The sequence below is a fragment of the Hyphomonas neptunium ATCC 15444 genome (assembly GCF_000013025.1).
GTDB lineage: Bacteria > Pseudomonadota > Alphaproteobacteria > Caulobacterales > Hyphomonadaceae > Hyphomonas > Hyphomonas neptunia.
Map to the genome: position 1 here is coordinate 1,460,734 of NC_008358.1, position 227,285 is coordinate 1,688,018.

Genomic DNA, 227,285 nt, shown 5'->3' on the forward strand with positions numbered 1-227,285 from the left:
GAAAATCCGTTCCGGGACATTTACTTCAGCGGCAAGACAGAGATGAAGCGCGCCTCGTTCAGCAATGACTGGGTGAGACACCGCATTCTCGTACCGGGCCTGTTCGAGGGTCTGCGGCTGGAGCTTCGGGTCATCATCTACCTCCTCATCGAAACCGGCGCGCGCCTCAGCGAGCTTGTGAACCTGCGTCCGGAAGATATCCGGCTGAGTGCCAGGGTCCCACACATCGCGATCCGGCCCGAGAAGAACCGGGAGCTCAAGACAGACGATTCCCGGCGCGATATTCCGCTGGTCGGCGTCGCGGGGATCGCGATGCGTGCCTGCCCGGAGGGGTTTCCATATTACTATGACCGCAGCACGCTGGTGTCGGCCAATCTTATAAAGGCGTTCCGGCAGAGGAAGCTCCTGCCAACATCGGACCACGTCATATATTCCTTCCGGCATTCCTTCGAAGACAGGATGCTCGAGGGCGGGCTCGACTATGGCCTGCGCTGCGCACTGATGGGGCACAAGAATAACCGGCCGGAATACGGGATGGGCGGGTCGCTGGAATATCGGCAGGCGGAGCTTTTGAAGATCGCGCATCCGTTTGAGGCGGGGGTGTTTGGCGGCGGCTAGGGGGGCCGAGCCGTGGTCTGAAGGGCGATGGCCGATTGCCTGCAGATCCAGGGGTGATGTCTCCAAAATCCCGGAAGGAGACGTTCTCTTAAGCCGATACTTTCTTCGTCAGGTTTGCCCGCTCGCGGCGCGGAAACATGATCAAAGCCCGTAGCTGCTGATGAGTTTGCCGGCAAAGGCGCTGGCGCGTTCATCCTTGACGGTTTTGGCGACCTCATCGTCGCGCATCGTCTTCTGCGCGCTGAGGACAATCGCCGCGGTTTCATCGTCTGAGTTCGGAAAGATGACGAGGTTTCCACGGCTGGACCGGTAAATGGCGGTCACCGTGCCTGCGCCCTCGCCGACACGGTTGAAGCCGTCCATGTCAGCGGCCAGTCGGGTCTGGGACTGGCGCTCCGCGGCGAGGTTGGCCGCGCTGTCCCAGGTCTGGATGCCGGCGCTGAAAAGCTGCCCGCCATCGCTGTCTTTCCAGAGGCACCGGGTTTGCGTGGGTGTTGTTTCCAGCACGCCCGTACCGGTAATGCCCAGGTCGGCAAGGTCTTCCGCGGGCAGCCAGTTGCAGGGGTTTTCATTCACAATCGCAGCCCATTTGTTCCAGTCGAAGCCTGTCGTTGCCGCCGTCACCGGCGCGGCGGGCTCCCCGGGTTCGGCGGCAGCGGGGGCGGCCTCCGGCGTGAGGGGCGCCTCCACGGGCGCGGCCGGTTCACTGCCGCCGCAGGCTGTGGCGGCCGCCAGAAGGGCGAGGAGGGGAAGGATTTTCAGCGCTTTCATGGGATCACTCCGTCAGATAACCCTTCTTGCCGGGCAGGATGAGAATATCGACGCGGCGGTTTTCCGCGCGGCCTTCTTCGGTCGCATTGTCCGCCACCGGACGGCTTGCGCCATAGCCCCTGATCGTCACGTCCTCCGGCACAGGCGAAATCTTGCCCGAGAGATTGTCCCAGACGGAGCGTGCGCGGTTTTCAGACAGTGTCTGGTTGGACGCCGCCGAGCCGGTGGAGTCCGTATGACCCTCGACCGTTACGCGGATGTCAGCGCCATAAGTCTGCAGCTGCGCGGCAAGCTCTGCCAGGGCGCTTTCCGCCTCAGGCTTGATCTCATACTTGCCGACATCGAACAGCAGGGCGCTGTCGAGCGACAGGCGGATTTCTGCGCCCACGGCCGCGATGGCATCAATATCGGCGCCTGAATGATTGCCCCCGCAGGCAACGCTGGCATTGGTCAGCCGGACAAAGGGAAACTTGTCGCCCTTGCTCACGAAGGGCCCGATATCGACCTCCGACCGGGCGCCTTCGATCTCGCCCACCTCAATCCAGCTTTCCCCGTCAGAGGAAATGGCGAGCAGGGTTTTCTCCACCACGGGCCCGATCTCGAAAATGTAGAGATCCACCCCGTCGACATCGACCAGGATATTGTCCGTGAACTGCGTAATCAGTTCGCCATTGCAGCCGAGCGAGATGAAGTCGGCGCTGTAGGTGTTGCGATAGTTCGGCTCGCCAAGGGCGTTCTCCGGAAAGTCGAAGGGTGGCTTGGAGGGCTTCTCGCCGGGCGTGAAGCTCACCACCCTGTCGGCAAAGGAAAGCGCGCCGAGCGGCAGGCAGATCTCGCGCTTGCCACTGCCATAGATGAGGCCCGGGCAGTCGTCGCCCGCGCGGCCCTTGCCGGGCGCGTCGCGGTCGATCTTCGGCGGCGGCGCGTCCCGGGTCTTGGGCAGGAGCAGGCCTATGTCCTCGGCCGTGATGCCGTCCTCGCCGCTTCCCCTGATCAACGCTTTGAGCTCGGCATTGGTCGCTGTGAAGCGGCCGTCCGTCTGTTCCTGCAGCAGGGCGGTCAGCTCTTCCTTCGTCATTGTGAACGAGCCACCCATGCTTTCGACAAGATGGTGCAGGGTCGGGCCGGTCAGCTCCAGGACCGGGCCATTGCGCGCAAGGTCGAGGGCCTTCTGGGCGCCGGGCGTGGCCGCCACCAGCCCGTCCTGCGCTGCGCGCAGGGTGTCCACTCCAGAGCCTGTTTCTTGGTCCGCAGCGGCTTCCCCGGCGAGGTCCAACCGGTCGGCCAGCGGGCTGAGATCGAGGGTGGGATAAGCTTCCTGCAGCTGGGCGAAGGTGCCCGCAGCGGCGCCCACCTGTCCATCATCGGTGAAGGAGTAGAGCGCCACGCGCCCGTCGCCGCGCGGCTCGACCCAATAGACCGAGCCATCCAGATCGGTCACCGGGATTGCCGTTTCCGGCAGGCCTTCGGGGCGGACGAAACCCGGATCGGCGGCAGGCGTCACTTGCGCCTCGTTTTCCGCATCGGCAGCCGGCGCCGCCTCAGGCGCTTCGGGAGTGGCGGGCGCCGTTTCGCTGCCGCCACAGGCAGCCAGCAGGATAAGGCTGGCGGCGGCCAGCAGCGTCTGCACATGAGACATCAGTTCGTCCTCTGATAACTGGCCCTGATCGTCCTGTAGAACATCTCGCCCTCGGTGGAGCGCCACATGGGATTGTTGTTGTGTTCGGCCTCGCAGCGGCCGAGTTCGTCGAGAACTTCGGTCATCTGCGCATTGAACTCTGACCGTTTGGCATCGTAGGCGTCCTTGGTGCCCTGGAAGCTTTTCTGGATGTCGGCCTTCTGCTGCGCCCACGACATTTCAACGAACTGATGGGGCTTTGGCACGGTGTCGCCCATGGTGATGGCGGTGCTGACGAAATCGGCCGTGCTCATATAGATGATCCGCAGGCGCTCATAATTCAGCAGGAGATCATCAAGCTCCCGGAAGGGTTCCCGGTAACAGGCCTCGCAGGCGTCGTAATCGTCCCAGGCCGAGCTCATCTCCTCGTCATCCTCCCCGTCCACGGCGGGCGGCCGGCAGGTGAGCGGCATCGGGGGCAGGTTGGATGGGTCCGGCTCCATCTCGCGGTCGGACTCCAGCAGCATGCGCAGGCGTTCGATCTCCGCGCGGTTGGCAGAGGCCTGGCGGTTCAGGTCCTCAATGCGCCGGTCCGCTTCGGCGAGGCGATCACCATAGTCTTCATCCACCGGCGCCGGGCCAGCGTCTTCAGAGCCCATATCCTCAGAACCTGCGTCTTCGGACGACGCATCGTCCTTCGGCGCGTTGCTCGGGTCGAAATCCTCCGGCTTGAGGTCAATCGGCCGCCCCGAGCTGCTCGTCGGCTCGCCCGCAAAGGGGTTGGGCGGGGAGTCCTCCGGCTTGTCCTCAGGTTTGCCAGCGCTGGCATCCTTGTCCTTATCGCGTGGCACGTCGGGGAGGGGCTTGTCGACGTCAAACGGGTTGGGCGCCTGGTCAGGCTTTCCGGCGCTGGCGTCTTTGTCCTTGTCGCGGGGCACCTCGGGCAGGGGCTTGTCGACAGCAAACGGATTGGGGGCGTCGCCGCCTGGCGGGGCCTCCTCGCCCTGCGCATAGGCGGGGGCCGGATCATGGATCGACGCCATCATCAGGCCGCCGATCAGCACTGCGGCGACCGCCCCACCCTTGCCCCGGCGCAGCATCATCACGCCCAGGAACACCACGATCACCGCCAGTAAGCCCGCGATGACGTAGAGGACGGGAGATGCGCCTCGGCCCTGACCGCCTGCCTTATCGCGCGCCTGGCTTGTGGCACTGATGCCAGCGTCTGCCATCTCAGGCGTAATGTAGACGCGTGCCATGCTTGGCGCAGCGGGCGCGCCCTGCCAGAACACCAGGGTGGCGCGGGCTGGCGCGCCGCCCGGTGAGGTGAGCTGAACCCCCACATCCCCATGCGCGCGGCCCTCGAACACGAAGCTGCCCGCTCGGCCGGTCGATCCGGAGTGGACAACCTTGCCCCAGTTCTGGCGGTGCAGCGTCACTTCCAGCGGGCGCTCCAGGCTGGCGGCAATCACCTGCACCGAGAAAGGCGCCGACACATTGGTACCGCGCGCATAGTATCGGACGGGTGTATCGCCTACCGTCGCCTCCACTGACGCAAACTGCCCGTCTTTGTCCGGGCGATTGCCGTAATCGAGCTTGACAGCTTCCACTTCGTCACCTGGCGGCGTGGCCGGCTCTGCGAACGCTGCAACAGCCACAAAGATGCCAGCCATGAGGCCCGTCAACAAACGCTTATGTGGCATCAGCAATCCCCTGGATGTCTGCCGTTAAGCCAAGTTTGCCCGACAAAGTGTCGCAGGCCAGCTTCGGGATCAACTAAAAATCGCTACCTGCGTATCTGGTCTGTAAATTTTCCGGTCAGCGTCCCGCTGCCTTCCGGCTGGCGGTTGAGGGCCGGTCCCGTCGATCCGCCCCAGGTTTTCTGATGTCTCCGGCTGCGCCCATCCGAGCCGGTCAGGTCGAAGTTTCCCGGCGGCGGAAACTCGCCAAAAGGCGACGCTCAGCATCGGGGATAAGCCAGCAACTCAGGGCTGATTTTAGCCCACCTGAGAACCGCAGATCTGGGTGGACGTCTCCGCTCACTTCGTGGCTTGAAGCCCTATGCCTTGAGTTTTCTCACGAAGAATCTGGCCAGCGCTTGCCACCCCTGTTCCGCAGCGGCCAGGAGGAGGGTGCGCAACATGAGCTTAGTCCTGGCAGGCGCGGGGGATTCGCAAACAGCGGGGATGCCGCTTTGTGTGGAATCTGTCCTGCAGAGCTTGAAACAGGCGTTTGCCTTTCGGCGCCGCAAGCGTGTTAATGGGAGGGCGCAGCAAGGACACTCCGCCTATGACCGAGAAGTTTGAACGCCACCGTCAGGCCTGGACGACCGATGAGATCCAGAAGCTGCACCTGCTGGCAACCAAGGGCATGAGCCTGAAAGCCATCAGCAAGGCGATGACCCGCAGCGAGGAATCTGTGCAGGCGCGCGCGAAGGTGGACAAGCTGAAGATTTCGAAGATGCGGTGAGAGGGCGGCGGGCGTCGCCGAATGCAGGTCTCCTTCTGCGCCCATTGCTGCTGATCGATCTTGAGAGCGGGACCGGCCGGTCATCGCCGGAATCAGCCAATCGAGGGCTCTGCGGCGAAAGGCCCGTTCGTGCTCCATTTTGATTTTTGCTGCAGCAGCAAAAAAGCGACTGACTTCCTCCGCCAACAGAACAACAAACTGCGCAAGAAACGGGTGGGTTGAGCACCTCGATATCGTCAGACACCTCCTGATCCTCAATCAATGGAGATGGGAATGCTTCTCAACGGAAAGACAATCATCATAACCGGCGCAAGCAGCGGTATCGGAGCCGCAGCCGCTAGGATTTTTGCGGCCGAAGGCGCGAACGTGGTTCTTGGAGCCCGCCGCGCCGAACTACTTGAGCAAATCACAAAGGATATTTCTGCCCACAGGGGCGAGGCGGTTTTCCTGGCAGGGGACGTCGAAGACAGCGCCTATGCCGCAGACCTGGTGAAGCTTGCAGAGTCGCGCTTCGGGGGGCTCGACGGCGCTTTCAACAATGCAGGTGTGACGGGTGATATGGGACCAATCCCCGACATGGCAGAAAGCAACTGGCACAAAGTGATAGCGGTAAATCTCAACAGCGGCTTCTACGCGGCAAAGCATCAAATTCCGGCTATGCGCAAACGTGGTGGCGGTTCCATCGTCTTCACCTCCTCATTCGTCGGACACACGATTGGTTTGCCCGGCATGGGGGCCTACGCCGCTGCAAAGGCTGGTCTCATCGGCATTACCCAGGTGCTTGCGGCGGAGCATGGTCCTGAAAACATTCGCGTCAATGCACTCCTGCCAGGAGGCACGATGACGCCAATGGCCGGGGATGATGCCGATTTTCATGAGGTCGTGCGCGGGTTTCACGCGCTGAAGCGCATGGCGGAGCCGTCTGAAATCGCTAACGCCGCGCTCTTCTTGCTTTCTGATCACGCATCCTTCGTAACCGGAAGCGCCATGATCGCGGATGGCGGAAACTCGATAAGCAAACTGTAAGAAATTGCCGGTCTCCGTCATTCCCCATTGCGACCGGTCGCCTGGCTTTTACCGACCGGCGGAAACGGGCTAATCTCTGACGTTGCGGGCTGGCCTCCTGGCGACCCGCCCGGGTCCCTGCGCGCCCGCCGCTAGGTCGCGTCCGGCATCAGGCCCGCTGCCATCAGGCGCTCGACGATGATGGGTAACAGGTTTTCCGGAATCTCCCCGGGCGCCGGCTGGCTCGTAAAGTCCCGCGACTCTGAAAGCACGCGGTCGCCCTGGCGGATGATGAAACCCTCATAGCCCTTTGCCGCCACCTGGTTGCAGATCTCGGTGTAGGTGTTCAGCCCGCCCGCATACGGCATGAACATGCGCGGCTTGCCCGGCACGTTGGCGCCCATGTACCAGCTGTTGGCCTGGGGCAGCATGGTCGGCGTCACCGCTTCGGTCGAATGCCGGCACCACGCCGCCTCGGCTTCCGGCGAGGCCTCGATGCTGGTCTGCTGGCGCTGTTTCAGCGCCACGAGGCAATCGGCGATCCAGTCGACATGCTGCTCGATGGAATTGATCATGTTGGTCAGCACGGACGGGCTGCCCGGCCCGGTGATGGTGAACATGTTGGGGAAGCCCGCAACCATCAGCCCCAGATAGGTGCGCGGTCCTTCCGCCCAGTGATCCTTGATGCGCCGGCCGCCCACCCCCCGCAGGTCGATACGGTCGATAGCGCCCGTCATCGCGTCGAAGCCGGTCGCCAGCACAACCGCGTCGAACGCATATGCCTTCTTCGAGGTTTCAATGCCTTGCGCATTGAAGCCCACCAATGGCTCGGCGCGCAGGTTCACCAGCTCGACATTTGGCCGGTTGAACGTCGCGTAATAGCCGGTGTCGACGCAGGGCCGCTTGGTGCCGAACGGGTGATCCTTCGGTGTCAGCAGGTCGGCCACCGCCGGGTCAGCGACTTGCCCGCGGATCTTCTCGGCAATGAAGTCCTGCACGATGCGGTTGGCGTCGGGATCGACCGCCGTGTCAGCGAAGGCGCCCAGGATACGAAACCCGCCCCAGGCCCAGCGCCGCTCCAGCTCGGCGCGGACCTCCTCTGGCGCGGTAAGGGTGGCCATCGCTTCTGAGGCCTCGTTCTGGAAGCCGCCGACCGTATCTCTTGAGGCCGCGCGGTAGGCGCGCGGGTCTTTCGCCCAGGCCTCCAACTCGGCTTCCGGTATCGGGCCGTTGTGCGCCGGCATCGAATAGTTCGGCGTGCGCTGGAACACGGTCAGATGTTCGGCCTGCTCCGCAATAATCGGGATGGACTGGATCGCGGATGATCCCGTGCCGATGATCCCCACGCGCCTGCCCGAAAAATCCACGCCCTCGTGCGGCCAGCGAGAGGTACGGTAGATATCGCCCTGGAATGTGTCGAGGCCGGGGAAGGTCACGTCCGTCGGGACCGAAAGGCACCCGGTCGCGAGGATGAGGTGGCGGCAGCGCAGCGCCTCGCCCGGATCCGTCGCGACCTTCCAGACTTGCGCGGCCTCGTCCCAATGGGCCGCGGTCACCCGGGTATTGAAGCGGATGTCGCGCTTCAGGTCGAAGCGGTCGGCGACATGTTCAGCATAGTTCAGCAATTCGGGCTGGGGCGCATACCGCTCCGACCAGCGCCATTCTTTCTCGAGGTCCTCGTCAAACCCGAAACTGTATTCCAGGCTCTGGATGTCGACGCGCGCGCCGGGATAGCGGTTCCAGTACCAGGTTCCGCCGACGCCGCTGCCGGCCTCCACCCCTTTCGCGTTGAAGCCGAGCCCCCGCAGCTTGTGCAGCATATACATGCCCGCAAAGCCGGCCCCGACGATCAGGGCATCGATCAGTTGCCCGTCCCCGGACGGGCGTTCAGACGAAACAGCCATAGCGGTGTCCTTGTTGCTGATTGGACGTCAATTCAATACAGCGCAAATCCGCGCCCCGATAAAGCCTGCCGCGAGGGCCGCCGGCCTGGAATGATCCATTCCTCCAACCCGTGCCTTCACCGTTTGCCAGACAGCTTGACGGGACGTGCTCGATAAAAACGCCTCTTTACTTTGGTGGGACGCCTTTCCCGAAAACGTTTATGGCGCGGTTGAACGGGGCCTGCCGGTTAGTGTCATAACCAGAAGGCACAATCTCGGACCCGTCCCGGAGCACCTGGGCTTCCGGTGAATGCAGGGCGTCGCGCAACCGGCCTTGAGCCGGCGCACCCAGGGCGCTCCAGTGCCGTCGCAACGCTTCAAGGCACCAGACGCGGTAGCGTGACACGGGGACGTTCTCATAGGTGCAGTCCTGAATGGTCTGATCGTACCGCCTGCGGCCCTCGCCAAACGCACGAGCATTCTCGCGAAGCTGGACAAGATGAGTTTCGCAGATTTCGTTGAGGAAGGCTTCAAGCGGCGCATCGATGCGATCGATGAGCTGCGGATCATCCTGTCCCGGCTTGGCGTTCCACATGCGTGCTACCCATTCATACACGGCCGGCGCGCGTTCGCGCATGATCTCCGCCGGCGTCGGGTCCTGGCCAAAATGGCGGAACATGGGGGCCATCATTCCGAAATCTGCAATCGTCGGGGAGTTGCCGAGCAGGAAGGGACGTCGGACAAGGATCTCCTGCATAAGGTCCAGCGCCGTCAGATAGGTCCGGTCCGCGTGATCGCGGGTCTTCTCATTTACACCATCACCGCGTACGAAACCGCCCCGCTGGCGGCGCTTGAGACTGTTCAGAGCGAGAAAGCGCGGAAAGGGCAGCACGCCGCGGATCAGCTCCTCATAGAGAAATTCCGCCGCATGCTGACGGTCGCGGCGATAGGACCAGCGATAGTGCATCGCCGTCCGCCAGAGCCATTCATCGCCATAGTCCTCGATGAGAAGCGCGATGAAATTAAGGGCCGGATCGGCGGGATAGATGGTCGGCTCGTCCTGCTGGCTCTCCAGCCAGGCGATCATCGGTGTGGTGTCGGTCATCCAGCGCCCGTCAGCGACCCGGACCACGGGCATCTGAACGATCCCCACGCCCTCAATCAACTTCCTGCTGTGGGCGACCGTCGGCAAGGATGCGTACGGGATCGAGCGGTAGCGCAGATAGGTCTCGAACTTGCCGGTATAGTAGGAGATCTTGCTCCCATAGACCTGCATGATACCGGGCGCGTCATCTGCCTGGCCCATACCAACGCCCCTCTGCAAAGCTGCCGAACCCGACGTTCAGCCTCATCAACGAGATCAGCTGAACAAAGGCGAGGGATCAAGCGGAGACTGATGGCTGCCCGCGCTTTTGAAGTTTCATTGCCTGGTTTGAGCCGTTTCAAGCCCCTCTGGCAGTTTGATGTAACTGGCAGAAACGGGCCAGTCCCGGTCGACGAGACCCTTCGTTCCCTATGCCTGCTTTTGCACACCTGACAGACGACACGTATCAAGCTTGTGTTCCTATCGCTCTGACGGGTCTGCCACTGACACCGATTGAGGGTTGTTGATTTGAGCGACTTCGAAACCGGCGCAGATGCGCGTTCAGGCGGGCAGCCTTGAGGCGGCGTTCCGTCAGCTCGCGTTCGAGGCGTTCCAGGATGGGCCAGTAGGCATCGCCATAGAGTTCGATGACGCGGGCGACGGTCGCCATGGCGTTTTCTATGTCTGCGTCTGTGTAGACTTTTGAAGGGTCGATACGCATGGCGACGTCTCAGCGGCGCTCTCAGTTTGCTTTCGGGCGGTTCCAGACGAGGACGCCGGTGCCCTCCTTTTCATTGCCAAAGAAGGCGGCCCGAAGGGGCCGGGCGAAGACCGGATCATCCAGGTGAACGGAAATCCAGGGCGCCCTGTCAGCAGGTGTCTGGTTCCAGGCTGCGCCGATTTCCCGGGTCCCGGCATAAAGGCGGTAGTCCGGGGCCCCGTCGCCCTTCTCCCGGATCGGGACGAGCTTCGCCCTTGTGTTGACGGTCAGAGTGCGGATGGTGCCGGACCAGACATCGTCTTTCAGGGTGAAGGTTCCGATCTGTGCCATGGGTCAGTCTCCTTTGCTGGCAGGGGTGTGAAGGGCCCGCCGGGCCCGCCTGAACCCGGCGTCAGACGCCAGGAAGCTTTCGATCATGGCGGCGGCGAGGGTCTCGGCGCGTTCCTCCTGGCCATAGGCCTGATGGTAGATCGCCGCATAATCAGTGAGCGCGGCGTGGGTTTACCGTCTCGGCCCGGATCATACCTGACGACTGCCCGGACGCCCCCGACCAGAGACAGGATGGGTTCTGGCCGTCCCTCTACAAGGATGCGCCGGGGTTTATAGGTCCCGGTAACAATTTCCGGGAGCGCTTCGCCAGAGCGCAGGCCGACGCCGAAGCCCTCATGGCAGGCTGGCGCAAGGATGAATGGTTCTATTGCGGGGTCGTCCTGTCCGTCTCTATCGACGGCGTCGAGCTTGCGCCCCATGCCGCCAGCCTCTGGGGCCTTGAAGCCAATTATCCGGGCTCGGAGAATGAGGCCCTGACGCAGTCTGCAAACGATTTGCTGCCTGAAGCCCTCGCCGAGGCAGGCCTTGTGCTGACCCGCCTCGCCGCGCTGGCGCCGGGCGGGGAAGGCGGGCGGACATGAGCGATGGATTTGAACGCCTTCTGGGCCCGAGGCCCGCCCTGACCCTCGATATCGAGGCCGGGTTCGTCACCGCGATGTGGATCGGGGGCCGGTGCCCGGACCTGATCATCCGCGACTACGATCTTGGCCGGACCGACCGGAACGCGCCGCGCGATTTTTTCGGCGCGCCCTTTGTTGAGGTGCGTTGGCGCCTGCCGCCCTGGCAGCTCGGCCTCGCCCTTGCCCCCCAATCCCTGTTCCCCTTCTGAGGAGGTATCCCGATGGTGCAGTCGGACCATACCCGGCGCGGTTATACCCGGTTTTTCATCCCGGATATAACGAGGGGCACTGACAGTCATTGTGCCACTTTTACTTTGATTTTTTCAAACGGGTGCGGATACCCGATTTCTCATATATACCACAAAGAATAGTTTGTGGTATAAGACGCTTATGAAACCAATATCTCTCACGCTGCAGACGCTCTATCAGGATCTGGTTCAGGCCCATCTCGATCGGCCGCTTACGGGTTTAACAGGCGCGCCGCACCTTCGCAAATCCGGTGGAAAATCCTGGTGGTATGCCACGATCCGGCAGCCGGGCGGCGCTCACCAGCAAAGATTTATCGGACCTGACACGAAGGAAACAAGGACGCGTATCGCACGCTGGAAAGCCAGCGCCAAAGATGATCGCGCGTTCCGGGAGAACGCCGCCGCAAAAGCGCGGGCACTCAGAGCTGCCCGCTTGCCCGCTCTGGACATGCAGAATGGCAAAACCTTGCGGGCGCTGGCCCAGGCAGGCACATTCCGGCTGGGGGGCGTACTCGTGGGAACACATGCTTTCCGGCTCTATGATCTTGAACTGGGCGCTTATCTTTCAAAGGATGCGGTCGCCATTACGTCTGATCTCGATATCGCATCGTTTCAAAAACTTTCGCTCGCAGTCGGGGATCATACTGAACCCGAACTTCCCGAAGTTATGCACGCGCTGGGTCTTGCCCCGGTCGAAAACCTGCATCGCGGGCGGCCTGTCCGATGGCGATTGCCGGGAAGCGATTTCGTCGTCGATTTTCTTTCGCCGTCCTTTGAGCAGAATGAAGGACCGCAAAAACTTGAAGCCTTAGGTGTCTGGGCTCAGGGTCTGCACTTCCTGAATTATCTGATCCGGGACCCAATTCCCGCCGTCGCTCTTTATCGGGAGGGCGTCCTTGTTCAGATTCCCGCCCCGGAACGGTTTGCCATCCACAAACTGATTGTATCGACCCGCCGAAAAGGACCGGGCCGGGCTAAGGCCGCCAAAGATCTTGCTCAGGCGCGCCTACTTATCGAAGCGCTCAGTGAAGGCCGCCCCCATGATCTGGCACTGGCTTACCGCGAGGCCGTCAGGGAAGGTCCCGCATGGAAAGCTGCGCTTGATACCGCCCTGTATGGCCATGCGGATCTTGTACGCCACCTGACACGGCGAGGCTGACCGAACTGGCGCGAAGACGCATACAGGCAGCAACGCAATCAGGTGCGGCTTCAACCCGTCCCGCAATCTGGAAGGCGTTTCGGCATAGTCACACGTCGCCCCTTGCCTTGTCCTCTTCTCTGATGGCGCCCCGAGTGGATGTGCAGGCTCCGGACATTCGTGCCCGGGCAGTTCGCAGAAACGCCTTGTTTCCGTCTCTTGCCGCAGGACCTGGACGCCCTCCACCGGCCCCGAAACCGCGCGGGCCGGTAAATTTCCCCGGCGCGGGCGCGCCTTCCTCGCGAGACAAATTTCCCGGCCCGCGCGGTGCTCCGCTCTGCTGCGCCCCTGACGGGTTCAGGCCCGGCGAAGGGCGTCCTTCCGGTCCGGCGTCGACGGGAACAAGGGGTTCCCGGACGGCACCAGGGAAACGAAAAGGAGACCCCCATGGCAAACGCACTCGGATACGTCACGGAAACCAAAGGCGGCTTTGAAGGCACGCTGGCAATGATGAACCTCTCAGCGCCCATCCGCATCGAGAAGAATGCGGAGACCCGAGGACGAATTGCGGGACAAACGGTTCCTGCTGGTGCGCGACTTTTCTGGCGCGGTCTGGCACGTGCCCGCGCTCGGGCTTGAGCCAGGTGAACTGCCCCCGACCGGCGCCGTGGTGGACGTGTCGGCCAGGGCCGCGGCACCCAGACAGGCAGACAGGACAATCGCGGAGATCGCCGGGCGAAGCGGGGGCGTCTACTCAGATGATCTCCACGCAGCCCGGGATCCCGGTGCCTCGGCCGCTTTCCGGCTGGCTCATAAGCGGCGCCTCGAAGCCCTCCGGATGAGAGGCGTTGTGACGCGCCGCCCCGATGGCACCTGGGATGTCCCGGCCGACTATCTGGAGCGGGCCGCTACCCTGGAGGCCGTGCGGGGCGGGGGTGTCAGTATCAAAGTGCGCAGCTGGATGGCGCTTGAGGCGCAGGTTATGGCGCGCGCCGAGACCTGGCTGGACGGACCAGATGCGGCAGGCGTCAGCAACGCTGCGGCCGAGCTTATGGAGCTCCGCGCTGCGCGGACCGCTTTCCTCCGGGAGAAGGGTTTTCTTCAGCCGGGGCAGACGCGGCTTTCGGAGGCGGACCGCCAGCGTCTGCGCGCCGGCGAGCTTGCCCGGGTGGCCGCCATCGAGGCGGCCGGCTCGGATCGCCAGAGCGTGAGCGCGGCGACCGGGGCGTCTTTTGAGGGCCGCTTCGAGCGCGTTGTGGACCTCGCCCAGGGCCGCATGGCGCTGATCGGTACAGAGAAGATGTTCGCGCTGGTGCCCTGGCGCCGGGAGATGGAGCGCTATCGCGGAGAGGCCCTCGTCATTGAGGCGAAGGGGTCGGGCATTGGATGGACACTCAGCGCCGGGCGCACCCGGGATTTGGGCCGTTAGCGGGCATTCCCGGTTATGCCGCGATATGCCGCCATTTGCCGCCATTTGCCGCCATTCACGATGGCCAGCCGGGCATCCTGAGGGGAAACTGGCCTGAAGCAGAAACCGGAATCTTGTCCCATGTCTCCTTCAAAAATTCTGATTGGCCAGTTCTTCATTGTCCTGACGATCATCCTTGCCGCAACCTGGTCTGCGACCCAGTGGGCTGCCCATTCGCTCGGCTATCAGTCCGCGCTCGGCCCGCCCTGGTTCGTCGTCAATGACATACCGGTCTATATTCCCTGGCGGCTTTATCAGTGGTGGTACGCCTACGAGGCTTATGCGCCCGGCGTGTTCGCCCGGGCCGGCGCGATCGCGGCCAGTGGCGGGCTCCTGGGTATCCTGGCTGCGGTCATCGGGTCACTCTGGCGCGCGCGCTGGGAGCGGCATGTGACGACCTACGGCTCAGCACGCTGGGCGAACCGGCGGGACATCAGGAAGGCAGGGCTCCTTCGCAATGACGGCGTCCTCCTCGGGCTATGGCAGGGGCGCTACCTGCGCCATGGCGGCCCGGAACATGTGCTCGCCGTTGCGCCCACCCGGTCGGGCAAGGGGGTCGGCCTTGTCATCCCGACGCTTCTGTCCTGGACCGGGAGCTGCGTGGTTCATGATATCAAGGGTGAGAACTGGCAGCTGACATCTGGCTGGCGGTCAACGCTCGGTCCTTGCATCCGCTTTGATCCGACCGACCGGGAGAGCCTGCGCTACAATCCGCTTCTCGAAATCCGCAAAGGGGAGTTTGAGGTTCGCGACGTCCAGAACATTGCCGACATCCTCGTGGATCCTGAAGGCAGCGCCGAGCGGCGCGATCACTGGGACAAGACAGGCTACGCCCTCCTCGTCGCGGTCATCCTGCATGTGCTCTATGCCGAGGAGGACAAGTCCCTGGCCGGCTGCGCCCGCTTCCTCGCCCATCCCGAGCGCACCCTGTTCCAGACTCTCGACCGGATGCGCACGGCCCATCATCTTGTCGGACCAGACGGGCGGGGCCGGGTCCACCCCAAGGTCGCCGAAGGCGCCCGCGCGATGCTCAACAAGTCTGAGAACGAACGCTCCGGCGTCCTCTCGACAACACTGACCTTGCTGGAAGTCTATACCGATCCGGTGATCGCCCGGCTGACGTCTGCCAGCGACTGGGGCGTGATGGATCTGGTGGCGGCTGCTCGGCCCGTTTCACTCTATCTGGTTGTTCCGCCCTCGGACATCTCCCGGACGCGGCCTCTGATGCGTCTGATACTCAACCAGATCGGGCGCCGGCTGACCGAAGAACTGCCCGGCTCCTCCCGGAGAGAGCTGCTCCTGATGCTGGATGAGTTTCCGGCGCTCGGTCGGCTTGATTTTTTTGAGACGGCGCTCGCCTTCCTGGCCGGCTACCGTATCCGGGCATTCCTGATCACTCAGTCCCTGAACCAGATCGAGAAAGCTTACGGGCCGAACAATTCAATCCTCGACAATTGTCATGTCCGGGTTCGGGCGGCGAGCGCCAGAGGGTAGCGATCGCGCGGGCCCTGATGCGGCGCCCGCGGCTGGTGCTGGCTGATGAACCCACGTCGGCCCTCGATCCGGAGACCGAATCCCGCATTCTTGGGGAATTGAAGATCGCCTTCGGGGAGGCCACGCTGATCCTTGCGTCACACAGGCTGAGGAGTGTCCGGCACATGGATATGATCGTCGTGATGTCGAAGGGGCGCGTGGTCGAGACCGGAACCCATGACGCGCTGATGGCGGCCGGCAGCGCTTATGCGCAGATGTGGCAGATACAGGAAGGCGGTCAGGAAGCATGAGGACCCGAAACATGAGACAGACCATCAGAGGCGCCCTTCTGGCGGGCCTGATCGGCCTGGCGGCGTGCAGCCCCGCGATGGCCTATAACGCGGCTGAAGACCGGCTGGAGGGCACGGCGTCGGTCATTGATGGCGACACAATCGAAATCCATGGAGAGCGTATCCGGCTGAGCGGGATCGATACGCCCGAACGGGGCAAACGCTGCGGGACGGTCAATGTCTATCAGAAAGCCGCTCTGGCGTTGTCGGACATGATTGGTACCCGGACGGTCAGTTGCACGATCCTCGATATCGACCGCTATGACCGCAAAGTCGGCCGCTGCGCGGCGGGCGGCAAGAGCCTGGAAAGCCAGCTTGTCCGCGCCGGCTGGGGCCGCGACTGGCCGCGCTACAGCAACGGAGATTTTGCGGAAGATGAGCGCTTTGCCCGATCAGCGAAGGCCGGGATCTGGGGGCTCAGCTGTCCGGACGATCTCTGGGGGACACGCAATTATGACTGACCCGGATTAGCCGAAGAGATCGGACTGAAGCGGCGCCGGCCGCGTCTTTGCGGATGTGCGCGCCTGCGGGGCGATTTCCCAGCGGCCTTCCGCCTCGTACGTCGTCAGGGTGGCTTTGATCTCAGCCGGCGTGGCCTCTGTCTCGCCAAGCCACAGGGGCCAGGCCTCCCGGGGCAGGATCGCGGGCATGCGGTCGGTCAAGGGCGCAATCAGCTGGTTGGCGGGCGTGGTGACCTGGACGAAGGTCCAGAGCTCTGCGTCGCCCCGGCCCACAGCGGCGCAGATCACCGCGATCGCAATCGGCTCGCCATCCTTCGGCGTGATGACCCATGGCAACATCTGTCGCGTTCATGATGGAGCACGGGATTGCAGCAGGAATATCCGTAATGGTCCCGCGACTGAACGGGGATTACGGCTCGCTGATCTGTATATATGACCGGGACAATGCGCATCTCGCCAGTGAGGTGGCCGCGCGGCGGGCCCCGGATCTGCTATTTCTGGCCAGCAGCGTTGTTTGCGCCCTCGAGCATCTGGCAGAGGGCGCGCGTCCCGCGGAACTTTCACCCCAGCAGGTAACGTGTCTGCGCTGGGTTAAAGCGGGTAAAACAGATCAGGAGATTGCGGAAATCATTCTCTGTTCCGTCAATACGGTTCGGTATCATATCAAGACGGCCCTGAAAGATCTCGGCGCTTCCAACCGGACGCACGCGGTGGTTTTGGCGATCGAGCATCGCCTGATCTGATGTCTCGGGAATCGTAAACGGGCGCGAAGGTGTACGATCCGTAAAATCCGACCGCGTGGCAGAATGGCGGGAAGATCATTATACAGACCTTATATGTCCCTACCGGATTGTGTTATTTTAGGTGAGAAGAGATTGCTCATGAAGTGTGCGACGATTTTATCGGCTCTCATGTGTTAAGAAATACGATTTCAGGGCCGACGGGATGCTCTCGAGTGAGAGACATTCCATGCGCGGTGGACCTGAGATTTTCTAACCTTGGGCGCGTCGGATCAGTCAGGTTGCAGTGGCGGTCTATTATGACCCGGAGCGCAGAGCCAAGGTCGGGAGGCTGAGGCTGTCAGGTTCCGGACCTGGCACATAGAAAGGGTATCGGGTTATCTCTGGCGATCTTTTACATTGGCGCCCAACAAAGACTTCAGAAATAGCCAGATTATGGCCGGGCGCAGGAAGCGCCCGAAGAGGCGGACCATTTCAGGACCGCCGATTTCGACTGTGCAGGGCATCGCGTTGGCGACCCCTTTGAGAATGAGGCGGTCATTCTCCACAAACGTTTCTCTCACTTCAACGCCCAGCTTGAGGGCGGGAGTCTTGACCAGCATGAGGACTATTCCGCCGCAGTTTTGACGGGCACCGTGGCAAGCGCAGCGCGTGCCGCGCCCCGGCCCGTAATCATGGCTTCGGTCAGATAGGAGCCGTTCTGGTAGAGATCAGAGAAGATGGAACCCAGCTCGCCCGCCTCGAACAGGCGCGGAATGGCCGAGCCCTTGTGATCGTAAACCCGGCCATCCATATCGCGCCGTGCGCCGCCCCCGGTACAGACAATGGCCGGGGTGAGCTGAACGGCATAAAAGGGACCTTGGGCGATGGGCATGAGCGTTTCAGGGTTGCGCCCTTGTTCAGCATCCTCGCCCGCCTCGCAGGCAGCGTTATAGGCAGAAACCTCCGCCGAGAGTATTTCCGGGCTCAGACCAATTAGCCCGGCAAGCGCTTCGATGCTGTCCGCTTTCCTGATAAGCCCCGAAGCAACCTCGTCGCTGTTATCCTCACTCCACGGATATTTTTTGACCACGGCGCTCCAGGTCATCACGTCCAGCACGAGCTTTCCCGCCCGCCGTGTCGTTTCGTCGAAGATCATGTGTACGGGGTGAGCGGTGTGCAGCGGCACATCGACCCAGCGGCCATGCTTCCTGTGCTTGTAGTGGGTAAGCTGAAGTTCATTGGTTTCGCCATAAAAGCGCCGCCCCGTCCTGTCCACATCGATCCAGGAGAAGGCGGGCAGAAGGAAGTTGCGCAGGAACGACGTTTCATCATCTGGCCGCTTGATGCCCGGCCAGATACCGCCCGACTGGCCCTGATTGCGCAGGTGCCACATCTCGGCGCCCGCTTTCTGCAGAATGCGCACGCCGTCGCCTGTGTTGTAGGGTGTGCCCAGGGGGCAGACATCGGACAGGCCATAATAGTTTTTCTGCATCTCAGGGTCCGCTTCATATCCGCCTACGGAGAGGATCACCGCCTTGCGCGCGCGGATCGCCTGGCGGACGCCGTCCTTCTCCACCCAGACACCAAACACTTCCAGCGTGTCAGGGTCCTGTATGAGATCAACCAGCGGCGCGTCAAACCAGACGGGCACCCCGCGCTTTTCAACATTGGCTTGCAGGGCCAGCCAGACACCAGAGGGAATGGGAAGAATGGTTGAGGTGTAGGCGACGGCCTCGCGCGCGCCCATTTCCGGAAACTCCAGAACGGCGTCACGTTCTGTAAATCCGGTCCCCCGCAGAAATTCAGCATCAGCGTCTCTGGCAATCTTCTGAATCCAGGGTTCAAGATTGACCATACGGTCTGCCCAGTCCTCCAGAATATCCTCAGGGATCGGATTGGCTGTGCTCATGGCCCGCTGATAGTCTTTCAGGGCAGTTTTATTCTTCGAGATAAGGAGCGACTGGCCGGAGACGCGGCAATTGCCCCCTGCGTATTCCTGCGGCGCCTTTTCAATTATCAGGAGGCGTGCAGAAGGGTCCGTGTCGTAGGCTTCAATCGCCGCAGAAGCGCCGGCACATCCGTATCCACAGATGACAACATCTACTTCTTCGCTCCAGGAGCTGACACTTTTAAGGCTGGCCATGATCCGTCTCCTCTGACGAGATCATTCGGCCATGGATTACTCACACGATCTAACAATCAGTTGTCCATATGCACAATCTGTGTTTGTTAATGTCATGGAGCTCAGGCAACTCGAACATGTTCTTGCGGTTGTCGAGACCGGCAGTCTGACCAGCGCGGCAGCGCGAGTGGGGCTGACGCAGCAGGCCTTGTCGAAATCCCTGTCCCGACTGGAATCCGATATTGGCGGAAAACTCTTCGAGCGTGAAACGCGGGGTATGGCCCTCACCCGCCTCGGCGAAACCGTCGTCGAGCACGCGCGCGATGTGGTGGCCAGTGCGGGCCGCCTGAAATCTGCAGCCGCTGCAGAGCTGGGTCTCGAGCGCGGAAAGCTGGTGGTCGGACTGAGCCCGATCGCGGCGACGACCTTCATAGGTCAGAGCGTCGCGCGCTTTGCGGAGGCCCACCCCAATCTCAGGATCGATGTCGAAGCCGGCCTCGACACAGACTTCGTCGCCGCGCTGCATCGCGGTCAGATTGATCTGGCGCTCTCGACCCGGACTATCGGCCAGGAAGACAGTGTGCTGGTGGAGCAGTTCACAAACGAACCCTGGGGTATCGCAGGCCGCATCGACCATCCCTGGCTTGGCGGCGCCAGATCTCTGGCCGATCTTAAGGGCGCCGCCTGGGTGATTGGCCGCAACACGGATCTTCTTGATGAAGCCATCGAAGAGGCTTTTGCCGCCTGCGGCCTTGCCCGCCCTCAACCCGGCATCGTGACAACGTCCGTCCTGTTCACACTGACAGCCCTGATGACCACCGACCGGCTGGCAATCCTGCCCCGTTCGCTGTGCCAACACCATACATCGCTGATGTGGCTGGATCTGAGCAACGGCGCATGGTCAACGCCGCTTTTCCTTATGCGCCGCAAACGGGCCCATATCGGTCTGGCTGCGCGCAAATTGCTGGATATGCTGAGGACAGAGGCGGGCGAGGCAGGATAGTGCCTAAGTCTTCCTACCAGGATTTGCCGCCAACCCATTCGCCTGCGGACATGCCGAGCCTGTCTATCTCAACAGTGTCCCAGATGCCCGCCTGATAATAGGGATCGGCTTCGATAAAGGCGCGGGCATCGGCAATACTGCTTGCGGTGATGACCAGCAGGGCGCCGGTGAAAGCTTCGCCGGCATCGTCGCGCAGTGGCGCGGCGAGCTTGATGCGGTCCATCACAGTTTCAATATGGGAGAGGTGACGGCTCAGTTGCGCCATGCGTACAGGCCTGGAGCCGGGCCTGTCCCGGCAGAAGATCGTGTAGAGATCGGTCATGGGGTTTTCGTCCTTATTTGAGGCTGCAGACGGGCTCATACGGGTTTTGCAATGCTGAGCCACACGATGACGCCGATAAACACCCAGAGCAGAACGAGCACGGCTGTTGCCTGAACATACGTCGCGCGGATAAGGGCGTTGCGTTCCGGCGTGACGCCGGAAGCAGCCATCTGGGCCCAGGTTCTGAAATGCGCGATCAGGGCGAACCGGATACCGACGCCGCAAGCCATCACCCCGGTAAACGCCGCCAGTTTCCAGCGCAGCCAGCCGGGCATCGGCCACGCGCCGCCGATCAGGCTCAGAGAGGTGGCGAGCAAAACGGCCATGAGAATATAGCGGGAGACCCGGTCGATTTTCCCGAGCAGCGGCCCGGCCTCATGTTTGCGAAGCCGGTGAACGGCTTCGACAAAGCCGAGCCAGAGTATGCCAAACGCGGCAGCGGCAAACGCCACCGGCGCGCCGCCGGGAATAAACCCATAGTTCGCGGCCAGCACGATCCCGAGTGACGTCTGCAGCACAAGCGCATACCGCACATGCTGGTCCACATGCATGACGTGATCCATCAGTCGCGTACGTTCCGTGAACGGCATATTATCGGCGAAGCAGACATATCGGTAGGTCGAATTGATCACGAGCTCGGAGCCGAGCCAGTATCCGAGGACTGCGATATGGGCGACGAGAATCCAGAGAGTCATGCGGCGGCGTGCTTCAGATGGCACAGTTGGACAAGTTCATAGCGGGTCTGCATGTACCCGCCCACCTCCGCTTTGAGCAGGATATAATGTCCGTCGGCTGTGCACCACAGATCGTAAGGGGGATGGGCCTGCAGCAGGCCGGGCACATCGGTGTAGGAGAATTTATGGGCGTCGAAACGCCCCGCCGCAGTCTCGATGGTTTCGGGTCCGTGATACTGAATCGCAAGATCCACAGCGAAGAGGAGCGGGCCGGTCGCGCCACGATGGTCGGGTGAGGAGAGCAGAAGCTTTTCCACGATCTGTGTGCCGGGGCCCTGGGTCAGATCATATTGTGACAGGAGCATCCCGTCATTGATGATGGCGTGATTGCCAAAACCGGGAAGGGGGCGCTGCAGGGGCATCTTCTGGGACACCCGGCCTTCCATAAGGGTCTGCGCCTCACATTCTGCCTGCGCGCTGTCAAATGTGAACCAGGCTGAGCCTCGGAAAGCGCCGCCGACCGCGATGCGGACGAAACAGTCTGCGGGCCGGCCCTGCGGATCTATCCGCAGCGATACATCCCGCACAACCGGCGGGGGATCATCAATTTCGCAATGGGCGGAGACGACTTTGCAGCCGTCACGGTGCACATCAATGCGAAAACTCTCCCGGCCGCGCTCCGCGCCGAAACGGTCCGGGGCGCCACTGGTGTAGGCCAGCTTGCCTGTGAAACTCTCGATGATACCGGTCATGAGAAGAGGGTAAGCGGCCGGGTGATGCGGGAACCAACAAATAGCTGTCATGAGCCACAAACTTTGGAAATATCCCGCAATGCCATAGACAGCGGGGGTCTCCTCTCTGACCATATATTGAAGAGTTTGACCGGTTGCGGGCCTTTACCGGAAACGGTTATCCATATTGGAAGCATGCAGGTTTTCTACGCACGTGCTGCCCGTTTCCCGGCCGGTGTCACCGAAGCCCGGGGCCGACGAAATACTCCGGCGCTTCGAAGTCATAAGTATCTCCCTCGGGTCGCCCGGAAATGAGCCGGGACAGGGGCATCCCGGTCAATGGGATCGGGGAAGCCCTATGGGATACTGGTATGAAGGGCGGTCCTTTGGCTGAACCGGGCCAGCGCAGACCCGCGAGGGCCGTCAGCGCGCTATACTGAGCGAGATCGGGCAGTGATCGGAGGGCCGGGCGGGGGTGTCATAGGTCGTTTCCCGGAAGCTGCCCGCGACCATTCGGGTGAGGGCGGTGTCGCTCAGCAGGAGGAAATCGATAAATTCCCTGTAACGCGGGTCGCAGGACGGGCCGGTTCCGGCGCCGGCGATATGGAGCCCTGCCGGCGTGCCATCATTGAGGCCGGTCCAGACCGGATCATCTTCCGCTTCCAGGCGGCGGTTGAAATCGCCGCCGACGATGACCGCGCGCCCGGCAGCGCTGCGCTGATCGATCCACGCCTCCAGGACGTCTGCCTGATCAAACAGCGCGGGGCAGCGCACCGACGTGTCCCCGGAAAAACAGCCGGATGTGAGATGCACGCTCATAATGTCGGTCGGGACCGGGCCGGGCAGCGTGATCGCCACGCCATAGCGGGTGCGGCCCTCACCGGTCAGATCGAGCGCGGCGAGGTCGGGGAGCCGGTCATGGGTGATGCCGTCGCGCACGGCGATGGCGGTATTCTGGGCACGCAGGCGGGTACCGTCATCGCGGCCGCGGCAGAGCGGATACGTTTCGCCGCCGGCCCTTTGTTCGACATGAAAGGTCCATCCGTCGCCGAAGACGCGCGCCAGGGCGCCATCCCCATCGACTTCCTGGAGCAGCCAGATGTCCGCGTCCACGCGGGTGATATAGTCGGCAATAAGATCCAGCGCCGCCTCGTCCCGGGGGAAGCAGCCCGCGCCGGAAACCGCCGTGAGGTGTTCGGTGTTCCAGGCGGCGATCCGCAAGGGACCCGCCTCCTGATCCGCAGGCGGAGGAGCCGGTGTCTGGCAGGCCGAGACCAGCAAGGCGGTGGCAAGGACCAGGATGCGGTAAAACATGACGAGGCTCCGGACAGACGGGGAAGGGATACCGGATCTCTTTACCCGGCGCCGGTCGGCGCGGCGACAGAATTTCGGTAAGGAATTGTTGACTCTTTTTTCAAAAGAACATACACGGAACGCAGAGCAGGGCGAACAGCGAAGGTGGTCATCATGAGTGGGTTTTCTGATATTTCCGATGAGTTCCGCAGCTGGGTGCGTTCGGGAATTGATCGCCGCGCGAAATGGCTTCTCGTATTCTCCGACACGGTCGATTTTGTCCATTTCTGCGACTTCTGCGAAGATGATGTGGCGCTCGACCTGGAGGTCGCCGCCGACGAAGCCCATGGCGACGAGGTGCGGCTGGTCGGCGTGTATGACCTGCGCGGGACCGAGGAAGAGATCCTGGACCGCGTGCGCCGGAAACGCGCTGCCGCCTGAACAGGCGCTCCGGGGCATGGGCGAACCGCCTCACACAATCCGTAGCCGGAGCGGTCTCCTGTGATGCCGCCTCTGGTGCAGGCGCTGGCGCGCGCTCCTTTGGGGGGAACTCAGAACAATCGATGCGTGTCAGATAGGCTTCCGGGACGGACCCGGAAACTTATAAGGAGACCAATCGATGCGAGCTCAACTGTGGGACTATAATTTCACCAAAATCGACCTGGAGGATCTCGATGTCACCGTACAACTCGCCCATCCCAGATCCCTGGCGACCGTAACGCTTGAGTTCCGGGTGGATCAGACGGCAATGGCGGCCAGTGCCGGAGACCTGAAAGGGCGCGTCGAGCAGATTGCGCGGGAGATCCTGCTCAATCTTGCAACGTCGCTGGAACCAGCCGGCGCGCTTACCCCCTGAGGCTGAACCAGATCAGACACAGGATCGCTGCGCCCGCTGCCAGCCAGAACCAGAGCGGCGGCGGGCGCGGCGTATAGTCTCCGGATTTATCTCTGTCCCAGCCGCTCATAGAGGCCCCCACATAAACTTTGCTGGAAGAAAGCTGCCGGGAGATGGCGCTCCTGGCAAGGTGACGTGCCGTTCTTTTCACCCGCCCGTTCGGGTATCACGGGCAGTATTCTTTTGGGCCAGAGTGGCTATGGCGCGTCGGGCCAGAAGCGCTTATCGTGGACAGGACCCGGTCGCCCCTGTCCGGGGCCGTTGCCTGATAAAGACCGATGCTGCCGTCTGATGAACCTGATTCCCGCCCCGGACGCCCCCTGCCGCTGAACGCCCTGCGGGCCTTCGAAGCGGCCGCGCGGCACCTGTCGATCAAGGCGGCCGCGGGCGAGCTGGGCGTGACCCCATCCGCCGTGTCCCACCAGCTCAGAGGGCTTGAAGAGGCGCTCGGCGTTGACCTGATGCGACGGTCCGGGCCCGCCCTTGTCCTGACGCCCGCCGGCGCTGCGCTTGCGCCGTCCCTGACCGAGGGATTTGATAAAATCAGCGACGCGGTGGCTCAGCTGGATCAGACCCGCCGGACCGGTCCTCTGCGCCTCTCTTTGCTGCCGACTTTCGCCGCCCACTGGCTCTCTCCGAGGCTGGCGGCCTGGCCCTTCGGGCGGGAGGGGTTTGACCTGCTCATATCGGGGAGCCAGGCCCTGGCAGATCTGACCGCCGGGGAAGCGGATGTGGCTGTGCGCCACGGCGCAGGGCGATGGCGCGGCCTGGTGTCAGACCTCCTCTTCCGGGAAACCCTGACCCTTGTCGGGACGCCGGGCCCGGAAGGCGAGATGGCGCGGGACCGTGTTGCGCGCTCGAATCTATTTCTGTCCGCACACAGACACGATGAGTTTGCGCGGTGGAATGCCACGCTGCCAGGTGGGCCCGTAGCGCCCCGAACGGTCACGCGTGTGGATTCAACCGGACTGGCGCTGCAGGCAGCCGCTGGCGACGCCGGGCTCGCGCTGGCAGGCTTGGAAATGGCCGACGTCGATCTTGCGGCTGGCCGGCTGGTGACGCTCTTTGATCATTGTGCCGACGCGGGCAAAGCCTACTGGCTTGTCTACCCGGACGCGCTGGCGCGGGACCGGCGGGTCCGCAACCTGCGACGCTGGCTGTTCGAAAATCTCTCTCCGAGGGGACCGGCGCCGGTGTCGCCGGCGTCCTGAGGCGGGCGTCAGAGCCCCTGAACCAGAAGGACGGGGCCGGACGCCGAGGTCAGACGGTCCTGGGCGATCGCTTTATAATCTTCCGAGTTCGCCCAGCGCCGGAAGCTGTCCCTGTCCGGGAAGGCGATCAGGATGACCTTGTCAAACGGCCAGACGCCTTCGATCTGTTCGGGTGTTTCATCGGCCGCGAGCAGGCACCCGCCATATGCGGCCAGGACCGGGAGGAACCGGTCGACATAGCGCTGGTAGACGGCGCGGTCCTCAATCTTCAGCTGGGCGAGCGCGTAGACGGTCATGCGGGCAATTCCGGAGCCGGGGTTACTTCGGCGCCATAGAAGGCTTCCCCGCCAATCTGCCGGCCATCAGAAAACACCATCAGTTCAGCCGCCCGGACGCGCCGGCCGCTGGTCGCGGACACATAGTGCACCAGGAGGCTCTGCGTGCCGGCATCAGCATGCGCCGACAGGAGCGTGAAATGCAGCCCGGCGGCGCGGGCGAGCGCCGCGCGCCAATAGGCGCGAAGGCGGGACTTGCCGCGGATTTCACCCGCGCCCGTGATCAGCGCGGCCACCGGGCTCACAAAAATGCCGTCCTCATGCCAGGGCGCCAGGACAGATTCCAGATCGCCGGTATTCCAGGCGGTGATCCAGTCGGTCGCATGCGCGATCAGGGCTTCGCGGGTCAGGGAATTCGTCATTGCAAGGGCGGGCCTTTCGTCGGTGACTCAGCGGTGCTCTTTCTTCCGGGGGAGGCCGCGCCCGCCAAGTGAAGAATTCTCAGGTCCGGCTGAGCCCTGTAAGCGGAGCAAAGCTCAGGCGCGGGAGACATTTTCTCAATTCCCTTTGGCGCCCGCCAGGCGCTATCAGACGCCTCTCTCTCAGCGTTCCGGAGACCGGCCCTTATGCATCCTCAGCCAGACCCTCTGCCCACTGATATTGAGGCCCGAGTGCGCGAGAGCTTTGCGCGCCAGGGGCTGATGGCCCATCTCGGCGCCGTCATGACAGAGCTCGACCCTGGCCGGGCCGTGATCCGGCTGCCGTTTCGCGATGCGCTGACCCAGCAGCATGGATATTTTCATGCGGGCGGGACCTCTGCGATTGCGGACTCGGCAGGGGGCTATGCCGCCTTCACCCGCTTTCCCGAAGGCAGTTCTGTCCTGACCGTGGAATACAAGATCAACCTTCTGGCGCCGGCCGAAGGCGCCGCGCTGGAAGCGGTCGGCCAGGTGATCCGGCACGGACGTACCCTGACGATTTGCGGGCTGGAGGTGTTTGCCTGCACCGAAGATGCCCGCAAGCTCATCGCTGTGGGACAGCAGACCCTGATCTGCCTGCACGGAAAGCCCGATACGGGCTGACGGATCCCACAAACCGGCTGCCTGCCAGAAACAGTTCATGAGAAGGTGAGGGCACCGATGCGGCCTGTGATTCAACGACAGGATATTGATCTGATCCCGCAGCGGCATGGCGCGCGCTATCAGGCCCGGATCGCGGCCATCGCGGCGCCCCTGGGCGCGACCCATCTGGGCGCGCGATGGGTCGAGCTTGCGCCCGGCAAGGCGGCCTGGCCCTGCCATGCCCACTACGCCAATGACGAGATTTTTGTAATCCTTGGCGGGCGCGGCGTCCTGAGATTTGGCGGGGCAGACTACGCCGTGGAACAGGGGGATGTGGCGGTCTGCCCGGCGGGCGGCGCGGAGACCGCCCACCAGCTTGTCGCGGGCGATGCCGGGCTTGTCTACATCGCTATCAGCTCCATGCGCGAGCCCGATGTCCTGACCTACCCGGATAGCGGAAAGATCGGCGTCTTTGCCGCGCGGCGCCGGGCGGGGATAAAACCCTGCGCCGGGTTGAAGCTGTCTGGCGCGCCGCCGATGTGAGAAACTACTGGGAGGGAGAATGAGCCACGAGGACACGACCCCAAACCCCGCGCCGGAACGGGAGGCCACATGACCGTCCGGGCACCGATCGAATTCTGGTTCGATTTCTCGTCGGGCTATGCCTATCTGGCCGCCTGCGAGATCGACGCCCTGAGCGCGCGCGTTGGCCGGGATGTGCTCTGGCGCCCCTCCATGCTGGGCGCTGCGTTCAAGGTCACCGGAATGCGCGGGCTCTCCGCCATTCCGATGAAAGCGGAGTATGCGCGCCATGACTGGTCCAGGGCGGCCCGCCGGATTGGGGTCGATATGATCCTGCCGGACGGTCGCGCTGGCCGCGACGCGGGCGTTTTACTGGGTGGAGCGCTGTTACCTCGCCCGTTCGGCCGACTTTGCCCGGTCTGTGTTCAGCACTTACTATTCCGGCCGTCTCGATACCAGTGATCTTGACCAGGTGGTCCGGCTCGGCGCGCGGATCGGACTGGATCCGGCCGGCCTGCTTGCCGGAGCCCGGTCTGAGGAGATCCGTCAGGCCGCCATTGCCGCCTCTGAAACCGCGCTGGCCTGCGGCGTGTTCGGATCGCCGTTTTTCCGCGTGGATGGGGAAGGGTTCTGGGGCTGGGACCGGATGGCGATGATGGAGGAGTGGATACAGACAGGCGGCTGGTGAGGTCGGGTACCGGGCCAAACCGGCTCGAAGATGGCGAGCGCCTGCCGCCATCCGTCTATCCGGTGGTCGGGCCGGAACGGTTCAGCGGCGCGTCGTGACCGCTAGCCCCAGATTGAACAGGGTCACAATTTCATCCGCGATTTTCTGCGGCGAGGGCTGATCAATGTCTTCGATCCACTTCGGGATCCAGAGATAGGCGCCGGCGCGCGCCAGCGTCACCGCCTTGTAGTCATGCTGACGGCGGCTGCCGTCCCGGATACCTTCTTCGGCGAGCCCCTGGGTCCTGGCAAAGACTTCCCGCATACGTTTTGCCGCCCGCTTCTGCGAAACTTGCGAAAGGGTCTCCAGCCCCATCCAGCCGGCGACCGGTTGTAAGGAGCCGACCATCGCCTGGGCGTTGAGGTGGGACACGATGCCGGCTTTCTCCAGGCCCGTGCGGCCGTGGGCGAGCGCATAATCAACAAAGGCATCATAGATTTCATAGCTGCGCTCCAGGCAGCTGCGCACGAGATCGTCCCGGTCACTGAAATAATGATAAACGGTCCCGCGGGTCGCGCCGAGCGCGCTCGCCACATCTTCCAGGGATACGTTGGCGACCCCGTGCCGGTTGATGAGTTGGGACCCCTTCATCAGGATCTGTTCCATCTTCAGGTCAGCGATCTTCTGATCCCCGAACCCCGCAAGGGTCACGCGCGAGAAATCATCGGCACTTTTTGTCAGGCTGAAATCCTGGGTCCGGCTGGCAGCCGATCCGAACTCTATGAAATCGGCGATGGCATCCGGGTTGCGTGCCGCCTGCCGGACCGGCAGCCAGCGATGCGACAGGCGCGAGAAGGCCAGGATGGACGGCACTATACGCGCGATCAGCTGCTCATCGCACGGACGGATATTGCCGGCCGTGATGCCTGCGCCGATCATGGCGGCGAGCCGGTCATAATTGCGGCGTCGCGCCCGTTCGATTATGGTCCGCGGGCCGTCGCTCAGGACGCCCGTATCCGTAATGAGGGCGGTCTGGTCGGCCTCCGGGGAGAGGCTGAGGCGGATGAAGTCGAGGACCTGGGGCAGGCCGGCATCTGCCTCACAGGCAAGGTCGAGGCGTTCGGTCTCTGCTTCACAGCTGCGCTGATAACACCGGAAGATCAGGTCCTCGCGATCGGCGACATAGTGATAGAATGTGGCGCGCCCGACACCCATGCGGCGGGCAAGATCGCCGAACCCCACAGACCCGACGCCCTGTTCATTGAACATCGAGGCGGCCTCCCGGAGGATGGCCTCCTGCTTGGACGCTTTCCTCGAGGCGGGGGTCGCTTCGCGGTCGGGGACGGCTCGCAGTCTCGCCTTCATGAGGAATTCCGATCGGGACGGGTGGGGGCAGGGCAGCTTTCAGGCCGGCCCAGTCTTTCACTCCCGCCCGCGTCAATCAAGACGCGGGCGGTCGCGGGTCCGGGCATCAGAAAATAAAAACCTACAAAGATGTCGAAAATGTTGACAGGCCGTGATTCGACACGCAGAAACTCAAACATACATAGATGTCGAAAATGGCATGACCGGTGAAAACACCGGCAGATCCCCGGGAGGAACTCAATGTCGCGCTTTGCGAACCGCATATTCTGTAGTGTGGCTGTCCTGGCCCTCTTAAGCCCCGCTGGCCTGGCGCAGGCCCGGCCGGCTGAGCCCGAAGAGGCGCAGGCAACCATGAACACGGTCGTCGTCACCGCGCGGAAACGCGACGAACTCATCGGAGACGTGCCGACCGCGATTTCCGCCTTCGGATCCGAAGAGATCGCGCGGCTGAATCTCGTCAGCATCGATGACCTGGCAAGCTTTACGCCCGGCCTGCAGACCGCAGAAAGCTCGGTCTCCTCGGGCGGCTCGATTGCCCTGCGCGGGGTCGGGTCAGGGTCCTCTAACTATCTCGGCGATCAGGCGGTCTCGATCAATGTTGACGGGATGCAGATCGGGACGCTGAACATCCGCAAGGCGGCCCAGATTGACCTGGAGCAGATCGAAATCCTTCGCGGACCTCAGGCGCTGTTCTTCGGCAAGAACAGCCCGGGCGGGGTGATCTCGATGAAAACGGCCGATCCCACGCCTGACCGGCTTCTCGCGCTTGAGACCGGCTACGAAGCCGTGTCTCAGGACGCCTACTATCAGGCGCTCTATTCTGCGCCGGTCTCCGACACCGTCGGTGTTCGCCTCGTTGCGCGCTACTCTGATCTCAATGGCTATTTCAAGGTAAAGTCGGTCCCCGCGAACGGCGATCCGCTGGTAACGCCGGCGCCCGTCAGCCGCTGGCCATCGGGGGAGGAATTCTTCGCCCGCGCCACAGTGGTGGTTGACGCGACCGAGGCCCTGCGCCTCAAGGGCAAGCTGACCTTCAACGAGTCGAAGATCGAAGGTGGCTCGATCATGGCCCAGCAGCGGATTGCATGCCCGCTCGGCGCGCCGCAGCTGCAGCCGGATTTTCCGTGTAAGGCGGACCGTGACATCTATGTAGGCAACGGCCGGCCCGAAGATGTGGCGCTGGCAGCAGGCGCCCCGAGCCGCAACGGGATCGGTTTTCGCAACAACCAGCAGATCCTCGGGACCCTTCAGGCGGACTATAAAGTGTCGCCCGATCTGACGCTGACGTCGGTGACGGGCTATTACCTCTTCGATGAAGTGAATGCCCATGATGCTTCAATCGGCCCGCGCGCTGTTTTGCTGGTGCCTTACCTGCCTTTCGAGATGCGCCAGTTCAGCCAGGAAGTTCGCCTCGCATCTGACTGGGACGCGCCTGTGAACTTCACGACGGGCGTTTTCTATGAGACCCGCGACACCTACGGTGCCCAGGACGCGGTTATAACGGCCTTCCCGCCAGCGCCATTTGCCATCGGTCAGGAACAGACCTTCCAGGACCAGGAAGCCTTCTCCGCCTTTGCCCAGCTGATCTGGGATGTGACAGACCGGCTCGAAGTCTCCGGTGGCCTGCGTTACTCCGAAGAGGATAAGAGCCTGCGCTTTTTCCGCCGCGGCGTGGACGTTACCGGAAATCTCGTCCGCGACAGTCTGAGCTTTGACAATGTGTCCCCCGAGCTCACCGTTTCCTATGATGTGACAGACGACATCATGGTGTTCGGATCGTACAAGGAAGGGTTCAAATCCGGCGGATTTGATGGCGGGTTCACCAACGGCGCCATTGCTGCCGGTAACTTTGCCAATACGTTCGATGAGGAAACCGTGACAGGCTTTGAGGGCGGGGTGAAGGCCACGCTGTTCGATCAGCTGGTCGTCAATCTCACCGCGTATGAGTATGATTATGATGACCTCCAGGTCGGTGCCTTCGATCCGGATTCTATCTCTTTCAAAGTGCTCAATGCGGCTGCGGCGAAAGTGCGGGGCATCGAGGCGGACTTTAACTGGCAGACCCCGGCTGAAGGACTGTTCCTTCGGGGCTCCCTGGCTCTGAACGACGCAAAATTCGAGGACTTCCTGTCGGGCTGCTATCTTGGCCAGACCGTGGTGTTAGGCTGCAACATCAATCTCAATCCGGTTACCGGCGCCTTCCTGCAGCAGGACCTCTCTGGCCGGCAGATGAACAACGCCCCGGACACGGCGGCCACCGGGGGTATTCTTTACAGCGGGCAGCTCGGCAACGGGCTTGGGTTCGACCTGGCCTTCGATGCCACCTACTCAAGCGACTATTATGCCAATCTGCGCCAGTCTCCGCTCGACCTGCAGAAAGCTTATACCAAGCTGAATGCTTCCCTCCGCCTCTTCGGAGACGATGACCGCTGGGAAGTTTCGCTGCTGGGCCGCAACCTGACGGATGAGTATACGTTCAATGCCTCAGCGCCCATCACTCTGACGGGCGGGGGCAGTGGTATTGCGACAGCCATCTCCGGCGATCAGAGCGCGGTCGTCTCCCGGGGCCGGGAAGTGTTCCTGAAATTCACCTGGCGGCCCGTTCGCTAGGCTGCCTGAAGCGCCGGCGCAGCGCCTCCCGTCTGCGCCGGCGCCCCTTTTCCTGATGATGCGATCTAACGGAGACAAGCCGAAGATGACCCATTTCCTCAATCCTCTGCGCCGGGCAATGGCTGCAGGCGGGACAGCCCTCCTGGCGTCCTGCGCGTCTCTCGAAACCGCCGGTCTGGGGGGAGCGGAAACACGCCGCCTTACGCCGGCCCGTATCGAAGCGCTGGACGCGGCTGTCACGCAGCAGGTTGGCACAGGCGAGATCCCGGGCGCGCTGGTGGTCATCGCGGAAGGCGGAGAGGTGACCTATTCCCGCTCAATGGGGTTTGCCAGCCTGGAAGATCAGCGGCCCGTCACAGAAGACACGCTTTTCCGTTTTTATTCGATGACCAAGCCAATCACCTGCGCCACGGTCATGACCCTGTATGACGACGGCCTGATCGATCTCGATACGCCGATCAGCAAGTATCTTCCGGAATTTTCAGAAATGTCCGTGCGGACCGAGGCGGGCATTGTGCCGGCAACGCGCCCGATCACCATCCGTCATCTGATGACCCATACATCCGGCCTGACTTACGCCATACTGCCAGGGCCGGTTCAGGCCGATTATGCTGCCGCAGACGTTTTTGCCATTGAAAACCGGACTTCAGAAACGCTCGAAGCGCACGTCAGGCGCCTTGCCAGGCTGCCCCTTGTCGCAGAACCCGGAACCGTCTGGAACTATGGGGAATCCATGGGTGTCCTCGGCCGCCTGGTGGAAGTTGTGTCGGGAAAATCCTTCGGGGCGTATATGCGGGAGCGGATCCTCGCCCCGCTTTCCATGGATGATACGGGCTTCTATGTCCCGCCCGAGAAGCGCGAACGCCTCGCCGAGCTTTACCATCTGAGCCAGGATCGCACCCTCAGCAATGCGCAGGACCAGGCGGTGTATGGTGGCAGCTACCTGGAGAAACCCCTTCTCGAATATGGCGGCGCCGGGCTCGTCGGGACAGCTTCCGATTACATGAACTTTGCGCAGATGCTGCTCGCGGCAGGCCGCTTTGGGGATGCGCAGGTTCTCAGCAGCGAGGCTGTCACGATGATGACCTCCAACCAGCTGGATGCCTCATTCGGGGACGCGCCGCTCGCGGCTTCGGGCCGGGGAGAAGGTACGGGATTTGGCCTGTGCGGTTATGTTAATACGGCCCGGCCGCCGGGCGCGGCGCCGGGCGCGATCGGCGAGTATGGCTGGAGTGGGTGGGCCAGTACAGCGTTCTGGATTGATCCGCAGAATGATCTTGCCGGTCTCGTCTTTACCCAGGTGATCCCGGATGACATCGGATCGGTTGCCCTCAGCAGCAGTGTGCGAGAGGCGGTTTATAATCCTGTCAAAGGCGAATGACAGAGCCCGCCTCAGCTCATTTGCTGACACCCTGCAGCGCTTGCGAATGCTGACTGACAGGTCCGAAATACCGGGGCAATCGAGACGGACGGTGTTGCGCTGCCAGGGAATGTCGGCGTAACAGAAGGTTCGGCCCGGAACGGCGCCCAGCCGGGCCAGGCCCTCCGACGGGCTGTTCCGGCAAGGCGGTGTGCATCAGGGAACGGCGTGAAACGGCGGCCGGATTGTTCATGAATGTTGACTGGCTTGAAGATTATCTGGCGTTGATCGAAGCGGGCGGATTTGCGCGCGCAGCCGAGCGAAGGGCGATGACCCAGCCGACCTTCAGTCGGCGCATACGTGCGCTGGAGGATTGGGTCGGCGTTACCCTGATCGACCGGGGCACACATACGATGCGCCTGACTCCGGCAGGGGAGCGTTTCAAGACGGTTGCCGAGCTGGCGACGCGGCAGCTGCAGCTGGGCCGCGAAGAGGCGCGCGCGGTCGCAAAGGCGTCGTCGGAGACCCTGCGCTTTGCCGCAACGCATGCGCTTTCGCTTACTTTCTTTCCAAACTGGCTGCGCCAGCTGGAGAAAGACGAGCCGGCAACGGTGACCGTTGAGCTGACGGCCGATCATATGGTGGCGTGTGAGCGACTGATGATTGAGGGACGGGCCCAGTTTCTGCTCTGTCACCACCATGAGGCGGCGCCGACGCGTCTTGGCAGGGATTTCCGATCGGTACTTCTGGGCGGGGATGTCCTGTTGCCGGTGATATCTCCGCAGCTGGCGGCTGAAACCCCGCCGGAAAAGGCACCCCAGCTGGCATTGTCACCGGAGTCCGGCATGGGCCGAATTCTTGCCGCCGCCTGGGCGATGACCGGGCGCGAGCCTCCGTCCATGCCTGCGTTTACGTCCCATCTCGCGAGCGTCCTGACAGCGATGGCGCGGAACGGGCGCGGGGTCGCGTGGACGGCGCTGAGCCTGGTGAGCGAGGACATCTCGACCGGAAAGCTGATGCGGGCGGGCACCCCGGAGCAGGATGTGCCGATCGAGATCCGGTTATGGCGGCCCGCTACCCGTCAGTCTCCTGCCGCCGAGGCGCTCTGGTCGAAGATTCTGAAAAGCCAGAAGTCCGCATTGTCTGCCGGGCAGACAACAAATGATCCGTAGACGGTGATCCTTATGTTAGCAGGTCCGGAACGTCCTCTGCCGGAGCGAGCGTTCTGAGCAGGGCCATATCCAACACGGTCCAGGCGCCTTGCGATTTCGATATCAGGTTGCGGCGTTTGAGGAGGGATATTTCCTTCTGGACAGTCTGGCGAGTGAGGCCAAGGAAACTGGACAGTTCCCCAATCGTGATAGGGATATCAATGGCGCGGCGGCCGCCGATCTGGGGTGTTTCGCTCATCTCTGCCAGATTGCGCAGGACCAGGGCAACCCTTTGGGCGACCGTCGTTTCATTCTGCTTTTCCCGATAGGCAATCATGGAGCTGAGGGCGGTCGCGAATTTTCGGCAGAGCGCTTCGGGAATGGACGGGTAGGTACGGTAGAGCTCGTCAAAGTCGTTCTGTTTCAGGAAACCGATGCGCGCAGGGCTGGCGGCAATCGTTGTGTGATGGTGCGGGCGTCGGGCAATCAGGGTCGATTCCCCAAAGCTGTTGCCGCGAATGTAGATCAGCAGCAGGGATTGCTCCCCATCCGGGCGATCCGCCAGCAGTTTGATGTAGCCGGACTGGACCTGGTACATGCCCTCTGCGGGCTGACCGCTTTCCTTAATGGTCTCGCCGGGCTCAAGGTCACGGTAAACGAACCGATTGCGTATAGCGTCCCGCGCCGGGGCGGGGAGCTCATTTATCCAGTTAAGCTGACCTGCAATATGCATGGCGTCCTCCTGAACACGGTCTGCCCCGGGGGCGCTGTGAGGGCAAACCCCTTCGGCATATCCGGACAGAACGCCTTTTATCCGAAAATGTAAAATCCTTGCCACGTGAAAGACCGTTCCCTGGCCTATGCAAAGCGCGATGGCGGGCAACACGCCGTATGAAATGTACCGGGAGGAGTACCCTATGAAACCACTTTCGATCCGTCTTGCGGCGGGCGCTTGTTCACTTGGCGTGATGGCATTCTGCGTGGCCACAGCCCATGCGCAGGAGACGATGGGGCAGGCGAGCGGGGAGACCGCTGCGGCCGCGGAAGCATCCCAGGAGAGCGCGCGGACGCTCGGCACCGTGACAGTAACCGCGCAACGCCGCAGCGAGAGCCTGCAGGACGTCCCCGTCGTGGTAACCGTTTTTGGCGCTGATGAAATTGCGGCAGCGCGCATTCAGCAGATCGACGATATTGTGACGCGCACGCCGGGGCTCAGTTTTGACGCGTTTCCCGCCTCCCAGCCGCGCCTTTATATTCGTGGTATCGGCTCAGGCGACCGCGGCGCGTCGGGTGATCCGAGCTCGGCCGTATTTCTTGATGAAGTCTATCTGGGCCGGCCTTCGGCTGTGGCCTTTGATGCGTTCGATGTCGAGCGCATCGAAGTGCTCAAGGGGCCACAAGGCACCCTGTACGGACGAAATGTCGTCGGCGGCGCCATCAATGTGATCTCGAAACGGCCGGTGCTTGACAGTTTCGGGGCGGGCGCAAGTGCGACGGCCGGCAATTACGGTCGGCTGGACGGTGCAGCCTTCCTGAACGCACCGGTGGCTGGCAACACTGGTGCAGTGCGGGTCAGCGGCTCTTATCGCTCGAATGACGGCTATGTGGAAAACCCGTTCCTCGGCCGGGATGTCGACGACCAGGAAACGCTCAGCGGCCGCCTGCAATACTATGCCGAGCCGACCGACAGCCTGCGGATGCATATCACCCTCGACGGAACACGCGACCGTGCCCTGGGTACGGCCAACCATGTCCTCGAGCTTGACGAAACTGATCCGCTTTCAAACTTCTATGCCCAGAATTTCGATCCCGATGTGACCTATGGCTCCGATCCGGGCTTCATGGAGCGCGATACATGGGGCGCGCGCGGCGAAGTAGCTTATGACTTCAGTTTTGCAACGGTGACGGCGCTGCTTTCCTACCGCGATCTGGACTATGGCTTCGGCTATGATTTTGACGGCGGCAATCCGGACCCCACGTCGCCGGGCTTCAATGCCATCAATATCAGCGGAGGAAATGAAGAAACGGCAGAGCTTTCCAGCCAGGAACTGCGCTTTTCATCGCTTCCTGACAGTCCGGTCACCTGGGTTGTGGGGCTCTATCGCTACAATCAGGATGTGCTGCGCACGGACAGTCTGATCCTGAATGCTGACGTGATTGCTCCCATCGAGCTGTTCGATGCGTTTGTCGCTGATGCCGAACTCGACAGCCACGCCGTGTTCGGGGACGTGTCGTTGCCTGTGACGGATAAGCTGACGGTGTTCGGCGGCCTGCGCTATTCCAGGGACGAGAAGACGCAGCGGGTTTTCAACACCGACAGCAACGTGCCTTTGCGGGCGGACGACCTGTTTGATGCAACCGCTTCGGCCGATTTTGATGACCTGACCTATCGCGCGGGCCTGGAATATCAGCTGACACCCGACCACATGGCCTATGCCAGCGTGTCGCGCGGCTTCAAGAGCGGCGGGTTCAACGGTGAGCCTTCAGATGCTGCGGCAGCCGTCACCCCCTTCGACCCGGAAGTGGCTGTGCAGTATGAGGCCGGCCATAAGAGCCTGTTTCTCGATGGCACCCTCATCTGGAACAATTCGGTGTTCTATGTCGACTACACCGATCTGCAGACAACACAGACCAATAATGGCGTCCGCATCATCACCAATGCCGGCGAAGCGCATATCCAGGGCTACGAGACCCAGCTGCAGGTGAGCCCTGCGACGAACTTCAACCTGGCCGTGGCGTATGCGTATACCGACGCGGTGTTCGACGAGTTTGTCGAAGACGGCGTGGATTATTCGGGCAATCAGATTTCCAGGTCACCAAAACACAAGGTGACCGTGTCGCCTTCCTACACGCTGGCTCTGGCGAATGGTCCGGATCTGACTTTTGCAGTGGATTATCAGTACACAAGCAAGATTTTCGATGACAACAACAACCAGCCTCCTGAACTTCGGGACGCGACGAGCTTCGTGGATGCACGGGTCGTTCTGGATGGTCTCGGCAACGGGATGAGCGTGTCTCTCTGGGGCAAAAACCTTACCGACGAGCGGACACGCACGTTCCAGGGCGGCTTCCTGGGGGCTAACTTTGGTGCGTTCAATCCTCCCCGCACTTACGGCGTCACCCTGTCCTGGGACTACTGACATCCTGCGGGAGGCGCCTGACGCGCCTCCCGTTTTTTTTTGAGCTAATTCAGGTTTGATATGAGTGAACAGCTGACACTGCCCATTAAAGTGCTTGTGCCCTGCGGGTCATTGGGCGCAGGGGTGCGGGAAGAAGAAGTCGAGTACGGACTATCGCGGGGCGCGCACGCGATAGCCACGGATGCAGGGTCCACCGACAGCGGCGCGGCCTATCTGGCCACCGGGAAATCCAAGAACAGCCGCGGCGCCGTGAAGCGCGATCTGATGATCCTGATGAAAGCCCATGCGCGCACCGGCATCCCCGTTATCATCGGGACATCCGGCCAGGCCGGCGGGGACATGAACGTCGACTGGACACGGGACATCCTGCTTGAAATCGTCGCGGAGCTGGGCATCTCGCCCAGGATCGCGCTACTCTACAGCGAGCAGACCCGCGAGAGCATCAAGACGTTCAATACAGCTGGCCGCATCCGGCCACTTCCCCCTCTGGGACCGCTGGAGGACACGACGGTGGACGAATGCGACCATATCGTCGCGCTGATGGGCGTGGAGCCCTATATTGACGCGCTGGAGCAGGGCGCGGATGTTATCCTGGGGGGGCGCTCGACCGACCCGGCGGTGCTGGCGAGCTTCCCGATCTGGAAGGGGGCCGGGTGGGGTGCCTCCTGGCATGCGGGAAAAGTGGGTGAGTGCGGCGCGCAGTGTACGGAGAAGCGCGATTCTGCCGGTGTGCTGTTGAGCATCGGTAAGGACGGATTTGATGTCGAGCCGCTGGCGCGGGACAATTACTGTGCGCGCGAAGGGGTTTCGGCCCACATGCTGTATGAGAATACAGATCCTTATATCCTGACCGAGCCGGGCGGGCAGCTTGATGTGACTCAAGTGACGTATGAGGCGCTTGAGGACAATCGCAGCGTTCGCGTGACTGGCGCTGTCTGGAAGCCACGTCCCTATACGATGAAGCTGGAAGGCGCAGGCGGGGGCAGGTTCCAGACGATCATGCTGGTGGGTATTCAGGACCCGGATGTATTGCGGGATGTATCCGGATTTCATGACCGGTTTCTGGAAGCGCTGTATATGCGGGCCCGCCAGACGCTTCCGCCGGAGGAGCAGGACGATTTTCATATTTCCATCCGGATGTATGGCTGGAACGCTGTGGATGGCAGGCCGGTGGCGGAAGGCACGCCGCCGCCGCGGGAGATCGGCGTGGTGTTCATCGCCACGGCGCGCACGCAGGAACTGGCCAATGCCATCACCCATGCCTGCAACCCCTATTTCTTCCATTACCCGGCCGTGATGGACAAGGAGCTGCCCAGCTATGGCTTTGCCTTCTCGCCTGCGGATGTACCGCGCGGGCAGGTTTACGAGTTCAAGCTGAACCATGTGGTCGAGGTCGGCGATCCTCTCGAACTGGTGCGGACCAGATGGGTGGACCTGTGAGCGTGTACGGAAGAACGTCCTGGAAGGGAAAAGCATAATGGCAAGGCTCAGAGAAGTTTCCCGGCATGTTCGCTCGAAGCAGGCCGGCCCATTCTGGGTTACAATGGATATCTGGTTTGATGGTCCCGGCAGTTTTGAGCGTTACAAGGCGAGCCCGGCGCTCTCCCCGGACGTATTCGGCCAGCTTTTCGGCACGGATCCGGCGCTTGTGAAGCATATCCCGGTGCCCGAACTCAACCTCGTGAAGATATCCTATCCCCGTGCAACACCGCAGGGCGGAATATTGGAGCGGGATATGCATTCTGGGCAACAATATGTGCGTCTTCTGGATATTGAGCTCGACTAGATCTGTCTGCATACCTGCCCAGTCTCAACCGTCAGATGTCAGACAGAAGGTTTTCTCAAATGAACGCGACCGCCCGATCCGCTGAAATGTCCTGTTCGGATGCTGAGTGGAAAGTACGCTGTGATCTGGCTGCCGCCTACCGGCTGATCGCCCTGTTCGGATGGGATGACCTGGTCTTCACACACATTTCTGCGCGTGTTCCGGGGCCGGATCACCATTTCCTGATCAATCCCTACGGCTGGTTGTTCGAGGAGATCACGGCCTCCTCTCTCGTCAAGGTAGATCTGGATGGCCAGAAGGTCGGGCCGTCTGACGCGATGGTGAATCCGGCCGGGTTCACCATCCACTCTGCGGTGCATGAGGCGCGCGAGGATGCCCACTGCGTGCTGCATTTGCATACTGTCGACGGTGTAGCGGTGTCCTGCCTGGAAGAGGGGCTGCTGCCGCTCAACCAGACGGCCATGCTGCTGAATGGCCAGCTTGCCTACCATGACTATGAAGGCGTCGCGCTCAATCACGATGAGCGCCCGCGCCTTGTTGCGGATCTGGGCAGCAGCAATGTCATGATCCTTCGGAACCATGGCACAATGTCTGTTGGTCATTCCGTCGCGGCGGCTTTCTCCTTCATGTATTTTCTGGAGCGGGCCTGCTCGATCCAGATCGCAGCGCAGGGTGGCGGGAAGCTCCGTATGCCGCAGGACGACGTGCAGGCCGTTGTCGAGGCGCAATCCAAAAGCATGTCGCAGGCTGCTGACATGCTCGTCTGGCCGGCCCTGTTGCGCCGGCTCAACCGGGTCAGTCCTGGCTTTGATTCCTGAGCCACTCCTTCCGCTCGGCTGGATAACGATATCCTCAGAATACACATTTTAGGATCGGAAGAAAAATGTCTGCCCCTGCAAAGAAAAGGTTCCGGCTACCGCTGCACCAGTTGCTGGCCTATTGCAGCCTGACGATCCCGATCACGGCCGTCGGCATGCCGGTGACGACCTATCTGCCGCCGCTCTATGCGGGGCAGGGCGGGCTGGGGCTGGCCACGATCGGCTTCATCTTCATGATCGCCCGGATCTGGGATGTGATCACCGATCCGATCGTGGGCGTTCTGGTCGACAGGTTTCAGTGGCGCCATGGCCGCAGAAAGTTCTGGATTGCGCTGAGCGTGCCGCTGCTGTGCGTCACGGCGTTCTTCCTGTTCATGCCGGCGAGGGGAGAGCCCGCGAGCGCCGGGGCGCTGCTGTTCCAGCTCCTGGTGCTCTATACGGGCTGGACATTCCTGCAGACCACCCACCAGGCCTGGGGCGCTGATCTGACGCCGGATTATGACGAGCGCTCTAAACTTTTCGGCTATCGCGAAATGATGAGTGCCGGTGGTACCCTGCTGATCCTTTCCCTGCCGGCGCTGCTGGGTGCATGGTTCTCGTTTGATGCGTATGGCGAAGTGGCCTCCATGGGCTGGTTCCTTGCACTGGTCCTTCCACTGACAATCCTGATTGCTTTCTCGCTCGTCCCGGACAAGTCAATCACGCCGGTCATCGCAGACCGCCCGAAGATGACGCTTTCGCAGATCCTGTCGGGCATGAAAGAGCGGGCAATCTGGCGGATACTCGCCGTGGAAATCTGCGTGGGCATCGGCGTGGGCATCACGGCATCCACCTTCCTGTTCATTGCCCGCGGCGTGATGGGCATGGAACGCGGCGCGAGCAGCATACTGCTGATCTTCTTTATATTCTCCATTGTCGGCATTCCGCTCTGGCTGTGGGTCAGCAGGCGGCTGGAAAAGCACATCGCCCTGCAGATCGTCTGCCTCTATTCGCTGGTATGCAATCTTGCGCTTATTCCGGTGCTCATCTGGGGCAGCCTCTGGCAGTTCATTGCGCTTGTTGCACTGCTTGGCCTGAGTTTCGGCGCGCCGCAGGCCCTGCTACGCGCAATGATTGCTGACCAGGTGGACCGCGAGGAAGTGCGCACGAACATCAACAAGGCAGGCTTCTATTTTGCCTTCATGGGCACGTCCTACAAGATCGGCCAGGCAGCCGCGATCGGGGTCAGCTTCCTGTTGCTGGCGCTGATCGGGTTCAATCCCGAAGTGCCGGAAAACCCTGATCACCGGATGGGCCTGATCATGGTGTTCACGCTGGTGCCGGTGGTGATCTTTGGGCTGTGCATTCTCATCTGCCGCAACTATCCGTTGACACGGGACGTGCAGGCCAAAGACCGGGAAACATTGCGGGCGCGCGCTGCGCTCAAGGACGGTGAAGCAGAGGCGCCCGTCACCGCTGGTTGATCCGGGCCCTTCGACCGCTTCAGGAAGCGCAGAGGTGCGCCGCAGCCCTGCCTGCCTGTTCGGGCGCCGCTATTCCCGAAGCGGATGCAGCAGGGCGGTTGTACGCGGATAGGGTTCTCGCTCAGATGCCGCCGCGTATATCCGCCTTGCGGGTCGACTGCCGAGGGACGGGTGGTCCGCAAGCTGATAGAGGCGTGTGCGCAGGCCGGGCCGTCTGTCTCGGCATGTGTAGCGAGGGGCCAGATAAGGGCCTTAAGCCCTCCTGGCGGAGCCTAAGGCAGCTGTCTGGGGTTTCCCTGATCAGCTTCCAGGCGCTGAGCGTCCATCGGCGACTATGCAGGCAGCGGGCGGATTTCCGCCATCAATGACTTCTGCCGCACACAGAGCAGCGATCCTGTTCGTACGGGCGAGGGCTTCATGCGTGGAGGCGCCGGCATGAGGGGCGGCGATGACATCATGCCGTGCGATCAGCGCGTCGGTGACAGGCTGTTTTGACGGATCGCTTTCGCTTTCATAGACGTCGAGTCCGGCGCCGAGGATCTGCCCGCTTTCCAGCGCGGCCAGCAGCGCGGTATCATCCACAAGGCCACCGCGGGCGGAATTAATGAGTACGGCAGAGGGTTTCATTCTGCCGAAGGCAGCCGCGTTGAACATATGGCGTGTTTCCGGCGTCAGAGGGGCGTGGACCGAGATATAGTCCGCCTCTTTCAGCAGCGTTTCAAAAGCCACATGGCGCAGGCCGAATGTTTCGATGTCTTCGCTGGCGAGGCGTGGGGCGCACACCAGGATTTCAGCCTCAAACCCGCTGAGGCGTCTGGCGAGGCTGCGCCCGATACGGCCGAAGCCGACGATGCCGACCTTGCGGCGGTAGAGTTCTGTCCCGACAAGGATGTTCCATTTGCCGGCCTTCATCGCGCTCTGGGCTTCCTGGAAGCGGCGGCCGATGGAGATCATCATGCCGATTACCTGATCGGCCACCGAGGCATCATTCCCGCCCGCGGCAATCGCCACAACCCGGCCAAGGTCTCTGGCCGCCTCGACGTCTACCTTTTCATAACCCACTCCCCGCCGGGAGATGACAGCCAGATCGGGAAGGGCCTCAAATACTGCGCGGGTAATGCGCGCATGCCCGACAACCCAGCCGCCTGCGCCCTCCAGAAGCAGGCGGATGTCCTCCACATTCAGATCGCCCTCGCCTTTGCCTTCAGGCAGGTTCGGGAGGATGACCTCAATATTCCTGTCCTGCAGAAAGGCGATGGCCGCATCATCGAAGAATTTCTGAGTGACGACCACCCTCCGGGGAGGCTTTTTCATCGGGAGTGTCCTTGCGTGTTGTCAGGCCAGCCAGGCGCGCGCGCCCAGATAGCGGGATTGGAAGGTTTCGATCTCAGTGCGCCACTGTAGCGTCATCCCGACCGCGTCGAGCCCCTTCAGAAGCATGTATTTACGCCGCTCGCCGATCCCGAACCCCGCCACGCCCCGCACCGTCTCGAGGGTCTGCGCGGCAAGGTCAATCGTGATTTTATCGCCGCGTTCGCCACATTCGGTCAGCTGGCGAACGGTCTCTTCCTCCGCCTCGATGGCAAGCAGGCCGTTGCGAGCGCAATTGTCGAAGAATATCCCGGCAAAGGACCGCGCGATAATCGCCCGGATGCCAAACTGGCGCAGGCCCCAGACCGCATGCTCGCGCGAGGAGCCACAGCCGAAATTCGCGCCGGTGACAAGAAATGCCGACGTGTTCCAGGGCGCCTGGTTCAGCACGAAATCCTGCCGGAGGGCGCCTTGCTCATCAAACCGCAGATCATGGAACAGGCCCTTCTCCAGGCCGCTCCGGTCAATGCCCTTCAGAAACGTCTTGGGCATGATCACATCGGTGTCGATATTGGCTGACGGAAGCGCCGCGATCACCCCGGATACGCGCTCGAAAGGTTCAGACGGCATCAGACACCTCCAGGGTGCGCACATCACACAGATGCCCGGAAACCGCCGCCGCCGCCACCATCGCCGGGCTCATCAGATGCGTACGGCTGCCCGCGCCCTGGCGGCCTTCAAAGTTCCGGTTGGTGCTGGAGGCACAGCGTTCGCCCGGCGGAATGATATCGTCATTCATGGCAAGGCACATCGAGCATCCCGGCTCGCGCCATTCAAAGCCGGCCTCGCGGAAAATCCGGTCGAGCCCTTCGGCCTCAGCCAGGCGCCGGACCTCGCGGGATCCGGGCACGACAATGGCGCTCACCCCTGCAGCGGCCCTGCGCCCTTTCACGATGCGGGCGGCGCCGCGCAGATCTTCCAGCCGGGCATTGGTACAGGAGCCGATGAAGGCATGATCAATCCGGATGTCCGTCAGGCGCGTTCCGGGCGACAATCCCATATAGCCCAGCGCGCGCTCAGCATCCCGGCGCCGGGCAGGGCTGGTTTCAAGGGCGGGGTCAGGAACGGCCTCTGAAATCGGCGCGGCCTGATCCGGGCTCGTGCCCCAGGTCACCATCGGTTCAATGTCACCGGCAGAGATTTCAATGCGGGCGTCAAACACAGCGCCGTCATCGGTGCGCAGCATCCGCCAGGCTTCCAGGGCCGCTATCAGCGCATGTCCCTTGGGGGCGCGCGGTTTGCCTTCCAGATAGGCAAAGGTCTTGTCGTCCGGGGCAATCAGCGCGCCGCGCGCGCCACATTCAACTGCCATATTGCAGATCGTCATTCGCCCTTCGATCGACAGGGTGCGGATCGCCGGGCCCGTAAACTCCACCGCATGACCCTGCGCGCCATCTGCGCCGATCCTGCGGATAACCGCCATGATGAGATCCTTCGCCGTCACGCCCGGAGGCAGGTGACCGGCCACCGCAATCTCCATATTGCGCAGCCGCCGGTAAACCAGCGTCTGCGTCGCCAGGAAGTGTTCGATGTCGGATGTGCCAATGCCAAATCCGAGCGCTCCGAAAGCGCCATAGGTGGTCGTATGGCTGTCGCCCGCTGCGATCACGAGACCGGGCAGAGCCAGGCCCAGCTCGGGCATCACCACATGTTCAATGCCCTGCTGGCGATGATAGAGATCGAACAGTTCGATGCCGAATTCTTTGCAGTTGCTGACGAAATAAGACATCTGCAGATCATCGGCCTGCACGCGCGGTAAGGCGATCCGTTCGGGCCGCGTGGAGTTCACATGGTCGATGACGCCCAGCGCAGATTGCGGCCGGAACACGGCGCGCCCGGCGTCCCGCAGTCCGGTAAATGCCTGCGGGCTGGTATATTCGTTGAGCACGGTGCGATCGACATAAAGCAGCACTTCGCCGCCACCTGCATCGAGCGCCCGCACCGTGTGGCTGTCGACCAGTTTGTCGTACAATGTCCTGTATGCTGCCATGACGCCCCGAATAATCCGTGTGGTCTTCCGGAGGGTTTAGCAGGGGGCCATCGCCCGGTGTTGTGCAAATATTGTATCAATCCATTCGAGAATGAAAGGCGTAGGCTTCAGGGCGCTTTTGTTTAACGCGCCGCCGCAGATGCAGCCGCCCGAGGCGGCGCAGATCCTTCTTTCCTCTGAGTTTTCCAGCGATGAGAATGAGTAGCGATGGTGCAGTCGCTCCGGCGGCGACTGTGTGCGCATTCTGGGATGGTCCGAAGCGGGGAAGCTTTCCGGCCTGCTGCATTGGGGGCGCCCGTTTGGGTGAAAGCGCGCGGCCCGCCGGTCAGGCCGCTTCTGTGGACCGGCCGGCGAGGCTGACATCGGCTTTGAGTCGGTCGATCGCAGCGGGACGGCCGAAGTAATAGCCCTGAAGGAGATCGCATCTGGCGATCTGAAGCTTCCGGGCAAGGCGTTCGGTTTCCACGCCTTCGGCGACAACCTTTATGTCGAGCCCTCTGGCCATCATCACGATCCCGGAGATCAGATACCCGGCCTTGGGATCCGTTTCGAGCCTCCCGATGAGGGAGCGGTTAATCTTCACACAGCCAAATCCGTAGGACTGGAGATAGGCGAGGCTGGTGAACCCCGTCCCGAAATCATCGAGCGCGAACGTTACCCCCCGCCGCTTGAGCATGGCGATGGCTGCATGGGCCCGTTCGGGATGATCGATGAGATGACGCTCGGTGATCTCAAGCTGCAGGCGGCGGGCAGAAAACCGCGTCTGCCGGAGGATCGCCACAACCTGTTTTGCAAAGTCGGGATGACTGAACTGGGTGGGAGAGACATTGACGCTCAGTTTCAGGTCCGGCAGCGCGTGCAGGTCCCGGCAGGCTTTCTCCAGAACATACATCCCAAGGGCCTGAATGAGCCCGCTGCCTTCGGCCACTTCGATGAAGGCGTCAGGCGCCAGCGGTCCGGCGGCCCGGCCCGGCCATCTAAGCAGGGCTTCTACCCCTGAGATGCGGAAGTCAGCCGCATCGACGAGGGGCTGGTAGACGACATCGAACTCTTCCTGCTCAAGGCCGTGCGCCAGCTCTTTTTCGATCTGCAGGCGCCAGTCCCGGCCGGCGTCCAGGCCAGGGTCGAACACCCGGATACCGCCCTTGCCGTGAGACTTGACATCGTACATGGCCGCGTCGGCCTGCCGGAGCAGTTCAAGCGGCGTTGCGTTCCCGGCTGCATCGACCGCAATACCTATGCTCGCGCCAATACGTACCTGCCGTCCATCGACCGTAAGGGGCAGGGTCAGGCAGTTGAGAGCCTGGACACCGAGCCGTTCGGCTCTGGCGGCGGCGTCCGGGCCGGCCAGCAGCGCGGCGAATTCATCCCCGCCCATCCGCACCAGCAGGGTCTCGTCAGATATCAGGGATTTGAGAGCCGCGCCCACCTGGGTGACCAGCTTGTCACCGAATGCATGCCCGTGCAGGTCATTGACGACCTTGAACCCGTCAAGATCAATGAAGACCACGGCGAGCCTGTCGGGTCCGCAAGGGCCGCTGGCGCTCAGCGCTTCCAGGCGCGCAAGCATGGCGCGCCGGTTGGGCAGGCCGCTCAGGGGATCGGTAAACGCAATCCGGCGGTTCTCGTCGCTGAGCTGCTGGGTATCCAGCTGGCGCTGGCGCAGAATGCGCCTGGAGCTGATCAGTTTCGAAAACGTCCCGTTATGCCGGTAGAGGATATTGATCATGCCTGCGGCCACGACGGCCATCATGATCGCCTCCGGCATCATCCGGCCCTGATCGGCGAACAGGAAAAAAACAAAGAAAGGCGGCGTGGCAACAGTCGCGACCGAGAGGGCGGCCGAACGCAGCGGCATCAGGCAGAACACGGTACTGACCTGGGTCAGGGCGAGAAAAAAAGTCAGATGCGCGCGGGCTTCAAGGTCGCCATACGGATAAAGCAGGAGACCCCAGATCATGAAGCCGGCGGTCATGAGGACGGCCAGCCGGCCGGTCGTGCGGATGTGCCGGGTTATCTCCGTATCGGAAAAGTTCGATTGCTGGCGGCGACTCCACCACAGTCCCCTGACAGCGGCCACGGTACAGAGAACAAACGGGAAGACGCAGCTGAGAAGGACAGGCGCCAGCGGGCCGTAGACGGCAGCAACGGCGACGGCATTGCAGGAGAGAATAAAGTAGAGAAGAGGAACCTGATGAACGAATTCGCGGAACTGCGCGCGCGCAAGATCCATATCCAGTTGGCCGAGCCTGTATTGCGCCAGGAAGAGAATGAGCAGTTTACGGACATATGGCATAGGGTGCCAGTCGGGTTGAGAAAGCGATTCATACTCCTGCATGGGAATGACCAAGATCCCCTCAAGAACATCTGTGAAATTTCACGGATCGGTCAGATGCACTGCCACGTTCCAGGCCTGTCCCTGAGGTGACCCCGCAGAAGATTTGCTGAGATACGGACTGGATTGAAGGGCTGTTCCATTTCCTCCAGCCTGCGACCGGAACAGTCCGGGCTCAGGGCATGCCGCCGACAAATCCACTCGTGTCATCGGTGCGGACCAGGGAGAGGCGCACGCCGGTATGGCGGCAGCCCGGCCGGGGGCAGGTGAGATTGCGCGCGACCTCATCGAGATAGACGTCCCGGTGGCAGACCTTCAGCAGGAGCTGCGTCGTGCTCTGCAGCCAGGTGTGGGTACAGCGCAGCCAGCGGCATTCCAGCCGCTGGCTTTCATCCAGGTCCCGGAGGCTTGTTTCAGTCAGCCAGCTCACCAGAAATCCTCCGCTGTCGGAATACGGGTGAAGGCGATCTTGCCCCCGGCAAACCCGCCGGGGGGCGGGCGCCAGTCGCCGAGGGTCACCACGCGCTTGCCAAACTTTGCGTTGAGCCCGTCCATCGTGCCTGTCAGGGTCTCCCAGCGCTGGCGGTCGTCCTTGTCGTCGAGCAGCAGGTCGAGCTGGCGCTCGGCCGCGGGGGTAAGATCTCCCAGGGTCACGCCGACCCGCTGGACGCGGGTCTTTGGGGGAAGGGTATTGTGCGCGCCTTGCCATAGACGGGAGAGGGCGTTGCGGCAGGCATGGTCATCCTGAACGCTCGGCAGGGTCAGCTCTGCGCTCCAGCCGCGGCCATAGAGGCCGAGCGAGAGGTGCAGGGATCTTGTGGGGAACTCGCGTCGAACTCAGGAACTTGCCGCTCTCTGGCCTGCGCTTGTGTCTTTACGACACCGTTCTCGGAAATGTCTCTGATCAGCCAGTCCATTTCTTTTATCTCGCGTCGCTGCGCAGCGATAATCCTGTCGGCGAGTTCGCGCACGCGCACATCTTCAATTCCGGCGCGCTCACTTGTGAGGATGGCAATTGAGTGATGCGGAATCATCGCTCTCATATAAGAGCGGTCCTGGACAGTGGTCTGGCTACGTACGAGCCAGAGCGCGAGCAGGAGAATGATCGCGGCACCGGCGAAGACTGCGAAATTGATCTTTTTGTCCGTGTACATTTTCAGCATGAAAGCCAGCATGACAACCGCCATGGCAGCACCCATGATAACGGTCATGTAAAACCGTGTTTCGCTCCAGCGTACATGCTGCCACGCATAAGTGTTGAGATACATCAGTCCGAACATCACAACCATCGAAGTGGCAATCATGGCGGCAAATCGCCAGTAGTTGCTTTTCATGTCCATGAGTGTCTCCCTGGCTGGCGTCTGCGGGCTAACAGTCTCAACGTGGAACAAGGCCGCAAGTTCCGGAAGCCGTGGCTTCAGTATGATTTGAGCCCATCTGCGCCTGAACGAGAACGAAGATGAAAGAAGCAGAAGACAGGGTCTGCAGAATTTAAGACGAGGCGCGCTGCCGGCGGCGATCGGATTATTGCGATGTCCAAATCCGAAGAAGGCGCAGTTCATATGAAAAACACTGGTGCAAAGCCGCCTCCCGGTGTCCTGAAGTTGGTTGTCTGTCCTCGGTAAAGGCGCGCAGCCGCGAGCAGGAGGACCCCGTCATAGGTATAGAGCCGCACATCGGTCTTGAGTGTGTGTGCCGCGCCGTCGAGCATGATCTCCCGTTCGCCGGGCGCAACAAGGTCCTGTGCAATATAATCTGCCTTCAGAATCGCCTCCCACACTGACCGTGTGAGCTTATCACCCCGGTAGACGGCCTTCCCGCCATGTCCCGATACGGGCTTGAAGAACAGGCGCTTGCGTCTCGCCCAGAGATCGTCGGCGTTCTCTGGCGTGACAGAGACTGAACGTGGAATTGCAGACAATGCGCTCAAATTGGCCGGCGAAATCTCCCAGCTCCGGAGCAATTCCGGATCGGAGAGCACAGCAAGATTTCGTTTGTCCGCAAACAGGGCGTGATTGTGAGGGTTAGGCGTGACGACTACGGCGCCTGTCAGGTAGGCTTCACGCAAAGCCGCGTGCCGCGGTTCCGACAGGCTGAAATCCACAAGCCTGTTGTAGACGAGGTCAATTTCCCGTTCGCGTGCGATGAGTTTTCCCCCGACATGAGTCAATTCGGATGGGTCCGCGACCATTGCATCAATACTGGACGCCTCCAGCAGCTGCTCGGCCAGCAGGAACTCGGGATAAAGATACTGCGTCTCAGGGGCGTCATCCAGAATAGCAACCATCCTGGGACGGATAGAAGTACGCTGGCTTTGCCATTCGGCTTCGAACATCCCGATGACCGACGGATCAAATGTGCCAGTATTCAAGCTGCGGATGACTGGCTCGACCGCGTCACAACAGGCAAGCTGCGCGCGTGCGCCAAAAGCGTTCAGAAAAGCGCCGCCGGCATTGGTGTTGATCTCGATGAGGCGAGGCGGACCGCTGCCAAGGTGAAAGTCATAGCCCATCAGGACTCCGCGCGGACCAAAATCGTGCCGCGATATCTCGGGCGCCCAATCCATAACCGTTTTGATATAGGCGCTGGTGCGGGCGGTCGCCTCAATGGCTCCCACGATTCCCATCATTGCCGCGCGATCTGCTTCTGGCAGGAACACCGGAACGCCCGAAAAGAGATGCGGGCGGCTGGCAATGTGGACATCGTAGAACGCGCTGTCGCCGGCTGCTGAGCGCATGGCTAACGCAAGCGCTTCGCGGTCCAGTGTGATGCAGAAGCAGCTTTGATTGAATTTGCCTGCGCGTTCGGCTGTCGGGAATAAAGCGCCTTCGTCCGTACTCGCAGCGGCGCGCAAGCCCGCAGCCGATTTAGAGCCAGATGTGTTGTCACTCATATTCCACTCAATTTAGGCACGCTGAGATTTCAGTAACGTTCAAGGTCGCCGGCTCTTACCCGCGAGCCCAGGTCCTCATGGCTCCACGCTATCACGACAGCCGTAACGAACATAACCGTGAAATCTCTCGGTCCTCCTGTTTCCAACCAGCCTGAATAATTCCCCTTCTAAAAGAGGCGCTCAATCCCAATCCAAGTGATGAGGACCAGGCGCAATCAGACCCTGATATTCCGCCCAACCCGGCATTGCTGTCTCGTTCATTCCCGCTCCAGCGCGCTTAGCCGCAGGGAGTTGGCGATCACGGAGACAGAAGACAGGGCCATAGCGGCAGCCGCAAGCATCGGAGAGAGCAGGGCGCCTGTCAGCGGGTAAAGCACGCCAGCAGCTATTGGAATGCCCGCAGCATTATAGGCAAATGCAAAGAAGAGATTCTGGCGGATGTTCCGCATGGTCGCGTGCGAAATTTTCCGGGCACGAACAATACCGACCAGATCCCCCTTGATAAGGGTGACGCCCGAGCTTTCAATGGCGACATCCGTTCCGGTGCCCATCGCAATACCCACATCGGCTGCTGCCAGAGCGGGGGCGTCATTGACGCCGTCCCCCGCCATGGCAACAACCCGGCCTTCGGCGATCAGGCGTTTCACGATCTCGGCCTTCCGGGCGGGTAAAACTTCCGCTTCGACGGCATCGATGCCGAGCGCGCGCGCGATCGCCTCAGCGGTTGTGCGGTTGTCGCCAGTCGCCATGACGATATGGAGGCCGGCATCCCGAAGGGCTTTCAGCGCGTCTGGCGTCGATGCCTTCACCGGGTCGGCAATCGCCAGCACCGCCTGTGCGGCGCCATTGACGGCCAGATAGATAGCGGTTGCGCCGTCCGCGCGGCGACGTTCTGCGAGGGCGTGCAGCGCGGTTGTGTCGATAGAGAGTTCGTCCATGAACCGCTCGGCGCCGAGCGCCACCTTTTGTCCCTCAACGATACCCACGACGCCTTTTCCGGTTGGCGAGTCGAAGTTTGAGGGTTCGACAAGAGCAAGACCTTTTGCGCGGGCTGCAGCGACGATCGCAGCGGCCAGAGGATGCTCACTGACGCTCTCGAGACTCGCGGCAAGGCGCAGGGCGGCGGTTTCGTCTGCGCCCGGCGCCATATCGATGCCAACAAGGGCGGGTCTGCCTTCGGTCAGGGTTCCGGTCTTGTCGATGAGCAGTGTATCTACTTTTTCCATGCGTTCGAGCGCCTCGGCATTCCGGATAAGCACGCCGGCGCGTGCGCCCGCACCGACGCCGGTCATGATCGACATCGGCGTGGCCAAGCCGAGCGCGCAGGGGCAGGCAATAATCAACACCGAGACGGCCGCTATGAGGCCGAATGAAAAGGCAGGTTCTGGCCCGAACATGAGCCAGCCAAAGAAGGCGGCGACAGCGGTGACGATGACGGCGGGCACAAACAAGCCTGACACCTGGTCTGCGAGGCGCTGGATGGGCGCGCGGCTTCGTTGCGCGTCGGCCACGAGATGGACGATCTGGGAGAGCATGGTCTCGCTGCCGACACGCTTCGCTTCGACAATCAGTCTGCCGGTCTGATTGACCGTTGCGCCGATCACCCTGTCATCGACCGATTTGGTAACCGGCATCGATTCACCCGTAACCATCGACTCGTCGATGGAAGAGCGCCCCTCGGTGACGACCCCGTCTACCGGAATTTTTTCTCCCGGCCGCACCCGCAGACGATCTCCGGCGACGACCGACTCGAGCGGCACGTCCTCTTCGCTTCCGTCTGCATTGATGCGACGAGCGGTTTTCGGGGCAAGGTCAAGCAGTGCCCGGATGGCACCTCCGGTTGCTTCGCGCGCCTGGAGCTCGAGAACCTGGCCAAGCAGTACCAGCGTGATGATGACAGCAGAGGCTTCAAAATACACCGGCACGGTGCCATGGGCCGAGCGCAGTTCGGCGGGGAACGGGCCAGGCGCGATGGTTGCCACCATACTGTAGATCCATGCCGCGCCCGTGCCGAGCGCAATCAGCGAAAACATGTTGAGGCTGCGATTTCTGACGGATGCGGCTCCCCTCGCAAAGAATGGCCAGCCCGCCCAAAGCACGACGGGCGTTGCCAGTGCCATCTGGACCCAGGGATTGATCATGGGCGGAATAAACCGGTCCATTCCGAATAAGTGACCGCCCATTTCCATGACGAGCAAAGGCAATGACAGCAACAGGGCGAACACAAAGCGTCGCTTCATGTCGCGCAGCTCGGGATTGGGACCATCACCTGCGCCCGGCGTCATCGGCTCCAGGGCCATGCCGCAGATCGGGCAGGCCCCGGGGCCGTCCCGCACGATCTCCAGGTGCATGGGGCAGGTCCACTGACTTCCAGGTGCCGCTGTCCTGGGAGGTGTCACGCTGGTGTGACCAGGGCAGGCAGCTCCCTGACCTGAGTGGTCATGCATACCCGCTTTCGGGGCAGCGCCAGACGTGGTGTACGCAGAAGGGTTTGCCTCAAACTTTGACTTGCAACCCACACTGCAGAACAGAACTTCGGTGCCCAGATGCATCAGGCGGTGCGGGGTGTCTGCCTTCGGCGTCATGCCGCAGACCGGATCACGTTTCGCTGACTGATCTGCTGTTGTCCTGGTTTCGGTAGAAGACATGCCGGGCTCCTGCGTGCACTGACTCAGCCAATTAGGTATACCCCTATACCGTATATGTTAATTACGCTGTGGGGTTATGTTGTATCTTGAGCGTATCGGCAGCGCCCGATTGTCTGAACACTTGATGATAAGGCGCCGCCCGCACTTTAGTTTCATGCGCAATAATCATCTGTCGCATCTCGCCTGCGACCCGTGGGTGTGGATGATTTCATAGTGGCCGCCGGCCTCTTGGGATGCTGAGTGAGCATGGTTCAGAACCAGAGCCTGATGCCGGTGACGAAGGAGAGCGTTTCGGTGTGTTCCCCCCGGGCGCGGATGTAGTCTGCGGTCTTGCCAGTTGAGGCTTTCCAGTTGACCCCGACATAGGGGGCGAACTGACGATCAATCTCATAGCGCAGGCGCAGGCCAATCTCGGCCGTCGAAAGCCCTGCGCCCGTTTCGAACTCGGGTACGTCCTCAGCCGCGAAGTTCAATTCTGAACGCGGCTGGAGTATCAGGCGCTGTGTCAGCGAGACCTCATACTCAGCTTCAAAGCGGGCAGAGAGATCGCCTTCTTCACTCAGGAATACCGCGCCGTCGACCTCGAACCAGTAAGGGGCAAGCCCCTGAATGCCTGCGACTGCGTAAGTGCGGGACGGACCCGGTTCGAAATCATGCCGAACACCTGCCTGCACATCGAAATAGCGTGCTATTGGCCGGGACCAGAGCGCCTGGACTTCGGCTTCCTCAAATGCGCCGGCATCGAGATCGTATTCAAGCTCAGACTTGATCAATAGACGATTCTCGTCTGTTCCCCACCGTCCCTGGCCTTCAAGCAGCAGAGCAGGCGCGTCATCACTCGCCTGGTACTCAAAACGGTCAGCTAGAACGAACAGCGTTGCTGCGCCGCCATGCTCCCTTTTCAAAGCGTCCTGGGACGCCTTGAAGTCGTCCTTGTCCCAATAGGCTTCGGCTTGTGAGCCCGGGACGGGCGTCTCTTGCGCAACAGCAGACGAGAATACGAGCGGAGAGAGCATGAAGAATGATGCAATGAAATGCGCGCGTTTCATCAGTGGTGCCCTTCATGTTGCCTGTCCGGCGTTGGAGTTTCCGTGGTCGGAATGTCCTCCTCTGACGGAGGAACGGCAGGCTCGTGCCCTTTGTGGGGAGTGTGTGTGGTTGCCCCCGCGACGCGTGGCAGGACCGAGACGACCTGCATCATGCCGGCATGCATGTGGAAGAGGAGGTGGCAATGAAAGGCCCAGTCGCCGACATGGTCCGCCGTCACATCAAAGGACAGGCGTTCGGCAGGCTTGACGGTCACCGTATGTTTGCGCGGCTTGTGATCGGTATCGGCGACAACAAGGTCGAAGAACATGCCATGCAGGTGGATGGGATGTGTCATCATCGTGTCGTTGACGAGCGTGACGCGCAGGCGTTCGCTTTCATGGAAGATGATCGGACCGGTCACTTCACTGAGCTTCACCCCGTCGAATGACCACATGTAGCGTTCCATGTTGCCGGTGAGGTGGATCTCGATTTCGCGGCCCGGCGCCCGTGTGTCGGGGTTCGGTGTGAGGCTGCGCAGTTGTGAATAGCGAAGCGCCCTGTGCGGGACAGATTCGAGGCCAAGCCCCGGCTCGTCGATGCGGCTCACCTGAACCATCGCAACGTTGTCGACCCCCACACCCATCCGGTGGTCATGGCTTTGCGGGACTGTGTCCGTCATGGCCATCGCGCCATGGTCCATGCTGCCATGATCCATTCCGGCCATTGAGCCGTGGTCCATGGAGGACATGTCCATGCCCATGTCGCGGTGTGTCAAAACAGGAGGTTCGCGCAGCAGGGGGGCCGTTGCGACAAGTCCGGCTTCAGGAGCGAGGGTTGCGACAACCTGACCGGACCGGTCGATCGATTCGGCGACGAGCGCAAACGGCCGGGCACGGGTCGGACTGACGATCACGTCATATGTTTCCGCAACCCCGATCTGGAATTCGTCCGTTTCCACCGGCTGCACAGGGAGGCCGTCGGCGGCAACTACCGTCATTGGCAGTCCCGGAATCCGGAAATTGAAGATGGTCATCGCCGAAGCATTGATGATCCGCAGGCGGACACGTTCGCCGGAGTTGAAGATCGCAGTCCAGTTGTCATCCGTCGCATGACCATTGATGAGATATGTGTAGACCGAGGCCGTGACGTCCGAGATGTCGGTTGGCGACATGCGCATGGCGCCCCAGGAGGCACGGTCTGTGAAGGTTGGCCCAATTCCGTTTTCGCGCGCGTCTCGCAGGAAATCGCCGGCAGTGCGTTGCTGGAAGTTATAGACCGCCGCATCCTTTTTCAGCCGGGCGAAGACCTTGTGCGGATGCTCGAATGTCCAGTCTGACAGGACCAGCACGTATTCACGGTCCGCTTCGACGGGGTCGGCGCCTGCAGGATCGATGATCAGCGGGCCGTAATGGCCCAGCTGTTCCTGAAGCCCGGAATGGGAATGGTACCAGTAGGTGCCGCTCTGCGGGACCGCGAACTCATAGGTGAAGGTCGACTTCGGCTTGATGCCGGGGAAGGAGACCCCGGGCACCCCGTCCATATGGAAGGGCACGAGTAGTCCGTGCCAGTGAATCGATGTGTCTTCATCGAGCGTGTTATGGACGTTGAGGGTCACTTTTTCGCCTTCTCGGAACCGGATGAGCGGGCCGGGCAGGGTTCCGTTGATCGTGATCGCATGGCCGGAGCGGCCACCGATTTCTACGTTGCTATGGCCGATGGTCAGGTCAAATGCATTGCCGGAGACCTCGAAGATCCCCTTGTTCCCGGCATTGGCGCTGCGCGCCCAGGCCGGGAGAAGGGCGCCCGAGGCGGCGAAGAAACCGCCGGCGGCGGCAGTGCGGAGCAGATTGCGTCGTGTGAGCATGGGTTCGAACCTCGTAAAAGGAGCGCCTGCCGGGCGCGCCAAGTGGCGTCTTGCGCGGCAGGCAGCTGGATCAGTGGTGACTATGATCCTGCGCTGGCGCAGACCTTTCGTCTGCTGGCGGAGCATCGGAGGACGTCTTCATCATAGCACACATCTCCTTGCAGCTCGTGGCCTTGGCATCTGCCTGTTTCATGTCACCGTGTTTCATGCCGTCCATATTGCCATCGTCCATGCCCTTCATGGCCGCGTGATCCATTCCTGGCATCGCGCTATGATCCATTCCGTGCATGTCGCAGGGCGTCCCGCTGCTTTCGGCCAATTTCATGGCCGTTTCATGCATCTTACCCATGCAGGCATCGTGCAGCCCGTCCGATACATCGAGCGCGCAGATCGCTTCGATCCGGTAGGACCTGGACTTTGTGTCCTCGGCCAGCAGGAAGTGAATCCGGTCACCGGCCGCGAAGGCTGCAAGGTCAACGCCTTTAGCTGTGGTGAAGTCCATCGTCATTGCGTCCCAGCCGAGCGCCGCAATAGGGGCGTGATCGATTGTGGCTTTTGATTTTTTGACGTCGAGGGCCGTGACCAAGCCTTCGCCCATCGGAAGGCCACACTGGTCTGATGAGTGCTGCATCGTGGCGGGGGAACTGCCGCCTTCAAGCGCAAAGGCGGGTAAGGCTGCAAACACAATGGTGGCGGCAAGGATTGAATGAGAGCGTTTCATGGGGAAGAGTTCCTGTGAATGATCGGTCCGGAGAAGTGGGCGCGAAAGCGCGCACACGTCTGAATGATGAAGAAACGGATTGCGCAGCCCGGAGGCGACGCAGCGATCATCACGGGATCAATTCTGCAGGCGTATTTTCAGGTCTACGAGCGAGGGGCTCGGCCACGGCGGACTTCGGATCGGCACAATCCTCAGGGTTGCGTTATTGAATACCCCGATGGACTTACTAACGAGCTTTGGCGGAGGAACCGCCTTGTCAGACGGAAACGCGCTGACAGCCTTGGTTGAGATATCGGTCGGCAGGGCAACCGCTTCGCACCCGGCACAGTCATGGCCAGTATCTCCGGATCCCTCGTCGCAGTGGCCAGCATCAGACGTGTGATGCGAGACGGGGTATACGTCTTGGCTTGCGGAAGCGGCCACCGCCAAGTCTGCTCCGGTCGCCGTGTGTGCAACGGTCGCGCACGCACACGCCGCATAACCGCCGCCCAGCACAAGCAGGGTGAGGACAATAATCGCGCGGCGAAACGTATTCATCATGGAGCGTTGACCAGCTGAATCTTAGAGCTTAAGTATACCCCCAGGAGGTATAAGTCAAATGCATCAGGCGCCGCCGAAATCCGTTATTACCCGGCTCCGAAGAATTGAAGGCCAGGTACGGGGTGTGTCCGGCATGGTTGAGGAAGGCCGGTATTGCATTGATATCCTGACACAGATCCAGGCGATCAAGGCTGCATTGGGCAAGGTTGAAGATGAGCTCCTTAAGGGCCACGCGGCGCATTGTGTGGAAGAAGCCATCCGCGACGGCGATGTAAAAGCCCAGCGGCAGAAGTTTTCCGAACTGGTCGATCTGTTCGCGAAGTATCGGGGATGAGTGTTCTCAAGCTTCAGGCTCATCCACAGTCTCCGGATCGCCAGGTTCTTTCAGATAACGCGTTTGATCTCGCTATAGGCGCCCTTCACCCTCAGGGTCATCGTCACCGGAACATCACTCCGGTTCCGCCAGAACCAGCCGTGTGATCCGTCAAATGCGGCCGAGACCTGCCAGGAAGCGGGAGGCGAAGATATCGAGTCTGAAATCATGCTGGCGACCGTGCGGGCCTCGGGCCGGTAACGCCTTTGGCGCGACCACTTACGGCGCTTTCAAAACAGTTTGAATGATTGCCCTTGGGGTATCCGTCAGGCGGGTTGCAGCCTTTACAAGCCTTGCCCGCCATGAGGCGCCGCGACCGGCGGCTTCGAGGAGGGCGTCGGTCAGTTCTTCAAGTCGCCGCTTGGCCATGAGGGCTTCAATTATCAAACCGGCCTGCAGAACATCCTTGTCGGATTTTACGGCGCTTTCTCCGGACTCATGCCGCAATGACGAAACAATCAGTTTGTGTGCGGCGTAGCGTTCCGGAGAAGGGACGTTCACAATCGCGCCGTACTTTGTCAGCACGGCGGCTTCAACCGTGTCTCTGAGGAGATAGTCAAGAAAACGAAGGGGAATGGCGTCAGATTGCAGGCTCGGAAGTCTGACAGGCGCGTCGCGCTCGGCGCCGCGGTTCGTCGTCAGGACGTCGACACGGTAACCGCCGGGCCGGGCATAAGTCGTTGCGATATTGGGTCCGGCCAGGGTTGGAACGGGTGCGAAAGCCGGGTCCACCGATCTGAGGATATCAATCAGGGATCTGTCCAGCGTATCATTGATGGCAAGAGAAACGCCATAGTCCTGAGCGAGATCCAGATCCCCCGTCCGGATCGCAGCGCCCGGTAGCCGTATACCAAGGTGTCCGGCATAGGTCTGGAAAGCGATGGTTCCCACAAGGACGCCCCTCAAACGAAATACGCCAGCCTCTGCGAAGGCTTCAATGACGGCGCCTGTCAGGGGGTCGGGTTCGGGGAGACCGCCACCAGCCAGGGACCGGCGAATGATTTTCCGGGCGTTGGCATTGGCTTTGGCGGTCTGTCCCACCTCAATTGTTGCCCGGCGCTCGGGGGTGTCGAGACCCAGATAGCGCTCCGGGGGACGTCCCTGGGGTGTCGTTGGCTCCTGAACGTACCAGTATTCTTTTCCGGAGATGCTACGCTTTCGGAATGTTGAGCCCTCGGCGAATGCCGACGTGGACGCCAGGCGGAGCTGGTCAAGGAGCTCTACGTAGCTGGTCTGGATGATAAGGGGGAGTTCCTGAAAAGCCATTTGCCGGCAAATGGCAAGTGGCGCGGCGGGCTGTACCTTTACTCTCAGCAGTCAGAGCACAATATCAGCTACGGTGCGCCGCTGACCCTTCATACCTGCAGAACGTGCATGAACCGGGCGGCGCCCGCGAGAGCCTGCATAAATCAAAGAGCGCTCACGTCCCCTTTCAATGCGCCGCCCAGGCGACCGAGAACGCAGTGTGCGAGGGGCATCCTTGAGGCGTTTTTTGCTGAATATTACTCTCGGGGCCACGCCCCGTCGCTTGACCCTGGATGCGGTCTGCCCTTTCTGTCGGGTGGTGATCACCTTTACGAAAACCTGTCGGAATAGTGACGGTCCGTGCCAGAAACTGACTGGCGACGCGCAAGTTCCGGACCGGTTAGCGGAGGCGACGTCAGATCGTTTCACAGACGCACGGAACCAGAGCACCTGACAGAAAAGCAGCCAGCGTTATGTTCAAGCCATTCATCATCAACCGGCCCGTATTCTTTGGCTCAGTCTTCATCACGCTGGTGTTCCTGTCTGTCGGGGTCTTCTTTCCCACACGCGCTGAGACCATTTTCGGCACGATCGAGCGCTTCCTGCTGGAGAATTTTGGCTGGTTCTATCTCCTGGCTGTGGGGATCGTCCTGGTCGCCGTCCTTCTGATGTGTCTGGGACGCTACGGCCGCCTCCGGCTCGGCCCGGATGACGCCACGCCGGACTTTGCCTTCCTGTCCTGGCTGGCCATGCTGTTTGCCGCCGGTATGGGGATCGGCCTGATGTTCTATGCCGTGGGGGAGCCGATGAGCCACTTCATGGCGCCGCCGACCGCAGAGCCGCGCACCATCGAAGCGACACGGGAAGCGATGGCGGTGACCTTCTTTCACTGGGGCATACATGCCTGGGCGGTATACGCTGTGGTCGGCCTCTCGCTGGCGTATTTCGGGTATCGCTACAATCTGCCCCTGACCATAAGGTCGGGCCTCTATCCGCTCCTGAAAGAGAAGATCAACGGTCCGATCGGACACGCCGTGGATATCTTCGCCGTTGTCGGAACGCTCTTTGGCATCGCCACATCGATGGGCTTCGGGGTTACGCAGATCAATGCGGGGCTCAACCATCTGATCGGTCTGCCGATCAGTCCGCAGATCCAGATTACCCTCATTGCAGGGATCACGCTTCTGGCAACTATTTCGGTTGTCACAGGTCTCGACAAGGGGGTGCGCATCCTTTCGGAAACCAATCTGGTTATTGCAGTCCTTCTGATGCTTTTTGTGCTGGTCGTAGGGCCAACGGCCGATCTGCTGCGCAGCTTCGTTCAGAATCTAGGGCTCTACCTGGACTCCCTGCTGCTGCGGACGTTCAACATCTACGCCTATGAACCGACCCCCTGGATCGATGCGTGGACCCTGTTCTACTGGACCTGGTGGATTTCCTGGTCGCCCTTTGTCGGCATGTTCATTGCCCGGATTTCCCGGGGGCGCACCGTTCGCGAATTCATCCTCGCTGTCCTCTTCATTCCCGCGGGTTTTACGTTCTTCTGGATGACGGTGTTCGGGAATACCGCCATATCGATTGATACAGGCGTCGCGGCTGGCGAGCTTGGCCAGGCCATTGCGGCCGACATCTCGGTCGGGCTGTTTCAGTTCTTCGAATATCTGCCATTCCCGGCCCTGACCTCGACGCTCGCCGTCCTGCTTGTCACGATATTCTTCATTACCTCCTCCGACTCCGGATCATTGGTCATTGATTCGATCGCCGCAGGCGGCGAAACCGTGACCACGACCGGGCAACGCGTCTTCTGGTGTGCGCTTCAGGGCATTGTCGCCGGATCCCTGCTTCTTGCCGGCGGGCTGGACGCCCTGCAATCGGCGACGATTGCGAGCGCCCTGCCTTTCACCTTCGTGCTGCTCGCGCTTGTCTGGTCTCTGGTTGTGGGTATGCGGGCTGACCTTCATCAGCAGGCCCATGCCGCTGCGCGCCATGTGCCCGGCGCGCAGCCAGCTGCCGGACTGACCTGGCAGCGGCGTCTTGCGCTCATTCTGCATGCGCCGACGCAAGCCGAGGTCGAGAAGTTCATCGCCCGTGAAGTCAGGCCCGCCCTTGAGCAGGTGGCGCAGGAGCTGAGCGACACAGGCCGGCCAACGCAGGTGGCGCAAGAGGAACATGGCGGCGTCGCGCTCCGCTCACCCGCCGACGGAAGCCGCGATTTTGTGTATGGGGTGAGCGTTACCCCGCAGCGGCTAGCCTCCCTTTCTCCCTTGCAGACGAGACCGGAATTCCGCTTTGAGGCCCGCACCTATTTCTCCAGTGGCGGGCGGGGCTATGACGTGATGGGCATGCACCGGGAGCAACTGATTGCAGATATCCTGGTTCAGTTCGAACGGTACCTCGCCGTGGTGCAATCCCCAGAAGCGCAATTGCTGCATGGTGCGCCGGGGCATGATTTTGAATAGTGCGGTCAAAAAAACCGACACGGCCGCCAATCGGGCAAGTACCTCCGCTGATTGGCATCTTTCTGTAAAACACCCGGTTCCGGAGACTTACCCGATAAATTCGGGTCGATGCGTTCCACATTGCGCAACACAGCTTTCTTCGGGGCGCACCTACTGACCCGCGGGGCTCCCCGCTACTTTGCGATATACAGCAGCGTCTCCGGCAAAACGTCCATATCGCCGTGCGTTGGTCGACGCTGCCGCGCCTCATCTGTTGAGGGCGATAGCAGGCGCGGGGGTGAACGTCTGGCTCAAACTTCATGGAGAATCTGAATCATGTTTGAAAGATCAATAGCCCGCGTCACCCGGATCCCGGCCCTCGGGCCTGGCTTTGCCGGCGATAACCATAAGGCTGCGCTGGTGGTGGAGCCCGATAACCTTCCCGCGACGGACCCCTTCTTCCTCATGGCGGATGACAACATCACCCTGGCAGGGGCGCTGGGAGATGCACACCCCCATGCCGGGCTGGAGACCGTGACCTTCATGCTCAACGGCACACTGGAGGATATCAACGGCCGTCTGGACGAGGGCGATGTCGAGTGGATGACCGCCGGCAGCGGTATTGTTCATGGGGAAGACACGAAGGCTTCAACCGGGATGCGCCTGTTCCAGCTCTGGCTGGTCCTTCCGGAGGCGCAGCGCAACATGCCGCCGCGTGTGCAGGTCCTTCGCCGCGCTGAGATGCCGGTACACGCTGAGCCTGGCGTTATTGCAAAGGTTTACAGCGGGCGGCTGGAGAGCGTAGCGGCGCCGACACTGAACGAAGTTCCGGTCACGCTGGCTGACATCCGGTTGACGCCGGGCGCCGTCTTCACGCCGCAGCTGCCAGCTGCCTACAATGCGTTCCTTGTTGTTATTGACGGAGATATTGAAGCGGGCCGCTCTGCCGAGAAGCTGGCAGCCAACATGACCGCGTGGTCGGCCCCCTCCGCTGATGACGCAAGCCTGCTGGCGTTGCGGGCAGGACAGAACGGAGCCCGCGTGCTGCTCTATGCCGGTCAGCCGCAGAACATGCAGGTGGTTGCCGGAGGCCCGTTTATCGCCGGGTCGCGGGAGGAACTTGCGGGCTATTATGCTGCCTATCGACAGGGGAAGTTCCCACATGCCGGCACATTGCGCCCTGTCACTCACGCATAAGACGCCTGTCGGCCACCTTCGAAACAAGTTGCCGGCCGAGGAGGATAAGTGTCGACCGGCGTTCTGCCGGTCGACACTTCATAAGATGCACAGGGCGCGACGGGAGGCGCGGGCTCGAGTTCAGGCGAGGAACGGCGGTGCATTCTCGCCGCGCAGCCGGTAGTTGGGGCGCGGCCGCTCGAGGCGGATCGACTCCATGACAGTATAGGCGTGATACTTGGTCATGCTCGTCACGCCGGCCAGACGCTCTGACCAGAGCTTGCCATTGCTCGTCTTCTTCTCGAGCACATGCTTGGTGGCGTAATTGACCATCGAGTTGATCCAGTTCTCGGACCCGACCCAGAAGCGGTCCAGACCGGGCTTCAGCAGGATATCAATCAGCCGGTCGGATCGCGAGTAGATATCAATTGCCGCCTGAGCGCCTTCGAGAATGTCGGCGAAATACTCGATCGATTCCCTGACCAGCTCGGGCGTGCCATATTTCATATGGTGACCGGCGACCAGATAGTCGAAATCGTACTCCATGATCTGGTGCTGCGCCTCGTACCAGGCGGTGATGTTCTGGGAGGCGTCACAGTGCATGAAGGTGGCGCTGCCAGGGCTGATGATGTCGATGCAGGTCAGCACTTTCTGCGCCGGCGCGTAGATGAAGATGTTTCCGGGGCAGTGGTTCTCGCCCTTGTAAGACAGCTCCAGGGTCACGCCGCCGACTGTCAGCGTATACTCTTTTGTGAAGGTGATCGTCGGCAGCGGCCGGCCCGGATCCGGGAAACGTTCGAGCAGCTCTTTGGTAATCTCGTGGGCGACAATCTCAACGTTCGGTCCGTATACGGAGGAGGCGCCGATATGGTCGGTGTGCCAGTGGCTGTAGATCACATGTGTCACCGGCTTGTCGGTAACGTCCTCAATTGCCGCGAGCATGTTCTCGCCGAGCGTCGGGGGCGCATCGATCGCGATCACGCCGTCTTCCGTCACAATGAATGCGGCATCATAGCTCCCGCTTGTCACCCAGTAGAAGCCGCCGCGAAGCTCCTCGACATGGTAGCCGAGCTTCTGGAAGCGCTCGCTCCAGAAATAGGGCGGGTAGTATTCAGCCGGATCGAGCGGATGCTCTCCCGCTTCCGGAAAGCCGTAACGGTCAATGCCATAGAAACCGGGTGTATCTGAAGCTGTGATAGGCTTCTGATGCTTGTCACACATTGTTTGCGTCCTTCTTGGTTCTGGTCATGGAGTTCAGCCGCTTACTCAGCCGAAGGTTTGAAGCGGAGGACTGCCTTGATGACGCGGCCGGCAGCGACATCTTCGAATGCCTGGTTGATGTCGGCGAAATCGTAAAAAGTGATGAGCCGGTCGAAGGGGAAACGGCCGCTGCGATAGAGGCCAATCAGCTCGGGAATCATCAGTGCCGGTACAGCGTCACCCTGGATGATGCCCTGGAGTGTCTGCCCGAGGGTCAGGCGGGAGGCGTCCACAACGGCCCCAGAATGGTCGTTGAAGGCGACGAACCCGAAATGGCCCATTGGCGCGAGCGCCGCAATTCCGGCATCAAGGTTTGATGCCCGCCCGCTGGTGTCGAGCACAAACTCGATGCCGCGCGGCTCGATCTGCCGGATCGCAGCGGCGATGTTTTTATTGCTGGCTGCATTGATGACATGCGTCGCGCCCAGTTCCCCCGCCAGCTCCAGCCTCCCGGCGTTCACGTCGATGGCGATGACGGTCATCGCGTCTGCAATCCTGGCGGCCATGATCGCGGCAAGGCCGACCGCGCCGACGCCGAAGATCGCAACCGTGGCGCCGACCGGGACTTTCAACGCCTTGAGGATCGCCCCCGCGCCGGTCTGCATGCCGCAACCAAGAGGTCCGAGGATCTCCAGGGGAATGTCGGAGGGAACCTTGATGGTGTTGCGCTGGTGGGCGAGCGCATAGGTGGCAAACGAGGACTGACCGAAGAAGTGAGCATGGAGCCTGTCCGGACCCTCGCGCCGGATCCCTGTGGAGCCATCCAGTCTCGCGCCTGCGAAGTTGGCCTCCCAGACTTTGTCACAATAGGCCGCATGAGAGGACAGGCATGGCTTGCACTGTCCGCAGGCGTGAAAGGACAGGACGACGTGATCTCCGGCTTTCACGTGGGTGACAGCCGATCCGACCCGTTCCACCACGCCTGCACCCTCATGACCGAGGATTGCCGGTAACGGTGCCGGAATTGATTGTTGGCGCACATGCGCGTCGGTTGCGCAGATACCTGTTGCCACCATACGGACGATCACTTCATCCGGCCGGGGCGCATCAAGGGTGATATCTTGTATAACGAAGGGATCATCGGTCCGTTCGATTACGGCAGCCTGCGCTTTTTTTGTCATGCAGGCTTCTCACAAAAGCGCTTATAATCAGGGACTTTTGATTTTTTCATCGGCGGTCTCCGTCGAGTTTTGACGCGAGCGTGCAGCGGATGTTTCTGCAAACCTTTCACCGGAAATACCCATTCGGTAGTTTTGCAGTAGCCGCTAAAGATGAGACTGGGAGTTGCTGATGCCGGAACCCGCGCCTGTTGACCTGCTGGATGTGACCTCGTTCGTTCGGGTTGTGGAAACCGGCAGTATTGCCAATGCAGCGGCACGCCTCGGCATCGCCAAGTCAATCGTAAGCCGCCGGGTCAGCCGCCTCGAGGCGGTGCTCGGCGCTCAGTTGCTGACCCGGACTCCCAAGGGCACGACGCCAACAGATATCGGCCGGGAATATTACGCCCGCGCCGAGGCGGGCCTGATGGAACTTGAGTCGGCTCAGGAGGTCGTCAGCAAGCTGACGGGCGAGGTTTCAGGGCTTCTTCGCGTCCAGGTCCAGACGGCCTTTGGCGAATTCGTGTTCGCGCCTTTGCTTGCAGAGTTTGCCCGGCTCCATCCGCAGGTTCAGTTCGATATCCGGTTCGAGGACCGTCAGGTAAACATGACCGATGAGGCCTATGATGTCGCGATCTGGCCTGGCCCCGCCTCGGACCCGATGCTTGTCACCCGGAAAATTGCCGGGATCCGGTGGGCTGTTGTCGCCAGCCCGGCCTACCTCGATGCGCGAGGGCGTCCGGCGACGCCGGCTGACCTGTCAGCCCACGACGCCCTGCTGCACGGTCTGGATTCCGGTATCTGGCACCTGCAAGGTTCAGATGGCTGGGAGCATGTGCGCATGAACTCCCGATTCCGTGCTGACAACGGCCATATGTTGCTGACCGCGGCGCGCGCGGATCTGGGCCTGGCCCTGGTCCCGATGTTTATGGTCGAGGAGCTGTTGGGGCAGGGGGAACTGGAGGCGGTCCTGCCTGCATTCCCGCACGCCTGGCCCGATCTGCACATCTTCATGCCGCCCCAGCGCGCTGGCATCGCGAGAGTGCGTGCCCTCGTGAAGTTCCTGTATCAAAAGCTGGATGGGGAGGTGTGAGCGGGGGGCTGCCACGTGACCGCGAAGCGCAGACCGATGCATTCGTCGGCTACTCCATCATCAGCGCTATCACGAGGACCTGAGAAACCTAACCCTCAATGGGTTCAGGCGTGTCACTCGCGCCAAACCTGGCGAGCTATCTTGTTGATGTTTACGAAAAGGAATCGGATCGGGAACCGCGGCTGTTTTCAAAGAATATATGCGATGCTGGGAAGTCTGACCTGACTATTTGACCACGCTCCACTGAGGGTCCCGAGGGGAGGCAACCAGGCTGGTATTGCCTCGGGGTCAATTAACTCTCGCTGTTTGTGGCAATTCCGTCCGCCCACGTCTATCGACGCCTATAACGCGCATCAGACATATCGTTTGCGTCCTGAATGGCGTTCGGCCGATCGTCTGAAAAATGCTGAACATTTTGCTGCACAAACTGCTACACAGAGAATTTGGTATGTATAATAAAAACAAAAGGTTATATCGGAAACTTGGCGGTGAAGAATCCCTCCCTCTCCGCCACACCCCCCCTCATTAGTGCATTTGCTAGTGCATTCCCGTCCGTCGCTCGGCCTGAAACGATCTGTAACCGGACGATCCGGAAAAGGCGCGATCGTGTCAATAACCTTATGATTCTGTTGAACTAATCTGGGCCAGATGAAACGCTGTGAAACAACGGCTTACGGTTCTTCCTCTCCCTCGTCCATCAACGTGGCGCGACTCACTAAGCCTATCTGCATCACCATCTGCAACAGTTTCATGTGTGGCGGGAAAAGAAATCAAGAGGCTGCAACCATTACCAGCGACCTGCACCCCGAACGCAGCGTCAGGACGCAGGTCACGGTCTACCGGCCCCTTTGTTCGGCTCCACGGTCCTTTCAGGGACCTGGACAGTTCAGATCACAACCGCTGTTCTGGACTTGCGTGCGTAAGCCACGGATACTCTCTGATACACACAAGGGTTTTTATCGGTTGAGTGGAGTGGGACATGTCCAGAGCGATCAGAAAAGCGGTTCCGGATCAGGCCCAGCGGGACCAAAGCTGCCGGCACAAGCTGTCCGCCGAAGCCTATGACCTGCTGCGCGCCATCGCATCGCGACAACTGCGGGGGCAGAGGCCAGGCGCGACCCTGAACACCACGCTTGTTGTCCATGAAGCCTGGATGAAGCTGTCCTACGACGAAAACCGGCAGTTCGTTGACGAGGATCATTTCCTCGCCACGGCTTCAAGGGCGATGCGCCAGATCCTTGTTGATCATGTCCGCCGCAAGCTGGCGGAGAAGAGAGGCGCTGGCGCTGTTCATGTGCCGATCGAGGGGCAGCAGGTCGCTGAACCCGATGCAGAAGTCCAACTCATGGATGTAGAGGCTGCGCTGGTTCGACTGGCGCAGCACGCCCCCGAACTTGAGCAGATTGTCGAGTGCCGCTTTTTTGCGGGTTACACCGTCAACGAGACGGCCCGAATTCTTGGGCGGCCGGTTCGTTCAGTCGAACGCGACTGGTCCCGAGCGAAGACTTACCTTGCTGCCTATCTGAAGTCGGAGGCGAACAACTGAGTGGCGGAATTCGAGGCCCCGTGCCGTTAAGCACTGTGCTGCACGGAGAGCAGCAGAATTCAGTGCAGCGCAGGGATTGGCGCAGTTCGAGGGTGGAGCGCGATGAAACACATCGAGGCGATTTGGGATCGACTTGATGCCGCGTTCGCCGCCGCACTCGATCTGCCGCCCGAAAGTCGCCAGCCATGGCTTGAGGAGACGCTGTCCGATGATCCCGAGACTCTGCAGGCCATAAAGGCCTTGCTAGAGGTTGAGACCGAGAGCGCCGAGCAGTTCGACCGTCTCGAGGATATCAGGGACCGTCTCCTCGCTGAACTCTCTGGAACGTCAAAGGAGGCAAGCGAGGGCCTTCAGGTTGGCGCGGTGTGCGGCGCCTGGAAAGTTGCCGGACGTTTGGGTGACGGCGGCTCGTCCGTCGTCTATGAGGTCGAAAGAGCGGACGGACGGTATGAGCAGAGATGTGCTCTCAAGGTCATCCGGTCCGATCATGCGGGACGTAGCACTGACGGATTCCTGAGAGAGCGGCGAATTCTTTCCGCGCTCGACCATCCGGGGATCGTCCGCATCCTCGATGCGGGGGAAACGGAAACCGGCGCGCCATGGCTTGTTATGGATCTCGTGAGGGGCCGCAACATCGCCGACCATTGCCGCCATGCCGGGCTCTCGCTGAACGAGCGGCTGCGGTTGGTTATGGAGGTTGCCGAGGCGCTGCAGTCCGCCCATTCGCGGCTGATCATTCACCGAGACATCAAGCCTGACAACATCGTGGTGTCGAAGGATGGAAGGCCGCGCCTGCTGGACTTTGGTGTCGCAAGCCTGATGAACGGAGAGGACAACCGTTCAGCCCCCGCGGCGATGACACCGAACTACGCCTCGCCGGAGCAGCGCTTCTTTCAGGAGGTGACAACGGCCAGCGATATCTACCAGCTTGGACGGGTGCTGCACGAGGTATGCGAACCGTGTCATCCGCTTCGCCCACAGGTTCAGGCGGTCATAGACGAGGCGACCCATCAGGAACCCGGCGCAAGATACCAGACCGCCGCTGGCTTTGCCGAGGACCTGCGCCGCGTCATTGCCGGTGATCCTCCACTTGCAAGACCCGAGACGCCTATGGAAATGGTCAGGCGCCTGATCTGGCGCCACAAAGCGCTGACCGGCCTCGCAGCTGTGCTTGTGCTCTCGGTCGGGGCTTGGGTGGTCACCCTCAATGTTCACGCCAGGCAACTTGACGAGCAGCGTTCGCTGGCACTGGCCGCAGCAGATCGGGCCGAACGAGGCCGCACGGTGCTTCTTGACCTGTTCCGGCGGATGGATCCTATCCAGACGGATGGGTCGGCGTCGCTGCCGGGCGGCATTCAGGACATCGTCGGGCCGGTTCTGGCCAATGTGCGCGAGCAGCTTTCAGATGATTCTCCGCTTCAGGCTGAACTCCTTGCTTGGGCCGCATCGCTGAGCGAGCGTGCGGCTGATGAGGATCAGGCGAGGATTTATCTGACGGAGGCGATCGACCTTCTGGATCAGGCGGGAAGTGCCGACACCAGCATCCATGCCGACCTCATTGCCTATCGCGGTACGCTTTCCATTGGCGTCGGCGACTACGCCAGCGGGGAAGCTGACATTTTCAAGGCGCTTGCCGTTGCCAGACGGGCCCCGGTCGATGACAGGTTTGCCCTCTCGGTAATTGTCAGGGCCGCTCTCTCCCGGAATGGTCAGTGGGCCGAGCAGGCGTTGCTGTTTGAAGAGGCGCTGTCCAGGCTTGGGGCGGGGGCGGCAAACTCGGAGATCGAGGTTCGTTCAGGACTTGGACGGGCTTACCTGGAGCTCGGTCGCATGGACGAAGGCAAACGACAGGTCGACATGGCGCTTGTCCGGGCAGAGGCGGTTTACGGGAGCGATCATCCGCGCCTCGCCCTGCCGCTGTCGGTCAAGGGGCAATACCTGAGACGCCAGGGCGACATGGAAGCGGCGATCGAGGCCGGTCGCCGCGCCTATGAGCTGTCGCGTGCCGCGTTCGGCGCGGGGTACAAGTCGACCCTTTCCCACCAGAACAATCTGGCGCTGGCGCTGGCGGATGCGGGGCAGCTTGATGAGGCCGCGACCCTCCTTCTGGGGTTGGCGGAAACCTATGCCAGGCTCGATAGCGACAGTTCGCTTCGCGCCGGAGAGGCCTTTCAAAACCTTGCGACCATTCAGATGCGCGCCGGGCGCTATGAAGATGCGCTCAATTCGCTGGAGCGGGCGGCGACATCGCTGAACGAGTCTCTTCCCGGCGATGCCCCGCGCCGGTATTTTCCGGCGCTTACAAGCTCTGAAGCGCTGCTCGAACTCGGGCGGTTCGATCAGGCGAAAGTGCAGGCCGAGGCCGCATTTAACGGGCTCTCTGCAACCCTTCCAGCGGGGCATTTCGCGATCGAGATTGCACGTTGCCGGGTTGGTATCGCCCTGATCGGGCAGGGCCTGCGCGATCAGGGCGAACCTCTCGTCTTGAGGGCCCTGGACGGGCTGTCGAATTCGGCAGCTGTACCACAGCGCCACTATACGTCCTGCGCCGAAGCCGAGCTGGAAGGCAGACTTCGCACAACTCCCTGAAACTGGGTGGCGGGAAACCACCCGCATTTGCGTTGAAGCCTCAGAAGGGAAAGTTGGAACCAACAGTTCCGGGCGTTTTCCCGAACGGTGCCGCCGCCAAGTCGGCGCAACGCAACTGGAGGCAATGCGCGTGATCAGATTAATCGCACTCATTCTTGGTGTCGCTGCGGTGACGTTATTCGCCGAGGCTCAGTCGGCAGGTCGGAAGTCGGGATCATCCGAGGCCGTTGAAGAGCGGGAACGGGGTCTGGGAGCGACATCGTCGCAAGGCGAGGCGAAGCCGAAACGCGGCGCGTCGGCCACAAGTGAACTCCGCCGCGGAGAAAAGCCCTCTGAAGCCAGAACGCTTCCAGGTGACATGTATGAACCTCGGAGCCTCGATCCGGAAACGCTGCCTGGCGACATGTACGACACTGCGAAGCCGGATCAGACGAAGCTTCCAGGCGACATGTACCAGAAACCCGAACCACAAGGGTGATCCTGCGTCGCCGCTTGGCAGATATCGAGAGTCCTGAAGAAAGGGGTTGGAAAGCATGACCAGAAATTTTGTCGTCGCCGCCGGCATTGGCGTGTTCATTCTGTCGGCCTGTCAGGCCACGGGCGTGAAAGCCGGCAGTGTCGATGTCGTGCCTCAGCTGGGGTCGGAAGTGGTTTTCTCGCCTCGTGTACTTGAGCGGGACGGTTACTGTCTGGCCGGCTTTGCGGTGACCTATCCGGAGGATGTCGCGCCGCACAAACGCCAGATCCGCGTCACGACCCGATGGTCGGGGGATGTCGTCGACTATCCGCTGCCGATTCCGCCGCTCGGAGGGCCTGACCGTTACACGGAGAATGGCGATGGAACCGTCACCTTCAATGGCATGGTCACCGACAGCATCATGGCGTGCGATCCTGAACTGGCGGCGCGCACGCTGGCGATCGGTCCCTGTGTTGAAGGCGCGTGCGTGGCGGCCCGCTTCGTTGCGAACGCGCAGACCGCCGGGCTCGGGATCGACGAGGCTGAATACTGATGCCGACCGCACGTTTCACAGATTATCGGGCGACAGCTGTGCCCCCATTCGAGCGGAGGAATTCCATCATGGCCGACACTCCAGAACGGCGTCGCCGGGTGCGATGCCTGGGAACCATTTCCCTCGCGGTCAGCATGCAAGCGCTGGTGGCCTGTGGTCAGGCGGAACCGGAAAGCGGCAAGTTCAGAGGGACACTGGACAGCGCAAGCTGCACAATCCTCGAGACCTTGCTGGAGGATATCGAGCGCGGTCTGGATGATGTCGCACAGGGCACGGGCAGCCGTCGGCCGACCTCGGGCGTCGCTGTCTATGCCAAGGAAGCGCGCGACATCGCTGCGGACGGAGCCCTGCCAACCGTCGTGGAAGATGCCTTGTTCGCGATCAGGGCAGAAGCATCATCCAAGTACTTCTTTGCAGAGGGGGCAGCTGTGTTTCTGGAGCAGGGTCTGATCATCGAGGAGGCCATGCCGAAAGTGTGCCGGGGAAGTGCCACACCGGGGCTCGGACGGTTTTCCGGAACCTTTGGCGAATGATGGGGTGGCGTATCATGATGAGCTTGCGAAAAGTGCGGGGCGGTCTTCGTAACTCGGGACTGATCTTCCTGGCCGGAAGCGCATTGTCTCTCGCTGCGGCCTGTTCTGACAGGTCAGCGCCTGAGACATCTGAAGGGAGCGCTGCGCAACCGCAGGCGGCGGAGTGCGGCGGGCTGCTGAGCCGGTCCGACATCGAGGAGGCGTTTGGCGGTGCGCTGTCGGTTCAGAGCACCACGGTGGCCGCGATGGGAAGCGAAGTCGCCGGATGCCTCATCATGATCGAGGAAGGCATCAACAACCGTCTGAACCTGACGGTCGGTGATGCGGAGGATTATCAGACCCGCAAGGACTCCCAGTCGCGTCAGACCGGTGGAACCCGGGAAACCTTCGATGCCGGCGCAGAGGCGCAGATCTACAACGGGATATACGCGATCGCGCTGCTGGAAGATGGCCGGTCCATCACGATCGGGCTGTCGCAGAAAGCGGTGGAAGAAGAAATCCTGCTCACACCAGACCAGAGCGGGGCTGGAATCAAGCTCCTGACAGAACGTGTCGTGAGCCGCCTCGAAGCCCGCTGACATGCAGATAAAGCCTCAGGCTGGGTGGCCTTGCGGGGGGGCATTCGTGCCCCCCGTTTTTTTCGCCATTAGAGACGGTCCAGCGCCTTCTGGGCGATCGTCTGGACGCCGATAGAGACCTGCTCGGGGGACATCGGAAGATCATCTCCGAACACGAAGAGCTGCAGCGCGACATTGATCGCGCGTCCTTCGGCGTCGATAGCGATCACCTGTGCATTGTTGATGACATACCCTTCCACGCCGACACCGACGTCTTCCATCTTTGCCGATCCTTGCCGAACGTACTCCTTGTAGGTCTCGCGCCGGTTCTCGAAGGCTTTACGGCTTTCGGCCTGGAGGATGAACTCGCCCTCGTAGCCTTGCACGGTGACGGTGCAGCTGCTGCCGCGACCGCGATAACCAGAGAGGTCGCCGAAGGTCAGATGTCCGCCGAAGGCGTCGGTGAGCTCCTCCCTAGTGAAGAGATCGCAGTCTCCCCATTCCCGTTTGGCCTCCGGTTCGGGCACCTTCGGGGTGCCTTGAGCCGTTGCCGGTTGCGCGCCGGGCGCGTCGCTTTCCCGCGCATCTCCGCCACCGCAGCCAGCGACCAGAAGCGAGAGGCCAAGGGTCGCCAGGCTCAATTTAAGGGCGTTCATGATGCTGATCCTGTCCAATGAATGATGTTCGTTCTGAGAGCTACCAGGGCAGGACCTTGCGAACCGCCTTGCGGGCCTCGTCGCCAGCTTTTCTGCGGACCTGACGGTCGGCCTCGCGCACGGCTTCACCTGCGGCGTCGCGCGCCACATCGCCGGCATAGTCACCGACGGGGTTGCCTTCTGTGTCTTCAGCGCCCGGGAGCTGCCCGGTCATGCCGGGATACCCCATGCCCATGGTCATGACCTGATAGTCGGACGGGACCTCGAACAGCGACTCATGCTGGTCCTGAAGTACGAGATCGGCGAGGTCGTAGTTGAAGTTTCTGTCAGCTTCGCCCGGAGCACTACCGGTCAGGCGCATGCGAACGGTGATGTTCTGCGGTGTTGTCCAGACATCGCCTTCGGTCTTGCTGCCATCCGCCGCTGTGCCGCTGATGATGTAGCGGTTGGCGCTGACGCCGTTGACGGTATCGGGGCCCATCAGGCGTTTTTCGAAGCGCAGATCGCTCTCGTTGCTGTACTGGTCGAGCGGCGAGGTCACCTGGTCACTGCCCGGCGCGAGTTCGATCGCCATGCGCTCGCGTGGCATCAGGGACCAGATGAGGTTCCGGTCCGTCCGCCAGATCTGGATGATCTGCATGCCGTCAACGGTCATCTCGGTCCGGGTTTTTCCCGGGCTGGAATAGACCAGCTGCGTGATGGTCGTGCCCTCCGTCGTGAAGGTCCGTTCCGCCTGATAAGGACTGGTCGGTTGGCCGACGATCGCGATTTCCTGCGCCCTGGCTGCGTTTCCGGCGGCGAGCAGGATGCCCAAGGCCACCAGGCTTTTGAGTGCGTGTAACATCGGTGTGATCCTCCTGAGTTGCGGGGCACGTCAGCTCCAACAACGAAACACTGCCAGATTCCCCGCCAGATTTGTCCACTGGCGGATCGAGGCCGCCTTTTGCGTTGAAGACGCAAGGGGAAAGGATGGCTCATGAGCGACTGGAATGTTTCGCGGCGCAGGCTGCTGAAAACCACGGGAATTGTCGGAGGCGGCATTGCCATTCTGGGTGCCGGTCTTCTGGGGCTGCGTGGATGTCAGGGCGAACTTGAAGAGGGCTCCGTCGACAGCCTTGCAGGTCCCGGAAATGCGGCTGGTCCCTATCCGGTCTGGCGGGAAATGCAGGCGCGCTTGCGGGCCAGTCCAGATCATGCGTCGGGCCGGGCCGCGGCTCTGTTGGAGGCAGGAGATGTCGCGGCGCTCCAGCGCTTCGTTCGAGACGAGATCCGTCTCGTGTCAGCCCGCGGGGATCGGTTTCAGTTGGGATCTGCTGTGCGCTGGGGGCGTCGAGCAGCTCTGCGAGCCGGGGCCGGAACGGCGCGCGAGAAAGCCGAAATTCTGGCCGAGCTGATCCGCAAGACGGGGCGGGAGGCGGAGGTTGTCGAGACCGGCACGCTGGCCCGTGACGAAGCGGCGGGCGTGTTCTTCCGGGATATCGATGCAGAATTCGATCCGCCGATCGAGCCGGGCACGATGGAGAACTGGAGACGGCGACTTGGCGAACGCCCGCCCGAGACGGTGACGGCGGACCTGCGTGAACAAGAAGACAGGGTTGTGGCGACACGCGACGGACTTGCCGGGCTGATTGAACAGCAGGGCGTGCCGCGCGACTGGAGCCGCTACGACGACCGGGCCTACGGACGCGTCCCTGTTGTCCGGTTTCAGGAAGCGGATGGCCAGGTTCTGTACGCCGATCCCGTGAGGCCAGGCGCAGGCATTGCAGCCACTGTGGGGCGGATACATGAAGCGTCGCCCCAGGAGGGCATCTTGCCGGTCGACGTCTCGCTTGCCTTCACAACGATGGATGAACCCGACAGTCTGGTGCAGATCGCCAGAGGCCAGTGGACCGCAGAGGATGTGTGTGGCCGCCAGGTGAAAGTCGGGTTCAAACCGGCGCAGGGCATGGCGGAGCTGCTGGCATCGCGAGTCGGCGACTTGCGAATCTTCACGCCGTTCCTGTCGATCCAGTCGCTCGACGGCGAGGACATCGCCATCGAGAAGGCAGTGGTCATGGGTAAGACGTTCACCTTGTCCGGCGACGTCCTGTCGGTCGATGACGGTGGGGCGGTCACGCTGAATGGCGAGGGCGCAGGTCCGGTCGCGGCGTCAGGCCGGGCTGGCGGCGTTACGAGCATGGACATCAAGGTCGATGCCACGCGCTATCCGGATATGAGACTTCTGGTTTGGCCGCGAGATGCGGACGGGCGGGTGGTTGACGGGTTGAACTCCGGCGACTTTGCGGTTTCCGATCAGGGGCAGAGCATGCCGCATCTGCTGCGTGTTCAGAACCGCGCGCCGCGCATCCTGTTCCTGTCGGACTCCTCGCTTTCGATGCCGGGCGAGTTTCGTGGCGACAAGGGAGAGGCGATGCTCGCCCTCATGGATCGCGTGCGCGAAGCGGCGCGACAGGTGCATCCGGAAGCCTCGGTTACCGTACGTGCGACGAACTCAAACCTCTGGGAGAACGTCCTCAAGACGGTCGGCACGCAGGTGCACCTGATCGTCTATGCGACAGACGGACACGTCAAGGGAAGGATCCCGACGGACGAGGAACGCGCGCCGCTCGCGATGGGGCCGAAAATCATTGCGATGAATGTGCGCGGAAACCTGGACCGGCTGCGCAGTCGGCCGGAAAGCAACGTCTTCGATGAGATGGCGGCGCTGACGAACGGTCAGGCGCTGGACGTCGTTGATGGGGATGCGTCGGCCATCGAGGCGGCGATTGTCGAGTTCCTGGAGCTGGAGGGGCGCGATCTGCCCTACCAGCTTGGCTATCATGTTCCTGGCGGCGAGACGGGTATCCGGTCGGCGCATGTTTCCCTCGGCGCGGTCGAGGGCACCGCTCAGTATGAGGCCGCTGCTTCGCTTCTGCCGCCAAGCGTCCTGGCGTCGATCCGCTTGAAAGTACGCATTGGCGATCGCGAGGTCGAACGCGTGATTGGCGGACACGCAGGCCATGGGCCGGTGTTGCAGGCCGATATTGATCATCTTTGCGGCGCGGTTCTGGGAACGCACCTCCTGGCGCTCGAGGGGCCTCCACCGTCTTTCTCCACGATCATGGACGACGTGCTGACGGCGCGCCTGTCGCTCGAGAAGCTTGATCGGGCGGCGGCCGAAGAAGGCGGCACGCTCACCGTTGGCGCAGCGCTGGAGGAAGGGCATCACGTGCTTCCGGGAGAACTGGCGACGCTGATGATGCGGACGGGGCCGCTTGCGGGGGAGGATTTCTGCTTTGCAGAGCAGGGCATGCGCTGCGTGTACTATGCGTCCCATCCCATCCTGAATGACGACCGGATCATCACGCGCATCGACATCATGCCGACGTCGCGGACATTCTTGATCAGTGCTGACAGCAGCGAACTGGTTCCAAAGGTATTGGAGGCAGGGTTGAGACTGGCGGCGGCTGAGGCGGCGTTGTTCCCCGTAGGAAACACGTTCGACTTGCTGCAAGGCAAGGCGCTGGGAGCATTCAGTGCGGATCTGCATGCGCAGAACGGCCTCTCTGCGGAGCAGATCGATGCATGGGATGCGTCCGAGGCGGCACTTGAAACGATATTCCCGCGACCAGGTCACTTGCGTTTCTGTGCGCAGGATCAGTCAACTGCAGCAAGCTGGGTCGTCGATCTTGAGACGGCCGAAGTCTATGCGCTGCTACCGGACCTGAGTGGGGGCGGGGAGAGAGCACCGCGCATCGAGCAGCAGCTGGCGGAACTCGACCGAGTGGTTTCGATGCTCAACCTGCTCTCGCAGGGCGTCGGAGCCGCTGGCGTCCTGAACCCGGTCGGCGCGCATTCGCTGGCGATGGTTGCAGCCTACGGACAGAACCTCGCAAGAATCTATGCGGCGGCTTCGATGGGCATCATCCTGATGGACACCAGGGGTATCGAGCCTGCCGTCAAACTGGCCATCGCCAGCATGGCCTGCGAGAATGTGAAGAGCATTGCGCTCGGCGTTTTTGGCGCCGCAGGAAAGTCGGCAAACCGGGCGGTCGAGATCTTCTCGATGGCGGAAAGCGTGGCCGGCGCTGCGGGGGCGAGTTCGCCGTTCTCATGCCCGATATAGACTAAGGGGGCTGGGGGCCTGCTTCAGCGCGAGAGGTCTCTTTCGACGGTGATGTCAGCGGAATCGGGTCTTGAGGCGGTCGGGCAGGGCGGTTAGCCCTGAAAAATGAGCAAGAATCCCTTCCGCTACTTCAAGACCTCGGCCGAAATCATCCAGCTTGGCGTGCTGATGTATGTCCGATTCCCGCTCTCGCTCCGAAACGTCGAAGACCTCCTGCACGAGCGAGGCATAGATGTTTGCCACGAAAGCGTCGGTCTTTGGGTAGATCGCTTTTGAACATACTTCGCAGATAAGATCCGTAAGCGGAGGTCCCAGGCAATGCGGCGAGTCAGGCAATGGCGCTGGCACCTGGACGAAGTCTTCGTGAAAATTCGCGGTGAAACGCACTACCTCTGGCGCGCAGTGGAACACGAAGGGGAGGTTCTGGAAGCGTACGTCAAGAAGAAGCGAGACAAGGCTGCGGCGCTCAAATTTCTCAGATAAGCAATGAAACGCCACGGAAATCCCGAAGTCGTGGTGACTGACAAATGCCCCTCCTATCACGCCGCGATGAAGGTGATCGGGAGCGAGGGGCGCCAGGAGACGGGCCGGCACTCAAACAACCGCGCCGAAGATTCACACCAACCGTTCCGAAGGCGTGAGCGAGTGATGTCGCGCTTTCGGCGTATGCGAAGTTTGCAAAAATTCGCTTCAATGCATTCGTCTGTACACAACCATTTCAACCATCAGAGAAGTATCGAGAGGAGGGCGGGATTCAAATCGCTACGAGACGCCGCCCTTCGCGAATGGCGCGAACTTCTTGTTGTCCAGGACCTGCTGACCCGCGAAAAGCGGAGACGGGTTCGCATTAGACTGACAGCACCCGGGAAGGAGACGCTTTGCCAGTCCGGCAGCCACCCTCTGAGGGAAGATGACCTTCGGCAAATGCCGCGCAATTCACTCGGGAGTGGCGGAAATATAATCTGACCGGGGCGGTGCCTTAACGAAAAGCCGCTGCGCCATGGTGAGCGTCGCAGCGAGATATTGCGCTTGCGACCAGCCCCTTTCGATACGCAGGTTCTCCCAGTTTCTGACGGATAAAAGTGTCCAGAGGAGATCGCTGGCCTCCTTCACCGAGTAGTCCGGGGTCAGATGACCGTCTGCTCGCAGTGCCAGGATGGCTGCTTCACATCCTTCCCACATATCCTTCATCCGGCTTTCCCATGCCTGCCGGGCATCGGGGTCTTTCATGACAAGCAATGCTCGCGAAATGCCATAAATCTCGGGTATGTAGGTGCACCAGGCGGTAATATAGGCATCAAGACGTTCCTGGCCGGAGCCAGCTGTCCGGCTGGGCCGGAGGCGTTCATCAGCATTCTTAATATCGTCCACAAAATGGGTCGTCGCGATAAGCAGTTCGGTCCGGTTCCGAAAGTAGAGATAGAGCGTTTGACGGGTAACGCCGGCGGCATCTGCAACATCGCTTACCCGCACTTCCTGGCCATCGGAGTTTTCGAGCAGCGTGAGACAAGCACTCAGGATTCGATCACGGGTTTCGGGAACAGCGTTTGACATAATTCATGCTTCCATTTGACATCGTGTAAAATAGATGCATTTTACACGATGTCAAATCAGAGTTTATCAAAGGAAGCCAGATGCCTGCCCTCCTGGTGCCGCCTGCTACCTCGGCTGCCATTGCCTGCGCTCTGAGAGCAGGTGCGTTTCCAAGCTTTTCAGATTTCGTCACGCGGTCGCTCCAAAAGCCTGGCAGGCGAGGCGCTGTCGAAGCGATGCTACATGTAAACCGCGAGGTGTTCCGTACCCTGTTTATTGCTCTTCTGGTTGGAGGGGCAGCTATATCGCCCTTGATTGTGCTTATCGCGCTTCCCCATTCAGATAATGCTGCGCGCGTCTATGTTTTGGCTGGTAGCGCCATTTATCTTGTCGCCGTGTTTGCAGTTACGCTGTTGGGCAATGTGCCCGCAAACATCCCGCTCGACCGATTGAACAGGCATTCGCCAGAAGTAGTCGTCTATTGGCCAGCGTTCTATTCCGGTTGGACAAATTACAATCACATTCGAACGGTGCGCGCTGCCGCGGCTGTCATCTGCTACCTGCTCGCCAGTCTCACTCTGGCCGCTTCGTGATTGAGCCTGTTAAAAAAGGGAAACGCGCAATGCGAACAACGGTAACTTTGAAACTGATACTGACAGTCGCTGGTCTTGTCGGTCTTGGGGTGGGAATCGGCATGGTGTTTTGGCCCGTTGCCTTTCATGCTTCAGCCGGGATTGTGCTGGATGGGAATGCCAGTCTCATGAGCGAGATGCGTGCCTCCGGCAGCGCAGTGTTGGGCTCGGCGCTCGTCATGCTTTCGGGGGTGTTTATCCCGCGTCTGGCTTTTACCGCCACGCTGATGGCAACGGTTCTGTACATCTCATATGGCATCGGGCGACTGATGGGCATGGCGATTGACGGCATGCCCGAAAATACGATCCAAACAATTGCAGCGGCTGAACTGTTTATAGGGCTGGTTTGCGGAGCAGCTTTGTTCAGATATCGTTCGCTTTCCAAATAGTTTGAGCGGTGTATCTCGGCGCCCCGGTCAGGCGGGTCGCAGTCTTTACGAGCCTGGTTTGCTATGAGGAGCCGCGACCAGCGGCTTCGAGGAGCGCGTCGGCCAGTCCTTCTAGGCGCCGCCTGGCAACGAGGGCTTCAATTATCAAACGGGCCTGCATCAGATCTTTGTCGGATTTTACGGCGCTTTCGCCGGACTCATGCCGCGAGGTGAAACAATCAGTTTGTGTACGGCATAGCGTTCCGGGGAGGGGACGGTCATAATCGCGCCGTACTTGGTCAGCACGGCCGCTTCAATTGTCTCAATTCTCAGGGTTTCTTATAGTCTATGCTTGGTTATCCGTGATCAGGTGCAGCCCGCGCCAGACCTGTTTCAGGTTTTACGAGGCATGGATGTCTGTCCTTCCAGGGGCAGTTCTCAGCAGTAGAAATCAACAGCTCCGGGTCAGCCATGTGTGCCGGTTTCCATGCCGGAGGCGTCGCCCGAAAATTCGATGACGGAGACCCGGTCGCGACCGGCGGCCTTGCTGCGGTAAAGTTCCTGATCGGCGAACGTGATCCAGGTGCCCGGCTCAATTGAGCTATGACACCGGGCGCTGGCCACGCCGATTGATACGGTCACATAGGGCTCGGCCTGGGAGCGTATATGCGGAATGTTCAGTGCGTGGACCTGCCTGCGGATTTCCTGCGCAACAATTTCTGCTTCGGCCGGGCCCAGATCGGGCAGGATACAGGCAAACTCTTCGCCGCCATAGCGGGCGGGGGTATCGGAGGCGCGTTTCACAACGCGCTTGAGGGTGGCAGCGATCATCGCAATGCAGCGATCCCCGGCAGGATGGCCGTAGGTGTCGTTGAACTGTTTGAAGAAGTCGATGTCGAGCATGATAACCGAAAGCCAGGCCTCATCGCGGGCGAGCCGCGCGCATTCGGCACGCAGGGTGCGCTCCAGATAACGCCGGTTCTTGAGGCCGGTCAGGGCATCGGTAACGGCCAGATTGGCAAGCTGGTCGCGCAAGCTTTTGAGTTCCATATGGTTGGTAACCCGTGCCCGCAGAATCGCTGGCTGGATGGGCTTGGTGACATAATCAATGGCCCCGAGGGAAAGACCCCTCATCTCATCGGCCGTGTCGCCAAGGCCCGTGGTGAAGATAACAGGAATGTCCACCAGATCAGGGTCGTTTTTGATCCGCTTACAGACCTCAAACCCATCCATCTCCGGCATCAGCACATCGAGCAATACGAGATCGGGCTGCAATTCGCGCATTGTTTCGAGCGCCTGGGCACCCGAGATCGCAAAGCATACCTCATACTGATCTTCAAGGATGGCATTAATGATCTCGATATTCGAGATTTCGTCATCCACAACAAGGATCGTTGCTCTTGTCATCAGGCAGCACTTTCGTCACGCGGATTGTACGCGTACTGCAGGTTTTCAATGAGTTTAAGTGCCGTGTCGTAGTCGAGTTTTTCCACGGCTTTCAGAATGGGGTGGAACGCGCGGGCATCTGCCGCAATCCCTGTTGCCGTGGCATAGCGGTCAAAGCTGGACCGGGCGCCAAGGCTGCGGCGTTTAAGATGTGTACGCAGATCTTCAAGAGCCGCTGCGCTGGCATCATCGTGCGTTTCGGCGGAGGCTGGCAGAGCGGCGTTCACAGGGTGTGTTTTAAGGCTGCGGGCCGCAGCTATTGCGGGGGTCAGCTGCTCTTCCATTTCGGCGAGTGTGGACAGAGCAGCGCCGACATTCCCAGCAGAAAGGTAGTCTTCGACTGATGCGGCTGATGCCTGCAATCCCCGGATTTCGAGTGATCCGGCCACCCCCTTTAATGTGTGAGCAAGGCGTCGTGCATCCTGAGCCTGATCCTCAACGATCAGGTTCCGGATTTCAGAAGCGATTGCGGCATACTGCTCGCCGAAGTTTATGATCAGTTTGCGAAGCAATGGCGTCTTGCCATTCACTCGGCCGAGGGCGGCGGCCAGATCAAACGGAGGCAGCTCATCAGGCAACATGGAGGGCGTGTCGGCAGTTGCCTGCGGACGGGCTCTGGCCTTGCCACGGGCAGTCAACCATCTGTTCAGTTTTTCAATGAGTTCGGTGGGATCAACCGGCTTGGCGATGTGATCGTTCATGCCCGCATCAAAGCAGCGCTGTTTTTCTTCCTCGTAGGCATGGGCCGTCATGGCGATGATGGGTAGGCGGGCTGCGGGCCAGCTCTCACGGATGGCGCGAGTCGCGGCGATCCCATCCATTTCCGGCATTTGAACATCCATCAGTACACAGGCATAGTTATCGCCGTTTTCAATCATCATGCCACATGCGATGCGGCCATTTTCGGCGCAGTCAGTCTCAAGCCCCGCATCGCGCAGGAGCTCAGCCGCGATCTCCCGGTTAATTTCATTGTCGTCCACGACCAGTATGCGCAATCCTTCATGGGCGGCGGCGATGCGTGGAGACGTGCGCGCTGCCTGTGCCGGGGCATTGGCCGACGTCAGTGTGTCGGCGGGCGGCTGGCCGGAAAACAGATCGAGGATGGTGTCTCGCAGCATGCGGGGATCAACCGGCTTCTGAAGGAAGGCGGAAATATCGGCAGCACGGGCTTCCTGCATGAATTCATCTGCGCAGTAGGCTGTCACCATCAGCGTGATCGGCATTTTTTCCTGATTGCCCGCTGAGCGCATTGCCCTGGCCGTGTCCATGCCATCCATGCCCGGCATCTTCCAGTCGAGCAGCACCAGATCGTAGGGGGTTCCCTTTTTATTGGCGCTATCAAGCGCGCTGAGTGCTTCCTCGCCGGAGGCGACGAGGTCAACGGCCATATCCCAGGAGGCAAAAATCTCATGGATGATCTGGCGGGCGGCGGGATTGTCGTCTGCCGCCAGGACATTCAGTGTCTGGATCTGCGCCGGCAGGCGGTCGCTATCCTGCTGGTGTTCGTCTTCCACGAGAACCTTGATGCGGAAGGTGAAGGTGCTGCCTTCGCCAATCTTGCTCTCGACACGGATGTTCCCGCCCATTTGCTCCACGATCTGGCGGCAGATGGCCAGACCAAGTCCGGTGCCCCCGAATTGGCGCGTGGTGGAGCTGTCGGCCTGGGAGAAGGATTTGAAGAGTTTTGCCTGCTGCTGTTCATCCATCCCTATGCCGCTGTCGCGCACGCTCAATTCAAGGACGACGTCCCGGTCCTGCGAAGACGCAACATCTGCGCGCACGATCACGGTGCCGTTCTCGGTGAACTTCACGGCATTGCTGAGAAGATTGAGAACCACCTGATTGAAGCGCAGCTCGTCTCCGATGATCTTGCGGGGGACTGCAGGCGAGATACGTGTTTCCAGTTTCACGCGCTTGTTGTCCGCGTCGATGTTCACAAGGTTGATCTGGTTGGTGATGGCGGCCCGCACGTCAAACGGGCGCGCCTCCAGCGTCAGCTTGCCGGCCTCATTCTTGGAGAAATCGAGGATGTCGTTGATCAGGCGCAGCAGGGAGACGCCCGCATCGTTGATCTTGGACACATGATCCTTTTGCTTGGGGGACAGGTCCGTGCGGGCAATCAAGTGGCAAAACCCAAGAATGGCATTCATTGGTGTGCGGATTTCATGGCTCATGCTCGCCAGGAAAAGGCTCTTTGCCCTGTTTGCCTCTTCAGCTTCGCGGGTCCGCTGTGTCAGGGCCTCGTTCTTGATCAGGATTTCCTCGCTCATTCTCCCGATACGGTCAAAGCTTTCGACCAGCTTATGGCTGATCCAGACCAGCACGATGGTCTGGAAGATCACGATGCCGGCATGCAGGATCACCCGCCCGATATTGCCATCCTGCGAGAACACGGCGGAGGGCAACAGGTAGAGAAGTACAAGATGGTGCAACGATACGGCAACGGCGCCGGTGACAATGGCACGCCAGTCACACCAGGCGATGGTCAACGCCAGCATCGCGAAGAAATACATGTGCATGTCCATTTGCCAGGTATGACCTGTCAGAAGGAACAGCATGATGGCCGGCTCGCCCATCAGCGCGACGGCAGAGAGATACCGGGTTACCGGCGCGGCGCCATGGCGAAGCCATGAGAGGTGATAGCATCCCGCCAGAACCATGCCGGCGAGTGCGGTCCATAATGGCGAATGCCCGGTCTGTAGGGCGATGAGGACCAGGGCGGGGACATGCGCCCAGAGTATGAGCAGCAGGAATTTGCCAAAGTGGGCGCGCAATGTGTCGAGTTGGGCGATCATTGTATCGTTTCTCCGCTGGCAGGGGGGTAACACCCGGACTTTACCGGCGCCGGCAGCACGATCCACGCGCCAGCCTCATGCAACTTTTCCGGGAAATCGGGCGCGCTCGAGGAGGCGATCACCACATTCGGGAACCGGGTGATATCCTGAAGCCCGCCACGGGCCTGGCCTATGATGCCGATAGCTTCACCCTGGCTTGCACCGGGAGGGGCAATAACCAGATACTGACCCCGTGTGCTGCCTGTGGAAAATGTTGCAATCTGTAACGCAACAAGGCCCGTCAGCATCAGCATGACAGCGGGAAAAATGTCTGCCAGGCGTTTTTCCGCCCCGTTTGCGGCCTGGGGAACGGAGTCCCCGCGCCCCATTGCGATCACTTTCTGCATTGCCGTCCGTCTTGGTAAATTTTTTCTTGAACACGTTGTACGGCAACATTCTGTGCATTTGGTTAGCGTTCCATCTTCCGGGGCGCGGGTTCATTAACATTACGCCGTCCGGTATACACAAGTTGCGAAACTCCGGTCCGGTAATCTCATAAACAGGTATTGTGTGCGGGACGGGTCTGCCCTTCCGGAGTTGGAATGTTTGTCGGGACAGCCGCGCCTGAACGGTCGAGGTTGATGTCTGGCTGCCGGGAATGGCTCAGACTCTGCATCGGGACTTTCAGGATCTCCCGCTGAATGCTCCAGCCAGCGGTGGTATCGCGGTTTCCGGGCATGCGAAGTCTGCAGAATTTCACTGTGACCCATTCATCTGTGTACAGCCAATTTGATCTCGACGGGCAGCTTTACTGCCGGACTGACTTTCGAAGCCAGGTGCGGGGTCGCACTTCGTGAATGGCGGCACCTTCCAATGACGTGACATCCGCTTGCGCGCGAATATAAGGCGACGTGGTCAGCAAGAAGGAACTGCTAAGTTGTGCCTGGCCTGGAACCTGTGTCGATGAGGCCAACCTGACCGGCTGGCCCGATGCCGGGCGAATTCAAAAAAGTACAGCCAAAGCAAAAAGTGTATGGTTCTGCCCCAGTCCTGAAGATAGAGCGGGTCCATGACAATGCTTCAAACCGATTTTCAGTCATTGATCCAGAAAGCTATCGATTCCAAGACAAAGCCCGTTGGCTCGCTCGGGCGGATTGAGGCGTTGGCAGCCCAGCTTGCCCGGATCCAAAACACCTTGATGCCCGTTGCCGCGAGTTGCGGTCTGACCCTCTTCGCCGGCGATCATGGCATGGCGCTCGCAGGTGTGTCGGCCTATCCGCAAGCTGTGACACGGCAGATGGTAATGAACTTCCTGGGCGGAGGCGCCGCTGCCAATGTCTTTGCACGCACGCTGGGTGTCGACGTTGAAGTGGTTGATTGCGGGGTGGCAGGGGAGCCGATCAACGCGCCGTCTCTGCTGTCGCGGCGGTTAGGAGCGGGGACGGCTAATGCGATTGAGCGCCCTGCCATGACCGCTGTAGAGCTGGATAAGGCGCTGGCTAATGGTCGCGCGATCGGGGGCGATAGCGACCATGATACCGCATGTTTCGGCGAAATGGGCATCGGGAACACGTCGTCGGCGAGCCTCGTTGCGGCGAAGATTCTTGGCTATCCCGTGGCAGATCTTGTTGGGCGCGGCACAGGCCTTGCCGACGATGGCCTGAAGCGGAAGCAGGCTCTGCTGGAGGCAGCGGCAGGGCGAACGCCGGACAGCCTGCCTGCAGATCACGCGCTGATGGAGTATGGGGGCTTCGAGATCGCAACTATGACCGGTGCAATGACCGCGGCGGCTGGCGCGGGCAGGGTCGTGCTGGTTGATGGCTTCATCGCAACTGTTGCAGCCCTTTGCGCGCGCGAGCTCTCGCCGGGGTGTGCCGCGAATTTTGTGTACGCCCACCGCTCCGCAGAAGCCGGCCATGCCCGCGTTCTGGAGGCGCTGGCGGCCAAGCCCCTCCTCGATCTCGACATGCGGCTGGGGGAGGGCACGGGCGCGCTTCTGGCCTGGCCTCTGGTGCAGGCCGCCGCTGCGATGCTGCGCGACATGGCAAGTTTTGAAAGCGCTGGTGTGAGCGGTCCGGCATGAAGGACGAGTTTGCCAAACTCTGCCTGGCCATTCAGTTCCTGACGCGCATTCGTCTGCCGTTCGAGCCCGGCTATACGCCGGCACGGATGGCAATGACCCCCGCTTACTATCCACTCGTCGGAGCAATGATAGGCGGGATGTGTGCCGGGGTCTTCTGGCTTGCGGCGCTTGGTTTGCCGGGGCCTGTCAGCGTTGTCCTGGCCCTCGGCGCAGGCTTGCTCCTGACCGGGGCCTTCCATGAGGATGGCCTGGCAGACACATTTGATGGAATTGGCGGCGGGCTGACGCGCGAGCAGGCGCTGACCATTATGAAGGACAGCCGGATCGGCACCTATGGCACAGCGGCGCTGGCCGGCATCCTGCTTCTCAAAGCCGCTGTTCTGTCCTTCCTGCCGGGCTCGCTGATTGTAATGGCGTTCGTGGCCGGACATGCGCTCTCCCGGCTCTCGGCCGTAATGGTCATCGTGACGAGCCGCTATGTCCGCGACGAGGGGACAGGGAAGCCTGTCGCTCAGGGCCTTTCAGGCGGGGGACTGGCAATCGCCTGTCTTACGGGCGCGCTCATCCTCGGGCTTTGGCCGCTCGTGCAACCATTCCCCGCAGTGTTCTACGGGCTGGGCGGAGTGATTGCCGGCCATGCACTTATGCGGCTGTTCTTTGAACGCAAGCTTGGCGGCTATACCGGCGACACCCTGGGCGCTGTCCAGCAGGTCAGCGAGGCGGGCTTTTATCTGGGCCTGCTCCTGTGGCTCTGATCCTGCTGCGTCATACCCGTCCCGATGTGCTCACCGGTACCTGCTATGGAGCGCGGGACGTTGGATTGGCGGCGACCTTTGCCGGGGAAGCCGAAGCACTGCTGCCCGGATTACCCTCATTCAGCCGCGTCGTGACCAGCCCGCTTTCACGCTGCCGGCGGCTGGCTGAGTATATCGGCGCGCGGGCGAGCTGTCCCCTCACCGAAGACGATCGCCTCAGGGAAATGAATTTTGGGTCCTGGGAGGGACGTTCATGGAATGAAATTCCGTTTACGGAGATAGATATCTGGGTGAACGACTTTCTGCATGCGCGTCCGCATGGCGGCGAAAGTGTCGCCATGCTGCGCGCCCGAACCTTCGAAGCGCTCGATGCATATCGGAAGTTGGGGGGCGACACCTTGATTGTTACCCATGCCGGCGTCATCAAGGCCGCTCTCGCAACGGACGAAACCGCCGACAGCCATGCAATGACGCTGGATTTTGGAAACTTTGTTACTTTGATTGACTGAAAGGGCGCTGCATGAGCGAACACGACACACACACCGAAAAGATGAAGGCGCTGCAGGCTGAGCAAAAGAAGAAGACCTCTGAAGCGCGTGATCCGGGTCGCGGTCTCGTGCTGGTTCACACCGGAGATGGGAAGGGCAAGTCGAGTTCTGCATTCGGTGTCATCATCCGGGCGCTCGGCTGGAAGCAGAAAGTCGGGGTCGTCCAGTTCATCAAGGGCAAATGGATCACAGGCGAAAAGCAGTTCTTTATGGCGCTTAAGGATCAGGTGGACTGGTACACAATGGGTGATGGCTTCACCTGGGATACGCAGGACCGGGACCGCGACATTGCAGCGGCCGAAGCGGCATTTGCCAAAGCTCGCGAGATGATGGAGCGCGGCGACTATGATCTGATTGTGCTGGATGAAATCAATATCGCGCTTCGCTATGATTATCTTGACGTGGGAGCCGTGATTGAGGGACTGAAGGCCCGGTCAGACCGGACAAGCGTCATCCTGACGGGGCGCAATGCCAAACCGGAACTCTGTGAATATGCAGACCTCGTCAGCGAAATGACCGAAGTGAAGCACCCCTTCAAGGCCGGTATAAAGGCTCAGCGCGGAATTGATTTCTAGCAATTGCTTTTTGCGTCATTGGCCAAAAGAGGCATTGACACACATTCGCACTTGCAACATCAACCCCATCAGATGGTGCTCCCCTGACAGGGAGCTAAGAGGGAAGCCGGTGTAAATCCGGCGCTGTACCCGCAACTGTTAGCCGGGAGCTGATGGCCACTATGCCACTGGAACGCGAGTTCTGGGAAGGCGGCCAAAGGCGACGATCGGTGAGCCAGGAGACCTGCCATCGCGTCGTTTGTCCGGAGGCCGGGAACAGTTCTCTGCGGGCGGGAAGGCTAATGCCTCTCCTTTAGTAACGACATCGAGAAAATTGGCTGGCCGCCCGCATGAGAGACCTCATGGGCCAGATGACGTCGTTATGAATTGCACCCATCTTTCCGGGCGGCAGGGTGCATTGAGGGGAATACCCATGTCGTATAAAACGGCACTCATCAGCGTGGCCGTCATGGCCGCGAGTGCATCCGCTTTTGCCCAAATCTCTGAGACTGAAGAAAACCGGCTCAGATCGGTCGTCGTCGAGGGGTCGCGCCTCGACCAGACCGCCACCGAGGTCGGCTCCAGCGTCAGCATTATCGGCAAGGAAGACCTTGAAAAGCTGGACCTGGACTTCGCGTTAGATGCCGTGGCGACGGCGCCGGGCGTGACGATCAACCAGAATGGCGCCTTTGGTGGCTCTGCCAGTGTCCGCATTCGAGGAGCATCCTCGGGCCAGACTCTGGTTCTCATTGATGGCGTTCCTGTCGGCGATCCGTCGACGACCGATGGCAGCTTCAATTTCGCCTATCTCGACACAGCCAATGTCGAGCGGATCGAAGTCCTTAAGGGGCCTCAGTCCACCCTCTGGGGCTCAAATGCCATAGGCGGCGTGGTCTCCGTCACTTCCCGCCAACCAAAGACCGGGTTCGGTGGCAGCGCATTTGCCGAATACGGATCGTTCAACACGCTCCGGGGCGGCGCATCCATTGACGGCGCGAACGAGACTGGAGATTTCCGGCTTTCGGCAACCGGCATCTCGACTGACGGCATTTCAAAATCCGACAAAGAGAATGGCAACACCGAAGAGGATGCCTACGACTCAACCACAGTGTCAGCGAAAGGTGGCCTGAACCTTCCCAACTCGGCCAGACTGCAGGCAACGATCCTCCATAACCAGGCTGAGTCAGAATATGACAGCTTCTCCTCGGGTGCGCAGGGAAGCGTCGCCGATGGGGATGAGGTTACCGAGAACGAAACCCTGTCGGGCAACATTTCGCTCAATCTTCCGCTCCTGGATGATCGGTTCGAGAACCATTTCCTCATCGGATATTCCGATATCACTCGCGAGAACTTCACCAATGGCGCGCAAAGCTACTTTGCTGAAGGCGACAGGACACTCTACCGCTATCAGGGCACCTTCGCGATAAATGACGCAAACAAGGTGTCCTTTGGCGCAGAGCGTGAAGAGACCTCCGCCAACGGAGACGAGGCCAGCATTGACGGGCTGTTTGCCCTGTACGAGCTCAAACCGGTCGAAACCCTGACGCTGACCGCAGGCTTACGCCAGGACGACGACAATCGGTTTGGTTCGGAGACAACGGCCCGAGTGGCCGCCGCGTGGAACGTAACCGGCCATGTGACGATCCGCTCCAGCTGGGGCCAGGGCTTCAAGGCGCCTTCGCTATTCCAGACGACTTACATCTGTACCTTCTGTGGCCTGAGCGAGCCGAATGTAGACCTCATGCCCGAGACGTCCGAAGCTTTCGATATCGGACTGGAGTGGCGTTCAGGGGATGGGCGCGCAGAAGCAGGTGTTACCTATTTCGATCAGAACACTGACAACCTTATCGACTTTTCCTACACTGCAGGTTATGACAACATTGCGCGTGTCGAAAGCAAGGGCGCCGAAGTGTTTGCCGGCTACGTTCTTACGAACTGGCTCAGCGTTGACGGCAATTACACCTACATCGACGCGCACGACGGTGACGGCAACGAACTCACCCGTCTACCGAAACATTCCGCCAATTTTTCACTTACTGTCGATCCGGATGGTCCGTTCTCCGGAGCGGTGCTGGTTCGATATAACGACGATGAGGCCAATACAAATGGCACGACACTGGATGGATGGACGCGCGTCGACCTGACGGGACGTTATACGCTCAATGAACGCGTTGAACTGTATGGCCGTATCGAAAACCTGTTTGATGAGGATTATCAGCAGATCCTCGGCTACGGCACGCCCGGCCTTTCAGGCTCGGTTGGCATCCGCCTGCGCTACTAGGAGTAGCTGATGTCGAGACTGGCGATCTTCTCTCTTCTGGCGTTCGGACTTTCAGCCTGCGGTGCTCCGCCCAAGCCGCAGACAGATAGAGCTGACCGCCCGATGCGGATCGTCAGTCTCGATTACTGCGCAGATCAATACGTTCTGAAACTGGCGGATGCGGAGCAGATCCTTGCAATATCGCCGGACGGCGTGAAGGAGTTTTCCTATATGCGCCACGAGGCGGCCGGGGTGCCGACGGTTCGGCCAGTGGCAGAGGATGTGCTGCTTCTCAAGCCGGATCTCGTCGTCCGCGCTTATGGAGGCGGACCAAACGCCGCGGCTTTTTTTGAACGTGCGGACGTCCCTGTGCTGACAGTAGGATGGACCTCGAATGTTGACAGCGAAGAAGTTGGCTCCATTCCGGGATTGATCCACTATATGGCTGAAGGCCTCGGTCAGAGCGAGCGGGGGCGGGCTCTCGTCGCCGAGTTCCGCGCGCGCCTGGAAGCCCTCCGCAAGCGCACAAATGGCGAGACAGCCCTTTACATGACCCCGGCAGGCATTACGACCGGTCCCGGTTCCATGGTGCATGAAATGCTTCTGGAAGCAGGCTTCGAAAACTTCGAACGGAAGCCGGGCTGGCGCTCACTTCCGCTCGAACGCCTTGCCTATGAGCAGCCGGACGCCATCGCTGCCGCTTTCTTCGAGCAGCTGACAAACCATCCGGACTCCTGGAGCCCGATGAAGCATCCGGTCGCGAAGCGTCAAATGAATGAGCAGACGATGGTCCCCCTGAAGGGCGCCTGGACCGCCTGTGGCGGCTGGTTCATTCTCGATGCCATCGAAGCCTTGGCAGAGGGAGGCGCGGAATGATTGAGCGTCTTTTGTTGCCTGGCCTGATCGCCGCCTCCGTGCTCGCCATCTTCATCGCCTGCCTTCTGGGCTCTACACCTTTGCCTGCCGATCGGGTCATGGCAGCTTTCTTTGGCGGCGCCGATACCGGTGACCGTCTCGTCGTCTGGCAGATCCGTCTGCCACGGGCCATCGCCGCCTTCATCACTGGCGCAGCGCTCGGCATCAGCGGCGCCGCATTGCAGGGCTTGTTGCGTAATCCGCTCGCAGAACCGGGCGTCCTGGGTGTCTCGGCTTCAGCCTCCCTGTTTGCAACCTTTTCGCTATATTACGGTCTTGTCGCGCTCTCGCCTTGGGTTCTGCCACTCTCTGCAATTGGGGGCGCACTCGCCGCGACTGTTTTGATTGCGCTTGCCGCCATTCGGACGCGGTCTGTCGTCACGCTCATTCTGATAGGTGTCGGGCTTTCCAGCTTTTCCGGAGCAGCAATGACTTTGCTCATGAACCTTGCCCCCAATCCTTTCTCACTGTCCGACATGATCAACTGGATGCTCGGATCGGTTGCCAATCGCAGCTTTCAGGAAGTTGGCCTCGTAATACCGTTCATTGTCGCGGGTAGCGGAATTCTGTTTATGTCGCGCCGCGGGTTATCGGCCCTGACCCTTGGCGAGGAAGCAGCAAGTGGGGTCGGGCTCAATCTGAGAAATCAGCGTATACTGACGGTTCTTGGCGCCGGTCTGGCAACGGGTGGATCGGTTGCGCTGGCCGGAGCCATCGGTTTTGCCGGGATTGTCGCTCCGCACATTATCCGACCCCTGGTGAAGCATGATCCGGCGCGATCGCTCATTCCATCGGCGCTTCTGGCGGGCCTGTTTCTCGTTTTGGCGGATATAGGGGTACGCCTGCTGCCGACCTCCAACGAGCTTAAACTGGGCGTCGTCGCTTCGTTGGTCGGCGCTCCTGCCTTTGTCTGGATCGCAATGAGAAGGCGTACCCTGAATGGCTGACCTTGTGATCCGCAACCTTTCTGTGAGCGCTGGCAAGGTCAAACTTGTTTGCGAGGCGAATTTCAGTCTGGCGCAGGGCGAACTGGTGGCACTGCTGGGCCCTAACGGAGCCGGGAAAACCAGCCTACTTCGCTCAGCACTCGGGCTTGTAAAGCGGGCCACTGGCGATGCGTTGCTGGATGGTACTGACAGCGAAAAGCTCTCGTCCATGCAGCGCGCTCGCCGGGTCGCCTATCTGCCGCAACAGCGCCCGCTCGCCTGGCCGAACACAGTCCGCGACGTTGTCGCCCTTGGCCGCTTTGCCTACGGCGCTGCTCCGGGGCGCCTGAGCCAGGCTGATTCTGTTGCCGTTGAGCGCGCCATCAGGCTCTGCGACCTTACCGCTCTCGTCGACCGTCATACCGACACGCTATCGGGCGGTGAACTTGCGCGAGTTCATTGTGCCCGGGCCTTCGCGGCAGACGCCCCGCTTCTGGTCGCGGATGAGCCTGTGGCCGCGCTGGATCCGCGCCATCAATACCGCGTCATGGATATCATCCGCCACTACGTCGACGGGGGAGGTGGCGCGCTCGTCGTCCTTCACGACATCGCCCTTGCTGCACGATATGCAACACGGATGGTCTGGATGAAGCACGGGCACATCATAGCCGATGGCACACCCGATGAGACGCTTACGGAGGATCGTCTGGCTGAAGTCTACGGGGTCCGCGCGCGTGTGAGTGGCCGCTCCGTAGAGATAGAAGGGACAATATGACAGCAAAGATATTGATGCTGCAGGGCACAGGTTCTGATGTCGGAAAGTCCATACTTTCGGCAGCGATTTGCCGGATTGCAAAACGCCGGGGCTTGAACGTTGCACCCTTCAGGCCGCAGAACATGTCGAACAATGCTTCCGCCTGCGCCTCCGACGGCGAAATCAGCCGCGCGCAAGCGCTCCAGGCCATGGCGTGCGGACTCGTGCCCCATACAGATTTCAACCCCGTCCTACTGAAGCCGGAAACGGACCGGCCTATGTTTGATCTTGCTGGCATATCCCATGGCGCGCGCTCGGCGCATGGCCTCATCGAGGGCACCTATCTGCACGGCGCGTTCTCGAACGATGCGTTTCGCCGTGGTTGGCAACCGGCGACGTGATGACACCCGCTCTGCTCATGCTGGCTTCCTGGGCGGTCGAGGCGGTGTTCGGCTGGCCTAACTGGCTTTATTGGCGCGTGCGCCACCCAGTGGTCTGGCTGGGAGTCTTGATCGGCTGGCTAGAACAGGGCCTCAACAGACAGGCATTTTCGCATTGGGTGCGTTACATGTTCGGTGGGTTTACCAGCTTGCTCGCGGTGACGCTTGCCACTTGGTTGGCAGTGCTTTTGGTGCACAGTCTTCCTGATGGATGGACAGGCTATGTGGTCCAGGCGGCTATTGCGTCCAGCCTTCTTGCATCGCGCAGTCTCTACCAGCATGTAGCCGCGGTTGCCGTGCCGCTTTCGGTTGGCGACCAGTCCGCAGCCCGCAAGGCGGTGTCGCTGATCGTCGGCCGCGATCCCAGCCGGCTGGATGAGGCCGGCATCGCCCGCGCGTCGATTGAAAGCCTCGCTGAAAATGCCTCAGACGGTGTCATCGCACCACTTTTTTGGGGCGCGCTTTTTGGAATTCCCGGTCTCGTCGCCTACAAAACCATAAATACTCTGGACTCGATCATTGGCCATCGCAATGAACGGTACGAAGCATTTGGCGGCTTCGCGGCTCGGCTTGATGATGTCGCCAATCTGATCCCAGCGCGCATGACGGGTCTGTTCGTTGTAATCGCTTCTATGCGTTTCTCAGCATTGGCAATAGTGGTGAGAGACGCGCGAAAACATCGGTCGCCGAACGCTGGCTGGCCTGAAGCGGCGATGGCTGGCGCGCTCGGCATCCGCCTCTCGGGTCCGCGTATATACGGTGACAGGTGCAGCGAGGAGCCATGGCTCAATCCCGAAGCGCGAGACCCCGGCGCCTCTGATATTCAAAGGGCGCTGCGGCTTTACATACTGGCGCTGGCGCTGGTCGGTCTCACACTGATTGGCGTTGTTCTGTTGGGGGCGTCCAGGTGAAACCGGATCTTGTTCATGGCGGCGCGCTAGACCGGATGCGTGCGGCCTTCCCTGATGCGCCTGAGCCCTGGATCGACCTTTCGACCGGGATCAATCCATGGGCTTACCCGGTTGGAGGCATTCCGGATACGGTATTTCGACAGCTGCCCACTCAAGAGGCTTATAATGCCTGCCGGCAAGCCTTGGCGGAGAGCCTGCGGAGCCCTGCAGAGAACCTCATTCTCGTCCCCGGCAGCGAACTTCTCATTCGCCTGTTGCCGATGGTGATCAAGCCAAAGAAAGTTACCATTTTATCTCCGACATATGGCGACCATGCCGATGCGTGGCGCCGGGCAGGCGGAGAGGTTGTCGAAACTACAGATCCACTGGGCAGGGCCGATCAGGCCGATGCCGTGATCATTTGCAATCCCAACAATCCCGACGGTCGTTATTTTGAGCCGGACGCTTTGTTGCAGGCGGCCGCAAGTCTTGCGCGCCGTAGTGGCTGGTTGATTGTCGACGAAGCCTATGCTGATCTCGATCCGGCGTTCAGCCTGACGCGTTATGGCGGTATGGACGGATTGATCGTCTTGCGCTCCTTCGGGAAGTTCTTCGGTCTGGCCGGCCTCCGGCTCGGTGCGCTTATCGCTCCCGAGGCTACCCGGATGGAAATGCAGAACGTGCTAGGGGTCTGGCCGGTATCCGGCCCGGCTATAGCCATCGGTGCGCAAGCCTGCGGCGACCTTGCCTGGCAAGCTGAAACCCGCTGCCGGCTCGTTAGGGGCCGAGAGCGTCTGGACCACATTCTTCGATTGTCAGGCCTGAAAATATGTGGGGGTACGGATCTCTTTCGGCTCGTAATCACAGATAACGCCCGCGCCCTTTGGGAAGGCCTTGCACATAGGGGGATTTATGTTCGCCGGTTTGCCTGGAGCGACCGGCTTGTGCGGATCGGACTTCCCGAGAACGAGAAGGCCGAAGATCGCCTGCTGGCTGCCCTCACGACTTGAGGCGCAGCGGCAGGCCCGCAGCGATGAATTCGACAACGTCGCAAACTGAAGCGACACGCTGATTGAGCCGCCCCTGTGCATCGCGGAAGGAACGGCCCAGTTTCGTTTCTGGTACAAGTCCCAAGCCAATTTCGTTCGAAACGAGAAACACCGGCGTGCTCATGGAGCCAAGTGTGGTGCAGAGCCTGTCAATTTCGGCGTTCACACTCCAGTCATGATGCATCAGATTGGAGAGCCATAGCGTCAGGCAATCGACAACGATGACTTCATTATCCTTGGCTTCGCCCAGCGCGGCAACCAGATTCAGCGGAGTTTCGATCATACGCCATCCCGTGGTGCGGTCTGCCTGATGCCGCTCAATCCTGCTTGCCATCTCTTCGTCCAAAGGTTCGGCAGTAGCAATAAAAACACGGCATGGCGAAATATTCTCTGCCAAGTCCTGTGCTCGGCGGCTCTTGCCGGATCTGGCCCCTCCTAAGAGTAAAGTGGTTGTCATTACGCTGGTCCTCTCGCTTGAGCGCCCCAGTTCCTATTCACGGAACGGCGTAATTTAAAGGACTGTTTTCAGAAGCGTTTTGGCGGCCTGCCTTCTTCGAGCACCTGCTTAACGCGCGCCTCCAGCTCCTCTCGTTTCCTGATTCCATATCCAGGCGTTCGAATATTGGGCCAGAATCCTCCCCACTTTGCTTCATAAGCAAAGCGACAGTGTATCTTGCCGACTTGAGGCGATCCATGAAATCCCCACTCATTACTCCTCGGTAGTGGTTTAAGTGATTTATGCAATATCAGCTTGGTGCCCGCCAAATATCGGGCAGTCCCGTGGGGCAGTTGCGTTAACTGCTGTCCTTCTCAAAACTGAGACTTTCAAAGTTTAGGTTCGGTGACCGGGTGTATCCTGATCAATGTTCAAAATGGGATACAAATTGATTGAGGGACTGATTTAGGGGGTTTAAAACATTGAAAACTATATTCAATTTTGACGCCCTAGAGTGCACCGCGAAAGGTCAGATTTAGACGCATCCGCCCCAGTTTCGGATGCGCGCCCTCCTTCAGGGCCAGGACGCCGTGATGGCAGAGGCGCGACGGGCCGCCCCACACGGCGACATCGCCATGGCGCAGCGCATACTTCCTGATCGGGTCTGCGCGCCTCAGGCCACCGAACTGGAAAGTCGCGGGCAGGCCGAGCGAAACGGAAACAATCGGATGGGCGAACTCGCGTTCGTTCCTGTCCTGATGAAGCGACAGCTTCGCGCCAGGTTCATAGCGGTTGATGAGGCATGTATCGGGGCGGAACCTGCAATATCCTGCCTCGGTCGCGGCGAAGACCGCCAGTGCCATAAAGCTCTCGGGCATCGGGTGCCAGGGCTTTCCGGTTTCGGGGTCCGTGGCATCATAGTGATAGCCGGTGCGATCGGTCACCCAACCGGCCTGACCGCAGTTCGTCATCGCGACGGACATCACGTGACCCCCGGGCGTGGCCATTCTGCGAAAGGGTGACACTGTGGTGATTGCCTGGATCGCGGCGAGCAGATCCACCTCGCAATCCAGCGCGAAGCCGCGTAGCAGGACAGCACCTTCAGCCAGTTTTTCCCGTGCAGTCTGGCGAGGTTCCTCTGCGCCGAACAGGTCCGTCATAAACTGTGTCTCCCTGAGCAGAAGGATACAGGAATGGTCTGTATCACGCCAGAAGCGGGCCGGAGTGCAGGAAATACGTATTCACTGGCCTGAGCCCTGGCGTCCCTCATTGATTGTGAGAGCCTGGCCCTTTCACAGCGCAGGTTGGAGGCGCGGCGAGGGGAGCGGAACCGAAGCTCCCGGCATGCACACTCCATCGGGATGTTCCCGGGTCATCTGGTCCGGGAAAGAGGAAGGTCATCCGAGCCGGAACCAGCTCAGCGAGCGGAGCCCTTTTCGGGCGGGAGCCCCAGCCTCAGAAGGCCCGCCCGATGAAGAGCTTTATCATGCGATCGTCGGCGCCTCGCGTAATGCCTGAGCGGACAGCCGTTTGAAGATAGACACCACTTTCCCACTCCACTTTCAGGACCGGACCGATCTGGTGGGCCTGGTCTTCAAAGCCGGGCATATCGCGCGTGGTTCCATACTCGCTGAATGCCTCAAGGCCGAAGCGCCAATTGTCTGATCCCAAAACGTTCACCCCCAGGGCGCGCGTGAGCTGCGCGCGCGTTGCGAGCGCTGTTCCGCCGTCACTTGCTTTGCCCACTTCAATTTCTGCAATTACGTTGGCGCGCCATTCCCAGACGTCTGCGAACTTGTCGGTGAGCGTCAGCCTGGCTTCAATTTCGTCCGGGTCCGCACCATCCGAGAAGCCATAAGCCAAACGAAGGCCGCCATTAAATCCGGAGGTGTCACCGGCTTCCTCGCTCCACTGGAACCAGTTCTCGATCGTCAGGCCGGTATAGTCCCAGTCTTGTCCATCCGGTTTCCGGAAGGATCCGGTCACGCGGACCTGATACCAGCCGGTTATCGCCTGATCAAAGTGAATGCGGCTTGCCAGATTGCCTTCATCCTCCATTCCGGCACGCCATTCCGCAGAGCGGTCTCCTTGTGAGATACCGGCGGAGCCGACATTGCCGGTGAGCGATTGACCCCAGGCGGCGCCGGAAAAGGCAAATCCTGCGGAGAAAGTTGTGAGGGCGATCAGAAAGTGGCGCATCAGAGTCTCTTGCAAGCTGAAAAATGCCGCCCCGGACAGGCGGGGAAACTGTCCGGGGCGGGTCTGCCCGATGAGAGGTCAGTCGGCAGAGTAAGGCAGGGAAGAGTGGTGCAGCACGAGCTGCAGAGAACCGTCTTCCGCGCGGGTCCATGCCCACGTCTTGTCGACAGTCGTCTTGTTGCCCGCCGCGTCGGTCAGGTGCACATTGCCCATCGAGATGGCGGTATTGCCGTCAATATAGATCGCGGAATTTTCGACACTGTAACCGCGCCAGCCCTTGAGGGCGAAGCCAGAGTCGCCCGGAAAATTGTCATTCTTGCCGACGAAATAGGCGAGCGCGCCCTCTGCCGTGGTGCGGAAGGTTGTGGGCGGCGCGGCCAGCGTGGGTTTGAAAAGCACCGGGCCGTCCTCGTAATTGTATGCGGCCTCAATGATATCTTCTGCAACGTCGCGGGCCTCGTCGAAGCCCTGTGTGTCGTAGGTCGTGGCAATTGTGACCAAGGCCTCGCCCCAGGCATTCTGGGCTGCGATGACATCTGCCTCGGTGATGGCAGCAGGTGCCCGCGGGGTCACCGCTGCGAGGGCCGGATCGCTGGGCGTCGCGCCGGCGGCCGGTACGATCAGAGCGAAAAGCGCGGCGGCGCTAACCAGATGGACGGTGTGTTTCATTCCTGTATCTCCTTCGGGATGCCATGCCGGCCTGCATGGATGCTGACCGGTACTGACCGAAGAGATGTTGTCGCGGCGCAAGAAGCCCCTAAGCCGGATGGCTAACCAGATTACCTAGGCCGTTCGGCCTATGCCGTGCCGCCTGTGCGCCCTAAATAAGTGGTCAGGAATAGCAGGCAGCCTCTAAGATGCAGTCAGAAACCGTTTCCGCCCTGCGGGATCTCTACAGGGCCTCGGAGGCGCGCGCGGCGCGCCTGACCCTGCTATTTGAGGCGGGCCGTGACCTGGCTTTCGCCGATGCTGCCAGCCTCAGCGCGACCCTGTCCCAATGTGCTCGCCGGGCGGCCCTTTTTGCGGGCGCTGCGGAGGGGCAGGTGATCTTCGCCGACGGAGAAGGCATTCCCCTGATCGCGCCCGGCCCGGCTGCCCGGCGAGTCGGCACTCTGATCATTGAAGACTGGGAGAACCGGAAGCGTTTCTCCGATGAAGAAGATCGCGGCGCACTGGATCTGCTCGCCGGACTGATGGCGACAGCCATCGACCGCATCGATCGCGTGCGCGAGCGGGAAGACCTGCTCGGTAAACTCAAAGAGCGCGAACGTCAGCTGGAGCATCTGGTCGGGCGGATATTTACCAGCCAGGAAGACGAGCGCCGCCGGGTTGCGCATGATCTCCATGATGGAGTTGCCCAGACGGCTGCCGCCCTGTTCCGCAGGCTGGACGCCCTGACGGAGCGCTCATCTGGGAGCGAAGCCGCTGCGCTCGCGCCGATCGCAAGGTCCCTTGTGGGAGAGCTTCGCGGGGTGATTGCGGGCTTGAGGCCAACAGCGCTCGACGATCTGGGAATCAGCGCAGCCATCTCGTCAATGGCGGACGGCCTGCGCGAAGACGGGTATGAAGTCACCTTCCGGCAGGCCGGGCCAGATCGCTGGCCCCCTGTCATTGAAACGGCGTTTTTCAGGATTGTGCAGGAAGCGCTCACCAACATTCGCAAGCATGCCGGTGGGCCATGCCAGGTTGATATTGTTCTCTCAGCTGAGCCTGATTCTGCGCGTTGGCATTTGAGCGTCAGGGATGGCGGGAAGGGGCTTGCGAGCGAGAAAAATAGAGATGTGAGCAAAAAGGGACAGAAAATCGGCCTTGAGATCATGCGTGAGCGGATGATGGCCCTGGGGGGCGAGCTTCAGGTTGGAGCTGGTCGCGACGGCGGTACAGAGGTTCGTGCCTGTCTCGAGAGGGTGCCGGAATGAACCCGCCGCCCCGCATTCTGGTTGTGGATGATCATGCGCTTGCCCGGGAAGGATTGCGGGCAATCCTGCTTGCTGCCGGATATGACGTGGTCGGAGAAGCGGCGAGTGGAGAACAGGCGGTGATCATGGCCTCTGATCTGGCACCTGACCTCGTGTTGCTGGATATCTGATGATGTCGATCGGCATGAAGGGGGGCGTAGAAATTTCCAAAGGTGCGCTCAGCTGGGATGCCGGGCTGGTCATGATATCTGCCGTCGCGCTGTCTTTTCTCTTACCCGTCATCGCGTTCACCTTCCTGCGCCTGACGACGCAGCTTGACCGGGTCGATGCTGCTGCAACGGCAGCCCATTATGGCTCGATTTCAATCGTTACGTTTGTCGCCGCAGGGCAAGCGGTGGCCGCTGCCGGGCTGGAAGCGGCCGGTTACCTTGTGGCCGTTGCCGCCCTGATGGAAGTTCCGGCCATCATTTCGGCGCTTGTCATCGCCAGCCGCGGCCACACGCACCGTGAGGCAGTTGCCGGATCGGACAAGGGTGAACTCGCCAGGGAAGTCCTGTTGAATGCTTCCGTCGTTGTCCTGCTTGGCGCCCTCGTCATTGGCTGGATTACCGGGGAGGCCGGGATGCAATCGGTAGCGCCATTCCTTGTCGCGCCGTTTCAGGGCGTGCTGTGTCTCTTTCTGCTCGACATGGGCCTGTCGGCGGGCCGCGGTCTCCGGAACGGCTGGCGTCAACTCGATGCCGGGACAATCGCCTTTGGGTTCTACATGCCCCTGATCTCTGCAGGCTTAGCCGCCGGTGTCGCCGCACTTAATGGCATGCCGCCCGGTGATGCCGCGCTCCTGATTACCCTTGCGGCGTCGGCATCATACATCGCTGTGCCTGCCGCGATGCGCCTCGCGCTGCCGAAAGCGAAGCCTTCAGTCTACCTCACTCTGCCTCTTGGAATTACATTTCCCTTCAATCTCATTTTTGGCCTGCCACTTTACATTTGGATGGCCAGGATGGTGTCTCCCGGAGCGGCCTGATCATGCATATACGCTATCGTTGTGAACTCATCATTGAGCGGATGGCCGCTCCCCGCGCCTTCCGCATCCTGGAAGACGCCGGCCTGACCGGCTATACGGTCCTGCCGGCAATATCCGGCTTTGGTGGCGCAACGCGCTGGAACCGCGATACCGACATGTCTGCCTCAAGTGATATGGTCGTGATTGTTTCGATTGGGGCGCAGGATCGGATCGATGCGGCACTGACAGAGATTGAACGGCTATTGAGTAATCACATCGGTGTGCTGAGTGTTGGCGAAGTCAGGGTGCTCCGCCCGGGCCGCTTCTGAACGTCAGAGGGTCGGCGCCGCTCTTGTCCGGAGCGGCGCCGGATTAACTCAGAAGTCGAAGAGATCCAACAATCTTGATCGTCTCTTGCCGCGGCTCGGCGAGCGTTCTTCGTTATCGAAATCATCATCCTGCCGGTTGAGGCGTTCCCGCCCGGGCAGTTCGCGCATAGCGTCTTCCCTGATGATCTCGATCAGCTTTTCCAGTTCGCCGCGATCAAGCCAAACGCCGCCCGAAGAGGGGCAAACGTCAATCTCGATTCCGTGCCGCCGGACTGTTCGCATGCTTTGTCCGTCGATGGGAGATATCAGAAGTGGCATGATCAGGCTTCTCCTGGCATCTGCGCCGACGGTGCCGGTCGCGCAGAACGATTTGACGGGTCAGACGGAATGATGCGTTGGCTGCGCCCCCTGCGTTTCCGGCTGATCACGTCACGGAGACTGTCCCGGCAGGCAAGCCGGAGCTTCTTTAGCCGCATGATCTTCAGTGTGTCTGGAAGGGGCGCCTTCATTTCCGTCTCAATCTGCCGCTCAAGCGCGGCGTGACGCAAAGCCAGCGCGCGAATATAGTTCGATGTCATCTCATACTCCTCTTGTCTGAACGCAGGAGCACGGTGGTTATCCGGAATGTGATTTTCCGAGCCTGCACCGGGTCGCTCCCGATGCGGTCCGACATCGCAACAGATCCTTCAGGGGATCAATTGCCAGAGGGGCCCGGTCCGCATACTGATTAGGTATTGATACTTTTCAGGTCAACAAGGATCAGGTGAAAAAATTTCCGTGTTTCTTCCTGGTCATTGCCAAAAGAGCGCGTCACCGGCCATGAGTGAAGCCGGTGACGGCAGGGGGCTTGCTATCGGTGCCGGCCGCGAGAGCGCAACACTTTGTCAGATTGCCTTGCCGGGATAGCGGCGAAGGCAGGACTTGAGTGGGATTTGGGCGCGGTCTGCACAACGGAACGTCCGAACAGCAGGTCGAAGTCTGCGGGGGACAGCATGTCATTCCATCCTCAGCAGATCTTTGCGCACGTCGCGGATCCGGCGCCGACGGCGCCAGGCGCGCCGGCCCTGCTGGCTGAAACGCTGCGACGCCTGCCCGGCAGGGATTGGTACGTAACCGGCGGCTCCGCCATCAGACAGAAGTCCGGGGGCAGGTGATGAGAGGGACATTTCATTCTCCTTTTTAGCAAGCCGGTGATCGGCTTGAGCAGGAGATGGGGCTTGAACCTGAATAGCTCCAATCTAACTATTCTCTCAAATCAATAGGAATAAGCTATCGATGCGCCCGACCCTTAGACAGATGCAGTATGTCATCGCCATCGCGGATACAGGCAAGTTCGGCGACGCCGCACGGCTGGTAAATGTCAGCCAGCCAAGCCTGTCGGCCCAGATTGCGGAAATGGAGGCCGGGCTCGGCGTCGCGCTTGTTGAAAGATCCAGCCGCGGGGCGATGCTGACACCTGCGGGCGAGGAGCTGGTGCGCCGCGCGCGGCTTATCCTCCGGGATGTTGAGGATCTGAAAGCCGTTGCAAAGCTTGGCCGGACAGAACTTTCCGGCCGCCTGCGGCTGGGCGTCCTGCCCACAATTGGCCCTTACCTCTTGCCCAAGGCGACCGGAGACCTGCGGGCGCGCTTTCCGGACCTGCGCCTCAGCGTGCGAGAGGAGCGGACCGTTGACCTCGATGAGCATCTCCAGGCAGGCCTTTTTGACACTGTCCTTTCTACACCGGAAGACCATCCGGGCACTGAATCAGAGCATCTGTTTACGGAGCGGCTGTATGCTTGCCCGCCGCCTGGCGATGAGCTTGCAGAAGGTGAGGGGCCTGTCGCGCTCAGTGCCCTCGAAGGCCGTTCGCTACTGACGCTCGGGGAAGGGCACAGGCTGAGTGCGATCACCCAGGAGCTCGCAAAAGCGGCTGGCGCCACAGTCAGCTCAGAGTATGAAGGGACGTCTCTGGACGCTATCCGCCTTATGGCGCAAATGGGCGCCGGCATCGCCATTCTTCCCAGCCTCTATGCCCTTTCCGAGGCCCGGCGCGATCGCGGTCTCAACATCCGCCCCATCAATGATGCCCGCGCTTGCCGGGACATTGCTCTCATCTGGCGCGAAACGTCCCCGCTGACGGCAAGCCTCGTGAGCCTGTCCACCTATCTGAAGAAGGCAGCAGAGAAGATTCTGATAACCGAAACAGGGTCATGACCAGCCAGGCAGATAGTTGAACACCGGCGGCCTATCAGGGCGCGTGGTCCGCACACCGAGTACATCGGCGGTGATTGGCCCGCTATTAGCGGTAGCCAGGTTCCGGCCATCTGAGTCGGTAGCGTGCACGCAAACCTTGAGGTTAGATTCCGTTCCGGGGGCATGTGATCTCATAGTTATTGCGTTGGCCAGAGAATTTCGTCCTCAAATCCGAGCCTTTCAAAGTTTAAGCTGGGTGACCGGGTGTATCCTGATCAATGTTCAAAATGGGATACAAATTGGGTACAAAGTGGGATACAAATTGATCGAGAGCGTGAGCTAGAAAATTGAAAATATTGGAATTTATGTTCAATTTTGACGCCCGTCACTCGCGCCATAAATTGAATGAATACAAGGTAGTATAGCGTTAATCGACTGCCTGTCAAATGCCCCGGACCATCCCGCTCTTACGGTTTTAAGATCCTCCAGTATGCGGGGCCTCTCCGGACGCGCAGCGGTGACCAGGTGCCCAGCGCAAGCCTTTAACAACAGGCATTCGTTATTAAAGGTTCGCTTGCTCTCGGTTTTTCTGGTCTCGGGTTCTGAGGTCTGTCGTCAGAGCCTTTTCAGTCCAGCTTCAGGAAGTACCGGGTGGATTTGAGTTCCCCCTGCCGAACGAGCGCGCCTTTGGCGACCATGTCGGTAAGGTCGCGCGTCGCGGTTGCGGTCGGGGCGCCTGTGATCGTCATGTAATTCTTTGCGCTGAGCCCGCCCTTGAAGCCGTCAATGCCTTCGGCGAACATGCGCAGCAAGGCTTTCTCCTGCCGCGGGTTCAGCTTCCCTGCGAGCCGGTCGAAGAGGCGCGTCTTGGCCAGCATGAACTCAACCTGCTTCAGGCTTCGGTCCTGCGCCTCAAGCGCGATATCCGCAAACCAGCTCAGCCAGCGGTCGGCGTTCACGGTTGCACTGGCGAGCTCCAGTTCGCGGTAATAGTCCTTGCGGTGGCGCAGCAGGGCGCCGGCCAGCGACATGAAGACGGGCCGCTGCCTTCCTTGCGCTAGCGCTTTTTCCGAGATGGCGCGTCCGATGCGGCCATTGCCGTCTTCATACGGATGGATGCACTCGAACCAGAGATGTGCAAGTCCGGCCCGCTCGATCGGAAGCAGCGGTGTCTCGCCGGTTGGCGCGGTCTTGTTGAACCAGGCGATGAACGCCGACATATGGCCGGGAACGGAGCTTGAAGGCGGCGCCTCATAGAGAACCTTTGGCGCGGAGGGTAGCGGCTCATGCGTTCGGTCAGAGACGATATGAGCACTTCGCTGCGCAAGTAGCGAGACGATTGGTGCGCGCCTGAAAGCGGCCGGGAGGGATGCAAGTCTCAGGATGTTAAGTCTCTGCAGTGGGTCACTCGATATCAATCCGCTTAAAGCGTTCTAGTGTGGTATGCATCTCAGCGGCGGCCGATCAGACATGCTAGACTGACGCTTTCAGGATCGGTGGTCGGGCTTCGGTGTAAGAATCCAACGGCGTTTCTATGACGACAAAAACGTCTCTGCCGAGATAAGGCGCCTTCAAGATTCATTCTCGCGAAGCCGTATACGCGGATCGTTTTTGCGTCGGCTGTTCTTCGAGAGGAAGCTGTTATCCAGCGGCGAGATTTACCGGTTTGCCCGGTAACGGCGATGTCTGAGGGTGAGGCGACAATACCGTATTGCCGACACCATTGCGTGGGTATGAGGTGCAGGATCGTTCAGCGCGAGCGCTCGCGATTAAGGTAACAAAGAAGAGCCTTGAATATTAATTAGTACAAGTGTACGAAAAATGGAGTAGTTTGTTAAATTTGGGTGGGGCCTCCCGCGCGCCCCCGAAAGATTGTCAATGAAGCGCATTGCCATCGTCGCCGCCGTTCTGGTTGCTGCCCTCAGCTTGGGCCGTTTCGTCGTGTGGCCGCGTTTGGACCCGGCGGATTCCAGCGCCGACAGCGCACTGGTGCTGTATGGCAATGTCGATATTCGGCAGGTAGAGCTTGCTTTCCGGGTCTCCGGCCGCCTCGAGACCATGAACTTCGAGGAAGGGGACGCGGTCTCGGCTGGCGAGGTGATCGCAGTCCTGGACATCGCGCCTCTGCGTGACGGACTCGTTCAGGCTGAGGCCGAAGCGTCGGTGCGACGGGCAGAGCTTGCGCGACTCGAGGCCGGGAGCCGGTCCCAGGAAATTGAGCGGGCCCGGGCCCGGGTGGAAGAACTGGAAGCGAATGTCCTGCTGGCGCAACAGACGTTCGACCGGCAGTCGAAATTACGCGACAGCGGGTATGTGTCCCAGCAAGCCTATGACACGGCGCTCGCCGCGTTGGATGCAGCCCAGAAGCGCCTTGTCGCAGGCAAGAAGGACCTCACCCTTGTGCAGCTCGGACCGCGATCCGAAGAGATTACGGGGAGCGCGGCGGGTGTTGAAGCGGCTGAGGCGGCGGTTGCTCAAGCGCGGATGAGGCTTGGCGACGCAAGTCTTGTCGCACCTTCAGACGGGGTTCTGCTGGCGCGCGTGCGGGAACCCGGTTCTATCGTCGCCGCAGGCGTGCCGGTTGCTACTTTGGCTTTGACCAGCCCGGTCTGGGTGCGCGCTTATGTCGATGAGTCCGACCTTGGCTTCGTCGTACCTGGCAAGGCAGCTGAAGTGTTCACTGACAGCGCACCTGGCAGGCCCTATGAGGGGCAAGTCGGCTTTGTCTCTCCTGTTGCCGAATTCACTCCCCGGACGGTCCAGACCCCTGATCTGCGTACTGATCTTGTGTATCAGGTTCGGATCATTGTCGACGCACCCGACAGCGGCCTCCGGCAAGGCATGCCCGTAACCGTCAAGCTGCGCCGCCCGGCGGTGGCAGATTGACCGCGCAGATGAGCTATGGAGCTCTCATGTCTGGCCCGCCACCCTTCGTTCAGATCAACAAGGTCACGAAGCGGTTTACTGCGAATGGTCCGGCAGCACTTGATGATATCTCCGGTACCATAGCGACGGGCAAGATTACCGGGCTGGTCGGCCCGGACGGCGCAGGTAAGACAACGCTCATCCGGTTGCTGACGGGCCTCAGCCGGCCCAGCGAAGGCGAGGTGCTCATAGGGGGCGTACGCGCGCACACAGCGCAGCGCACCTTGCACGAGATGCTCGGCTACATGCCCCAACGCTTCGGCCTCTACGAAGATCTGAGCGTCCAGGAAAATCTTGAACTGTTTGCTGATCTTAAAGGACTTTCAGGTGATGAGCGGGAGGACGCCTTCCGTCACCTGTTGAAGTTCACGGACCTTGCGCGGTTCACCGAACGTCTGGCCGGAGCCCTGTCTGGCGGCATGAAGCAGAAACTCGGCCTTGCCTGCGCCTTGCTGACGAGGCCGCGCCTGCTGCTCCTCGATGAGCCATCGGTGGGCGTTGACCCGATCTCGCGCAGGGAACTGTGGTCGATGGTAGGCGAGCTCGTCGACGATAGCATGGCGGTGGTCTGGGCAACCGCCTATCTGGACGAAGCGGAAAAATGCGATGATGTTCTTCTGCTTAGCGGGGGCAGGCTCCTCCATGCAGGTCCTCCCGGTGACCTGACAGCGACAATGGCCGGCCGCGTCTTCCTGGCGCGTGTTCCGCAAGAGACCCGCCGTGCCGCCATTGCAGCGCTGCTTCGCGATGCATCTGTGGCCGATGCAATCCTGCACGGCGACGCCATACGCTTTCTGACCCGCGACGGGGCCGATCTTGATCACGTCAGGACCTTGGTGAATGCAGAGAGCGTTCCTGCCACGCCCCGCTTCGAGGACGCGTTTGTCGACCGGTTGGGCGGCGGTCCGGACGGGCGGTCGCCGCTGGCCGAAGCAATGATTGCGCATCCGGATAAGGGTGACGCGGTTATCGAAGCGCGCGGCCTCACCAAGCGCTACGGGACCTTCACGGCGGCCTCCGATATCACGTTCACTCAGAAGCGTGGCGAAATCCTCGGGCTGCTTGGCCCCAATGGGGCGGGCAAGTCGACAACCTTCAAGATGCTTTGCGGCCTGACTGAGCCGAGCGAAGGCGAGGGCCGTGTTGCCGGGTTCGACTTGCGAACGGCCGCGGCCGATGCACGCGGGCGGCTGGGCTATATGGCGCAGAAATTCTCCCTCTACGGAGATATTTCCGTGGCACAGAATCTCTCTTTCTTCGCTGGTGTCTACGGTCTTGGCCGCGCGCGGGCGCGCGAGCGGATCGAAGCGATGCTGCAGGCCTTTGATCTGACGGGCCATCGCAACACCGCTGCTGCGCGCCTGCCGCTCGGATTCAAGCAACGTCTCGCGCTCGCCGCTGCACTCTTGCATGAGCCGGAGGTCCTTTTCCTTGATGAGCCGACATCGGGTGTTGATCCGATCACGCGGAGAGAGTTCTGGTCGCACATCAATGCGTTGACGGCGAAGAATGTTGCCGTGCTCGTCACCACCCACTTCATGGAAGAGGCCGAGTATTGCGACCGGATCAACCTGATCTATCGCGGCAGGACAATCGCAGAGGGCACCCCCGAGGCGTTGAAGGCGAGCTGTGCCAATCCAAACGGCTCGAGCGTGACCATGGAAGAAGCATTTATCGAGCTGGTTGCGCGATCTGAAAAACAAGAGGCCGCCTGATGCAACTGTCGCGGCTTCCTGCTCCTGTGCGTCGAGCCTTCTCGCTTGCGCGAAAGGAAACATTCCAGATTTTTCGTGACCCTTCTTCGATCCTGATCGCGTTCGTGCTACCGCTTATCCTTCTCCTTCTGTTCGGGTTCGGAATATCGCTCGATGCCAATTCGATCCGGATTGGCATCGTGGTACAGGACGCACGCACCGATGCGCGCAGTCTTGTCCAGGCATTTGAAGGTTCCGACTATTTCGAAACCGTCACGGCCTTCGACCAGGCGGCGCTTGAGCCGGGCCTTGTATCCGGTCAGCTGCGCGGCCTCGTCATCATTCCGCCGGACTTCACCGAACGCCTGCGCAGGCGCGACCCGGCCCCCATCGAGATCCTGACCGACGGCTCGCAGCCCAATACCGCTCAGTTCGTCGCGAACTATGCCCAGGGAGTCTACAGCGTATGGCAGGCACGCCGGCTCGCAGACGCGGCCCTGCCAGTCCCGGCGGCGATAACCCCGCAACCCCGCTTCTGGTTCAATGCCGAACTGACCAGTCGCTACAATCTCGTGCCGGGGTCCACGGCAGTTGTGATGACCATCATCGGCACATTGTTGACGGCGCTGGTAATCGCCCGCGAATGGGAGCGCGGCACCATGGAAGCGGTCCTTGCCACACCGGTGAGCCGGGTAGAATTATTGGTGTCAAAGATCTTGCCTTATTTTCTGCTGGGCATGAGCTCTCTGGTGCTGTGCACCCTGGCAGCGGTATTCGTTTTTGATGTCCCGTTCCGAGGCTCGGTCTTTGCGCTTGCAGCGGTTGCCGCAGCTTTCCTGGTGCCCGCCCTTGGTCAGGGATTGCTGATCTCCGCGGCGACCAAGAACCAGTTTGTTGCGGCTCAGCTGGCGCTTTTCACAGGCTTCCTGCCGGCAACGTTGCTATCGGGGTTTATCTTCGAAATCAGCGCGATGCCGCTGCCGATCCGCACGGTCACCACCTTTATCCCGGCGCGTTATTTCGTGAGCAGTTTGCAGACACTGTTTCTGGCAGGGGATGTCTGGTCGGTTCTATGGCCAGCGATCCTGAAGATGCTGGCCGTCGGCACCTTTTTCCTGATGCTGACATGGCTGGCTACGCCGAAGCGGATCGCCTGACATGTGGCGGCGCTTGCTTGCTCTGATCATCAAGGAGATGCTCGCCATTTGGCGTGATCCCAAGGGGCGCGCGGTGATCCTTGTGCCCCCCCTTCTTCAACTCGTCATCTTCGCCTTCGCGATGACGATGGAGGTGCGCAATGTCGATATTGCCGTCCTCAATCTCGACCACGAAAGGAGCGGCCGGGAAATCGTGGCAGGCTTTGAAGGCGCCTCCGCGTTCGATGAGATCATACAGCTGCAGTCCGTCAGCCAGATCCGGGAGACTATCGACAGCCAGCGCGTCATTGCGGTGGTTCATATCGGGCAGGACTTCTCCCGCCGGATCGAAGCGGGTCAGCCGGCAGATGTCCAGATCATCCTTGACGGTCGCAAGTCGAACGCGTCTCAGATCGTCAACTCGTACCTGTCGGCCATCATCGCGCGTGTGTCGGCAGCGGCATATTCAGGCGGCGCGCCGCCGGAGGCCGTCCAAGTCCGGCATTGGTTCAACCCAAATCTTGAATATGCCTGGTTCACCCTGCCGGGACTGGTCGCAACCATCACCCTACTGACCACGATCATCGTGACGGCCCTGTCGGTTGCCCGCGAGCGCGAACTTGGTACATTCGATCAGCTGCTCGTCTCACCACTCAGGCCGATGGAGATCGTCATCGGGAAGTCAGCACCTGGTCTGATCTTCGGCTACCTGCATGGCACCTTCTTTGTTCTCGTGGCCGTACTTGGTTTCAAGATTCCCTTTGCTGGGTCGCTGCTCGCGCTCTACGGATCGATGTTTTTCTATCTGCTGGCGGTGATCGGGATCGGTCTCTTTATTTCCGTGATCTCAGATACCCAGCAACAGGCGATACTCGGTGCCTTTGTTTTCGCCTCGCCTGCGGTGCTTCTGTCTGGCTTCATGTCACCGGTTGAGAACATGCCAGGCTGGATGCAACTGGCGACGCAGATCAATCCGCTCCGGCACTTCCTCGTCATAACTCAAGGCGTGTTTCTGAAGGATCTGCCACTGTCCGAGGTTGCGCGCAGTACAGCACCGCTCATCGTGATCGCAATGGTGACGCTGCCGGCCTCTGCCTGGTTACTCAGAAAGAAGACATCATAGATGGCAAAGCGCAGTGATCCTCGAAGCGTTGAAACGCGCGAACGGCTCGTCGAGGCCGCTATCGAACTGTTCGGCGTTGTGGGATTCGACGGAACATCCACCCGGGCGATCGCCGGCATGGCAGGCGTGTCCCTTGCCGCGATACCGTATCATTTCGTGACCAAGGAGAACCTCTATCTCGCAGCTGCGTCCTCGATTGCAGAGCAGGTATCGCAAAGGCTTGAGCCAGCGCTGAGCCGACTTGAAGACGAATTGCTCAACCGCGCCCTGAGCCGCAAGCAGGCGATTGAGCTGCTGGAGACGGCTTTTGGCCCTTTTGTGATGATGCTGGCAAGCAGTGACAGCGAAAAATGGGCCCGGTTCATGCTTCGTGAACAGGCCACTCCCACAGAAGCTTTTGAAATACTCTATGCCAGCAATGTTGGCCGCTTCTTCCGTGCCATCATCCATCTTACAGCAATCGCAAGTGGCGACGTGCCGGGGTCCCGGGCATCCCGTGTTCGGGGGTTGACGCTTCTCGGTCAGGCGCTCGCTTTCCGCGCCGCCCGGGCGTTGTCTTTGAGAACTCTGGAGCGCGAGGATCTGGGGCCTGAGGAAATCGTGTCCATCACTTCTTTAATTCGCGAAAATATACGCCTGTTGCAGCATCTTTAGCGGGGTATTGGCACAGACCTTCCGATGGGGTCAGTCTGACCCGATGCTGCCGACAGTCCAGATGGTTTCCTGTTCCAGTGCTCTTCAGCCGCCGTCAAACAGGATGGTCATGAGCAAGGATGAGTCCTGAATTCCCCGCAACGCGTGGTGCTCTTCGTGGTCCAGATACACCCAGTGCCCAGGCAGCAGGTCAATCGTTCTGTCGGCGAGACCCAATTGCACGTGCCCCTCGATGCAGTGGAACATGATCTGGCCAGTGACTTTGTGGGATGGGATTTCGGTTCCGGACAGTACAATAAGTCGAACCGCTTCAAAGCTCTTTGTGCGGACGATCGCGCTTGTCTTTTCAGTACTTACACGGGAGCCGAGGGGGTGAAGATCTACGCGCTCGCCCGATGCTGCATGCTTGAGTGCCATTGCCTTGTTTCCAATTCCATTCGCCTGCCCTGATTGATGAATTAACGCTTTTCCTGCACACGTGTCGAAATAATCCGGTGTCATCTCTCCCGCCATGCAGGGAGGCGATGCGTAGCGTGCTCCCGGGTCTTTGGGATCGTTCAATGGCGGACTCCGTCAGGTATCGGTATGGTTGACCTGGTCAAATTGCGGGAAGAGCACCTCATTTTCCAGACGAATATGCGAAGTCAGGTCCGTAATGAACTCCGCGAGACCGGCATACAGGCGGGTCCAGGTTCCGCATGCGCCCTCGGGCAGTTCCAGGTTATACGTGAGCTGCGCGATGGCCGCGATTGCCCGTCCGTGATCATCATGATCGGCACGCATGACGGCGATGGGGTGGGCGAGCCCGGGGGTGCCGCCCGCCCGAATTGCTGGAAAGAGGATCAACTCCTCCTTCTTCATGTGTACTTCCAACTCACCGATCATTTGTCGCAGGAGTTCGCGGAGCCCCTTCGGCGCACGCTCATGCCCTGCATGCACGCGCTCGACCTTTGCGGCAAGTTCGGCAAGGACTGGCAGCTGCTCACGATGCGTCTGATGATAGCGCGTCTCGATATATCGAGTCAGGTCCGAGGCGTTCTGAATCGGTGCGGCATCTGTCATGGGGGTGTCCTTTGGTCTGCGCCATCCGAAAGCGGCTTGGGAACTGTTTGCGATTCTTCAACGGCGCTTAAAAGTGAACGTGCAATGCGTTCTGCCCGCGTGATCAGATGCGCGGCGCCCGCAGCCGAACATGTCTCTTGCGCAGTTTCCTTGAACAGAGCGAGCCATCGCTCGAAATGCAGGGCACCGACCGCAAGCTTCGTGTGTGCTTCCTGCGGGCGACCATGGTAGCGCCCCGTCATCAACGCCACTGAAGACCAGAAAGTGACCATACGTTCCAGATGTGGTGTCCAGTCGGTGATGTGCGCATCAAAAATGGGGCCAAGAACAGCATCGGATCGGACCTTGGCGTAGAAGGCCTGCACCATTTCCCGAAGCAGGGACTCATCAAGGCCTGTGGCCGTCACGATGACGGCTGTCATCTCTGGCCTGGCCGAAGCAATCTGAGCGGTAGGACGGGCAGTGTTCATGGCGGACGCATTCTATTGGACTTGCAAGACAGCGTAGGGCTGTTAATAGGTATTGTAAATACCGATTAAGTGACAGGTGTCGCCCCATGCGTCTGACTGCTTTTACCGACTACGGACTGCGAATGCTGATGCGCATGGCGAGTGCGCCGGACCGTGCTTTTTCGACGGCAGAGCTCGCAGAGGAGTTCGGCCTGTCGCGCAACCATTTAGCTAAGATCATGCAGCGCCTGGCTGGAGCCGGGCTGATCCAGACCCGGCGTGGTGGGGGGGGTGGCGCTGAGCTTGGGCGGCCGGCCAACGAGATCAGACTGGGAGCCATTATCCGGTTGCTTGAAGAGGGACAGCCGCTGGTGGAATGCCTGAGCGCCGACGGGGGCGCTTGTACCCTCACCCCTCGTTGCAGGCTCAAGGCCCGGCTGCAATCTGCCGAAATGGCATTTCTTTCCGAGCTAGACCAATCCACGCTCGCCGACATCGCGCTTGAACCGGTTGCGTAAGATGAACGCCGAGACCTTTATGATCTGCAGAACCAACGATCCGCTGAATTGAAACCGCAAGCATGACTGGACCTTCCTATGACCTCCTGGCTCCCGACCCTTAAGACCGCGACCCCCGAAGAAGGCTATGCCCTTGCACTCAAGATGGCGCGTGTCGCTATCAAGATGACGCAGCCAGACGATGAGATCCGCGGCAGACTGCGACCTGGTTACGCCGAAAGCGCCGATGCGCTGATTGCATCCAGCCAGGTCGTGGCAACGCATTTCGCCACTGTGGCTGCAGCGAATGGCTATTGGAATGAGGGGACATGACGACCGCTGGACCTGGCGTTGGAAACCCTGACCGAGGCGGACCTAATGGCTGAAATCTTCCGCGTTGTTCTGGCGACCGGCCTGATGCTTTTCGCGCGACAGCGCAATCGTCTTACGAAGTAAAGCAGAGACGGATAATGACACCGAACGGTCGAGGTTGATTTTCCATTTCCATGGCCGGGCACGGCGCGTCGTCATCAAATCCATAGGCAGCGTGCTCAGACAGCTGCACCATCCGGAGAGGTGAAGATACGCTTTCCGAAAAGGAACTGTTCGGTGAATTGCTGAAGAAATGGCCACCGCGTCACTCCGTTTCCTGCGCCTGAAAAGTCGCTCAGACCGGTCACCAGGCGGGTCTTGTCCGCGCCTTGAGCATTTCATCCTTCGCGAGCTGACGCTCGCTGATTCAGATCAGAGTGCTCCATCTATAGAGCAGCTGAACTGAAACATACAGAATCAGAATAGCGGTCATTATACGGATTAAACTGGGCTTTATATGATAGCCGGCCAGCCAGGATCCGATCTGTCCACCCGCCAGCACAGCGATCGGTAGCAACCAGTAGGGCAGGGCGAGCGACATCAGGTCCAGGTCCTGGAGTTTGAACGCCTGGCCCAGAAGGCCCGACAGGGAATTGACCAGAATGAACAGGCTGCAGGCGGCGGCGATCTGCTTTGCGTTTCCCCAGCGCATTAAATAGAGGACTGGGGCAAGGAATATCCCCCCGCCTATGCCTACCAATCCTGAGAGGATGCCGATCGATCCGCCGATTGCAGCTGACAGCACCGGAGGGATCGGGCGGAACTGCGAGACGGTCTCTGACTCAACGGTGGCGCGTTGAAGGGCAAGATGTACCCCTGAAATCAGGAGCGCTCCTCCCAGCAGTCCAACGAAGGTTGTTTCACTGATGGGCAAGCGGCCACCGATCCATGCCGCCGGCACAGATGTGATAAGGAAGGGCAAGAGGCGACGGGTGGAAAGATCTCCCGTCCGCGAAAACCGCCAGACACCGCCGGTGACCACGAAGACATTGCAGATGAGCGCGATGGCAGGAACGATGCGGTAGTCAGCGCCGCTGAGCACCAGCAACGCGTTGTAAGTTGAGCCCCCGCCAAAGCCGACGCTGGCATAAAGGACGGCGGTTATGAAGAATGCCGCAATCAGCAGTGATGGCACCAATGCGCTTTCTCCTCGGGCCTTGGATCTTGTCAGTAGCGGCTCAGTCGGCGCAGACCCATTACAATCATCTGCCCGCGACCGGTAAAATAGCATTCTGCCGGATGATCAATGTCATGCGGGATCGCCCTGATTTGCCTTAATAATATTCCCGGGATGCCGGATCAGGACGGGCGCAAGGTGAGTGGATGGGAAGAGTTTCTGGGCGCAGCGCTGGTCTTTCTTGTCAGTCACGCCTTGCCAGCCCGGCCAGGTATTCGCATCCGGCTGGTCTCCCTGCTGGGCCGCTGGGCCTATCTGGCGCTTTACAGCGCGGTGTCCCTTGCGCTGTTCGCCTGGCTCATTATCGCTGCCGGCAGGGCGCCCTATGTCTGGCTCTGGTTCTGGGGCCCGCACGGCCTCTGGCTTGCCAATGGCCTTATGGCCTTGGCCCTCCTCCTGGTGATCGGAGGGACAGCCATTGCCAATCCTTTCAGTCTCGGCGGCCTCGCGGAAAGGGCCTACAATCCGGCCCGTCCCGGTATTCTTGCGGTAACCCGGCATCCCTTGCTCTGGGCGATGGTGCTTTGGTCTTTGGCGCACCTTATTGCAAATGGCGACCTCGCGCACGTGCTGCTGTTTGGGTCTCTGGGAGTGTTTTCAGTCGTGGGAATTCTCGCCATGGAAACCCGGAGCAGAATGCGGGGCGGCGCGCTGTGGTCCCAAATGATCCGCGGGACGAGCCTTGTTCCATTTGCCGCGCTCCTGACAGGCAACGCCAGATGGAGAGAGCTCCTTCAGTTGAGGATGCTGCTCTTGCCGGTCGTCTGGGGCGGACTCATTCTCCTGCATCGGCCTGTGGTCGGTGTCTCACCACTACCCCCGGTTTGAAGCAGGCCAGCCAATGCCAGTAAAAGGAATTGTTCGTATGCAGATAGGGTTTCACGGGCGTATCGCGGCTCCGTTCAGCGGCGCCGCGAATGTCGAGGTGTCCATGAACGGCCTTGCTGTTTCCGGACTGAGGGCCCTGCTTGCCAGCCAATACAATGTGGACGCCATCCTTCACCGGTCTGTGCGGGCTGCCGTCAACGATGAGATTGTCCCGGAAGACTACGTCATCCGGCCTGGTGATACTGTCGAGTTCATGAGCCCGGTCTCGGGGGGGTGAGCTGAGCCCGTGTTTGACATCACACTTGCCCGAGCCCTGCATGTCGGCGCCGTCGTCCACTGGATCGGCGGCGTTTGCTTCGTAACACTCGTCCTGCTTCCTGGTGTCCGCAGCCTGACTCAGCCAGCCGAGCGGGCGCGCATCTTTGCAGCGATCGAAAGTGCGTTTTCCTGGCAGGCAAAGATCTCGGTTACTGTTGCCGGTCTGACAGGCTTCTACATTACCTACCGTCTTGCCGCCTGGGGCCGTTTTCTGGATCCCGGCTTCTGGTGGATGCATGCCATGGTAGCGATCTGGCTGGTGTTCACCATCGTGCTGTTCGTTCTCGAGCCGCTCTATCTGGACCGCTGGTTTTCGCGGCAGATGCACGCACAACCCGCAAGAACGATGGCGATCGTCCAGCGCGGACATCTGGTATTGATGACCCTGTCGCTGATAACTGTCCTGGCAGCGGTCCTCGGATCCCATGGCGCATTCTATTGATAATGAGGGGTCCCCTATGACGGACGAAAAATGCGACAAAGGCTTGCATGCCGAGCTTGCAAACACGGTCATTGACGCCGCCGCGAGACTGGATGACCTCCGGCTTCGCGCACCCGGTCATGGCGCCGTCGTTTCCTTTCAGGGGACAGTGCGGCCGGTCACCAAGCAGGGAGAACCGCTGGAGAAGCTGATTCTCGATCACCACCCCCGGATGACGCTTGTTTCCTTGCAACGGATCGCTGAGGCGGGAATTAAGCGGTTCGATGTCAGTGCCGTGTCCGTGGTGCACCGCTGCGGGGCCATGGTTCCGGGCGAGGTTATCGTCTTTGTCGGCGTGACGGGCGACCATCGCCGGGAAGCGTTTCTGGCTGCCGATTATCTTATGGACAGGCTCAAGACAGAAGCCGTCTTCTGGAAGCGCGAACTCGGACCGTTTGGCGAGCGCTGGATAGAGCCTACAGATCGAGACAGAATGGACTTGGAGAGATGGAATGAAAAAAATGCCGGGCATTGACGAGAGCCTTGCCTTTTACCCGCTGAACATCGCTGTACTGACGGTATCCGATACCCGAAATACCGAAACAGATACTTCTGGCGGCCTGCTCATCGAGCGGGCCCGGGCGGCGGGTCATAACGTGGTCGAGCGCGCCATCGTCAGGGATGAGGTGGCGGATATCCGTGCAGTTGTCTCGCGATGGATCGCCGAACCGGGGATCGACGTGGTGCTGACGACGGGTGGAACAGGATTCTCTCCTCGCGATGTGACCCCTGAAGCCGTCAAACCGCTGTTCCGGCGCGAGATGGATGGCTTTTCCGTCGTCTTTCACCAGGTGAGCCTTGGCACGGTGGGCGTTTCCACCCTGCAGTCCCGTGCTTTCGCGGGGCAAGCGGGCGAGACATTCATTTTCTGTGTTCCAGGTTCAACCGGCGCCTGCCGGGACGCATGGGACCATGTGTTCGCCCTGGAGTTCGATAGCAGGTTCCGGCCGTGCTCCCTGGTCGGTCAGATTGAACGCTATCGGGGAATCTGTCCGTGACGAAGCTGACCCACCTCGATTCTGATGGCCGCGTTCATATGGTGGATGTGAGCGAGAAGGCCGCAAGTGTGCGCCGCGCGGTGGCGAGCGGGCGCGTGCGATGCCTGCCCGAAACGCTAGCCGCGGTGCGCGAGGCGCGCACGCCCAAGGGGGCGGTTATCACGACGGCAGAGCTTGCCGGCATCATGGCGGCCAAGCGAACCCATGAATTGATCCCGCTCTGCCACCCGCTGATGCTCAGCAAGGTGGCCGTTACGATAGAGATGGATGACGCCCTGCCGGGCTTCAGAATTTCCGCCGAAGTGCGACTGACCGGCCAGACCGGCATTGAGATGGAAGCGCTGACCGCCGCGAGTGTCGCCGCGCTCACGCTCTATGACATGCTTAAAGCTGTCGACAAGGGTATTATCATTGAAGCGATCCGCCTTGAAGAGAAGAGCGGCGGCAAGTCCGGCGACTGGCGGGCAGAGACCGAAGTGCCATGATTTCCTTCAATGAGGCACTCTCCCGCGTGATCGGCGTCGCGCTGCCATTGGGTTCTGAAAGCGTGTCCTTCGAAGCCGCATCGGGTCGAGTGCTTTCCGAAGGGGTCACGGCGCGGTTTGCCATGCCGCGTACTGATGTCTCGGCCATGGATGGATATGCCGTGCGTGAGGCCGATCTCAAGGATATTCCATTCAGCCTGATCATTGCCGGGGAGGCGGCTGCCGGCACGCTGCCAGGCCAGCGGTTGCCGGAGCGCACGGCATTTCGCATCTTTACAGGCGCGCCGGTTCCCGACGGCGCAAACCGCGTGATCGTTCAGGAAAACGCCGAACGCGCGGGCGATCGGGTCACCTTTCTTCGCCCACATGGACCTGGCCGCAATATTCGGGCCGCAGGATCGGATTTCGCAGCGGGTGACCTGCTTGTGCCTGCCGGGATTCGCCTTGACTGGCGGGCTCTGACCACCGCTGCGGCCGCAGACCAGGGCAGGATCTCTGTCTGGCGCCAACCGTGTGTGGTGATCCTGGCCACGGGTGATGAGTTGGCGGCGCCGGGGCAGGCAATGGAAAGGCCCGGCGCCATCCCGGAAAGCGTCTCGCCTGGCATCGCCGCATTCGTTACCGCACATGGTGGCCGTCTGTTGCGGTCCGAGCGCCTGCCGGATGTGCCCGAACTGCTTGGTGCGGCGGCTGCGCGCGCGCTGCAGGAGGCTGATCTGATCATCATGATTGGGGGCGCGTCAGTCGGTGACCGTGATTACTCGCGTTCGGTGTTTGGCGAAGCGCCTGATTATGTTTTCCCAAAAGTAGCCATCAAGCCCGGCAAGCCCGTCTGGCTGGCGCGGATTGGTACCCGCCTCGTTCTTGGCCTTCCGGGCAATCCAACGTCTGCCCTGGTCACCGCCCGGCTGCTGCTGGCGCCCCTCCTGACCGGGATGAGTGGCGGCGATGCGGCCACTGCCGTCGTGTTCGAGCAGGGCTGTTGCGCTGATCCTCTTCCTGCTTGCGGTGACCGGGAAACCTTCCTCCGGGCCCGGATGACAGAACGCGGGCTTGTTCTGGCAGACTCGCAGGATTCAGGGAGCCAGCGGTCACTTGCGGCGTCAGATGCACTGATACGCCGTTTGCCTGGCGCACCGGCTGAACCGGCGGGCGCACCTGTTTCCTATATCCGCTTCTGAGACTTCAGGCTCATCCGACAGGAGACATAGATGACTGAAAACGAAAAAATCATCCGGGAATTCATAGCCGCCTGGTCGCGTCTGGGCGTCGATGAAATTGTAAGCTATTTCGCCGACGACGGCGTTTACCACAACATGCCCTTCAGGCCGGTGACAGGCCATGGTGCCCTGAAAGCATTTGTCGGCAATTTCCTGAAGGACTGGACAGAGACGAACTGGGAGATCCTGACTCTGGTCAGCTCGGGCGATATTGTTGTAGCCGAGCGCCTCGATCGCACGAGACTGGGAACGCAGGCTGTCGATCTTCCCTGTTGCGGCGTGTTTGTTATGGAAGGCGGGAAGATCAAAGTCTGGCGGGACTATTTCGATATGGCGACTTACACGCGCGGTATATCCGGCGAGGCATGAGAGACTGGCCGTGATTGATCCTTGTCAAGGCAGGCCGGGGAATTTTCATCCCGCTGTCAGATGCTGCGCACCTCGCGTTTTGCCGCACCGAATCGGAGAGCCTGACCGTCCTTCAGCGATCAGATGAACAGGACAATCACCATGCCTTTCGACACGCCGCTTGCAGCCGAAATCTGGGAAAAGAAATACCGCTTCCGCTCCGACGAGGGTGAGGATGTTGACCTCGCCGCAACGCTTTCTCGTGTTGCCAATGCTGTTGCCAAAGCGGAGAACCCCGCAAACCGGAAGGTCTGGCGCGCGCGGTTCCGCGATGCGCTCACGGACTTCCGATTTATCCCCGCAGGACGGATCCTCGCCGGTGCCGGGACGGCGCGCAATGTCACCCTGTTCAACTGTTTTGTGATGGGGACTCTCCCTGACAACCTGCCAGGAATCTTCGAACATCTTCGTGAAGCGGCTGTTACCCTGCAGCAGGGCGGCGGGGTAGGGATGGATTTCTCCACCATCCGCCCGTCTGGTGCTCCGGTCATGGGCGTCGGCGCGCAGGCGTCCGGTCCGCTCTCCTTCATGGACACATGGGATGCAATGTGCCGGACCATCATGTCGGCGGGCCAGCGGCGCGGCGCGATGATGGGCTGCCTGCGCATTGATCATCCCGATATCGAGGCCTTCATCGACGCCAAGCGCGATGGCGCGCGGTTTCGCAACTTCAACCTTTCGGTCCTTGTGACCGATGAATTCATGGCGGCGCTGGAGGCGGGCAGGGACTGGACGCTCAGCTTCAATGGCCAGCCCTATCGCTCATTGCCTGCGTCAGGTCTCTGGGACCGGCTCATGCAGGCGACCTATGACGCCGCAGAGCCCGGCGTGATCTTTGTCGACCGGGTGAATGCGCTCAACAATCTCGCAGACATTGAGACGATCAGCGCCTCAAATCCCTGCGGCGAGCAGATGCTGCCGCCCTATGGCGCGTGTCTTCTGGGCTCGATCAATCTGGCGCGGCTTGTTTCCTCTCCCTTTGAGGCAGATGCGAAAATCGAGCTGACCGAGCTTGAAACGCTGACAGAAACCGCCATCCGCTTTCTTGACAATGTTATCGACATCTCGCGCTACCCCCTTGAGCAGCAGGGAGAGGAGGCCCGCGCCAAACGCAGGCTCGGACTGGGCGTCACGGGGCTTGCTGACGCCTTGATCTTCTGCGGCGCTGCCTATGGTTCGGACAAGGCCGTCGCTCTGTCGGAGCGCTGGATGGGGGCAATCAAGCGTGCCGCCTATCGCGCGTCAGCCCATCTCGCGGCGGAGAAGGGACCTTACCCGCTTTTTGACAAGGCCATTCTGGATCGCCCGAACCTTCTGGGCCTCGATCCTGACACGCGTGCCCTGATCTCCGAGCATGGCCTGCGCAATGGCTGCCTCACATCGATAGCGCCTACTGGCACAACCTCTCTGCTTGCCGACAACGTTTCCTCCGGAGTGGAACCCGTTTTTGCCTTTTCCTATTCGCGAAAAGTGCGTCAGGCGGACGGCACCAGTGTCGAAGAACCCGTCACCGACTATGCGCTTCGTGTCTGGCACAGGCTGCACGGCGACGCGGCGCCACCGGCAGACGTATTCGTCAGTGCACAGACCCTGACCCCTCAGGATCATCTTCGCATGCAGGCAAGCGCGCAGCGTTTTGTGGACAGTTCCATTTCGAAGACCGTCAACTGTCCGGCCGATATCAGCTTCGATGCGTTCAAGGATGTCTATCGCGAAGGCTATCGGCTCGGCTGCAAGGGACTGACGACCTACCGGCCCAATGCCATCACAGGATCTGTCCTTTCGGTCGCTGAAACGCCTGTCCAGGCGGACGTTCCGGAGACGCCGCTCGCGCCGCGCGCACGCAAACTGGAAGGGGCGACCTACAAACTCAAATGGCCGCAAAGCGCGCATGCTGTCTATGTTACCATTAATGATGCAGACACCGGTCATGGACCCCGGCCATTCGAGATCTTCGTCAACTCCAAGAACATGGACCATTATGCCTGGACCCTTGCCCTGACACGGATGATTTCGGCTGTGTTCCGCCGGGGGGGCGATGTCAGTTTCGTCGCCGACGAGCTTCAGGCTGTGTTTGATCCGCAGGGCGGCGCGTTCATGGACGGGCGGTACGTGCCTTCTCTGCCCGCCGCGATCGGACGCGTTGTGGCCGAACATCTCGGCATGACGGGTGCGGGCAGTGCCGAGACTGGCAACCGCAAGGATGCAGCCTGTTGCCCGAAATGTGGTCAGAAAGCACTGATCCGTAAGGAAGGCTGTGACACCTGTCTCGAGTGCGGCCATTCGAAATGCGGGTAAATTTGAAAAGGGATATGCAGAATGGCGACCAGTGCTGAACAAATTCGTGCCTATAGGGGGCCGGCTCTGTTCAGCCTTGGCCTGCGGCCCTTCTTTCTGTTGGGCGCGATCTGGGCAGCAATCGCCATACCCCTCTGGATTGCGACCTATGCGTTTGGCCCGGTGGCCCTGTCGGTAGAGGCGGGCCTTGCATTTCATGTGCATGAAATGGTCTTCGGTTACGGATCTGCGATCGTGGCAGGGTTTTTGCTGACTGCGGTTCCGAACTGGACGGGCCGGCTGCCTGTCTGCGGACAACCTCTCATGATATTGGTGGCGATCTGGATTGCGGGGCGTATCGCCATGCTGGTCCAGCCGGACCCTGCCTGGTTGGCGGGGGCCATCGAGAGCGCTTTCCTTCTGGTTTTTGCCGGTATCATCTGGCGCGAAGTGATTGCAGGCAAGAATACGCGAAACCTGAAAGTAGCCGCTGCTGTCTCGGTCCTTGCCCTGGCGAATGTCGGATTTCATTGGAGCGAAATCATAAATGGTGGCCTGCCGCAGATGGCGATAAGGACGGGACTGGCCGCGCTGATTTTTCTGATCCTGCTGATCGGCGGGCGGATCACCCCGAGTTTTACGCGCAACTGGCTCGCCAGACGGGGCGGCGCGATGCCGGCCCCGTTTGACCGGTATGACGGCATGGCGCTGCTTTTTTCCCTCGCTGCCCTTGCGGTTTGGGCGCTCTTCGGGGACCGCGCATTGTCATCCGGACTACTTGTATTGGCGGGTGCCCTCAATATCGTTCGACTCGCAAGATGGCAGGGGCAGCGAACGCTCGCTGAACCCCTCGTGACCATTCTGCATATCGGATTTGCCTGGGCGGCGCTGGCGCTCATCCTTCTCGGCCTGAGCGGTATTTTCCCGGCCGGCGTTCCGAGTGTCGCAGGCATTCACGCGGCCGGCGCAGGCGCGGTTGGCGTCATGACCTTGGCGGTCATGACGCGGGCAAGTCTGGGGCACACGGGTCACGTCCTGCATGCAGGGTGGGGGACAGTGCTGGTATATGGATTGGTCAATGCCGGCGCGATCACGCGTGTGGTGGCGCCGTTCCTCGACGGGGCACTTCAAGCGCCGGTCAATTATGTCGCAAGTGGATTTTGGGCAGGCGCATTCGCGCTTTTCGCAATGGTCTACGGCCCGAGGTTGTTGGCACCGCGGCCTGATCCTGTGCCTTGACGGGTCCGGACCGGTCACTTGACTCCCATCAATCCGGCGACGCGCGAGCGTCAAAGACCCTGGGCGGCACGCAGCATAGCGTGTTGGAAATTCGCTCCGAGCCGTTCCGCCTAAAGCGCCGTTTCCCGGTGTCATGGCGGCCCGGCCGAGGGTGGCAGTTGGAAACCCTGCCGCCTCCCGTGCTTGGAAAGGAGCCATGCGATGACACATCCCGGCGCAGTCGCGACGGATGCCTTCGGGCGCAGGTTCAGTTACCTGCGGCTGTCGGTTACAGAAGTCTGCAATTTTCGATGTACCTACTGCTTGCCGGATGGATACCGAAAAACCGGTTCCATGGACTTTCTCGCCGCAGACGAGATTGAACGGCTCGTGCGCGCCTTCACCGGGCTTGGCATCCGTAAGGTCCGGCTGACAGGCGGCGAACCGACTGTCCGGAAGGATCTGACGCAACTGATCGCCCGCATTTCAGCGACGCCGGGGGTTGAGAAAGTCGCCCTGACGACAAATGGCTGGAATCTGCCTCGCCGTATCGATGAGTGGGTTGGGGCGGGGCTGACCAACCTCAATGTCAGCATAGACTCCCTCGACAGGGAGGCCTTTCATCGCATTACCGGCCATGATCGTCTAGCGGATGTGCTTGCTGGACTGGAGTGCGCGCTGGCCTTGCCTCTGAAGACCGTCAAAGTGAATGCCGTGCTGTTGCGGGACGGGCTTGAGGAGGATTTTTCGAGCTGGACAGAGTTCGTCCGTGAGCGTCCCGTCTCCGTCCGTTTCATCGAGCTGATGCGGACAGGGGATAACAAGACGTTCTTTGAGGCGCAGCATGTGAGCGGCCGGATCCTGCGCCAGTGGCTGGAGGACAATGGCTGGACAGCAAAAGCACGCGGGGAAGATGACGGACCGGCGACCGAGTTCACGCACCCTGGTTATGCCGGCCGGATCGGTCTGATCGCGCCCTACGGGCCGGGCTTCTGCGATGGGTGCAACCGGCTCCGCGTCACAGCGCGGGGACAACTCCGGCTGTGCCTTTTCGGACAAGGCGGACGCGACCTTCGGGACCTGCTCGGCTCAGATGATAGCACCCAAGTTCTCAAGTCGCGGATTGTCGAGGCTCTGACCTTCAAACCTGCAGCGCACAATCTTCACACCGCCAATCCCGGCGACATCAGAAATCTGGCTCAGACCGGAGGCTAGTCGCTCTTCGTGTCTAGCAGGCCCTGCTGTCGTTCGGTGAAGGCCTTGCCTTTCGTGTTGCAATCCTGCGCATAGTGGTTGTCGATCAGTGGGGTTGGGCGTGCGAGCCGCTCGAGCGCGGCCACATTGTCGAACCGGACATGAGCGCCTTCGACACTCACCCCTTTGTCCGAAAGCTTGGAGAAGGCCCGGGAAAGGTTTTCTGGTGTCATGCCAAGAAGGGCGGCCAGGACGCGCTTCTCGTGCGGCAAAACGATTGTGTTCTTTTCACCCTGACGGACACGCTGGGTGAGCAGATAGTTGGCGAGCCGCTCGGTTGAGTCCCGCAGCTTGTGGTTCTTGATGGAGCGCACCAGCCCGCGATAGCAGCCGGCAAGTTCTTCTGACACGGCAAACCCGAAAGTGGCGTCCTCTTTCATCGACCGCCGCAGGGAATCGCCCGGCACCATCAGGATTTCGGAACGCTCCAGCGTGACAGCGCTCATGAGTGAATCCGACTCAAGCACGACCGCCGCCAGGATAAATGTTGAAACCGGCCGCAGAATCGCGAGCGTTGTGTCCTTCGATTTCCAGCCAGCGCCCAGTTCGACTGCGCCTTCCAGCAGGATGTAAAGGAAATCGACGGGATCTCCTTCCATCAGAAGCGTCGTATTGGCCGGAAAACGCTGGAGAAAAGCCCCGGTCATCGCTCTTGCGAAGGTCGGATCATCGGCCTGCTTGAAGAAGGAGATGTTTCTTACGCGCTCTGCATCTGCGCTTCGAATGGTCATATCGTCCTCCTGAACCGCCGGGTGACTTTCGCGGCGTTGCTGCTTGCAGATCGGGTCTGACGGGGTGCTGTGTTTTTTTGACCCTGATGGTGAGCTTGATAAAAGTCAAGGCAGCTGATGACGACTTTCCGTGTCCCATTCGGCGCAGATCAGGCCTTGGGCATGGCTTCGTCAGGCGGGCTCAGATTGATTTCAAGCCAGGCGCAAAAGCGGACATCCGCCAAGAAAGCGCTTCACAATTATCAAGGCACAGGCGCCCCACTGCTGACACCTCTGGACCCCGAACACGAGACGCGGGGGCCATATGCCACTTTCCACTCCAACGCCCGCAAAAGGCGCCGGGCGCGCCCTGGGCCTGACGACATTTGCTTTTACGGCCTGTTTTGCCGTGTGGACGATCTTTGCCATTCTCGGCTTGCAGATTCAGAAGGAACTCGGGCTCTCCGAGACTCAATTCGGACTGCTCGTGGGCACTCCGATCCTGACCGGATCCCTTTCCCGGCTGTTCCTTGGAATATGGGCTGACCAGTTCGGCGGCCGAATTGTCAATCTCGCCGTAATGCTGCTGTCAGCGCTGGCGACCTGGCTTTTGACATTCGCAACGACCTATCCGGAGTTTCTCCTGGCGGCGTTGGGAATAGGCATTGCGGGCGGATCTTTCTCCGTCTCGATCACCTATGTCTCGAAATTCTTCCCACCGGAAAAGCAGGGGTCTGCTCTTGGGATCGTCGGCGCCGGCAATGTAGGCGCAGCGGTCACGAAATTTGCGGCGCCCATCGTCATGGCCTCGATGGGCTGGAAGGGTGTCGCCAATGTCTGGGCGATCGCGCTCGTGCTTGTGGCGCTCGTCTTCTTCTTCCTGACGTCTGACGATCCTGAGCTCGCCGAGCGCCGCCGCACGGGCGCAAAGCCACGCAGTTTTGCCTCCCAGTTCGAGCCGCTCCGCAATATCCAGGTCTGGCGCTTCTCGCTTTATTACTTCTTCGTGTTCGGCGCGTTCGTTGCGCTGGCGCTCTGGCTCCCGCGCTATCTGATCGGCGTTTATGGCTTCGATGTGAAGACAGCCGGTATGTTGGCAGCGGCCTATTCGATCCCGGCTTCCATTTTCCGGATTTATGGCGGGCACCTCTCCGACAGGGTCGGCGCGCGGACCGTTATGTACTGGACATTCCTCGTCTCAGTCGTGGTTACCTTTTTCCTGTCTTACCCGCCGACTTCCTATGTCGTCGATGGCGTGCGCGGGCCAATCAGCTTCCGGCTTGCCACAGGTCCGGTCGCCTTTGTGATCGCGATCTTCGTGCTCGGCTTCTTCATGAGCCTCGGCAAGGCAGCGGTCTACAAGCACATCCCGGTCTATTATCCCAAGGACGTCGGCGCTGTCGGTGGTCTGGTCGGGCTGATGGGCGGGCTCGGTGGCTTCGTCCTTCCGATACTGTTTGGTGTACTGAATGACCTGACCGGCATCTGGACGAGCTGCTTCATGCTGCTGTTCCTGATCGTATCGGCTTCGCTGATCTGGATGCACCTTGCTATCCGGCACATGGAGCGCGAAGCGGCCGGCGCAACGCTCGATTCCCTGCCGCAACTGCCGGAGATGCAGCCCATTCATGGAGAGCGCGAAGCCCGGGCGCTGGCGCCTAAGCTCATCGAGGACTGGCGCCCGGAAGAGCCCCAGTTCTGGGAGGAGACCGGCAAGAAGATTGCCAGCCGCAATCTCTGGCTCTCGATCCCAGCCCTGTTCCTGTCCTTCGCTGTCTGGATGGTGTGGTCGGTAGTTGTCGCCAAACTGCCGCAAATCGGATTTGCCTACACGACAGACCAGCTTTTCTGGCTCGCTGCATTGCCCGGCCTGTCGGGGGCCACGCTGAGGATTTTCTATAGCTTCATGGTGCCGGTGTTCGGCGGACGGCTGTGGACGACGCTGACGACCTGGTCCCTCATGCTCCCCGCGCTCGGGATCGGTTTTGCCGTTCAGAACCCCGAAACGCCCTATTGGATCATGCTTGTGCTCGCATTGCTGTGCGGCTTCGGCGGCGGGAACTTCGCATCGTCGATGTCAAATATCGGCTTCTTCTATCCTAAGCGTGAGAAGGGAAATGCGCTCGCCATGAATGCCGGGCTCGGCAATCTGGGGGTCAGCGCGATGCAGTTTCTCGTGCCTCTTGTCATTACTGTCGGCGTGTTTGGCTTTCTCGGCGGGCAGCCACAGGCAACAGAGGAGGGGGGAGAACTCTTCCTCCAGAATGCCGGATTTATCTGGGTACCCCTCATTATAGCCAGCGCCTTTGCCGCCTGGTTCGGAATGAATGACCTGTCCAGCGCCAAGGCATCCTTCTCAGATCAGGCCGTTATTTTCAAACGCCGGCACAACTGGATCATGTGCTGGCTCTACACGGGAACGTTCGGCTCTTTCATCGGCTTTTCTGCGGCCTTTCCGCTGCTGACGAAAACGCAGTTTCCGGAAATCAACGTTCTGCAGATTGCCTTCCTCGGCCCCCTGGTCGGCGCATTGTCCCGCTCCTTCACCGGATGGATCGCCGACCGGTTTGGCGGCGCACGGGTCACGCTCGCGGTCTTTGTCCTGATGATGGTGGGTACAGTCGGGGTCCTCTACTTCCTTGCCAACAAGGACGCACCGGGAGCTTTCATAGGGTTCTTCGTCTCCTTCATCGTCCTTTTCTTTGCAACGGGGGTCGGAAATGCCTCGACCTTCCAGATGATCCCAGCGATCATGCGCAAGGAGATTGACCGGCTGGAGCCGCAGATGAGTGGAGCCGACCGTCTGCGCCAGGCCGAAAAGGAAAGCGCCGCCATCACTGGCTTTACCAGCGCCATCGCTGCGTACGGAGCTTTCTTCATCCCGAAGAGCTTCGGTATGTCGCTTGCCGCCTCTGGCAGCGCCGCACCTGCGCTCTACGGGTTCCTCGCCTTCTATGTCTCCTGCCTTCTCGTCACCTGGTTCGTCTATGCGCGCCCCGGCGGTCTCCTCTTCGATGTGGAAAACCGCAAGCGCTCCGGACCTGCAACAGCCGCTGCCTAAAAAGGAACCTTTTCCATGAGCCATACACTCGACAGACTGACTTTCTTCCGGCGGCAGACTGAGACCTTTTCCGGCGGACACGGCGTTCTCAATGATGAGGACCGTACTTGGGAAGAGGCGTACCGGAACCGCTGGCGCCACGACAAGATCGTGCGCTCAACGCACGGCGTGAACTGCACCGGCTCGTGCTCCTGGAAGATTTATGTCAAAGGCGGCATCGTTACCTGGGAGACCCAGCAGACTGATTATCCCCGGACGCGAGACGATCTGCCAAACCATGAACCGCGGGGATGCTCGAGGGGCGCAAGCTACAGCTGGTATCTCTATTCAGCTAACCGGGTTAAATATCCGCTGATCCGGGCCCGGCTTCTGAAAGCCTGGCGGCAAGCCCGCAAGACTATGCAGCCCGTGGCGGCCTGGAAATCCATTCAGGATGATCCGGCCAAGCGCGCAGACTATGTGACGCGCCGCGGCATGGGCGGGTTCGTCCGGGCCCGCTGGGATGAGGTGAATGAAATCATTGCCGCAGCCAACGCGCACACGGTCAAGCAATGGGGCCCGGACCGCGTGTTCGGCTTCTCGCCCATTCCGGCGATGTCGATGGTTTCGTACGCAGCCGGTGCGCGCTATCTCCAGCTCATCGGCGGGGTGACTGGCTCCTTCTATGACTGGTATTGCGACCTGCCCCCTGCGAGCCCGCAGACCTGGGGCGAGCAGACCGACGTTGCCGAAAGCGCTGACTGGTACAATTCCAATTTCCTGATCCTTTGGGGCTCGAATGTGCCCCAGACGCGCACGCCGGATGCGCACTTTTACACCGAAGCCCGCTATAAGGGCGTCAAATCAGTCGTGATCTGCCCGGATTATTCGGAAGCTTCTAAATTCTCCGACCTCTGGCTCGCGGCCAAGCAGGGCACCGATGCAGCGCTCGGGATGGCTTTCGGTCACGTCATTCTGACGGAATATCACCGTGACCGAGAAGTCCCGTATTTCCGTGACTATGTGCGCCAGTACACCGACCTGCCGCTGCTCGTTCGCCTCGTGCCGCAGGAAGACGGCTATGTGCCCGAGCGCCTTTTGCGCGCCTCCGATTTCGACAAGTCCCTTGGCGAGGACGCCAATCCAGACTGGAAGACCGTTGCGATCGACGAGACAACCGGCAAGGTCGTGGTGCCGAACGGCTCTATCGGGTTCCGTTGGGGCGACAAGGGCAAATGGAACCTCGAGGAGAGGGAAAGCGGCGGAGCTGACACGAAGCTCCGGCTCGGCCTGAAGGGGGCCGAGGACGAGGTGGCCAAGGTCCGCTTCCCGTATTTCGCCAATACCGCCTCGAACGGCTTTGCCTCCACAGATCATCCGAGTGTCCTGACGCGCAATGTCCCCGTCAGAAGGATGAAACTCGCAGACGGCACAGAGACACTGGTCGCCTGTGTCTATGACCTCCTGATGGCTAATTATGGCGTCGATCAGGGCTATGGCGGCGAGCATCTCGCCAGTTCCTATGATGACATGGAGCCCTACACGCCGGCCTGGGCTGAGGCCATCACCACTGTGCCACGCGCGAACATCATTGCCACGGCCCGTGGTTTTGCCACCAACGCAGAGAAGACCAGGGGTAAGTCGATGATCATCATCGGCGCAGGGATGAACCACTGGTACCATATGGACATGAACTACCGCGCGGTGATGAACATGCTCATCCTGTGCGGGTGCATCGGACAGTCCGGCGGCGGCTGGTCCCATTATGTGGGGCAAGAGAAGCTCCGTCCCCAGACGGGGTGGGCGCCGCTTGCCTTTGCGACCGACTGGGTACGTCCGCCGCGCCAGCAGAATTCGACTTCCTTTTTCTATGCGCATACAGATCAGTGGCGTTATGAAACGGTTCCGGTCGATGAGATCCTGTCTCCAACCGCCGAAGCGGGTGACTGGGCGGGTAGCTTCATCGACTATAATGCCAAGGCCGAGCGTATGGGCTGGTTGCCATCGGCCCCGGCGCTGAAGACCAACCCTCTGGAAGTGGCCGCGAAGGCCAAGGCCGCCGGGCAGGAGCCGAAGGACTATGTCGCCGCGGCGCTCAAATCCGGTGAGTTGGAAATGTCCTGCATGGACCCGGACGATCCGCATAACTGGCCGCGCAACATGTTTGTCTGGCGCTCCAACCTGCTTGGCTCTTCCGGCAAGGGGCACGAATATTTCCTCAAGCACCTGCTCGGCACCGATCATGGCATCCAGGGCAAGGATCTTGGCGAAATGGGCCATGACAAGCCGCGCGATGTGGCCTGGCATGACCAGGCGCCGCGCGGAAAGCTCGACCTGCTCGTTTGCATCGATTTCCGCATGTCCACCACAGCGGTCTATTCCGACATCGTTCTGCCGACGGCCACATGGTATGAAAAGAATGATCTCAATACCTCCGACATGCACCCCTTCATCCACCCGCTGGGAGCTGCGGTGGACCCGGCATGGGAAAGCCGCACTGATTGGGAAATCTTCAAAGGGCTCGCCAAAACCTTCTCCGAGGTGGCCCCTGAAGTGCTTGGCGTCGAGACCGATGTCGTCCTCTTCCCGATCCAGCATGACAGCCCTGGCGAAATGGCGCAGACCCATGGCGTCAAGGACTGGTACAAGAGGGAATGCGAACCAATCCCGGGCAAGACCATGCCTACGGTTGTCGCTGTTGAGCGCGACTATAGCCAGATCTATGCGAAGTTTACGTCGCTCGGCCCGCTCATGGACAAGCTCGGCAATGGCGGCAAGGGGATGGCCTGGAATACTCAGCATGAGGTCGAGAAGCTTGCCTCGCTGAACGGCACGGTGCTTGACGAAACCGTCGCTAAGGGCCGTCCAAAGATCGTGACGGACATCGACGCCTGCGAGACCATCCTGATGCTCGCGCCGGAGACGAATGGAGAAGTGGCGGTCAAAGCGTGGGAAGCACTGGAAGTGCAGACCGGGCGCGAGCACACACACCTCGCAAGGCCGAAGGAGGACGAGAAGATCCGCTTCCGCGACATCGTCGCCCAGCCGCGCAAGATCATCACCTCGCCAATCTGGTCAGGGATCGAAAGCGAGCATGTGAGCTACAATGCCGGTTACACAAACGTCCACGAACTGATTCCATGGCGCACGCTGACCGGACGTCAGCAGCTCTACCAGGATCATGACTGGATGCGGGCGTTTGGTGAGACGCTGGTGGTCTACAAGCCGCCGGTCGACCTGAAGACGCTGCACGTGAAGGGCGACAAGCCAAACGGCAATCCCGAGATCACGCTCAACTTCATCACGCCCCACCAGAAATGGGGCATCCACTCGACCTATACTGACAACCTCCTGATGCTGACGCTGAACCGCGGCGGGCCGGTCGTCTGGGTGTCCGAGACCGACGCGAAGCGTGCCGGGATCATCGACAATGACTGGGTCGAGGTCTTCAACGCAAACGGCGCTCTGACAGCCCGGGCGGTTGTCTCCCAGCGGATCCGTGAAGGAACGATGTTCATGTATCATGCGCAGGAGAAAATCGTGAACACGCCGGGTTCGGAGATAACTGGCAAGCGGGGCGGTATCCACAATTCCGTCACCCGCGCAATTCTCAAACCCACACACATGATTGGCGGCTACGCACAGCTTGCCTATGGCTTCAACTATTACGGCACGGTCGGATCGAACCGGGACGAGTTCATCATTCTGAGGAAGATGAACAAGGTCGACTGGCTCGATACCCCCGCCGCTCAAAAGGAGGGCGTACAATGAAAATCCGTGCACAAATCGGTATGGTCCTGAACCTCGACAAATGTATTGGTTGCCATACCTGCTCAGTGACCTGCAAGAATGTCTGGACCAGCCGGGAGGGCGTTGAATACGCGTGGTTCAACAATGTCGAAACCAAGCCGGGCATCGGGTATCCGAAGGATTGGGAAAACCAGAAGCGCTGGAATGGTGGCTGGCGGCGCAAGAAGAATGGCCGCATAGAACCCAGAATGGGCGCCAAATGGCGCATTCTGGCGAAGATCTTCGCCAATCCGGACCTGCCCGAGATCGACGACTATTATGAGCCGTTCGATTTCGACTATGCCCACCTTCAGACCGCGCCGGAGATGAAAGCGTTTCCGACCGCGCGGCCACGTTCAAAGATTACCGGCGAGCGGATGGAAAAGATCGAATGGGGTCCGAACTGGGAGGAAATCCTTGGCGGGGAATTCGAGCACCGTAGCGCAGACTATAATTTCGAAGGCGTCGAGAAGGCGATTTATGGCGCCTTTGAAGAAACCTTCATGATGTACCTGCCGCGCCTGTGCGAGCATTGCCTCAACCCGACTTGCGTTGCGGCGTGCCCGTCAGGCGCGATCTATAAGCGCGAGGAAGACGGCATCGTCCTGATTGATCAGGACAAGTGCCGCGGCTGGCGGATGTGCGTCTCGGCCTGCCCGTACAAGAAAGTCTATTACAATTGGGAGAGCGGGAAGTCGGAAAAATGCACCTTCTGCTATCCGCGTATGGAAGTCGGCCAGCCGACGGTCTGCTCTGAAACCTGTGTGGGTCGCATTCGCTATCTTGGCGTCCTCCTCTATGACGCCGACCGGATAGAAGCAGCCGCCAGCACCCCCAATGAGCAGGATCTCTATCAGGCGCAGCTTGACGTGTTTCTTGACCCGAATGACCCGAAAGTGATTGAGCAAGCCCGCGCTGACGGTGTACCAGAAGCCTGGATCAAGGCGGCTCAGGCGAGCCCGGTCTACAAGATGGCCATGGAATGGAAGGTCGCCTTTCCGCTGCACCCGGAATACCGGACCCTCCCCATGGTCTGGTATGTGCCACCGCTCTCTCCGATCCAGTCGGCAGTCGCAGCCGGGGCCCTCGAGACCGATGCGGAAATGCCGGACGTCGCCTCGATGCGCATTCCGGTGCGCTACCTTGCCAATCTGCTGACCGCCGGCAAGGAGGAGCCCGTTGTTGTGGCGCTCGAACGGATGATGGCAATGCGCAAGTATATGCGCGCCAAGACCGTGGAGGGCGTGATCGACCATCCGACGGCGGAACGCGTCGGTCTGACAGCCCGTCAGATTGACGAGATGTATCGCTACATGGCGATCGCCAATTATGAGGACCGCTTCGTTATTCCGACGACACACCGCGAAACAAGCGAAGATGCTTACGGCCTTCGGGGGGATTGTGGCTTTACATTCGGCAATGATTGCTCAGGCGGGCGCACCGAACTCGGTCTGTTCGGTAAGGACAAGCGTCCGCGTGCCAAAACCAAAACACCTATGGAGATGTGAACGATGGCCATGACCTATCGGGCGCTTTCGCGCCTATTGTCGTATCCCGAACCGCAACTTCAGACCGAAGCGAGCCTTTGTGTGGAAATTGTCCGGAAAGAGGGGCTTGTGCCTGACCGAATTGTCAGTGCGCTCGGCAAACTTGCCGGGCATATCGAGGACAGTGAACTCTATGAGGCTCAGGCAGCCTATGTCGAACTGTTCGACCGGACCCGGAGCGTGTCGCTTCACCTGTATGAACATGTTCATGGCGAAAGCCGGGAGCGGGGACCGGCCATGGTCGGACTTGTTGAGCTCTATCGGGCTCATGGTCTCGAAATGGAGGTCAGCGACCTTCCAGATTATCTGCCTGTCTTTCTCGAGTTCCTCTCTATCCTTCCTGATGCAGAGGCAGCATCCCTGATCGGCGAGGCAGCACATGTACTTGAAGCGATCGCGGAACGTCTGAAGAAGCGGCAGAGCCCCTACCGGGCAGTCTTTTCCGCTTTGATAGAGATTTCGGACCGCCCGGCCGATCGTGCCGCCGTGGCTGATCTGCTCGCGATTCAGGATGATGATCCTAACGACCTCGACGCTATTGATAAGGCCTGGGAAGAAGAGGCTGTCACATTCGGTCCTGAAACGGAGAGTGATGGCTGCCCGAAGGCTCAGGCCATGCTCAACACGATGCAGGGCACGCGGCAATGAGCAATCCCGGATCAGCAGTCTGGCTAACGAGCCTCGCAGCGCTGGCGCTCCTCCAGCCAGCCGAAGCACAGGGCGCAGACGCCGGTTTCAAACCCATTCTCGATCTGCGGCTGCGCGCTGAACAGGTCGATCAGGACGGGACTGATAAGACTACGGGACTGACCGTGGCGGGACGCTTTGGTTTTGAAGCAAACAGTGGGGATGGCTGGGGCGCGCTCATTGAAGGCGAAGCCGTCGGACACCTCCACGACGACTTCTCTGATACAGTCGACAATCGTCCCGGGAAAGCCGTGATCCCGGACCCGGAGGCCCTGGAACTTAACCGGCTTCAGATCAGCTGGACGGGGAAGACAGCGAGCTCTGTTCTGGGGCGCCAGCGAGTGATCTTTGACGATGCGCGTTTCATCGGCAATGTCGGCTTCCGTCAGAATGAACAGACCTTCGACGCGGTCAGGTTCGGGCTTTTTCCCACGGGGACGGTGACGGCTGACTATGTTTACATCGACAAAGTGCACCGCATCTTTGGAGATGAGAGCGCTGCGGGTGAGTATGAGAGTGACTCCCACGTCTTCCGCCTGCAAACCAATACGTCATTCGGAAAGTTTATCGCAACGGGGCTGTTCCTGAATTTTGACGAGTCTGCGCCTGCCTCCGGGCAGACGCTGGCTATGGCCTGGTCGGATAGCTGGGAATTTCAGTCGGGCACGTTCGACCTCAATGCGCGGTTTGCCCAGCAGGGCGCATACAATGACCGGGGACCCGCCCAAGACCTTGGCTATCAATCCTATGGTGCGAGCTTTGCGCGGGACGACCTTGCTGTCTTCGGAGGGCTCGAAGTTCTCGAAGGGGTCGCAGGGGAGGGCTTTGCAACGCCCCTCGCGACGCTTCATGCCTTTCAGGGGTGGGCTGACGTTTTCCTGACGACACCGGCAACAGGCATCCGTGACCTCAGCATCGGACTGAAGCGCGGCGGGCTGAAAGTGATCGATCACGCCAAGCCCGCGAGCTGGGCGGTGATCTATCATGACTTCGAGAGTGACAATGGCCGTCTTTCCTACGGATCGGAAATCGATGCGGTCTTCCGGCTGCCGGTGAATGACTGGCTGACCCTGGAAGTGAAGGGAGCAGCATTCCGGGGTGCCGATACCGGTCCAGCAGATCGGACAAAATTCTGGCTGGCGCTGGAAACGCGCTTGTAGCCAACCAAACAGAGGAGGCCAGACATGGCTCAGGAACACGCAGTTACCCTTGTCAGCGCGGGCTGGTTCGACCAGGCCATGTTTGGCTACTACCCCTATGTCGCGCTTGCCGTTCTCGCGATCGGATCGGTGCTTCGCTTCGACCGGGAACCCTATACATGGCGGTCTGGCTCCTCGCAGCTCCTGCGGCGCAAACAGCTGATGCTCGGCTCCGTGCTTTTCCATGTCGGCGTGCTGGTGATCTTCGGAGGGCACTTCGTCGGCCTTCTGACGCCTATCCAGGTCTTTGACGCGGTAGGTATCAGCCATGGTGCCAAGCAGGTGCTCGCCATCGTGGCCGGCGGGATCGCCGGCGTCCTCGCTATTCTCGGAGCGTTGATCCTCCTTCATCGGCGCCTGTTCGATGCGCGGATCCGTGCGACTTCGCGCTTTGGGGATACGGCGATCCTGGCGCTTCTGACTGCGCAGCTGGCGCTCGGCCTCTCAACGATTCCTTTGTCGGCGCAGCACCTTGATGGATCGGAAATGGTGAAGTTCATGTCGTGGGCTCAGGGCATCTTCACATTCCGGCCGGGCGCTGCCAACTATGTCGCCGATGTCCACTGGATCTTCAAAGCACACCTGATCCTTGGGCTGACTATATTTCTTGTCTTTCCATTCACCCGCCTAGTCCACATGTTGTCCGCGCCGGTCTGGTATATGGGGCGCCGTGGCTGGCAGCTGGTCCGCACACGCCGCGACATCCATGCAGACAAGGCCAACGCAGCCGCAACAGCAGCACGGAGAGTCTCATGAGCCCGCAGGCGGCCGTCTTCTTTGGCGTAGAAGTTCCTGAATCCCTCCTGGCGACAGAGCTTCAGCACCACCGGGCCCCTACGCTGTCGCAGGCGCGGGCCCTTGCTGGGCGGGCGCTCGCAGCCAAAGCGGTCCTTCTGGCGCGGGGCCGGGAACTTGATCTCGTTGCTGAACCCGAGCGTAACTCCGAAGGTCAGGAGGAGACACCGGAGGAAGCGCTCATCCGCGCCGTGTTGAATGAAGAGGTCGATGCGGATCCTGCTGCCGATGAGGCCGTGCGCGCAGTCTATGATGGCAATCCGGAGGGATTCAGGTCGCCGCCGCTTTTGGAAGCGTCTCACATCCTCGTCCCTCCTGCGGATGCGAGCGAGGAAGCGTACCGTGCGGCGCGCGAGAAGGCCCGAGCATTGATTGCTGACCTGCAGGCAAACCCGTCGGGATTTGCGAGGATGGCGGCAAGCAGGTCGGCCTGCCCGTCGGCATCTGAAGGCGGCAGTCTCGGTCAGCTTCGTCCAGGAGATGTCCTGCCTCCTATCTGGACGGCGCTTACCAATATGGAAGAGGGGACAATAAGAGCCGAGCCGGTCGCAACCGAGCATGGCTGGCATGTGCTTCGCCTTGACCACCGATCCGATGGGGAACGACTGCCGTTCGACTATGTGCGCCCGCACATCGCGCTCCAGCTTGAGGCGAGGGCGTGGACAAAATCGGCTGCCTTGTATGTAGACCGGCTCCTTGCTGAGTCCGCCGCCAATCCCGGGCTCTGCCTGTCGGACAATGGGCGTCTGGACGACCGCAACGGTATCGTCGCTCGGGCTGACGGATTGCTCGGCAAGGCACTGTCAGATGTGCAGATGGCATATGGTGCCCTCAGCGAGGCTGCCCGTGGGCGCCTTGATGCTGCAGCCTCCAGAGAAAACGCAGCGCCAACTGAGTGCCTGAGCAGAGTGATCGGGACGTTCCTTTCAAAGGCCAATGACGAAGCCTGGACGCAGCTTATTTCCCGGTTGCGCGACAGCCAGGCGCCGTTCTCGGACTGCCTCGACCTGATCATATCCCATCAGCTGCCCTCGCAGCACGCAACACACACGCTCATCAGAATTAGAAACGGGTAGCCGGCGGCCGCTGAAGAAAAGGATGCAGGTCATGGGTAGCACAGGGAAATTCCAGCCGATCGAACCGATCCCGGCCGACCTTCTGCAGGAGCCGCTGATCTGGTTCTTTGCAGAACACTACCGTCATCGCGATCTATGCGCCCGGCTGCTTTCGGCAATGCAGTCGGTCGTGTTCGATGAGCCTGCTTTGCGCGAAATCTACCGCTTTCTCGATGAGGACCTGCCTTTGCATGTTATCGACGAGGAAGATGATCTTTTTCCATTGCTGCGCCGGCGCTGCGAGCCTGATGACCAGATCGGGAAGGTACTGGGCATGCTGTCGGCTGAGCATGCGAATGACATGAGTGAAGCCGCCGCCGTGAAACAAATCGTGGCGACTGCCCTTGCTGAACAGAGAGGACTTGCCTGCTACAAAAACGCTGTGCAGGTTATTGAACCATTCTGCTTTCAGCAGAAGCGTCATATCGCGGTTGAAAATGCAGTTGTTCTTCCGATTGCGCGGCATCGCCTGACTGTGGAAGACTTGGATAATCTTGCGCGCAGACTCGCTGCGCGCCGTGGCCTCAACGATCCGTTTGCGGATGCCTCATGATCGGAACACTGCTTAACAACAATATGAACTGGGCGAGCGCGAGAGTTCGGGCAGACCCTGGATTCTTCCGCCGGCTCTCTGCACAGCAGGCGCCGGAATATCTCTGGATCGGGTGCAGCGATAGCCGTGTACCTGCCAACGAAATTGTCGGGCTCGACCCGGGCGAACTCTTCGTCCACCGAAACATCGCGAATCTGGCGCCGCCGCGCGACATCAATTTTCTTGCTGTCCTTCAGTATTCCGTCGAAGTTCTGAGAGTGCGCCATATCATCGTTTGCGGGCATTATGGGTGTGGCGGTGTCCGGGCTGCCCTCGATACCGAACGTCGGGGCCTGATCGACCACTGGCTTCAGCCAGTTTCTGATCTTGCGCACAGACACGCCGGTCACCTCGATAAGATTTCTGATTTTGATACCAGGGTGAATGTCGCCTGTGAGCACAATGTCCGGGCGCAGGTCGAATATCTCGGTCGCAATCCGTTTGTGACGGATGCCTGGCGGCGTGGTCAGAAGATAGCAGTCCATGGATGGATTTATTCCATCCGGGACGGTCTGCTGCGCGATCTGGACCTCACAATCGAACGTCCCAAGGATGTTGACCGTCTTTCAGCGAAGGCCTGGTTTCCGGATGGATAGAGTCGGAGTCGCCATTCTCGCAGGCGGGCAGGGAACACGGATGGGCGGCAGGAAGCCGGAACGGCATTTTCGAGGTCGCCGGTTGATTGATCCCGTGCTTGATCGTGTCTCAGCTTGGGGCGTACCGGCAATCATCTGTGTGCGGAAGCACGGGCAGGTAGCTGCCAATACATTCGGTCAGATACTGGACCAGCCTGAGATTGAGGGGCCTCTGGCCGGCCTGCTTTCAGCGCTCGCATGGGCCTCCAGTACAAACCTTGATCTCTTGCTCACCCTGCCATGTGATGCACCTTTTCTGCCCGAAGACCTACTCTCAGAATTGAAGCATGCCTCTCTGGATGCTGCGAAGCCGGCGGTCGCGGCGTCAAACGGGCAGCGCCATCCGACATGTGCGATTTGGCCCGTGGACACTTTATTGTGCGTGACGACTTATGCCGGGTCAGGGCGTCGCAGCCTGGCTGGTGCCCTGGATGCCTGCGAGGCCATCGACGTTTGCTGGCCCGACGGCCAAGTAGATGTGTTTGCGAACATCAATACGCCCGAGGATATCATCCGGCTGGAGCTTTGATGCCCATCGGGAACACCCGCCGTACGAATGTCAGATCTACGTATGCACTGCGCACAACTATCAGCAAAATAAAAAGCGGCCATTCTCGCTTATGTTGCGCCGTCTGGCCTTATAGCGTCTTTGAACTGCGGGCAGGGAGGTTCTTCTGCCTCCCGAAAGCCCTTGGGTAAGCTATGCAATGCCATGGCGGAGCCTGCTGGCGGCCCGGGCAAGGCCTGCCAGCATCTTCGCTCATCTGAACTTTCTTTCGTGTCCTCACTTTCCAGGCCGAAGTGACGGCCCAAGTTGTTAGTCTATTGCCTTATTTATTCAGCAGCGACCGAAATGGGACCCGTGTCGAGCGGGCGTTCGAGGGAGTTCCAGTCGATCTCCGCATCTGTGGCAGCGTTTTCATAATGCAGAACGCCAAGCGCCTCGAATTTGGGCTTCACACTATCAGTCAGGAGGCCGACCCGTTTGAGATTGGGAATCATCCGCTCAAAGAGGAAGTTTCGGAATGCCTGCCCTCCTGCGGAATCGATCGATGCGCGCCGGGCTTCTTCCCGGTCAAACCCGAACTCCTCCTCGACGATGGTTGAGAACAGCCTCTCCCGCATGATTGCGCAGGCTTCGAACGCGAATTGGGCGCGCTCCTCGATTTGCTCCTCCGGGAGCGCCTTGATCCAGTCTTCAAGATAGTTGACCCCGAACGCAACATGCCGGCCTTCGTCACGCATCACGAGATGCAGGATCTGCCGCAATAGCGGATCCCGGGTTGTCTGCGACATGGTCTGGAATGCCGCAAGGGCGAGGCCCTCAATCAGCACCTGCATACCGATGAATTTGAGGTCCCAGCGGGGGTCTGTAAGAATCTTGTCCAGAAGAAGCTTGAGGCTAGGATTGACGGGGTATTCGACCCGGCAACGCGTTCGCAGGTACTTGTTAAAAACCTCCACATGCCGGGCTTCATCGAAGGTCTGTGAGGCAGCGTAAAGCTTTGCATCATAGGTCGGCGCACACGACACGAGTTGCGAGGCGACCATCATGGCGCCCTGCTCGCCGTGGAGAAACTGGGACAGAACCTGAGCCAGAGAGCGCCAGGCATATTCGTTCCGCTGCTCTTCGCTCATTGCCTGATAGACCGGATGGTCATGAAGAGGATTAAGCCCGGCCTGCGAAGGGCCTTTGGACTTGTCGAAGGGAACCTCCCAGTCGACATCGAGCTCCGCATTCCAGTTGAAGCGCTTTCCCAGCTCGTAAAGGCGCCGGATCTTGGCGTTGGCGCTTTCATAATCCCAATTGTAGGACCCAGTCAGCGGTGTGTTAAATATTTCACGGACGATTTCGACGTCCTCCGGTGTAAGCCGGTCGGCAAGTTCTCCGGGGTCTTCAAATGTCCGCGGCTCTGTTGGTGGCCCGGAGACGAGTTTTACCTTCATCTGTGTTTCTCCCTGATCCCGGAGCTTTCTCTGTCGGGCTCCGTTGAACAGAGATTATCGAAGAAGAATCTCAACTAAATACGGAAAATGACGTATGCGTCACTTTTGAAGGGTGTGGCATGTTGCGCGAATGAATGGTCAGGAAAGCTGCGGCGAGACGAATGCCGGATGATGGGCCGCCGTGCCTGTCATCCAAGTAGGAAGTGCTGGTCCCTGCCTTTTCTGAAACTTAGCATCCCATCGAGAGAGATCGGAGTAACGCAGTGTACAGAGTAAAGATGTCACAGTCAGAAAGGCGACTTCTGTCGGAAACTCAACTCCTGTCTGCTGCTTGCCAGGTGGCCCTCAAGGAAGGCCTGCAACGGCTGACATGCGAAGAGGTGGGACGCCTTGCCGGGTACAGCAGGGCGCAGGCTTACCAGCGATTTGGCTCGAGAGAAGGGCTGCTGGTCGCGGCTGTTCGTCATCTGCGGCTCCATCGCCGGAATTTCTGGGAGGCGCGGACTACCGACAATCCGACCGGGCTCGACGCGTTGATCGAACATGTCTCTGTTCATCTTGAGGGCATATCTTTGAATCTTGAGATGGCGGCTTTCTTCCAGGTTGTGCTGCACCACCCGCAGGATCTCCAGGCGCTGCGCAGCGAGGTGGCGATAGCGAGATCCGAACTCCTGGATGAGTTGAAGGCTTTGATCACGTCAGGCCTTCGCGACGGTTCCATCGATGCGCAACGCAACAGTGAGGAGGACTCTGTCCTGCTCCTCGGTCTCATGCTTGGAATTGCAACGGAGTTTCTCGTTGCTCGCCGGGATGACGAGTTGAGATGCCTCAGGACTCGCGGTGAGGAGATGATCCGGCTTAGCTTTTCGTCTGCTGACGGCCATTTGCCAATGATCCGGCACTGATGTTTCAGCTATTTCGCCAATGCATGCAGGGCAACTTACTCTAAACCAGAGAGCGATACAGGATATTGCGATGAATTTCGCTGGTGCCCGAGTAGATGCTGGCGGCGCGAGTGGCGAAGTATTTGGCGAGCGCAAAGTCCCCATCGGGGTCACCGTCAAGTCCGACTTCTGTGATGGCTTGATGAAGCTCGGTGGCAATGAGTTTCAGCATAGAACTAGCCGCGCCAGCGTTGATGGGGATGTCGCTCGAACCGATCCTGTTCTCCAGCATTTCAAATGCATCAATACGCATGGAGTAGTCTGACAACCGCAACAGCAAGGCAGGATCAGGATCCGGTACCGACCTGACCGATCTGAGGGCAGCGCGCAGCGCCCGGCGTATCAGGCCAGTGGTTGTATTGTTGGATCTGGCTATAGCCATAAGACGCTTCGCGGTGCTCCAGCCATCCCCTATGTCACCGATGCGGTCGTTTACAGGGGTTCTGACCTGATCGAAAAAGACCTCATTCGTCTCCGCTTCGCCATCGATAAATCGGATCGGTCTTATGCTGATGCCCGGCCGGTCGAGCTCTACGAGAAGGAATACCAAGCCGGCGCCTCCAAGGCTTTCCTGGTCGCTTCTGGCGAGGAGAAACATGTGAGTTGCGTAGCTGGCAAAGCTTGTCCAGATCTTGCTGCCGCTCAGAACGAAGTAATCGCCGTCAAGGTTCGCCCGCAGCGTAAGCGCGCACAAATCAGAACCGGCTTGCGGTTCGGAAAAGCCCTGGCACCATTCATGATCTCCGCTGAGGATTTTAGGCAGGTAGCGAGCTTGTTGTTCCGGTGTGCCTTCTGAAATGATCAGCGGTCCGATCGTACGGACTCCAGATGATTGAACAATCGGTGCGTCGCGTTCTGCGCAGGCATTTTCAAAGTACAGCCTCTGTGCGTCGTTCCATCCAGCGCCGCCAAATGCCGTTGGCCAAAGTGGGGCAGCCCAACCGCGGTGATACAGCTTCTCAGCCCATTCCTTACAAGCGTCGCGGGCTGATTTAAGGCCCGTCGTTGCGCGGCCTGCCATGCGCATTTCCGGTGTTAGCTCACGGTCGAGAAAATCGATCACTTCAGCGCGGAAGTGCGCTGTTACCGCGTCGGAACCTGACCCGTCATTGCCTCTCAAATACATAGCCATGTCTGGTCTATCAGTACTGATGGCGCTCGGTGACTGAGCATTCACAGGGAGCGTACTTGAAAGCGATAAACGAGCACTCCGTAGTATTACGAAGGGGAGTGCGCCAGTGCAGGGTTGGACCCAAAGATGCGGCATCGAATTCAGAGGTTCGAAAATGGGATACAGAATGGATACAAAGTGAGATACATTTCAAAAGAAAACGCAGAGCAACCAGTTGTTTATATTGAAAAATACGGGATAGTTAGACGCGCGTCACTCGCGCCATTTTTGGACATCTCCGGACAATTGTGCGCGAAAGCATGGGGTTCTATCCCCGTGCGCTGCGCGGCATTCCGGAATTCTCAAGAATTCTGCATGCGGTGAAGCCTCGTAGACCGGCGCTTTAGTCAGCGCCGCCGCGAATGGGTGAGCCCTGCAGCGCGCCTCAGTTCATAATCATGGCGGCGCCCTTTGCCGCAATCATTATGGTGGGCGTATTTGTATTGCCCGATGTGATTTCAGGCATGATCGACGCGTCAATGACACGAAGCCCGCCGATACCCCGCACACGAAGCTGAGCATCGACGACGGCCATCGGGTCATCATCACGGCCCATCCTTGCGGTGCCCACAGGATGGAAAATGGTCGTGCCGATCGCCCCGGCGATCTCTGAGAGCGCCCGGTCATCGGCAATGCCGGGAACAGCTTCCTGCGGATCAAAGCGTTTGAGCGCCGGCTGTTGCATCAGCCGCCGGGTCAGCCTGATCGCATCGGCGGCGACACGCCGGTCTTCCTCCGTGCCAAGATAGTTAGGATCGATAACGGGCGGGGCCCCTGGTTCAGCGGATTTTATGTTTACCGTTCCGCGCGAGGTTGGGCGCAGATTACATGCTGCGATGGTGATGGCGGGATACCGGTGCAGCGGCTCGCCGAACCGGTCCAGAGACAGTGGCTGGACGTGGAACTGAATGTTGGCCCGCGTCTGGCTCTCGTCCGAGCGCGCAAAAATGCCCAGCTGAGACGGCGCCATGGTCAAAGGCCCGCGCCGCCGGATGGCATAGTCCAGACCCATCGCCGCTTTGCCAAACAAGGAGTAGTAAGTCTGGTTCAGCGTAGGCGTTCCGGAGACCTTGTAAATGGCGCGCTGTTGAAGGTGGTCCTGCAAATTGGCGCCAACACCGGGCCGCTCTGCAACCGGTTCAATTCCCGCCCGGATCAGAACCGGAGCGGGACCAATACCCGAACGCTGGAGGATTTGGGGGCTGCCGATTGCGCCAGCGCATAGAATGACTTCCGCATTGGCTCGCGCGGTAAAGCGCTGGCCGTGCTGCCGGAATACAACGCCGGTGGCGCGTCCTTGATCCAGTGTCACTGTTTCCACAAGGGTCGCGGTTTCCAGGCGCAGATTGCTGCGCGTCAGGACGGGTTTCAGAAAACCGCGCGCCGAAGACCACCGCCGCCCTGCTTTCTGATTCACATGGAAATAACCTGAGCCAGTATTATCGCCGGTATTGAAATCGGGGGTTTTCGGAATGCCGATTTCCTCCGCCGCATTGCGGACGGCGTCGAGGATGTCCCATTTTACCCGTGGCGGTTCGACTCGCCATTCTCCGCCGGTGCCATGAAATTCATTTTCGCCGAGGAAATGATCTTCGATTTGCCGAAAGACGGGCAAAACGTCATCCCAGCCCCAACCGGGCAACCCGCTGTCGCGCCAGGCGTCATAATCTGCTGCCTGGCCGCGCATCGAGATCATGGCATTGATTGCGGACGATCCCCCTATGACCTTGCCGCGCGGATAGGCGAGGGTTCTGCCATTCAGGCCCGGCTGCGGTGTGGTTTCAAACATCCAGTCGCAGCGCGGATTGCCAATGGCAAAAAGATACCCGACGGGAATGTGAAACCAGATCCAGTTATCCTTGCCGCCCGCTTCCAGAAGCAATACCCGGCGGGATTTATCTTTCGACAGACGATTTGCAACGACACATCCCGCCGACCCGGCGCCGACGACGATGTAATCATAGTCGCCGGGGTAGGGCGTGGCTGCAGTGTCCATCAGCCGGGAAGCACATCGATGAAGCGGCCGCCGTTCTTTGCGAGTCGTTGAAGCGTGGCGCTGGGCGCAAAGCGTGCCTCTTCTGCGCCAAGGCGTTCCATTGTCGCCAGAACCGCTTCTGCGCCTACCATGTCTCCATACAGCATTGGCCCGCCCTTATCGGCGGGCCAGCCATAGCCGTTGAGCCAGACAATATCGATGTCGGAGGCACGCTGAGCCTTCTTCTCCTCAAGGATTTTCAAGCCCTCATTGATCATCGGGTGAATGCAGGCGGCGATGATCTCGCTGGGCGCAGGGGCAGAGCCGGCGGCAACGCCGGTCACTTCAGCGATAATTCTGGCCGTCACGTCTGACGGGATCGGGCGGCGGTTTTCATCATAGTCGTAATAGCCTGCGCCGGTTTTCTGGCCGCGACGATCCAGTTCGCACAGGGCATCGCGGATGGGGTTTGCCGTTTTGGCACCTTTCTTCCAGCCAATGTCGAGACCGGCCAGGTCAGACATCTGATACGGACCCATGCGGAAGCCGAACTGATTGAGCGCGGCATCCACATCCCACGGCATGGCCCCCTGAGATACCAGCTTCTGAGCTTGCGCCTGCCGCGCGAACAAAATGCGGTTGCCAACAAAACCGGGGCAGACCCCGACCAGGGTCGCTATCTTGTTGATGGTCCGGGCCAGATCCATGCAGGTCATGATCACGTCATCAGCGGTGTGATCGGCGCGTACAATTTCCAGCAGCTTCATGACGTTGGCAGGCGAGAAAAAGTGTAGCCCGATGACATCCTGCGGGCGCGCCGTGACGCTGGCAATCTCATCAATATCCAGTGCGGAGGTGTTCGTGGCAAGGATTGCGCCCGGCTTTGCGATACGGTCCAGGTCCGTAAAAATCTTCTTTTTAAGGTCCATGTCTTCAAACACGGCTTCGATGATCAGGTCGCAGTCTGCAAAGGCCGTCATATCCAGCGTTCCGGACAGGCGGTCCATTCTTTCGCCAACCTCTTCCTGCGGGAAACGCCCATTGTCGGCGCTGCGCTGGTAATTGCCCCGCACCACGGCGAGGCCGCGATCCAGTGCTTCCTGTTTCTGCTCCAGGATGACCACCGGAATGCCAACACTGGCGAAGTTCATGGATATTCCGCCGCCCATCGTGCCGGCCCCGATCACACCTACTTTGGCGATGGGCCTGCGGGGCGTGTTGGCGGGCACATCCGGTACGATCCAGGCATCGCGGCCAGCCTGGGCAATATAGGCGGAAACTTCTTCAGGCGTCATGGATATGGCGGGCATCGTTTTGGTCCTCCGAACAATGGGCTGCGCCATCCTAAGCTGCGACATTCAGTTTGGGAAAGTCCGGCCCGCGTTTTTTGGCGCATCGCCCAGTTTTGACGGGACTGCGCTCTGACGAAAATGCGGTTGTGGCCACGCGATCTCGACGATCAACGTGGCGCGCAGCGATGCTGACTGGTGTAAATCAGTATGCCGACTTTTTTACCTGATCATCAGGCAATCGACTATTGATCCTTCCGGTGCGGCCGGGGCGTTGGCGGGCCGGTGGATCAACAGATCTGCGGTCAGAAACGGGCGCAGGAGCGAGCTGTCCTGATTTATCGCTGGCGTGCAGGTCAATCGGCCGTCTTTTTCTGTCTCTGCGGCGCCGCGAAGGAATGTCTCCCGGCTACCGGGCGGCTCCAGCGGCCCGGTCAACCGGGCGCGGCGCCAGACGAGCGCGTCGTTGCCCGCGCGCCCCGTCAACTGCCAGATCAACGGTTTCAGGAACAGCTGCGCGCAGACCAGCGCGGAGGCGGGGTTGCCCGGAAGGCCGAGCACATAGGTGTTGTGCAGCTTTCCAAACCATGTCGGCTTACCAGGCTTGAGCTTCACTTTGGAGAAGACAGGCTCCAGACCTTCTTCGGCAAAGGCTGCCTGCATGTGATCATGATCTCCCACCGAGGCGCCGCCGAGCGGGATGATGACGTCAACACCATCGGCTGCCTGAATGCGGGCGCGGATCGCCGCTGGATCATCCGGCGCGATGCCGAGGTCCACAAACTCTCCGCCCCAACTGGTAATCAGCGCCTCCAGTGCAAACGGGGTGGAGCAGATAATCTCGCCTTCTGCCAGCGCGCTACCGGGTGGGCGCAGCTCATCGCCATTGGCCATTACCGCAATTCGGGGCCGGGGGTAGGCCCTGACCTCTGCGTGGTTGGCCGCCGCAGCGATGGCAAGTTCCGCTGCGCCGAGCAGGCGGCCGGCGGGAAGCAGCAGGTCCCCTTCGCGGAAATCGATCCCTGCGGCTCGGATGTTGCTGGGTTCCGGCTGAGATGCCGTGACAGTGATCTGGTCGCCGTCGCGCATTGTATCTTCCTGAATCACCACATGGTCGGCCCCTCTGGGCACGACCGATCCGGTAAAGATACGCACCGCTTCACCGAGCCCCAATGCGCCGGTAAAAGGCCTGCCCGCTGGCGCCTCACCGATCACACGTAGCGAATTGCCGAGGTTGGCATCGCATTGGCGCACAGCGTAGCCGTCCATGGCTGAGACAGCTGCCGGGGGTTGGGTTATCCGGGCGTGTATAGGGACTGCCAGCACTCTGCCGTGCGCCGCTCCAAGGGAAACCGCTTCCGGTGCCATTGGCGCCGCTATATCGATGATCGCAGCAAGCGCTTCTATCCGGGTCCGCATTTCGTCCTCCATGAGCAATCAATGAGATAGCCCGGCCTAACACGCACGCCAATGACAACAGTCTCAGAGGGCGTCAAGCTGCGGGACCTCACGGGTGTTGCCTTCTCTGAACTGAAACGACCGTGCACGAATTAAATATACTAAGACGCCCTGGGAGTGATGTCCTGAGGCCCTGCAGAGTATTGCGCTTTAAGCCGGGCCGGAGACGGGCTGTCTGCTGATGCTGATCATCCTGAAACAACGGAGGCCACCTATGCTGAAAGCTGGCAACATCCTATCGAGCGTTTGCAGACCTAACTTAAACCAAGACGTGCGATATTTCTGATTCGTCTCATTATGGAGCGATGCCAGTGGCTGCGTGGCTGCCTTAAAAAATTCGGTCAGATGAAACCGGGGGCACTCCGGAGCGTTGGTTTCCCTCTTACCCAAATTGCATGCAGATGACCTGCCTACAAGGGATAACCCATGCGGACGGGTGGACATGATGGAGCGAAGCTGACGTAATCAAACCTGATCAGATAAAGCAGTGAGGAATTGGAGCAAATTTGGGACGCCTGGTAGCAATATCCAACAGAACGGCCGCCGATGCCGGCGCGCAGGCGGGCGGGCTTGCTGTGGCCGTATGGGACGCCCTCAAAGCGACAGGCGGATTATGGGCAGGCTGGTCCGGCGATATTGTCAGCGACTCCCCAGGCAGCAAACAATTTGAATCAGAAGACGGCGTTTCTTTCCTTCTGACCGACATGACAGAAGACGAGCATGACGGCTTTTACCTGCGCTATTCCAACAGCACGCTTTGGCCAATATTTCACTATCGGGTAGATCTGGCGACGTTCGATCGCGGTGCCTTTGACCATTATCTCGCGGTAAACGAGCGATTGGCAAACCTCACAATTGAGCATCTGCGCGAACATGACATGGTTTGGGTGCATGACTACCATTTCCTCCCGATGGCCGATGCGTTGCGCCGGGCCGGATGGAAGGGGCGCACCGGATTTTTCCTGCACATACCGTTTCCCACACCAGACATGTTCCGCGCTCTTCCAGAGCATAGCTGGCTGGCACGCGCGCTTTGCCAGTTTGATCTGATCGGCTTCCAGTCCGAATCCGACCGCACGAATTTCGAACGTTATCTGGTCGACAGCCTGGATGCAGATGCTTCTGAAGCGCCGATTTATACTGTCGCAGGCCGGAGAGTGCGTGTGGGTGTCTATCCCATTGGAATTGATGCTGCCGCTTTTGAAGAAGCCGCTCGAAGCCCTGCGGCCGGGGACGCGGCTGCCCGCATCGGACGTTTCCTGGGAAATCGCGATCTCATCATCGGTGTGGACCGGATGGATTATTCCAAAGGGCTGCCTCAACGATTTGAGGCCGTTGGCGCATTTTTTGACAACCATCCGGAGCTGCATGGCAAGGTGTCGGTAACGCAGATTGCGACCCCCTCACGAACCAAAGTGGAAGAGTATCGCCAGCTGCGCTATGAACTCGATCAGCTCGTGGGACGTATCAATGGAGATTATGGCGATCTCGACTGGATACCATTGCGCTATCTGGCGCGAAGCTATTCCAGAGATGAATTGGCCGGCCTCTTCCGCATCGCACGCGTAGGGTTGGTTACGCCGCTTCGGGACGGGATGAACCTCGTGGCAAAGGAATACGTGATGGCGCAGGACCCGGAAGATCCCGGCGTTCTTATACTTTCAGAATTCGCTGGGGCCGCGGAACAACTTCACGAAGCGCTGATCGTAAATCCCCATGACCGCTCGACATTGGCGGAGACCATCCGGATCGCGCTGACTATGCCTCTTGAGGAACGAAAACGGCGATGGGAGGCCCTCCGCGATGTTGTAAGGCGGACAGATATTGCGTGGTGGCGGGACCTGTTCCTGAACGACCTTCGCGCCAAAATCTGATCGCTCGCTTTCGACCTTTAAATCCATCTGCCAGGAATAAATGACCGCTCCTTTGCTTGATCCATCCGCCGCGCTGTTCCTTGATTTTGACGGAACGATGGCGCCACTCCAGTCTGATCCGGATACGGTGTTTCTTCCAGAGGGAGGCGCCGAGATTTTGCTGAGAACAGCTGAGAATCTTCATGGCGCTCTGGTGATCCTCAGTGGGCGGGATATTCGTGATCTTGCCTCGCGCATTCCTGATGGACTTTGGCGCGCTGGCGGTCATGGTGCTTACGTTTGCCCTCCAGGACATGCGCCGCCGGGCGAACTTCCCGAAGCGCCGGAAAATCTCGTTGCGGAGATTTCTGCCTTGATCGAAGAGATCCCTGGGGTGCGCATGGAATCAAAAGGACCGGTGCTGGCGGTACATTATCGCGAGATACCGGAAGCGGCGGGCCCCCTTGAAGCAGGTTTGACAACACTGCTTGAAGCATTTCCGGAATACACGCTTCAATCTGGAAAGATGGTGATGGAAGCAAGACCAGCCAGTGCGCACAAAGGAAAATGCGTTCGTGAGCTGATGAAGCAGGCGCCCTTTTCGGGCCGGGCGCCCATAATGGTTGGAGATGATACAACTGATGAAGATGCCATGCGCGCAAGTCTCGACTTCGGAGGCACTGCCATCAAGGTAGGCGCTGGGGCGACGGCTGCGCCCTACCGGCTGGCCGACCCGGCAGCGGTTTGGGACTGGCTCAAGAGAGGACTGACATGAACAATCTGGAACTTGGGATCATTGGCAACGGAACGATTGCTGCCTTGATTGATGAAGCGGGTGAAATCGGCTGGCTTTGCTTGCCGAGGCTCGATGGAGAACCTGTGTTCAACAGTCTCGTTGGCGGCGGGGGAAAGTTCGGCGTTGAATTGGCCGGGCTGTCGGGCGCCCATCATATCTATCGGCGCAATACGGCGATTCTCGAAACAACCCTTGAGGCCGAAGACGGCTCAGCGGTTTTGATCACCGACTTTGCCCCGAGGTTTACAGACAGGGGACGGATGTTCCGGCCGGCTTCTGTCGTCAGACGGATTACACCCTTGCGCGGGATGCCGCGTATTCGGCTTAAGGTTTCGGGAGAAACTGGCCGTGGCAAAGGCCAGATGCTTTCACGCCGCGGCGTATCGCATATCTCCTTCCTGGATGATGCATCGGGATTCCGCCTGACGACAGATGCGCCGGTGGCTTATGTTGCGCAGGAAACCGAGTTTGTGCTCGACCGCGACACAACCTTTATTCTCGGACCTGATGAGCCCTTATCCGATACGCCAGCCAATCTCGCTTCAGATTGGCTCGCCCGAACGCAGGAACATTGGCAGGACTGGTCGCGGCGGCTTGCGACGCCGCCTGAATGGCAGGCGGCGGTCATACGCGCGGCAATCACGCTGAAGCTATGCGTATATGAAGAAACCGGCGGTATCGTCGCGGCCCTGACCACCAGCATCCCTGAGCACGCAGGGTCGTCCAGAAACTGGGATTACCGCTTCTGCTGGCTGCGCGATGCTTACTTCACCGTCACGGCGTTAAACAGGCTGTCCGCGATGGGAACACTGGAGCGCTACTTGGCGTTCCTGCGAAACATTGTGGCGCATACAAAAGGCGGGCACATTCAGCCTGTCTACGGGATCGCTCTGGAAGAGCAGTTAACGGAAGATATTCCAGGTTATCTTCCGGGGTATCGGGGCATGGGGCCGGTGAGGTTTGGGAACCAGGCTGCAGAGCATGTTCAGCATGATGTATACGGGCACGTCGTGCTCGGCGCGGCGCAGGCCTTTCTGGACGAGCGTTTGCTTACCAAAGCTGGACCGATTGAATTTGAGCACTTTGAGGCCGTTGGCCGGCGTGCCTACGAAGTCTATCAGATGCCCGATGCGGGGATTTGGGAGTATCGGGGCAGGGAGGCGGTGCATACATCGTCGGCGATCATGTGTTGGGCCGCCTGTGACCGGCTGGCGCGTGTTGCATCCGCGCTTGGTTTGAACGACCGCGCCGTGCATTGGTCAGATTGCGCGACTGAAATGCGCAGCGTCATTCTGGAGAAAGCCTGGAATGCTGAGCGCGACGCCTTTACAGGAGCCTTTGGCGGTGCCGCGCTTGATGCATCGGTTCTGCTTATGGCGGAAATTGGGTTCATAGATCCGATGGACCCGCGATTCAGATCGACCGTCGATCGGATCGACGAAGAGTTGCGCGTAGGAAATCATGTTTTCCGATACCGAGCGCCCGATGACTTCGGAACGCCTGAAACAGCCTTCACCGCCTGCACATTCTGGCATATCGATGCGTTGGCGCGAACCGGCCAGCTCGACAAGGCACGCGCGATGTTTGAGGCAGTGCTGGCGCAACGCACACGCCTTGGGCTTCTCTCCGAAGACGTTGATCCGCAGACAGGAGAGCTCTGGGGAAATTTCCCGCAGACCTATTCGATGGTCGGTATCATCAATGCGGCCTCACGCCTGAGTTGCGATTGGGACGCGATCGTGTGATGCGCACTCCCCCATTGGGAGATGCGTGCTACTTTCGCTTTTGACGCTTATGTTTCGTCAGGAACTGATGGATGATTTCAGCTGCGCGCGCAGAAGGTGTTGTCTCGGCAGGGGCAATAGCTGCGGCGAAACCGGCCTGTTGAGCCGGCATGAAGTCTGAATGATCTGCATGCGCAGACTTGATACATTCGAGTGTTTCCGCAGGAGACTTCGCTACCTTTCCGAACGTCCAGTGGCGATAGAATGGGTTGTTACTCCAATCCGTAGTCTGAACATCTATGAATACGCAGGGTTTGGGCGTCCTTAGAAATTCATACACCTGGCTGCTGACATCGCCCACATAGATGTCGGCAGCCCTCGTGTAATCCATATTGATGGAGTGCAGACTGCCTCCATCAAAGCGGAGATTGGGCCGCACGAAAGAGCGCGACAGCTCGTCAAATAGCCGGCGGCCTTTACCCCGCAATCTCAGATGGGGCGCAATGATGAAGTTAAATTCCGGTGTGGATGAAAATCGCTCCAATAGTTCGGGACCGAATGCGATCCATGAGCCAAGGTTTGTGTCAAAGTGCGGATTGTACAGCACAACCGGCAGATCATTTTCAAAGAATTTTGGGGGCGTTTCTGGCAGAACATCAAACTTGCAATACCCGATGACATGGCATGTCTCAGCGGTCGCGAGTTTGTAATTCAGGAAAGCGTCATAATCCTTCTTGCCGGCGACAAAGACAAGATCAAACAACCGTATACGGCCTTCATATCCCTGGGCGCGATCGCCGGCTCCATGGAGAATGTGGACCAGTGACGGGCAGCGTTTTCCCAGAATCCTGCGCAATACAGTAGATGTGCGCTCCGGTGTAAGGATCGCATCGTACTGAGAGATCCGTATCAGGCTGAGAAGCAGGTTTGGCAGCCGGGGCGGGCACTGGTAGATAGGCCTGTGTTTATTGAACAGGGGCGCGCGAACGATCTGGCTTGCCAGTTCGGGGGCGTGGCTGGCGATCAGGCGTTCATGCCAGTCCGTTGCAACAAGAATATCCGTTTTGATCCCGGAGCGGAATAGTTCTCTGGCTGGACCAAGAATATGGAGCAGTTGATGCGCCTCACCAATCGCCAAAACCAGGACGCTTGGATTGAGAAGGGGCGTCATTGATGGATTGCCTGTCTCCATCCTGATTTCAAAATCCGATCTCTTTCAACGCATTGAAATCTTCGACTGTATCAACTTCAGCCCAGAGATGACCTTTGATCAGGACAGTTTCGACACTGCCGCTGCCGGCGCTTGCAATGGCGTTAATTGCCTTGAGAAACCATGCGTGGATGCCGTCTTGAGTGCGCATCATCTGCTCCAGCTTTTCCCGGAAGACCTCCGGGCCTTTGCCTGCAAAACGCAGGATGCCAATGGATTCTGCGTGAACGTCTGGCGGGAGAAGAGTTTTCCCTATGCCTGTCAGCGTGGTCCCGGACAGGGTGACTTTCATATCGTCCTGATCATAAACGGCCTTCTGGTCAATGGTCACCAGAATTGGGGCCGGTGGCGCGGCGATAACCTTCTCGATTAGCTCCTGGGAAAACAGAGTGTCTCCATTGATAAGGAGAAAATCATCATCCATCTGTTCCCGGACCATCCAGCAGCTCGCCAGATTATCCGCTACCTGAAAGAAGGGGTTGAAGAACGGCATGGCCTTGAGCGGACCCGTGCGACGAGCAAGCTCTGCCTCGACAAGATTGGGAAGAAAGCCGGTCACCACAGTCACATCGCGGATGCCTGCGGCTTCGAGCGTGTCGAGCTGATACCCAAGCAGCGTCGTGGCCTGAACCGGTAGCAGGCATTTCGGACGGGATTCGGTCAAAGGCAGAAGGCGAGAGCCGCGGCCGGCGCTCAGAAGAATGGCTTTCATGCGGAAACAGTCACTTTGTCTGAAAGGAATCCAATTTCAACTGTGTTGAAGTCAGCAATGGTTATGTGGAGTTTCTGCGCCGCTTTCCTGAGTCCGGAGGACGGGTTCACCGCCACCGGAAAATCGGAATTCAGCAGCATGGGCAGGTCCGATACATGATCGCTGTAGGCAAATCCGGAACGGGAAATGCCGTGCGCTTCAATGCGAAGAAGCTTTTCGTGACCATAGCAGTTCGCCCCTGAAAGCAGCGGCGCGGACGGGCCTGACCAGTCCAAGCGGCTGGCAATCACTTCGTGGAAGCCGAGTGCCCGCGCCAGTTCGTCCGCAACCAGATCAACGGAGGCGGTTGCGATGATCAGCCGGTCACCGCGGTCGGCGTGCCATGCGATTGCTTCCAAGGCACCTGGCCGCAGGCCGGACTTTACCTCTTTGGAAATGAACGCAGCCGCCGCCGATTGCGCCTCAGCATGCGTCAGATGAGAGAGCGTTCTGAGGCTCAACACTTTAACAGAGTCGCGGCTGACAATGCCCAGCTTGTGGGCGGCACCTTGGGCCATAATGCGCAGAAGGAAAAGCCAGAATGTTGGCCGCCTCCAGTTCACGAAAATCAGGAAGCGGGTCCATGTCGCTTCGCGCGTGATAGTACGGTCCAGATCGAAAATGGCTGTTGCGGTCATGGGGATCAGGCTTCCAGCCAGGATACGGGTGCTGAGCGCTGCAAGATGGCCTGGATCAGGCGCACGCCGTGGAACACAAGAAAGATGATCGTCCACACAGCGATTGCCACAAATCCCCAGCCCGGCTGGCCCAGCATTACAGCGACCATGAAGATTAGCATATTGGGATTTCGCCGCGCGGTGATTTCCCGCGCGAAACCGTCAATCGGCTGCCAGACGTGAATGTGAAATCCGAACCGCCGGATGAATTCGCCTTCCTCCAGACGGTTGAGAACATAGCCAGCCAAAATGACTGCGAGTGAACCAAACAGAAGCGCTTGAGAAGGGCCTGCGGGTGCTGATTGCAGACCTGTAAAGATTGCCCAGTACCAGAAGGGCGGGTGGATCAGGTCAATCCCATGATCGTAGATATTGCCCCAGTTGGAGTAGGTCATGGTCGTTCGGGCGAGTTTGCCATCGACCGTATCCAGGAATGTCATGACCCATGCGGCCGCGATGCCGGCGGCCCAGTGTCCCTGCCAGAACAGCCAGAATGCCAAAATTACGAAAAGCAGGCTCGCCGTGGTTACGGTGTTGGGGGAAATGCGCAGGAAAGCACAAAGCCGGGTGACGTAAAACGCGGGTATGGGCCAGGCGTATTTAGTCACCAGATCGGTGATGCCTTTGTAGGACCCCGCAAACAATACGCGCTCAATGTCGACGGTATTTTCGGTGCGCATCGACAGGGCATAGGGTGTTTCGCGTTTGCGCAGGCTTTTATTATAGGTGTCGGCAAAGGCGTACATATCGCCCGGCGCGAGGCCCGCAGCCTTGAGACTGGAGCGATCGACGTTGTTTTGTTCAAACAGCACCAGATAAGGTGCTGGGTCGGCATTATCTGGCACATGAATGGCAATCAACTGTTCTCCATCGTCGGCTGGCCCAAGAAGCGCCGCGCCGGGTTGAGCAAGCAAATTGCGCTGCAGGGACGGGGAGAGCACCCACTCAATGCCAACCAGCAGCCGGCCAGCAGCCTGATCAATCTGACCGGCGCCTGCTTTACTCCAGGCGCGGCGTTGCCACTCCGCGAGATCCAGCCCCCAGAGCCTGGCAGGCAATTCTCCGAGTAGGCGAACCGAGACGGGATTTTGTGACATAGGGCAAATAACTCTAAGGTGTTCAGGAACGGCAACAAGAAGGTCGTGACCAAGCGGTCTATGGAGAATGAGCGTCATGCATCGGAATGCGACCTACGAAACATTTGGCGGAGACCGCACATTGGTCTGCGATTACGCCCACTGGAGCGTCCAGGTGAGGCCAAAGCAGGTTACACTCGGCGCACTGGTAATCCTGGCGCATACCGATGCAGTGGCTTTCTCCGATCTGCCCGTCGAGGCATTTGCCGAACTGGCCACGGTTGTCAAAGATGTCGAAGCAGTATGCGCGAGCACTTTTGCCAACACCAAGGTCAACTATCTGATGCTGATGATGGTGGACCCCCATGTCCATTTTCATGTGCTCCCCCGGTACGACGCGCCGGTGATGTTTGAAGGAACTCCGTATAGCGATCCCGGCTGGCCCGGACAGCCAAACCTGGCAGTTTCAGAGGGATTGCCAGCTGCTGCTCGCGTCGCGAACCGGTTGCGGTCGGCCTGGCCCAAGAGACAGGTATGACCGGCCATTTGGCTTTGCCGACTCATTTTTGCGCACCGTTGGCAATAATGCGTTTGACGAGATCCAGGTCCGCTTGGGAATCCACATCAATGGCAGCCTCCGCAAATGGCATGACAACCACGCCAATGCGCGCGCCGAGACGGTTTGAGATAAGCCTGAATGCCTTGTGGACGCTGGGGCGACCAACCAGCAGCCGAAGGGCGGTGATCAGCCCAAACCGTCTGGCAATCCGCAATGGCTTCTTGCGATCCTGTTCTGCCTTTTTCCAGAACTCGATGACTTTCAACGCATTTGGGTTGGCGACGAAAAACAGATTACATCCCGACATCGGCGAGTCGGCGAAGGGAATGTATGTCCGCTTCGTGGTGGGGTAACTTGCCTGGATCGTTTCCTTTGCCGCGAGCCCGATGCTCAGATCAGCCCCGTTGCGCAATGCTTCGCCAACGAAGTGGTTGACCATGTCTGGTGTCAGCAACGCATGATCGCAGGTGGTTATCAGGAGGGGCAGTTGCAGGCCGGCTTCAACGGCGCCCAGCAGGCTTGCGGCGGGGCCGCCTGAAACGGACACGGCTTCTCTGGCACTTATGCCCCCGCTCGCTTGAGTGAGCAGCTCAGGGCTCAATCCGGAAACATAAGGGGCGCTGTTTAGCCGCTCGCTCTGGCTCAGTGCGCGGAGCACTCTTGAGAGCATGGGCTCGCCCAGAATATCTATAAGAGCCTTGCTCTCCACACCATGCGCAAGGGCAAGCGCGTCGCCGCTTGCGCGTGCCCCTGCAAGCACAAGTGCATTGGCTGTGTCGCGCGCCTCAGTCTGGCTCAAAGGGATTTCCCGTAGATCCGGTAAGTCTTGTATCTGGGCGCATCAAACAGCGAGATGATGTTGATCAGATTGGTGTTGGTTTCGAGAATCCAGGACGCTTCGATGTTTCGGACGCCGCGGGCATGTTGCGCGCTTACCGCCTGGCTGCATGTTGCGGCCATTGTTTGAACGCCGCGCCGGGTCTTGTGAAATTTGCGTCGCATGCCGGCGAGCGGAATCCGCGCGGTTTTTGTCCCGGAAATTTTGAGCCGATGAAGGAACTGCACCCAGCCAAACGGAAGCAGTCGCCCGTCCAAGCCTTCAGCGGCCTCGAATATGTCCGGAAGCACAAGAGCAAAGCACGCCGGCTCTTCATCGATCATTCCGATCCACAGATGGTCCGGATTGATCAGCGGTTTCAGTTCTTTCGCCATATGCGTGATCTCGGCCTTGCCAAAAGGCACAAAGCCCCAATTGTCCGACCACGCATCGTCGAAAATATCCAGAATCTGAGTGATTTCCTGTCCGTAATTTTGACTGTCCATATTGCGTATGCGCAGATTGGGATCGCGGTTGAAACCTTCGATCAGTCTGCTGGCAATCGGTGGGGGCTCAAAGGTGTCGCCCATGCGGATCATGTAAGCGTACATGTCCATCATCTTGGAATAACCGCCGCGCTCCAGGGCAGGGGCATAATCTGGCCGCCCGTGGAGCATCATCATCACCGGCGGCGTATCAAACCCATCCACCAGAAGGCCACACTCTTCGTTCACGGAGAAATTGAATGGCCCCGCAATCTTCAGCATCCCTTTCCAGCGCAGCCACGACTCGGCAGCCTGCATCAGAACCGAAACAGCTTCGTCATCCTCTTTCAGGGTGTCCAGAAAACCAAAATGGCCCGTCTGATCATTGTGGCGCGCAAGGTGTGCCGGATTGATAAAGACAGCAATCCGTCCAACCGGCTCATTCTCGCGATAGGCGAGAAGAAGCTCATGAGGCATCTGCGCAAGCGCCGGATTGCGCTTGGGGTCGATCTGCGCTGCCCGTTCGAACCGGAGGGGCGCGCGCCATGCGGGCAGGTGCCGGTATGCGCGGAAGGGAAGCTCGATAAACGTCCGGCGCTCCGCTGCGCTTTCAACGCGCTTTACGAATACCTGTCCGTTGGGAACCACGGCGTTCTGAACAGGTGCGTGGATGTTCATTTGCGAAGGTCGAGCCTGACAACGGTTGTCTGCTCGCCCGCCTTGAAGGCGGCTTCTTCGAATTTCGGCATTCGCAGCTTGAGTTTCTGGTTGTTGGACAGCGCAAACGGTTCGGCAGGCAGCATGTTCCATTGCCGGTCGAGTTCACGGTCCCCATTGATGTCATGATAGGCGGCGAGGGCGTAGCTTCCGGCCGCATCAACATTAAAACATACGGTCTGTGATCCGTCCTCTGCGGGAACCCGGATACGCTTGAGACGCGAAGCCTTTTTCAGAAAATCCCGTGAGCTGGGCTTGTACAGCTCTACAGTCAGAATGCCCTCAGCGTGCACTCCGTTTACCTGAACTTCGATCTGTGGAGACCTGGAGCCGCAAATCGCGCCCCCCTCATCTTCCCGGATGTTCAGAATGTTGAGGGTCTGCGCAGCGGCAGTCTGGCAAAACACAGCCAGGATCAGTGTGAGAACCTTGCCAAGGTGCATCAATACAGTCCTATTGTGACACGAATGCTTCAGGTTTGGTTAGTAGCGCCAAGCGGGTGCAGGGATCAATGGACTGTCACATGTCTTACTATATCTAGTGGGCTCGATGATCGGAATCATTCTGCGGACAGTCGGGGGAATTTGGAATGTTTGCCAGACTTGATCGCTACCTGATCCGTAGCTTTCTGGGCATGTTTGCAGGTCTGACAGTGCTGGCAATGGCCCTTCTGCTGCTGGAGCGGCTTATCCGGATCACAGAAATCGTCTCCGGCTCGGGCAGCGCATTTGCGTCCGCGTCCCTGCTGGTCGCCAACCTGATACCTCATTATCTCAACCTTGCGCTGCCGGGCGCGTTTCTGATCTCCATGATCCTGACGATCGACCGGCTTAGCCGCTCAGGCGAGATTGTTGCGCTGATGGCCGCGGGCGTTTCACTTTACAGAATCGTCCTGCCTTTTGTGCAGTTTTCCCTCGTTCTCGCAGCGGCTTCGCTGCTTATATCTGGCTTCCTTCAGCCCCTGTCGCGATATTCCTACCGGGAGATTGTCTATAATCTGCAGCACCAGTCGGTGCTTTCGGTCTTTCAGGAGCAGAAGTTCGTCCAGTATGACAACCGCATCATCTGGACCGACAGCGTCCTGCCTGGCGGCCGCCTGGGGCAGACTTTCATTCTGGAGTCAGAGCCCGATGGCGCTCGCACCCTGTTGACCGGTGGTTCGGGAAAATTGCGCGAAATCCGCGCAGGAGAATGGGAGATCACCCTGCTTGGCGGGGCAGGCGCCTCCTACCGCGACGCCGACCCTCCAGAGGAATATGACAGGATCGAATATGGTGAACTCAGCTGGCCGGTCATTGCCGAAACCGGGCAGTACCGTGCCCGCGGCGGGGATGAGCGAGAACTGTTTCTGCCAGAGCTTCTCGCAAAGGCTGGTGCTGCCATGCCCGGCGACATAGCGCCCGCCGTGGCTGCGGCTACCTTTCATGACCGCACAAGCCGCGCAGCCCTGCTGCTCGCCATGCCTCTGATCGCGATCATTCTTGGCCTCAATCTGGGCCGTGTCGCGCGCTCCAGCGGCGTGGTCCTTGGCATCCTGTTCCTGCTCGGAGTTCAGAAGGTGCTGGAATACACGCTGGTCCAGACCAGCGAAGGCGTCATTCCACCATGGATGGGCTTCTGGCCAATCGTAGTGGTCGTTGCCGCCGCTTCAATCTTTCTGTTTCGCCGGCTTGCTGAAGGCGGGATCATTACCAACCGCCCCAGAATTGCGGCGCGTCCCGGAACGGACTATGCGAGTGCCCTCGCCGGGAAACCGAGAACATGACATCCCGTCTCAGCCGGTATCTTTCGTGGCTGTTCCTGCAGCGTCTGCTCGTAACCGTTTTTGCATTGGTTGCGTTGCTTGGCGTGCTCGATGCCTTGAGCAACGCGGACAAGCTTCCTGCCGGCGCAGGTTTTGAAGGTCAGATGCGCTATATGTGGCTGCGCCTGCCGGCCCTGTTTGACCGGATTGTGGTCTTTGCTTTCCTTCTGGCGGCGCTTTTGACGTATGCCTCACTGATCCGCCGCAATGAACTCGTAGCTATCTCGGCAGCCGGCATTTCCGTGTTCGGACAGATGCGAACGCTGATCCCGGTGGTGTTTCTGACGGCCGTTGCAGCCGCATTCATTATTGATACGGTTGGTCCGCCAGCGAGCCGGAGCCTGTTGGCCTGGCTCGGTCCGGAAGCGCTCCAGGAAGACGCGCAGGTTCCCGAAGAACTCTGGCTGTCGGATGGAAAATTCCTGATCGAACTCAAAAGCATGCAGGCTGAGGAGTTGACCGGAATCACCATCTTTGAGCGCAATGCTGAAGGCGCTGTCGTGGCGATCACGACCGCAGAAACCGCGCGGCCAGCAGACGGCGGCTGGGCACTTTCCGGTACAGGGCAGCGGCGTTTTGATGGAGAGCCGCCGACAGATATGACGTTCTGGACAAGTCCCCAAACGCCCGAGAGCCTTCAGCTACTGCTTTCGCCTCCGCGTGATCTCGCCATCTCGAATCTGATTGCGCTCAGCGAAATGCGCGGTTCAGGCAGTCGGCCATCGGGTGCCTATGAGCTATGGGCGCTCAATCGGTTCCTGCTGCCGCTCACTGCAGTCGGATTTCTGCTTTTGGCGGTTCCGGTGATGCAGGTTTATGGCCGCCGATCGAACGCGGATATTGCCGTCGCCGCCGGGGTCGCCGTTGGCTTTTTTTACATGGTGGTAGACGGCATATTGAAAACGCTGGCTGAGAACGGAAGCATCAGCCCTATTCTGGCGGTCGCTCTGCCGATCCTGGCGCTATTCCTGGGAAGTATGTGGCTCGCGCTAGAACGGGAAATCAGAAAATGAGCCCGCGGATCGGCCTCATCGTCAGTCCGCTCAGTCATACAGTGCAGCGAAAGGGTTCCATCCTTGAGCGTGTGAGTACGCATGTCGAAAATGCGGAACTTATCCGCATCGAAGATTTCAATGATTTGCCCGATCAGCTCGCCCGTCTTGCCCGCACGGACGTTTCTGCCGTTCTGGTTGAAGGGGGGGATGGAACGCTCCAAGCTGTGATGTCGGCCTGGCCCGGCCTTGCAGACGGCGGAACGTCTTTGCCAGACTTCGCTATACTCCCCGGTGGCAGCACGAATTTGGCCTACAAGATCGCCGGTTTGAAATGCCGCGGAGCCGATGACATCGTCAGATACATTGCGCAATTCCGGGCTGGTCGGCCGGTAACCCGAACGAGCTTGCCTGCGTTGCGCGTTGAGGCTGCCGGTCTGGCCCGGCCCCAGATCGGAATGTTGCTTTCCACAGGGTCGCTCGCGCGCGCGATGATCTACACGCAGCAACAGATACATGGAGAAACCCATCGCGGGTCACTCGCCGTCGCGGAAGCTGCCGCTCGCTTCGTCTTCGCTCCCGAAGCCTATCTTGATACGGATGGCGCGCCGCTCCTTCGCTCAAGCGAACTCAGTGTCTCGGCTCCCTCATTTCAATTGCGCGGCGCGCACGCGCTGAGCCTGATGACAACTCTGCCCTCCCTAAGTCTCGGGCTTACTCCGTTCTGGGGGCTGGGCGCAGGGGCGATCGCTTTTACCCGCGCCGCATGGCCCATTTTACATTTTCGGCTGGCATTCCTGAAAATTCTCGCCGGTCATGCTGGTCCGGCGATGGCGCGGCACGGACTGACCAGCCACAGAACCGATACACTGGAACTGGCCTGTTCTGGCGCAATTGTTCTCGATGGGGAGTTGTTGCAACTGCCAGAAAATATCCCCATCACGATCAGTGCAACCAGCCCGCTCCGGTTTTTGAGATGACACTTGATCCCCGCCTGCCAGCGCTTCGCGCGCTCATCCTGAAAGATCAGATTGAACTGGTGCAGGGCGCCCAGGAAATGGCTCGCGCTATCCATGAGCGCCACCAAGGCGCAGTCCGCGGGCTTGTTTTCTATGGGTCGGCAATGCGCCAAGGCGAATTTGCGGACAAGATGTATGATTTCTATGTCATCGTAGACCGATACAAATCGGTCTACGGATCAGGTCTGAAGCGCTTTGGTTCATGGCTATTGCCGCCCGGCGTACATTTTCTGCAGATAACATATCCGGATGGAAGACGGCTTCGGAGCAAATACTCGATTGTATCGGAAAAGGCATTCCATCGGCGGTCGCGGGGTGGGGCTTTCGAAAGCATGCTATGGGCAAGGTTTGCGCAACCTTCCGTGGTCGTATCAGAAGATCCCCAGGTTTATGCCGATCTGATCGACACACTTGCGCTTTCCTGTGTGCACTTTTCGAATCAAATTCGTCCGCTTATGTCGGGTATGACAGACCCACTTTCCCCGTGGGTGCGAGGGCTTAGTGAAAGCTATCGCACAGAACTCCGTCCGGAACGGCCCGACGCGCGTGCGCGAGAGATTGTCGCACGCTTTGAGGCGCGCTATCGCAAGCTCTCCGAAATTCTGTTCGCGGGTGAACTGCAAACGCCGCCACGGCCGGGCCGTATAACTTCAGCATTGTGCCAGGCCCGCTGGATCATGCGTCGGATTGTTGGAAAGCCCATGGGCGCGTTGCGTGTTCTGAAGGCGGCTGCCACCTTCGATGCCGGGCTGGACTATATTCTGGAGAAGGTGGAAAGCCACTCAGGCGTTCGCCTTGAAGTCACCGAGGCCGAGCGCAGGCGGCCTTTGTTGCACGCGCCCTCTCTTGCCTGGCGGCTATACCGTGCCGGCGCGTTCCGCTGAAAAGCAGCGCGAATTTGCGCTTATATCAGTGTGCGGAATGCGGCGATGATTGACGCGATTTCCGCTTCGGAGTGTGCGGCCGACACGCTGAGCCGCAGAAGCGATTTCGCGTGCGGAGTTGCGGGGGGAACCGCAAGGTTCACATAGATACCTGCTTCAAGTAGTTGGTTCCACTCCTTCACGGCGGTCAATTCATCCGGGCGCGGAATAGCAATGATGGGGCCGGGTGGGGATGCTGGCACAAATCCGGCTTCGACCAGGCCGGCGTGCAGCTGATGCGCCCGCGCCATAAGCTGTCGGCTCAGATCAGGCCCCTTCATCATCTCGCCCATAGCCGCGCGGGCAGCCGCGACGTTCGAGGGCGACCCTGAAGCAGTGAAAAGATACGGCCGGCTCACAAGCCGCATCAGCTCAAGGCCGGGGTGACGCGACACGCAGAAACCCCCGATCGACGCGAAGCTTTTCGAAAATGTGCCTGATAGAAAGTCTACCTTATCGAGCACACCCAATGCCTGCGCCAGCCCGCGGCCCCGATCACCATAGCAACCGACCGAATGGGCCTCATCGACATATAGATACGCGCCATGTTCATGGGCGACAGCCACAAACTCATCAATCGGCGCCACATCGCCGAGCATCGAGTACAGCCCTTCGACGACAACCAGTCGCGCACCTTCATCGGGAAGGCGCGCCAGCCGTTTGGCCAGATCTTCAGGGCTGTTATGCCGGAAACGGATGGTTTCGGCGTCGCTCAGCCGGCATCCGTCATAGATGCAGGCATGGCTATCTGCGTCGATGAGCAAATGATCGCCTCGTCCTGCCAGCGTGCTGATCGCAGCGAGGTTGGCCTGATAACCGGTCGTGAAAACGATAGCCGATTGTGCGCCGAAAAATGCCTTGAGGTCTTCCTCAAGCTCGACATGCTCCCGAAACGTACCGTTCGCCAGACGGCTTCCGGTTGTGGCGGTGCCCTGCCGGATAACGGCATCGACTGCGGCGGATTTCACCGCTTCGGAAAATGTCAGACCGAGATAGTTGTTGGTTCCCGCGAGGATGACTTCCCGCCCGTCGACGAGGGCGCGGGTGGGCGACAGGATCTCGTCAAATGTCATCCCGAAAGGCAGCTTGCCGAGGGAAATGACCGCCTCGGCGCGCTGGCCTACCTTTTCGAATTTCTCGAAAATGTCGGACTTCTTGATGTCACTATCGAACATTTGCGAGCTGTCCTATTTTTGCAACAAGGTCTTTGACGGTATCAATATCGGAAGCAGCTTCGACAGGCAGGGAAATATTGTAAAGGTCTTCCAGCTCCATAACGATGTCGAATATCTCCACGGAGTCTATTTCCAGGTCGGCGCCTATTCGCGTATCGGGGAGAATGACTGCCTGAGTATGGCTACGGGCGGCGAGTATCTTGGCGACATCTTCAAAGATCGCGGTTTGATCTGTTCTTGAGGTCATCTGTCTGCTCGCTCCTTTCTTGCTCTCCCAAACCCCTAGCAGACCGCAGAAATGGAGCAAGGCACCGCTCCAGCGTCTCATCCAGAGGTATGGGGTTTGGCACCTGTGTGTCGCCAATCCAGTCGCCCGAAAGCAATTCGTCCACTTTTCCGCGGGAGAAGACCTGCGGTGTTGCGCCCAGCTTCACCGCAAGGTCGGCTCCGTGACCAGCCATTTTCATCAGTGCCGCTGGAAATACGATGCGGTGCATGCGCTTTGCGGTGACGCGCTCCGCGCTCTGCGCGATATCGCTCCAGCCAAGGTTGAGGTGGCTTGCGGGAGATAACGTCCGGATGCCGCCTGTTCGGGAATTGGCCAGTGTCATCAGGAAGCGCGCAGTATCCAGAACGTCAATCACGGAAAAACGGAAAGCGCCCGCTGCTCCTCCTGGAACCGGGAGTATTCCGCGGGCCAGGGCCGAGAAGAGAGACCGCGTGGCGTCATCACCGGGGCCGAGTATGGCCGGCGCTCGTACAATCGTCAGCGCCATTGAGCCGGCATTCTCAGCCGCCAGAATTTCGCTTTCTGCTTTCGATTTGGCATAGGCCGAAATATCCGGACGGCTGGCAGTCAGCGAGGACACATGCACGAAATGCTGAACGCCAGCTGCCTGCGCGCGCCGGACAAGCTCTGCGGTGCGCAGCGCATTCACTTCCCGGAAAACAGAGGCGTTTCGGGCCTTGGTCGCGCCTGCCAGATGGATCACAATATCGGCGTTGCTCACCAGAGATGACAGCGCCGCGTCCGAGGACAGATCACCCGAAATCCATTCTATCCCGTTGCCATCTGTGAGCTTGCGGTGAGGCTGCATCCGGGCCAGAGCCCGAACGGGTACGGAGTTCTGTGTCCGATCCCGCAGAAGTTGCCTGCCCACGAATCCTGTCGCGCCTGTCAGAGCAATGAGTGGCCGGTCGACCATCTGGTGCTCGCCGCTTTATCAGGGAAGAGCTGCCGCACGGGTGGCACTGTCACCCACAGCCTGATGCATCAGCCCCGATATGTAGGCAGTGCGGGAAGCCGCGCGGCTCAGCTTGCCGGAACTGGTTACAGGAAGCGACTTTATGCTCACAAGCTCCACGCTGACGGGCGCGCCCGCCATTGAGCGCGCAGCGGCGGCAATATCCCGCGCCAGCGTTTCGCGCAACTCCGCCTCCTGCGCCCGGCATTCCACGAGCAGGACAATGCGCGAAGTGTCGGCTGTATCGCGCATTTCAAATGCGGCGGACCGGGCAACCGTCCGTCCACCGATCTTTTGCGCGACCCATTCAATATCCTGCGGCCAGATGTTCCGGCCGTTCGAGAGGATCATGTCCTTCGATCGTCCGGTCACGACGATCTCGTCGGCCAGCCAATAGCCGAGGTCGCCCGTATCCAGCCAGCCATCTTTGTCCGTCAACGGTTGAAGTTCCTGGTCGGCCCTGAAATACCCGGACGCCAGCGAAGCGCTTCGAATGAAGATCCGGCCGACCTGACGCAGGCCAAGCTCTGAGCCTTCGGGATCGACGATCTTCAATTCGGTAGACTCCAGCGGCTTGCCGCAGCTGACGAAGGCCCGGTCGGCGCCCTCGCGTGTCAAATCCGATGCCGGCACAGCGCGTTCAGACGCCTGCATCCGGGCAACGTCGACCCGGTCGATGTTCAGGCCGGTGTTAAGCGGCGCAAAGCTGACCGCAAGCGTCGATTCCGCCAGGCCATAACTTGCCACGAATGCCTCTTTGCGGAAGCCCGATGCGGCAAACGTTTCGCTGAACTGATCGAGCGCATCGGCCCGCACCATATCGCCGCCAATGCCAGCGGCGCGCCAGCTTGAGAGGTCGAGCGGTTCGCCGCGGAACCGGCGCACACAAAGCTCATAACCAAAGCTCGGGCTGTAGGAGAGGGTGCCTTTGTTGGCGCTGATCAATTTCAACCAGGTACCGGGGCGGCGCGCGAAATCGGTGGGCGACAGGAAGTCGATCGACAACTGGGAATACATTGGCGCGATGAAAAAACCGACAAGCCCCATGTCGTGATAAAGCGGCAACCAAGAGACCGCCCGGTCGCCGGCGCGCACCTGCAAGCCTTCCTGAATGATGGCCTTGCAGTTGGCCGAGAGGCTTGCCTGAGTTGCGACAATGCCTTTCGGTTCGCTGGTGCTGCCGGATGAAAACTGGATATAGGACAGATCGCCGGCGCCGTGGGGCACAGGCCCTACTGTTTCATCGGGAAGGGTGGCGCCGCTCAGGTCGAACAGCTCGATGTCTTGCCCGGCGGTTGCCGAGCTGAGAATTTCGTGGAGCGCAGGTGGGGCGAAAATGGCCGAGAGGCCAGCTGTGCGCACCATGCTGCTGACCTGCCACTCATAGGTCTGACGCCCGCCAAAGGCGGCTGGCAGGCTCAGCGGGGCAGGGACGAGGCCGGAATACTGGCACGCCATGAATGTGATGACGAACTCAGGAGAGGTCTCGGCGATAACGCCGATTCGCGCACCTCTGGGAAAACGAGCGGCCATCCGGGCGGCCACGCCTAGCGCCTGATCCTTCAATTCGCGATAAGACAAGCTGCACGTCAGCTTGCCTTCAGAGCTATAAAAATTGATACCGCTCTGCCCCTCAGCCGCGTAATCCAACGCGTCGCAAGCCGACTGGAAAGTTCCGAGACGCGCGGGTATCCCCGCCTCTGTAGCAGTTGGTTTCAATTCGAAAGACCCCTGAACGTCTACATATGCAGACATCTGCTCCCGGAAATGGGCGCAGGCTCAGCTATGAATTCACGCGTCTGACATTTATCGTCAAGATCAATAGGCTGCTTTTGTGGTAATCCTGCTGCATCTTCTGGAAAAACAGACAATAAACAGGCTTCAAATCGTACCTGCCGGCCAGTAAATTGCACATGCCAACTAGAGTGGTTTCCAGCGGCTGTGATTGCCCGTCTATCGGGCGCCATACTTCCTGAAAGCGCCCAGCATCAGGGCCAGAAGCAATATGGACGCGCCAACGGTCGTGACCGCTGCGCCGAGACTGCCATACACATCGACAGCCCACATCAGTGCGACAGCATAGAGGATCGAGGTTATCCCCCGAACTCGCAGCACGGTTCCCGGACGCCCCAGCGCGACCAGCGCCGGCTCTATGGCTACACCGCTCAAATCGAACATGGCAGCAACTGTCAGGATAATAAGTATTGGGAAAACAAAGAGATGGTCTTCGCCGGCGATCAACTCAAGAACACCTTTGCCGGCCAACAGTACAATGATCAGCACCACGCCTCCTGCTGCCGCGCCAATCAGGCACGCCCGCACGACGGTTCTCTGAATCAGGCTCTTGTCGACAACCGCCAGCTTGGCAAATTCGGGATAAATGGCCCTCGCAAGGGCAATTGTCGGCTTGTTCAGTGCGCCAACGAGCTGGGTCGCGATTCTGAAGCCGCCCGCCGCAACCGCGTCGACAGCCCAGCCGACGACCAAGACAGGAAACTGCTTCCAGACCAGATTCAGCGAGGTATTGATGTTGGTTGTCCAGGCAAACGCCCAGAGACCCTCATTTTCTCCAATAACTCCCCGGATAGGCGAACCGGCCACCGGTTCCCTGAATTTGCGCCTGATTTCCCGAAGGCTTGCCCACCACATAGCCGCTGTTGTCACGACTTCTGCTGCTGCCCAGGCCGCCAGATAACCGGCAATCGAAGCGCCGCTCGCCCAGGCTGCTAACGCGCCCAGCAGGCGCATGGTGGGCAACACCGTTTCAGCATAGGCAGCGATGTCAAACCGGTCGAACAGGCGCAATACGCCGGTGGGCGCGCCCCGCACGCCAAATAGCAATGACAGGCAGAAGAGGGCGGCAAGGTTCTTGTCGCCTTCTGTCCAGCCAAATTCCCCGCCGATCAGGTACACGCCGCCAATCGCCAGAAGCGTGCCCGCGGCCGCTGCGCCAAAATCCAACAGAGTTGCGAACACGATGATTCTGAGCAGCTTGTCGGGTCGCTCAGCCGCCTCATGCTGGGCGCCGTATCGAACCACCGTCTGCCAGGACTGGAATTGAGCCAGATTGGTGACAGCCTGGCCGTAGGACAGGATCAGGGCGAAAATGCCAAACTCTTCAGCACCCAGGCTGCGCGCCGTCAAAGCCAGGTAAAACAGGCTGAAAACGCCGCCCGTACCCTTTCCGGCCAGCAGCCAGCCCGCGTTGCGAATGGCCCGCTTGATCGGTCCTTCAGGTTTCAACGCTGTGTCAGCCACCCGGCGGCGTTCCTTCCATCTCGATCGCGCCTTTTATTGTCCCCATTCGGTTTGGGATAGTCACGAGAATATTATGACCGCTATCGGGAAGCAGTTCGGCGCACGGCGTGATAATCTCGTGGGGCTGTGTCGTTGTGAAAGGATGGATTTGACGGTTGACGAGAGCCTGTCACGTAGATACATCCCCGCCTCTCTACCCCGTGCCCAGATGGCGGAATTGGTAGACGCACTGCTTTCAGGTAGCAGCGCTGCAAGGCGTGGAGGTTCGAGTCCTCTTCTGGGCACCAGGCACCTAATCGTGTGCATTTTCCGACGTCCGCAGACGTCCAAAAATACCAATAAAAACAATAGATTATGTTAAAAACCTGTCCGTAGCGATCCTCGGGGATCCGCCTGCGTCCGGAGGTTAGTATGGTACAGCCGCTGGTACCATGGTACCATTGAGGGTCACCTCACCCCGTCCGTACCATACCATGCCGCTGACAGACCTTAAAATCCGCAGCCTCAAGCCCGATGGAAAGCCTCGCCGCTACACCGATGGCGGCAATCTCTTCATCGAGGTACGCCCCAATGGCTCAAAGCTCTGGCGTTTTGCCTACAAGTTCGACGGCAAGCAAAAGCTGATGGCGCTCGGCACCTATCCGGAAATCTCGCTTGCGAGAGCCCGGGAGAAGCGGGCAGAAGCCCGCGCCCTATTAATCGAGGGTATCGACCCGATGCAGCAGGCCAAGGTGAACAAGCTGGAGCGGCAGGCGCTCACTGAGCACACCTTTTCCGCCATCGCCGCAGAGCTCCTCGACAAGAACCGGCGCGAGGGTCTTGCCGGCGCCACGCTTTCGAAGAAGTCTTGGCTCGTCGGCATCGCCAATGCCGACCTTGGCGATTTGCCGGTCACGCAGATCAAGCCCACCCATGTCCTCGTCCCTCTCCGCAAGGTGGAGTCAGAAGGCAACTACGAGACGGCCCGCCGGCTGCGCGCCGTAATCAGCCAGGTCTTCCGTTACGCCGTCGCGACAGCCCGCGCCGAGCACGATCCGACGGCAGGCCTGCGCGGCGCGCTGATCGCTCCGAAGGTCACCCACCGTCCCGCCATCGTGGACCGGGAGAAGTTTGCAGGCCTCATCCGATCGATCTGGGCCTATGACGGCGCGATCGAGACTAAGGCCGGGTTGCAGCTGATGGCGCTCCTCTATCCCCGGCCGGGCGAACTGCGTCTTTCCACTTGGGGCGAATTTGATCTCAGGAAGCGGACATGGACCATTCCGGCGGCGCGCACCAAAATGCGCCGGGAGCACAAGAAGCCACTCTCTGGCGCTGCGGTCGAGATCCTGAAGCGCCTTCACGCTGTCACGGGGCATGAACCTTACGTCCTCGTTTCGCAGCTTTCGCGCGGCAAACCGATCAGCGAGAACACGCTCAACGGATCCCTGCGCCGTCTGGGCTACGCCAAAGAAGAAATGACCTCGCACGGATTCCGCGCCAGCGCCTCAAGCCTGCTCAACGAAAGCGGCAAATGGCACCCTGACGCCATCGAAGCGGAACTCGCCCACATGGGCGCCGACCAAATCCGCAAGGCCTATCACCGCGCCACCTATTGGGATCAGCGCGTAGAAATGGCGGATTGGTGGGCCGGAGAGGTCCTCCGTTTTGCGCGCTTGTGATGAGCCGATAGGATTTTCTTACTACCGTTCAACGTCTGTTGGCGCTCTTATGGTCGCAATCACCGCATTCCCTTGAACCACGACGTACGCACACAATTCGCGGGAAGCAGTCAGTATTGAGCTCTGGCGTTTACTTTTTCCGTAACCTGACACCCGGCGCGTCTCCGTTTGTGAATTCGACACCTGCCTTCTCAAATGCGCTCGTGATCGCGCTCAACGTTGACACCTTGGTCGCGTCGAGACTTCCTTTCATTCTTTCAAGTCGCTTGATTGTTTCAACAGACAGTTCTGTTTTTTCTGCGAGATCGGACTGGCTCCAACTCAACATTGCTCGGGCGGCTCGCAGCTGGGCAGATATCATGATTGCACTTTTTATTTCTTTTATTGCACTTATTATGTTGACACCTTCGAGCAGTTGAATTACCCAAAGAGTGCAATTGATTGAGTATCAGATTCTTCACGCGCGGGCCACTTCCCGCGTGATTGCCGACACGTATTCGGAGCAGCCATGCGGAACACGTCGCATAAAATTCAGACGGCCCCCGAGTCTTCTAGTCTACTGGAAGGTGTGGCTGAATGGATCAGCCTCTATAATCAGCGCGCCGCAAAAATACAGGAGTGGCAGAGCCTTGAGACACAGCTTTTCACACAAGCCAAGCGAATGGGCATTGCTATTGAGGCGTCCTTCGAGTCGGACCGGCCTGAAGCTCAGGCTATGAAGGCACTGGACGAGCACATAGAAGAACTTGCACAGCAGACTGACGACCTCGCCGCAACAATCCTTTCACAGCCTGTCGGATCATTGGCTGAAGCTGCAGGCAAAATTGAAATTGGACTGAAGCTTCAAGGAGCGGAAGACTGGCAGCCCTACGCATTGGAACTGGTCGAAGATGGACTTGATGCTCTGCGAAACCGGCTTGGGTGATCGATGCGGGCATGAGAAAGACACTCTACAGTGCTCTGTTTTATTATCAGTAGTACACCGCATGGTTCGGCTCCTCACTCACGCATAGAAATAGTGGGTCAATGGAGGTGTGTCCGCAGCTAGAGATCTCCTGCCAGTAGATTGAGCATTGCTGATCACTCGAATGGGCGCAGAAGGAGACATCGACTCGCAAAAGCCTCAATGACCGAGGCCCTATTCAGCTATTCGGCTGCATGCGAGGACGATTACGCTTGCCTTCCCGCTGGTCTGGGGCGGTGTTCTCTGCCCCGGGGCACCATCCCCCAGCAACAAAAACAGGTTTTGACTTTTCAGTCCCCAGCGGAGTCCCCACTGACTTTTCCACCAGGTTTGTTTGCTTGTGTCGTCTTCCACATTTGCATTGCCATGCCCTCGCAATACCTCGCGGCTAACTGCTTTTGATCCATTTCCGCCAACGCAGCCGCTGGCACCCACGGCGAAAGCCACTCTTCTAATTTGGTGCGGTCGGTATTCTTGTAGGATTCATACAGGAATATGGCGAAGTCGAGCGGTGACTCCGCTGGCTTCTTAATTCGATCTTCCTCGCCGAAGAAAATCGACGGATTACGCCGCCAGACGATCATTTCCGAGTCTGACAAAGGGTGCGTCGCGAGAATGCGGGTGCCATTTTCCAAGCGGTGCACACAATACGCCAATTGCTGCGATTCAATCACCGTCCCGCTCTCCAGCAAACCTGCGACCGGATCACCATCGACAGATGGGATTTCATAAATCTCACCAACCTTCAGCCTCGGGCGCTGGTCCGGATCGAATGCCAATTCCGGCTGCTCGCCGTCAAAGGTCGCGGGAATATGAGAGTGGTCTTTCAAAGAATTCATGAGCGCATCAATTTCCAAATGCCTCTCTTGCGAACACACGTACTCATAGAAGCTAGAGATTGGCACGGCGGGTGCAAAATCCGGAATTTTGTACCCAAAGCCCAAAGCTTGCGTTTGCACGCGGGCATCCAGCCGGGAGTGATAGTTGTGATTGGTGACGATTACGTAGGCAGGATCAAACTCTTGCCCGTCGTTTTTCGTAAGCCCTTCCGCCGACCGAATTTGATCCATCGCTGCTGCGGGCCACTGGTTTGCAAAGTCCTCGCCCACCTCGTCAGGCACATTCAGTTCAATCATCACAATACGCTCATGTTCTGAATATTTATTCAGCGCACTGATTAACTTACTTTTCACCCTCAGTCGCTTAACTTCGTCATCCTGCGGCGCCCCAGAAGAATCCCTCGCCTTTGCCTCCACCGAGAATGTCCGGCCAGTCTGCGGGTACACTGCCACGAACTCAGTATAGCGTCTCTCACCCTTGTGTTCCTCTTCATACTGAATATTAAATCCAGCTTTAAGAAAGGCCGCAGCGGCATAGGTCTCATACAGTGCGCCCAGGAAATTCCCGAAATGCCTTTGCTTAAGCCGCGCAATGTATCCACGAACACGATCAAACGCATCGTCAGGGGGCGAGTTGTGAGCGATCAGGTACAGATTGTAAGCAAGTTGCATGAATGCTTTCATCGCGCCGGTCATATCACCATGCCGCAGGCCATTGATGATCGGCACAGGAGTCACGTCCGCTTGGGCCATCACAACCCAGCGAGCAATAGGGTGTTGGATTTCCGGTGCCTTAGCAGTTTCCTCGCGGAGCCACTCTCGCCCCAGAAGGGAGAACAGAAACTCCTTCAAAAAGTCGTGAAATGTTTGCCAGTACGGCGAATGGTAGATGCGATTGCAGACTACCAATAAGCGCTGACCGGACGCTTCGACAGAAATAATCGGCTTACCGAACCCCTGTTCTCTCTGGTGCGCTGCTTTTTGGATTTTCGCGCCAAGCGCCTTAGCCTTGGCAATATCTGCAACAAGTCCGGGTTCCGCAGCAGGACCTGACTGCGCCTGCGCATTCGGGGCACCATGGCACCTCTTGAACTTCTTCCCCGATCCACAGGGACAGTGCGCATTGCGACCGATTTTTGGGTGGTTCTGCGAGTTAACTGCAGTGTCTCTCCTGTCAATGACGGTCTAGCCAAGCTGATCAAATCGATTCGGTAATTGTTGCCGAGTTTCGAATGCCGTGCAACTCGCTTGCGCGGTCAAGCACTTTTCTGAGGTGACGATGGTGTCAACATCATGCCGCATCTCCCGAAGGAAATGCCGGCAGGTATTCACCAAATGCAAAATGGGCATCAATCAAGCCGAGAATCGGCTGAGAATCGGTTGAGTCTGGCATAACTCGGAGTGCCCTGCTAGCTTCAAGACTTGGGAAAAGGTGAGCTGAGTGAGCGCAAAAGACGACTTCCCGGATCCCGATTTCAGCGGCGCCCCCCGGCCGGACTTCGCATCGAAGTCATCGGAAGCGTTTGAATATATGTGTCTGGATCTTGCCCGGTCGCATTATAGCGATGTTCGCAGCGGCGACCTGCACGAGCTTCGCGGGCAGGCCCAGCAGGGGGTCGATTTCCTCGTGGATTGCGGTGGGGCTGGTCTGGTCATGATGATCATCCGTCCCGTGATCATTGAGCCGCTGGACACCGAATGGACCGAAGCAAAGGCTAAGATCATCGAACAGGTGACGCGAATTGAAACGGCTAAATCATATATCGCCACCATTCGGGAACAGGCAGCTACGGAGTTCAAGGCGACGGGCGACAAAGGTCGGGAAGCTCAGCGCCAACAGGAAATCACCAATCTGCGGTCTACAATTACGCGTGCAGAGAACAGGGCTAAGGAACTGCACACTGCCTTTACGGACAGGTTGTCTGAGTTCCGGGTTCTTGACCCGGCCTGCGGATCGGGAAATTTCCTCTACCTTTCTTTGAAAGCACTTAAGGACATTGAGCATCGCGCTAACGTCGAGTTCGAAGCCTTCGGATTCGCGCGGCGACCTCCTAAAGTGGGGCCCGAAGCGGTGAAGGGTATTGAGATCAATCCCTACGCGGCGGAGCTTGCTCGTGTCTCGATTTGGATTGGCGAAATCCAGTGGATGCGCGCCAATGGTTTTGAAGCCACGACCAATCCGATCCTGAAACCGCTCAATAACATCGAATGCCGGGACGCGGTACTGAACCCGGACGGAACGCGGGCGGAATGGCCGGACGTCGATGTGGTGGTTGGGAACCCGCCGTTCCTGGGCGGCAAGCGACTTCGCGACGAACTTGGCGGCCACTACGTCGATACCTTATTCTCAGCGTGGCGCGCCTCCGTTCGGCCTGAAGCAGACCTCGTGCTCTATTGGTTTGCTCGGTCCGGAGAGCTTATACAAACTGGCCGTCTCAAGCGTGCGGGACTCGTATCAACAAACTCGATTCGCGGCGGAGCGAACCGAGACACATTACGCAGTGCATTGGGGGATGGCCGTATTTTTGATGCTTGGGCCGATGAACCTTGGATTGTCGATGGTGCCGCCGTTCGCGTGTCACTGTTATGCTTCGACAATGGAGCAACGGTCGACCTCCGTTTGGACGGCCATTTAGTCGATGAAATCTTCGAGGACCTTACAGCCCGCCCAATCGGTGGAACATCTGTAAACCTTACCAATTCCGTTCGCATGGTTGATAATGGCGAGATTGCTTTTCAGGGTTTCAAGTTCGGCGGCCCATTCGAGATAGACGATTCAACTGCAATTGCGGTTCTTAATGAACCCCTCAATCCCAATGGAATGAGAAACTCAAAAGTCGTTCGGCAATGGCACAACGGCATGGATATTACGAGACGTCCTGAAATCCGTTGGTGTTTTGACTTCGGGGAATTGAGTGAGCGCGATGCAGTCCTATTCGAGCGACCGTACAAGGTTCTTCGTGATCAATGGGACGACGAAAACCGAAAGCGCCTAAAAGCAGGTAATCGACCGCTTCGCAACGGCGAGGGAAACACAGCAGTGACGTGGTGGCGTCATCAGCGCCCGCGCACTGAGCTTAGGGTTGCATTGACTGGTCTCAGACGTTTTATCGCGACCCCTGAGGTCTCAAAGCATCGGGTATTTGTGTGGTTTGACGCAGGGTCCATGGCTTCGGGTTCGGTGTACGCCATCGCCCGTGACGACGACACAACGTTCGGCATTCTCCACTCGCGATTCCATGAAATTTGGGCTCTTCGGATGGGAACTTCGCTTGAGGATCGGCCCCGCTACACACCCTCGACAACATTCGAAACCTTCCCTTTCCCCGAAGGTCTGACGCCCAACATTCCTGCCGCTCACTACGCCGACGATCCACGCGCCCAGGCCATTGCGGCGGCGGCGGCGCGGCTGAACAAGCTGCGCGAAAACTGGCTGAACCCGCCGGACCTGGTTCAGCGGGTGCCGGAAGTCGTGCCGGGCTATCCCGACCGCATCCTGCCCGTGGATGAGCGGGCCGCTGACATCCTGAAGAAGCGCACGCTGACCAATCTCTACAATGAACGCCCAGCCTGGCTCGACCATGCCCACCGCGATCTCGACCGCGCCGTAGCAGCTGCCTATGGCTGGCAAGCCGACTTTGATTCAGGGGTGCTGACGGAAGATGAAATCTTGAAACGTCTGTTCGAACTCAATCAGGAGCGCGCCAAAATGGATTCATCTGAAGGCGCTTGAACGGCTGCGATCTGTAGCGAAATCAAAGCGACCGGAGTTGAAAGATTTCGCCAAATCGGCTAGTTCCTTATGTATAAACGATAATATCAGGACTCCAACCCGTATAGCCCGTCGAGAATATGGTACGGCGTATGGTATTTTTCGGTACCATACTTTGAAAAAATCCAAATTATTTCAAAGTCTATATGGTTAAGTCGAGTCCTCTTCTGGCACCAAACTGCTTTTCGGGGACGAACATGTGGCGCACTGCTTCCGGGCGAGCGCGTCCAGACTGCTCAACGAGAGTGGCCGGTGGCGCGCCGATGCGATTGAGGCTGAGCTCGCGCATATGGGCGCCGACCAGGTACGCGAGGCGTGCGCGACCTACTGGGACCAGTGTGTAGAGATGGCCGAGTGGTGAGCAGGCAAGGTGCTGGGGTTTCCCTGACGGGAGATGCCGGGGCGTGCGGCGGCGTGGATGGCACCGCGTTCGCGTGCTAATATCGGCCTGGTTTGAGGCTAGCGGCTCAGGATGTTTCCCGGAGTGCCACCCCCTGAATGTCCGCCATTACAATACACCAACAGCGGCGCACTAAATGCGTCTTTGCTAAGGGACGAGACAAAAGTTGCGCTTTGCCCGAAATGCTGATCGTCAGGACGCGGGTTCTGTCTGACCACGCGTCATCTTTCAGGGTGAGCCTGCCCATCCGGAGCAGAATTTATGCCCGGCTTTCCACCCTGAATATGCAATGTCCTTCCCGTTCCGGAGTATCCCGGTGTCTATCCCGCAAGCGATCAGCCTGTCGCGGAGTCCGGTGGCCCTTATATTTAATCTGGCAAGTCGTCTTCCCGATCGGTAAGATTTAGGGCGCATCTGACAAAGGCGGTACGCATTCTGACAGATAGCGGCCAGGATCGGTATGACCAGAAAGTGAAAGTCGCTTTTTGGCGAGTTTTCGCCGCCGGGGGTACACGGCGTAACCGGCTCGAATGGGGGCAGAAAGAGATATTAAAATCAGGGCTCGGGCCGTCCGGGCTCTTGATCAAAGCTGGTTTTCAAGGCGAGGTAGGTTGCGGTCGTCTTTGACAGCTCGCTTTTTCCAGGCACACTGGACAATCTCATAATTCGGTAGATCAATTGGCAAAAATCAAGGGGTCGAGAATGCAGCTTTCAGACTATTCCGAATATGACGCTCTAGCGCTGGCTGAGCTCGTCCGTTCCCGGCAAGTGACAGCGCTCGAACTTGTCGATGCCGCGATCGAACGGATCGAGCGGCACAATCCGGCGTTGAATGCCGTCGTGCACAATGCCTTCGAAGAGGCCCGCCAGACGGCAAAAGGTGCGCTCCCGGACGGACCGTTCAAGGGCGTGCCCTTTCTCATAAAGGATCTTGGTCAGAGAGTGTCCGGCTGGCCCCGGACATCAGCGAGTGTCTACGCGGAGGTAAAGGCCGACAGGGATGACAGCGAGCTGGTCCGCCGGTACCGCGCTGCCGGGCTCGTCCTTGCGGGCAAGACGAACACACCGGAATTCGGGATCCCCGGCGTAACCCAATCGGAGCGGCTCGGCGCCTGCCGCAATCCGTGGAACCCGGACCATATTTCAGGCGGTTCTTCGGGCGGCGCGGCCGCGGCGGTGGCGTCCGGCATGGTACCGGTTGCCCATGCGAGTGACGGACTTGGCTCGATCCGCATCCCGGCGGCTTGTTGTGGCCTAGTCGGCATGAAGCCGACGCGTGACCGTAATCCCAATGGCGGTGAGGATTCCGATCGCGCCATCGGCTTTTCTGTCGATCACGTTGTGTCGCGCACCGTGCGGGACAGCGCCGCTATGCTCGACGCGACAGGCTACCCGGAGCCTGCCAGTCCCTACGCTTATCCGAAAAAGGAGCGGCCCTATCTTGAAGAGGTTGGCCGTGCACCCGGACGGCTGAAGATTTTCTGGTCTGCGCAAACGCCAAGCGGCCGGCCGGTGGCGCCCGAAATGGCCGCTGCGACCGAGCGCACGGCAGAACATCTGGCCAAGCTCGGGCATGATGTTCGCGAGCAGGCAATCACACTGGACTGGCGCACATTCTATCGCGCGCAGGCGGTTGTTTCGGGGTCAAACTTCGCAGCGGGCATGGCACGGATGGTGCAGGAAATTGGCCGCGAGCCAGGCAGCGACATCGGCCCGCTGGCCCGGCGCGGCTATGACCGGGGCCGGGAAATCACCGGCCAGCAGGCGATGTGGGGCTGGCAACAGCTTCGGCTGATGGGCCGCATGGTTCTTGCCGTGTTCGAGGAATGCGATGTCTATCTCTCGCCCGTGCTGGGTACCGAGCCGCCGAAGGTTGACTGGCTCGATCCGCTGAGCCTTGACATCAAGGAGTATGACAAACGGTCTGCGGCGACTTTTCCGTTCACCCCGGCCTTCAACATCACCGGTCAGCCGTCCCTGTCCCTGCCGCTCTGGCAATCTGACAACAATCTTCCGCTCGCCATGATGTTCACGGGCCGGTACGGCGACGAAGGCACCTTATACCGGCTCGCCGGGCAGCTTGAGAAAGAACTTCCGTGGAAGGACCGTCGGCCACCCATCTGGAACTGACCTGGCAGATCACCCGACGAGCGGTTGAGCAGAGTTTGTCTGACGTCCTGCGGTTCAGATCCTGAGCAGCACGCGGCCCTGTTTCCCGCGCGTTGCAAAGCGGTCGAAGGCTTTGTCTGCCTCGGCAATATCGAACACGCTGTCGATGGCAGCGCGCAGGGTGCCGTCTCCCGCCAGGTCTACGAGGCGCGCGAGGCGGGAGGGGGAAGTCTTCAACATCATCAGGAAGCCGGCGCGGCGGGATGAAAACCTGGAGCGCGCCAGACCGGCGAGATCGGAGGTTGGATTGCTGGATACATACATGCCCGAGCGGCTCAGAAAGGGCGCTGCTGCGCGGAACGACAGGCGCGCCGGTGTATCAATCAGGAGGTCGAAGGCATCGCCTGGCGATACAGCGCGGCCTGCCTCATACGGCCTGAACTGGTGTGCGCCCTGGGCGCGCACCCAGCTTTCGTTCGCTGCCGAGGCGACTGCGGTCACGTTGACGCCCCGGCTGGCGGCAAGCTGCACGGCATAGGCCCCAAACCCGCCCGCGGCGCCGATGACAAGGCAGGATTGCGCAGGCGCCAGCGGGCAGAGGCGTTCGAGAACTTCCACGGCGGTCAGCCCCATGACGCACAGGGCCGCAGCTGATTCGTCGCTCAGGGACTCCGATATGGCCAGGAGGCCGCTTTCCGGCACGGCGGCAAACTGTGCATGCACCCGCGGCCCGTTCAGCACGGGAGAGTATCCCATCACCCGCTGGCCAGCGCGAATGTGCGTGCCGGAGGTCCGGGCAACGCCGGCAAATTCGAACCCCGTGAGCACAGGTCCTTCGCGCCGGAAGCGGTTTACCTGCGCAGCCCAGCCTCCCGCCCTGACCTCGACATCCATCTCGTTGATCCCGGCGACTTTCACCTCAACCAGGATTTGACCCGGCTTCGCTTCTGGCACCGGCAGATCGACAATGCGCGAGGATTGCGTCGCAGGATCGACGGCAAGGGCGCGCATCATGACAGGGTCTCGATGCTGACGCCGAAAGCCCGAAGGCGGGCGACCGCCTTGTCCGGGTCGATGGTGGATTCCGGAAAAACCAATCCCTCCGGCGGCGGATGACCGTCCAGCCCGAGGACCCGCTCTGCGCCGATCAGCACGCCGAGCGCGGTCAGATGGGCCTGTCCAAGGGGATCGGTCACGACGGTGCGGTGATGGGCGGGGGCTCCCGCAGCGCGGCCGGATATGTCGATATAGAGATCGTGCGAAGCCGCCCGTCCGGCTGACGTTCCGAGAGACTCGCCGGACCCGAGATCGAAGCGGACATCCCTCGCGCCGGTCATTGCGGCTAAAGCCGGCGTATCCAGTACGCCCATAGGCATGGCATCGAACGGCGCCTGGCCCGCGCGCGGAACCGACCTTACAGCATCCGGTGCAGGGACCTTCCGCCAACGGCCGTTTTGCCGGATCAGGGCCTCGCCCACGAAACCTGTCGCATCGGCTTCCGTCATGGGACCAATCGGGTCGGCATAGTCATAGAGCGCGGCCATCTCGACACGGTCGACCGTGTCGAAGCGGCGCGCGGCAGACAGTGCGGCGAGTGTCAGCGCGCCCGCCTGCCAGTGGCCCAGCATCATTGCGGGCCGCCGGACGCAGGCGGCCGCCGTGATTGCGCTTGAGGCCATGTTCTCCACAGTCCGGGTGATGCCGATATGACCTGCTCCGGAACGGAGCGCGGCAGCCAGAAGGGTATCGTCGGGATCCTGCAGGGCTGCGATGACCAGATCAACAGGGCCTGCCGCCGCGAGCCCTTCGGCGGGGTCGGCGACATCCAGCCGGACGAGGCTGGCGCCGAGCCCGGTAGCCAATGCTCTGCCGGTATCGGGACTGCGGCCCGCCAGTACGATGTCCAGATCGTGCCCGGCTTCGCGCAGGACTTTTGCAATGCCAGAACCAATAAGGCCCCAGCCACCGGCGATCAGAATGCGCGCCCTCACAGCGACACCGACATGCGGTATTCGGACGGGAAGCCGTGGTCCCTCGATAATTCGGGCGAGCGGACTTCTGCAAGGATGGATAGGCCCATCGCCTGGTAGAAGCTCACGGCCGGATTGTCGGCGAGCACGTCCAGTTGCAGTTCCCGGAATCCCTGCGCCCGCGCCCGCCCGATCGCGGCTTGCAGCAACGCTTTGCCGAGGCCCTTTCCTCTGTGGTGCGGGAAGGCGGCCAGGGCATGCAGATAATACACATCATCGGGTATATGGGCGTTGAGATAGCTGGCCTTTCCGGCCCGCACCATCAATCCCGCCAATTCCTCATAGCTCGCCTCGCCCCGCGCCATCAGGTCCGGCGCCATCGCCGCAAGATTTTCCTTGAATGCGTAGAAGCTGGCGCCCGCGAAGCCGAGTTCAATTCCGAGCAAATCTCCGTCTTCCATGACGGCGGTGGTGCAGGCGGCGCAAAACAGCGTTTCGGGACGAGGCCATGACGCCGCCACAAGCCGTTCCAGAAGGCCATCGGTGCCAAACTGGTAGTCATAACTCACCGGTCCGGTGGCGCGCACGAGTTGCGCAATCAGCGGCGCAAACCGCTTCGCCTCGTCTTCGCGCAAGGTTCCTGCTTGCACTGTGGCAATTGGCATATACATCTCCACATATTGTTACCGAAAGTAAGTTACGATTCGTAAGTTACTTATAGTAAGTAGGGAGTCAACGGGAAATCATGTCAGGGAGACGTTTGCCGCGCGATCAACGCCGGACACAGCTACTCGAAGCGGCGGCCGGGATTGTCCGGGCCGAGGGGGCCGATGCGCTGACACTTGCCCGCGTAGCTGAGCGCGCCGGCGTGACCAAGCCTGTCGCCTATGAACACTTCGAGACCCGCACCGGACTTCTGAAAGCGCTCTACCGTCATTTTGATGCGCATCGGATTGAAATTACTGCGGCAGACCTGGAGCAGCATGCTGACAGTCTTGAAGCTGCCGTCCCTATCCTCGCGGCGGCATATGTTGATTGCGCATTCGAGAGTGGCCCGGAGTTCGCGTCCATAGCGGCAGCGCTGGCTGCGACCGGCACGAAGGATGCGTTCGGCCACGAATTACGAGAATCGTATACGGATCTTTTTTACAGCGCCCTGACCCCGTACAGGACTTTTTCGGCAAAGGATGGGAAGGGGATGATGCTGGGCCTGATCGGGGCGGCTGACGCGCTGGCGCAGGAAGCTGTTGCCGGGCGTATCAGTCGCAAGGCCGCTGTCGCGGCGCTGACCCGCATCATGCTGAGTGTGCTGGTGCGTTAAGCGTACCAGCGTGGAGCCGGCCAGAGGGAGGCCGGGGGCGGGCGTGGCACATTTGGCAAGGCGGAACACAGACGGTTGGTACGTTGGATCGTTGCTGGTGGCTGAAGGCTGCCGGATCATGACCCCGTCTGTCAGGCTGTTGGAGGGATTTACGGAACGTGCAGATCCTGTTCGTTCAGTTGATCGTGAGAGAATATCGCTTTCATAACGCGCTCTTCGCAGCTCTCCAGGATCATGAGGGTCTGGCTGTGAACTTCCCTGGCATCATCCTTACGCAGCGCTTCCACCAGGCGTTTCTGATGGTCCGGGGAAAAAGGATAAGTGTGGGTAAGCTTCGTATAGAGCCAGTAGATGCGCATCGCTGTATCTTCCAGCGTGTTCACCCAGTTGATCAGAAGCGGATATCTGGCCTGCTCAACAAGATAGAGGTTTGAGCGCTTGTTGGCTTTCAGAAACTGAAGCGCGGTCGTATCATCCTTGATCGGAGTAGTGCATTTGATATCGTAGTGCAGCTTGTCGAGCATACGGTAGTCAGCCGTCGCAGCGGCCATTGAAAAGACGGTCGGTTCGAGCATTTTCCGCAAGGTGAAATTCTGCTTGATGGCAAACAGGGTGAGCGGCGCAACGCGCGTGACCCGCGGGGAAATCGACACCAGAAACTGCTGGGTGATCAGTTGTTCAATCGTGCTTCGGGCCATGTTGCGGCTGATGTCGAACATTTCGGCCAGAATGTATTCGGACACCTTCTGGCTGGGCGCGAGCTTCTGCGTGATGATCGCGTCGAGGATGAGCTCATAAGCTTCCGCAGGTGATTCAAGCTCATTTTTCATGGCGTTCCTGTCATTCAACAACGTGCTCTCATGGGCCCGCTGACATCGGGCGTCTCTTTATGAACATCTCTAGGACTCTCCGGGTCGATCTCAAGAGGGTTCATGCGAGACTGCCTGTCGCAATGGCCTGAATATCATACGGATGCGCTGCAGGGCCTAATAAGTGAGGCTGAAGCTCAGGAGGCCAGTCACTGCGGCAAACCAGATGACGATCCCTACCGCCAAGGGCAGCAGGACACTCCAGAGCCTTGCCGGCCAGCTGGCGCGTCCCGACCAGGTGGTCACCAGATTCCAGACCGTCGCCATCATTGCCCCATAGAGGACAATCTGGGCGCCTTGCATGAAACGGATCAGGCCATCAGAGGCGGCGGTAAGTTTCCCTATGTCAGAAGCGAGCGTAACGAACAGGCCCATCCAGGCCATCAGAAAAAGCAGAACAAAGATCAGTCCGATCCTCGCCAGCCGGTGCGAGAGCGCTGCGTGCCCCGTGAGCGGGAAGGGCTGCTGATAACGCCAGCGCAGGAAAGCGGCGAGGGGCCAGGCGACAACCGTTGCCAATGAGACCAGCAGTGCGAGCGCCAGCAAAGGGTTGAGCAGGGCCGACGATCTGTACCAGGGCGGGGGCGAATAGACCATGAAAGGCGAAGCGGGTTCATAGGCCCATTGGTGAACCTTCCCGTCGCGATAAGAGACAGCGAGGCGTTGCGTGCTGCCTGCACGTTGCCAGACATCCGGCGCAATCGGCTGCCAGATTGCGGGTATGCCCAGGAAGGGTGTGTGCAGACGTCCCTGCGCGTCGACCGTAATACGCGCCTGTCCGAGATACCGGCCCAGCGCCATGAAATTGGTCGCAGAGGCGCGGGAGACTTCATACACGCCTGCGATCTCGCGCCCAGGGTTGTCCGCTTCAGGCTGGTAGGGCTGAGCTGCCTTGGGGGCGGCGCCCACCAGATACCGCTCGACAAATCTGGAGGCGAACTGCTCTCGCAGAAGCAGAGACTGCGCGGGTCTGCGACCCTGGCTGTTCACTGAAATAAACAGGCCGACATTGTGGTCGGGAAAAAGCGACATATCCGAGTGAAAATAGACCGTGTCCCCCCCATGACCGATCGCGCGAACGCCCAGCCTGTCCTGCTGGTAGAACCCCAGGGCCATCGTGTTGAGAGGCGGGAGAAAGGGAGTCGCGGCGGCCTGCATTTCATTGGCCGTTTCGGGAGAAAGCAGCCCTGCGCCAGCATTGAGATGGGCGATCATGAACCGTGCCATGTCCTCAGCCGTTGAGGCGAGGGCGCCTGCCGGCGCAGCCGGAATCAGTTCGTAAGGCTGGCTTGCGTTGTCGTCTCTGGTTTTAAAAGCCCCGGACATGTTGTCCGCAAGCTCTGCCGGCAAGGGCTGACGGAAACTTGAAGACTGCATCTCCAGGGGCGCAAAAATATGGCGCTCCACATAATCGTCAAAACGCTCGCCTGACGCGCGCTCGACGATATAGCCCGCAAGGGCTGTGCCGTAATTCGAGTAGGCCGGAACCTCACCGGGCGCAGAAACTCTTTCTGGCAGGTGGGTTTTGACATAGTCGCCCAGAGCAGGCACCGGGCTGGGCGCCCTGACAATCAGATCCTTGACGCTCTCCTCAAACCCGGACGTGTGGGTCATCAGATGGCGCAGCGTGATCGGCTCATCAAAGGCGTCCGGGATCGTGAAGTCGAGATACTGATTTATATCCGTGTCAAGATTTACCTGACCCTGCTCCTTGAGCTGCATCACGGCTGTCCAGGTAAACAGCTTCGAAATTGAGCCTGGCCGGATAAGGGTCGCGGCGCCATCCATCCGGCGCCCGGTGTCAGGGTCCGCATAACCATAACCCCGGCTTGTCAGGAGTTCGCCATCCTTGACGACTGCCACGACCGCGCCGGTAAACCCGCCATCTTCAAGGGCGTAAGGCATCAGGCCATCCAGCCAGGTGTCGACATCGGTGCGGGTCAGGTTCGGTGAAGAGGTCTGTGCGCCTTCGGTTGCCGGCAGCGCTGCGACCGGTTCCGACTGGGCCGCGCCGGGCAGGGAGGGCGCGGTCCAGAGCATCGCAAGCGCAAGACCGGCAACGAGACTTCTGATTTTGGAACCGGTCATAACGGCAACTCTCTGAACAGGTGGGCAATGGCTCATGGCAGCGTACCACCGAGCAGGCGAAAGACGGCGATGCCGGTAAAATTTCCGATGATGTATCCCAGCACGCCCGTCAGAATTCCAGGAACGACCAGATTGCGCCATTTCATCATTATGGCGATCGCAGCGGCAACGGGAGGGCCGGCGATACAGGCGATGCAGGCAACGATCAGTTCGGCATAGTTGAGCTTGAGGAACCATCCGGCGATGAACGTGACCAGCAGATTGCCCGCGAATATCATTGCGACGAGCAGGAAGTATTCTGGCGCGGCATCAAGCACACCCTTCAGATCGGTTCCCGCGCCGATAATCGCAAAAAACATATACATGAAGACCATCGCCACCAGGTCTTCGCCCTGAAGACGGGAAAGCTGGCGGCGACCGAATGTGGCGATCAGGGCGGTAAAAGTTGTCACAAGCAACAGGGCGTAGCTAGTGATACCAAGCCGGTCGGCAAGCGCCATACTGACCGCGACAATGGTGGCGGCGATGGCAAGGGACGTCAGGATGCTCTGAAGACTGATCGCTGAAAGTTCAGGTGCCTGAGTGTCATCGGGCCCTTCAAAAATTGTGCTGCTTCTCCACGGATAGGCGCGATGAAGCGCGGGCCAGGCCGCGAGCAGGTTCATGGCCATGATGAAGCTGACCCCGAGAATATTATCTATCGCCAGGGCCGCGGCCAGGCGGGAATTGTCGGTGAAGCCAATTGCCTCTGCCACGGCGACGAAATTCAGCGAACCGCCCACATAGGTCGCGCTGAACACGGCCGCGATCTCAGGCCCGCCCGGACCAAGATCCAGGAGGCTGCCGCCGAGAAGTGCGCCTGCTGCAACGCCCAGGGTTCCAAGGGAAAAGGCGAGGAGAACCCGTCCGCCTTCCCGGAAGATCTTCAGAAGGTCTGCTTTCAGCAGGAAGAGGGCGATCGCGATGGGGACAAGATAGGTCCAGATCGCGCCATAGACAGGCGCGCTACGCGGAATAAGGCCGAGATTTGCCGCAAGAATGGAACCGATCAGCAGCAGGCCGACCCCGGAAACACGCCGGCCGACCGGTGTTTTCTCCAGGGCCACCGCTATGGCTGACAGGACCAGGAAAACAGCCAGAAGTCCGAATACATTGTCCGGTGATATCAATGTGTCGTCTCCGGCGGGTGGCTGGCGGCAAGGCGCCTGGGCGCGAGCGGGCCGCCCCAGAACTCCGGCGCAGGCGGTCCAACCATACCCTTGCGGTAAACAAGTCCGTTGACCAGATCCGATCTGAGGGCAAGCGGACCGTCAAGGTCTGCAAACTCGCAGAGCTGCGCGATCGCAAATGCCGGAGCCATAGACAAGGATGTTCCCACCATATTGCCTACCATAAGTGCCTTGCCGGCCTTGCGGGCTTCGGCCGCCAGGGCAAGTGCCTCGGTGAGGCCGCCTGTCTTGTCCAGCTTGATATTGATCATATCATACCGCTCAAGCGCCTGGGAAAGCTCGCCGCGGTGAAGGCAGCTTTCGTCTGCACACAGAGGGACAGGAGATTTATAACCTTCAAGTTCGCTGTCGCCGCCCCGTGGCAGGGGCTGTTCGATCATGGCAACGCCCAGATCTGCCAGCGCATCTGCCGTTCTGCGCAGCTGCGCGAAACTGAAGCCCTCATTGGCGTCGATGATCAAAGTTGCATCGGGACGTGCCGCGCGAATGGCCGCGACCCGCTCCACGGGCGTTTCGGCATCAAGCTTGATCTTGATCAGGGAGTAGTCAGCAGCTTTGGCGGCCTGCCGGGCCATTTCCTCGGCGCTGTTGATGCTGATCGTGAATGCAGTACGGACCGGATCGGGGGAAATCGAAAGCATGTCCCAGACGCCCCGTCCATCGAGGCGCGCGTCCAGATCCCATAAAGCGCAATCGAGCGCATTGCGGGCGCCGCCAGGGGGCAGGGCGCTCTGCAATTCTTCCCGTGTCATTCCCGCAAGGATGTCTCCGCGCACGAGCTCGATCTGTTCCAGCATGCCATCGGCGAAGTCATTGGTGTAATAGACGCCGCAGCCCTCGCCCCGGCCGGTGTGACCATCCTGCCCGATTTCAACAACCACCATGTCGATCTTTTCAAAGACATGCCCCGTAATGCGAATAGGCGTGCGCAGGGGCCATGATGTTTTGTAAGCGCAGAAACTTCTATTCATATTCTGGTTCCGTGGAAGGAGGATCGCGGGCAGCACACAAAGTGGTTCGCGGACAGGGCGGACAAACATGTCAGCTGGACATGCTCTATGAAAAAATGTCCGGCATCCGGAGGGTTCAGATGCCGGACAAAGTCCCCTGTACTAGTAGCGCAGGGAGAGACTGAGACCGAACGACCTCGGCCGGTTCACAGAGACCGAAATGGGCGCTGAATCCAGAACGCCATCCGGACCGACGGACTGAGCCAGAACGTTCGCATCCACACGAACGGCTTCGACATCGTTCAGCAGGTTGGTTGCGAACAGGCTCGCTGACCAGCGGTCACTCTCAAGTCCGAGGCGCAGGTTCAGGATCTCAAGAGGATCAAGCTCCGAAGACCGATAGTTCTGCACATCAGAGTACCGCTCGCCGACATACTGAAACACGCCCGAAGATGTGATTTGCCAGGTATCATTCAGCGGGCGCGCATAGGTGTAGCCGGTCGAGAAGGAAAGCGAAGGCGCTTGGGGGGCTTCATTGCCTGATTTCAGGTCATAGAAGGGCGATGATGCGCCCGGAGGAAGCGTATTTGTAGTGGCGTAATTGCCTTTGAATTCTGTATCCAGAAGTGTTGCGTTCAGGAAACCGGAAAGCGTGTCGCTGAAACGGTAAGCCGTCTCAAACTCAAGGCCGATGATATCCTGATCCGGGCCGTTCACCACATTGGAAGCAGGCAACATTACAAGGATCTGCGTATCCTTGAATCTGGTCTGGAATATGCCGGCATTCGTCGTGAGCGCGCCGCCCAACCAGGTTGCCTTGATGCCGCCTTCCAGAGTGACAACCTCGTCCGCATCATAGCTCAGATTGTCATAAAAGACCGCGGGATCTCCGCCGGAAGTGGTCAGTGCGGCGACAGCCTGGCCGATCCCGCCGTTGCGTGTTCCTTCAGCAGCGCTGGCATAGATGAGCATGTCGTCATTGACATCAAACTCCACCCCGATGCGTGGAAGGGTTTTGGACAGCTTGAATTCAAACTCATCTCCGAAGCCTGCGCCAACAAGAATGTCGATTGGAGATGCAAACCCGAGTGGATCAGACTCCGTCCAGGGAATAATGTTTCCGCCGCCATCAAATCTCGGATTGAGATTGATCACATTGTTCGTAACCAGCTTCACACTGACGGTATCATCGATATAGCGGGCCCCGGCGATGACACGGAATCGGTCTGTGATGCTGTAAGTGCCGTCAATGAAGCCTGAATACTGTTCCGAGTTGGTCGTGGTGAACTGGTCAAGAAGAAACCGTGAGGAAGGTGACGTTACGGGCGCGCAGCCCGCGCAATCCAGCGTCGCGCGCTCTTCAATGTCCTTGTCACGATAATAAAGCCCGCCTGTGAAGTTCAGCGGCCCTTCAAAGTCGGAGACAAATCGCAATTCCTGAGAGAACTGACTTTGCTCCCGGTCGACTGTCTGGAATGTGGTTGAGTCGATTGTGGTGCCGGGCGTATCGGAAGCGAAAAACGGCGCCAGGCCAAATGTATTGGAGGCGCTGAAGCGGGACTCTGAATTTGTCCGCTCATAATGGCCGGTGATGGATGTCACGCTCAACGGGCCGGCGTCATATGTGATGCGGCCGGAATAGAGGTCGAAATCATCCTTGTACACACCGCTGAGAGGCGAAGCGGAAAAAATGAGATCTTCCGGGTCTGAGCCTGGATCAACCTGGCTTGATTCGCCCATCTCATCGCGCATCAGGAAGGCCGACAGGCGCAGCTCAAGCTGGTCCGTCGGCCGAGCCAGCAGAACGGCCCTGCCTCCGATGCTGTCGAAATCGTTGACGTCTTCGCCTTCAGCAGGATTGTCGATAAAGCCCTCATCCTTACGATAGAAGCCCGAGACCCGAAGGCCTGCCTTTCCCGGCGCAAAGATCAGCGAGGTCGCGTTTTCACCGCTATAAGCGATGCCGCCATCCGTGATGGATTCGACCTGGCCGCGGGCATACCCCGTTACGGTTGAGCCATCGAGATAAGGGTCATTGGTGAAGTAGCGAACGACGCCGCCAACAGCGCCTTCACCGAAAAGGGTAGGCTGGGGCCCCCGGATGATCTCAACGCGATTGAGATCAACGGAACTGAAGTCACGCTGGAGGCCAGGCGCTGCGACTGACACCTCATCCAGGAAGATGCTGTAAAGAGAGCTGGTCGAATAGAGGGCATCCGGCTTTGAATCGACGACGCCGCGAATGGCAATATTGTTCGCATTCTGCTGCGATTTGACGTTCTGAACACCCGCGACGAGTCGGCTGATATCGTCAAAATCCCGGATGCCGAGACGTTCAATATCTTCATCAGAGATCGCCGCCACGCTGGCCCCGATGTCCTGCGTGGATTCTGCTTTGAAGCGGGCTGTAACCACAACACCGTCCAGGACGTAGGGCTCCTGTGCGGAGGGTTCTTCCTGCCCCCAGGCCGGTAAGGTCAATCCAATAATGCTTACGCAAGCCAGCAGCTGCGCCCTCGTACCCTGTTGCATAGCGTCCTCTCTTTTATGGTGCTGTTAAAAAATAAGACACGGTTATTGAAAATTACAACAGTTTTATGGCCCCAGCGAAGAGGATCTTTGAATTGCCCGCTTAATGGGCGCGTGCAGGTTGATGTCGCGCACGCCGATTGCCTCACTTTTATGGAAGGCGATCTGCACCCTCGCTTCTGCGGTAGCCCTTATCAGCGCCTGCGCGCCTCCTTCAGGTCTTTCCCGAAGTTTCCGTTACAGGAAGGGCGGTGTCGTTCTTGATCTGCGACAATGCTACTGAACTGCGGACTTCAGCGACGCCATTGAGCGTGGAGAGCTTCTCAAAGAACAGCTTCTCGTATGCGAAAATGTCTTTAACAGCGATCTTCAGGAAGAAATCCTGACTGCCCAGAACGACAAAGCATTCGAGTACATTCGGAATTTCCCGGATACGTTCGGCGACGTCTTCCAGATTGGAACGTCCGTGGGCGGTTAGTTTTACATTTGCCAGAATGATGGTCTCGCACCCCACCGCCCTGGCGTCGACCAGAGCGACCCTTTTCCGGATCACACCTTCTTCTTCCAGGCGCTGTACTCGCCGCCAGCATGCCGTCTGAGACAATCCCACTTTTTCCCCGAGGGCGCTGGCTGACAGACTCGCGTCGGCCTGGAGCTCTTCAAGTATCCGGCGGTCAATTCGGTCGATGGAGGTAGTCAATTTTTATGCTCCTGAATCTGATGGCGCGCAATATCGTTGCATTTAAATCCTCAAAAATCGAGAGCAAGCAAGCACATTGCGCGGATTCCCAGCTATATATTGCAACAAATATGCATTCCGGTTTGCAGGGGTTTGAAATGGATGAGGGCGCCAGAGATGAGATGGTTCAGCCCCTCAGGGTGCGTCTTGAAATCCTTGCCGGCGGCGTTTTTGCGCCCGTGAAGATGCTGGAGCTGTTTGCGGCGATCGGGTGTCTGCCCGATGATTTCCTGATCCGTCGAGATGAAGCCGCTGATAGTTGGGTCGTGACGCTGACCGCAGACTCCTCTCCCTGCACTGAGCGGGTATTTGCCAAAATTGAAGCCCTGCCGGGACTTCTGGCCTTTGGGCGATCACATAATTCAGCGAGGAACTGCCATGTTTGAACATGAAAGCTATGACGGTCACGAGCAGGTGGTGCACGTACAGGACGCGGCGTCGGGCCTGAAAGCAATTATTGCGCTTCATTCCACGGCGCTGGGGCCTGCGGGAGGTGGGTGCAGGCTCTGGCATTATGAGGATCCCGGCAAAGCGCTGACGGATGCTTTAAGGCTCTCGCGCGGTATGTCCTACAAAAACGCGCTGGCCGGACTCCAGATGGGGGGCGGCAAAGCCGTTATCCTGGGACCTGTGCCAGACGACAGGCGCCAGGCCGTTTTCGAGGCTTTCGGGGATGCGGTGAACCGCCTGGGCGGGCGTTATGTGACTGCTGAAGATGTGGGGGTCGGGGTTTCCGACATGAAGATGGTCGGTGCGCGCACGAAGTTCGTGTCCGGATTATCTGAAGAGGGCGGCGTAGGGGGCGATCCTTCGCCCTACACGGCCAGAGGGGTTCGCCTGGCGATGGAAGCGGTTGCCCTGCATGTTCTTGGAGCCAGGTCGCTGGAGGGGGTCCGCGTCGCGGTGCAGGGACTTGGAGGTGTCGGGGCAAATCTTTGCCGTGAACTGAGTGAGCGCGGTGCAAAATTGATTGTGGCGGATATCAATCAACAGCGCGTGGAGCGCATCTGCGACGAGTTCCGCGCCGAACGTGCGGAGGCGGAAACAATTCTGTTCTCGGAGGTGGACATCCTTGCCCCATGCGCGCTCGGTGGTGTGATGACAGAGGCGAGCGTGCCAAAGGTGCGCGCCAGGGCTGTTGTCGGCGGGGCTAACAATCAGCTTCTGAACGCGGCAGCCGGGCAGATGCTTTTCGATCGTCAGATTACCTACGCGCCTGATTACCTCGTCAACGCGGGCGGGATCATTATGGTCGCCGCTGAGTATTTTGGTACCCACTCGCAGGCTGGCGTTCTTGCGGATGTGGAGCGCATATTTGACAGGACATGCCAGGTGCTTCTGAGTTCGCGGAAGACGGGAGCGCCGCCTCACTTGATTGCGGACCATATGGCCGCCAAGGTCATCGAAACGGCGCGACAGGCAGAGCCCGGCCGTCCGGCTGTTTCCCGCGCCGAGAACTTTGTGTAGCGCATGACAATGATCCTCATCACCGCCCAGAGGCCGGTGATGAGCGCGCAGCAGGCTCAGTTGCCGTATTGACCCGGACGGTTGCTCGCTCAGTGTCCAAGCGAGTTGAAAAGAACAATCGCGGATGTCGCCACCAGATAGATGCCGAACACCTTCTTCAGGATAGGTCCATTGAGCTTGTGCGCCAGCTTGGCCCCGGCTGGCGCCGTGATGAACGACATCGCCGAAATCGCGCCAACGGCCAGCAGGTTGATATAGCCAAACGAACCGAACGGCAGCTCATCATGGCTGACAATTCCCAGGATTGCGAAACCGAGCGCGCCGGGCAGGGCGATAACGATCCCGAAGCCTGCCGCCGTAGCCACCGCCTGGTGAATGGATCGCCCGCAGGATGTCATGACCAGAACGGCGATAGTGCCCCCGCCAATTCCCAGCAGGGCTGAGAACGCACCCAGAAAGGTTGCGATCCCGCCCCGGATCATGCTGCCCGGCATGTCACGCGCCACCGCCTCCTTGGGCTGAAGGACGGGCCAGATGAAGTGCAATCCCATAAGGAACACGCCGCCGGAGAAGATCCACTTCATTGCCTGGCCATCCATGAAGCTTGCCAGGAGAATGCCGAAAAATGCCCCCAGCATCAGCCAGGGGGTCCAGTCGCGCAGAACCTTGTAATCCACCGCGCCATGGCGTGTGTGCGCCTGCAGAGACCTTGCAGAGGTAACGATAATGGTCGCGAGCGAGCTTCCGATGGCAATATGTGTCGTAGTTTGAGGAGCGACCCCGAAAAATTCAAATACGAGCAACAGGGCAGGCACCACAACGAAGCCGCCGCCTATGCCGAAAAGGCCCGCAACAAATCCGGCAATAAGTCCTGCCACAAGCAGTACGCTGATCAGCTGTACCACCTGGACGAAATCGGCTTCAGAACCAAGCATGATGTTCTGTCGGTATCCCTGTGTATCTTTGAGAAAAATGTTCGGGCTGGCCCGTTTCAAACGGTTGGGAGGGGGCGGCTTTCGCCTCCCCCTCACCGTAAATTTCAGCGATTGCGTCTTGGCGGTTTCGCCGGGATTGCTCCTTAGAACTCCACCACGCCTTTGAGGTAGTAATATCCGCCCTGCCAGTCGACGACGGAGTCCGACAGATAAAGGCGGCCGCAGCAGCTATCGCCTCGCAAGGTGCTTTCATCAGGATACTGATCGAAGATGTTGCGTGCGCCCAGCGAGATACGGTACATCTCGTCGAAGGTGTAGGTTGCCTCCAGATCGACCTGGATCACAGGGTCGAATTCCTGATACTCCAGTGCGCCATTCAGACCGGAATTGTTCGAGTTGGTCGAGGACCCGTAATAGTTGGCGCGGGCGAGGAGCGAGAACGGCCCGGTTTCGTGCTTGGCCGTAAACACGCCGCGCCATTTCGGTGTGCCCTCCAGAAAGTCATACTGGCTTTCCGCATTGAACACGCTCGGAACGTCCCCATCGAATTCCGTCTTGTTGTAGTTCACAGAGCCCGTGAGGCTGGTGCTCGCCCCGTTCGCCCAGCCCAGCGCATAGGTCGCAACGACGTCCACCCCTTCAGTTTTCGTGTCAAACAGGTTCTGGAAGTAGAACACGCCTCCAATCGTCTCTGCTCCGACAACGCCTGCCTCAACGAGGCTGAGATAGTTGTCGTAAGAGGGGCCCGCTCCCGGATTTGTCGAAACAGTCTGTGTGGAGATCGCATTGATCCGGTCTTCAAGATCAATGCGGTAATAGTCGATGGAGAGCGAGAAAGCATCGAAACTGCCCGTCGCGCCCAGCGTGTAGTTGACCGACTTTTCTGGGGCCAACGGTTCGGCGCCCAACGCAGCGGCGATGGGCCCGCCGGCTGGGAACAGGCCGGTTGCAACCGGAACGCCATCGGGAAGGCGGGTGGAAACGTTGGTCGTTCCCTGCTGGCCCGGCGATGGCGCGCGGAAACCCGTGCCAAGCGATCCCCTCAGGGCGATTGCGTCTGTCAGGTTGAACCGGCCCGCGACCTTGCCAACCACTTCGGAGTCGAAGTCCGAATAATCTTCAAAGCGAACAGCGCCCTGAAGGAACAGCCGGTCGGTGATGTCTGCGCTGACATCGGCATAAGCAGCGAAGGAATCCCGCGCATACTCGCCTGAGAATTCCGGAGAATAGCCAGGGAACCCGTTCGCGCCGACGCCCACGATCTGATAGACCGGATCATCCGAGTCCGCGCAATTCAGCGTAGAGCCATTGGCAATGACCAGCGCGCCCGCGGCGGTTGGAACGGCTGCTTCATCTTCGCCTGTGCATAGTCCCCAGGGATCGCTGACGGCATATGGACCCGCTGCGTAGGAGTTTTCCGCGCCCTGAACAATTTCATAGGTTTCATCCAGATAGCTGAGCCCGAAAGCAAACAGCACCGGCTCGGCAAGACCAAGCTCAAACTCCTTGCCGAAATCGGCCTGGAACTGTATCTCCTCGTTGATCAGATCGCCCGGCTGAAATTCCGTCGGAGAATCCGGTCCCATCGACGGGTTGATCGTGTTGGTGAGCGTGTACTTGACCTTGGAATTGCCCAGCCGGCCGCTGAGATCATACGTAAACCCATCCCAGATTTCGCCTTTCAGACCGCCCACGAAAGAATAGTCAATCACATCGCCGATAAACCTGGGGGCAAAGCCGCCCGGAAACTTTTCAAGCGGGCTGTAGATCGAACCATCGGCCTCGCGCAGATCCTCGATCGTGCCGTTGCCGGGATAACGATAGAAGAATGTGCCGTCGGCAGAGCTTTTGGAATAGTTCCCGAATGCGTAAAGCGAGGCATTGGGCGAAAGCTCATAGCCCGTATTGAGGAACATACGAATTGCGTCGGCGTTTGGCTGTCCCCATTGCTGCGCGTCACTGATGCCGTGGAATTCCTGCGAGTTCGCGATCATTGCTTCGTAATACGCATCAGACGGCGCGCTATACCGAGGGTCGGTCGGATCAAGACAGAAATAATCTTCGCAATATTGCACGCCCCGGTGTGTCGAGGACTGATCTGACGCTTCGCCAGACAGGTTGAAGAAACCCGCTTCTCCCAGCGCGGCCCCGAAATTGGCGGCGAAGGTGGTCTGGAACCCGTCGCCTTCGTAATACTGGCCCATCTCGGCTGTCAGCATTGCCCCATCAGGGGCATCTTTCAGAATGAAGTTGATCACCCCTGCGATGGCGTCCGATCCGTATTGCGCTGCGGCCCCGTCGCGCAATACTTCAACGGATTTCAGCGCGATGGCGGGAATGGTGGCAATGTCGGGCCCCTGAGTGCCCGATCCGCCGATAGAAACAAGCGCGGCGCGGTGGCGGCGCTTGGAGTTGACCAGAACCAGTGTCTTGTCGGTCGGCATGCCGCGAAGGCTCGCCGGGCGAATGAACGTGCCGCCATCAGAAATAGGCTGGCGCGCGAGCGAGTAGGAGGGAACCAGAGTCTTGAGGATATCATTTGCGTCCGTGAACGGTACATCAATGATCTCGTCGCTGCTGAGAACGTCAATCGGAACGGCCGAGTCGGCAATTGTGCGCGGCCGGCCCCTCGCTCCTGTAACAACGATTTTCTCCTGAATGGAGGCTGCCTCGTCTTCATTCTCGGTAACGGCAGGCTCCTGCGCCGCTGCATGCGGCCCCATCATCAGGCCGCTGACCCCGACTGCACATGCCATTAGATAGGCGCGCAACGAATGCTTCATTGAAAATACCCCTCGTCCGAGTTTTGACCATCGCCAGGTCCGGTGCATCCCCGCAGGACCGATCGGCGATAGCCCGCCCGCTTCCGCAGGCTTGGCTGAACACAGTCCGCTGTAGTGAGATCACCGCTAGGTAATCTGTAAGCGGACGTACAAATTGCGATAAAGTCCGGCCTCTGCGCTTTGAAGCATGTCCGGCTGGCGCCGCCTGTGTCGCCAGAATGCCGGCCGTCTTGGCGGCCGGGTGTCCTTCATTGAACACACCTCAAGAAAGGCCGGGGTTGTCATGAGCCGCAATGATTTTGAGCCAACATTTTGTCGCTTCGATCATCGCGGCCCAGTAATGTTGCACTGCCGCACGAATTTCGCGCAGGCCGTATCTGTAGCAATCAGGGCAGAATGTCGGATACCGAGAGAATGAGCTCCGCAATCTCTCTCAGGGGGCGAGCTTTGCTCATGGCCAGGCGCCGCATCGCCTCATAGGCTGCCTGTTCGCTCATACCCCGCCGCTCCATCAGCAGGCCTTTTGCGCGCTCAATCACCTTGCGTGCCGCAAGCTCTTCCCGAGATTTCCTGAGTTCCTGATGCAGGGCCGCCGTCATTCTGAACCGCTCTCTGGCAACTTGTGTTACCGGCAGAATGCGCTCGGCGGTCAGTCCGTTGACAATATAAGCGCTCACACCGGCGGCGAGCGCGCGGTGCGCCATCTGTGTTCGGTCCTTCTCCGTAAACAGAACAACCGGCAGGGGTGACGCCTCGGAAATCATGCGAAAGGCGGCCAGCAACGTATCATCGGGCACCTCACACGCGCCGATCAGCATGTCCGGCCGAACGGTTTCAACCTGCGCCGGCAAGGCCCGGTTCTCTTCAGCAGGAGCCAGATGAACAATCGCGCCTTGAGGGAGGCCCGCCATGATCTGTGCCCTGTCCGCTTCGCGATGGGCGATCACGAGATAGACCCCCTGCGAGGCTGGGTTGGCGTCCGTAGAGGGAAGATTGAAAGACCCGTCTGACACGCCTCGGGCCCTCCCTAATTCCGGCGGGGCGGGCAGGCGTCGCTCAGGGCAGATACCAGATAACGCATTTTTCCCTCCAGCCCACCACAGCAAGCGTGGGCATCCGCGTTCAACGTTCTGTAGTGCCGCCGCCCTGCGCAATCGGGGCGCGCGCCACAGAGGCTGTTGCTGAGGGCAAATGGACGAAGTTCACGCAGTATTTGACCTGGCTGCTGAAAATTCGCGCCAATTGATGGATGCAAGTCAAACTTTAGGCGCGCGTAACCAGGTGCCGGTTTACAAGGTCACCCAACCGGTCCGATCAATGCAGGCCTCCCGGCTCGCCTGTCATGAAGTCTGCGCAAGGCTTCGAAGCACCAGCCTTTGCCAAAGCCATTGGGTCAAATTCGCAGGCCGCTCCAGATTGAGCCTTTGCAAATGCGGTTGGTAGTCTGTGGGGCTGGGCGATGAGAGGAGGGCGCCCAGAACATACCGCGCGCGCATCAAGGGCGTTCGTGTCTGCGCAGAAAGATGACTAAGGGCGGGCGCAAGTCTTTGCTCGATGCCGGTCAACTCGCTGCCGAAGGGATAGGGCGGCAGGTCTAGAATGTGCGGGGCCAAGGTCTTCGCCAGGGCGTCAGATGTGTTGGCCCGCCATGCTGCCGGCACCACAAAATCTCGGGGCAGCTTTCTGGCCGCTATCGCTTCCTGAACCAGCCCGTCAATGAAGCGCGCATCGGTAATCGCCAGCATGCAGCGCACGCATTCTTCGTCGGTCTTTCCGCGCAGGTCTGCCACGCCATATTCGGTAATGATGATGTCGCGCAGGTGGCGCGGAACCGTCGTATGCCCGTAGGACCACACGATATTGGATTCGGCCTTGCCATCGCTCTCGCGCACCGCCTTCAGCAGAATGATCGAGCGCGCATCTTCCAGTTCGTGCGCCTGCGCCACGAAATTATACTGTCCGCCCACCCCGCTCACCACGCGGCCATCCTCCAGAGCATCGGATGTCACGGCGCCCAGGCACGTCGCCTTCATCGCAATATTGATGAACCGGGCATGAGCCCGTTCCCGGCGGCGGACCATTTCATCGCCATAGAGGGCATTTACATCCGCTACACTGGTCATGTTGATCTGCGAGAGAAGGTCGTCCGGCGCGTCCCGAAGGTCCTGATAGAAATTCTGCGGACCAAGATAAAAGCCCCCGTCAATCGTCACAGTCTGCCCGTCCCGAATGCGCCGCGAGAACACACCGGCCCGCAGCAGTTCGAACATGCCCTGCGTGAACATCTCCGTGCATCCGTAGAGGCCGTCGTCAAACCGGCCCTCACCGCCTTCCTCAACCGGGCCGCTTGGCCCTGAAAGCGCGTCCACCGCCGCCCGGAATGCCTCCGGCCGGGTATGGCGCAGAAGGACAGACTGCGCGGCGCCATCGCCAAGCGAGCCGATCCCGATCTGAAGCGTGCCCCCATCCTTAACCAGACGCGCGGCCCTCAGGCCAATCGCATGGCTGGCAGGCTCCACACGCGGCGCGGGCAGGCCCGCCAGGTCATAGGCGCCGGCATCCAGCAGCATGTCGAATTCATCCGCCGGCACTTCGGCATCATTGGGCATGAACGGCAGGCGGGCATTGATCTCGCCAATGACGATGAAGTTCTCAGCCCCCACCTTGCGCCGCATCAGGGGGATAAGGTCCAGGCTGATATCGGTATTGCAGGCGAGGCTGTAGCGGCCATCACGTACGGCAATCATCTGGCCGATCACGTTCACATTGCCGGAGATGATGCGGCGCATCGCATGGGTATAGTTCACGCTGCTATAGTGGCGCTGCGCGTATTCGTTGCCCAGCAGGGTGCCCGTCGCGAGAAAGAACTCCTCCACCACGACATTGGCGGGTAGGGCGCCCCGCGCCCGGTCCACCGCATACGCGAGATCAGGATAGTCCCCGAACAGCCGCTCCACCACCGGCCCGCCAAACCGCGCCGCCAGGCCTGCGCGCAGCCTGGGCCGCACAATCGAAAGCGCGGTGTAAATCGTCAGCCGGATCGAGGCATCCGCCTTGGCCATCTCATAGAGTGCATTGGTCAGCCGGTTTGCCTTCCCGAGACCCAGGGGAAGGGCCAGCCGGATGTCTTTGCCCACCCGCTCCACAACCGCTCGGGCGCACGCTTCCGCGGTCATGTGGACGGCTGGCAGAGGGGCCTCGGAAGGCGGTTTCATGTCGTCCATACGTGCCCCTGTAAGTGTCTCAAAGTGTCCGGATTTGTCCTAAACTGTCCCGAAGTGTCCCGATTTGTCCAATCCTGGACGCGGTGTGACGCGGTTTTTACGGCAAATCGCCCCCTCGCTTCCGCCGGGTGATACCTTCCACTCGCCTGCGGGGCTGTGCCATGTCTCATCTGTGAAACCAAGGCCTGTGCCCTCAAATCGGCGCAGCCAGAAAAAGGGGAGTTACATGGCTAAACTCAAAACGCGTCTGACCGAGATGTTCGGCGTCGAAACGCCCATCTGCATGGGCGGCATGACCGGCGTCGGCTACGGCGAACTCGTTGCAGCTGTCGCAAATGCAGGCGCACTGGGCTTCATCACCGCCCACATGTTCAAGTCCGGTGAGGAACTTCTCGCCGAGATCGAGAAGACCAAGAAGCTGACCGACAAGCCATTCGGCGTGAACCTGACGCTTCTGCCCTCGATCAACCCGATCCCCTATGACGAATATCGCGAAGCCATCATCCACAGCGGCATCAAGATCGTCGAAACCGCCGGCCGTGCGCCCACCGATCACCTGCCGCGCTTCAAGGAGCATGGCGTCAAGGTCATCCATAAATGCACCTCGGTTCGCCACGCGGTTTCTGCTGTAAACAAAGGCGTTGATGTCATCTCCATCGACGGTTTTGAGTGCGCCGGTCACCCCGGTGAGGATGATGTCGGCCTGATCGTTCTGCTGCCGGCAACCGTAGACGCCGTCGATGTCCCCGTGATCGCTTCGGGCGGCATGGCAGACGGCCGTGGCCTCGCCGCTGCTATCGCACTCGGCGCTGACGGCGTGAACATGGGCACCCGCTTCTGCGCTACCGTAGAGGCCCAGATCCATGAGAACGTCAAAAAGAAGATCGTTGAAAACAACGAGTTGGACACCGTCCTTGTCGGCCGCTCGCTGCGCAACACCGCCCGCGTCGCCAAGAACGACATCTCGGTTCAGGTCGCTGAAATCCAGAAAGACCCGACCAAGTCGTTCGCTGACGTGAAGGAGCTGATGGCCGGCGTCCGCGGCCGCGAAAATGTTCTCCGCGACGGCCACATGGATGGTGGCATCTGGACGACCGGCCAGAGCCAGGCGCTCATTCATGACATCCCGACCTGTCAGGAGCTCGTCACCAACGTCATGAAGCAGTTCGAAGAAGCCCGCGCAAAGTTCGCGTAAGCAATTCTTCGACGATCATATCTCATTGGAAACCGGGCTGTGTTCGCATGGCCCGGTTTTTATTTGATATTCTGAGGCTCTATCAGTCCTGGGCGCCCGGTGTAGCGTCCGGGTTTGGCTTTTCCTTCAGGGCTTTGATCAGCTCGGCCGGGCTCATGGCCTCTGTCTTGGCCTGTCCTTTGGGGCGGCGGACCACAACACGCTCCACCGCCGGCGCAGGCCGCATCACCGGGCGGCTCGGATCATGAAACGGATTGGCATCATAAGTTCCCGCAAACGCGGGGTCCGTCAGATAGCTGGGCAGGCGGGCCAGCACCGGCGCGTCCCCAGACAATTGAAGCAGCATTTCATTGTCCGCCAGATCCAGCAGCCGGTCGGCGGGCCGGAAGCCGACGATTGCGGCCATTGCTTCAGCCGCCAGCATCGTGTTCGCCCCAAAACACTGCACAGCCCGGCAATTGTTCACCATCGTCTGCCAGTCATCCGGATAGAGATTGCGCAGCTGGCTCGGGTCTTGCCAGAAGCTCCACGTCTGCAGCCCATAACCCCGCATCAGCGTCACTGCCCGGCGCAGCGGCGTGAACGTGCCCAGCTGCGCGGCCTCATCCAGCAGGAATAAGGTCGATTTCTTGGGCCGGGCGTTGCGCCGTGTGATCAGCGTCATCAGCGTGTGAACCCAAAGCCGGAGCAGCTTGCCGTGGCTGTCGAGCATGTGCGGAGGCAGGACAAGGTAGATCGACAGCGGATCGCCGCGCGTTACCGCGTCCAGATCAAACCCGGTCGAGGAGAGGCTTTTGGTGATTGCGTCGCCCCGCGCCACTTCCACGATAGACTGGGCAAAAGAGAGAATACCGCCCAGCGTCGAAACCGCGCCCAGGCGCAACATCTGTCCAATCCGCACCGCCTCGGAATTGCGTGATCGCTCAAGCGCGCCGAGCACCGTCTTGGCGCTTGAGGGCGCGGACGCCGGATTCTCCGCCATCTGGGAATACACCCCAGCCTCGCCCATCGCCTGCGCCACGAGTTCGCGCACCGTACCCAGGTGGCGGCGGTCAGAAGGCAGGTCCGAGACAACATGCAGGATAACGCCCAGCACGAGCGTGGCTCCGCGCTCAGACCAGTAATCACCATCACTGGCGTTCCGGCCCAATCGGCTGTCGATCATTGTCGCAATGATCGCCATCGCATCATCGACAAGCGTCGGGCTGGAGGGATCCAGCAGATCGAGCGGGTTCAGCGGCGTTGATGGCAGGCCGGTAATACCGATAGGATCGATAATCGCGACCGTATGGCCAAGCTCTCTCCGCCGGCGCGCCGTTATCAGCGCGTTTTCGCCTTTCGGATCTATAACGATCAGCGGCCCGTCATAGCGCAGCAGCGCCGGCACGATACAGCCGACGCCTTTGCCCGCGCCGGTGGGCGCGATGGTCATGAGGTGTCCCTCAAGCTCCATCAGGATCGGGTCAATATATCCGGTTGCCGGCGTGCAGTCGGGATCTCCGAACGAGAAACCGATCGGTGTCCGCTTGTGCTCAAGCTCCATGGACCAGCCCACCAGCAGGCCGCTGCCGCCGACATCTGATGGAAGTTCGAGTTTTGTTTGAATAGACACCAGATCCAGCATGTTTCCCCGCGCGATCAAATCCGGCTGATGATCATCGGGCCTACGAGACTTTCCTCGCGCACCGGCAATCCCGCCATCAGTTCTTCATCTTCAATCATTTCCACATGCCCGCGCCGGTCAACCGTCATGACAGACCGGAACAGGGCCTCCCCATAAAGCACTGTACCTGTGTACTGAGCGAGCACGTCTGCGCCTTCTGCAGGCGGAGCTTCTTCAAATGCCGATAGCGGGATCGCTTCCAAAGATACCGCCGCATCCGGAAGAAGCCTCTGTTGAAGTGTGGCCATGCTGTCGATCGGTTGAAATCGTCCGTTGGTACCGCGTACCCAGTTCATGAACAGGTTCAGATATTCCAGCCGACGGTCTGTTTCGCCGAGAAGCGGCGCCAATTCTGCGTTGAGTTCGTGTATGGCCGCTGAGGAGCCATTCAGCAGCGCCATGCCTTCATCATGCACAATCACGTTCAGAAGGCCGGCGCGCCCGTATCCGGCATGGCCACCGAGCTCCACCAGCATGGTGTCCTCATAGCAGGTGAGCGATCGGACGCGCGCCCGGTCTATGCTCCAGTCGGCGGCAAGGTTGCTGATGTCGCGTTCGTCTTCCAGCCATTCGCAGATGGCGATGATGGTGTTCAGCGCGAGATCGCCTGAAAGATCGCGCCAATGCCCAGGCACAACAGGGGGCGCTGGCCAATCCGAATTGCGTGGCTGGGAGAGGTTAAATCTCAGGTGTTCGATCTGGGCCGGGGTCATCTTGCCGAGATTTATAGCAAGCGAAATTCCGTTGACTATCAGAAGATTGGGGCCGGGAAGGCCGAATGGCCTCCCCGGAGAAGGTCAGATTTACGACTTAGCCGCTTCGTAAAGGCTGTTCACCTCGTTCCAGTTCACGACGTTCCACCATGTCTTGAGATAATCGGCACGGCGATTCTGGTAGCTCAGATAATATGCGTGCTCCCAGACATCGACAGCCAGGAGCGGCTCGCCTTGCACAGCGGCGACATCCATCAATGGGTTGTCCTGGTTGGGCGTGGACGTGATTTTCAGCCCGTCATCGGTAACGACAAGCCACGCCCACCCGGAGCCGAACTGGCTGGTGGCGGCTTTGTTGAATTCGGTCTTGAAAGCGTCCAGCGATCCGAAGGTCGCATCAATATCGGCAAGCAGCTCAGTTGACGGCGCGCCACCTTCACCCGCGGGCGCCATGAGCGTCCAGAACAGGGTGTGATTGTAGTGGCCGCCGCCATTGTTGCGGATGGCGGTGGAATGTGTGGATACATTCGCCAGCAGGTCTTCAAGCGGTTGCGACGCGAGCGCCGCATCATCGGCCAGTGCGGCGTTGAGGTTATTCACATAGCCTGCGTGGTGCTTGCTGTGGTGAATTTCCATGGTCTGCGCATCAATGGAGCCCACGAGCGCGTCATACGCGTAGGGCAGGTCCGGCAGGGTGTATGTGATAGCGGCGGCGGATGTTTCAGTGGCGACAGGCGCTGCGGGTTCACTGGCAAGCGCGGTGGAGGTTACGGTCGTGCAGGCGGCTGCGCCGAGCGCGGCTGTAGCAATAGCGAGTGTTCTGTACATATGATCTTCTCCCTGATCTGAAGGACGTTTTTGAAACGTTGCAGGCGTCGTGAAACGCGCATGGTCAAGTTCATATGGGGGCTTTGAGCGGCGAGGTCACGGATGAATTTTCGACTGGCGCCGCAAGTGTCACTGAAACAGCCGGGTCGCGCGTTAAATGTCAGACCACATTCTTATCAGGTTGGACTCCGTTTTTGCCAAGGTCAGCAGCTCCGGCGATCCCGGCGGAAAGCGGCGCGCAAGTCCAGCCTTCAGATTGGTGACATCGAAGAGAATAGCGCGCTGCGCGGCGTCTTTTATTGCGCTTTGAATCCACCCCACAAACACAAAGCGTTCGCCGGATGTAACAGGGGTCACACGATGTAATTCCGTAGACGGATATATGACCATGCTCCCGGCGGGTAACTTGACTGATTCTGTTTTGAACACGGTTTCGATTTCAAGCTCCCCCCCGTCATAGCTCTCAGGCGGTGACAGGAAGAGCGTAAAGGAAAGATCCGTGCGTAGCCGCGCGTCGCCTTTGCCCATCACGGGGTTGTCGATGTGCAAGCCATAGGCGTCGCCTTCACCGCTACAGCTGATCAGGGGCGGCGCGAATTTCAGCGGGCGTGCATATGCCTCCACAACGGGGTGCCGCTTTACGGCCTCCAGCAGCACCTCGCGCACCTTGGAACCCGTCCGGCTGGAAAGGTCGGCTTGCTGGTTCCGTTTCACCCGGCGGGCAGTTGCGCCAGCCGTGTTGCGTCCGTCTTCCCAGCGCAGTTCCCTGAGCGCTGCGGCAACTTCGGTCAGCACGTCCTGGCCAAGAATATTTTCAATGACAATCATGTGCGACCTTCTACGTGCCCGCCCTTGCAGGCACGGCATCTTTGCTTTAACTGCAACTCATTCTCAAACACAAACAGCATATTCGGAGTGCATAGATGAGCAAGTCATACAGAGCCTGGACCGGGTTGGGCCTTGGCCTGGCAATGATCTCTACCGGACTGGGCGCCTGCGGAAAGGCCGAAGCCCCTGCGGCGGATGCGCCCGCCGCGGCGACTGAGCAGACCGCAGAAGCGCCCGCCGACGTCGCATTTGAAGAGGCCGTCGAGGCCGTGGCGGCAGGCGGTGAAGGGGAGGGCGGTATCTCTCTGGCCCAGGCTGCGACCGACCCTGTCATCTATGGCTCTGCGCTGGCCGTTACCGAAGCTCACATTATCGCCGCCCGCGACGCTTATGCCCTCGGCGAAACTGACGCTGCAGCTGAAATGTTCGCCCACCCGGTCAGCGAAGTTCTGATCGAGCTGGAAGACCTGTTCAATGCGCGGGGGGTGACGCTGTTTGATGGCCTTCTGCTGGAGGCCTCCCAGGCGGCGATGTCTGGTGAAAGCGCTGAGCAGATCAGCGCCCGTGCAGACGCCATCATTGCTGCCTTGCGTGCCGCAGCAACCAAAGCGCCTGAATCGAGCCGCAGCCCGGTGTCCGTTCGCGCGGCCGTCGCAGCAGACCAGGCGGATCGCGCCGCCACGATGTACCGGATTGCGCGTGAAGCAGGGACTTATGAACCGTATCTGGATGGTTATGGCTTCCATAAAGCGGGCCTGGCGTTGTTCCAGGAACAGGAAGCAGAGATTGCTGCGGCCAATCCCGCAGGAGCTGCCGCGCTGACCGAGGCCTTTGCCGAACTTGCAAAAGCTTATCCGGACGCCGGGCGCCAGGCGGAGCTGAACGCTGATCTTTCGGCAATGACCGTATCTGCTTCAAACGCTGTGTTGGCCAACAGCCACTGAGGCAAGCAAGACACTTTGAAAGAATAAAAGGCAGGCCGGGTTCGCCCGGCCTGTTTTATTTGGCGCCGTAATAGTTGCAGAGCGTATCGATGATCGCCTGCGCAATGCCGGGCCGGCAGCGGTAATAGATCGTCTGCGCGTCGCGCCGGCTTTCCACCAGACCTGCCGCCCGCAATTTGGCGAGATGTTGCGAAACGGCCGACTGCGACTGCCCGGTCATGTCTGCCAACTGGTTCACAGGCTGCTCCCCCTCGCTCAGGGCGCACATGATCTTCAGCCGTGTTTCACTGGCCATCGCCTTCAATACGCTGGCTGCCTCGTGCACCCTTTCGGTCACAACGGCGACACCGCTTGCCTTTTTACGTCTGGCGATCGGCATGCAGGTATCTCCTTGGTCGGGCATAAGGGCGCGGAGCTGGACGTGGGGTGCTTCTGCGCCCCTGTCCAGCCCGGCACATGCTGAAAACTTAGACGATTCCGGCGGTTTGTGCGCCCAGCCAGAGACCGATCACGACGAAGAGCAGCGCAGCAATTATCCGGACAACATTCAGCGGCACGCGGGCGATCAGTTCATTGCCAAGCAGGACCGCCGGCACATTCGCCACCATCATACCCAGCGTCGTGCCCAGGGTCACCATGATGAGATCATTGAAACGGGCGCTGAGCGCAACCGTGGCGAGCTGTGTCTTGTCGCCCATCTCCACCAGGAAGAAAGCGACCACCGTCGTCACGAAGGCGCCAAACCGGGCAGGTTTGTCCTCCACATCGTCCAGCTTGTCCGGGATCAGGGTCCAGGCACCCATGGCGATGAATGACGCGGCAATCACATACCGGAACCAGTCGCCCTCCAGAAACGCTGCGGCCTGCGCGCCAACAAAGGCCGCCAGGAAGTGGTTTGCGAGCGTCGCAACAAGGATGCCCAGAATGATCGGCACCGGGCGCTTGAAGCGGGCCGCCAGGACAATCGCCAGCAATTGCGTCTTGTCGCCAATCTCGGCGAAGGCCACGACAGCGGTCGACGTGAATAATGCTTCCATCAGGATAGTCTCCGGGCCGGGCAGTTACGTGAGTCCAACGACATCGCATCCTCGCCCGGCATGGCAGGAAGCGACGTCATTGGTCTCGCCCGAACGGTATGACCGCTCCTTCCGCACCATGGCCTCTCGACCAAGCATGTTGACACGGAAACCCGCCTTTCGGCGGCTGGCTACTCCCCAGATGACCCGGCGCGATTAGCTTGGATTGCGCCCCTGCGCAAGGCCGGGCTGCGGTATTGCGCGCTCAGCCTTGAGGTCCACACGCAGCCCTGTCACAGATCGCGCGGACGCTTATGGTTGCGCACTGAAAGCGTATTTGTAATATTATTACACTTTGGGTCTGTAGTGACAGGTAGGTGTTGAGTGTCCAAATCTCTCGCGGCGTTTTTCCTTGCTCTCTTCCTTGCGGCTTGCGGCAGCGAAACCCCCTCAGACTCCGGCCAAGAGACAATCAGCCCACCGCCTATGCCGGAAGACGCTGTTTCACAAAGCTTCGAGCGCCGGTCTCCATCGCCTTATGTGGATGATCCGACGGTCGTCACTGCGCCTGAGTCCGGCGGTGAAAACGGCTATTGGGGTGTCAAGGAAGGTGAGGCGCTTCCCATTATCTGGGAAGATCTCATGCCCACCGGATCCGGCGAGGCCCTGGAGCAGGAGTATGCGGACTTCTACAAGGCGCTTGAAGCCCGCTACGCCAGCCAGGCGCCAGAGGCCGGGCTTGAAGCCATCGAAGAAGGCTCGGATATGGACTACATGCCCCAGCTCGGCAGTTTCGACACGGTGCCGGAACTGGACGGCATGCTGATCCGCATCCCCGGTTATGTGGTGCCATTTGACTTCGATCTCAAGAATGAACAGGCGAGCTTCCTGCTGGCGCCCTACATGGGCGCCTGTATCCACACGCCGCCACCACCGCCCAATCAGATCATCCATGTGGAGGCCGACCCTGCGGTCAGGATTGACGATATATGGGTCGCCTACTGGCTTGAGGGCACGCTGACAGCTGAGACGCAGGAGAGCGAGCTTGCTGCTGCTGCCTACACGCTGAAACTCACACGGATTGAGCCTTACGGCGTACCCTGAACGCTATTGAGATTGTCCTGACCTGAAATTCGAATATCCTGCGCCTTACTAGAAAGAGGGCGAGCATGCCCTGAAAGGGCTGAAGGCCGGCCAGGAGAAACCGCCATGTTGAGAGCGTTGATTGTCGTCCCGCTGCTGATCATACCGATCATCCTCTATCTTTTCGTGTCGATGTCAGCCGGAGAGGGCGGAACGGCCCTCAGGCTGCAAGCGAACCTTTTCAGCATAGCGATGATGTCGGGCGGAAGATGGGCATTTTCGCTGGGGGATTTTATCCTGCTGATTGGCCTGATCTTTCTGTTCATCGAGATATTGAAAGCCGCGCGAACCAAGAGTGATGCCATCGTCAATCACTCGCTCTCAATGGTGCTGCTTCTTTTCTGCGTTATCGGGTTCCTTGCGATTCCCGGCTTTGGAACATCGGTCTTCTTTCTCCTGATGGTCATGACACTGCTGGATGTTGTCGCGGGCCCAATCGTCAGCATCGTAGCTGCCCGCCGCGACTTTGGTGTCGGAGAAAACATCGGCGGCTAGAGGCGGGTCACGTCTCGCAGGACACATCCAGAAGCGGCCGGATTTGATCTTCCTCCCAGCCAGCCTCAGGATTGTCCAGGGTGGCCTGAACATCAAAATAGAGGCCGGCATTGCGGATCAATCCACACGACCAGGATTTGCCGGCGTCTTCGGTATCAAACTCGACGCTCTGAGAGAGCACGTTCAGCAACCGGACCTGATAAAACGGGTCGGTCGGGAATTGCTCAACCAGCTTTTCAAGAAGGGTAGCGGCTTCCTCGATCGCGACTTTCGCCGCCGGGAAATTATCTGAATTGAACTCTGCCGTCGCAAGTTTCTGCAACATGGCAGAGAGGCCTTCGGGCCCGCCGGCGTCTTCGGTATTCTCGGCCATGATCTCGCGCGCAAGCTTCACGGCCTCGATGGCGGCGTCCCGGCTTGCCGCAATGTCGCCCGCCAGGCGCAGAGCCGTTGCCATTTCACCCTGCGCCACCATCAGCTGGACTTTGTAATAATAGTTTTCAGGCGCTTCACTCAGTTGCTGAGAGCGCAGTGTTATCGCCGTGGTCAGCGGTTCCATCGCCTCTTCGCCGCGATTGTCATCAATCAGCAGCATCGCCTCCTGGCTCGCAAAATAGGCTTCCATCTCGGCGCTGCCGCCAAGGCGTTCGGCCATTTCCGGCGTCAGTTCGGTGCGCCATTGACGTACCTTCCCAAGCGCCTCTTCGGTGCGTTTCTCTGCGTCCAGAAGCTGCAACTCGTCTGTCCGGATGCTCCAGAAGTGTTTGAGGATGGGGCGCTCACCGTCTGGCCCAAGCGCCAATCCACGTTCAGCGAGCGCGAGCGCGCGGTCGTTTGCAGCGTGCGCGGCCGTCAGATCATTCTTGTGGTAATAGTTCTGCATTGTCAGCATACGCTCAACCATCAGCAGCTCGGCAATGGCCGTTTTATCTGCGGGGTTTCGCGCAAGGGCATCGTTGAGCGTCTTTTGCGCATCAAGGAACAGCGCCATGGACTGCTCGTTTTCGCCAAGATTGGCGATGCCCACGCCGCCATAGAGGTCGGCCAGGCGTGACGTGATGATGCCGACCTCGACAAGAACATCTTCCGGTGCAGTCTCATCCAGCTCAAGGCCGGAAACATAATCCCTTACCACGCCCGCCAGCGCTTTACGCGCCTCAAGAGAGCCGGAAATTTTCTGCGTTTCGTCATATATATCGAAGACCAGCGTGCGGCTGAGTTCCCGCGCCTGGGTAAAGCGATCATTGGCAACTGCCAGGGCCGCCTCTGCGCGGTTATATTGGACGACCGTCGCTGCCAGAGTGGCGCTCAATCCGATGATGACGGCCGCTATCGAGGCAACGGTTATCTTGTGCCGGCCAACAAACTTTCGAAACCGGTAAGCCCCGCTGTCACTGAAGGCAGACACCGGTTTGCCTGTCCGGAAGTTGGTGACATCTTCATTCAGCGCATCCACCGACGCGTACCGATCTTCAGGCTCATTGGCGGTCGCGCACTTGATAATGGCCATCAGCTCCGGCCGGGTTTCTCCGGACTTAAGCAGATCGGAGAGGAGTTTCCCGAGCGAATAGACATCCGAGAGGGTATTTGCGACGGCGCCGCGTGACCGTTCCGGCGCGGCATAGCCAGGCGTATAGCTCATGGCTGTCTTGCTGCCGGGCGCAGTGAAGCGGGCAGGGGCGGTTTGGTCGGGCGATTTGGAGATGCCGAAATCGATCAGCTTCACCAGCCCGTCCTTGTTGACCAGCACGTTGGACGGCGTGATGTCGCGGTGAATGATCAGGTTCTGGTGGGCAAACTGAACGGCGCCGCACAGGCTCTGGAACAGATCAAGCCGTTCACGGATCGACGCCCCCGTCCGCTCGGCCCAGCTGAGCACAGGTTCTCCATCCACATATTCCATGATCATGTAGGGAGAGCCGTCTTCCATCTCTCCGCCGTCATAGAGACGCGCGATATTCGGATGGTTCAGTGCCGCCAGAATTTGCCTTTCACGTTCAAACCGCTCGATCAGCGCTTCGGAAAGAACGCCCGGACGAATGATCTTTATTGCAACGGTATGGTCAAAATTCCCGCTGGCCCGCTCGCCCTTATAGACGGCCCCCATACCGCCCTGGCCAATGGTTTCAATGATCCGGTATGCGCCCACCCGTTCAGGTGCCTCAGGCTCAACAGCGTCATGCCGTGCGCCGCCGGTTTTCAATGCTCCCGGATGCGCGCGCTCTGTCGCCAGCAGCCCGAGAACGCGCTTCTCCAGCGCAGCGTCTCCGGCGCATTTGTTGCGCACCCAATCCTCACGCTGATCGGAAGGCATATCCAGTGCCTGGGAAAGCAGCTCCAGGGCAAAACGATCAATCGATCCGGTGCTCATCCTGCCTCGCTTCATTGAGGCAATCGAGCAGCCAGGCGCGCGCGGCGCGCCAGTTGCGTTTGATGGTTGCCTCAGACACGCCTCTGATCTCGGCAATCTCTTCCAGCGTCATGCCGCCGAAATACCGCAGCTCGACAATCTCGGCCTTCTCTTCATCGATGACGTTCAGACGGATCAGCGCCTTTTCCAGAACATCCATCTCGATCCGGTCGGCATTGCCATCCGACAGCCTCGAAATAAGCGTTACCTTCTGATGGTGGCGCTTGTCCGAACGCTTCTTGCGCGCGTGATCAATCAGCACCCGGCGCATCGCCCGCGCCGCGAGTGCCAGGAAATGCACCTTATCAGCCCACTCGATCTGATCCACACGCATCAGGCGAATAACAGCCTCATTCACCAGATCGCCGGTCGACAGCGACAGATTACGCTCCGAACGAATGAGCCCGGCAGAAATCTGGCGAAGTTCGGAGTAAAGCTGGGTGAATAGCTGGTCGCGGGCGGCAAGGTCTCCCCCCCGCCAAGCATCCAACAGCTGCTTGGCCGATATATCACCCGGTTGGCTCATCACCACCTCCCCGCCGAAACTGTCGCAAATTCCGTGCCGCCACAAGGCGCAAACCCGTTCTCAAATTTATTTTTCTGAACCGGTGACCGGAAATCCCGCGATCTCGCGCCTTCAACAATAGAAGCGAATTAGCTGAAGGCGCCTCCAATGGAACAGACCCTGCAACAGATCCCCCCCGAAGCGTGGCCGATCATCGAAATCCTTTTCAACGTCACAATGGCCGCCGCGGGCATCTGGCTGGCGCTCACCGTCTTCGTCATCTGGCGGCGCCATGCGTCCAACCTCACGCCGGTAAATTCGACCAGCAGGAACAACAAAGCTCAGCCTGACTTTCTGAAGGTGGACCAGAAAGCCCGGGCCGAGGCGATCAAGCGCGGGGACGCACACGAACAAGCGCTTGACCGGCGCGATGCAGAAGAGGCGCGGGCAGAGGCCCAAGCCAATTCGGTATCGCGCCGGGAGCCTCTGACCTTCACGCAGCGTCTGGCGGGTCTGGTGACGTTCATCATGTCTCTGTTCACGTTGCTCTCGATCGTCACCAGCTCCGTCTTCACGGTGAGCCGCATGGGCGACATGGTCGGTGAGTACACAGCTGTAGACCGCATCGTCGCCATCGTGATGGCCCATCCCATCGCCTTCTCCGTCTGCGCCGTGATCATTCTGGCTCGCATTTACACTCAATTCTTCATGACCGCTAAGAAGGAGGGCTGATCCATGGCCTCTATGCCTCTTGTCCTGACCGATCCGAACCTCCTTGCCGAGTTCGTGCGGGAAGCCGAATTCAAGACATTCTTTGAAAAGCGCTTTGCGACGCCTCCGGACCTTGCCGCCCTTCTGTTCAAGAATGGTCAGCTCATGGACAGTTTCCAGGGCGCCCATTTCTCCGTCGGCGGACTGGCCAACGCGATCAAGGGCGTCGTTGGCGGCTCCACACACATCGCCATCCTCTTGGCTGATCTCAAACCCTTCCAGGTCAGCATGAGCTTTGAAGGCGTCTCGCGCGACAATGTGGAGGTTGCCGGTCTTTGCACCTTTGACCTTCAACTCAATCCTGACAAACCCTCAAACATTCTCGGCCTCATGCGCGGCGTGGCCCGCAATGAACGGGAAGCTGAAGAAGAGGGCGATCTGCCCGGGCGCAAGGCGCTTTCCACACTCGATGTGCTGGAGCGTATCGCGCCGCATGTCTCTGACCGTGTGCTGGAAGCCGTCATCAGCCGGACTGACGCCGCCGACATCCGCGGCAACACCGGCATGCAGGACAAGATCCAGGCCGACATGATGAAAGAGGCCGAGCGCGTGCTCGGCGATCTCGGTGTCCTCGTCCGCGCCGTGTCTGTCGAATGGGCGCTCAACAAGGTCGAAATCGAAGCCTTCAAACGTGCGCAGATTGCCCGCGATCAGGATGCGCTCGACTATCAGCTTGGCCTTCTCAAGCGCGAAATGTCTCGCGAGGCAGACGCCACCCAGTTCAAGCTCGAAACCTCCGCAGACCTCGCCAAGGTCCAGAACGCGACAGACGACGAACTGGCGATGATGGTGCTTGAGAGCGAAGTCCGCTTTCTCGATGCCCGGGAAGCCGTCACGCGCCGCCATGAAATGGAAGTGCTCGCCCATGAGGTTGAAATCCTGCGCACCGAGCGCGCAGCGAAGATGGAAAACGAGATTGCCGACGCCGGCCATCTCATTGACCTGACCAAGGAAGCTTCGCGCCTTCGCAAGACTGAAATCGAAATCGAAGACCTTGATGCGCGCCATGTTCAGAACCTCAAGAAAATGGGGGTGATGACCGATCTGGAGCTGAACGAGCGCCGCCAGCGCATGGAGCTTGAGATAGCCCGCCTTGCGCAGGAGCAGGCCGCCAAGAATCTCGAGACCATGATGAAGCTCGAAGCCGCCGGCGATGACCGCGCCGCTGATCGGGGCATGCGTGTCAACAAATCCGAGACGGAGAACAAGGTCGCCCTCATGAAAGCCGAAGCGGATGCCCGCACGGCTCAACTGATGGCGGGTTCGAAGATGAGCCCGGAACAGATCCTGGCGATCAATGCCGGCCTCTCGCCCCATGTCGCAGAGGTTCTCAAAGAGCAGGCGCGGGCACAGTCCAGCAACAGCCAGGAATCTATGGAAATCATGCGGGAGCTGATCAAGGGTGCCTCCGATGAGCGCGCCGTCAGCCGCCAGCATGAACTCGACATCCTCAAGGCAGGCATGACCGGCGCCACCGGTGTCGCTCATGGCGCGGGCGGCAAGGAGGGCGGGGCCGCAGATACGTCCAGCAATGACGCCGCCAAGGTCGATTGCCCAAAATGCGGACGCTCGATGCCTGCCAAAGCCAATTTCTGCACCGGCTGCGGCCACAAGATGCGGACCTGACGTCCGATGCCTATTCCCTCGTCCCGTCCTCCAGCGCCGCAGCGCACCCAGTCAGAATGTTGCTACCGGTCGGCGCTTGACCGGGAAGCCACCTTCTGCGGCGATTGCGGCAAGCCGCTCCTGCGCTGCATGGCGTGCGAGGAATGCGCCGGACTGCTGGATGATCGTGGACTTTGCACAGTTTGTGTTGCGCCATATCTCCAGGTGGATGCGGGTGCATTAACGGCCGCAAAGGTCGGTAGCGCTGTGGCGCTCCCCATGTCGATCGGCAACCTCTCTGGTGTCGGGCGCCCGCTGTTTGTCACCGGGCTTTGGAGCCGCGAGGGCTCTGGCGCCTGGCGGGAGGAAAATCTGGGCTGGGAACGCCTGGATGCCGGCGAATCTCGCCCCATCAGCATCGTTGCAAACCAGATCGAACACGCCGGCGCCCATGGCCTGCAACTCCTCATCGCCCTGGCCAGCCGTTGGCGCTGGCGCCAGGAAAATTTCGCCTTCACCGCCAACCTCACTTTGATGGTTGAAGACGCCGGATCGGATAAAGGCCCGGTCGTCAATATTGGCGGCGAGAGCGCGGGACACGGGAATCTTGTCTACATATCAGGCAAGAATGACACGAAACCGGATGTTCAGCGGTCTGATGAAGCGGTTCAGCTTGCGCTCGTAAGAGCAGAGCGGGAGGAGCGCCGCCTCAGCCTTCGGGGTCTGGATGCAGACAATTGGATTCCCCGCAATGCTGAATTCATCTGGAAAGATTTCGGCGAGGGCGACGCGCCCTTCAACGGCCCGATCATGACGCAGGACGGCATGCTCGCCGCCGGGCGCAGCCGCACGCGCCGTCAGGGCGGGGAAGGGGATGTCAGGCTTCTGGTGTTTGATGCCGACGGCGGGCTGGATGAAACCGCCAGCCGCCTCATCTCCCGGCGCCACTTTGAACTCTATATTGAATCAGACCGCCTCATCCTTCGCGTAACGGCCGGTAGTGGCCTGCGCGTAAACGGCAACGCTTACGGAGAAGGCAAGACCGTTCGCCTCGCCGATGGCGATGTCATCGCGCCGATGGTTTCGGCGCCCGATACGCTCTGCCTTCGCGTCAATTTCCGCACAGAACATGGCAGCGCGCGCCAGATCACGCTTCAGCGCCTCGCCACAAACAGAAAATAGGGCTGCCTCATGACCAAGTGCAAAAATTGCAACGCGCAGATGGCAGACGGCGACCGGTTCTGCCCCGAATGCGGCGCCGACCAGCAGGGCGGCCGTATGGAGGCCCTGATGACCATAGGCGGGCTGGAAACAGTGGACTCTTCTCAGGTTCGCCCGAATGACCGGGGCGGAATGCCCGACATCGCTCCGGGGGCGGAGTTTGCAGGCCGCTATGTCATTGAAAGTGTCATCGGCAAGGGCGGAATGGGCGTTGTCTACCGCGCGCTCGACAAGCTGGCCGACAAGTCCGTTGCCCTGAAGCTTATCCGAGCCGACAGACTCTCCGGCCAGGGCGCGGTCAAGCGCCTGATCTCCGAAGGCATCACAACGCGCGACATTCGCCATACAAACATCGTCGCCGTGTATGATGTGGGCGAGGCGGCTGGCCAGCCCTTTGTCTCCATGGAGTTCATCAAGGGCCAATCCCTGCGTGACTGGCACCGCGAAAAGATCCGCCAGCGTCTGGATGTGCCCTTGCGCGTTGCCGCGCGCATCATCGCAGAGGTGCTTGACGGACTAGCTGCCGCGCATGCCGCAGGCGTCATCCACCGGGACCTCAAGCCCGAAAACATCATGCTCACCGAGGAGCCAACTGAGGCGGCGGCGCCTCTGAAAATCCTCGATTTCGGCATCGCGCGGGCCACATCTGGCGCAACCGATTCCGGCACGGGTACGGGTCTGGGAACGCCGCGCTACATGGCGCCCGAACAGGTCACAGCCGCCGACACGGCAGGCTCGGCGGCTGACATCTATTCTCTTTCGGTCATCTTCTACGAACTGCTCGTCGATGTTCTTCCTCAAGGCCATTGGCAGCCCCCCTCGGGTGGTCGCTCGGATGTGCCGCGCACGATTGATGAACTGATTGAGCGTGGCCTCTCCAATCGCCCCGCAAACCGTCCGCAGACGGCAAAGGACTACCGCAAGCAACTTGTCGACGCGGTGAATATCGGAGGCAGCTACGTCCCTCCCGTCAAGCCGGAGACAGAGCCACGGGAAGGCCTGAATGTCGGCCTGGTGAAATGGGGCAGTATCGCGCTGGCGGCCGTACTGGCCATCTTCATCATAGCGGCGATCGCTGGAGGCGGCGAGGAAGAAAAAATCGGACCCGGACCAGACCCTGTCAGTCCACAGTCAATGTATGCCGATCTCAACGGGCAATGGGATGATGGTCTGGGCAACCTCTATTCCGTAAGCGTATCAGATAACGGCGCCTTCAGCGGCGCAGGTCAGAGCAGCTATGGCTACACCCTGCAACTCTCCGGCCAGCTGAACGGCACCTCGGGCGAGTTCTCCCTCAACGCGCCCAACAGCGGCGGCCGTTATACCGGGCGTATGCAGTGGGATCGCGGATGCCATATCAGCTTCCAGACCTATGACATGTCCGGCTCGCTGGCCGGGCAGGGGCAAATGCACGTCAACCACGCGCCGGGGGCTCCGTGCCCTTCGTGACCCGCTCAACCCAATCTACCCCTTCACTCAAATCCTGAACGGAGAAGTCCTATGTCTGGTAACTGGTCTGGTTTCAGCCTGAATGGCTGCCGCTTCGAGAATAAACCCTCCGCCGCGCCCACCCTGAAGGCGCCAACCACCCGCCTGCCGGATCGCGTGGACCTCCGCGTCCATTGTTCACCCATCGAGAACCAGTTGAAAACGAACTCCTGCGTGGCCAACGCAGTCATCGGCGCGCTGGAGTTTCACCACCTGAAATCCGGCCGTGCCCTGACGGACCTCTCCCGCCTCTTCGTATACTACAACGCCCGCAAGCTGTCGGACTCGACCCATCTCGATCAGGGCAGCTTCATCCACCATGGCATGGCCGCCACCCTCGCTTACGGCGCCTGTGAAGCCGCGATGTGGCCCTTTGACGAATCCCTGGTCACCACCCAGCCGAATGAAGCCTGCTATCAGAACGCCCGCAATTATGAAGCCGTTCAATACGCCCGCACGCCGCGCGGTGTACCGGCCATGACCGCCCTTGCGCATGGCCTGCCCGTTGTGTTCGGTATATTCGTGCCCGGAGAATATTACGACGCGGCCGCGCAGGGCGGGCGTATGCCGCGTCCTGACCAGGTCGTGCCCCAGCGTCCGCCGTCGGGCCACGCCATGCTTATCGTCGGATACGACATGACCGAGCGCGCTTACCTCGTCCGCAACAGTTGGAGCGCCGGCTGGGCCGAGCAGGGCTATTGCTGGATACCCTTCGAGACCATGGATGCCTGGTCGATGGAGGAAGACTTCTGGGCCATCGGCGCCATCGAGGAAGCAAAAGGCTTCAGCCTCATGGGGCCTAGCCTGAACGACTCGATGAAAGGTGTCGGCGTCTCATCAGACCTGCTCGAAGCGCGGGCACAGAAGCTTGATGCCCTTCGTTCCGGCCTGAGGGGGCAGCTCAGCGGCAATCTGGACGCCGCCAAGCGCGATTTCCGCGACCGCCTGCGCGGGAAGTAAACCTTCTGCCAAACGGCAAAAGCCGGGCCGCGTTGAAACGCTTCAGCGCGCCTCGCCCGGTGTTTCGGGCAGATCCGTCACATTGCCGACATCCAGAACCGGCGACGCGTCAATGTCCGCCGCGCCAAGCAGCGAAACCAGCCGCACGAGCGCTGCGTTGATGTAGGCTTGTTCCCATTCGGGCAGGCGCGCGAAGCCCGTTCCAAACTCGGCCTGCAGCAAATCCGGCGCGCCAGACAGCGTCAGGCGTCCCTCAGGCGTGATCTGAACCATCACCGTGCGCCGGTCGGCGTCTCCCCGGTTACGCAGCACCAGTCCGCGCGCCTGAAGCTTGTCCAGCAATATCGAAATCGTCGCCTGTTTCAGGCCCGCCGCTTTCGCAAGTTCGCTGGGCTGCGCGCCGTCCCGTACCGAAAGCTCCTTAAGCACCACGAGTTGGGATGGCGTGAGGCTTGTATCGCGCGCGAGGGACCGTGAGTTCGCCTCCACCGCCTTGAGAATGCGGCGCAGAGAGATAAGGGCCGCTTCTGAGGGCTGATGCTTAGAATCGAGCGTGGAAATCTGAGGGATCATGGGCCCAATTTAGGCGATTTCTGTTGAAGAACAAATAATTTGATCGACGAAGTAAAAGCGGGAATGCATGGAACTAAAGAGGGTTTTAGGGGTTGTGAGGGTGCCGCACTGCTGGTGCCGGGGTTGACATTCTCTGGCAAATAGCAATTTGACGGTCAAAATAATAAACCACGGGAGCCGTCATGCCTGATGAGGCCACCACAACGAGCGGGACAGACATCGTCCCAGACCGAAGTTTGCCCGCGGGCGCTGCTGACATACAGATCGCGGCGCCGGGGCCAGAAGATGCCGCTGAAATTCATGCATTGATCGCGGCTTGTCCGCCACTGGATACGAATTCGCTGTACGCGAATCTGATCCAGTGCACTCATTTTGCTGATTCCTGCGCCGTTGCGCGCATGGGCGGGAAGGTTGTGGGCTGGATTTCCGGTCACAGGCCGCCCGAGAAGGATGACACTTACTTCCTGTGGCAGGTAGCCGTGCATCCTGATGCGCGGGGCAAGTCTTTGCCCAAGCGTATGTTGGGAAACATTCTTGCCCGCCAGGCCCAGGGTGGCATCTCCTGGCTGGAGACATCCATCACACGAACCAACGACGCATCCTGGGGCCTGTTTCGCAGTGTCTCGGGCTGGCTTTCGGCCCCCCTTCGGGAAGAGCCTTGGTTTGATCGCCAAACCCATTTCGGAGGTCAACACGACACCGAATTCCTCGTGACCATTGGCCCTTTCGAGGCGCCAGCGGCTTCTGGCTGACCCCTTCAGCCGACTGTAGAAATCAGAGCAAAAAAGGAGCCATAAATGGCCTACGAACACGCATCTGCACCCGCAAATATTTTTGAGCGCCGCGAATCCCGTGTGCGCAGCTATTGCCGGTCTTTCCCGGCGGTCTTCAAATCCGCACGCGGATCAGAGTTGATCGCTGAAGACGGCACACGCTACATCGACTTTCTGTCCGGCTGTTCCACGCTGAACTACGGCCACAACCATCCCGAGCTGAAACAGGCCCTCCTGGACTATATCGGCGCGGACGGCGTGGCGCACGGCCTCGATATGCACACGCGTGCAAAGGCCCGTTTTCTGAACACTTTCGAGCGGCTTATCCTCAAGCCACGCAGCATGGATCACCGCGTCCTCTTTCCGGGGCCAACAGGTGCCAACGCTGTAGAGGCTGCTCTGAAGACCGCCCGTAAAGTCACGGGGCGGACAAATGTAATTGCCTTCACCAACGGCTTCCATGGCATGACGCTTGGCGCCCTCGCTGCGACGGGCAATTCCGGCAAGCGCGGCGGGGCAGGTGTGCCGCTCACGGGCGTGACGCATGAAGCCTTTGATGGCTATTTCGGTGAGGATACCGACACGGCTGACCAGCTGGATCGCCGCCTGTCTGACCCCTCTTCGGGGCTCGACAAACCGGCTGCCATCATTGTGGAAACCGTGCAGGGCGAAGGCGGATTGAATGTCGCGTCTGATGCCTGGCTGCGCAAGATCGAGAAGATCGCCCGCAAGCATGGCGCCCTCTTCATTATTGATGACATCCAGGCGGGCATTGGCCGCACAGGTGGCTTCTTCAGCTTCGAAAAAGCAGGTGTTACGCCGGATATTATCACGATGGCCAAGTCCCTCTCGGGCCTGGGTCTGCCCTTCGCGCTGACATTGATCCGCCCACAGCATGATCTTTGGAAGCCCGGTGAGCACAACGGCACGTTCCGTGGCAACAACCATGCCTTCGTGACGGCAACCAAGGCGCTGGAACTGTTCTGGGCCGATGATGCCTTCGAGAAGGAAACCGCTCGCAAGGCCGCGCGTCTTCGCGCCGGCTTGGAAAAGATCGCTGCTTCCGCATCGTTCGCTGGCCGGCTGAAAGGCAAGGGCATGATGTCCGGCATCGAGATGGAAAGCGGAGACGTGGCGGCCGAGATTTGCACCGAATGCTTCCAGAACGGCCTCATTATCGAAACCAGCGGCAGCATGGATGAAGTCGTCAAGGTGCTCGCCCCGCTCACCATCACCGATGCCGAATTGGATGCCGGCCTCAAAATTCTTGCGGACGCCGTGCGCGCGGTCAGCGCGCGCCGCCAGAAGTCCGCAGCCTGAAGGAGATAAAAATGATTGTTAGAGACCTCGCAAAAGAAATCCTTACAGACCGCCGCGTGGACAGCGACGGCTGGTCTTCCGTTCGCCTGCTGCTGAAAGATGATGGAATGGGTTTCTCCTTCCACATCACCACGATCCATGCCGGCGCCGAGCTGCACATGCATTACAAGAACCACCTTGAGAGTGTGTTCTGCATGGAAGGCACAGGCTCCATCACCGATCTGGCGACAGGCGAAACGCACGAAATCCGTCCGGGCGTAATGTACGCGCTCAACAAGAACGACAAGCATATCCTGCGCGCGAATGCCGGGGCCCCAATGATGATGGCCTGTGTGTTCAATCCGCCAGTGACAGGCAAGGAAGTGCACGGCGAGGACGGGGCCTACCCCGCAGACGCCGCACTCGAAAACTCTGCCTGAAGGGAGAGACTCCATGATGACGCAAACAGAACAAGACCTTTACCCATCGCGGCAAAGGGCAGAGCCGGAATGGCTTGAACGTAGAGACCCCGTGGTTCATGGCCAGGCTGGCCAGGAACCGCCGGTGGACCGGGCGCTGATCGAACAGTTCGTGCGCGATGGGTTCATCGTGCTGGAAGATGTCTTCTCGCCTGAGGAAGTCAAAGACCTTGTGCGCGAGGCAGATGCCCTGCGCGAACGCGGCGGCCTCATCCCCGAAAGCCGGATTACGGAACGCGGAATGGAGGGCGCCGAAGCGGTTCGCTCTGTCTTCGCCCCGCATCGCCAGTCAGAGGTGTTCGAGCGTCTGGCGTCCGACGAGCGCCTGTCGGGCCTTGCCCGCTTCATCCTGGGCGATGAAGTTTACATCCACCAGTCGCGGATCAACTATAAGCCCGCTTTCCGCGGCAAGGACTTCTACTGGCATTCGGACTTTGAAACCTGGCACACCGAAGACGGCATGCCCCGCATGCGCGCCATTTCCATGTCGGTGATGCTCACGGACAATCATCCCCAGTCCGGCCCGACGATGTTCATGCCGGGCAGCCATATGAACTACGTTACCTGCGTTGGGGAAACGCCCGACGATCATTATCGGGCGTCCCTGAAAAAGCAGGAATACGGCGTTCCCGATGGTGAGAGCCTGACGAAGCTGGCGAAAGAGGGCGGCATTGTCGGCCCGGCGCCAAAGGCGGGTTCGGTTGTGATCTTTGATTGCAACACGATGCACGGCTCTAACAGCAACATCACACCTTACGAGCGTATCAACGCTTTCTTCGTGTTCAATTCCTGGGCAAACCGCCTGGTCGATCCGTTTGGAGAGACTAGGCCGCGTCCGGAATTTGTCGCCCACCGTCAGGTGAAGGAGCCGATCCGGCCCCTCAAGGCGCCGCAATCGCGAACAACCGGGGGTCAATAACATGAAACGCACAGTCGAAAAGATCGGGGGCACCTCGATCTCCAACACGCAGGTCGTGTTGGAAAACGTGCTGATCGGAGGCCGCAAGGGCGCCGATCTCTATAACCGCATCTTCGTTGTGTCGGCCTATTCTGGCATGACGAACCGCCTGCTGGAACACAAGAAATCCGGCGAGCCGGGCGTGTTCAGCCTGTTTGCCGGTGCAGGCAACAAATGGGCCTGGACCGAGGCGCTCGCCTCTGTCGCCGAAGCCATGGAAGCCAAGAACGCTGAAATGTTCTCTGGTGAGCCCGAACAGGCCGTCGCGGACAATTTTGTGCGGGAACGGATCGAAGACGTTCGCAACTGCCTGATCGATCTCCACCGCCTCTGTTCCTACGGCCAATTCCGTCTGGACGAAAACCTCACCACCGTGAAGGAAGTCCTCTCTTCCCTCGGCGAGGCGCACTCCGCCTTCAACACGGCGCTTCTCCTGCAGAAACACGGCGTGAACGCTCGCGCTGTCGATCTGACGGCATGGCGCGACGAGCGGGACCTGACCATGGAAGAGCGTATGGAAGATGCCCTCGGCGGCATTGACCTGTCCAGCGAACTTCCCATCGTCACCGGCTATGCCAGCAGCCGCGACGGCCTCGTCCGTCAGTTCGGCCGGGGGTACACAGAGGTTACATTCTCGCGTTTGGCCGCCTTCGTCCAAGCCGATGAAGCGATCATTCACAAGGAGTTCCACCTCTCCAGCGCCGACCCCAATCTCGTGGGTCAGGACCGGGTCCGCAAGATCGGCCTGACCAACTTTGATGTGGCCGACCAGCTCTCCAATATGGGCATGGAAGCGGTCCACCCCAAAGCCGCCAAGATCCTGCGCCAGGCGGGCATCCCCCTGCGCGTCAAGAACACCTTCGACCCTAAGGATGGCGGCACCGTCATCTCGGCAGACTACGCCCCGGAAAACCCCCGCGCCGAAATCGTCACGGGCCTAAAGGGTGTCTTCGCGCTAGAAGTCTTCGATCAGGACATGGTCGGTGAGAAGGGCTACGATTCCACCATCCTCGATGCCCTCACGCGCCATTCCATCCGTATCGTGTCGAAATGCTCGAATGCCAACACGATTACCCACTATATCGAGGGCAGCCGCAAAGCACTCAAGCGTGCCACCGCGGACATCGAGACAAAGCTCCCCGGCGCGGAAGTCTCCACCAGCCGCGTTGCCATCGTCTCGGTCATCGGCGCAGACATCAACGTGCCCGGCATCACGGCCAAAGCGCTCACAGCCCTGCATGAAGCTGAAGTGCCGATCATCGGTCTGCATCAGGTTTCACGGAAAACCGACATTCAGGCCGTCATCCAGGAAGATGATTTCGACAAGGCCATCTGCGCCCTGCACGAAGCGCTGGTCGAACAGGTAAGCGTTGCCACGCCGCGCGCTGAGGCCTTGCGCCCGGCGGCATGATCCGATTGCTTGGCAGGCCGGGGCTGGTCCTGTCCGGACACGGCGGATTTGCGGTCTACCGGAACATTCTTGTTCTGGTGGCCGCACTGACGCTCCTTCAGGGCGCCATGGCCGCGCTCGCAATGGTGATGTCACTGAAGCTGCTCGCCAATGGCGTGGCTGAAACCGGCATCGGCCTCGTCGCCTCGGCCTATTCGGCGGGCTTTCTCGGCGGCACGCTCATCGCGCCCCACGAGATCCGCCGCATCGGACACATCCGCACCTTCACGCTGCTGGCGGGCATCTGCGCGCTCGCCGCATTGATGCTGCCCATCGCCGGGCGAGAGATCGTGATCTGGTCGTTGCTCCTCGCGCTCGCGGGGGTAGGGGCCGCCGGTATGCTCACGGCCGGTGAAAGCTGGATCGCCAATGCCGCCCCGCCACAACAGCGCGGCGCTATCCTCGGTTTCTACCACATGGTCTCCAAGACCGGCGCGATTGCCGCGCCTTTCGTGGTTGCTGCCGCCCTCTCAGGGCTGGGCGCCTTCATGGTCGTGGCCGGTCTGTTCGTTGCCGCGCTGCTTCCCGTCGCCGCCACCAATCGCAGCCAGCCAGAACTTGTCGCCGCCAAACCATTCGGCCCCAGACGATTGCTCTCCCTCGCGCCGGCCTCCGTCTTCGCCGCCCTCTGCGCCGGCGCCGTCAATAATTCCGTTGCCCAGCTCTACCCCGTCTTCGCCACGTCCATCCGCCCGGATGACGCCGCCGCCTTCTCGGCCCAGCTCAACGGCGCCATCCTCGCCGGCGCGATGGTCGGCCTCTGGCCCATCGGTCTGCTGTCGGACCGGCTCGACCGCCGCATCGTCATCGCTGCCGCCGCCGCTATCGGCGCGGGCGCCGCCATCGGCCTCGCGCTGACAACCGCCATCAACATACCCTTCCTCACGCTCCTCCTCGCCGCTCTCTTCGGCGCAGGCTCACTCAGCTACTACGCCGTGGCCGTCGCCAACGCTGCCGACCGTGCCGCGCCGGAGGAAATCACCTCCATGATGGCGGGCATCCTCGTCATCTGGGGCATCGGCTCGGTCATCGGACCATTGATCGCAGGCGCCTTTCTCCAGCTCCTTCCGGGCGGCGGCGGTCTTTTCCTGTTCGCGGGTCTGGCACTTGCAGGCCTTGCGGTCGCGTGCCTCTCCCGCGCGGCCATCTCGGCCCCCGTGCCGACAGATGCGCGCGAACCCTTTTCCGTATCCCCCGCCACCAGTCTTGCCATCGCGGAGTTTGACCCGCGCGGCGAGCCTGAACAATCCGACCAGCCAGACCTTTTCGCAGGGCCCATGCCTGCCAGCCCGCAGGAGACTGCCTCATGATCACTGCTATCAGCTTCGTCCTTATACTGCTTTCCTTTGTGGTCATCGGCCTCGCTTCTGGCCGTAAGGCAACAGGCAAGCGAAAGGATTATTATCTGGCCAGCAGCAGCGTCAGCCCCTGGCTCGCGGGGCTTTCGGCGGTCGCCACAAACAATTCCGGCTACATGTTCATCGGCGTCATAGGTTTCACCTACCAGACAGGCCTGGCGGCCATGTGGCTGATGATCGGCTGGATCGTGGGCGACTTCATCGGCTCCAGCTTCATTCACAAACGCCTGCGCCAGGCCACGGCAAAAACCGGTGAGGCCTCCTTCGCCGGGGTCATCGCCCGTTGGTATGGCGAGAAGTTCGGCATCTGGCAGAAGATTGCCGGCGTCATCATGATCGTTTTCCTGATCGCCTATGCCGCCGCCCAGATTTCCGCAGGCGGCAAGGCGCTGGAAGGCGTCCTCGGTATCAACCCATGGACCGGCGCCGTCATGGTCGCCGCCATGGTGCTGCTATACTCGATCGTCGGCGGCATCCGCGCTTCCATCTGGACCGATGGCGCCCAGTCCATCACCATGATGTTCGCCATGACCATCCTGCTCATCGCCGCCTTCGCGGGTGTAGGCGGCGTCAGCGGCGCACTGGAACTCTGGAGCGCCATCCCCGGTTTCCTTGATCCTTTCCCGGATGATCTTCTCTTTCCCGGCGCGCTCGGCATGGGGCTCTTTATTGTCGGTTGGCTGTTCGCCGGTTTCTCCGTGGTCGGCCAGCCCCATGTGATGGTCCGCTTCATGGCGCTCGATCACGACCGCAATATGGGCCGCGCCCGCGCCTGGTATTATGGCTACTTCACCATCTTCTATCTCCTCGCCACCGGGGTAGGCATGCTCTCGCGCCTCTATCTGCCAGACCTTGCCGACATCGACCCCGAACTCGCCCTGCCCATGATGGCAACAGAGCTTCTCCCGCCCGTCCTGGTCGGCGTGATCCTTGCGGGCATTTTCGCGGCCACCATGTCGACGGCGGACTCTCTGGTCCTCTCCTGTTCGGCGTCCTTCACCCACGATCTGGCGCCCGAACGGCTTGAGACCCCGCTCATCCTCAAGACGGCAACTGCCGTCTCCATCCTGATCGCCCTCGGCCTAGCCCTTTCGGGCAATCAGAGCGTGTTCAGTCTCGTCATCCTCGCCTGGTCCACCCTGGCGGCCGCCTTTGCGCCCCTGTTGACGCTCTATGCCCTCCGCCGGCGCGTGTCGGAGCCTGTGGCCATCATGATGCTGGTCCTCGGTGTCAGTATCGCCCTGTTCTGGCGCTTTGGCCTCGGCTGGCATGAGAGCATCTATGAGGGCCTGCCGGGCATCCTCGTGCCGCTCATCATCGGTTGGTTCCTGTCGGAGCGCCGGGAAATTGCGGCCAGCCCGGAGCCCGCCGCCGAGACCAGCCCCAGCGCCGCAGAGTAAGTCTGCCCCTCCGCTGAAGAGGCGGTTGCGGCCTGTTCATCGCCATTCTCGTTTACTGGTCATCCTGCGCCTTCGGGCGCGGGAATGGCCGAAACTGTGTCATCGCGACAAGAATTACAGCAATCGCGAGAACAGACTGTCAGTGGAAATCGGCTATTGCGGGAACATCCGGGACAAAGACTGCACACTTCTGGCAGTTCCTCGCGACGGATAATCACCGGGCCTTCGTTGAAGTTCCCAGAGACTGTTTGAAGAGACTGTTTGAAGCTGAGTGCCCCATGATCAAGACCAAACGGATGAACGCGCGCTGGACCTGGCTCATCATTGCGGCTGTCGCTGTAATCGCTGCCTGGTTTGCCTGGCAGACGGTGTGGGGCGGCGAAAAAGCTCCTGAATACCAGACCGCCGAGGTCACACGCGGAGACATCGAAGTGTCGATCTCTTCGGCTGGCAAGGTGGCCCCAAAGGATACGGTCGCCGTCGGCGCCCAGGTCTCAGGCCAGTTGACTGAGCTTCTGGTCGAGGCCGGTGACCTTGTCGAAGAAGGCCAGCTTCTCGCCCGGATCGATGCCACCATCGCCGAAACCAATGTCGAAGGCAGCCGCGCCCAGCTTCTGGAGCTTCAGGCAAGCCGCACCCAGCAGCAGGCCACGCTTGAACTGGCCAAGGCAAATGCTGACCGCGCCAAGATGCTGTTCGAGAACGACGCTGTTGCCCGCGCCGACTTTGAAGCCTCGCAAGCTGAATACGCGATCGCTGTTGGCCGCCTGGAAGCCATCAACGCCCAGATCACCCGCCAGAGTTCGTCGCTCCGCGCCCTTCAGGCCACCCTCGAATTCACCAATATATATGCGCCGATTTCCGGCACGGTCGTGTCCCTGGAGGCGGTCGAGGGCCAGACCCTTAACGCGAACCAGACCGCGCCAACCATCCTCACGCTGGCTGACCTCACCATCATGACCGTCGAGACCGATGTGTCCGAAGCTGATGTCCTGCGCGTCAAGCCGGGGCAGGCGGCCTGGTTCTCTACGCTGGGCGACTCCAGCCGCCGCTGGGAAACCTCTGTCCGCCAGATCCTTCCGACCCCTGAAGTTCTCAACGATGTGGTCCTCTACAAGGCGCTGCTCGACATTGAAAATCCGGAAAACCTCCTTAAGCCGGAAATGACCGCGCAGGTCTTCTTCGTCACCGGCTCGGCTAAGGACGCCATCCTTGTCCCGGTCACAGCCTTGCAGGCCAATCCGCCGCGCCGTGAATGGTCAGGCGGCGCCGGCGCACGCACAGCCTCCGCTGGTGGTGAGCGGGAAGGGCGCCAGGGCGGTTTCATGCAGGCAGAGGCCAGTGAACCGGCCGCCGCGCCCGCCCAGGATGACAGCCGCCGCAAAGCCTTCTCCGAAGCACGCAAAGCTTATCCCGATGCCGAAGTTGCCACCGTCCTCGTCATGGGGCCGGATGGCACGCCGCGCCCGCGTCCTGTTCTCGTCGGTCTCAAGACCCGCACGCAGGCTGAAATCCTCTTCGGTCTCGACCCCGGCCAGACTGTGGTGACCGGCGAAGTGACAATTGAGCGCCCGGCCTCGCAGGAGCGGGATGGCCCGCCTCGCGGCATGGGCCCTCCAGGCGGCATGCGCCGCGGTTGACCGGATAACCGTCATGACCCCACCCCTGATCGAACTGAAGGACGTGACCCGCTATTACGGGTCCGGCGATACCGAAGTCCGCGCTCTGGACGGCGTATCTCTCACCATCGAGACCGGCGAATTCGTCGCCATCGTAGGCCAGTCCGGTTCCGGCAAGTCGACGCTGATGAACCTGCTCGGCTGCCTCGATCGCCCCACGAACGGCCGTTACGCCATCCGTGGACAGAATGTGTCGGAGCTTGACCCCGACAATCTCGCCGCCCTGCGCCGGGAAACCTTCGGCTTCATCTTCCAGCGCTATAATCTCCTGGCGAGTGTCAGCGCTTCGGAAAATGTCGAAATCCCCGCCGTCTATGCTGGCCTCGCCCTCAGCGAGCGCCGCGAGAAGGCCGCCGGCCTCCTCGCCAAACTCGGCCTTGGCGAGCGCGTCCATCATAAACCCGGCCAGCTTTCCGGCGGCCAGCAGCAACGCGTCGCCGTTGCCCGCGCCCTCGTCAACGACGCCGAAGTCATCCTCGCAGATGAGCCCACCGGCGCTCTCGATTCCGGCTCCAGCAACGATCTCCTCAATCTCCTTGAGGAACTCCACGCCTCGGGCCGCACGATCATTCTCATCACCCACGACCAGAAAGTCGCCGCCCGCGCCAAACGCGTCATCGAAATCCGCGACGGCAAGATCATCTCCGACAGCGGCAACAAACAGGCCGCCGCCGAAGAAGCCCCGCAATACCGCTACGCCCGCAAAGGCCCGTCGCCCATCGCCCAGGTCGCCGAGTCCGTGAAGATGGCCTTCCGCTCCCTGCGCGCAAACCTCTTTCGCACCGCGCTGACCCTGCTGGGCGTTGTCATCGGTGTCTCCGCCGTCGTCGCCATGCTCGCCATCGGGGAGGGCAGCCGCGCCGAAGTCATGGCCCGCTTTGAATCGATGGGGCCAAACCTCCTCTTCGTCCGCCCCGGCGCGCCCGGCACCCGCATGCGCGGCGGCGCCATCGCCACCCTCACGCTGGAAGACGCCCAGGCCCTCGGGGAACTTGAAAACATCCTCGCCGCCGTCCCCTCGCGTTCCACCAACGCCACCCTCCGCAATGGCGGCAACGACTATTCCAGCTCCATCGAAGGCGTCTCCGAAACCTGGCCCATCGCCCAGAACCGCGACATGCTCTACGGTACCTTCTTCACCAAGGACGATGTCGACCGCCGCATCGGCGCCGTCGTCCTCGGCACCACCACCGCCGGCAACCTCTTCGACGACATCGAAAGCGCCGTCGGCCAATACGTCTTCCTCGGCGGCGCGCCGTTTGAGGTCGCCGGCATCCTCGAATCCAAAGGTGCCAGCTCCTGGGGCCAGGATCAGGACGACATCGCCCTGGTTCCGATCACCACCGGCATGATGCGCCTCTTCGGTCAGAGCTACCTCTCCTCGATCACGCTCGCTGTCGATGACACCGACCGCATCACTGAAACCGAAGCGGCCGCCCACGCCTTCCTCCTTGCCCGTCACGGTACGGAAGACTTCCAGATCCGTAACACCGCCTCCATCCTCGCCTCGGTCGAGGAAACGCAGAACTCCTTCTCTATCCTCCTCGGCTCGGTCGCGGCCATCTCCCTGCTTGTCGGCGGCATCGGTGTCATGAACATCATGCTGGTCAGCGTCTCCGAGCGTACCCGTGAGATCGGTGTGCGCATGGCGACCGGCGCCCGGCGCTCCGACATCCAGACCCAGTTCATCGTCGAATCCCTCGTCGTCGGCGGTCTCGGCGGCATAGCGGGCGTCGCCATCGGCTTCGGTATTGTCTTCATCATCGCCCAGATGGGCATGACCGTCGCTGTCACCCCGCTCCCCGCCATCCTCGCCTTCAGCTCGGCGCTCGGCACAGGCCTCGTCTTCGGCCTCCTGCCAGCCCGCCAGGCTTCGCGCCTCGACCCCGTCGCCGCGCTCGCATCGGAGTAGACCCCATGATCCGCACGCTGCTCATCACCGCATCCGTCCTCACGCTCACCGGCTGCGCCAGCCTGAACCTCATCGAGCGCGAAACCTCCACCGATGCCGGCCTCGCCATGCCAGATGGCTACGACTATGCCAGCCAGGTCGCCGCCCTCAGCGCCCCCGAACAGGCCTGGTGGCAGGGCTTCAACTCCGCAGACCTCGACGCCCTCATTACAGAAGCCCTCGCCGCCAACAACACGCTCGCCCAGGGTCTCGCCAATGTCGACGCCTCCCGCGCTTCGCTCCGCACGGCCAATGCCGCCTTCCTCCCACAAGCCAGCGGCAGCCTCTCCAGCAGCAGCAACACCAGCGCAGGCCTCGATGATGTTGACGCCAGCGCCCGCCTTTCGGCCAGCTACCAGCTCGACCTCTTCGGCGCCAACGCCGCCGGCCGCAACGCCGCCCTCGCAAATCTCGACGCCGCCATCTTCGCCCAGCGCGCACTGGAGCTGACCGTTCAGTCAGATGTCGCCGCCGGCTGGTTCAATCTTCTCTCCGCCCGCGAGCAACTCGCCGTCGCCCGGCGGAACCTCGAAATCTCCGAACGCATCTTCGAGATTGTCCAGTTCCGTTACGAGGCCGGCGTTATCTCCGGGTTTGATGTGTCCAGCCAGTCGGCCCAACTCGCCAATGCCCGCGCACGCATCCCGCAGCTGGAATCCCAGATCACCAGCCAG

The 227,285-nt window shown here is 60.0% G+C and carries 213 protein-coding genes, 1 tRNA gene, 7 pseudogenes and 2 riboswitches (2 of these 223 only partly in view); of the genes and pseudogenes, 123 read left to right on the forward strand and 98 right to left on the reverse strand.

Annotated features, from left to right (window positions below):
- A protein-coding gene (locus tag HNE_RS07090; RefSeq protein WP_035591654.1) for a DUF6538 domain-containing protein crosses the window boundary here: on the forward strand, positions 1 to 618 show its end. The gene continues 780 nt to the left of window position 1, outside the view; 618 of the gene's 1,398 nt are visible here — the last part of the coding sequence; its start codon lies off the left edge, out of view; its stop codon occupies positions 616 to 618.
- A 141-nt stretch (positions 619 to 759) separates the two neighbouring features.
- Here HNE_RS07090 and HNE_RS07095 read toward each other — a convergent pair whose 3' ends face one another.
- The 3 genes from HNE_RS07095 to HNE_RS07105 are packed head-to-tail and all read right to left on the reverse strand — an operon-like array spanning position 760 to position 4,710.
- Positions 760 to 1,389 (reverse strand): DUF3558 family protein, encoded by a 630-nt coding sequence (locus HNE_RS07095; RefSeq protein ID WP_011646447.1) that lies wholly within the window; start codon positions 1,387 to 1,389, stop codon positions 760 to 762.
- Positions 1,390 to 1,393: 4 nt separating this feature from the next.
- Positions 1,394 to 3,028 carry an OmpA family protein gene (locus tag HNE_RS07100; RefSeq protein ID WP_011646448.1) on the reverse strand — a complete coding sequence of 545 codons (1,635 nt, stop codon included), beginning with the start codon at positions 3,026 to 3,028 and terminating at the stop codon, positions 1,394 to 1,396.
- A complete protein-coding gene (locus tag HNE_RS07105) occupies positions 3,028 to 4,710 on the reverse strand; it encodes a hypothetical protein (RefSeq protein WP_011646449.1) in 1,683 nt (560 codons plus the stop codon). Before HNE_RS07105 ends, HNE_RS07100 begins: the two co-directional genes overlap by 1 nt.
- Before the next feature lie 586 nt (positions 4,711 to 5,296).
- Here HNE_RS07105 and HNE_RS07110 point away from each other — a divergent pair.
- Together HNE_RS07110 and HNE_RS07115 are read left to right on the forward strand one after the other, a co-directional pair.
- Positions 5,297 to 5,476 carry a hypothetical protein gene (locus tag HNE_RS07110; protein WP_035591650.1) on the forward strand — a complete coding sequence of 60 codons (180 nt, stop codon included), beginning with the start codon at positions 5,297 to 5,299 and terminating at the stop codon, positions 5,474 to 5,476.
- Between the two features lie 273 nt (positions 5,477 to 5,749).
- Positions 5,750 to 6,502 carry an SDR family oxidoreductase gene (locus HNE_RS07115; protein WP_011646451.1) on the forward strand — a complete coding sequence of 251 codons (753 nt, stop codon included), beginning with the start codon at positions 5,750 to 5,752 and terminating at the stop codon, positions 6,500 to 6,502.
- A 131-nt stretch (positions 6,503 to 6,633) separates the two neighbouring features.
- Here HNE_RS07115 and HNE_RS07120 read toward each other — a convergent pair whose 3' ends face one another.
- From HNE_RS07120 to HNE_RS19055, 5 genes are all read right to left on the reverse strand, one after another.
- Positions 6,634 to 8,385 (reverse strand): flavin-containing monooxygenase, encoded by a 1,752-nt coding sequence (locus HNE_RS07120; protein ID WP_011646452.1) that lies wholly within the window; start codon positions 8,383 to 8,385, stop codon positions 6,634 to 6,636.
- 166 nt (positions 8,386 to 8,551) lie between these two features.
- Complete coding sequence (locus HNE_RS07125; protein WP_011646453.1) at positions 8,552 to 9,670, reverse strand: glutathione S-transferase C-terminal domain-containing protein; 1,119 nt, start codon at positions 9,668 to 9,670, stop codon at positions 8,552 to 8,554.
- 244 nt (positions 9,671 to 9,914) lie between these two features.
- Positions 9,915 to 10,169, reverse strand: coding sequence for a hypothetical protein (locus tag HNE_RS18530; protein ID WP_011646455.1), 255 nt, complete (start codon positions 10,167 to 10,169; stop codon positions 9,915 to 9,917).
- A 21-nt stretch (positions 10,170 to 10,190) separates the two neighbouring features.
- Positions 10,191 to 10,499, reverse strand: a complete 309-nt coding sequence (locus tag HNE_RS07130) for a DUF736 domain-containing protein (RefSeq protein WP_011646456.1) — start codon at positions 10,497 to 10,499, stop codon at positions 10,191 to 10,193.
- Between the two features lie 3 nt (positions 10,500 to 10,502).
- Complete coding sequence (locus tag HNE_RS19055) at positions 10,503 to 10,640, reverse strand: DUF2274 domain-containing protein (RefSeq protein ID WP_083759035.1); 138 nt, start codon at positions 10,638 to 10,640, stop codon at positions 10,503 to 10,505.
- 194 nt (positions 10,641 to 10,834) lie between these two features.
- Here HNE_RS19055 and HNE_RS18915 point away from each other — a divergent pair, with 194 nt between their 5' ends.
- The 8 genes and pseudogenes from HNE_RS18915 to HNE_RS07165 all read left to right on the forward strand — a co-directional run bounded on the left by HNE_RS18915 (position 10,835) and on the right by HNE_RS07165 (position 16,257).
- Positions 10,835 to 11,080, forward strand: coding sequence for a hypothetical protein (locus tag HNE_RS18915; protein WP_011646457.1), 246 nt, complete (start codon positions 10,835 to 10,837; stop codon positions 11,078 to 11,080).
- Positions 11,077 to 11,328: a hypothetical protein gene (locus HNE_RS07140; protein ID WP_011646458.1), complete on the forward strand. Its 252-nt coding sequence runs from the start codon at positions 11,077 to 11,079 to the stop codon at positions 11,326 to 11,328. The genes HNE_RS18915 and HNE_RS07140 overlap by 4 nt, the downstream gene beginning before the upstream one ends.
- Positions 11,329 to 11,509: 181 nt before the next feature.
- On the forward strand, positions 11,510 to 12,526 hold the full coding sequence (locus HNE_RS07145; RefSeq protein ID WP_035591647.1) for a nucleotidyltransferase family protein: 1,017 nt from the start codon (positions 11,510 to 11,512) through the stop codon (positions 12,524 to 12,526).
- Positions 12,527 to 12,952: 426 nt separating this feature from the next.
- Positions 12,953 to 13,144 (forward strand): hypothetical protein, encoded by a 192-nt coding sequence (locus HNE_RS18920; RefSeq protein ID WP_083759036.1) that lies wholly within the window; start codon positions 12,953 to 12,955, stop codon positions 13,142 to 13,144.
- Entirely contained in the window at positions 13,095 to 13,934 is an 840-nt protein-coding gene (locus HNE_RS07150) for a DUF3363 domain-containing protein (protein ID WP_011646460.1), read from the forward strand. Before HNE_RS18920 ends, HNE_RS07150 begins: the two co-directional genes overlap by 50 nt.
- A gap of 120 nt (positions 13,935 to 14,054) precedes the next feature.
- A pseudogene (gene traG / locus HNE_RS07155) lies at positions 14,055 to 15,455 on the forward strand (IncP-type conjugal transfer protein TraG); the annotation flags it as partial.
- Positions 15,428 to 15,757 carry an ATP-binding cassette domain-containing protein gene (locus HNE_RS19060; RefSeq protein WP_407637706.1) on the forward strand — a complete coding sequence of 110 codons (330 nt, stop codon included), beginning with the start codon at positions 15,428 to 15,430 and terminating at the stop codon, positions 15,755 to 15,757. The pseudogene traG and the gene HNE_RS19060, both read left to right, overlap by 28 nt.
- Positions 15,758 to 15,768: 11 nt before the next feature.
- Positions 15,769 to 16,257, forward strand: a complete 489-nt coding sequence (locus HNE_RS07165) for a thermonuclease family protein (protein WP_049755053.1) — start codon at positions 15,769 to 15,771, stop codon at positions 16,255 to 16,257.
- A gap of 6 nt (positions 16,258 to 16,263) precedes the next feature.
- Here the strand turns inward: HNE_RS07165 and HNE_RS17900 are convergent, their stop codons facing one another.
- The gene (locus HNE_RS17900; RefSeq protein ID WP_011646463.1) at positions 16,264 to 16,596 is read right to left on the reverse strand and encodes an SOS response-associated peptidase family protein; all 333 of its coding nucleotides are present in this window, start codon (positions 16,594 to 16,596) and stop codon (positions 16,264 to 16,266) included.
- A gap of 47 nt (positions 16,597 to 16,643) precedes the next feature.
- Between HNE_RS17900 and HNE_RS07175 the strand changes: the two genes are divergently transcribed.
- Positions 16,644 to 17,000: a helix-turn-helix transcriptional regulator gene (locus tag HNE_RS07175; RefSeq protein ID WP_035591641.1), complete on the forward strand. Its 357-nt coding sequence runs from the start codon at positions 16,644 to 16,646 to the stop codon at positions 16,998 to 17,000.
- 374 nt (positions 17,001 to 17,374) lie between these two features.
- Here the strand turns inward: HNE_RS07175 and HNE_RS07180 are convergent, their stop codons facing one another.
- Positions 17,375 to 17,599: a hypothetical protein gene (locus HNE_RS07180; protein ID WP_011646465.1), complete on the reverse strand. Its 225-nt coding sequence runs from the start codon at positions 17,597 to 17,599 to the stop codon at positions 17,375 to 17,377.
- Positions 17,600 to 17,604: 5 nt separating this feature from the next.
- Complete coding sequence (locus tag HNE_RS07185) at positions 17,605 to 19,122, reverse strand: FAD-binding protein (protein ID WP_011646466.1); 1,518 nt, start codon at positions 19,120 to 19,122, stop codon at positions 17,605 to 17,607.
- Between the two features lie 94 nt (positions 19,123 to 19,216).
- Here HNE_RS07185 and HNE_RS07190 point away from each other — a divergent pair, with 94 nt between their 5' ends.
- A complete protein-coding gene (locus HNE_RS07190) occupies positions 19,217 to 20,104 on the forward strand; it encodes a LysR family transcriptional regulator (RefSeq protein WP_035591639.1) in 888 nt (295 codons plus the stop codon).
- 13 nt (positions 20,105 to 20,117) lie between these two features.
- Here the strand turns inward: HNE_RS07190 and HNE_RS07195 are convergent, their stop codons facing one another.
- From HNE_RS07195 to HNE_RS07210, 4 genes are all read right to left on the reverse strand, one after another.
- Entirely contained in the window at positions 20,118 to 20,426 is a 309-nt protein-coding gene (locus tag HNE_RS07195; protein WP_011646468.1) for a YciI family protein, read from the reverse strand.
- 35 nt (positions 20,427 to 20,461) lie between these two features.
- Positions 20,462 to 21,121 carry a hypothetical protein gene (locus tag HNE_RS07200; RefSeq protein WP_035591637.1) on the reverse strand — a complete coding sequence of 220 codons (660 nt, stop codon included), beginning with the start codon at positions 21,119 to 21,121 and terminating at the stop codon, positions 20,462 to 20,464.
- Entirely contained in the window at positions 21,118 to 21,852 is a 735-nt protein-coding gene (locus HNE_RS07205; RefSeq protein ID WP_035591635.1) for a hypothetical protein, read from the reverse strand. Before HNE_RS07205 ends, HNE_RS07200 begins: the two co-directional genes overlap by 4 nt.
- Before the next feature lie 402 nt (positions 21,853 to 22,254).
- Positions 22,255 to 23,145, reverse strand: a complete 891-nt coding sequence (locus HNE_RS07210) for an endonuclease/exonuclease/phosphatase family protein (protein WP_035591633.1) — start codon at positions 23,143 to 23,145, stop codon at positions 22,255 to 22,257.
- A gap of 153 nt (positions 23,146 to 23,298) precedes the next feature.
- On the opposite strand from HNE_RS07210, the gene HNE_RS18710 reads away from it, so the two are divergent.
- The 3 genes from HNE_RS18710 (at position 23,299) to HNE_RS07225 (ending at position 25,230) form a co-directional block, all read left to right on the forward strand.
- A complete protein-coding gene (locus HNE_RS18710; protein WP_035591631.1) occupies positions 23,299 to 23,565 on the forward strand; it encodes a hypothetical protein in 267 nt (88 codons plus the stop codon).
- Positions 23,566 to 23,743: 178 nt separating this feature from the next.
- Positions 23,744 to 23,980 (forward strand): hypothetical protein, encoded by a 237-nt coding sequence (locus HNE_RS07220; RefSeq protein WP_011646472.1) that lies wholly within the window; start codon positions 23,744 to 23,746, stop codon positions 23,978 to 23,980.
- A gap of 317 nt (positions 23,981 to 24,297) precedes the next feature.
- Positions 24,298 to 25,230, forward strand: a complete 933-nt coding sequence (locus HNE_RS07225; RefSeq protein WP_011646474.1) for a LysR substrate-binding domain-containing protein — start codon at positions 24,298 to 24,300, stop codon at positions 25,228 to 25,230.
- An 8-nt stretch (positions 25,231 to 25,238) separates the two neighbouring features.
- Here HNE_RS07225 and HNE_RS07230 read toward each other — a convergent pair whose 3' ends face one another.
- Positions 25,239 to 25,526, reverse strand: a complete 288-nt coding sequence (locus HNE_RS07230) for a DUF1330 domain-containing protein (RefSeq protein ID WP_011646475.1) — start codon at positions 25,524 to 25,526, stop codon at positions 25,239 to 25,241.
- Positions 25,523 to 25,927: a nuclear transport factor 2 family protein gene (locus HNE_RS07235; RefSeq protein WP_011646476.1), complete on the reverse strand. Its 405-nt coding sequence runs from the start codon at positions 25,925 to 25,927 to the stop codon at positions 25,523 to 25,525. Before HNE_RS07235 ends, HNE_RS07230 begins: the two co-directional genes overlap by 4 nt.
- A 204-nt stretch (positions 25,928 to 26,131) precedes the next feature.
- Between HNE_RS07235 and HNE_RS07240 the strand changes: the two genes are divergently transcribed.
- The 4 genes and pseudogenes from HNE_RS07240 to HNE_RS19015 all read left to right on the forward strand — a co-directional run bounded on the left by HNE_RS07240 (position 26,132) and on the right by HNE_RS19015 (position 27,776).
- Positions 26,132 to 26,587 (forward strand): PaaI family thioesterase, encoded by a 456-nt coding sequence (locus HNE_RS07240; protein WP_011646477.1) that lies wholly within the window; start codon positions 26,132 to 26,134, stop codon positions 26,585 to 26,587.
- 57 nt (positions 26,588 to 26,644) lie between these two features.
- Positions 26,645 to 27,132: pseudogene (locus HNE_RS07245) on the forward strand (cupin domain-containing protein).
- 46 nt (positions 27,133 to 27,178) lie between these two features.
- Positions 27,179 to 27,550, forward strand: a complete 372-nt coding sequence (locus tag HNE_RS19010; RefSeq protein WP_267878706.1) for a DsbA family protein — start codon at positions 27,179 to 27,181, stop codon at positions 27,548 to 27,550.
- Positions 27,465 to 27,776 carry a DsbA family protein gene (locus HNE_RS19015; protein ID WP_267878707.1) on the forward strand — a complete coding sequence of 104 codons (312 nt, stop codon included), beginning with the start codon at positions 27,465 to 27,467 and terminating at the stop codon, positions 27,774 to 27,776. Before HNE_RS19010 ends, HNE_RS19015 begins: the two co-directional genes overlap by 86 nt.
- A gap of 81 nt (positions 27,777 to 27,857) precedes the next feature.
- On the opposite strand, the gene HNE_RS07255 is transcribed toward HNE_RS19015, so the two are convergent.
- Entirely contained in the window at positions 27,858 to 29,120 is a 1,263-nt protein-coding gene (locus HNE_RS07255) for a TetR/AcrR family transcriptional regulator (RefSeq protein ID WP_011646479.1), read from the reverse strand.
- Between the two features lie 240 nt (positions 29,121 to 29,360).
- Here HNE_RS07255 and HNE_RS07260 point away from each other — a divergent pair, with 240 nt between their 5' ends.
- The 3 genes from HNE_RS07260 (at position 29,361) to HNE_RS07270 (ending at position 34,262) form a co-directional block, all read left to right on the forward strand.
- Complete coding sequence (locus HNE_RS07260; RefSeq protein WP_011646480.1) at positions 29,361 to 31,730, forward strand: TonB-dependent receptor; 2,370 nt, start codon at positions 29,361 to 29,363, stop codon at positions 31,728 to 31,730.
- An 85-nt stretch (positions 31,731 to 31,815) separates the two neighbouring features.
- On the forward strand, positions 31,816 to 33,111 hold the full coding sequence (locus HNE_RS07265; protein ID WP_049755055.1) for a serine hydrolase domain-containing protein: 1,296 nt from the start codon (positions 31,816 to 31,818) through the stop codon (positions 33,109 to 33,111).
- Between the two features lie 230 nt (positions 33,112 to 33,341).
- Positions 33,342 to 34,262: a LysR family transcriptional regulator gene (locus HNE_RS07270; protein ID WP_011646482.1), complete on the forward strand. Its 921-nt coding sequence runs from the start codon at positions 33,342 to 33,344 to the stop codon at positions 34,260 to 34,262.
- Between the two features lie 10 nt (positions 34,263 to 34,272).
- Here HNE_RS07270 and HNE_RS18715 read toward each other — a convergent pair whose 3' ends face one another.
- Entirely contained in the window at positions 34,273 to 34,974 is a 702-nt protein-coding gene (locus HNE_RS18715) for a Crp/Fnr family transcriptional regulator (protein ID WP_011646483.1), read from the reverse strand.
- 184 nt (positions 34,975 to 35,158) lie between these two features.
- Here HNE_RS18715 and HNE_RS07280 point away from each other — a divergent pair, with 184 nt between their 5' ends.
- From HNE_RS07280 to HNE_RS07300, 5 genes are all read left to right on the forward strand, one after another.
- Positions 35,159 to 37,381: a TonB-dependent receptor gene (locus HNE_RS07280; protein WP_011646484.1), complete on the forward strand. Its 2,223-nt coding sequence runs from the start codon at positions 35,159 to 35,161 to the stop codon at positions 37,379 to 37,381.
- A gap of 60 nt (positions 37,382 to 37,441) precedes the next feature.
- The gene (locus tag HNE_RS07285; protein WP_011646485.1) at positions 37,442 to 38,821 is read left to right on the forward strand and encodes an acyclic terpene utilization AtuA family protein; all 1,380 of its coding nucleotides are present in this window, start codon (positions 37,442 to 37,444) and stop codon (positions 38,819 to 38,821) included.
- A 37-nt stretch (positions 38,822 to 38,858) separates the two neighbouring features.
- Positions 38,859 to 39,167, forward strand: coding sequence for a DUF4387 domain-containing protein (locus tag HNE_RS07290; RefSeq protein WP_011646486.1), 309 nt, complete (start codon positions 38,859 to 38,861; stop codon positions 39,165 to 39,167).
- 59 nt (positions 39,168 to 39,226) lie between these two features.
- The gene (locus tag HNE_RS07295) at positions 39,227 to 39,985 is read left to right on the forward strand and encodes a class II aldolase/adducin family protein (RefSeq protein WP_011646487.1); all 759 of its coding nucleotides are present in this window, start codon (positions 39,227 to 39,229) and stop codon (positions 39,983 to 39,985) included.
- A gap of 65 nt (positions 39,986 to 40,050) precedes the next feature.
- Positions 40,051 to 41,448 (forward strand): MFS transporter, encoded by a 1,398-nt coding sequence (locus HNE_RS07300; RefSeq protein ID WP_011646488.1) that lies wholly within the window; start codon positions 40,051 to 40,053, stop codon positions 41,446 to 41,448.
- A gap of 300 nt (positions 41,449 to 41,748) precedes the next feature.
- Here the strand turns inward: HNE_RS07300 and HNE_RS07305 are convergent, their stop codons facing one another.
- The 13 genes and pseudogenes from HNE_RS07305 to HNE_RS17910 all read right to left on the reverse strand — a co-directional run bounded on the left by HNE_RS07305 (position 41,749) and on the right by HNE_RS17910 (position 56,299).
- Positions 41,749 to 42,762, reverse strand: a complete 1,014-nt coding sequence (locus tag HNE_RS07305; RefSeq protein ID WP_011646489.1) for a phosphoglycerate dehydrogenase — start codon at positions 42,760 to 42,762, stop codon at positions 41,749 to 41,751.
- A gap of 21 nt (positions 42,763 to 42,783) precedes the next feature.
- A complete protein-coding gene (leuD, locus tag HNE_RS07310; RefSeq protein ID WP_011646490.1) occupies positions 42,784 to 43,389 on the reverse strand; it encodes a 3-isopropylmalate dehydratase small subunit in 606 nt (201 codons plus the stop codon).
- Positions 43,379 to 44,809 carry a 3-isopropylmalate dehydratase large subunit gene (leuC, locus tag HNE_RS07315; protein ID WP_011646491.1) on the reverse strand — a complete coding sequence of 477 codons (1,431 nt, stop codon included), beginning with the start codon at positions 44,807 to 44,809 and terminating at the stop codon, positions 43,379 to 43,381. Before leuC ends, leuD begins: the two co-directional genes overlap by 11 nt.
- Before the next feature lie 325 nt (positions 44,810 to 45,134).
- Positions 45,135 to 47,105, reverse strand: a complete 1,971-nt coding sequence (locus HNE_RS07320; RefSeq protein WP_011646493.1) for a putative bifunctional diguanylate cyclase/phosphodiesterase — start codon at positions 47,103 to 47,105, stop codon at positions 45,135 to 45,137.
- Between the two features lie 214 nt (positions 47,106 to 47,319).
- The gene (locus HNE_RS07325) at positions 47,320 to 47,574 is read right to left on the reverse strand and encodes a hypothetical protein (protein WP_035591624.1); all 255 of its coding nucleotides are present in this window, start codon (positions 47,572 to 47,574) and stop codon (positions 47,320 to 47,322) included.
- Complete coding sequence (locus HNE_RS17905) at positions 47,571 to 47,798, reverse strand: hypothetical protein (RefSeq protein ID WP_011646494.1); 228 nt, start codon at positions 47,796 to 47,798, stop codon at positions 47,571 to 47,573. The genes HNE_RS07325 and HNE_RS17905 overlap by 4 nt, the downstream gene beginning before the upstream one ends.
- A 12-nt stretch (positions 47,799 to 47,810) precedes the next feature.
- Positions 47,811 to 47,954, reverse strand: a pseudogene (locus HNE_RS19095) (hypothetical protein); the annotation flags it as partial.
- Positions 47,906 to 48,484, reverse strand: coding sequence for a DUF305 domain-containing protein (locus HNE_RS07335; protein ID WP_011646495.1), 579 nt, complete (start codon positions 48,482 to 48,484; stop codon positions 47,906 to 47,908). The gene HNE_RS07335 and the pseudogene HNE_RS19095, both read right to left, overlap by 49 nt.
- A gap of 218 nt (positions 48,485 to 48,702) precedes the next feature.
- Positions 48,703 to 50,037, reverse strand: coding sequence for a hypothetical protein (locus HNE_RS07340; protein ID WP_011646496.1), 1,335 nt, complete (start codon positions 50,035 to 50,037; stop codon positions 48,703 to 48,705).
- A 257-nt stretch (positions 50,038 to 50,294) separates the two neighbouring features.
- Positions 50,295 to 52,685 carry a heavy metal translocating P-type ATPase gene (locus HNE_RS07345; RefSeq protein ID WP_011646497.1) on the reverse strand — a complete coding sequence of 797 codons (2,391 nt, stop codon included), beginning with the start codon at positions 52,683 to 52,685 and terminating at the stop codon, positions 50,295 to 50,297.
- A 251-nt stretch (positions 52,686 to 52,936) separates the two neighbouring features.
- Complete coding sequence (locus HNE_RS07350) at positions 52,937 to 53,734, reverse strand: copper resistance protein B (protein ID WP_011646498.1); 798 nt, start codon at positions 53,732 to 53,734, stop codon at positions 52,937 to 52,939.
- Positions 53,734 to 55,578, reverse strand: a complete 1,845-nt coding sequence (locus tag HNE_RS07355) for a copper resistance system multicopper oxidase (RefSeq protein WP_011646499.1) — start codon at positions 55,576 to 55,578, stop codon at positions 53,734 to 53,736. Before HNE_RS07355 ends, HNE_RS07350 begins: the two co-directional genes overlap by 1 nt.
- A 70-nt stretch (positions 55,579 to 55,648) precedes the next feature.
- On the reverse strand, positions 55,649 to 56,299 hold the full coding sequence (locus HNE_RS17910; protein ID WP_049755057.1) for a copper-binding protein: 651 nt from the start codon (positions 56,297 to 56,299) through the stop codon (positions 55,649 to 55,651).
- Positions 56,300 to 56,897: 598 nt separating this feature from the next.
- Here HNE_RS17910 and HNE_RS07365 point away from each other — a divergent pair.
- The gene (locus HNE_RS07365; protein ID WP_011646501.1) at positions 56,898 to 57,173 is read left to right on the forward strand and encodes a metal-sensitive transcriptional regulator; all 276 of its coding nucleotides are present in this window, start codon (positions 56,898 to 56,900) and stop codon (positions 57,171 to 57,173) included.
- A 50-nt stretch (positions 57,174 to 57,223) separates the two neighbouring features.
- Here the strand turns inward: HNE_RS07365 and HNE_RS19100 are convergent.
- Positions 57,224 to 57,340 (reverse strand): annotated as a pseudogene (locus HNE_RS19100) (transmembrane anchor protein); the annotation flags it as partial.
- Positions 57,341 to 57,431: 91 nt separating this feature from the next.
- The gene (locus HNE_RS07370; RefSeq protein ID WP_011646503.1) at positions 57,432 to 58,478 is read right to left on the reverse strand and encodes a nucleotidyltransferase family protein; all 1,047 of its coding nucleotides are present in this window, start codon (positions 58,476 to 58,478) and stop codon (positions 57,432 to 57,434) included.
- 452 nt (positions 58,479 to 58,930) lie between these two features.
- Between HNE_RS07370 and HNE_RS07375 the strand changes: the two genes are divergently transcribed.
- Together HNE_RS07375 and HNE_RS07380 are read left to right on the forward strand one after the other, a co-directional pair.
- Positions 58,931 to 60,916 (forward strand): BCCT family transporter, encoded by a 1,986-nt coding sequence (locus HNE_RS07375; RefSeq protein WP_011646504.1) that lies wholly within the window; start codon positions 58,931 to 58,933, stop codon positions 60,914 to 60,916.
- 315 nt (positions 60,917 to 61,231) lie between these two features.
- Positions 61,232 to 62,092, forward strand: coding sequence for a pirin family protein (locus HNE_RS07380; RefSeq protein WP_011646505.1), 861 nt, complete (start codon positions 61,232 to 61,234; stop codon positions 62,090 to 62,092).
- A gap of 120 nt (positions 62,093 to 62,212) precedes the next feature.
- Here HNE_RS07380 and HNE_RS07385 read toward each other — a convergent pair whose 3' ends face one another.
- Together HNE_RS07385 and HNE_RS07390 are read right to left on the reverse strand one after the other, a co-directional pair.
- Positions 62,213 to 63,292, reverse strand: coding sequence for an MBL fold metallo-hydrolase (locus HNE_RS07385; protein WP_011646506.1), 1,080 nt, complete (start codon positions 63,290 to 63,292; stop codon positions 62,213 to 62,215).
- A 41-nt stretch (positions 63,293 to 63,333) separates the two neighbouring features.
- Complete coding sequence (locus HNE_RS07390; RefSeq protein ID WP_011646507.1) at positions 63,334 to 64,452, reverse strand: NAD(P)-dependent alcohol dehydrogenase; 1,119 nt, start codon at positions 64,450 to 64,452, stop codon at positions 63,334 to 63,336.
- Between the two features lie 169 nt (positions 64,453 to 64,621).
- Here HNE_RS07390 and HNE_RS07395 point away from each other — a divergent pair, with 169 nt between their 5' ends.
- The 7 genes from HNE_RS07395 to HNE_RS07425 all read left to right on the forward strand — a co-directional run bounded on the left by HNE_RS07395 (position 64,622) and on the right by HNE_RS07425 (position 71,777).
- Entirely contained in the window at positions 64,622 to 65,521 is a 900-nt protein-coding gene (locus tag HNE_RS07395; protein WP_011646508.1) for a LysR family transcriptional regulator, read from the forward strand.
- A 979-nt stretch (positions 65,522 to 66,500) separates the two neighbouring features.
- Positions 66,501 to 67,067, forward strand: coding sequence for a sigma-70 family RNA polymerase sigma factor (locus tag HNE_RS07400; protein WP_011646509.1), 567 nt, complete (start codon positions 66,501 to 66,503; stop codon positions 67,065 to 67,067).
- Between the two features lie 102 nt (positions 67,068 to 67,169).
- Entirely contained in the window at positions 67,170 to 69,656 is a 2,487-nt protein-coding gene (locus tag HNE_RS07405) for a serine/threonine-protein kinase (protein WP_011646510.1), read from the forward strand.
- 130 nt (positions 69,657 to 69,786) lie between these two features.
- The gene (locus HNE_RS07410; RefSeq protein ID WP_148205839.1) at positions 69,787 to 70,134 is read left to right on the forward strand and encodes a hypothetical protein; all 348 of its coding nucleotides are present in this window, start codon (positions 69,787 to 69,789) and stop codon (positions 70,132 to 70,134) included.
- Positions 70,135 to 70,189: 55 nt separating this feature from the next.
- The gene (locus HNE_RS07415) at positions 70,190 to 70,666 is read left to right on the forward strand and encodes a hypothetical protein (protein ID WP_011646512.1); all 477 of its coding nucleotides are present in this window, start codon (positions 70,190 to 70,192) and stop codon (positions 70,664 to 70,666) included.
- Positions 70,667 to 70,734: 68 nt separating this feature from the next.
- Positions 70,735 to 71,199, forward strand: coding sequence for a hypothetical protein (locus HNE_RS07420; RefSeq protein WP_011646513.1), 465 nt, complete (start codon positions 70,735 to 70,737; stop codon positions 71,197 to 71,199).
- Positions 71,200 to 71,213: 14 nt separating this feature from the next.
- Positions 71,214 to 71,777: a hypothetical protein gene (locus HNE_RS07425; RefSeq protein ID WP_011646514.1), complete on the forward strand. Its 564-nt coding sequence runs from the start codon at positions 71,214 to 71,216 to the stop codon at positions 71,775 to 71,777.
- Positions 71,778 to 71,845: 68 nt separating this feature from the next.
- Here the strand turns inward: HNE_RS07425 and HNE_RS07430 are convergent, their stop codons facing one another.
- Together HNE_RS07430 and HNE_RS07435 are read right to left on the reverse strand one after the other, a co-directional pair.
- Positions 71,846 to 72,412 (reverse strand): DUF3558 domain-containing protein, encoded by a 567-nt coding sequence (locus HNE_RS07430; protein WP_011646515.1) that lies wholly within the window; start codon positions 72,410 to 72,412, stop codon positions 71,846 to 71,848.
- Positions 72,413 to 72,452: 40 nt separating this feature from the next.
- Positions 72,453 to 73,256, reverse strand: a complete 804-nt coding sequence (locus HNE_RS07435) for a hypothetical protein (RefSeq protein ID WP_011646516.1) — start codon at positions 73,254 to 73,256, stop codon at positions 72,453 to 72,455.
- 132 nt (positions 73,257 to 73,388) lie between these two features.
- Here HNE_RS07435 and HNE_RS07440 point away from each other — a divergent pair, with 132 nt between their 5' ends.
- Both HNE_RS07440 and HNE_RS07445 read left to right on the forward strand, forming a co-directional pair.
- The gene (locus tag HNE_RS07440) at positions 73,389 to 76,517 is read left to right on the forward strand and encodes a hypothetical protein (RefSeq protein ID WP_011646517.1); all 3,129 of its coding nucleotides are present in this window, start codon (positions 73,389 to 73,391) and stop codon (positions 76,515 to 76,517) included.
- Positions 76,518 to 76,622: 105 nt separating this feature from the next.
- Positions 76,623 to 77,309: pseudogene (locus tag HNE_RS07445) on the forward strand (IS6 family transposase); the annotation flags it as partial.
- A 144-nt stretch (positions 77,310 to 77,453) separates the two neighbouring features.
- Here the strand turns inward: HNE_RS07445 and HNE_RS07450 are convergent.
- Positions 77,454 to 78,071, reverse strand: coding sequence for a TetR/AcrR family transcriptional regulator (locus HNE_RS07450; RefSeq protein ID WP_011646518.1), 618 nt, complete (start codon positions 78,069 to 78,071; stop codon positions 77,454 to 77,456).
- 80 nt (positions 78,072 to 78,151) lie between these two features.
- Here HNE_RS07450 and HNE_RS18340 point away from each other — a divergent pair, with 80 nt between their 5' ends.
- Both HNE_RS18340 and HNE_RS07460 read left to right on the forward strand, forming a co-directional pair.
- Complete coding sequence (locus HNE_RS18340; RefSeq protein ID WP_011646519.1) at positions 78,152 to 78,643, forward strand: DUF1772 domain-containing protein; 492 nt, start codon at positions 78,152 to 78,154, stop codon at positions 78,641 to 78,643.
- The gene (locus HNE_RS07460) at positions 78,640 to 79,071 is read left to right on the forward strand and encodes a DUF4345 domain-containing protein (RefSeq protein WP_148205841.1); all 432 of its coding nucleotides are present in this window, start codon (positions 78,640 to 78,642) and stop codon (positions 79,069 to 79,071) included. The genes HNE_RS18340 and HNE_RS07460 overlap by 4 nt, the downstream gene beginning before the upstream one ends.
- 177 nt (positions 79,072 to 79,248) lie before the next feature.
- On the opposite strand, the gene HNE_RS19105 is transcribed toward HNE_RS07460, so the two are convergent.
- From HNE_RS19105 to HNE_RS07475, 4 genes are all read right to left on the reverse strand, one after another.
- Positions 79,249 to 79,383 carry a GSU2403 family nucleotidyltransferase fold protein gene (locus HNE_RS19105; protein ID WP_148205970.1) on the reverse strand — a complete coding sequence of 45 codons (135 nt, stop codon included), beginning with the start codon at positions 79,381 to 79,383 and terminating at the stop codon, positions 79,249 to 79,251.
- 132 nt (positions 79,384 to 79,515) lie between these two features.
- Positions 79,516 to 80,457 (reverse strand): diguanylate cyclase, encoded by a 942-nt coding sequence (locus HNE_RS07465; protein ID WP_011646520.1) that lies wholly within the window; start codon positions 80,455 to 80,457, stop codon positions 79,516 to 79,518.
- A complete protein-coding gene (locus tag HNE_RS07470) occupies positions 80,457 to 83,291 on the reverse strand; it encodes a hybrid sensor histidine kinase/response regulator (protein ID WP_011646521.1) in 2,835 nt (944 codons plus the stop codon). The genes HNE_RS07465 and HNE_RS07470 overlap by 1 nt, the downstream gene beginning before the upstream one ends.
- Positions 83,288 to 83,584: a hypothetical protein gene (locus HNE_RS07475; RefSeq protein ID WP_233352016.1), complete on the reverse strand. Its 297-nt coding sequence runs from the start codon at positions 83,582 to 83,584 to the stop codon at positions 83,288 to 83,290. Before HNE_RS07475 ends, HNE_RS07470 begins: the two co-directional genes overlap by 4 nt.
- Before the next feature lie 761 nt (positions 83,585 to 84,345).
- Here HNE_RS07475 and cobT point away from each other — a divergent pair.
- The 11 genes and pseudogenes from cobT to cobD all read left to right on the forward strand — a co-directional run bounded on the left by cobT (position 84,346) and on the right by cobD (position 94,405).
- On the forward strand, positions 84,346 to 85,353 hold the full coding sequence (gene cobT, locus HNE_RS07480; protein ID WP_011646523.1) for a nicotinate-nucleotide--dimethylbenzimidazole phosphoribosyltransferase: 1,008 nt from the start codon (positions 84,346 to 84,348) through the stop codon (positions 85,351 to 85,353).
- The gene (locus tag HNE_RS07485; RefSeq protein WP_011646524.1) at positions 85,350 to 86,108 is read left to right on the forward strand and encodes an adenosylcobinamide-GDP ribazoletransferase; all 759 of its coding nucleotides are present in this window, start codon (positions 85,350 to 85,352) and stop codon (positions 86,106 to 86,108) included. Before cobT ends, HNE_RS07485 begins: the two co-directional genes overlap by 4 nt.
- Complete coding sequence (gene cobC, locus HNE_RS07490; protein ID WP_011646525.1) at positions 86,099 to 86,617, forward strand: alpha-ribazole phosphatase; 519 nt, start codon at positions 86,099 to 86,101, stop codon at positions 86,615 to 86,617. The genes HNE_RS07485 and cobC overlap by 10 nt, the downstream gene beginning before the upstream one ends.
- 11 nt (positions 86,618 to 86,628) lie before the next feature.
- Positions 86,629 to 87,231: a cob(I)yrinic acid a,c-diamide adenosyltransferase gene (gene cobO / locus HNE_RS07495; RefSeq protein WP_011646526.1), complete on the forward strand. Its 603-nt coding sequence runs from the start codon at positions 86,629 to 86,631 to the stop codon at positions 87,229 to 87,231.
- 56 nt (positions 87,232 to 87,287) lie between these two features.
- Positions 87,288 to 87,477: riboswitch (cobalamin riboswitch) on the forward strand.
- 166 nt (positions 87,478 to 87,643) lie between these two features.
- A complete protein-coding gene (locus tag HNE_RS07500; protein ID WP_011646527.1) occupies positions 87,644 to 89,491 on the forward strand; it encodes a TonB-dependent receptor plug domain-containing protein in 1,848 nt (615 codons plus the stop codon).
- 9 nt (positions 89,492 to 89,500) lie between these two features.
- Entirely contained in the window at positions 89,501 to 90,346 is an 846-nt protein-coding gene (locus HNE_RS07505; protein ID WP_011646528.1) for an ABC transporter substrate-binding protein, read from the forward strand.
- Entirely contained in the window at positions 90,343 to 91,332 is a 990-nt protein-coding gene (locus HNE_RS07510) for a FecCD family ABC transporter permease (protein ID WP_011646529.1), read from the forward strand. Before HNE_RS07505 ends, HNE_RS07510 begins: the two co-directional genes overlap by 4 nt.
- On the forward strand, positions 91,325 to 92,086 hold the full coding sequence (locus HNE_RS07515; RefSeq protein ID WP_011646530.1) for an ABC transporter ATP-binding protein: 762 nt from the start codon (positions 91,325 to 91,327) through the stop codon (positions 92,084 to 92,086). The genes HNE_RS07510 and HNE_RS07515 overlap by 8 nt, the downstream gene beginning before the upstream one ends.
- Positions 92,083 to 92,337: pseudogene (locus tag HNE_RS19110) on the forward strand (cobyric acid synthase CobQ); the annotation flags it as partial. The gene HNE_RS07515 and the pseudogene HNE_RS19110, both read left to right, overlap by 4 nt.
- A gap of 128 nt (positions 92,338 to 92,465) precedes the next feature.
- The gene (cbiB, locus tag HNE_RS07525) at positions 92,466 to 93,416 is read left to right on the forward strand and encodes an adenosylcobinamide-phosphate synthase CbiB (RefSeq protein WP_011646531.1); all 951 of its coding nucleotides are present in this window, start codon (positions 92,466 to 92,468) and stop codon (positions 93,414 to 93,416) included.
- Complete coding sequence (gene cobD / locus HNE_RS07530; RefSeq protein WP_011646532.1) at positions 93,413 to 94,405, forward strand: threonine-phosphate decarboxylase CobD; 993 nt, start codon at positions 93,413 to 93,415, stop codon at positions 94,403 to 94,405. The genes cbiB and cobD overlap by 4 nt, the downstream gene beginning before the upstream one ends.
- Here the strand turns inward: cobD and cobU are convergent.
- From cobU to HNE_RS07550, 4 genes are all read right to left on the reverse strand, one after another.
- Entirely contained in the window at positions 94,395 to 94,901 is a 507-nt protein-coding gene (cobU, locus tag HNE_RS07535; protein ID WP_011646533.1) for a bifunctional adenosylcobinamide kinase/adenosylcobinamide-phosphate guanylyltransferase, read from the reverse strand. The genes cobD and cobU overlap by 11 nt on opposite strands.
- 488 nt (positions 94,902 to 95,389) lie before the next feature.
- Positions 95,390 to 96,040: a DNA oxidative demethylase AlkB gene (alkB, locus tag HNE_RS07540; RefSeq protein WP_011646534.1), complete on the reverse strand. Its 651-nt coding sequence runs from the start codon at positions 96,038 to 96,040 to the stop codon at positions 95,390 to 95,392.
- A 295-nt stretch (positions 96,041 to 96,335) separates the two neighbouring features.
- Positions 96,336 to 97,079, reverse strand: a complete 744-nt coding sequence (locus tag HNE_RS07545; RefSeq protein WP_035591608.1) for a hypothetical protein — start codon at positions 97,077 to 97,079, stop codon at positions 96,336 to 96,338.
- A 78-nt stretch (positions 97,080 to 97,157) separates the two neighbouring features.
- Positions 97,158 to 97,748: a hypothetical protein gene (locus HNE_RS07550; protein WP_011646536.1), complete on the reverse strand. Its 591-nt coding sequence runs from the start codon at positions 97,746 to 97,748 to the stop codon at positions 97,158 to 97,160.
- Positions 97,749 to 97,936: 188 nt separating this feature from the next.
- On the opposite strand from HNE_RS07550, the gene HNE_RS07555 reads away from it, so the two are divergent.
- From HNE_RS07555 to HNE_RS07565, 4 genes are read left to right on the forward strand one after another with little or no spacing between them, the layout of a single operon-like run.
- Complete coding sequence (locus HNE_RS07555; protein WP_011646537.1) at positions 97,937 to 98,998, forward strand: sensor histidine kinase; 1,062 nt, start codon at positions 97,937 to 97,939, stop codon at positions 98,996 to 98,998.
- A complete protein-coding gene (locus HNE_RS18350; RefSeq protein WP_083759042.1) occupies positions 98,995 to 99,168 on the forward strand; it encodes a response regulator in 174 nt (57 codons plus the stop codon). The genes HNE_RS07555 and HNE_RS18350 overlap by 4 nt, the downstream gene beginning before the upstream one ends.
- Entirely contained in the window at positions 99,168 to 100,025 is an 858-nt protein-coding gene (locus HNE_RS07560; protein ID WP_011646538.1) for a sodium-dependent bicarbonate transport family permease, read from the forward strand. Before HNE_RS18350 ends, HNE_RS07560 begins: the two co-directional genes overlap by 1 nt.
- A gap of 2 nt (positions 100,026 to 100,027) precedes the next feature.
- Entirely contained in the window at positions 100,028 to 100,333 is a 306-nt protein-coding gene (locus HNE_RS07565) for a DUF190 domain-containing protein (RefSeq protein WP_011646539.1), read from the forward strand.
- Between the two features lie 48 nt (positions 100,334 to 100,381).
- Here HNE_RS07565 and HNE_RS07570 read toward each other — a convergent pair whose 3' ends face one another.
- Together HNE_RS07570 and HNE_RS19115 are read right to left on the reverse strand one after the other, a co-directional pair.
- Positions 100,382 to 100,651, reverse strand: a complete 270-nt coding sequence (locus HNE_RS07570; protein ID WP_011646540.1) for a zf-TFIIB domain-containing protein — start codon at positions 100,649 to 100,651, stop codon at positions 100,382 to 100,384.
- A gap of 2 nt (positions 100,652 to 100,653) precedes the next feature.
- A complete protein-coding gene (locus HNE_RS19115; RefSeq protein ID WP_011646541.1) occupies positions 100,654 to 100,911 on the reverse strand; it encodes a YdcH family protein in 258 nt (85 codons plus the stop codon).
- Between the two features lie 697 nt (positions 100,912 to 101,608).
- On the opposite strand from HNE_RS19115, the gene HNE_RS07580 reads away from it, so the two are divergent.
- Positions 101,609 to 102,529, forward strand: coding sequence for a hydrogen peroxide-inducible genes activator (locus HNE_RS07580; protein WP_011646542.1), 921 nt, complete (start codon positions 101,609 to 101,611; stop codon positions 102,527 to 102,529).
- 605 nt (positions 102,530 to 103,134) lie between these two features.
- On the opposite strand, the gene HNE_RS07585 is transcribed toward HNE_RS07580, so the two are convergent.
- A complete protein-coding gene (locus HNE_RS07585) occupies positions 103,135 to 103,926 on the reverse strand; it encodes a Fic family protein (RefSeq protein WP_011646543.1) in 792 nt (263 codons plus the stop codon).
- A gap of 460 nt (positions 103,927 to 104,386) precedes the next feature.
- Between HNE_RS07585 and hlyD the strand changes: the two genes are divergently transcribed.
- From hlyD to HNE_RS07610, 5 genes are read left to right on the forward strand one after another with little or no spacing between them, the layout of a single operon-like run.
- Entirely contained in the window at positions 104,387 to 105,394 is a 1,008-nt protein-coding gene (hlyD, locus tag HNE_RS07590) for a secretion protein HlyD (protein WP_011646544.1), read from the forward strand.
- Between the two features lie 8 nt (positions 105,395 to 105,402).
- Entirely contained in the window at positions 105,403 to 107,148 is a 1,746-nt protein-coding gene (locus HNE_RS07595) for an ATP-binding cassette domain-containing protein (protein WP_035591692.1), read from the forward strand.
- 5 nt (positions 107,149 to 107,153) lie between these two features.
- On the forward strand, positions 107,154 to 108,284 hold the full coding sequence (locus HNE_RS07600) for an ABC transporter permease (protein ID WP_407637716.1): 1,131 nt from the start codon (positions 107,154 to 107,156) through the stop codon (positions 108,282 to 108,284).
- A gap of 1 nt (position 108,285) precedes the next feature.
- Entirely contained in the window at positions 108,286 to 109,386 is a 1,101-nt protein-coding gene (locus HNE_RS07605) for an ABC transporter permease (protein WP_011646547.1), read from the forward strand.
- The gene (locus tag HNE_RS07610; RefSeq protein WP_011646548.1) at positions 109,387 to 110,040 is read left to right on the forward strand and encodes a CerR family C-terminal domain-containing protein; all 654 of its coding nucleotides are present in this window, start codon (positions 109,387 to 109,389) and stop codon (positions 110,038 to 110,040) included.
- Positions 110,041 to 110,124: 84 nt separating this feature from the next.
- On the opposite strand, the gene HNE_RS07615 is transcribed toward HNE_RS07610, so the two are convergent.
- The 3 genes from HNE_RS07615 to HNE_RS07625 are packed head-to-tail and all read right to left on the reverse strand — an operon-like array spanning position 110,125 to position 111,524.
- Entirely contained in the window at positions 110,125 to 110,601 is a 477-nt protein-coding gene (locus HNE_RS07615) for a hypothetical protein (RefSeq protein ID WP_198022890.1), read from the reverse strand.
- A gap of 12 nt (positions 110,602 to 110,613) precedes the next feature.
- Entirely contained in the window at positions 110,614 to 111,102 is a 489-nt protein-coding gene (locus tag HNE_RS07620; RefSeq protein WP_011646550.1) for a hemerythrin domain-containing protein, read from the reverse strand.
- Complete coding sequence (locus tag HNE_RS07625) at positions 111,099 to 111,524, reverse strand: group III truncated hemoglobin (RefSeq protein ID WP_011646551.1); 426 nt, start codon at positions 111,522 to 111,524, stop codon at positions 111,099 to 111,101. The genes HNE_RS07620 and HNE_RS07625 overlap by 4 nt, the downstream gene beginning before the upstream one ends.
- Positions 111,525 to 111,658: 134 nt before the next feature.
- Here HNE_RS07625 and HNE_RS07630 point away from each other — a divergent pair, with 134 nt between their 5' ends.
- Positions 111,659 to 112,069 (forward strand): Rrf2 family transcriptional regulator, encoded by a 411-nt coding sequence (locus HNE_RS07630; protein ID WP_011646552.1) that lies wholly within the window; start codon positions 111,659 to 111,661, stop codon positions 112,067 to 112,069.
- Between the two features lie 78 nt (positions 112,070 to 112,147).
- Positions 112,148 to 112,381, forward strand: coding sequence for a hexameric tyrosine-coordinated heme protein (locus HNE_RS07635; protein ID WP_011646553.1), 234 nt, complete (start codon positions 112,148 to 112,150; stop codon positions 112,379 to 112,381).
- A gap of 42 nt (positions 112,382 to 112,423) precedes the next feature.
- Here HNE_RS07635 and HNE_RS18720 read toward each other — a convergent pair whose 3' ends face one another.
- Both HNE_RS18720 and HNE_RS07640 read right to left on the reverse strand, forming a co-directional pair.
- The gene (locus tag HNE_RS18720) at positions 112,424 to 112,588 is read right to left on the reverse strand and encodes a hypothetical protein (RefSeq protein ID WP_156950311.1); all 165 of its coding nucleotides are present in this window, start codon (positions 112,586 to 112,588) and stop codon (positions 112,424 to 112,426) included.
- Positions 112,589 to 112,787: 199 nt separating this feature from the next.
- Complete coding sequence (locus tag HNE_RS07640; RefSeq protein WP_233352020.1) at positions 112,788 to 113,555, reverse strand: sulfite exporter TauE/SafE family protein; 768 nt, start codon at positions 113,553 to 113,555, stop codon at positions 112,788 to 112,790.
- 156 nt (positions 113,556 to 113,711) lie between these two features.
- On the opposite strand from HNE_RS07640, the gene HNE_RS07645 reads away from it, so the two are divergent.
- From HNE_RS07645 to moaA, 11 genes are all read left to right on the forward strand, one after another.
- A complete protein-coding gene (locus HNE_RS07645) occupies positions 113,712 to 114,425 on the forward strand; it encodes an NnrU family protein (protein WP_011646558.1) in 714 nt (237 codons plus the stop codon).
- Between the two features lie 37 nt (positions 114,426 to 114,462).
- A complete protein-coding gene (locus tag HNE_RS07650; RefSeq protein WP_011646559.1) occupies positions 114,463 to 114,702 on the forward strand; it encodes a MoaD/ThiS family protein in 240 nt (79 codons plus the stop codon).
- Positions 114,703 to 114,711: 9 nt separating this feature from the next.
- A complete protein-coding gene (locus HNE_RS07655) occupies positions 114,712 to 115,185 on the forward strand; it encodes a membrane protein (RefSeq protein WP_011646560.1) in 474 nt (157 codons plus the stop codon).
- Positions 115,186 to 115,201: 16 nt separating this feature from the next.
- Entirely contained in the window at positions 115,202 to 115,699 is a 498-nt protein-coding gene (locus HNE_RS07660; RefSeq protein ID WP_011646561.1) for a molybdenum cofactor biosynthesis protein MoaE, read from the forward strand.
- The gene (gene moaB / locus HNE_RS07665) at positions 115,686 to 116,222 is read left to right on the forward strand and encodes a molybdenum cofactor biosynthesis protein B (protein WP_011646562.1); all 537 of its coding nucleotides are present in this window, start codon (positions 115,686 to 115,688) and stop codon (positions 116,220 to 116,222) included. The genes HNE_RS07660 and moaB overlap by 14 nt, the downstream gene beginning before the upstream one ends.
- The gene (gene moaC, locus HNE_RS07670) at positions 116,213 to 116,707 is read left to right on the forward strand and encodes a cyclic pyranopterin monophosphate synthase MoaC (protein WP_035591606.1); all 495 of its coding nucleotides are present in this window, start codon (positions 116,213 to 116,215) and stop codon (positions 116,705 to 116,707) included. Before moaB ends, moaC begins: the two co-directional genes overlap by 10 nt.
- Positions 116,704 to 117,888: a molybdopterin molybdotransferase MoeA gene (locus HNE_RS07675; protein ID WP_011646564.1), complete on the forward strand. Its 1,185-nt coding sequence runs from the start codon at positions 116,704 to 116,706 to the stop codon at positions 117,886 to 117,888. Before moaC ends, HNE_RS07675 begins: the two co-directional genes overlap by 4 nt.
- 30 nt (positions 117,889 to 117,918) lie before the next feature.
- Positions 117,919 to 118,296, forward strand: a complete 378-nt coding sequence (locus HNE_RS07680; protein WP_011646565.1) for a limonene-1,2-epoxide hydrolase family protein — start codon at positions 117,919 to 117,921, stop codon at positions 118,294 to 118,296.
- A gap of 141 nt (positions 118,297 to 118,437) precedes the next feature.
- On the forward strand, positions 118,438 to 120,633 hold the full coding sequence (locus HNE_RS07685) for an adenosylcobalamin-dependent ribonucleoside-diphosphate reductase (RefSeq protein ID WP_011646566.1): 2,196 nt from the start codon (positions 118,438 to 118,440) through the stop codon (positions 120,631 to 120,633).
- Positions 120,634 to 120,654: 21 nt separating this feature from the next.
- Positions 120,655 to 121,851: an NnrS family protein gene (locus HNE_RS07690; protein WP_011646567.1), complete on the forward strand. Its 1,197-nt coding sequence runs from the start codon at positions 120,655 to 120,657 to the stop codon at positions 121,849 to 121,851.
- An 82-nt stretch (positions 121,852 to 121,933) separates the two neighbouring features.
- Positions 121,934 to 122,061: riboswitch (molybdenum cofactor riboswitch) on the forward strand.
- Entirely contained in the window at positions 122,053 to 123,045 is a 993-nt protein-coding gene (moaA, locus tag HNE_RS07695) for a GTP 3',8-cyclase MoaA (RefSeq protein WP_011646568.1), read from the forward strand. Its footprint overlaps the riboswitch before it by 9 nt.
- On the opposite strand, the gene HNE_RS07700 is transcribed toward moaA, so the two are convergent.
- On the reverse strand, positions 123,042 to 123,815 hold the full coding sequence (locus HNE_RS07700; protein ID WP_011646569.1) for a transcriptional activator FtrB: 774 nt from the start codon (positions 123,813 to 123,815) through the stop codon (positions 123,042 to 123,044). The two genes, moaA and HNE_RS07700, sit on opposite strands and share 4 nt — an antisense overlap.
- A 304-nt stretch (positions 123,816 to 124,119) precedes the next feature.
- On the opposite strand from HNE_RS07700, the gene HNE_RS07705 reads away from it, so the two are divergent.
- The 10 genes from HNE_RS07705 to HNE_RS07750 are packed head-to-tail and all read left to right on the forward strand — an operon-like array spanning position 124,120 to position 137,722.
- Positions 124,120 to 126,855, forward strand: coding sequence for a nitrate/nitrite transporter (locus tag HNE_RS07705; RefSeq protein ID WP_011646570.1), 2,736 nt, complete (start codon positions 124,120 to 124,122; stop codon positions 126,853 to 126,855).
- A gap of 15 nt (positions 126,856 to 126,870) precedes the next feature.
- Positions 126,871 to 130,605, forward strand: coding sequence for a nitrate reductase subunit alpha (locus HNE_RS07710; protein ID WP_011646571.1), 3,735 nt, complete (start codon positions 126,871 to 126,873; stop codon positions 130,603 to 130,605).
- Entirely contained in the window at positions 130,602 to 132,131 is a 1,530-nt protein-coding gene (narH, locus tag HNE_RS07715; RefSeq protein WP_011646572.1) for a nitrate reductase subunit beta, read from the forward strand. Before HNE_RS07710 ends, narH begins: the two co-directional genes overlap by 4 nt.
- A 3-nt stretch (positions 132,132 to 132,134) precedes the next feature.
- The gene (gene narJ / locus HNE_RS07720; RefSeq protein WP_035591605.1) at positions 132,135 to 132,818 is read left to right on the forward strand and encodes a nitrate reductase molybdenum cofactor assembly chaperone; all 684 of its coding nucleotides are present in this window, start codon (positions 132,135 to 132,137) and stop codon (positions 132,816 to 132,818) included.
- Positions 132,815 to 134,017, forward strand: a complete 1,203-nt coding sequence (locus HNE_RS07725) for a hypothetical protein (RefSeq protein WP_011646574.1) — start codon at positions 132,815 to 132,817, stop codon at positions 134,015 to 134,017. The genes narJ and HNE_RS07725 overlap by 4 nt, the downstream gene beginning before the upstream one ends.
- A 24-nt stretch (positions 134,018 to 134,041) precedes the next feature.
- Positions 134,042 to 134,812, forward strand: coding sequence for a respiratory nitrate reductase subunit gamma (narI, locus tag HNE_RS07730; RefSeq protein ID WP_011646575.1), 771 nt, complete (start codon positions 134,042 to 134,044; stop codon positions 134,810 to 134,812).
- A complete protein-coding gene (locus HNE_RS07735; protein WP_011646576.1) occupies positions 134,809 to 135,927 on the forward strand; it encodes a peptidylprolyl isomerase in 1,119 nt (372 codons plus the stop codon). Before narI ends, HNE_RS07735 begins: the two co-directional genes overlap by 4 nt.
- Before the next feature lie 31 nt (positions 135,928 to 135,958).
- Entirely contained in the window at positions 135,959 to 136,519 is a 561-nt protein-coding gene (locus tag HNE_RS07740) for a hemerythrin domain-containing protein (protein ID WP_011646577.1), read from the forward strand.
- Positions 136,516 to 137,154 (forward strand): carbonate dehydratase, encoded by a 639-nt coding sequence (gene can / locus HNE_RS07745; protein WP_011646578.1) that lies wholly within the window; start codon positions 136,516 to 136,518, stop codon positions 137,152 to 137,154. Before HNE_RS07740 ends, can begins: the two co-directional genes overlap by 4 nt.
- Positions 137,147 to 137,722 (forward strand): molybdenum cofactor guanylyltransferase, encoded by a 576-nt coding sequence (locus HNE_RS07750; protein ID WP_267878708.1) that lies wholly within the window; start codon positions 137,147 to 137,149, stop codon positions 137,720 to 137,722. The genes can and HNE_RS07750 overlap by 8 nt, the downstream gene beginning before the upstream one ends.
- A gap of 305 nt (positions 137,723 to 138,027) precedes the next feature.
- Here the strand turns inward: HNE_RS07750 and HNE_RS07755 are convergent, their stop codons facing one another.
- The gene (locus HNE_RS07755) at positions 138,028 to 139,140 is read right to left on the reverse strand and encodes a ferritin-like domain-containing protein (protein WP_011646579.1); all 1,113 of its coding nucleotides are present in this window, start codon (positions 139,138 to 139,140) and stop codon (positions 138,028 to 138,030) included.
- A gap of 278 nt (positions 139,141 to 139,418) precedes the next feature.
- Between HNE_RS07755 and HNE_RS17920 the strand changes: the two genes are divergently transcribed.
- Positions 139,419 to 140,045: a TetR/AcrR family transcriptional regulator gene (locus tag HNE_RS17920; protein WP_011646580.1), complete on the forward strand. Its 627-nt coding sequence runs from the start codon at positions 139,419 to 139,421 to the stop codon at positions 140,043 to 140,045.
- A 40-nt stretch (positions 140,046 to 140,085) separates the two neighbouring features.
- Here the strand turns inward: HNE_RS17920 and HNE_RS07765 are convergent, their stop codons facing one another.
- The 4 genes from HNE_RS07765 to glp all read right to left on the reverse strand — a co-directional run bounded on the left by HNE_RS07765 (position 140,086) and on the right by glp (position 145,950).
- The gene (locus HNE_RS07765) at positions 140,086 to 141,216 is read right to left on the reverse strand and encodes an acyl-CoA dehydrogenase family protein (RefSeq protein WP_225907951.1); all 1,131 of its coding nucleotides are present in this window, start codon (positions 141,214 to 141,216) and stop codon (positions 140,086 to 140,088) included.
- 424 nt (positions 141,217 to 141,640) lie between these two features.
- Positions 141,641 to 143,251, reverse strand: coding sequence for a GMC family oxidoreductase (locus HNE_RS07770; RefSeq protein ID WP_011646583.1), 1,611 nt, complete (start codon positions 143,249 to 143,251; stop codon positions 141,641 to 141,643).
- Positions 143,251 to 144,540 carry a 3-hydroxyacyl-CoA dehydrogenase gene (locus tag HNE_RS07775; RefSeq protein WP_041298857.1) on the reverse strand — a complete coding sequence of 430 codons (1,290 nt, stop codon included), beginning with the start codon at positions 144,538 to 144,540 and terminating at the stop codon, positions 143,251 to 143,253. Before HNE_RS07775 ends, HNE_RS07770 begins: the two co-directional genes overlap by 1 nt.
- A 201-nt stretch (positions 144,541 to 144,741) precedes the next feature.
- Positions 144,742 to 145,950, reverse strand: coding sequence for a molybdopterin molybdotransferase MoeA (glp, locus tag HNE_RS07780; RefSeq protein WP_083759046.1), 1,209 nt, complete (start codon positions 145,948 to 145,950; stop codon positions 144,742 to 144,744).
- Between the two features lie 533 nt (positions 145,951 to 146,483).
- Here glp and HNE_RS07785 point away from each other — a divergent pair.
- The 3 genes from HNE_RS07785 (at position 146,484) to HNE_RS07795 (ending at position 150,371) form a co-directional block, all read left to right on the forward strand.
- Entirely contained in the window at positions 146,484 to 147,851 is a 1,368-nt protein-coding gene (locus tag HNE_RS07785; RefSeq protein WP_011646585.1) for an alpha,alpha-trehalose-phosphate synthase (UDP-forming), read from the forward strand.
- 97 nt (positions 147,852 to 147,948) lie between these two features.
- Complete coding sequence (gene otsB, locus HNE_RS07790; RefSeq protein WP_233352044.1) at positions 147,949 to 148,605, forward strand: trehalose-phosphatase; 657 nt, start codon at positions 147,949 to 147,951, stop codon at positions 148,603 to 148,605.
- A complete protein-coding gene (locus tag HNE_RS07795) occupies positions 148,602 to 150,371 on the forward strand; it encodes a glycoside hydrolase family 15 protein (protein WP_011646587.1) in 1,770 nt (589 codons plus the stop codon). Before otsB ends, HNE_RS07795 begins: the two co-directional genes overlap by 4 nt.
- 28 nt (positions 150,372 to 150,399) lie before the next feature.
- Here HNE_RS07795 and HNE_RS07800 read toward each other — a convergent pair whose 3' ends face one another.
- Genes HNE_RS07800 through HNE_RS07815 form a run of 4 tightly spaced genes read right to left on the reverse strand, consistent with a single transcriptional unit; the run spans position 150,400 to position 154,085 of the window.
- The gene (locus HNE_RS07800) at positions 150,400 to 151,521 is read right to left on the reverse strand and encodes a hypothetical protein (RefSeq protein ID WP_011646588.1); all 1,122 of its coding nucleotides are present in this window, start codon (positions 151,519 to 151,521) and stop codon (positions 150,400 to 150,402) included.
- A 28-nt stretch (positions 151,522 to 151,549) separates the two neighbouring features.
- Positions 151,550 to 152,272, reverse strand: a complete 723-nt coding sequence (locus tag HNE_RS07805) for a sugar phosphate nucleotidyltransferase (RefSeq protein ID WP_011646589.1) — start codon at positions 152,270 to 152,272, stop codon at positions 151,550 to 151,552.
- Positions 152,269 to 152,949, reverse strand: a complete 681-nt coding sequence (locus HNE_RS07810; protein WP_011646590.1) for an HAD family hydrolase — start codon at positions 152,947 to 152,949, stop codon at positions 152,269 to 152,271. The genes HNE_RS07805 and HNE_RS07810 overlap by 4 nt, the downstream gene beginning before the upstream one ends.
- A gap of 5 nt (positions 152,950 to 152,954) precedes the next feature.
- A complete protein-coding gene (locus tag HNE_RS07815) occupies positions 152,955 to 154,085 on the reverse strand; it encodes a CDP-alcohol phosphatidyltransferase family protein (RefSeq protein ID WP_035591844.1) in 1,131 nt (376 codons plus the stop codon).
- A 67-nt stretch (positions 154,086 to 154,152) separates the two neighbouring features.
- Between HNE_RS07815 and HNE_RS07820 the strand changes: the two genes are divergently transcribed.
- Positions 154,153 to 154,602, forward strand: a complete 450-nt coding sequence (locus tag HNE_RS07820; protein ID WP_148205843.1) for an HIT family protein — start codon at positions 154,153 to 154,155, stop codon at positions 154,600 to 154,602.
- Between the two features lie 22 nt (positions 154,603 to 154,624).
- On the opposite strand, the gene HNE_RS07825 is transcribed toward HNE_RS07820, so the two are convergent.
- From HNE_RS07825 to HNE_RS07835, 3 genes are read right to left on the reverse strand one after another with little or no spacing between them, the layout of a single operon-like run.
- Positions 154,625 to 155,422, reverse strand: a complete 798-nt coding sequence (locus HNE_RS07825) for a nucleotidyltransferase family protein (RefSeq protein WP_035591842.1) — start codon at positions 155,420 to 155,422, stop codon at positions 154,625 to 154,627.
- Positions 155,419 to 156,603: a hypothetical protein gene (locus HNE_RS19120; protein ID WP_148205844.1), complete on the reverse strand. Its 1,185-nt coding sequence runs from the start codon at positions 156,601 to 156,603 to the stop codon at positions 155,419 to 155,421. Before HNE_RS19120 ends, HNE_RS07825 begins: the two co-directional genes overlap by 4 nt.
- Positions 156,600 to 157,085 carry a DUF2141 domain-containing protein gene (locus HNE_RS07835; protein ID WP_011646595.1) on the reverse strand — a complete coding sequence of 162 codons (486 nt, stop codon included), beginning with the start codon at positions 157,083 to 157,085 and terminating at the stop codon, positions 156,600 to 156,602. The genes HNE_RS19120 and HNE_RS07835 overlap by 4 nt, the downstream gene beginning before the upstream one ends.
- Positions 157,086 to 157,231: 146 nt before the next feature.
- On the opposite strand from HNE_RS07835, the gene HNE_RS17925 reads away from it, so the two are divergent.
- Genes HNE_RS17925 through HNE_RS07855 form a run of 4 tightly spaced genes read left to right on the forward strand, consistent with a single transcriptional unit; the run spans position 157,232 to position 161,341 of the window.
- Positions 157,232 to 158,407 carry an LptF/LptG family permease gene (locus HNE_RS17925; protein ID WP_011646596.1) on the forward strand — a complete coding sequence of 392 codons (1,176 nt, stop codon included), beginning with the start codon at positions 157,232 to 157,234 and terminating at the stop codon, positions 158,405 to 158,407.
- Positions 158,404 to 159,459: an LptF/LptG family permease gene (locus HNE_RS07845; protein WP_011646597.1), complete on the forward strand. Its 1,056-nt coding sequence runs from the start codon at positions 158,404 to 158,406 to the stop codon at positions 159,457 to 159,459. The genes HNE_RS17925 and HNE_RS07845 overlap by 4 nt, the downstream gene beginning before the upstream one ends.
- Positions 159,456 to 160,418: a diacylglycerol kinase family protein gene (locus HNE_RS07850; RefSeq protein ID WP_011646598.1), complete on the forward strand. Its 963-nt coding sequence runs from the start codon at positions 159,456 to 159,458 to the stop codon at positions 160,416 to 160,418. The genes HNE_RS07845 and HNE_RS07850 overlap by 4 nt, the downstream gene beginning before the upstream one ends.
- Positions 160,415 to 161,341, forward strand: a complete 927-nt coding sequence (locus HNE_RS07855; protein ID WP_011646599.1) for a hypothetical protein — start codon at positions 160,415 to 160,417, stop codon at positions 161,339 to 161,341. The genes HNE_RS07850 and HNE_RS07855 overlap by 4 nt, the downstream gene beginning before the upstream one ends.
- A 20-nt stretch (positions 161,342 to 161,361) precedes the next feature.
- Here the strand turns inward: HNE_RS07855 and spt are convergent, their stop codons facing one another.
- From spt to HNE_RS07880, 5 genes are all read right to left on the reverse strand, one after another.
- Positions 161,362 to 162,555, reverse strand: a complete 1,194-nt coding sequence (gene spt / locus HNE_RS07860; protein WP_011646600.1) for a serine palmitoyltransferase — start codon at positions 162,553 to 162,555, stop codon at positions 161,362 to 161,364.
- Positions 162,545 to 162,802 carry an acyl carrier protein gene (locus tag HNE_RS07865; protein WP_011646601.1) on the reverse strand — a complete coding sequence of 86 codons (258 nt, stop codon included), beginning with the start codon at positions 162,800 to 162,802 and terminating at the stop codon, positions 162,545 to 162,547. The genes spt and HNE_RS07865 overlap by 11 nt, the downstream gene beginning before the upstream one ends.
- Entirely contained in the window at positions 162,768 to 163,760 is a 993-nt protein-coding gene (locus tag HNE_RS17930; protein ID WP_011646602.1) for an NAD-dependent epimerase/dehydratase family protein, read from the reverse strand. The genes HNE_RS07865 and HNE_RS17930 overlap by 35 nt, the downstream gene beginning before the upstream one ends.
- 18 nt (positions 163,761 to 163,778) lie before the next feature.
- Positions 163,779 to 165,554, reverse strand: a complete 1,776-nt coding sequence (locus HNE_RS07875) for a fatty acyl-AMP ligase (RefSeq protein WP_011646603.1) — start codon at positions 165,552 to 165,554, stop codon at positions 163,779 to 163,781.
- 198 nt (positions 165,555 to 165,752) lie between these two features.
- The gene (locus tag HNE_RS07880; RefSeq protein WP_011646604.1) at positions 165,753 to 167,057 is read right to left on the reverse strand and encodes a lipopolysaccharide biosynthesis protein; all 1,305 of its coding nucleotides are present in this window, start codon (positions 167,055 to 167,057) and stop codon (positions 165,753 to 165,755) included.
- Between the two features lie 202 nt (positions 167,058 to 167,259).
- On the opposite strand from HNE_RS07880, the gene HNE_RS07885 reads away from it, so the two are divergent.
- Positions 167,260 to 167,344: transfer RNA gene (locus HNE_RS07885), tRNA-Leu, on the forward strand.
- Positions 167,345 to 167,488: 144 nt separating this feature from the next.
- Positions 167,489 to 168,718 (forward strand): tyrosine-type recombinase/integrase, encoded by a 1,230-nt coding sequence (locus HNE_RS07890; protein ID WP_011646605.1) that lies wholly within the window; start codon positions 167,489 to 167,491, stop codon positions 168,716 to 168,718.
- Positions 168,719 to 168,848: 130 nt separating this feature from the next.
- Here HNE_RS07890 and HNE_RS19125 read toward each other — a convergent pair whose 3' ends face one another.
- Positions 168,849 to 169,079: a helix-turn-helix domain-containing protein gene (locus HNE_RS19125; protein ID WP_011646606.1), complete on the reverse strand. Its 231-nt coding sequence runs from the start codon at positions 169,077 to 169,079 to the stop codon at positions 168,849 to 168,851.
- A gap of 147 nt (positions 169,080 to 169,226) precedes the next feature.
- On the opposite strand from HNE_RS19125, the gene HNE_RS07900 reads away from it, so the two are divergent.
- Positions 169,227 to 169,643: a hypothetical protein gene (locus tag HNE_RS07900; protein WP_011646607.1), complete on the forward strand. Its 417-nt coding sequence runs from the start codon at positions 169,227 to 169,229 to the stop codon at positions 169,641 to 169,643.
- Between the two features lie 329 nt (positions 169,644 to 169,972).
- Here HNE_RS07900 and HNE_RS07905 read toward each other — a convergent pair whose 3' ends face one another.
- Together HNE_RS07905 and HNE_RS19130 are read right to left on the reverse strand one after the other, a co-directional pair.
- The gene (locus HNE_RS07905; RefSeq protein WP_035591836.1) at positions 169,973 to 171,274 is read right to left on the reverse strand and encodes a hypothetical protein; all 1,302 of its coding nucleotides are present in this window, start codon (positions 171,272 to 171,274) and stop codon (positions 169,973 to 169,975) included.
- 321 nt (positions 171,275 to 171,595) lie between these two features.
- A pseudogene (locus tag HNE_RS19130) lies at positions 171,596 to 171,700 on the reverse strand (SEC-C metal-binding domain-containing protein); the annotation flags it as partial.
- A gap of 262 nt (positions 171,701 to 171,962) precedes the next feature.
- On the opposite strand from HNE_RS19130, the gene HNE_RS07910 reads away from it, so the two are divergent.
- The 3 genes from HNE_RS07910 (at position 171,963) to HNE_RS07915 (ending at position 176,823) form a co-directional block, all read left to right on the forward strand.
- Positions 171,963 to 174,254 (forward strand): class I SAM-dependent DNA methyltransferase, encoded by a 2,292-nt coding sequence (locus HNE_RS07910; protein WP_049755072.1) that lies wholly within the window; start codon positions 171,963 to 171,965, stop codon positions 174,252 to 174,254.
- Positions 174,255 to 174,492: 238 nt separating this feature from the next.
- Positions 174,493 to 174,654: a hypothetical protein gene (locus HNE_RS18550; RefSeq protein WP_233352021.1), complete on the forward strand. Its 162-nt coding sequence runs from the start codon at positions 174,493 to 174,495 to the stop codon at positions 174,652 to 174,654.
- Between the two features lie 741 nt (positions 174,655 to 175,395).
- Positions 175,396 to 176,823: an amidase gene (locus HNE_RS07915; RefSeq protein WP_011646610.1), complete on the forward strand. Its 1,428-nt coding sequence runs from the start codon at positions 175,396 to 175,398 to the stop codon at positions 176,821 to 176,823.
- Positions 176,824 to 176,877: 54 nt separating this feature from the next.
- On the opposite strand, the gene HNE_RS07920 is transcribed toward HNE_RS07915, so the two are convergent.
- The 3 genes from HNE_RS07920 to HNE_RS07930 are packed head-to-tail and all read right to left on the reverse strand — an operon-like array spanning position 176,878 to position 179,437.
- Positions 176,878 to 177,816, reverse strand: coding sequence for an NAD(P)-dependent alcohol dehydrogenase (locus HNE_RS07920; protein ID WP_035591834.1), 939 nt, complete (start codon positions 177,814 to 177,816; stop codon positions 176,878 to 176,880).
- Complete coding sequence (locus HNE_RS07925; protein ID WP_011646612.1) at positions 177,813 to 178,793, reverse strand: saccharopine dehydrogenase NADP-binding domain-containing protein; 981 nt, start codon at positions 178,791 to 178,793, stop codon at positions 177,813 to 177,815. Before HNE_RS07925 ends, HNE_RS07920 begins: the two co-directional genes overlap by 4 nt.
- Positions 178,790 to 179,437 (reverse strand): GNAT family N-acetyltransferase, encoded by a 648-nt coding sequence (locus tag HNE_RS07930; protein WP_011646613.1) that lies wholly within the window; start codon positions 179,435 to 179,437, stop codon positions 178,790 to 178,792. The genes HNE_RS07925 and HNE_RS07930 overlap by 4 nt, the downstream gene beginning before the upstream one ends.
- 80 nt (positions 179,438 to 179,517) lie before the next feature.
- Here HNE_RS07930 and HNE_RS07935 point away from each other — a divergent pair, with 80 nt between their 5' ends.
- Complete coding sequence (locus HNE_RS07935; protein ID WP_011646614.1) at positions 179,518 to 180,093, forward strand: TetR/AcrR family transcriptional regulator; 576 nt, start codon at positions 179,518 to 179,520, stop codon at positions 180,091 to 180,093.
- 149 nt (positions 180,094 to 180,242) lie between these two features.
- Here HNE_RS07935 and HNE_RS07940 read toward each other — a convergent pair whose 3' ends face one another.
- The 6 genes from HNE_RS07940 to HNE_RS07965 all read right to left on the reverse strand — a co-directional run bounded on the left by HNE_RS07940 (position 180,243) and on the right by HNE_RS07965 (position 188,458).
- Complete coding sequence (locus HNE_RS07940; RefSeq protein WP_011646615.1) at positions 180,243 to 180,923, reverse strand: GntR family transcriptional regulator; 681 nt, start codon at positions 180,921 to 180,923, stop codon at positions 180,243 to 180,245.
- Positions 180,924 to 181,079: 156 nt separating this feature from the next.
- Positions 181,080 to 183,050: a serine hydrolase domain-containing protein gene (locus HNE_RS07945; protein WP_049755074.1), complete on the reverse strand. Its 1,971-nt coding sequence runs from the start codon at positions 183,048 to 183,050 to the stop codon at positions 181,080 to 181,082.
- Between the two features lie 32 nt (positions 183,051 to 183,082).
- Positions 183,083 to 184,219: a DUF819 domain-containing protein gene (locus HNE_RS07950; RefSeq protein ID WP_011646617.1), complete on the reverse strand. Its 1,137-nt coding sequence runs from the start codon at positions 184,217 to 184,219 to the stop codon at positions 183,083 to 183,085.
- Positions 184,216 to 185,319, reverse strand: a complete 1,104-nt coding sequence (gene dgcA, locus HNE_RS07955; protein ID WP_233352022.1) for an N-acetyl-D-Glu racemase DgcA — start codon at positions 185,317 to 185,319, stop codon at positions 184,216 to 184,218. The genes HNE_RS07950 and dgcA overlap by 4 nt, the downstream gene beginning before the upstream one ends.
- A gap of 72 nt (positions 185,320 to 185,391) precedes the next feature.
- Positions 185,392 to 187,761 carry a TonB-dependent receptor gene (locus HNE_RS07960; RefSeq protein WP_011646619.1) on the reverse strand — a complete coding sequence of 790 codons (2,370 nt, stop codon included), beginning with the start codon at positions 187,759 to 187,761 and terminating at the stop codon, positions 185,392 to 185,394.
- Between the two features lie 211 nt (positions 187,762 to 187,972).
- A complete protein-coding gene (locus HNE_RS07965) occupies positions 187,973 to 188,458 on the reverse strand; it encodes an Lrp/AsnC family transcriptional regulator (RefSeq protein WP_011646621.1) in 486 nt (161 codons plus the stop codon).
- A 20-nt stretch (positions 188,459 to 188,478) separates the two neighbouring features.
- Between HNE_RS07965 and HNE_RS07970 the strand changes: the two genes are divergently transcribed.
- Together HNE_RS07970 and HNE_RS07975 are read left to right on the forward strand one after the other, a co-directional pair.
- Positions 188,479 to 188,883, forward strand: coding sequence for a hypothetical protein (locus HNE_RS07970; protein ID WP_233352023.1), 405 nt, complete (start codon positions 188,479 to 188,481; stop codon positions 188,881 to 188,883).
- The gene (locus tag HNE_RS07975) at positions 188,876 to 189,964 is read left to right on the forward strand and encodes a Leu/Phe/Val dehydrogenase (RefSeq protein WP_011646623.1); all 1,089 of its coding nucleotides are present in this window, start codon (positions 188,876 to 188,878) and stop codon (positions 189,962 to 189,964) included. The genes HNE_RS07970 and HNE_RS07975 overlap by 8 nt, the downstream gene beginning before the upstream one ends.
- A gap of 89 nt (positions 189,965 to 190,053) precedes the next feature.
- Here HNE_RS07975 and HNE_RS07980 read toward each other — a convergent pair whose 3' ends face one another.
- The 4 genes from HNE_RS07980 to HNE_RS07995 all read right to left on the reverse strand — a co-directional run bounded on the left by HNE_RS07980 (position 190,054) and on the right by HNE_RS07995 (position 196,906).
- The gene (locus HNE_RS07980; protein ID WP_011646624.1) at positions 190,054 to 190,899 is read right to left on the reverse strand and encodes a sulfite exporter TauE/SafE family protein; all 846 of its coding nucleotides are present in this window, start codon (positions 190,897 to 190,899) and stop codon (positions 190,054 to 190,056) included.
- A 143-nt stretch (positions 190,900 to 191,042) separates the two neighbouring features.
- Complete coding sequence (locus HNE_RS07985; protein WP_011646625.1) at positions 191,043 to 193,682, reverse strand: TonB-dependent receptor plug domain-containing protein; 2,640 nt, start codon at positions 193,680 to 193,682, stop codon at positions 191,043 to 191,045.
- A 386-nt stretch (positions 193,683 to 194,068) separates the two neighbouring features.
- A complete protein-coding gene (locus tag HNE_RS07990) occupies positions 194,069 to 194,695 on the reverse strand; it encodes an ANTAR domain-containing response regulator (RefSeq protein ID WP_049755076.1) in 627 nt (208 codons plus the stop codon).
- A gap of 327 nt (positions 194,696 to 195,022) precedes the next feature.
- Positions 195,023 to 196,906 (reverse strand): acetyl-CoA hydrolase/transferase C-terminal domain-containing protein, encoded by a 1,884-nt coding sequence (locus tag HNE_RS07995; RefSeq protein WP_083759050.1) that lies wholly within the window; start codon positions 196,904 to 196,906, stop codon positions 195,023 to 195,025.
- A gap of 226 nt (positions 196,907 to 197,132) precedes the next feature.
- Between HNE_RS07995 and HNE_RS08000 the strand changes: the two genes are divergently transcribed.
- Positions 197,133 to 198,101, forward strand: a complete 969-nt coding sequence (locus tag HNE_RS08000; protein ID WP_011646629.1) for an NAD(P)H-dependent flavin oxidoreductase — start codon at positions 197,133 to 197,135, stop codon at positions 198,099 to 198,101.
- 82 nt (positions 198,102 to 198,183) lie between these two features.
- On the opposite strand, the gene HNE_RS08005 is transcribed toward HNE_RS08000, so the two are convergent.
- The 4 genes from HNE_RS08005 to HNE_RS08020 all read right to left on the reverse strand — a co-directional run bounded on the left by HNE_RS08005 (position 198,184) and on the right by HNE_RS08020 (position 202,133).
- Complete coding sequence (locus HNE_RS08005) at positions 198,184 to 199,713, reverse strand: type IV secretory system conjugative DNA transfer family protein (protein WP_160162612.1); 1,530 nt, start codon at positions 199,711 to 199,713, stop codon at positions 198,184 to 198,186.
- Positions 199,714 to 199,739: 26 nt separating this feature from the next.
- Positions 199,740 to 200,477, reverse strand: a complete 738-nt coding sequence (locus HNE_RS08010; protein WP_011646631.1) for a hypothetical protein — start codon at positions 200,475 to 200,477, stop codon at positions 199,740 to 199,742.
- Positions 200,478 to 200,567: 90 nt separating this feature from the next.
- Positions 200,568 to 201,305: a superoxide dismutase gene (locus tag HNE_RS08015; protein ID WP_011646632.1), complete on the reverse strand. Its 738-nt coding sequence runs from the start codon at positions 201,303 to 201,305 to the stop codon at positions 200,568 to 200,570.
- A gap of 153 nt (positions 201,306 to 201,458) precedes the next feature.
- Positions 201,459 to 202,133, reverse strand: coding sequence for a Fe2+-dependent dioxygenase (locus HNE_RS08020; RefSeq protein ID WP_011646633.1), 675 nt, complete (start codon positions 202,131 to 202,133; stop codon positions 201,459 to 201,461).
- A gap of 95 nt (positions 202,134 to 202,228) precedes the next feature.
- Between HNE_RS08020 and HNE_RS08025 the strand changes: the two genes are divergently transcribed.
- Entirely contained in the window at positions 202,229 to 203,077 is an 849-nt protein-coding gene (locus HNE_RS08025) for a hypothetical protein (protein WP_011646634.1), read from the forward strand.
- A gap of 55 nt (positions 203,078 to 203,132) precedes the next feature.
- Here HNE_RS08025 and HNE_RS08030 read toward each other — a convergent pair whose 3' ends face one another.
- Both HNE_RS08030 and HNE_RS08035 read right to left on the reverse strand, forming a co-directional pair.
- Complete coding sequence (locus tag HNE_RS08030) at positions 203,133 to 203,456, reverse strand: ArsR/SmtB family transcription factor (RefSeq protein ID WP_049755077.1); 324 nt, start codon at positions 203,454 to 203,456, stop codon at positions 203,133 to 203,135.
- Between the two features lie 88 nt (positions 203,457 to 203,544).
- Positions 203,545 to 204,114 (reverse strand): TMEM165/GDT1 family protein, encoded by a 570-nt coding sequence (locus HNE_RS08035; RefSeq protein ID WP_011646636.1) that lies wholly within the window; start codon positions 204,112 to 204,114, stop codon positions 203,545 to 203,547.
- 465 nt (positions 204,115 to 204,579) lie between these two features.
- Between HNE_RS08035 and HNE_RS08040 the strand changes: the two genes are divergently transcribed.
- Positions 204,580 to 205,197, forward strand: a complete 618-nt coding sequence (locus HNE_RS08040) for a DUF3299 domain-containing protein (protein ID WP_049755078.1) — start codon at positions 204,580 to 204,582, stop codon at positions 205,195 to 205,197.
- A gap of 105 nt (positions 205,198 to 205,302) precedes the next feature.
- The gene (locus HNE_RS08045; protein ID WP_011646638.1) at positions 205,303 to 205,731 is read left to right on the forward strand and encodes a hypothetical protein; all 429 of its coding nucleotides are present in this window, start codon (positions 205,303 to 205,305) and stop codon (positions 205,729 to 205,731) included.
- A gap of 7 nt (positions 205,732 to 205,738) precedes the next feature.
- Here HNE_RS08045 and HNE_RS08050 read toward each other — a convergent pair whose 3' ends face one another.
- Together HNE_RS08050 and HNE_RS08055 are read right to left on the reverse strand one after the other, a co-directional pair.
- Positions 205,739 to 208,102: a serine/threonine protein kinase gene (locus tag HNE_RS08050; protein ID WP_035591822.1), complete on the reverse strand. Its 2,364-nt coding sequence runs from the start codon at positions 208,100 to 208,102 to the stop codon at positions 205,739 to 205,741.
- Entirely contained in the window at positions 208,083 to 208,667 is a 585-nt protein-coding gene (locus HNE_RS08055) for a sigma-70 family RNA polymerase sigma factor (RefSeq protein WP_011646640.1), read from the reverse strand. The genes HNE_RS08050 and HNE_RS08055 overlap by 20 nt, the downstream gene beginning before the upstream one ends.
- A 147-nt stretch (positions 208,668 to 208,814) precedes the next feature.
- Here HNE_RS08055 and HNE_RS08060 point away from each other — a divergent pair, with 147 nt between their 5' ends.
- From HNE_RS08060 to HNE_RS08080, 5 genes are read left to right on the forward strand one after another with little or no spacing between them, the layout of a single operon-like run.
- Complete coding sequence (locus HNE_RS08060) at positions 208,815 to 209,378, forward strand: hypothetical protein (RefSeq protein ID WP_011646641.1); 564 nt, start codon at positions 208,815 to 208,817, stop codon at positions 209,376 to 209,378.
- 3 nt (positions 209,379 to 209,381) lie between these two features.
- Positions 209,382 to 211,043, forward strand: a complete 1,662-nt coding sequence (locus HNE_RS08065; protein WP_011646642.1) for a zinc ribbon domain-containing protein — start codon at positions 209,382 to 209,384, stop codon at positions 211,041 to 211,043.
- A gap of 6 nt (positions 211,044 to 211,049) precedes the next feature.
- Positions 211,050 to 212,204, forward strand: coding sequence for an FHA domain-containing protein (locus HNE_RS08070; RefSeq protein WP_011646643.1), 1,155 nt, complete (start codon positions 211,050 to 211,052; stop codon positions 212,202 to 212,204).
- 9 nt (positions 212,205 to 212,213) lie between these two features.
- Positions 212,214 to 213,692, forward strand: a complete 1,479-nt coding sequence (locus HNE_RS17935; RefSeq protein ID WP_049755080.1) for a serine/threonine-protein kinase — start codon at positions 212,214 to 212,216, stop codon at positions 213,690 to 213,692.
- A 51-nt stretch (positions 213,693 to 213,743) separates the two neighbouring features.
- A complete protein-coding gene (locus HNE_RS08080; RefSeq protein ID WP_011646645.1) occupies positions 213,744 to 214,691 on the forward strand; it encodes a C1 family peptidase in 948 nt (315 codons plus the stop codon).
- 42 nt (positions 214,692 to 214,733) lie between these two features.
- Here HNE_RS08080 and HNE_RS08085 read toward each other — a convergent pair whose 3' ends face one another.
- Entirely contained in the window at positions 214,734 to 215,264 is a 531-nt protein-coding gene (locus tag HNE_RS08085) for a MarR family winged helix-turn-helix transcriptional regulator (RefSeq protein ID WP_011646646.1), read from the reverse strand.
- A gap of 182 nt (positions 215,265 to 215,446) precedes the next feature.
- On the opposite strand from HNE_RS08085, the gene ectA reads away from it, so the two are divergent.
- The 10 genes from ectA to HNE_RS08135 all read left to right on the forward strand — a co-directional run.
- Positions 215,447 to 216,016 (forward strand): diaminobutyrate acetyltransferase, encoded by a 570-nt coding sequence (gene ectA / locus HNE_RS08090; RefSeq protein WP_011646647.1) that lies wholly within the window; start codon positions 215,447 to 215,449, stop codon positions 216,014 to 216,016.
- A 45-nt stretch (positions 216,017 to 216,061) separates the two neighbouring features.
- Positions 216,062 to 217,357: a diaminobutyrate--2-oxoglutarate transaminase gene (gene ectB, locus HNE_RS08095; protein WP_011646648.1), complete on the forward strand. Its 1,296-nt coding sequence runs from the start codon at positions 216,062 to 216,064 to the stop codon at positions 217,355 to 217,357.
- A gap of 11 nt (positions 217,358 to 217,368) precedes the next feature.
- Positions 217,369 to 217,776 carry an ectoine synthase gene (locus HNE_RS08100; RefSeq protein ID WP_011646649.1) on the forward strand — a complete coding sequence of 136 codons (408 nt, stop codon included), beginning with the start codon at positions 217,369 to 217,371 and terminating at the stop codon, positions 217,774 to 217,776.
- 16 nt (positions 217,777 to 217,792) lie between these two features.
- Positions 217,793 to 218,734: an ectoine hydroxylase gene (gene thpD / locus HNE_RS08105; protein WP_011646650.1), complete on the forward strand. Its 942-nt coding sequence runs from the start codon at positions 217,793 to 217,795 to the stop codon at positions 218,732 to 218,734.
- Between the two features lies 1 nt (position 218,735).
- A complete protein-coding gene (locus HNE_RS08110; protein WP_011646651.1) occupies positions 218,736 to 220,184 on the forward strand; it encodes an aspartate kinase in 1,449 nt (482 codons plus the stop codon).
- Complete coding sequence (locus HNE_RS19020) at positions 220,181 to 221,533, forward strand: MFS transporter (RefSeq protein WP_148205845.1); 1,353 nt, start codon at positions 220,181 to 220,183, stop codon at positions 221,531 to 221,533. Before HNE_RS08110 ends, HNE_RS19020 begins: the two co-directional genes overlap by 4 nt.
- The gene (locus HNE_RS08120; protein WP_011646653.1) at positions 221,530 to 222,981 is read left to right on the forward strand and encodes a sodium/proline symporter; all 1,452 of its coding nucleotides are present in this window, start codon (positions 221,530 to 221,532) and stop codon (positions 222,979 to 222,981) included. Before HNE_RS19020 ends, HNE_RS08120 begins: the two co-directional genes overlap by 4 nt.
- Positions 222,982 to 223,259: 278 nt before the next feature.
- Positions 223,260 to 224,621 (forward strand): efflux RND transporter periplasmic adaptor subunit, encoded by a 1,362-nt coding sequence (locus HNE_RS08125; protein ID WP_233352025.1) that lies wholly within the window; start codon positions 223,260 to 223,262, stop codon positions 224,619 to 224,621.
- Positions 224,622 to 224,634: 13 nt separating this feature from the next.
- Complete coding sequence (locus HNE_RS08130) at positions 224,635 to 226,572, forward strand: MacB family efflux pump subunit (protein ID WP_011646655.1); 1,938 nt, start codon at positions 224,635 to 224,637, stop codon at positions 226,570 to 226,572.
- Positions 226,573 to 226,577: 5 nt separating this feature from the next.
- On the forward strand, positions 226,578 to 227,285 hold the 5' portion of the coding sequence (locus tag HNE_RS08135; protein ID WP_011646656.1) for an efflux transporter outer membrane subunit. 645 nt of this gene lie beyond the right edge of the window; only the first 708 of its 1,353 coding nucleotides appear in the window; the start codon lies at positions 226,578 to 226,580; the stop codon falls past the right edge of the window.

Coding starts and splice junctions, on each gene's coding strand:
- HNE_RS07095 (WP_011646447.1), bottom strand. CDS start 1,389: ATGAAAGCGCTGAAAATCCTTCCCCTCCTCGCCCTTCTGGCGGCCGCC.
- HNE_RS07100 (WP_011646448.1), bottom strand. CDS start 3,028: ATGTCTCATGTGCAGACGCTGCTGGCCGCCGCCAGCCTTATCCTGCTG.
- HNE_RS07105 (WP_011646449.1), bottom strand. CDS start 4,710: ATGCCACATAAGCGTTTGTTGACGGGCCTCATGGCTGGCATCTTTGTG.
- HNE_RS07110 (WP_035591650.1), top strand. CDS start 5,297: ATGACCGAGAAGTTTGAACGCCACCGTCAGGCCTGGACGACCGATGAG.
- HNE_RS07115 (WP_011646451.1), top strand. CDS start 5,750: ATGCTTCTCAACGGAAAGACAATCATCATAACCGGCGCAAGCAGCGGT.
- HNE_RS07120 (WP_011646452.1), bottom strand. CDS start 8,385: ATGGCTGTTTCGTCTGAACGCCCGTCCGGGGACGGGCAACTGATCGAT.
- HNE_RS07125 (WP_011646453.1), bottom strand. CDS start 9,670: ATGGGCCAGGCAGATGACGCGCCCGGTATCATGCAGGTCTATGGGAGC.
- HNE_RS18530 (WP_011646455.1), bottom strand. CDS start 10,169: ATGCGTATCGACCCTTCAAAAGTCTACACAGACGCAGACATAGAAAAC.
- HNE_RS07130 (WP_011646456.1), bottom strand. CDS start 10,499: ATGGCACAGATCGGAACCTTCACCCTGAAAGACGATGTCTGGTCCGGC.
- HNE_RS18915 (WP_011646457.1), top strand. CDS start 10,835: ATGGCAGGCTGGCGCAAGGATGAATGGTTCTATTGCGGGGTCGTCCTG.
- HNE_RS07140 (WP_011646458.1), top strand. CDS start 11,077: ATGAGCGATGGATTTGAACGCCTTCTGGGCCCGAGGCCCGCCCTGACC.
- HNE_RS07145 (WP_035591647.1), top strand. CDS start 11,510: ATGAAACCAATATCTCTCACGCTGCAGACGCTCTATCAGGATCTGGTT.
- HNE_RS18920 (WP_083759036.1), top strand. CDS start 12,953: ATGGCAAACGCACTCGGATACGTCACGGAAACCAAAGGCGGCTTTGAA.
- HNE_RS07165 (WP_049755053.1), top strand. CDS start 15,769: ATGAGACAGACCATCAGAGGCGCCCTTCTGGCGGGCCTGATCGGCCTG.
- HNE_RS17900 (WP_011646463.1), bottom strand. CDS start 16,596: ATGTTGCCATGGGTCATCACGCCGAAGGATGGCGAGCCGATTGCGATC.
- HNE_RS07175 (WP_035591641.1), top strand. CDS start 16,644: ATGGTCCCGCGACTGAACGGGGATTACGGCTCGCTGATCTGTATATAT.
- HNE_RS07180 (WP_011646465.1), bottom strand. CDS start 17,599: ATGCTGGTCAAGACTCCCGCCCTCAAGCTGGGCGTTGAAGTGAGAGAA.
- HNE_RS07185 (WP_011646466.1), bottom strand. CDS start 19,122: ATGGCCAGCCTTAAAAGTGTCAGCTCCTGGAGCGAAGAAGTAGATGTT.
- HNE_RS07190 (WP_035591639.1), top strand. CDS start 19,217: ATGGAGCTCAGGCAACTCGAACATGTTCTTGCGGTTGTCGAGACCGGC.
- HNE_RS07195 (WP_011646468.1), bottom strand. CDS start 20,426: ATGACCGATCTCTACACGATCTTCTGCCGGGACAGGCCCGGCTCCAGG.
- HNE_RS07200 (WP_035591637.1), bottom strand. CDS start 21,121: ATGACTCTCTGGATTCTCGTCGCCCATATCGCAGTCCTCGGATACTGG.
- HNE_RS07205 (WP_035591635.1), bottom strand. CDS start 21,852: ATGACCGGTATCATCGAGAGTTTCACAGGCAAGCTGGCCTACACCAGT.
- HNE_RS07210 (WP_035591633.1), bottom strand. CDS start 23,145: ATGTTTTACCGCATCCTGGTCCTTGCCACCGCCTTGCTGGTCTCGGCC.
- HNE_RS18710 (WP_035591631.1), top strand. CDS start 23,299: ATGAGTGGGTTTTCTGATATTTCCGATGAGTTCCGCAGCTGGGTGCGT.
- HNE_RS07220 (WP_011646472.1), top strand. CDS start 23,744: ATGCGAGCTCAACTGTGGGACTATAATTTCACCAAAATCGACCTGGAG.
- HNE_RS07225 (WP_011646474.1), top strand. CDS start 24,298: ATGCTGCCGTCTGATGAACCTGATTCCCGCCCCGGACGCCCCCTGCCG.
- HNE_RS07230 (WP_011646475.1), bottom strand. CDS start 25,526: ATGACCGTCTACGCGCTCGCCCAGCTGAAGATTGAGGACCGCGCCGTC.
- HNE_RS07235 (WP_011646476.1), bottom strand. CDS start 25,927: ATGACGAATTCCCTGACCCGCGAAGCCCTGATCGCGCATGCGACCGAC.
- HNE_RS07240 (WP_011646477.1), top strand. CDS start 26,132: ATGCATCCTCAGCCAGACCCTCTGCCCACTGATATTGAGGCCCGAGTG.
- HNE_RS19010 (WP_267878706.1), top strand. CDS start 27,179: ATGACCGTCCGGGCACCGATCGAATTCTGGTTCGATTTCTCGTCGGGC.
- HNE_RS07255 (WP_011646479.1), bottom strand. CDS start 29,120: ATGAAGGCGAGACTGCGAGCCGTCCCCGACCGCGAAGCGACCCCCGCC.
- HNE_RS07260 (WP_011646480.1), top strand. CDS start 29,361: ATGTCGCGCTTTGCGAACCGCATATTCTGTAGTGTGGCTGTCCTGGCC.
- HNE_RS07265 (WP_049755055.1), top strand. CDS start 31,816: ATGACCCATTTCCTCAATCCTCTGCGCCGGGCAATGGCTGCAGGCGGG.
- HNE_RS07270 (WP_011646482.1), top strand. CDS start 33,342: ATGAATGTTGACTGGCTTGAAGATTATCTGGCGTTGATCGAAGCGGGC.
- HNE_RS18715 (WP_011646483.1), bottom strand. CDS start 34,974: ATGCATATTGCAGGTCAGCTTAACTGGATAAATGAGCTCCCCGCCCCG.
- HNE_RS07280 (WP_011646484.1), top strand. CDS start 35,159: ATGAAACCACTTTCGATCCGTCTTGCGGCGGGCGCTTGTTCACTTGGC.
- HNE_RS07285 (WP_011646485.1), top strand. CDS start 37,442: ATGAGTGAACAGCTGACACTGCCCATTAAAGTGCTTGTGCCCTGCGGG.
- HNE_RS07290 (WP_011646486.1), top strand. CDS start 38,859: ATGGCAAGGCTCAGAGAAGTTTCCCGGCATGTTCGCTCGAAGCAGGCC.
- HNE_RS07295 (WP_011646487.1), top strand. CDS start 39,227: ATGAACGCGACCGCCCGATCCGCTGAAATGTCCTGTTCGGATGCTGAG.
- HNE_RS07300 (WP_011646488.1), top strand. CDS start 40,051: ATGTCTGCCCCTGCAAAGAAAAGGTTCCGGCTACCGCTGCACCAGTTG.
- HNE_RS07305 (WP_011646489.1), bottom strand. CDS start 42,762: ATGAAAAAGCCTCCCCGGAGGGTGGTCGTCACTCAGAAATTCTTCGAT.
- leuD (WP_011646490.1), bottom strand. CDS start 43,389: ATGCCGTCTGAACCTTTCGAGCGCGTATCCGGGGTGATCGCGGCGCTT.
- leuC (WP_011646491.1), bottom strand. CDS start 44,809: ATGGCAGCATACAGGACATTGTACGACAAACTGGTCGACAGCCACACG.
- HNE_RS07320 (WP_011646493.1), bottom strand. CDS start 47,105: ATGCCATATGTCCGTAAACTGCTCATTCTCTTCCTGGCGCAATACAGG.
- HNE_RS07335 (WP_011646495.1), bottom strand. CDS start 48,484: ATGGACATGAAAAGCAACTACTGGCGATTTGCCGCCATGATTGCCACT.
- HNE_RS07340 (WP_011646496.1), bottom strand. CDS start 50,037: ATGAGTGACAACACATCTGGCTCTAAATCGGCTGCGGGCTTGCGCGCC.
- HNE_RS07345 (WP_011646497.1), bottom strand. CDS start 52,685: ATGTCTTCTACCGAAACCAGGACAACAGCAGATCAGTCAGCGAAACGT.
- HNE_RS07350 (WP_011646498.1), bottom strand. CDS start 53,734: ATGAAACGCGCGCATTTCATTGCATCATTCTTCATGCTCTCTCCGCTC.
- HNE_RS07355 (WP_011646499.1), bottom strand. CDS start 55,578: ATGCTCACACGACGCAATCTGCTCCGCACTGCCGCCGCCGGCGGTTTC.
- HNE_RS17910 (WP_049755057.1), bottom strand. CDS start 56,299: ATGAAACGCTCTCATTCAATCCTTGCCGCCACCATTGTGTTTGCAGCC.
- HNE_RS07365 (WP_011646501.1), top strand. CDS start 56,898: ATGCATCAGGCGCCGCCGAAATCCGTTATTACCCGGCTCCGAAGAATT.
- HNE_RS07370 (WP_011646503.1), bottom strand. CDS start 58,478: ATGGCTTTTCAGGAACTCCCCCTTATCATCCAGACCAGCTACGTAGAG.
- HNE_RS07375 (WP_011646504.1), top strand. CDS start 58,931: ATGTTCAAGCCATTCATCATCAACCGGCCCGTATTCTTTGGCTCAGTC.
- HNE_RS07380 (WP_011646505.1), top strand. CDS start 61,232: ATGTTTGAAAGATCAATAGCCCGCGTCACCCGGATCCCGGCCCTCGGG.
- HNE_RS07385 (WP_011646506.1), bottom strand. CDS start 63,292: ATGTGTGACAAGCATCAGAAGCCTATCACAGCTTCAGATACACCCGGT.
- HNE_RS07390 (WP_011646507.1), bottom strand. CDS start 64,452: ATGACAAAAAAAGCGCAGGCTGCCGTAATCGAACGGACCGATGATCCC.
- HNE_RS07395 (WP_011646508.1), top strand. CDS start 64,622: ATGCCGGAACCCGCGCCTGTTGACCTGCTGGATGTGACCTCGTTCGTT.
- HNE_RS07400 (WP_011646509.1), top strand. CDS start 66,501: ATGTCCAGAGCGATCAGAAAAGCGGTTCCGGATCAGGCCCAGCGGGAC.
- HNE_RS07405 (WP_011646510.1), top strand. CDS start 67,170: ATGAAACACATCGAGGCGATTTGGGATCGACTTGATGCCGCGTTCGCC.
- HNE_RS07415 (WP_011646512.1), top strand. CDS start 70,190: ATGACCAGAAATTTTGTCGTCGCCGCCGGCATTGGCGTGTTCATTCTG.
- HNE_RS07420 (WP_011646513.1), top strand. CDS start 70,735: ATGGCCGACACTCCAGAACGGCGTCGCCGGGTGCGATGCCTGGGAACC.
- HNE_RS07425 (WP_011646514.1), top strand. CDS start 71,214: ATGATGAGCTTGCGAAAAGTGCGGGGCGGTCTTCGTAACTCGGGACTG.
- HNE_RS07430 (WP_011646515.1), bottom strand. CDS start 72,412: ATGAACGCCCTTAAATTGAGCCTGGCGACCCTTGGCCTCTCGCTTCTG.
- HNE_RS07435 (WP_011646516.1), bottom strand. CDS start 73,256: ATGTTACACGCACTCAAAAGCCTGGTGGCCTTGGGCATCCTGCTCGCC.
- HNE_RS07440 (WP_011646517.1), top strand. CDS start 73,389: ATGAGCGACTGGAATGTTTCGCGGCGCAGGCTGCTGAAAACCACGGGA.
- HNE_RS07450 (WP_011646518.1), bottom strand. CDS start 78,071: ATGTCAAACGCTGTTCCCGAAACCCGTGATCGAATCCTGAGTGCTTGT.
- HNE_RS18340 (WP_011646519.1), top strand. CDS start 78,152: ATGCCTGCCCTCCTGGTGCCGCCTGCTACCTCGGCTGCCATTGCCTGC.
- HNE_RS07465 (WP_011646520.1), bottom strand. CDS start 80,457: ATGACAAGAGCAACGATCCTTGTTGTGGATGACGAAATCTCGAATATC.
- HNE_RS07470 (WP_011646521.1), bottom strand. CDS start 83,291: ATGATCGCCCAACTCGACACATTGCGCGCCCACTTTGGCAAATTCCTG.
- HNE_RS07475 (WP_233352016.1), bottom strand. CDS start 83,584: ATGCTGATGCTGACGGGCCTTGTTGCGTTACAGATTGCAACATTTTCC.
- cobT (WP_011646523.1), top strand. CDS start 84,346: ATGCTTCAAACCGATTTTCAGTCATTGATCCAGAAAGCTATCGATTCC.
- HNE_RS07485 (WP_011646524.1), top strand. CDS start 85,350: ATGAAGGACGAGTTTGCCAAACTCTGCCTGGCCATTCAGTTCCTGACG.
- cobO (WP_011646526.1), top strand. CDS start 86,629: ATGAGCGAACACGACACACACACCGAAAAGATGAAGGCGCTGCAGGCT.
- HNE_RS07500 (WP_011646527.1), top strand. CDS start 87,644: ATGTCGTATAAAACGGCACTCATCAGCGTGGCCGTCATGGCCGCGAGT.
- HNE_RS07505 (WP_011646528.1), top strand. CDS start 89,501: ATGTCGAGACTGGCGATCTTCTCTCTTCTGGCGTTCGGACTTTCAGCC.
- HNE_RS07510 (WP_011646529.1), top strand. CDS start 90,343: ATGATTGAGCGTCTTTTGTTGCCTGGCCTGATCGCCGCCTCCGTGCTC.
- HNE_RS07515 (WP_011646530.1), top strand. CDS start 91,325: ATGGCTGACCTTGTGATCCGCAACCTTTCTGTGAGCGCTGGCAAGGTC.
- cbiB (WP_011646531.1), top strand. CDS start 92,466: ATGACACCCGCTCTGCTCATGCTGGCTTCCTGGGCGGTCGAGGCGGTG.
- cobU (WP_011646533.1), bottom strand. CDS start 94,901: ATGACAACCACTTTACTCTTAGGAGGGGCCAGATCCGGCAAGAGCCGC.
- alkB (WP_011646534.1), bottom strand. CDS start 96,040: ATGACGGACCTGTTCGGCGCAGAGGAACCTCGCCAGACTGCACGGGAA.
- HNE_RS07545 (WP_035591608.1), bottom strand. CDS start 97,079: ATGCGCCACTTTCTGATCGCCCTCACAACTTTCTCCGCAGGATTTGCC.
- HNE_RS07550 (WP_011646536.1), bottom strand. CDS start 97,748: ATGAAACACACCGTCCATCTGGTTAGCGCCGCCGCGCTTTTCGCTCTG.
- HNE_RS07555 (WP_011646537.1), top strand. CDS start 97,937: ATGCAGTCAGAAACCGTTTCCGCCCTGCGGGATCTCTACAGGGCCTCG.
- HNE_RS18350 (WP_083759042.1), top strand. CDS start 98,995: ATGAACCCGCCGCCCCGCATTCTGGTTGTGGATGATCATGCGCTTGCC.
- HNE_RS07560 (WP_011646538.1), top strand. CDS start 99,168: ATGATGTCGATCGGCATGAAGGGGGGCGTAGAAATTTCCAAAGGTGCG.
- HNE_RS07565 (WP_011646539.1), top strand. CDS start 100,028: ATGCATATACGCTATCGTTGTGAACTCATCATTGAGCGGATGGCCGCT.
- HNE_RS07570 (WP_011646540.1), bottom strand. CDS start 100,651: ATGCCACTTCTGATATCTCCCATCGACGGACAAAGCATGCGAACAGTC.
- HNE_RS19115 (WP_011646541.1), bottom strand. CDS start 100,911: ATGACATCGAACTATATTCGCGCGCTGGCTTTGCGTCACGCCGCGCTT.
- HNE_RS07580 (WP_011646542.1), top strand. CDS start 101,609: ATGCGCCCGACCCTTAGACAGATGCAGTATGTCATCGCCATCGCGGAT.
- hlyD (WP_011646544.1), top strand. CDS start 104,387: ATGAAGCGCATTGCCATCGTCGCCGCCGTTCTGGTTGCTGCCCTCAGC.
- HNE_RS07595 (WP_035591692.1), top strand. CDS start 105,403: ATGAGCTATGGAGCTCTCATGTCTGGCCCGCCACCCTTCGTTCAGATC.
- HNE_RS07605 (WP_011646547.1), top strand. CDS start 108,286: ATGTGGCGGCGCTTGCTTGCTCTGATCATCAAGGAGATGCTCGCCATT.
- HNE_RS07610 (WP_011646548.1), top strand. CDS start 109,387: ATGGCAAAGCGCAGTGATCCTCGAAGCGTTGAAACGCGCGAACGGCTC.
- HNE_RS07620 (WP_011646550.1), bottom strand. CDS start 111,102: ATGACAGATGCCGCACCGATTCAGAACGCCTCGGACCTGACTCGATAT.
- HNE_RS07625 (WP_011646551.1), bottom strand. CDS start 111,524: ATGACAGCCGTCATCGTGACGGCCACAGGCCTTGATGAGTCCCTGCTT.
- HNE_RS07630 (WP_011646552.1), top strand. CDS start 111,659: ATGCGTCTGACTGCTTTTACCGACTACGGACTGCGAATGCTGATGCGC.
- HNE_RS07635 (WP_011646553.1), top strand. CDS start 112,148: ATGACCTCCTGGCTCCCGACCCTTAAGACCGCGACCCCCGAAGAAGGC.
- HNE_RS18720 (WP_156950311.1), bottom strand. CDS start 112,588: ATGGATTTGATGACGACGCGCCGTGCCCGGCCATGGAAATGGAAAATC.
- HNE_RS07645 (WP_011646558.1), top strand. CDS start 113,712: ATGCCGGATCAGGACGGGCGCAAGGTGAGTGGATGGGAAGAGTTTCTG.
- HNE_RS07650 (WP_011646559.1), top strand. CDS start 114,463: ATGCAGATAGGGTTTCACGGGCGTATCGCGGCTCCGTTCAGCGGCGCC.
- HNE_RS07660 (WP_011646561.1), top strand. CDS start 115,202: ATGACGGACGAAAAATGCGACAAAGGCTTGCATGCCGAGCTTGCAAAC.
- moaB (WP_011646562.1), top strand. CDS start 115,686: ATGCCGGGCATTGACGAGAGCCTTGCCTTTTACCCGCTGAACATCGCT.
- HNE_RS07675 (WP_011646564.1), top strand. CDS start 116,704: ATGATTTCCTTCAATGAGGCACTCTCCCGCGTGATCGGCGTCGCGCTG.
- HNE_RS07680 (WP_011646565.1), top strand. CDS start 117,919: ATGACTGAAAACGAAAAAATCATCCGGGAATTCATAGCCGCCTGGTCG.
- HNE_RS07685 (WP_011646566.1), top strand. CDS start 118,438: ATGCCTTTCGACACGCCGCTTGCAGCCGAAATCTGGGAAAAGAAATAC.
- HNE_RS07690 (WP_011646567.1), top strand. CDS start 120,655: ATGGCGACCAGTGCTGAACAAATTCGTGCCTATAGGGGGCCGGCTCTG.
- moaA (WP_011646568.1), top strand. CDS start 122,053: ATGACACATCCCGGCGCAGTCGCGACGGATGCCTTCGGGCGCAGGTTC.
- HNE_RS07700 (WP_011646569.1), bottom strand. CDS start 123,815: ATGACCATTCGAAGCGCAGATGCAGAGCGCGTAAGAAACATCTCCTTC.
- HNE_RS07705 (WP_011646570.1), top strand. CDS start 124,120: ATGCCACTTTCCACTCCAACGCCCGCAAAAGGCGCCGGGCGCGCCCTG.
- HNE_RS07710 (WP_011646571.1), top strand. CDS start 126,871: ATGAGCCATACACTCGACAGACTGACTTTCTTCCGGCGGCAGACTGAG.
- narH (WP_011646572.1), top strand. CDS start 130,602: ATGAAAATCCGTGCACAAATCGGTATGGTCCTGAACCTCGACAAATGT.
- narJ (WP_035591605.1), top strand. CDS start 132,135: ATGGCCATGACCTATCGGGCGCTTTCGCGCCTATTGTCGTATCCCGAA.
- HNE_RS07725 (WP_011646574.1), top strand. CDS start 132,815: ATGAGCAATCCCGGATCAGCAGTCTGGCTAACGAGCCTCGCAGCGCTG.
- narI (WP_011646575.1), top strand. CDS start 134,042: ATGGCTCAGGAACACGCAGTTACCCTTGTCAGCGCGGGCTGGTTCGAC.
- HNE_RS07735 (WP_011646576.1), top strand. CDS start 134,809: ATGAGCCCGCAGGCGGCCGTCTTCTTTGGCGTAGAAGTTCCTGAATCC.
- HNE_RS07740 (WP_011646577.1), top strand. CDS start 135,959: ATGGGTAGCACAGGGAAATTCCAGCCGATCGAACCGATCCCGGCCGAC.
- can (WP_011646578.1), top strand. CDS start 136,516: ATGATCGGAACACTGCTTAACAACAATATGAACTGGGCGAGCGCGAGA.
- HNE_RS07750 (WP_267878708.1), top strand. CDS start 137,147: ATGGATAGAGTCGGAGTCGCCATTCTCGCAGGCGGGCAGGGAACACGG.
- HNE_RS07755 (WP_011646579.1), bottom strand. CDS start 139,140: ATGAAGGTAAAACTCGTCTCCGGGCCACCAACAGAGCCGCGGACATTT.
- HNE_RS17920 (WP_011646580.1), top strand. CDS start 139,419: ATGTCACAGTCAGAAAGGCGACTTCTGTCGGAAACTCAACTCCTGTCT.
- HNE_RS07765 (WP_225907951.1), bottom strand. CDS start 141,216: ATGGCTATGTATTTGAGAGGCAATGACGGGTCAGGTTCCGACGCGGTA.
- HNE_RS07770 (WP_011646583.1), bottom strand. CDS start 143,251: ATGGACACTGCAGCCACGCCCTACCCCGGCGACTATGATTACATCGTC.
- HNE_RS07775 (WP_041298857.1), bottom strand. CDS start 144,540: ATGCCCGCCATATCCATGACGCCTGAAGAAGTTTCCGCCTATATTGCC.
- glp (WP_083759046.1), bottom strand. CDS start 145,950: ATGGAGGACGAAATGCGGACCCGGATAGAAGCGCTTGCTGCGATCATC.
- otsB (WP_233352044.1), top strand. CDS start 147,949: ATGGCGCCACTCCAGTCTGATCCGGATACGGTGTTTCTTCCAGAGGGA.
- HNE_RS07795 (WP_011646587.1), top strand. CDS start 148,602: ATGAACAATCTGGAACTTGGGATCATTGGCAACGGAACGATTGCTGCC.
- HNE_RS07800 (WP_011646588.1), bottom strand. CDS start 151,521: ATGACGCCCCTTCTCAATCCAAGCGTCCTGGTTTTGGCGATTGGTGAG.
- HNE_RS07805 (WP_011646589.1), bottom strand. CDS start 152,272: ATGAAAGCCATTCTTCTGAGCGCCGGCCGCGGCTCTCGCCTTCTGCCT.
- HNE_RS07810 (WP_011646590.1), bottom strand. CDS start 152,949: ATGACCGCAACAGCCATTTTCGATCTGGACCGTACTATCACGCGCGAA.
- HNE_RS07815 (WP_035591844.1), bottom strand. CDS start 154,085: ATGTCACAAAATCCCGTCTCGGTTCGCCTACTCGGAGAATTGCCTGCC.
- HNE_RS07820 (WP_148205843.1), top strand. CDS start 154,153: ATGAGCGTCATGCATCGGAATGCGACCTACGAAACATTTGGCGGAGAC.
- HNE_RS19120 (WP_148205844.1), bottom strand. CDS start 156,603: ATGAACATCCACGCACCTGTTCAGAACGCCGTGGTTCCCAACGGACAG.
- HNE_RS07835 (WP_011646595.1), bottom strand. CDS start 157,085: ATGCACCTTGGCAAGGTTCTCACACTGATCCTGGCTGTGTTTTGCCAG.
- HNE_RS17925 (WP_011646596.1), top strand. CDS start 157,232: ATGTTTGCCAGACTTGATCGCTACCTGATCCGTAGCTTTCTGGGCATG.
- HNE_RS07845 (WP_011646597.1), top strand. CDS start 158,404: ATGACATCCCGTCTCAGCCGGTATCTTTCGTGGCTGTTCCTGCAGCGT.
- HNE_RS07850 (WP_011646598.1), top strand. CDS start 159,456: ATGAGCCCGCGGATCGGCCTCATCGTCAGTCCGCTCAGTCATACAGTG.
- HNE_RS07855 (WP_011646599.1), top strand. CDS start 160,415: ATGACACTTGATCCCCGCCTGCCAGCGCTTCGCGCGCTCATCCTGAAA.
- spt (WP_011646600.1), bottom strand. CDS start 162,555: ATGTTCGATAGTGACATCAAGAAGTCCGACATTTTCGAGAAATTCGAA.
- HNE_RS07865 (WP_011646601.1), bottom strand. CDS start 162,802: ATGACCTCAAGAACAGATCAAACCGCGATCTTTGAAGATGTCGCCAAG.
- HNE_RS17930 (WP_011646602.1), bottom strand. CDS start 163,760: ATGGTCGACCGGCCACTCATTGCTCTGACAGGCGCGACAGGATTCGTG.
- HNE_RS07875 (WP_011646603.1), bottom strand. CDS start 165,554: ATGTCTGCATATGTAGACGTTCAGGGGTCTTTCGAATTGAAACCAACT.
- HNE_RS07890 (WP_011646605.1), top strand. CDS start 167,489: ATGGTACCATTGAGGGTCACCTCACCCCGTCCGTACCATACCATGCCG.
- HNE_RS19125 (WP_011646606.1), bottom strand. CDS start 169,079: ATGATATCTGCCCAGCTGCGAGCCGCCCGAGCAATGTTGAGTTGGAGC.
- HNE_RS07900 (WP_011646607.1), top strand. CDS start 169,227: ATGCGGAACACGTCGCATAAAATTCAGACGGCCCCCGAGTCTTCTAGT.
- HNE_RS07905 (WP_035591836.1), bottom strand. CDS start 171,274: ATGGCCCAAGCGGACGTGACTCCTGTGCCGATCATCAATGGCCTGCGG.
- HNE_RS07915 (WP_011646610.1), top strand. CDS start 175,396: ATGCAGCTTTCAGACTATTCCGAATATGACGCTCTAGCGCTGGCTGAG.
- HNE_RS07920 (WP_035591834.1), bottom strand. CDS start 177,816: ATGATGCGCGCCCTTGCCGTCGATCCTGCGACGCAATCCTCGCGCATT.
- HNE_RS07930 (WP_011646613.1), bottom strand. CDS start 179,437: ATGCCAATTGCCACAGTGCAAGCAGGAACCTTGCGCGAAGACGAGGCG.
- HNE_RS07935 (WP_011646614.1), top strand. CDS start 179,518: ATGTCAGGGAGACGTTTGCCGCGCGATCAACGCCGGACACAGCTACTC.
- HNE_RS07940 (WP_011646615.1), bottom strand. CDS start 180,923: ATGAAAAATGAGCTTGAATCACCTGCGGAAGCTTATGAGCTCATCCTC.
- HNE_RS07945 (WP_049755074.1), bottom strand. CDS start 183,050: ATGACCGGTTCCAAAATCAGAAGTCTCGTTGCCGGTCTTGCGCTTGCG.
- dgcA (WP_233352022.1), bottom strand. CDS start 185,319: ATGTTTGTCCGCCCTGTCCGCGAACCACTTTGTGTGCTGCCCGCGATC.
- HNE_RS07960 (WP_011646619.1), bottom strand. CDS start 187,761: ATGCAACAGGGTACGAGGGCGCAGCTGCTGGCTTGCGTAAGCATTATT.
- HNE_RS07970 (WP_233352023.1), top strand. CDS start 188,479: ATGGCGCGCAATATCGTTGCATTTAAATCCTCAAAAATCGAGAGCAAG.
- HNE_RS07975 (WP_011646623.1), top strand. CDS start 188,876: ATGTTTGAACATGAAAGCTATGACGGTCACGAGCAGGTGGTGCACGTA.
- HNE_RS07980 (WP_011646624.1), bottom strand. CDS start 190,899: ATGCTTGGTTCTGAAGCCGATTTCGTCCAGGTGGTACAGCTGATCAGC.
- HNE_RS07985 (WP_011646625.1), bottom strand. CDS start 193,682: ATGAAGCATTCGTTGCGCGCCTATCTAATGGCATGTGCAGTCGGGGTC.
- HNE_RS07995 (WP_083759050.1), bottom strand. CDS start 196,906: ATGGACGACATGAAACCGCCTTCCGAGGCCCCTCTGCCAGCCGTCCAC.
- HNE_RS08000 (WP_011646629.1), top strand. CDS start 197,133: ATGGCTAAACTCAAAACGCGTCTGACCGAGATGTTCGGCGTCGAAACG.
- HNE_RS08010 (WP_011646631.1), bottom strand. CDS start 200,477: ATGACCCCGGCCCAGATCGAACACCTGAGATTTAACCTCTCCCAGCCA.
- HNE_RS08015 (WP_011646632.1), bottom strand. CDS start 201,305: ATGTACAGAACACTCGCTATTGCTACAGCCGCGCTCGGCGCAGCCGCC.
- HNE_RS08020 (WP_011646633.1), bottom strand. CDS start 202,133: ATGATTGTCATTGAAAATATTCTTGGCCAGGACGTGCTGACCGAAGTT.
- HNE_RS08025 (WP_011646634.1), top strand. CDS start 202,229: ATGAGCAAGTCATACAGAGCCTGGACCGGGTTGGGCCTTGGCCTGGCA.
- HNE_RS08030 (WP_049755077.1), bottom strand. CDS start 203,456: ATGCCGATCGCCAGACGTAAAAAGGCAAGCGGTGTCGCCGTTGTGACC.
- HNE_RS08035 (WP_011646636.1), bottom strand. CDS start 204,114: ATGGAAGCATTATTCACGTCGACCGCTGTCGTGGCCTTCGCCGAGATT.
- HNE_RS08040 (WP_049755078.1), top strand. CDS start 204,580: ATGCCGGAAGACGCTGTTTCACAAAGCTTCGAGCGCCGGTCTCCATCG.
- HNE_RS08045 (WP_011646638.1), top strand. CDS start 205,303: ATGTTGAGAGCGTTGATTGTCGTCCCGCTGCTGATCATACCGATCATC.
- HNE_RS08050 (WP_035591822.1), bottom strand. CDS start 208,102: ATGAGCACCGGATCGATTGATCGTTTTGCCCTGGAGCTGCTTTCCCAG.
- HNE_RS08055 (WP_011646640.1), bottom strand. CDS start 208,667: ATGAGCCAACCGGGTGATATATCGGCCAAGCAGCTGTTGGATGCTTGG.
- HNE_RS08060 (WP_011646641.1), top strand. CDS start 208,815: ATGGAACAGACCCTGCAACAGATCCCCCCCGAAGCGTGGCCGATCATC.
- HNE_RS08065 (WP_011646642.1), top strand. CDS start 209,382: ATGGCCTCTATGCCTCTTGTCCTGACCGATCCGAACCTCCTTGCCGAG.
- HNE_RS08070 (WP_011646643.1), top strand. CDS start 211,050: ATGCCTATTCCCTCGTCCCGTCCTCCAGCGCCGCAGCGCACCCAGTCA.
- HNE_RS17935 (WP_049755080.1), top strand. CDS start 212,214: ATGACCAAGTGCAAAAATTGCAACGCGCAGATGGCAGACGGCGACCGG.
- HNE_RS08080 (WP_011646645.1), top strand. CDS start 213,744: ATGTCTGGTAACTGGTCTGGTTTCAGCCTGAATGGCTGCCGCTTCGAG.
- HNE_RS08085 (WP_011646646.1), bottom strand. CDS start 215,264: ATGATCCCTCAGATTTCCACGCTCGATTCTAAGCATCAGCCCTCAGAA.
- ectA (WP_011646647.1), top strand. CDS start 215,447: ATGCCTGATGAGGCCACCACAACGAGCGGGACAGACATCGTCCCAGAC.
- ectB (WP_011646648.1), top strand. CDS start 216,062: ATGGCCTACGAACACGCATCTGCACCCGCAAATATTTTTGAGCGCCGC.
- HNE_RS08100 (WP_011646649.1), top strand. CDS start 217,369: ATGATTGTTAGAGACCTCGCAAAAGAAATCCTTACAGACCGCCGCGTG.
- thpD (WP_011646650.1), top strand. CDS start 217,793: ATGACGCAAACAGAACAAGACCTTTACCCATCGCGGCAAAGGGCAGAG.
- HNE_RS08110 (WP_011646651.1), top strand. CDS start 218,736: ATGAAACGCACAGTCGAAAAGATCGGGGGCACCTCGATCTCCAACACG.
- HNE_RS19020 (WP_148205845.1), top strand. CDS start 220,181: ATGATCCGATTGCTTGGCAGGCCGGGGCTGGTCCTGTCCGGACACGGC.
- HNE_RS08120 (WP_011646653.1), top strand. CDS start 221,530: ATGATCACTGCTATCAGCTTCGTCCTTATACTGCTTTCCTTTGTGGTC.
- HNE_RS08125 (WP_233352025.1), top strand. CDS start 223,260: ATGATCAAGACCAAACGGATGAACGCGCGCTGGACCTGGCTCATCATT.
- HNE_RS08130 (WP_011646655.1), top strand. CDS start 224,635: ATGACCCCACCCCTGATCGAACTGAAGGACGTGACCCGCTATTACGGG.